Origin of the sequence: Hyphomicrobium sp. (assembly GCF_019753045.1) — a bacterium.
Lineage (GTDB): Bacteria > Pseudomonadota > Alphaproteobacteria > Rhizobiales > Hyphomicrobiaceae > Hyphomicrobium_B.
The window spans coordinates 57,672-246,623 of record NZ_JAIELN010000003.1 but is presented as its reverse complement, the minus strand read 5'-3'; the positions used below and the strand labels follow the sequence as shown (position 1 = coordinate 246,623).

The following is a 188,952-nucleotide window of genomic DNA, read 5'->3' as shown; positions in this document are numbered from 1 at the left end:
GATAGGCCGGATAGCCCGCGCCCATGTTGGTCAGCTGGCCCGCAAGAGACGACATGTTGACGACGCGACCATAGCCCCGGGTGAGCATGCCGGGCATGAGTGCACGCATCGTAACAGCCGCTCCCAACACGTTCGTCTCCCACGTTCGCTCGAAGACGTCGTCCGTCATGTCGAAGAAACTGGAGTCGAAGCCACCCGGCCCATCGATGAGAATAGCGGCGTTGTTCACGAGAACGTCGATGGGCGAAGACGTGAGCTCCAGCTCGCTAAGCGCAGCTGACAAACGTCCCGAGTCCGCCAGGTTGAGAACAACCGGCGTAACGGTAACACCCGCCTTCTCGAAATCTTCTGACGCTTTGACCGCCTTATCGCGCGATCTCACACCCGCGAGGACCTGGAACCCCTGGGCTGCAAGCTGACGAGCGATCGCAAATCCGATGCCCCGGCTGGCGCCCGTGACGAGCGCTGTCTTGGAATTCTCCGTGTGCGCCATGACGCACCTCCGCGCAATGAATACCACATCGCAATGCATCTTGCCGCCATAAGGAAAAACCCCGCCGGGGACGGCGGGGTCTCTCACCTAGTCGATTATGCGGTGACCAGCTTCGTTATTTTTTCTCTTCCGGCTTCATCGTATTCGAATGCATCATCTCCTGCTTGCAGTGCTCGCGGAATTTCTTCCGCTCCTTGCCGTGCAAGCCCTTGGCATCCGCCTGCTTGGAGCATTCCATGGACGCAGCCGACTTTTCTGTGGCGGCGGCGAACGCGGCTCCGGTGCCCATCACGAACGTGGCGGCAACTGCAGCAGCAATCAATCTGGTGGTGATCATTGAAGTCTCCGTATTCGCTGTTTGGGTTATTGTCCGCCAGAACCGGCCGAACGGGGTTCGGCCAGAAGCGGCCCCCAACTCCCAACCGGATAACTCTCAAACTCCGAGTTGGTCCCGCTTCGCTATCACCACGCGCAGAACGACCGAACTTACTCTTCCGTAAGGAGAATTTTGGGGAACCAATTCGCTCCGAATTTTGTGGTATTGCGGAGGCGTGACACTGTAGCTTCAAATCGGCATTTATGACTAAGGCCACCTTTCCTATATTCAGCCCGTGTCAGCACCAACAAAAACACCCGGTCCGAAAGCACCTCGCCCTTCCCGCGGCAAGTCGGGAAAGCCGACTCAGCCTCCTATGGAGACGGAGGCCGGAACGCCGGGCTTTGGAGAAGCGGGTTCCTATTTCGCACCCGCCGACCTTTCGACGAAGCGCGGAGCGACGGGCCTTCCCAGTCTGCCTGCGCTGCGCCAGTCGGGGCCGCGCCCGCCAATGGGCAGTGAAAGCCTGACCGACAGCCTTACCGCGCTCCTAACCAAGCCGCAGGAGCGGTCCGAACGGGCGAACGAGCTGCTGTCTCGCCAGCCGCTGATGGCGACGCACCCGATCGTCTCGGGCGGCATGCCGATATTCGTTCCCCATCGGCCGGAACGGCCCGAGAAAAGCGAAGGCGGAGTTCCGTTCAAAATCGTCTCGGAGTACGAGCCGAAAGGCGATCAACCGCAAGCCATTGCGGAGCTGGTCGAAGGCGTCGGCAAACACGACCACAACCAGGTGCTGCTGGGCGTAACGGGCTCCGGCAAAACGTTCACGATGGCCCACGTCATCGAGCGGACGCAGCGGCCGGCGCTCATCCTCGCGCCGAACAAGACGCTGGCAGCGCAGCTTTACGGTGAGTTCAAGAGCTTCTTCCCGGACAACGCCGTCGAATACTTCGTCTCTTATTACGACTACTACCAGCCCGAAGCCTACGTGCCGCGCACCGACACCTACATCGAGAAGGAGGCGTCGATCAACGAACAGATCGACCGCATGCGCCACGCCGCAACGCGCGCGCTCCTCGAACGCGATGACGTCATCATCGTCGCGTCCGTGTCCTGCATCTACGGTATCGGCTCGGTTGAAACCTACACGGCCATGACGTTTACGGTTCGCGTTGGAGAACAGCTCTCGCGCGACCAATTGCTGGCCGACCTCGTCGCACTTCACTTCCGGCGCAACGATCAGAATTTCGTCCGCGGCACGTTCCGCGCGCGCGGCGATACCGTCGAAGTGTTCCCGGCCCACTTGGAGGACCGCGCCTGGCGATTCTCGATGTTTGGCGACGAGATCGAATCCATCGTCGAGTTCGATCCCCTGACGGGCAACAAGACCGACGAACTGGCGCTTGTGAAGCTCTACGCGAATTCCCACTACGTCACGCCGAAGCCGACGCTGCAGCAGGCGATCAAGTCGATCAAGACGGAGCTGAAGCGGCGCCTCGAAGAACTCTATGCCGCCGGCAAGCTTCTCGAAGCCCAGCGCCTCGAGCAGCGCACGACGTTCGACATGGAGATGATGGAAGCCACCGGCTCATGCGCGGGCATCGAAAACTATTCGCGCTATCTGACGGGCCGCAACCCCGGCGATCCGCCGCCGACATTGTTCGAATACCTGCCCGACAACGCCCTCGTCTTCGCCGACGAGAGCCACGTGACGGTGCCGCAAATAGGAGGCATGTTCCGCGGCGACTTCCGGCGCAAGGCGACTCTCGCCGAATACGGTTTCCGCCTGCCTTCGTGCATGGATAACCGGCCGCTCCGCTTCGAGGAGTGGGACGCGATGCGGCCGCAATCCGTGTTCGTGTCGGCAACGCCCGCAAGTTGGGAACTCGAGCAAACGGGCGGCACCTTCGCGGAACAAGTCATCCGCCCGACCGGCCTCGTCGATCCGGTCGTCGAGGTGCGTCCGGCGAAATCCCAGGTCGATGATCTCCTCGACGAAGTTCGCCAGGTCTCGGCTAAGGGCTACCGCACGCTTGTCACCGTGTTGACGAAGCGCATGGCCGAAGACCTGACCGAATACATGCACGAGAACGGCGTGCGCGTTCGCTACATGCACTCCGATATCGAAACGCTGGAGCGTATCGAGATCATCCGCGATCTTCGCCTCGGCGCTTATGACGTTCTGATCGGCATCAACTTGCTGCGCGAAGGTCTCGACATCCCGGAATGCGCTTTGGTCGCCATTCTCGATGCCGACAAGGAAGGCTTCCTGCGCTCGGAAACGTCCCTCGTGCAAACCATCGGCCGCGCCGCGCGCAACGTCGACGGCAAGGTCATCCTCTACGCTGACCAGGTCACCGGCTCGATGGACCGCGCGATGGCCGAAACGAACCGGCGCCGCGAAAAGCAGGTCGCCTGGAACGAAGCCAACGGTATCACGCCGGAAAGCGTCAGGAAGAACATCGCCGACGTGCTGCAATCCGTCTACGAGCAGGACCATGTCACGGTCGATGCCGGCCTCGCCGACGGCGACAACGTGCAGGTGCTCGGTCACAACTTGCAAGCCGTCATCGCCGACATGGAACGGCGCATGAAAGAGGCTGCAGCGGATCTCGAATTCGAAACGGCAGCGAGACTTCGTGACGAGGTCAAGCGCTTGCGCGAAACCGAACTCGCCATCGCCGACGATCCGTTGGCGCGGCAGTCCGAAGTCGAAGACAAAGCCGGCAGCTTCAAGGGTTCACGAAAGTACGGCCCGAGCGCCAACATCCCGCCACAGCCGGCGGCCGGTTCCCGCGTGCAAACGGAATACGAACCCGTGCAGCCGACGTACGCGCAGTCGACATCTCGCATTAAGAAGCCGTCGCTCGACGACATGGGACCGGGCACCGACCGGCCTGTCCCGGCGCGCACGCAGCACGTCGATAGCCGCGTGAAGGCCGGCGCATTCGGCGAGAAGATTGGAGGCCCTCATAAACCGACACTCGACGAAATGGGCCCGCACGCGTCGCTGCCTTTGAAATCCGGCGAAAAGCCCTCGCGCATTACGATTCCGACGCGAACGCGCGAATACGAGGGCGGCTCGGCGAAGAAGGGCCGCCGCGGCCGCCCCAAGAAAACTGGACGGCCCGGCCAGTAGGACCGGGGAGTCGAGGCCGCAGATTTTCCTACATTTGGTCGGTTGCGCGATCTAACATCCACGACAACGGGGAGCACCACCACAATGGAGGCTCTCATGGCGACGTATATCATTCTTGCCAACTTCACGGACAAAGGCGTTCACGACGCCAAAGACACGATAAGCCGTGGCGACAAATTCAAAGCCATGGCCGCGAACGCTGGCATCACGGTCAAAGACATTTATTGGACGATCGGGACTTTCGACTCCGTCGCGATCTGCGAGGCGCCCGACGATGAGACGGCCACCGCACTATCGTTGAGCGTTGCCTCTCGCGGCAATGTCCGAACGCAAACGCTACGCGCCTTTTCGTTCGAGGAAATGGGCAGAATCCTCAATAAAATGGTGTGAGCGACATCGGCAAAAAGGCCTCAAACCGCCCCTTGCCGCAGGGCGGAACTCCGACGAGCCCGATTGGTTGTTTCTCAGTTGCAAGGCAATCGAGGACCCTCCAATGCCAAAGATCTCGAAAGCAAAAATTCTCATTCTCGCGACTGACGGTTTCGAGCAATCGGAACTCGACGTTCCGCGCGAAAAGTTAAAGGCGGTTGCCCAGCTGGTGCATGTCGCCGCGCCAAAGCAGCGGAAGCAGAAGGACTCGATCATCGGCTGGCAAAATCAGGACTGGGGCAAACCCGTCAAAGTCGACATGGAACTGGGCGAAGCATCGACCTCGCTCTACGACGCCATCGTGCTGCCCGGCGGCCAGATGAACCCAGACACGCTGCGCCAGAACCCCGAAGCGATTAAGCTCATCAAGGCCTTCCTCGCCGACGGCAAGGTCGTCGCCGCGATCTGCCACGCACCATGGCTGTTGATCGAATCCAACGCCGTCCGGGGCCGCAAGGCGACATCGTACACGTCGATCAAAACGGACATGATCAACGCCGGCGCCAATTGGGTCGACGAACCTGTGGTATCTGATGAGGGTATCGTAACGAGCCGCAATCCCGGCGATATCGAAGCATTCGTTGCAAAGATCATCGAAGAAATCGAGGAAGGAAAGCACGACCGCGCCGTGCTCGCCGCATAAGGATATCTGCGGCCGCCATCGAAGCAGTGGCCGCAGTAACCTCATCAGATTTCAATGCGAGAGCTAAGGCCGCCAGGGCGTCTTCGCTACGCCGAGCGCATTGATCATATCGCCGGTGTTGACCGTGACCCCGCCCGGCATTTGCATGTCACCTGCCTTCACTCCGGCGGGACAAGCCTCCGAGAGCCACTTCGCCTTCTGGGTGGTGACAATTTTCTGAGGTGCGTCGAGGCCGCTGATCTCTCCGCTGATGGTCATCTGATAGGCCGATTGGAAATCGCCTGTGATCACCACACGCGACGTCGTCTTCATGGACTCCATCGTGCACGTCGAATCCCAGACGTAGGCATCGCCCTCGCGCTTGATCTGGCGCTCGGAACACATGCTCTGCATCGCGTCGGTTCCTGCATCCATCATGGCTTTATCCGTCGCCGCGTCGATGCAGGCATGAAGCGTCATCGGCGGCGCATTTTCCTTATGCGTCATGACGATTTCCCAATAGCCAGGCTTGCGCGCCGGCAACTCGATCGGGTCGGCGGCGGCGGATACTGCGAAAACAAGAAAGAGAACGGGCGATAACGTCCGAGAAGTCAGTTTCAAGTTCACGGGCAATGCTCCGGGCTAATGGCGTCCATCTCGCGCCAATTTTCCCGAAGTGGAACTCGTTCGCTAGTCGAAATTTTGGTCGCGATCCGGCCTTCGAACGGCCGGTCAGCTTGCGATCGAGCGCGGCGGCTTCGTGCGCGTCGTTTCGATGCTCTTTAAGATCAGGAGCAAAGTATGGCGAACGGCCTCGTCGACCGTCTCGACGATGTGGCCCGGTTCGGTCAGATTTGCCGGAACCCACACGAGTTGTGTGTCCACGGCCCGCCAGCTGCCGAAATAATTCCGGCCCTTCATCACCGTCACGCCCGTTCCGGAAAGGCCCTCCCGTACGGAAAAGCCGCTCAGCGAAACTTCAGGGATGTTCGCGAGTTGCTGCAGCAGTTCGCGATCGGGGGTGGCGGACGTCATGGCGGTATCGCAACTCGAATCAGTTGTGAGGGCCGATTCGCCAAAATTAGGCAACGAAGGTTGCGTAAGGATTGACGATGTGCGCCTGTTTTGAACCTTGGGCGCTACGCTGCGCATCTTCCCTCCGCCCCTGTTGGCCCTTTTTGGGGCCGGCGGCAGGTCACACGACAGATCGCGGCATCGTCCGCATACGGAAAGGTTCGCGGACATGACGGTCGAGACACCCGACAAAAAGCGGCATCGAACGGCCCCGCATCTGCCAATGCCGACCGGCGATCCGGTTATTCGCACCATTGCAATGCCGGCCGACACCAACCCCTCGGGCGACATCTTCGGCGGCTGGATCATGTCCCAGATGGATCTCGCCGCCGGGAACGCCGCGGCACGCGTTAGCCAGGGACGCTGCGCCACCGTCGCCGTCGAGGGCATGAGCTTTCACGAGCCGGTCAAAGTCGGAGACGAATTGACGGTCTGGGCTCGCATGATCAAGCGCGGGCGGTCCTCGATGACGTTCGACGTCCAAGCCTGGAGGCGGCCGCGCGACAGCGAATTCCAAACATGCGTTACCCGCGCCCATTTCACATTCGTCGCCCTGGATGAGAACGGCCGGCCGAGGGCCTTACCCGACTCCACCGATGGCGAGACGTGGGTCTAGCTCAGCCGGAGAAAAAGCATGAAATGCGTCTCTGCACTCTATCGGCGCTTCGCGGCGGCAGCACTTATTGCGGCGGGCGTCGCCTCGGTGACAGTCCTTCTTGAGACCAACGGTGAATGGGCCAGCACCGCCTCGGCGCGCGAGCGCGCGAGCGACTATGCACCGATCCAACACTTCATGGGCGGGCCGAAGCGCATCATCCTGATGCGCCACGCCGACAAGACCGACGATCCGGAAGACGAGGATTTATCCGACGCCGGTCATGCGCGCGCCGAACATCTCGCGACGTACATTCCGCAAACGTTCGGCAAACCGGATTTCATCATCGCCACATCCCATTCGAAGCATTCCGACCGCCCGCGAGAAACCGTCCAACCCCTCGCGGACGCGCTCGGAATGCATGTTCAGCACGAATTCGAAGATCGCGATTTCCCTGATCTCATTCAGGAGATTTTCGACGATCCCGATTACAAGGGAAAAACCATCGTCATTTGCTGGCATCACGGAAACCTACCCGCAATCGCAGCGCTGCTCGGCGCCCCCGCAGGCAGCTATCCCGATCCGTGGCCTGAAGACGCGTTCAACCTCGTCCTCGATTTGCAATACGATCCGAACTCGGGCAGCGCACCGGCCGTCAATCGCGTCATGGAACCGTTTTGAAGATCTGCGAGATCATTGCAAAGTCCTCGCGCTTCGACGAAAACGCGTGCGCGACGACGACGGGGGCCACTTGCGCCAATAGCGCAATGCGCGAATGACGGAAACTCACGAAAGGAACGGCACTTGAAAGAGTCTGCGGAACCGGGCCGCGGTATGAAGGCATGGCTGTGCGCTGGCGCCAAATCGCTCTGGACAGCACTACGCGGCAGCCCCGCAGAAGAGATAACGGCAACGCATCACCCCGCGGGCGGACCTGGCCGCATCCTGCTGATGCGCCACGCCGAGAAGACGGGAGATACTAACGACATCCTGCTGTCGGCCGAAGGCGCCAAGCGCGCCAACCGTCTCGTGACCTACATCCCCGAGACATTCGGCCGTCCCGATTTCATTTACGCGGCAGCCCGCTCGAAGCGCTCGATCCGATCGATAGAAACAATGAGGCCCCTCGCCGCCGCACTCGGTATCGAGGTTCAGCACCATATCGAGGACAAGGCCTTCAAGAGCCTCGTCACCGAAATCTTTTCGAACCCCGGCTACCACGGGAAGATGATCGTCATCTGCTGGCACCACGGCAAGCTGCCGGAGATTTCGGCGCTGCTCGGCGGCCGTGAGGGCAGTTACCCCACTCCTTGGCCCCAAGACGTTTTCAATCTGATCCTGGATTTCCGCTACGATCAGAAATCGGACTCAGTCCCGATCGTCTGTCAGATCGTCGAGCCGTTCTGAAAGCAGGCGTCAGTCCGCTCAGCACTTCTTCAGCGTAGCGGCGAGTTCTTGGAAAACGTCCGGATTTCGCGGAAGAACTTTGACGGACTGATCGCAGCCCTGCCCGGCGACCGCCATATGGGCTTCAAAGAATTGACCCGAGAGCTGCACGTCGAAGCCGTCAGCCGTGACAATACCCGAAACCGTGCCGCCAATGTCGTTGATCTTGTCCTGCCATGCGCCCGTAACCTTCTCGCCTTCCACGGAAAGGTCGGTCGCGGCGTGAAGCTTGAAGTTTGAACCGTCGTCGCACCGCAGCGTCTGCCGCATTCCCTGCACGCCGTCCTTGCGTTCGACGTAGGTCACGACACATTTGAAGCTCGACGCCGGCCCCGTCAGAGACGTCATCGTCGCCATACCAACCCAACGTCCTGCGAGGCTAGCTAGTGGGTCGATTGGCGCGGCCGCCCGGTTCTCCGTAGCAATCAGGCTTGAAATACTTGCAACTGCGACATACGTGCCAATGCGGAACGCCCGACCCATGACTCAACTCCCTCAACATTGTTATTGGCTATGGCGCGCCCCGAGTCCCACCCACGGCAAAAGCCGCTGTCTTCTCAGCGCCACCTAACAATACCGGGAGTTTGAAATCGGATCGCGACGCTTTGTAGGCCGTATTTGGGAAACTCGCGGGCTACACGTCGTTTTGGAAGCTGCACGCTCCCAGGCGGATGCATCCCCACTGTCGCCCGGCGGCAACACGTTTGGACGCGCAGCATCGCCGCTCCCATATGGCTCGCAAATCGGCTTACATCAGACAATAATGCGCCCGCTTCGGGGGCTCACCGTTTGGAAGGAAGAATTCGTCGTGCGCAATTACAGACCAGCAGCGTCAATTTCGGCGCGGGCCTCCGTCGTAGCGATCGGCGTGGCCCTATCGTTCAATCCCGCGGTAGCGGCGTCGGACAATCCATTCGTCGAACTCGCCGGCACATGGTCCGGATCGGGCACCGCTCGCTTCGATAATGGCAAGACGGAAAGCCTCCGCTGCAAAGGCTACTATACGAACAACGGCCCGACCAATCTCGGGCTTTCGATCCGCTGCGCCAACGCTTCCGCAAAGGTCGAGCTCAGGGCCAATCTCACCAATGCGCACGGCACGGTGAGCGGCGACTGGGAGGAACGCACGTACAATCAGTCCGGCACCGTCGCGGGAAAGGCATCATCCAATAAGATGAACCTTGCGATCAGCGGCGGCATTAGCGGTTCGATGTCGGTCGCGATTTCGGGCGGCTCGCACTCGGTGATCGTCGCGACGAGCGGCCCGTCATTCAAGGGCGTCAACATTTCGATGTCGCGTTAGCGGAAAAGCCAAGCCAAAAGGATGAGATTCTCTATGCGCGCAAAAATGCTGGCAGCTGCCGCCGTCGCCGCCGCCTTCACCACCGCGATCCCGCCCGCTGCGGACGCTAACATTGGCCGCCTCCGCTCGAACTACAAGCAGGGCGAGGTGATTACCGCTTACAGCCGCTTCGGCAATGGCCAGATCTCGAGCGTGGTCCGGCGCGCGCCGAAGTGGGGATGGGAAGTCCAGCTTCCGGGCGGCGCTTGGGTGGCCTGCAGAAGAAGCTGCGAAGAGACGCTTCGCGTTCAAACGGTCGACTTCTTCGGCGGCAACGACAATTCGATTTCGAGCGGCGGCTACGGCACGCTGCAACGCGAATGCGGAATATTCGGCTGCCTCGGCGGCTCGTACACGTTTTCGTTCTGACCGCCGAAGCCCCGCGAACCTTTAGACAAGAAACGGATTGGTCAGCCGTTCCGGTCCGAACTGGCTCGGCGGACCATGACCGCAAATGAACGCGATATCGTCGCCGAGCGGCAGAAGCTTGGTCTTGATCGACGATATTAATGCGTCGTGGTCGCCGTAGGCAAAATCGGTCCGCCCGATCGATCCGCGGAATAGCACGTCGCCGACTAGCGCAAATCTCTGCCGACGGTCGAAAAAGACGACGGACCCCGGCGAATGTCCGGGGCAGTGAAAAATCTCGAACTCGTGTCCGGCCACGGTGACCTTGTCGCCCTCGTCCAGCCAACGATCGGGTTTGACATTGCGAACACCGGAGATGCCGTACATCTCGCCCTGCTTCTCGAGCGCGTCGAGCAGCACCGCATCGTTTCGATGCGGACCTTCGATCTTCACGCCAAGCCGGTCGCGGAGATCGGCGGCGCCGCCCGCGTGATCGATGTGACCGTGCGTCAGCAGAATTTTCTCGACTGTGATTCCCGCTTCTTTGATTCCCTGTTCGATGCGATCGAGATTCCCGCCCGGATCGATGACGGCTCCAACCTTCGTCGCGTCGTCCCAAATCAACGTGCAATTCTGCTCGAAGGGCGTCACGCGGACGATCGCTGCCTTGAGCGGGGATGATGTTTTGGCGCGCGCGTCGCTCATAGGTCTGACTCCGTATTGCTCTGTGCGTCTTAGAACACTCCACCGTCCATCGCGAAGCGGCCCGTTGGCGCGAGGTCTTCCTTAGTCCGCGAATCAGATAACGATATCAATGTGTGGGACATATTTGCCCGAAACTTACGCATTGAAGCCACGCAGACAAGACGTCGTCTGAGGGCCCCGGGGGAGAGCCATGATTAGAAACCTTGCCAGCCTCGCATTCGTCGCGGCAGGAGCATCTTTTGTCTCCACCGGACCGGCTGCCGCCAATGACTGGGCAGGACCGTACATCGGTATCGGCGGCGGCTATGGGATGACGAACACCCGGGTTAGTAACTCGTTTCTGACTGAGGTGGAGGAAGCCATCAATGTCAAAACGATGAAGGACGGCCAAGCGGGCACGGGCGGCTTCCTCACTCTCAGCGCCGGCTATGATCACGCCCTGTTCGGACCGCTGGTCGTAGGCGCTTTCGTCGACTACGATTTCTCCGACATCGATACCCACTTTACCAATCTCATTCCCGGCGACGTCGGACACTTCAAAATCGGGGATCAGCTTTCGGTCGGCGGTCGGATAGGATATCTCGTCGCTCCGTCGACGCTCTTTTTCTCCACATTCGGCTACGCCCATTCCGATCCGAGCGACGTATCCATCAATTTCGGCTCCGGCCCAATCCGCGCGAATCTCGGAAGCTTCAACGGCTACTTCCTGGGCAGCGGTGTTGAAACTCTGATTGGTAACGGCTTCAGCCTGAAGGCGGAGTACCGATATACGTCGATGCAGAAGGAAGAGATCAGGGTCGAAGATGTCCTCACCGAAAGCTTCAAGCCACAAATCCAAACAATCCGGATGTCACTGAACTATCGCTTTGGTGACGGCAAAAAGGACGTTGTCGACAATTCGATCCCGCCGATCACCTCGAGCTGGACCGGCCCATACTTGGGCTTCGGTACGGGCTATAGCATCGCCAACAAGCAGGAATCGTTCGGCCCGGATGCAGGTCCTTTCAATAATCCGGTCAGCAATGACGGCGGCTTCATCTCGGCATCTGTCGGCTACGACTATCAGTTCAGAGAACGGTTCGTCGCCGGCACATTCTTCGACGCGGATTTCTCGAACCTGACCTACCGCGACAGCAATTCAGCCAGTGACGGGGTTGATAGCCAAGAACTTTGGAGCAGCCGCGGCGGCTTTAAAAACATCCTGATGGTCGGCGGCAGGCTCGGTTACCTCACCACTCCCGACACCTTGCTGTTCGTCAGCGGCGGCTACGCGAACGCGGAAATGGAAAAGACCACGATCAGCATTCTCGGCGAGGGCTCGGGCGTAATTTACGATTCAAAACGCTTGTCGGGCGCGTTCATCGGCGCCGGTCTCGAAACCAAAATCTGGGATTCGCTCTCGATCAAAGCCGAATACCGCTACATCGACCTGGCGAGCGAAGAGCTGCCGCTATTCGCAATACCAAGTGTCCCGTCCGCGCACATCGACCCCGACATTCAGACGGGTCGTCTTTCTATAAACTGGCGTCCCTGACGCCAGCCGGTAAGGTACTGCAGAAATTGATTCAGGGGCCTCGTGGCCCCTAATCGCATTTAGGCGACAATGACCAGGAAAACGCGGCGACGCTGTCCGTCAGCGACCGCCCCCCGCCCGCTCGCCGAACCGTTGAAGCAAAATCCCTCGAAGGATCTGCCGAAGCCAGCCCAGAAACACGACAAGGGCCATCATGGCCCCTGTGCGCGTGAACAAAACTATTCGAACGCGATGGATTAGGCGGCTTCGGAACCTTCATGTCCCGGATCGCGCAGCACATATCCGCGGCCCCACACCGTTTCGATGTAGTGCTTGCCGCCAGTCGCAGCCTGAAGCTTCTTCCTGAGCTTGCAGATGAAGACGTCGATGATCTTCAGCTCCGGCTCGTCCATCCCGCCGTAGAGATGATTAAGGAACATCTCCTTGGTCAGCGTCGTGCCCTTCCTGAGCGAAAGGAGCTCAAGCATCTGATATTCTTTACCTGTCAGATGTACGCGCTGGTTATTGACGTCGACGGTCTTGGTGTCGAGATTGACGCGAAGGTCGCCGGTTTCGATAACCGATTGGGCGTGTCCTTTCGAACGGCGCACGATTGCTTGAATGCGTGCGACGAGCTCATCCTTATGGAAGGGCTTCGTCATGTAGTCGTCGGCACCGAAGCCGAGACCACGAACCTTGTCGTCGATACCTGCTAGACCCGACAGAATAAGAATCGGCGTTCCGACCTTCGCAACGCGAAGTGTCTTCAGAACTTCGTAACCGCTCATATCCGGGAGGTTTAGATCTAGGAGAATGATATCGTAATCATAAAGCTTACCTAGATCGACGCCCTCTTCCCCGAGGTCGGTGGTGTAAACGTTAAAGCCTTCCGACTGAAGCATAAGCTCGATGCTCTGCGCCGTGGCACTGTCGTCTTCAATGAGTAGAACCCGCATGACCGTCCCTCTGGTGCCCTATACGATCCGTGTCCGCGCTATGTCTGTCCTTCGCTCAAAGAAAACGCACAACAATCGAGCTAAGCGATCGTTAGGAAGTTAGCGACGAGAGGTTAACAAACCCTAATTCGCGTTAGCTAATTCACCATGCAGCGACTTGCCGGTGTTCCGGCAGCAACTACAGGAGACATGACTTCCGCGAAGGTGGTCGCGCTGCTGCCGGTCGCGAGGCACAAAGACACCTCGTTCGCGCCAGAGCATGGCCCGCCATTACATCAAAATATTAGAACTGCGCCCCTCTCGACCGCCGACAGATCTTCCGCAAGGCCCGATTCCGAGGCGCCCACCTCGTTACCTGACCTCTCCGATCGCTTCTGACCTGCATTCGGCTCGAATCAAGAGCTAACAGAATTCGGAAGAATGCCCTAGACCGCCTTGGGCTAAATTTTGCCCCCAAACGGGACGCGCCGTCAGAAATAGTTACCCGTTGCTTTACCGCAACTTAAGTGCAGTATGTCATATATATTTTCGAGGTCTTCGGACGCTGGTGCAACGCGGCGGACCGTCGACGTTAACGCATTTCTTCATGGTTGCTGTAGCAGCAAAGCCTTACTCTTACTTGGCACGCTTCTTGGGTATCTTGAGGACAGAGACAAGTTCGAATTTGTTTGGGGTATCGGACGATGAAGTCACGTGACCTGGCCATGCGCCTGAAGCGTCGTGAAGTAGAAGAGAAGTCTAGAAAGGTTGACGACCTGGAGAGAATTATTCGCGAATTCGATCAAATGGCTTCGGATCTCGAACGCCAGATCCAACTCGAGGAAGATCGGACGGGTATTCGCGACCGGGCACACTTTTCCTATTCCACGTTCGCGAAAGCAGCCGCTCAGCGCCGCGACAACCTCAGGCAGTCGACCGAAGGCCTCCGCGAGAAACTCGCAGCCGCCGTTCGCGAACGCGACGACACCGTCGAGCAATTCTCTCGCGCCGCCCAGCAGGCCGCGAATCTTGACGATCCCCGCGCCGGCCGTCGTGACCGGCCGTTTGGAATTACAGCCCTTCGCTGAATAAGCCCTGGCTTCGCCGGACAAACCTACGATACCGGGCTCTACGCGCAGAGCCCGGATCCCTCCACCTCCTGATAGCGGCCTCCAAGGCCGAGAGGCTTCAATACCCCCCGCGACGCGGCCCGCCTGAAAGACGCCGCCTTTCTCCCCTCCAATTTCTGTTGGCTTCGACGTTTAAGCACTTGTGACCTCTTGCTCAAATCGGGCGAGGCGGGCACGAGTTGCAACTCGCATTTGTGTTCATCAAATGAGTCTATGTGAGCCGCCGCTCGGGGAAAAATGCCTGTTCGCCGTCCATCGATATTGGTGCCGGCGCTGCTCACGACAGCGGCGTTGACGGGTTGCGCCGGCAATGCACCGGAATTGCAGTCCCTGAGCATTCAGTCGACCAGTGAAAATACCCCGACGGTCGCCGCATTGCCCGGCGAAGCCCAGGGCGGCAAGTTGATATCGGGCGCGACCGGATCGGCAACCGAGATTTATTCGAGGTTGGCGCGAGGCGCGATGACCTGCTGGTTCCCTGCCGGCGGCCCGTTGAAAAAGGATTACGTCTTCCACGCAACCGCGGACGCGCCCTCACGCGGCGGCAAAGCCGAGATCGTCATTCATGAACGTGATCCGTCGCAGCCCAACCCGCGCGGACCCAAAGCTTTCATCGTCGCCATCCAGCCGACGGGAGACGCTTCTGCCAATCTGACAACAGAAAACAGGAAAATGCCGAACGCCTTCGCCGCCGCTATGACGGACGACATCTCGCGTTGGGCGAAAGGCACGGATGGATGCGCAACAACCTCTCCAACTCCCGGCTGGATCCCCGCGCCGCCAGAAACGGCGAACGCAGCGCAGCCGGTGAAGAAGAGTAAGGATCAAAAGCCCAAGGTCAAAGCTGCTCAGGCCAAGCCGGCCCAGCAACCCTAGACTTTATCTCTGATGTGTCGATCCGCAGGCTTCAAGTGACTTGAAGTCAGTCACGATAGTCCTGCAGTCGCGTTGCGCGTAGCCCGGGCAAGCCGTGCTTGTCGATAGAACGCTGCCACGACAGAAACTCGTCGACGGTCAACGTATATCGCTCGCAAGCTTCTTCGATACTGAGAAGACCACCGCGCACAGCGGCAACCACCTCAGCCTTGCGGCGGATGACCCATCGTTTCGTATCCCGCGGGGGAAGGTCTGCGACCGTGAGCGGCGACCCATCGGGTCCGATCACGTAGCGCCCGCGCGCTCTCATTTGCTGTTCGGTCATGATACTCAATACACACTCTTTGACCAGGGTTAGTTATAACCGCATGCGATTAAATTAGCACTAACCCATTGAGTGAAAAACATATAAATGGGCGTGCCAATTCCACATTGCAGCCGCTGAAACGGGCCGCTTCAAGGCGCCCCGTACCAAACTGAAGCAGTGCGTCAGCTGGAACGTCCTCCAGCGAAAATTGGGCCAAACTGGCCGCCCGCGCGCCACGCCGCCTTGCAGACGGCCGATTTGATAATTATTGATGGCTGAGACCAATACCCGCGGAGATTACAAACGTCCCCTCTAGGACAATTCTCTGAATCTCTTGGATCTTTTGAAGGATAGCGGCGCCGGGATATTGTTGTAGGAGCTTTTCCGTGCTCCCTTGCCAAGAACCCGAGCCAGTCGATCGCATGAATCAGTTCGAACCAACATCTGCCGCCAGCAGCGTATCGCGCGCCCCAATTCAGGCGGCCGCCCCGAAAAAGCGCGTTGTCGTGGCGATGTCCGGCGGCGTCGACAGCTCGGTCGCCGCCGCGATCATGAAGGCGGCCGGTCACGACGTCATCGGCGTTACGCTGCAGCTTTACGACCACGGCTCCGCGACGGGCCGCAAGGGCAGCTGCTGCGCGGGCCAGGACATCCACGACGCCCGTCGCGTCGCCGAAGCGCTCGACATCCCGCACTACGTCCTCGATTACGAAACCCGCTTCGCAGCCAAGGTGATCGAGACTTTCGCCGAGAGCTATGTCGCCGGCGAAACGCCGATCCCCTGTGTCACGTGCAATAACGAAATCAAGTTTCGCGATCTTCTCGACACGGCCAAGGATCTGGGCGCCGAAGTCCTCGTTACGGGCCACTACGTTCAGCGGCGCGATACCGAAGACGGTCCTATTCTCGCCCGCGCCGTCGATACGGACCGCGACCAGAGCTATTTCCTCTTCGGCATCACGAAGGAGCAGCTTGCTTCGCTCTGGTTCCCGATCGGCGGCATGCAGAAGTCAGCGGTGCGCGACCTTGCCCGCTCGTTCAATCTCCCGGTTGCGGACAAGTCCGACAGCCAGGACATCTGCTTCGTTCCGACGGGCAAGTACACCGACGTGATTGAGCGGCTGAAGCCGAGCGCGCTCGATTCCGGAAATATCGTACACCTCGACGGCCGCATCCTTGGCCGCCATGACGGCATCGTGCATTACACGGTCGGCCAGCGCCGCGGCATCAAGATTCCGGCTGCGGAACCGCTCTACGTCGTCCGTCTCGACGCCTCCAAGAATGAGGTCGTCGTCGGCCCGAGATCCGCTCTGCAGACTGCGGGCCTAATGCTCCGCAACGTCAATTGGCTCGGGGAAAAGCCTCTGAGCGAGGTCGCAGAAGGCGGCCTCTCGCTCTATGTTCGCATGCGATCGTCGCAGACACTCCGGCCCGCCATACTGACCGTCGAAGAGAACGGCGCGGTCCGGGTCGAGCTTGCTGATGGCGAAGAGGGTATTGCGACGGGGCAGGCGTGCGTGTTTTATGCCGATGCCGGGACGGAGGGACGTGTCCTTGGCGGGGGGTACATTGCAAAAACTATCAAGGCCACAAATATCGCCGAAGAGGCGGTAAGGAACACCACGATGGCTGGCGCGAGCCGCTAGGCACATCGCATGAATTCGGTTGCGGACGAATGGAGATCGGGCAGTGAGCGATAACGAGCCTTCGGGCTTCCGCGCCTCGTCGGGAGCGCGTGCAGGAGCACAGAAAAGGCGATCGGAAGCAAAGGTTTTGCAGCTCGATGAAGGCCAGGTCCGCGACGCATACCGTCGCTGGGCGCCGGTTTATGATTATACCTTCGGCGCGATCTCGACGGCCGGCCGACGCCACGCGGTCGAAATCATCAATGGCGGTAACGGACGCGTGCTCGAAGTTGGCGTCGGCACCGGCCTCTCGCTCCCGGAATACAAAAAGCATTTGGACATCGTTGGCATCGATCTCGCGCCAGAGATGCTCGATAAAGCCCGCGAGCGCGTCAAAGCCGAGAAGCTGACGAACGTCTCGGGCCTTCACGAAATGGACGCGAGCAACCTTCGCTTCCCCGACAACACCTTCGACAGGACGGTCGCGATGTACGTGATCACCGTCGTGCCCGATCCGCAGAAGGTCATGCAGGAATTGTCGCGAGTGACGAAGCCGGGCGGCGAGGTCATGCTCGTCAACCACTTCAGCCAGGACGACGGCGTCCGCGGCTGGGTCGAGCGGCAGATGGCGCCCTTCGCCGATCTCGTAGGCTGGCACTCGGTATTTGACGTGTCGCGCGTGATGGTATGCCCCGAACTGAAGCTGATAGACCGTAAGGCGCTGCGGCCCTGGGGCATTTTCACGATGATGCGCTTCCGCAAGGAAGGGGAAGTCAGCCAGCGCCCGGTTGCGGCGGAATAGCCGCGCGGAATACGAGAAATTAGTGTCCTTCCCGGCCCTATCGCATTTTGTTGGCACTGATGTGCCGCCGGGACGGAGCGCCGTGTTGACAGAAAGCTGCGGTGCTCCCTATAGACGGTCGCCTTAGTGCCAGCATGCTGGCCGGTGTGGCGGGATAGCTCAGGTGGTTAGAGCGGCGGTCTCATAATCCGCAGGTCGGCGGTTCAAGTCCGCCTCCCGCTACCATTCGCACCCTTTTGAAATTTCACCATTATCCGTGGCCCTTCGATCCTAACCGGATCGAATGAGGGCGAGAGCGCACTTTGCGCATGAAGCGCTCTCCCAGCAGCACGTCGTGTTGTACGAAAAACGCCGGACCTGAAGTCGGCAGGCATACGCAAAACAGCATTCAGTGAAAATGCGAGAGGCTTTGAAAGTCAAAAAAAAGCGCCGGCACAATGGCCGGCGCTCTGCAATGTCAGACGGCGTATCCACCTCTTCCGCCCGGCCGCAGCAGGGATTTGGTCAAGGCATAGTGGACGAGTCCCGCCGCGATACATGACGGGACCGACGCACTGATCACATTGAACAGGGCGTTGTGTGCGGTGAGCGACAGCGGGTTGAAGAGCGCGTAGTAGACGAACCCGCCGACGACGAGCGCGACGAAAGCGATCCAGTTAACTCCGCCCCAGAATGCGTAGTCTGTTCCGGGCTCGTCGCGATAAAGGTCGCGTGAGTTCACCTGCCCTCGCCGCAGCAGGATGTAGTCGACCGCTGTAACGCCGGAGAGAGGCGCAAATCCGAGCGCAGTCCACGCAAGAAATACGAAGAAATTGTCGTAGATCTGGGCTGGGAAGAACGAGACGATGATCACCGGAATGAAGAGAGCGCCCGTTAAGACACCCCAGGGGATGTTCTCGAAGCGCCGCCCTCCCGCCTGCCGCATCGCCAGGCACATTCCGTAAAAGATGCTGACGATCGCGGTGATGTTCGCCAAGCCGATGAACAGCAGCGCAATGACGCCGATGGTCATTCCGCCGAGCGGGATCATCCAAGCCGTGGGATCGAAATTGCCGAGGCTCAACGCCGCCAGCAGTCCGATCACCTCGCCCACGACCGCAGCCGCAAAGATGCCTGTGATGTTCGGCCACAACGCTGCGCGCGGCGTCTTGGTGAAGCGGGCGATATTGCCGAGGATCGGCCACCATCCGAAACTCGCGGCAAGATTGATCTCCACCGCCACCATGAAATTAGTGCTTGGATCCTCGAACGGCTGCAGTGGGGCCGCAGCAGCAATGGCGCTCCACGATTTCTCCGCGAAGAGAAGTATCAAGATACCCGCGCAGAGCGCGAGTTTTCCGGGCCCCACAATCCGGTTCAACCATTTGACCGCAGTCGGTCCTTTCCAGAGAAGCACCCAGGAAATCGCGATGGCGATGATTGCGAATGCCGTCACTCCGAGGTCGTTCGGGCCGATCGTCGTTCCGGCCGTGCTGTTGGTGACCTCGCTGATCGCGCGGCCGAACATGATCGCCAAGACGGACGACCAGCCGACACCGTAGATCGCGAGAAAGATGCATACGAGCATGAGCACGCCTGCACGCCCGAAAACACTGCGCGCAAACGTGAATTGTTCGACACCGTATTTGCTCGTGCCCAAGCAAACGCTGACCGACACGATCGAAACGCCGATGACGTTACCGATAATGATGGCCGCGATGCCATCGCGCGCGCCGACGAACATCGCAGTCGTTCCACCGAGGAGAAAGGCCCAGGTGGCGACCGCGATGCCGATGTTGACCCAAGAGTGGTCTAATAGTCCGAGCTGACGTTCTTCTTTTAAGACCGGGAGCGTGCCGAAGGCGGAACTGGCACCCGTAAAATTCGTGGTTCCCGCCATGATCAAACCCCTGTCCGGATGACAGCTGTGACCACAGCGATGAGTATCGCGAAACTGAACCAGAGCACCAATTCCCACGAGGAAATGTCAGCTCTAGCGGGATCTTGGTATCCGTCTCGAAGCACGATATCGAGGCGGCGGTTCAACTCTTTCTGGATTTCACTTTCGTGGACTACAGATTCCTTCATTGGCACCCTCCCTAGATTTTTAGTTTTTTTAGGACAGCACTTCGGAGCCCCCTTCAGGCGAGATCGCACCACTGGCGCTCTATTGCGGACGTCGTAATTTTTTCGGTGGCTCGCCTCCCTTTGTCGCGATCGGTGTCAGATATCCAAAACGAGCACGTCGCTTCGTGCGCGCGAACAGCAGATCATCATCGTATTCTTCTTCAGCCGTTCCTCCTCCGTGAGCAGCGTATCCCGGTGATCGACGACGCCCTCGATAACTCTCGTCTCACAGGCACCGCAGAACCCTTGGCAGCAGGAGTGAGGGACGGACGGATCGACATTCAGAAGCTCCGTCAGGATGGTTGATCCGGGAGGAATGACGACGCGGCGGCCGGAGCGCTTCATCACCACCTCGAAAGGCTTATCCGAAGCGTCACCATTGACCGGAGGCGCAGACGTCGAAGCTGCAAAGCGCTCGACGCGCAGCGCGATGTCGTGGCGCTCGCCGCACAAGGATGCGAGTTCGTCGAGCATTCGATTGGGCCCGCAGGCGTATATTTGCGTGCCGGACTTTGCTTGAGTTACAATTTCTCTGATGTTCAGCTTTCCGATCTCAGCTGGGGCAAGCGTAACATTCGCCTGCGGCAGCCGCCGGACTTCGTCGAGCAATCCCATCGATGTGAGAGACTTGCCGGCATAGTAGAGATGCCATGAGCATCGAGCGCTGACCGCTTCGGCCATCGGCAGGATCGGCGTGATGCCGATACCGCCTGCAATGAAAATATAGTCTTGGGCCTGCTCGAGTCGAAAATGATTGACGGGCGGGCTGACGTTCAGAACGTCACCTAACCTGAGCTTGGAGTGAATCTCGCGAGATCCACCGCGTCCACCTTCCGCATCCTTGACCGCTATTCTGTACTGCGAACCATCGCTCCCTCTGGCGTAAAGCGAGTATTGCCGCATCAGGCCAGAGGGTAGGCGAAGCTTGATGTGCGCACCCGGCTCCCAATCCGGGAGACGCCCTCCTTTTGGATCGGTCAAGGTCAACGAGATCACCTGATTTGCCTCGCGCCGCAGGCAATCAACGCGAAGCCGAAGGTCAGTGTCTGGCATCTTTAAATCCACGCGCCGTGCCGATCGCACAGTTGAATTGCGGATAGTTTGGAGACCGCCTATTCGGCGGCCTCACTTTGCACATAGCCAAATCGCTCTTGGATTTTGTCGACGACATCCATCACCGCGCGGCGATAGTTGAGCGTCACGACATCCGCCGAGCAGGAGAACTCTCGCACCTTGCCGTCGAGCGGCACCTCTTTCGGCACGATCTTGCTGACGATCGGCGTGTCCTCGTCGAAGACCTTTGTTTCGAGTGCGAGAATGTCGTCCGCTGTCCCGTGTTTGAAGTCGGAACACGTCGCACTGCCCCAATAGACGATGCACTTTTCAGGCCCGACCGGAGACGGAAAGTCGACCAAGTAGCGATGCCCACCCTCGCCGTAGTCGTAGAGAATGGTCGCGATGCCGGGCGCATAGACGTGATAGTGCATCCACGAGTCGCCCATCGAGGAGAACTCGGACCCTTCCACGCGCGGATAAAAGATGGTCGTCGAAACTTCGCGCCCGCTACGATGGATCTGCATGGAATCGACGATCGGGCTGACGTTGCCCATAGATCCTGCGTGCACGAAGGCAAAGTGCGCCATGTCGTTGAAATTTTCGGTGGCAGACATGAAGCCGATATCCATCGGAATGGGCGCAGCCGCGCGCCAGTCGAGCTCCAGATTTTGGATTTCCGGAGGGTTCGGAAGATCGAACATCGGCTCTTCGAGGCACGTCCATATATGCGCGAAGCGTTCGATCACTGGATATGCCCGAATGGCCGGCGCATTTGGCGGGAACTTCGAAGCGTCCGGAAGCGCCGGAATTCCGGTGCATTTTCCGCTGCTGCCGTCGAACGTCCAACCGTGATAGGGACAACGAACACCGGTATCGCACACCTCGCCGCCCGCCAAATCTCCTCCCCGGTGCACGCAATATCGATCGGTGACGCGAGCCTGCCCGTCCTTGTCGCGAAAAACAACGAGATCGCGCCCTAACAGAACAGCCGCTTTCGGCTTTGAGATATCTTGGCTGCGAGCGACGACAAACCAACAGTGGTGATAGGCCTGTTGCAGTGCGGCTTTGGAATAGCGGCTCACTGTTAAATCTCCCGATCCGTGCTTTTTTAAACCATTGCATCCGCCCGAGTTCGCGCCGGCGGCTCCGAATGACAAGCTCGCCGAAAGCTTCGGAGTGTTCGCGAAACTCCGCTGCTCTGCATGTCAAGATAGGTTGAGGTCCGGGGGCGAGCTTGCCATAATGCGCAGTGGAGATGCGCCATATGACAAGTACGCACGCGCTCATCATTTTAATCTGAGTACGCGGCTAATCCCGCACGTCAGAGGACGCACGAGTCAAACCGCAGCTTCGGAGCCGCTCTATTTCGGCAATGATGGGGGAGGTTTAGTGGAGCACCGAAAGACACCTGGCTGTGCCGTAAACGAGCTGCCTCCGAGCAACGGCCAGAAGATGCATCCGGTGCCAGCCGCTGCCTATCAGGTCAGAATGCTGGTGCTTCCAGGCTCGACGGAACTCGATCTCACACTCCACCAGGAACTGTTCCGTGTTGCCAATGGGCTCCTCAGCAAGAGCCTGTTCCGCGTCGATATTCTGACAATCGACGATCGAAACGTTACACTGGCAAACGGCCGCGAGATCATGCCGACGGCCTCATTCAATCTGCCCGGCGAGTGCGCACTTTCCATCGTCCTCTCACATATCAATCCCGATCCTGCGCTGGCCCCCGCTATCAATAGCGCAATCAGGAAGCTCGCAAAGACATCGACACTCATCGCAGCGGCCGATCAGGCGCCGCTCCTTCTCGCAAGCGCGGGTCTATTGGACGGTCGGATCGCTACATGCCACGTCGATCTGATGCTTGCGGCACAAGAAAGCTATCCCGCGGTCGAATTCGTCGATCAGTTATGGATCCGGGATGGCGACATCCTCACATATCCCGGCCATCTTTCGACTGTCGACACCATGGTCGAGTACATTGGCGAGATACTCGGTGCGGAATTCGCGGAGGCGCTTTCTGCGGAGTTGATTTCCCACTCGCCGCGATCTCCACGCTTGTCTCAGCGCAGCACGCGAAACGCAGTCGAGGGAACCAGCGATCTGCGCGTTCAGAAGGCGGTCGACATAATGCGATCACATATCGAAGCGCCGCTCAGCATTCCGGCCATCGCTGAAAAGGTCGGCGTCTCGACGCGATCTCTCGAAGTGCTTTGGCGGAACGTGCTCGGATCTTCGCCTCAGCTTTTCTACATGCGGGAGCGCATCAACCACAGTTGCTCCCTGCTTTTGTTCAGCGGCCTTTCCATCACAGAGATTTCGTGCGCGTGCGGATTCAGTTCCGGTGCATCGTTCTCGCGCGCCTTCGCAGATCTGACCGGGCTCTCTCCGCGCGAATATCGCAGGAAACACGGCAATAAGATTGCACCGGCGGTGCTTCTGAAAAATCGAATAACGCGTCGCGCACAATCCGTCGAGGCGGTTGCCAACGGCGCCGCAACGCAAGAGCCGCGATCGACCTTGAAGGGCACCCGCGTATCCTGAACGCGCGCCGATACGAACACAGAGGAGAGCCCTGGAATGGCTTGCATGTCACTTGTTGAAGGAACAGAAACCGGCAAGCGGACGGTGCCGGAGCAGCTCATCGGCTGCTGGAAGCGGCACAGCATCGACTTCAAGAACGGAACGGTGGACCGGACGACGCGCGTCCTCTGGCTTCAAACGGCATCCGGCGTCGCCGACATTCGCATTTCGGCAGACCGTCCCGATATGCGCCACCGTACAGGGCTCGCGAGCTGCACCCGGGACGAACTGTTGGCCTTGGCCGAGCAGGACTGTTTTGCCGCGACGACGCTATTCGATCCGGCGGCGACCCCCTACCCAACGGCAATCTGGCCAATATCGCTCGACCTTTTTCGCTTTCAGCCGGTCGTGAGTTTTCCCGAACCGGGTTGGCTCGAGTGGAAAGACAATGGCAGCGTGATGATGGAATACGCACCAAGCGGCGCGTACGAGGAGGACTGGCGCCTTCTCGAGATGAAGCCGGCGTTTGCGATCCACCTCATGAAGGTCAACAACGACGCAATCGAGTGCCTCTATGTGGTCGGCAACCATGTGGTGCGGGCCAGGAGCCGGCATCGTGCAATTACGCAGCAGCGGCCGCTCGTCGACATAGCGCGTCGGCTAGGAAACGACCTCGCGCCGATCCGCGAAATGCTCGATTGCGAGTTCTCATACGGCCAAAGAGAGGGGGCTTCGAAAGACTATGTCATCGAGCTTTCGACGCTTCCGTGGCTCGAAGGACAAAAACTGAATTGCAATTGGGTCTTCGACATCGCCGCGGGCCAAGTCTTCGCCCACGATCCAGATGGACACGCTTGGAAGGTCGAGTCGCTATGGAGGTCGGAGTCTGCGAGATCCAGGGAAAGCAAATTCGGCTCGAACCCGTCTCTCGCGACCACTCATACTGCTTGAATGATCGAAGGTTTTGCGCCGAGTCTAGGTCGCCGATAATCGCGCGATCCACGCCGTACGGCCGCCAGCCAGTGGATCTTCCACCGCGTGAGCGATGACGTCGAATCCGGAGGCCGCCAGCAATGCACGGTACTCGGCGGCGTCGAGACTGGCATGATAAAGCGGGTCTCCGCGATAGGAACCAATCGCTTCTCCATAAGCTGGACCCGTATTGAACATCAGCAGCGCCGACGCCGACGCCGACGCATGCTCCGCGAATATTGGGAACATCTTGCGTTGATCGTCGGGCTTGAGATGAAAGAAGCTGTCCCAAGCAAGGATTCCATCGAAGCGTTTGCCGATCGAGACGGATCGCATGTCGGCGACGATCCATTCCTGGTCGGGCATGCGGCTTCGACAGAGGGAGATGAAGGTCGGCGAAGCATCGACCCCCGTCACGCGGAACCCGCACTCGACGAGATGGCGCGCGATCGGTTCGCCCGCGCCGCATCCGAGATCAAGTATCGCTGCGCCGCGCGGCAGAGCCTCGACAAATTGATCGAGCCACCGCTTGTCGTTCCACCCCGCGTTGCGGCGATCGGCGTCCCAAGCCAGCGCGTGGCGTTCGTAATGACCGATGATTCGCTCGGAAAGGTCTGTCATCGGATTTCCTGGATGGGCCTACTATGAAACCTTCGACGCAGCGCAATTTCGCACAGATCAATCGAAATCGACCTTGCGGCTGCGCATCTTCTTCACATGCCCGCGCACTGTCTTCGCCTTGATGCGTTCCTCGCGCGCGCCGCGAGATGGCTTGGTCTTGATTCTGAGCTTCGGACGCTCCAACGCGGTCTCGACGAGTTCAATGAGCCGAGCACGAGCATCGGCTCTATTCTGCTCTTGGCTGCGAAAACGATCTGCCTGAATGACGATGATGCCCTCTATCGTCAAACGGCGCCCCGCAAGACGTTTCAGCTTATCGCGCGCGTAATCGGGAATGGACGTGTTTGCCCTGAGATCGAAGCGAAGCTCGACCGCCGTCGAAACTTTATTGACGTTTTGACCGCCCGGCCCCGACGCACGCACGAAGCGTTCCTCGAGTTCCGTTTCGGCGATCTCGAGAGCGTCCGTCACACGCATGGTCCGTCAGCCCTATTCCTAAATCGGTCTGTTCCTGACCGCGTTTCCGGCGCCGGTCGGTTATGCTCGATGAGATGTATCACCGGGCTCATCGAGCGCAAACCAAGCCGGAAGTGCCCGTCTTATGCTCATCGGATACCCACAGGCTTTCGGGCAGGTGCGGAATGGCCGGTTGCTAAAAATCGGTTCCCCGCCGAACAGTCGTAAGTCGCATTTGGTGATTCGAAAACGTTGTTAACTTTGCTAAAGGGAACCAATTGTTCGCCAAAAACGTAAACACGGTGCAATATCGATTCGGCACCGTTAGTTCGCATTCGAGCAATCGCGTTTACCTAGTCTTTAGCGTCGCCGCTTAGCGTCATTGAGTTACCGAAGAATCCGGTACGCCCATCGGGGGTCACTGAATTCTATTGAATAACACGACGAAAGGTCGAGCACGCCGCCATGCGATCTGCCACGACAGCTGTGATTTCGTCCGCCGATACCGCCGTTCGTGGGGCGGATTGGGGCCCATCCGCACGGTTCATCGGCCTCGCGATCGCGTCGATCGCCCCTGCCCTCTTCTGGTGCCTTGTCGTCCAGTTGATCGCCTATTGGTCCGGGATTTCGCTATCGCCGATGGCCGTAGGCGCACTGTTCGTCACCATCGCTGCATTCCTGTTTGCCATCTGCGCGCCCCTCATGCTGCGCTCCTCGTCTGCCAAAGATCATGCCCCGCGCACGGCCGCGCCGGACCTGAGCAGTCGCCCCGTCAGCCGATAGAGAACAAGCGACGAGAAGCAGCTAGCTTCCGGCCCAGTCGCAAACCAATTGACCGCAAATGCGCTTTCTTGGACCACCACCCACACAGGGTCCGGGGATAGTTTCGCATCGCCGGCAGGAATAGGAGGACAAACATCCCCTCCAGCCTCGGCCACGTTTAAAATTGCATGTCGTAAGAACTTGGCAGTCGCGCTGAATACCGGGAACGCCGCCTGGGCCCTCCTGAGCCAAGGCGGCGTCCGAACCGCAAAACGCGGTGATCAGTACAGCGAAGACAAGTAATGCTCTCGCCATTTGAAGTACCGGACAAGTTCAAGCCGCAAAGCACAAGCATCACCCTGTGCGCGACTCGGCGCAAGCCGGAAACTCCGTAATAAGCGCCTATTCCGCAGCGGCGCGCTTCTTCGGTTTCACCAGTTCCATATAGTCATTGAGAAGAGTTTCGGTGATGGAACCGGGATTATATTTATGCTCGCCGATCTCAGAAACCGGCGTGACTTCCGCCGCCGTGCCGGTGATGAAGCACTCGGAGAATGAGCCGAGCTCTTCCGGCATGATTACACGTTCGACGACGGTGATGCCGCGCGCCTTCGCAAGATCGATGACGGTTCGGCGCGTAATGCCGTTGAGGAAGCAATCAGCCTCCGGCGTATGCACCACGCCATCCTTCACGAAGAAGATGTTGGCCCCGGTGCATTCGGCGACGCGACCGCGCCAGTCGAGCATCAACGCGTCCGAGTATCCGGCGCGTTCGGCGCGGTGTTTCTCGATGGTGCAGATCATGTAGAGACCCGCTGCCTTGGCCTTCGACGGGGCACAGGCGGGATCGGGCCGGCGATAGACGGCGTTGGTGATGCGAATGCCCTTGAGGCGCTGCTCCATGGGGAAATAGGAGCCCCAGTCCCACGCCGCGACCGCGAGGTGAATTTTCGCCTGTTGCGCTGAGACGCCCATCTGCTCGCTGCCGCGCCAGGCGATCGGCCGGACATAGCAGTCGGAGAGCTTGTTTGCGGCGACGACGTCGCGGCAGGCCTGATCGATCTCGGCGATCGAGTAAGGAATCTTGAAATCGAGGATTCGTGCACTTTCGACCAGGCGCTCGCTGTGCTCGGTGAGCTTGAAGATCTCACCGCCATACGCGCGCTCGCCCTCGAACACCGAGCTTGCATAGTGGAGCGCGTGCGTCAGAAGGTGCACCTTCACGTCGCGCCAGTTGACGAGGGTTCCGTCGATCCAAATGAGCCCGTCGCGATCGTGATAGGGGATGAGGTCGGCCATGCCAGTCCAATTCCTTCCTGGGCTTTTATAGTTACCGGGTGCCGGGTTCTATCGGGCGTCTCGAGAGGCTGGGGCCTGGCAGGCTGAAGACGCCTTGCACGTGCGTTTCAGTGCGCCACGCGCAGAAGCGGAGACCTGCCGGGACGAGCCAGCAATTTAGCTTGCAACAGAATACAATCGAGGCCAATAAGTCAACATGGCTGACATAACGTCAGAAGGCCCGTCCGAACACCTTGGCGCAACTGGGCATTCCCTCCCCGCGGCGTCAGATGACCGGCCTTCTTCACTCGTCGATCTGATCGGGTACATAGAGCTTTTCTATTTCGCCTATCGTGATTTTACGTGCGACCCGGATGCAATCCTGGCTCAGTACGGCTTCGGCCGCGCCCACCACCGCGTCTTGCACTTCGTGCACCGTATTCCGGGCCTGAAGGTCGCGGAATTGCTCGATATTTTGAAAATCACCAAGCAGTCGCTGGCGCGCGTTCTCAAGCAGCTGGTCGATGAGGGCTTCATAATACAGAAGGCCGGAAACGAGGATCGGCGCGAACGGCGGCTATACCTCTCAGCAAAGGGCGCGCGGCTGAACGATAAACTGACACAAATTCAGGCCAAACGCATCGAAGGGGCGCTCGCGAACCTCGGCCCTGGCGCTGATGCTCTTGCGAGAAATTTTCTTTTTGGGATGATCACTGAGAAAAACCGGCCCCAGGTAGAAACCCTCATCAAGGGTCAGCGCGCTGACACGTCGGAAGCTGTACCCGATTGCAACACATGAGAGCCCTGATGGCCCAGGATCGAGCCGAGCCTTTAGCGGACAACGCCCCGCACATACTGGTCGTAGACGACGATCAAAAGATCAGAGGACTACTCGGCCGCTTTCTATCGAGTAACGGTTTCCGCGTGACAGAGGCCGCTGACGCCGCAGCAGCACGCGCGTTCATGCGCGGCCTAGCATTCGATCTCGTGCTTCTCGACGTGATGATGCCCGGCGAAAGCGGCCTTTCCCTCGCACGCGATCTCAAGCTGACGCGCCCGGTCCCAATCTGCATGTTGACGGCCCTCGCCGAAGCCCAGGACCGGATTTCCGGCCTCGAAGCCGGCGTCGACGATTACGTCTCGAAACCGTTCGATCCCCGCGAGTTGCTGCTCCGCCTTCGCAATATCCTTCGCAGAGGCCAGATGCAGTCTGCCCCGCGCGACGAGATCCGCATGGGCGGCTGCGTTTTCAGCATTGCCCGCGGTGAATTGAAACGTGACGACGAAGCGATCAAGCTCACCGAGCGCGAGCGGGATCTGTTGAGGCTCTTCTCTCAGCGCATCGGCGTCGCCGTCCCCCGTCATGAACTCTCGAGCGATGACAGCACGGGAAGCGAACGCGCGATCGACGTGCAAATCAATCGCCTGCGGCGCAAGATCGAGGCCGACCCATCGAACCCCGTCTACCTGCAGACGGTCAGAGGCAAGGGCTATATTCTCTACACCGACTGAGCCTCTACACGAATTGACCGCGATGACGGGGGTCCCTCCGGACACGCGAACGGCGGAAAACTTCACGAATGGCTGTTGTGCCCGAAACGACACCGGATGCCGGAAGCAGTGCCTCGCGGTATCGTCGTTTCCGCGAGCACCCGTATGTCGTGGGACTGCTCAACATCGGCGCCGAGATGCTCCCCAAGGGCCTCTACGCCCGGGCGCTGCTGATCATCATCACACCGATCGTCGTCCTCGAAGGCGTCATTGCGTTCGCATTCATGGAACGCCATTGGCAGGCCGTGACGCGCCGCCTGTCGGAAGCGACCGCTCGTGACATCGCGGCACTGATCGAGGTCTATGAGGATCTGCCGAAGTCTGACGGCCCTCAAAAAATCATCGATCTCGCCCGTGATCGCCTCAACTTGGCGATGGAAGTTCTCCCGAACGGCGATCTTCCCCCGCCTGGGCCGAAGCCGTTCTTCCGGCTGCTCGACCGCGCGCTCTCCAATGAGTTGCGCAAGCATGTCCAACTGCCGTTCTGGATCAATACCGTCGGCGATCAGAACGTCGAAATCCGCGTCAAGCTCGACGATGCCATTCTGCGGTTCGTCGCGACCCGTAGCCAGACCTACGCGTCGAACTCCCATATCTTTCTGCTTTGGATGGTCGGCTCGTCCGTCATTCTGCTGACCGTCGCTATTCTCTTTCTGCGCAATCAGATCCGGCCAATTCTGCGGCTCGCCGATGCTGCCGACGCCTTCGGCAAAGGCCGCGGCATCCCCGAAGACTTCAGACCGCGCGGCGCGCGCGAAGTCCGCCAGGCCGCCCTCGCCTTTCTGCAAATGCGCGACCGCATCAAGCAGCACGTCGAACAGCGCACGACGATGCTCGCCGGCGTCAGCCATGACTTGCGAACGGTGCTGACGCGCTTCAAGCTCGAGCTGGCTCTGCTCGAAGACTCGCCCGAGACGCGCGCCCTCTCGAGCGACGTCGACGAAATGCAGCACATGCTCGAAGACTATCTGGCATTCACCAAGGGCGACGGCGGCGAGGAAGCCAAGCCGACGAACCTCAAGGAGCTGCTGGAGGAAATCGTCGACGACGCATCGATCTATGCCTGCACGATCGACCTCAAGATCCGCAAAAGCAAAGGCGACATCATTCTGCCGCTGAAACGGCAGGCCCTGAAGCGCGCGATCATGAACCTCGTGACGAATGCCGCGCGTTTCGGCGACCGCATCATCATCCGCGTCGCGCCTGAAGGCCGCTGGGTGCGTATCGAGGTGGACGACGACGGCCCCGGCATCCCCGAGGAAGAACGCGAGAACGTCTTCCGCCCGTTCTACCGTCTCGATCACGCCCGCAATCAGGACGAAGGCAACAGCGGACTTGGCCTCGTGATCGCGCGCGATATCGCCAAGAGCCACGGCGGCGAAGTCGCTCTCGGCGAAAGTTCGATGGGCGGCCTGCGCGCGATTATTTCCCTGCCGAAATAAGAAAAGTTCCCGGAAATATCTATTTGTTTTGAATACCTTAGGCGTTAATCACACGCCTTTGTGATTTGACCGTTATGTTATGGTGTTACACTCTCGGCCCATCGGATCCGGGGGCCAAACCCGTCGACTTTGGCAAGGTGTCCTCCAAGCCTGCAGTCACCGGTACCGACAATCCCGAGCGCCGTGGGCTGCCAGCCCATTCGGGATGCGCTTAGTGGCCGCGAACCGAGACCGAGACCGACAATCCCAGCCCCGGTCAACGTCCCAGTTCGCGGCCACGTTTTTTCGCGGCGAGCACCGCTTCCGTCATCAGTTCCTTGAGACCGCTGCCCTCTCGCATCAGCACAGCGAGAGCAGCCGCCGTTGTTCCGCCGGGCGAGGTCACGTTGCGCCTCAGTGTTTCGGCATCGAGCGGCGATTGATTGAGCAGTTCGCCCGATCCTGAGACGGTCGCCCGCGCGAGCTGCACCGCCGTTGCCTGATCGAGCCCGGCAGCCACACCCGCCTCGGCGAGCGCCTCAGCCAGCAGGAAGACGTAAGCCGGTCCCGAGCCCGATACGGCCGTTACCGCATCGATGAGGCTTTCGTCGCCAACCCACACGACCGGACCCACCGCGCCGAGAAGGCTCTCGCATGCCTGCTTCTGTGCCGCTGTCGCATGGGGGTTCGCGACGGCCCCGGTAATGCCGCGACCGATCGCGGCTGGCGTATTGGGCATCGCCCGAACGACGGCGCTGCTGGGCGGAAGATGGCGCTCGAAGCTTGCCAGCGTTTTGCCGGCGGCGATCGAAACAACGACAGTTTCGGGGCCTGCGATTTTCGCGAGTCCGGGAAAAACGTCGTCCATCGCCTGCGGCTTGACCGCGACGACGATGACGGCCGGTGGCGTTTCGAGCGGTGCCAACTGAGCCACCGCCTTGATGCCATGCGTGTTTGCGAGATCTTGCGCAGCGCCTGAGAGATTTGGCTCCTGGATGACAATGCCCGCGGGATCCAGTCCCCGGTCGAGCCAGCCTTGGAGCAAGGCGGCGCCCATCTTGCCGGCGCCTGCAAGCACCACCGAACCATTCAAATTCAACGACATTCTCGGATTTCCTCGGCGAAGAACGCCGAACCCTAGAATGGCGCCCGGCTTAAGCCTGTCCCTGCGTCTCGAACATCGTCGAAACCAGAGCTTCCTTGCTCTCCTTACCCGCCCACACCACGAACTGGAAGGCTTGATAGTAGCGCTCGCAGCCTTCGAGCGCCGCCTTCAGCATCGCTTCGCACTGACGGACCGTCGCAACCGTCCCGTTGAGCAGCAGCGCGTGACGGAACATCACGAGGCCTTCCTGCGTCCAGAGATCGAAGTGACCGAGCCAAAGCTGCTCGTTGATCTGTGCGATCAGACGATACATTTCGGTCAGACGGTTGGAAGGAACGCGGAAATCGAATGCGCAAGCGAGATGCAAAGCTTCCAGATCGTCGCGCCAATTGATCGAGATATGATAATCAGCCCACGTCCCGGCGACGATGAGCGTCAGCTCTTCAGCGCTCGCCCGTTCGCAGGGCCAATCGTGGCTCTGCGCGAGCTGCTCAATGAGATCGATCGGATTGAGAACGCGGTCAGAACCCTGTTCCGCAACTGCCATTGATATCGCTCTCCAAGTCTGCCGCGCGCCGGGATGGCCTAACGAACGACGCAAAACACTCAATTCAATCGCGCCGCTTAGTGCTGCGCCGGACAAAACCAGACGCCCATACGAGTCGCAAGCTGACCCGACCGGCGCGCAAACCTTGTCCACGATCAAAGTGGCAAAGCCCGGGCGCGCCGGGGTCGGGAAGGCGGCTCAGCGTCGTTAGCTGGTGAAAAGCCGCTTAACCTGTGGATGCTTCGAGCATCGCATTTCGAACGTGGAGAGAACGCTCGGTTTCGAATGCCCCGGCATCAAACGAGGCACCTCAAACGGTCGAGGTGCCTTGGAGCGAAAGCTGCGCGACCTGCGCCTCGAGCGCGGCAATGCGTACCGCTAGCGCTTCGTTCTCCTGACGCGCCTTTTGCGCCATCTCGCGAACCGCCTCGAAGTCTTCGCGCGTCACGACACTCATTTCGCGCAGGAACTTTTCGGCCTGAGCGCGAAAAAGCGCTTCCGTCTCCTTTTTCAAGCCATCCGCCGCACCCGCAGCGTCTGTCATGAGCTTGGCAAAGTCGTCGAAGAGTCTGTTAGTTGTCTGGGTCATTGGGGTCTCGGAATTGAGGGTGTTTATAAGTTATGGCGATTGCCGCCCATGGCCGCAAGCTCGAGCAGGGCGAGCCGCCGTCGCGGGCAAACGATGGCCGCTTGACTTTGCCCAGGGGTTCCCAAACAACCCTCGGAACTGGGGCTTTCTTAGCGCCTCGACACGGCCAATCGCGAAATGCCGCCCGGAGCGCCGATGACACCCCTCGCCCTGCTGACCTTCCCTGACATCGATCCGGTCGCCATCGAATTCGGCCCCTTCTCGGTCAAATGGTATGGCCTGGCCTACATGGCGGGCCTTCTGCTCGGCTGGCTCTATATCCGTCGCATGGTCTCGACGCCCAAGCTCTGGCGCGGCGACAAGGCCCCGATAACCCTGGAGCGGGTCGACGACCTTCTGCTCTTTATGACGGCGGCGGTCATCATCGGCGGCCGCCTCGGGCAGGTTCTGCTCTACGACCCCGACTTCTACTTTGCGAACCCGGCCGAGATCTTCAAAGTCTGGAAGGGCGGAATGAGCTTCCACGGCGCGTTCGTCGCATCCGCATTGCTGCTCTGGCTCTTCGGACGCGTCTATAACGTCAGCGCCCGTTCCGTGATGGACCTCTGCTGCGCCGTGTCGCCCATCGGCATCTTTTTCGGCCGCATCGCCAATTTCATCAACTCCGAGCATTGGGGTCGCGTGACTGACGCCTATGTCGGCATGGTCTTTCCGAACGGCGGAGAAAATCCGCGCCATCCGAGCCAACTCTACGAGGCTTTTCTCGAAGGGCTCGTGATGTTTATCATCTTGCGGTTCGCAACCCACCATATGTTCGCGTTGAAGCGCCCCGGCCTCGTGACCGGCCTCTGGCTTATCTGGTACGCGATCGCCCGAACAATCTCCGAGTTCTTCCGCGAGCCCGAAGTCGGTCATATCCTGAACATCGGTCCCTTCACCGCAGGTCAGGTCTATTGCCTGCCCATGCTGGCGCTCGGCATCTATATGATCTGGAGTGCGAACCGGACGAACACTCCCGGAAAGGCAGCCGTGTGACCGGAGATACTGGATTGCGTCGCGATACGCCGCTGTCCCGGCGGATCAAGGAGAGCATCCGCCGCGACGGACCGATGACGGTTCAGACCTATATGTCCCGCTGCCTCTGGGACGTGGACTACGGCTACTACCGCACGCAGCCCGTTTTTGGCGCCGCCGGCGACTTCATCACCGCCGCCGACATCAGTCAGGTCTTCGGCGAGTTGATCGGCGTATGGGCCGGCGTCGTTTGGCAGGGCGTGCTCGGCGCGCCCAATCCCGTCACGCTTGTCGAGTACGGCCCGGGACGCGGCACCATGATGCGCGACGTGCTCCGCGCCGCTCGTATCGTTCCGGGCTTTGCAAACGTCGCCCGTGTGCATCTGGTGGAAGGCAGCAACGCGCTTACCGAGATCCAAGGCGCTACACTCGCCGACTTTAGCAGCGTGTTGAGTTGGGGCCGTGAGCTGGATGAGTTCAATCCGCCAGCCATCATCTTCGCCAACGAGTTCCTCGATGCGTGGCCCGTCGCCCAGTGGGTCAAGACCGAGGCGGGCTGGCACATTCGCGGTGTTACGCTCGATAAGTCGGGCGAACTGCAATTCGCGGGCATCGACAAAAATTGTCCGCACGAAGCGTTCGAAGCCCTTCTGCCGAACGCGCCGCCCGGAACGGTCATCGAGTCCCAGCGCCTTGATCAGCTCGCCGAAGCATTGAAAGCGCTAGCCGAGCGCGGACCCATAGCGTTTCTGATGATCGATTACGGTCACACGACGCCAGCCGCAGGCGACACCCTGCAGGCCGTTCGTAATCACGCTTATGAATCACCTTTGACGTCGCCCGGCGAAGCCGACCTCACTGTGCATGTCAATTTCTACGATCTCGCATCGACCCTGCATCGCGCCGGGCTCGTTCTCGACGGGCCCGTGACGCAGGCCGAATTCCTCGGCTCCCTCGGTATCGTGGAGAGAGCATCGCGGCTGATGTCCGCAAACCCGGCGCGAGCGATCGAGATCGAAACGGGTGTCGCCCGGCTGCTCGCACCGAATGGAATGGGTTCGAGGTTCAAGGTGCTCGCCGCACGCTCGCAGGGGCTGCCGTCGCTCCCCGGATTTGGCGCCGCACGCGCGTCGTCCGAAGCGCCCGGCTCAACGTGATGAAGAGATCAACGTGATGTCAGGACCTCGGTGATGAAGGCCGCACGATCATGACGCTCAAACCCGTCGAAGCGGCGAACCTCGGCACGGTCTCCGGCATTCGCCACGGCTTCTTCACGCGCATTGGCGGCGTATCGAACGGAATCTATGCAGGCCTCAACTGCGGGCTCGGCTCGAACGATGACCAGGCTCTCGTTCTCGAAAACCGGAGGATGATCGGACGGCACCTCGGCGCCAACGAGGACAAATTCGGCGGCGGCGTGATCACGCTCTACCAGGAACACGGCACGACCGCCCTGGAAGTCACTGCGCCGCCGTCACGCGACGCGCTTCCCCGCGCCGACGCCGTCATCTCCAGAACCCCGGGTCTCGTCATCGGCGTGCTGACCGCCGACTGTGCCCCCGTGCTTCTCGCGGACGGTGAGGCGGGCGTCGTCGCTGCCGCCCATGCAGGTTGGCGCGGAGCCGTCGACGGGATCGTCGACAGCGCGGTTCGCGCGATGGAACGTCTGGGTGCTCGCCGTGAGCGTATCTCGGCAGCCGTCGGTCCGTGCATTGGACAGTCGGCCTATGAGGTCGGCCCCGAGTTCGAAACGGCTTTCCTCGCTCGCGATCCCGCGAACGGCACCTTCTTCCAGAGAAATCCGAAAACCGGCCGCCCCCACTTCGACCTTCCGGGCTTCGTCGTGAGCCGCTTGGGTAATGCTGGCATCAGCAATATCGAAAACTTAGGGCTCTGCACCTGCGAGAACGAATCGCTTTTCTACAGCTACCGGCGTAAAACTCTTCGTGGGGAGCCGGACTATGGCCGACAAATCTCCGCCATCGTCGTGGCGTAACTGCACAATCCACAGCCAATGCCTCGGCAAGGGTAACGTTTGACGACCTGACAACAGTTTCACCGGGCTGCCATCTGGACTGGCAGTCAAAGGCTGATCTACAGGGATAGGGTCAGTTCCGGTAGTTTTCAGGGGAGTTCAGGCCGCGCGAGTAGCGTTTTCCGGCCGCCGGGAAGTCGCGGTTGGATAAGGGGGGACGTCCATTGACGACCTTTTGGTTTGCACGTGCGCGTGAGCGCAGAACGCGTCTAGGGGTGATCGGACCAGTGCTCCTGGCCGCCGTCGCCACATTCGGACTGGGCGGCTGCGAGTCGGCATCAAACATGTTGAGCGGTGGCGGTAACACGCCTCAAGCTTCGCTGACCCTTCCGCCCGCAACCCCGGTCGCCACGCAGACAGCTAAAATTCAGATCGCGCCCGTCATCGGCTCGCCCGACAACGTCGCCCGCGATTTGCAATCGCAGCTTGCGTCGTCGATCGGCCACAACGGCATCCAGGTCGCCACCGCCGCCAACGCCCCCAGCGAATACGTCGTGCGTGGCTACATCGTAGCGGCCCGCGAAAAGACGAAGGCCAAGATATCCTACATCTGGGATATCACGGACCAGGCCGGTAAGCGCGTTCACCGCATTACGGGTGAAGAGGTCATCGCCGGAGCCGGTAAGGACCCGTGGGCCGCCGTCACGCCGCCTGTCGTGCAGAGCATCGCCGACAAGACGTCGAAACAGATCGCAAGCTGGCTCTCGACAAGCGGAAGCATCCCCGTCGCGGCGAACAGCAAGCCGCCGGCCGGCGCAGCACCAACCACCGTCGCCTCGAACGATGCAGGCCCAGCGCCAAGCCCGTCATATCCGACGGCATCGAACACGCCGATCGCGCCGACGACGGGTAGCATCACGACGTCCGGACCGATCACCGCGATCGTGCCGATGGTGACCGGCGCACCGGGCGACGGCAGCACCACGCTGACGACGGCCATCCAGCGCGAGCTGACCAAGAGCGGTCTGGCTCTGTCGACGACGCCCAACGCCCAGGCCTACAAAGTCGAAGGCAAGGTCGCGATGGGGCAGAGCAAAGACGGCAAGCAGCCCATCCAGATCGATTGGAACGTGATCGACCCGTCGGGCAAGAAGCTCGGCACTGTGTCGCAGAAGAACGAAGTACCGCAGGGATCGCTCGACGGCTCCTGGGGCAAGACGGCGGATGCCGCCGCAGCCGCGGCAGCACAAGGGATTATCAAGCTCTTGCCGGCGAAAAGCACCGATTAAGCAAACTGTGCGCGACATACCCTCGAAGCTACATATCGATGACATCTTTGGGCCCGGACGGTTGAATCGTCCGGGCCCAATTGCTACAAGCCCGCGCATAAGAGGCTTCTGGAGCGCAAATGCCTTTTGATACCAAGGTCGACGCTCGAAGTTTGGATGGCCGGGGAAAGCTGGGCGTGAAGATCGTCGCGGGAAACAGTAACCGGCCGCTAGCCGACGCCATCTGCTCATACCTGAAGCTTCCAATGGCCAAAGGCCAAGTGAAGCGCTTCGCGGACATGGAGATCTTCGTCGAGATCCAGGAGAATGTGCGCGGCCAGGATGTCTTCGTCATCCAGTCGACGTCGTTTCCGGCTAACGACAACCTGATGGAACTTTTGATCCTGCTCGACGCGCTCAAGCGTTCGTCGGCACGAAGGATCACAGCCGTCATCCCCTATTTCGGCTACGCGCGACAAGATCGCAAGCCCGGCCCCCGAACGCCGATATCCGCAAAACTTGTCGCGAACCTCATCGAACGAGCCGGCGCCGATCGCGTTCTGACGCTTGATCTCCACGCCGGACAGATCCAGGGCTTCTTCGATATCCCAACCGATAACCTCTTCGCCGCGCCCGTCATGACGCGGGATATCGAAGAGCACTTCGGCAAAACGGAGGATGTCGTCGTCGTCTCACCGGACGTCGGCGGCGTGGTTCGCGCCAGAGCACTCGCCAAGCGCATCGAAGCGCCGATCGCCATTTGCGATAAACGGCGCGAGCGTCCGGGCGAAAGCGAAGTGATGAACGTCATCGGCGAAGTCGATGGCAAACGATGCGTCCTCATCGACGACATCATCGATTCCGGTGGAACGCTCGTCAACGCCGCGGAAGCCCTGCTCAAGAACGGCGCGACGGAAGTGTCGGCCTACATCTCGCACGCCGTGCTCTCAGGCGGTGCGGTCAGCCGCATTCAAAACTCGCGCCTGAAATCGCTCGTCATCACCGACTCGATACTTCCAACCGAAGCCGTCCGGGCCGCGAAGAATATCCGGGTGATCTCGATTGCTCCGCTCATCGGCGAAGCCATCCTGAGAACGAGCCGCGAAGAAAGCGTGTCGAGCCTCTTCTACTGACGCCTCGGCTTTGTCAGAAGCGCTTCGCGAGACGGCAGCGTCCGCCGCGCGAGCAGCGCTAGGTTCAGGCCCGTAATCGTCACGCTACCCATTCTTTTCTCAGGATGGCGTACTGCATCGTGTTCACGAAGATCGGGACGCCTTCATTGTCCTTCTCGAAGGATGTGAACTCTTTGAAAAGTCCCTCCCTCCTCATCCCCAACCTTTCGCACAAGCGCTGCGAGGCGATGTTGTCTTCCTCTACGTAGGCGTAGAGCCGACGAGCTTGTTTCACTGAGAACAGGTACTCGAAGAGGGCCCGCGCGGCCTCTGTGGCGAACCCCGCGCCTGCGAAATCCGCGTTGAAATTCCATGCAACGGCAAATGTGTCAGGGGGCTCGGGTATGCAGAACATATCACCGATCAGCCTATCAGTGCTTCGCAAGCACACGGCGATATGCTCATCGCTTGTGCTGCGCTTTGCCACTTCTGCTTCCGCCGCGTGGAGATCGTCCAGCTTGAGCGAGAAGAAACAACTCGCCCGGGGTTGGTGCAGATACGCGAGTAGATCAGCTGCATCTCCCTTCTTGAAATTTCTCAGCGTTAGTCGGCCGGTCTCGATAGCGTCCATGCAATTTCTCTCGCAGTGCGTTCTCAAGGAAAGCGGACTGCCTTGCGCCTTAGATCGGCGCGCCACCAGTCCGCATCGTAGGATGTGAGCTGTAGAGATGAAGCGCCAGCGCCTTTGGGGTCGGGCGAGTTGCATGACCTGAAGGGCCGGCACTGCGTGTCAGAGGGGAACCCGTCCGCCTCTCGCGCCCCGAATGCTACTCGTGGCCCGCCGAGCAGTCCCCGCAGCGGCCGCGAATCTCCATCGTCATCGACCGGACCTTGAAATCATTCTTGCCGGCCCAGGCCTGCAGGCTTTTGACGGCGGCCGGGTTGTCGAATTCCTTCACTGAGCCGCACGCGTCGCAAATGGCGAACACCGCCTTGCCGTGATGGTGCGGATGATCGCACGCAACGAACGCGTTAAGGCTTTCGAGCCGGTGCGCGAGGCCATCCTCGATGAGCCGTTGCAGCGCCCGGTAGACGGTCGGCGGCGCGCTGACGCCCTTACCGCGAACCTCCTCGATCAGCTCATACGCGCTGAGGGGGCGCCCGACGCCCCTGAGCGCCTCGACGATTATCTTGTCCTGATCGGCCGCGCTGCGGCGTTTCGTAGACTTTTTGGTCATCGCTCCGGGCATCTCCGTTCCCCGCCTTCATCGGACAATAAATCGACGGTCAGCCAATTTCGCTGTTAATATGCTGATTTTCACCGCAACTTTCCAGCGCGCCCGAAGCTGGCCGGATCCGGTTGCCAGATGCGTTGTATGGGCTAAATCGCCATCTTTGGCCCGTTGCGCGGGTGCCAAACCACGGGTATACACGCCCCATCTCATGAAGACCTTCCTGAGACGCCGCCCGGCACCCTTGGAGGCCGGTACGCGGCTTTTTGGCTCTTCTGATAGGCAGTAGAGCCCTAACACTCGGAGACGATGCCATGTCTGAGCTCATCACGCTCAAGGCTACGGCGCGCCCGCGTGCCGGCAAGGGGGCCGCACGCCAAGCTCGCCGCGATGGAAATGTGCCTGCCGTCATTTACGGCAATCAGGAAACCCCTGAAACGATCAATCTCGAATACAACGAGCTCTGGAAGCAGGTCCTCCGCGGCCACTTCACCTCGACCGCCATCGAACTCGACGTCCAGGGTACGAAGCACATCGTGCTCGCCCGCGACGTGCAGGTCGATCCGGTGCGCGACACGCCCCTTCACGTCGACTTCCAGCGCGTCGGCAAGGATGGCGTCATCCGCGTTTCGATCCCGGTGCACTTCGTCAATGAAACGTTGTCGCCCGGCCTGAAGCGCGGCGGCGTGCTCAACATCGTCCGCCACGATGTCGAAGTGTACTGCCCGTACGATAAGATCCCGCGCTTCTTCGAGATCAGCCTCGAAGGCATGGAAATCGGCCGTTCGATCCACATCTCGGCTGTCACGATGCCGGAAGGCGTTTCGCCGGTCATCAAGAGCCGCGACTTCACGATCGCAACGATCGCCGGCGCGCTCAAGGGTGAAGAAGAGACCACGACCACGACGGCCGAGGCTGGCGCTCCCGCCGCTGATGCCAAGGGTGCAGCACCCGCAGCTGGCGGCAAGGCCGCTCCTGCTGCCGCCGCAGGCAAGGCCGCTCCGGCCGCGAAGGCAGCACCCGCTGCCAAGCCCGCTGCGAAGAAGTAAGAAGATCAAGAACCGGCGCGATCATCGGATTGCGCCGGTCTCTCTCACGGGTTCCGCGCCCGCAGGTCCGGCGGCCGGCTCCGCGAATTGGAGTAGCCAGACCGTTACAAGTACCCCCGCAATGCCCGCGCCTTCCGGCCGGCTTGCCGGAGGCAAGTCGGAAGGCGCAATCAAAAATGAAGCTTTTCGTCGGACTTGGTAATCCTGGCGAGAAATATCGCGCCAATCGCCACAACATCGGTTTCCTGGCGGTCGATCGCATCGCCGAGCGCAACGGCTTCGGCCCGTGGCGCAAGAAGTTTCAAGGCCTCGTCTCTGAAGGCTCGATCGGCAACGAACGCGTCACGCTTCTGAAGCCCGAAACCTACATGAACGAAAGCGGCCGCTCGGTTGGCGAAGCCCAGCGCTTTCTCAAAATCCCCCTTTCGGACGTCTACGTCTTTCACGACGAGCTCGATCTCGCGCCCGGCAAGGTGAAGGTGAAAAGCGGAGGCGGCAATGCGGGCCACAACGGCCTTCGCTCGATCTCCGCACACATCGAAAACGAGTACAAGCGCGTCCGCCTCGGCATCGGACACCCAGGCTCCAAGGATGTCGTCATCCATCACGTGCTCAACGATTTCGCGAAATCCGATCGCGAGTGGGTCAACGCCCTGCTCGACGCCGTCGCCGATGCAGCGAGCTACCTCGCGAAGGGCGATGACGCGCGCTTCCTGAGCGATGTCGCGCGCTTGTTCCAGGATGAGCCCGAAAAGCCCGCGCGGAAAGCCGAACGTGCTCCCGCGGAAGAAGAACCGCGCGCGCCCAAAAGGCAGGCATCAGGGCCACACCCGGCAGGCGAACGCGCCTCCAAACGCCAGTCGGCATTGGCCGAGAACTTGAAAAAATGGCTGGGCGCGCGAAAATCCGGCGACGGCAGCTCGTGATCGGCCAGAGCCGCGCATCATAGTCGTCGGGGGGAGTTATGTCCGAGTATCAGGCAGAGAGCGACGTAGGCGGCGAACGTTCAGGCGGCCGTGCCCAAACGATTGTCGGCGCCCTCATCCTGTTGTTCACGATCGGCGTTTTCGGCGTCGTCGGCTGGGACGCTTATAATTCCGTCGACAAGGACAAGACAGGCGTCCGTCGCATCCTCGCCAAGCGGTGGAACGACCGCACGCTCGTCTTCCCCGTGGAAGGCGCCGACCGCGCCGGACGCCGCGCGCTGTTTGACGTCGTGGTTCTAACCAAGAACTACGGCTGGGTCCGCGGCTCGACGACCGAACTCCAGAAGGACGATCGGCGCCTGTCACCGCAAGAAGTTCAGGAAGAGGTGCTCGCACCCCAACTTCGCGAAGGTCTCGGCAGCGCACGCGGGCTGATCGCCGTCGGCCTCGCGAGTCAGGAAGGCGAGATCGCCCGGGAAGAGCAGCGCGGAGGCGAACGCGCCATCCGCACCGCGCGATGGGTCCAGGAAGCCCTCGGCGAGCGCATTCCGATGTGGACTTTGAACCTCGGACGCTACGTCGATCCGTGCGCCGATTGCGAGGATTCCGACACCAGCTGGCAGCGCCCGTTCATCGTCATCGCCGTCCGCAATGCCGACGAGGGGACGCACATCTCGGAAGCGCTCGCGGACGCCATGTCCTTCAAGTCGAACCTTCCCGCCCCCTCGCGCTATTCGGCTTTTGCATTTGCGAAATTCACGCGGTGAGCCATAGGGCCGCAGAAGGAGCCTAAAAGGCTTCACATTAGGCCGCCGCTCGCTTAACCCCCAGGGCAGCAACTCAACCGGACATTTCCCTGCCATGGGCTTCAAATGCGGCATCGTCGGCCTGCCGAACGTCGGCAAGTCGACCCTCTTCAACGCGCTGACGCAAACCGCGCAGGCGGAAGCGGCCAACTACCCCTTCTGCACGATTGAACCCAACGTCGGCGAGGTCGCCGTCCCCGACGACCGCCTCGAAACGCTGGCGAAGATCGCGGGCAGCAAAGAGATCCTTCCGACCCGTCTGACCTTCGTCGATATCGCCGGTCTCGTGCGCGGCGCCTCCAAGGGCGAAGGTCTCGGCAACAAATTCCTCTCGCACATCCGCGAAGTCGACGCCGTCGCCTACGTGCTGCGCTGCTTCGTCGACGAGGACGTCACCCACGTCGAGAACCGCATCGATCCGCTCGCCGACGCCGATGTCGTCGAAACAGAACTGATGCTGGCCGATCTCGAAAGCCTTGAGAAGCGCATCTCCCAGATCGAAAAGAAGGCGAAGACGGGCGACAAGGAAGCCAAGGCGCAATACGCAGTGATGGAGAAGCCGCTGCTGCTTCTCCGCGAAGGCAAGCCTGCACGTCTCGCCAAAATGACGCCGGAAGAAATGCCGGCATTCCGCGCGCTGCAGCTGCTGACGTCGAAGCCCATCGTTTACGTCTGCAACGTGGAAGAAAGCGCCGCAGCAAACGGCAATGCGTATTCGAAGCAAGTCGAAGAGCGCGCGAAAGCCGAAGGCGCGGCTGTCGTCGTCATTTCAGCCAAGATCGAAAGCGAGTTTGCGGGCCTCGCGCCCGAGGATCGCGACGCGTTCCTCGGCGAAATGGGCCTCGAGGAACCTGGCCTCAACCGCCTCATCCGCGCGGGCTATAGTCTGCTCGATCTCGTAACGTACTTCACGGTCGGACCGAAGGAAGCGCGCGCCTGGACGATCACGCGTGGCACCCAGGGCCCACAGGCCGCTGGCGTCATTCATACCGACTTCGAGAAGGGCTTCATCCGCGCCGAAACCATAGCCTACGCGGACTACGTCGCCGGCAACGGTGAAACGGGCGCGAAGGAAGCTGGTAAAATGCGTCTCGAAGGCAAAGAGTACGTCGTCCAGGACGGCGACGTCATGCACTTCCGATTTGCGAACTAGGGACCAACAACAATGTCTACCGAGCTTCCCGACCGGCTCAGCAACGACCCGAAAAGTCCCTTCTTCAACGAAGACATCCTGAAACGCGACATCGGTATCCGTTTCAACGACGTCGAGAAAACGAACGTCGAGGAATATTGCGTCAGCGAAGGCTGGATTCGCGTCGCGGCCGGCAACGCCAAGGACCGCGCCGGGCGGCCCATGACGCTGAAGCTCAAAGGCAAAGTCGAACCGTACTTCCGCCAGCCCGAATAAGACGGGACGAAACTCTAAGCTATGCCCGCCGCTTTCTCGTAGCGGCGGCCTTTCTCGCCGAAGCTTTCCGCTGAGCAGTCGAACGCGAATGCGATGCTTTACGGGTAGCGGCCGGACGTGAAGCCGTTGCTTTCCGCGCAGCGGTCCGGCGCGAAGTCATTGATTTCCGATGTGCGGCCGATCGCGAAGCCGTGGTCTTTCGAGCCGCAGCCGAACGTGAAGTCGACATTTTCCGGGCTGCGGCTGTACGCGAAGCCGAAGTTTTCCGGGCGGCCGCTGTACGCGTTGCCGAGCGCTTCCGGGTGGCCGCAGCACGCGCCGCCGAGGCCTTGCGGGCAGCCGCCGGACGCGCAGCTGCGGCTCTGCCGCCGATCCGGCCGCCGCGGCGGGATGAGGCGGTGCTCATCTTCTTGCCGCGACCGGAGCCGCTCCTTTTACCTCCTCCAGTCTCTGCGTTAACCGTAGCCCAGGCGCGCCGTTCGGCTTCACCCTTTCGAACGCCACGCTTCTCGTAGCCTTCTTCGATGTGTTCGGCTTGGCGTTTTTGCTTGCTTGTGTAGCTTGATTTGTCTCCACGCGGCATCTTCCGCTCCTCCTCATTACGTTGAGCGCTGCCAAAGCAACGCTGCAACACTTCAGAAGTTGCAGCAACGCATCATCGCAAACGCGGACAACAAAAAAGGCCCCGCGCAAACGGGGCCTTTTTCAGTATCGAAGATAGGACGTTCGCAGCCTATTCGGCGGCTTCCGCACCTTGCGGCATCTTCTGCTGCCGTGCAGCTTCCGAAGCCTTCGCGCGCGTCATGTGCTCGAGCGCCGTCCGCACGCCTGCCTCGTATTCCGGATGCACCTTCTTGAAGTGCCCGAGCTGACGTTCGGTGATGAAATCCGGAATTCCCCACATCGCTTCCGCGACATTGGTAAAGAGACGTGCCTTCTGATCCTTGTTGAACAGATTGAACAGCGCCGTCACCTGGCGGTAATCGTCGTTGCCATCGCGATGATTGTAGCGATCTGCATCACCCGAAATCGCGAGCGGCGGCTCTGCTGCCGACTTGTCTTCGACGGCGCCCTGGAACGAGTTGGGCTCGTAATAGGCGTCCGCACTGCCGGTCTCCTGCGGGAAGAACCGCATCGGGCCGTCCTTGTGATAGGTGTGCACGGGGCACTTCGCGGCGTTCACCGGCAGATGCTCGTAGTGCGTTCCAAGGCGATAGCGGTGCGCGTCTGCGTACGAGAAGATCCGCGCCTGCAACATCTTGTCGGGTGAGAAGCCGATGCCCGGCACGACGTTCGAAGGCGAGAACGCGGCCTGTTCGATCTCGTTGAAATAGTTCTCGGGATTGCGATTGAGCTCGAGAATACCGACGTCGATCGGCGGGTAGTCAGCGTGCGGCCAAACCTTCGTGAGATCGAAAGGATTGTACCAATGCTTGCCGACGTCGGCTTCAGGCATGATCTGGACCTGCATTTTCCACTTCGGGAAATCGCCGCGTTCAACCGCCGTGAATAGATCCTCTTGCGTCGACTCGCGCGTGCGGCCGACGATTTCGGTCGCTTCGCCGTTCGTCCAGTGCTTGTGGCCCTGCACGGTCTTGAAGTGGAATTTCACCCAGAACCGCTCGTTCTTCGCGTTGATCAGCGAGAACGTATGAGAGCCGTAACCGTTCATGTGACGAACCGAAACGGGCAGACCGCGATCGGACATCAGGATCGTTACCTGATGAAGGCTTTCCGGCGAAAGCGACCAGAAATCCCACATCGCCGTAGGCGAGCGCATGTTGGTCTTCGGATGCCGCTTCTGCGTGTGAATGAAGTCCGGAAACTTGTAAGCATCGCGAACGAAGAACACCGGCGTGTTGTTGCCGACGAGGTCCCAGTTGCCTTCCGGCGTATAGAACTTGAGTGCGAAGCCGCGCACGTCGCGCTCGGCATCGGCCGCGCCGAGTTCGCCGGCGACAGTCGAAAAGCGCGCAAGCATCTCGGTCTTGGCGCCCGGCTGCAATACCTTCGCCTTGGTGTATTTCGAGATATCGCCTGTGATCGTCAGCGTGCCGTAGGCACCCCAGCCTTTCGCATGAACTGTGCGCTCGGGAATGCGCTCACGGTTCTGGTGAGCGAGCTTCTCGAGGAGCTGATAATCTTGAACGAGCAGCGGACCGCGCGGTCCAGCCGACAGCGAATTCTGATTGTCGGCTACCGGAGCACCGCCAGTGGTGGTGAGCTTTTTATCAGTCATATGGACAGTCCTTCTGGAAAAACCGAAACGGACTTAGATCAGAAAATCTTAAGAGACCAATCTTTTTTTCAGGAAAAACTTATAAGGCTATCTTATAGGAGGTCGTACTCAAGCCGGTTTTTAGACTGAACCGTCGGTCTGATCCGAATCGGCGTTTTGGCCGTATCCCTTGAATTTCTCGACTATTTTTCGCATTTCGGCGTCATCGAGCAAATGGCTCTCACCGATGCTTAGGACTTTGTAATAGTGCTCGGCCAAGACTTCCACTTCAATGGCAAGTTCGAGCGCGTAACTCAGCGATTTCCCAATCGCGATCTGGCCGTGATTGGCCATAAGACAGGCATCTCGCTCCTTCAACCCTGCAACGACATGCCGCGCGAGTTCTTCCGTACCGAACGTCGCGTACGGCACGCACGGGATGTCCTTTCCGCCTGCGACGGCCACCATGTAATGGAACGCGGGAATTGGTTTACGCGCGCATGCCAACACGGTCGCATGCGTCGAGTGAGAATGAACAACGGCGTTACGATCCGGACGCGCTCCATAAGCAGCCAGATGAAAATGCCATTCGGTCGAGGGCTTCGATTGCCCTTTGGGCACGCTCCCGTCTGCCGCGACGAAGACCACGTCTTCCGGCTCCGTCTCCTCGTAGCGTTTGCCGGATGGCGTGATCAGCATACCGCCCTTGAAACGGCAAGAAACGTTGCCTGACCGGCCCGGCGTGAGACCCGAGCGGCTCATCGCGCGAGCCGTCTCGATGATCTCTTTTCGCAATGCTGTTTCGCTCTCGCGTTTCTCGCCCATCACGCCGCCGCGCTCGTCTTTTCGGGATAAAGCGATTTGAGCCCCTCGCGCGAGGCCGGACAAATGCCACGCTCCGTTATGAAGCCGGTAACAAGCCTCGCAGGCGTTACGTCGAAAGCCGGATTGCGCGCCCGCGTTCCCTCCGCCGCAATCTGAACCGCCCCGACGTCGCCATTGGCAAGCTTGCCCTGCACGCGCAGCACCTCGTCCTCGCTCCGCTCTTCGATGGGAATGTCCGCGCCCCTGTCCGTGCGCCAATCGATCGTGGAATAGGGAAGCGCCACATAGAACGGGACACCGGTGTCTTTCGCCGCCAGCGCCTTGAGGTACGTGCCGATCTTGTTCGCGACATCGCCGTTCGCCGTCACGCGATCCGTCCCGACGATGACGAGATCGACATCGCCGCGCTGCATGAAGTGGCCGCCCGCATTATCGGCAATGAGGCTGTGCGGAACGCCGTGCTGAAGAAGCTCGAACGCCGTCAAGGCGGCACCCTGATTTCGCGGCCGGGTTTCATCGACCCAGACGTAAACATTTATGCCCGCATCGTGCGACTGATAGATCGGCGATGTCGCTGTTCCCCAGTCGACGCAGGCAAGCCAGCCGGCGTTGCAGTGCGTGAGAATATTGACCGGCCGGCCGCCCTTCTTCTCCGCAATGTCGGCAATGAGACGAAGCCCGTTGACCCCGATCTGGCGGCATGTCTCGACATCGTCTTCCGCCAGTTTCGCCGCGCGCTCGTAGGCGGCAGCCGCTCGGGCATCGGCCGGAAGCGGCGCAAGCGTCGCACGAAGATCCTCAAGCGCCCAGCGCAGATTGACGGCAGTCGGACGTTGTTCGCCGAGAAACCTCACCGCACGATCGAGGCCCGCATCCGAAGCGTCGGCACGCATCGCCAGCGCCACGCCGTAGGCAGCGGTCACGCCGATCAACGGCGCACCACGAACCTGCATCGATTTGATTGCATGCGCCGCGTCCTCGACGGTCTTGAGCGTCAATCGCACGAGCCTATGCGGCAGCACCGTCTGGTCGATGATGCCGACCGACCAGCCGTCGCGTTCGAGCCAGATCGTGCGCGAGGAGACCCCATCAAGCTTCATAATTTTCCTCCGCCGACGATCGTGTGAATTCGATGATTTCGGTCGCGGTTTCCGCCGGCCGCGTCTGAAGTAGCATATGTGCCGCCGGGAAGACGATCATACGCGCCCTCCCCTTTTCGCCGATAGCCTTCTGCATGGGTGCTTTCCGCACCAGCCAGTCGGAGCGTCCGTGCAGGGCGAGAACCGGACACTCGAGCCGCATGAAGTCCTTCTGGACATCGACCTCCGCTGCCGCCCGAAACCGCGCAGCCCGCACGGGACGCGACAAGGAGCGAACGATGTCCTCCACCTTGTTGCGAAGCTCCGGATCGCTGTAGGGCCCCATAAGCAAGGCATCTCTCATGTTCCGGGGCGTCGCACGAGGATCGACGCGTGCGGCCCTCCGCATGAACCACTGCGGCCAGGGGTTCTTGATGAATGTTGCGGCGAGCACGATCCCACGCACCTGGTCCCGAAGCTGCGACGCAACGAGAACCGCAACCGGCCCCGAGAAGGATTCGCCCAGCACATAGACCCGCCTGCTGCCGATCTGATTCCGGACGAGCTCTACATATCCCGCATACCCGAGCGTCGGGTCCTGCGGATAGCGGACGACGTTGACCTTGAACTCCCGGGCAAGATGCGGAGTCACCCGATCGAACAGGTCTCCCGTTCCATCAAGACCCGGCAAGAGAACAATCTCGGGCGCATCGTTCACCATACTCAATATGTAGCAGGACCTGGTAACGGAATGTGAAGCGAAGCGTCGAGGCCGCACGCTGCACACTTTAGAACGTACCACTCCGAATAGGGGCGCGCCGACCGGTCGATGATCTCGACGCCCGGCGTTCCGCACACTGGACAGCCCTGAACCGCGCCGGGATCCGCCCGCCAACGAGCGATGCGATCGAGCGCATCGGCCATATGTTCCTTCGGCAGGTCCAATGTGGCGACCTAGTGCCCGCCGAACGCGATGAGCGCGTGGCGGGGAATGCCAAGGGCTTCGAGACGCTGCATGCCGCCGAGATCGGGAAGGTCGACGATGAATGTCGCGCCGACGATATTTCCTCCCGAACGCCGAATGAGCTTCACGGCCGCTTCCGCCGTTCCCCCCGTCGCGATCAGATCGTCGACGATGAGCACGCGCGAACCCGGCTCGACGGCATCCTCGTGAATCTCGATCACGTCGACGCCGTACTCGAGCGTATACTCCTGCCCGATCGTCTTCCATGGAAGCTTGCCCTTCTTGCGGATCGGAATGAACCCGCATTCGAGACGATCGGCGATGGCGCCGCCCAGAATAAACCCTCGCGCTTCGATACCGGCGACCGCGTCGACTTTGCCATCCTCGAACGGCTTCGCCATTCCCTTGATGGCCTTTTTGAGCCCTATGGGATCGGAGAGCAGCGTGGTGATGTCCCGGAACATGATGCCGGGCTTCGGATAATCGGGGATTGTTCGAATAAGCTCTTCAAGGCCGTCGAAGTTCTTCACGTGGCTCACTCCCGCCAAATTGACGGCGCAAAATAGCAATATCTCTCGCTTCTAGATAGTTTTAGAGCAACGCAGCTGTGCTGAATGATTCGGCACGGGCCTATGACACTTGCTTGAAGGACTTCGTGATGGCAGCCCAAAGCCCCTCCGCAACGGCCGGCCCAGAGTTCGACCCTATCTTGGATGACCAGGAAGACCTGCCCCGAACGTTCCGCCGTGAAAAGGAAGCTCGCGCACGCGAGGCGCGCGAACGCGCCGAGCAGGAGCGCGCCGCCGCACCGAGCTTGTCGATGGGAGCTGCGGACCGCCGCGCGCGGCCTCGGCCGGACACCTATGCCTCGGGCGAACTCGATGCGGCCGACGAACAGCAACTCGTTTCGGCTACGGTCCGCCGCTTCGATGTCCCGTTCGTCGATCTCGTCACCTTCTTTCTGAAGGCGGTTATCGCAGGCATACCGGCCCTGCTCCTGCTAGGCGCGATCCTCTGGGTAATGGGCGCGGCCTTGGAGGCGCTCTTCCCGGCCCTGATCAAGATGAAGATCCTGATCAGCTTTCCGAACTGAGCGAACGTCAGCCTTAGAAGAGAACGCGCCCCGCGATCGCGTCGAGCTTCTTCAACAGCTCCGGATCGCGAGCCTCCGGCGGCGTGATGATCGCGACCTCGAGCGACCGGTCCGATCCGATCGGACAAGCCGGGTGTTCGCGCGGAAAATCACGAGCCAGCCGGGCAACGAGCCTCTGCGCTTTTGCCGTGTTCTCCTTCATCACTTCGAGGATCGCGGCCACATCGACATCGCCGTGATCATCGTGCCAGCAGTCGTAATCGGTGACCATCGCGACGCTCGCGTAGCAAATCTCCGCCTCGCGAGCGAGCTTGGCTTCCGGCATGTTGGTCATGCCGATGACGTCGCAGTCCCAGGAGCGATAGAGGTTGCTCTCGGCGCGCGTCGAAAACTGCGGGCCTTCCATCGCGAGATAGGTGCCGCCGCGATGCACGTCGATCTCTTCTGTCTTCGCAGCCTTTTCGAGCGCCTTGAACAGGAGCGGACTGATCGGATCGCCCATCGCGACGTGTGCGACGCAGCCGTTGCCGAAGAATGATTTTTCGCGCGCGAACGTCCGGTCGATGAACTGATCGGGAAGTACGAAGTCGCCGGGCTTGTATTTTTTCTTGAGCGACCCGCACGCCGAAACGGAAACGAGATCGGTCACGCCCGCCCGCTTCAGGACATCGATGTTCGCCCGATAATTGATACCGCCGGGCGATAATTTATGACCGCGCCCGTGGCGCGGGAGAAAGCGGATGGGAAGCCCGTCGATGTCCGCAAAAAGAACGTCATCCGAAGGCGCCCCCCAGGGGCTTTCGATGGTCTTCCATTCAGGGTTCGCGAGACCCGGCAGATGATAAAAACCGCTACCGCCCACAATGCCCAGAACCGAAGTCGTCATGCCCGTTTGCTCCCATGTCCCCGATCACGCTGACAAATAAACGGAAAAAAGCCCCGCGAGCGAGGCTTTTTATCAGTTTGCAAATCGGCGCGAAGGCCGATGACCGGAACCGGTCACACGAAAGCGGTCAGTGCTTGATGTTCTTCCAGATCCGCTTCTTGCCGAGATAGAGCAGCCCCGTCGTGACGATCAGGTACAGGATGACCTGCCATCCGATGCGCTTGCGCTGATCGAGCGACGGATCCGCCGCCCATGACAGAAATGCGACGACGTCATGGGCGTAATGGTCGACCGTCGACGGAGTGCCGTCCTGGTAGGCGACGACGCCATCCGACAGCGGCGGCGGCATGGCGATCTGATGGCCCGGAAACGCCTTGTTGTAGTACTTTCCGTCCGTCAGCTTGTAGTCGGCCGGCGCATCCGAATACTCGGTCAGCAGCGCGTAGATATAGTTCGCGCCACCTTCCTGATACGCATTGAGGATGTCACCGAGCATCAGGAACGGATGGATGTACCAGCTCGCCTCCCGATGGCTGTCGCGAGCCCTCGCGATGAGCGAGAGATCGGGCGGCAACGCGCCGTTCTGCGACGCCCGCGCTTCGTTGTCGTTGTGATAAGGCCCGCGGATCGGATCGGACAGCAACGGCGGCCGCTCGAACATCTTGCCTTCGTCGTTCGGACCGTCGGTGATCTGGTTCGGCCAAGAAGCGGCAAGTTGCTTCACCGCGTCTTCAGGGAACTCCGGACCGCCCGGCTGTACCAGGTTGCGGAACGCCACCCGCTTCAAGCCGTGGCACGCTGAGCAGACTTCCTTGTAAACCTGAAAGCCGCGCTGAAGCTGCGCCTTGTCGAACTGACCGGTAAACCCGCTGAACGACCATTTCTGCCGCTCGATCTCCTGATGACCGGCTTCTTCGGCCGATAGGCTGCCCACCGCAACAGTTGCGGCGATCATCGACAGCAGGGCGAGAGAAAGATGCTTTTTCATGTTTTCTCTCCCCCTCAGCGCGATTCAGGAGCAGCAGTCGCTCCCGTTGGCAACCCGGCCCCGCTCTTACTCAAGACGGCGTCGGTGATTGAGCGCGGCAACCGCCTTGGCGTTTCGATGAGGCCAACGATCGGCATCACCGCGAGGAAGAACAGGAAGTAGCAGACCGTGAAGATCTGCGACGCGACAACGTAAACCCCTTCGGCCGGCCTGGAGCCGAGATAGCCCAGCGCCACGCAGGTGAAGAGGAAGAACCAGAAGAACCATTTGAAGATCGGTCGGTACTTCGTCGAACGAACCCGCGACGTATCGAGCCAGGGAGCGAACGCGATGAGGATCACGGCCGAGAACATCGCGACGACGCCGCAAAGCTTCGCATATTGCCCAAGCGGAATGCCGAGGAACGAGCTCGTGAAGGCGCGGAGGATCGCGTAGAACGGCAGGAAGTACCATTCGGGCACGATGTGCGGCGGCGTCACCAGCGGATTGGCTTCGATGTAGTTGTCCGCATGCCCGAGGTAGTCCGGCACGAAGAATGCGAACCACGCGAAGAGAATGAGGAACGCGAAGAGCCCGACCGAGTCCTTCGCCGTCGCATAAGGATGCATCGGCACGGTATCGGACGGCTGCTTGATGTCGAGCCCGGTCGGATTGTTTTGACCGACGACATGCAGGGCCCAGATATGGAGACCGACGACGCCGGTCAACACGAACGGCAGAAGGTAATGCAGCGCGAAGAAGCGATTGAGCGTTACGCCCGAAACCGCATATCCGCCCCACAGCCATTCGACGATCGCCGTTCCCAACCCGGCATAGATCGTATCGAGCGCGGAGAAGAGGTTGGTGATAACCGTGACGCCCCAGAAGCTCATCTGGCCCCACGGAAGCGTGTAGCCCATGAACGCCGTGGCCATCATCAACAGCATGATGATGACGCCCAGGATCCAAAGAACCTCGCGCGGCGCCTTGTATGAGCCGTAGTAGAAACCGCGGAAGATATGGATGTAGACGGCGAGGAAGAACATCGACGCGCCGACGGAGTGCAGATTCCGCAGCATCCAGCCGTAGTTCACGTCGCGCCGAATGTGCTCGATGGAATTGAACGCGCCGGCATCGCTCGGCTGGTAATGCATCGCGAGAACGACGCCCGTTACGATCTGCGCCAAAAGGCAAACCGTCAGGATCCCGCCGAACGTCCAGAGATAGTTCAAGTTGCGCGGCGTCGGATAATCGACGAACGAGCTTTGCATCAACCGGGCGATGGGCAACCGCTCATCAAGCCATTTTCCCCAGCGCGACGTAGGCACGTAATTCGAAGTGTGACCTCCCATGTCCGCTTCCCCCCTAACCGATCTTTATTTTTGTATCAGTCGTGAACGCATAGGTCGGCACCTCGAGATTTCGCGGTGCCGGACCTTTTCGAATGCGTCCGGAGGTATCGTATACGGAGCCGTGGCAGGGGCAGAACCATCCGCCGTACTCGCCGCGCTCGTCGCCCATGGCCTGGCCCTTCGGAATGCACCCGAGATGCGTGCAGATTCCGATGAGCACGATCCAGTTCTCGTGGCCCTTGATGGTGCGATTGGCGTCGGTCCCTGGCTCGTCGCCCGGCAAGTTTTCGTTACGCGCGTTGTCGTCCGGCAGCGTCTTGACGTCGACGTTCTCCGCCGCCTCGACTTCGGATTTCGTACGGTTGCGGATGAAGATCGGCTTGCCGCGCCACATCGCGGTGATGGCCTGACCTTCCTTGACCGGCGACAGATCGACCTCGACCGACGAGAGCGCCATGGTGGACGCGTCGGGATTCATCTGTTGAATGAATGGCCAAAGTAGTGACGCCGCGCCGACAGCAACGAAAGCGTTGCCGGCCACCACCAGAAAATCCCGGCGGTTCGGTTCTAGTGCTTCAGTAGTCACGGATGCCTCTCGCATTGGAAACCAGAGACGCTGTGATGGCTTTCGATCGCGCGAGACAGCCCCGCCGTCTTTGCCCTTTTTTAGTGCTCTAGTTTGCTCGTTTCACTTCCCTGGTGATCGTTCTGACAGCGTTTGACCTCGCTATCAATATGAACGCGACAAAATGCGAGAGGCAATTTGGCACATATTTCGGACTGGACATCCGGAAGGCTGCAATCGCAGGTCGCGCTGACCATGAGACTCGCTCTTTACCAGCCTGACATAGCGCAGAACACGGGTACGATTCTGCGCCTTTGCGCCTGTTTCGGCATCCCCGTCGACGTCATCGGACCGGCGGGATTCGACATGAGCGACCGCGCACTCAAACGCGCAGCCCTCGATTATCTGCCCCACGTCGAGCTCGTCCGGCACGCCGGTTACGAAACCTTCATGGAGCAGCGGGCCGCCGCCACAACCTCGCCGGGCCGCCTCATCCTCCTGACGACCAAAGCGGCGACACCCCATTGCGACTTCAGCTTCGCGCCGGACGATACGTTGATGCTCGGCCGAGAGAGCGCCGGCGTGCCCGATGCCGTGCACGACCGCGTCAACGCTCGCATTACGATCCCGATGCGGCCGGGATTGAGATCGCTCAATGTCGCCGTTGCAGCCGCTATCGTTCTCGGCGAAGCGCTCCGCCAGACCGGCGGTTATCCTCACCCCTGACTCGCCGCTGTCGTACGCGTGACACGTGACTCCGGCATGCCGTTCGCATCACCTATGCGATCAGCAAGCGCCCGATGTCGATCGAACAGATTCTGGAAATCGCCGGCGCCGCGTCCGCGCTGTTGTTGATCGCGGGCCTCGTCATCGGCCAATTGAACGGCGAATGGCGGATATGGCCCGCGGCGCCCGTCGGCTCCCTCAAAAGCTTCGGCTTCTGGACTCTTTTCCGTACGTTGAACGTCGTTGTACTGATCCTTGGGATTGAGCGGTTCCTGACGACGCTCGGCGGCAACGCCCTACCGCTTCGGATCGCCTGCGCAGCCATCTCGCTGATCTCAGGGATCGCGTACGCCTATACGCTGTGGTCGCTCGGCCGGAAGGCGACGTACTGCCAGGCAAGCGGACTGGCGACAGGCGGTGTCTACCGGTGGACCCGCAACCCGCAGTATGCCACCGCCATTACCGCCTTCACGACGCTTGGGATCGCAGCCGCGGCTTGGGACGCAACTCTGCTCGCTGGTACCCTCGTCATCGTCTACGCGATGATGGCCAGGGCCGAGGAGCCCTGGCTCGAGACGCGCTACGGCGTGAGCTACCTCGAATACAAAGCCGAGGTGCCGCGCTTCTTCAATCTTCGCCACGCTGCAGCCGAGCTTTCGGCCTTCGTCACGGCCAAATCGCCGTTGTTAGCGAAACATATCCCAACCAAGCGATAGCGCGATCTGCCGCCTATTCGGCCGCCTCTCGCGCCAGGAACCCGCCGGACTGGCGACTCCAGAGTTGCGCATAAAGCCCGCCGCGCTTCAGAAGATCCTCGTGCGAGCCCTCTTCGATGATCCGCCCCTCGTCCATGACGACGAGCCGATCCATAGCGGCGATCGTCGACAGCCGGTGCGCGATGGCGATCACCGTCTTGCCGCGCATCAGCTTTTCGAAGCTCGACTGGATTTCGGACTCGACTTCGGAATCGAGTGCGCTCGTCGCCTCGTCGAGAACGAGAATGGGCGCATTCTTCAACAATACGCGCGCGATTGCGATGCGCTGACGCTGTCCGCCCGAAAGCTTCACGCCCCGCTCGCCGACATGCGCGTCGTATCCGCGACGGCCCTTGAGGTCCTCGAGTCCAAGAATGAACTCGTGCGCCTCGGCCCGTCGCGCCGCCGCGATGACATCCGCTTCGCTCGCATCCAAGCGGCCGTAGAGAATGTTGTCCCGGACGGAGCGATGGAGCAGCGACGTATCCTGTGTCACCATTCCGATCTCGGCGCGCAGGCTGTCCTGCGTCACGTCCGAGATATTCTTCCCGTCGATCAGAATGCGGCCGCCTTCGAGGTCGTAGAAGCGCAGGAGCAGATTGACGAGCGTCGACTTGCCGGCGCCCGAGCGGCCGACAAGACCCACTTTCTCGCCGGGACGTACGGTCAACGAGAGCGATTCAATCACGCGCGGCGGCGCATCGTCCGAAGACGCGCGGCCCGCACCGTAATGGAAATGAATGTGATCGAAGCGGATCTCTCCGCGCGGAACGGTAAGCGCCTTGGCGTCCGGCTTGTCGACCAAAAGGTTCGGCCGCGAGATCGTTTCCATGCCCTCGTGGACGACGCCGATGTTTTCGAACACATCTGCAATTGTCCACATCACCCATCCCGACATCGTCACGATGCGAATGACAAGACCGCTGACGACGGCGATATCGCCGACGGAGACATACTGCAGCGTCCAAAGCCAGATCGCCGTTCCGGTCGTCGCGACGAGCAGGATGCCGTTGAGAATATAGAGCACGATCTCCATGGCCGTGATGAGCCGCAGCGAAGCCTGCCACTTCTGCATCTGCTCTGTCAGCGCCTCGCGCGCGTAGGTATCCTCGCGCTCCGCGTGGGCGAAAAGCTTCACGGTCATGATGTTCGTGTAGCTGTCGACGATGCGGCCGACGAGCATCGAGCGCGCTTCGGATGCTTCCGTCGAGCGCTGCTTGATGCGCGGCACGAAGTAACGCAGCGCAACGATGTAGGCGACGAGCCAAATGACGAGCGGAACCGTCAGCCGCCAATCGGACGCAGCGAAAAGCAAAGCCGATCCGACGAACTGCACGCTCGCGTACCAAAGGGCATCGATGAGCTGCACCACGCTTTCACGCAGCGACGTTCCCGTCTGCATGATCTTGTTGGCGACACGGCCAGCGAAATCGTTCTGAAAGAAGCCAAGGCTCTGGCGCAATACGTAGCGGTGCGTCTGCCAGCGAATGCGCGACGTGCAGCCGGCTGAAAGCATCTGGTTCTTTATGAAATCGTGCGCCGCCGACACGACCGGCCTAAGAATGAGCGCGACGAAGGCCATCAAGGTCAGCATCGTTGCGTGCGTCGAAACGAAGTTCGCTGGATCGGTTTCGGTGCGCATCTTGTCGACGATCGTGCCGACGAAGCCCATCAGCGCCACTTCAATCGTCGAGCCAAGGCAGCCCGCGATCAGCAGAAGCAGGAAATAAGGCCAAAGAGGCTTGATGAAGTGCCAGTAGAATGCCCACAGCGTATCCGGCGGGCGCTCGATTGAGCGCTCGGCGAATGGCTTGATGCGGGTCTCCCCCCAGGTCATGAGGCGGCTGAGCATGGGTCTATCGCAAGCAAAAAAGCGGCGCATGACCGCGGGTCGGATGTTCCGACGGGCGACAGCGACCGGATGTTGATCGTGGATGCCTGTTAGGGCTAAGGATCTTTTCCGTCAAAAACAAGACACGGTACCTAATTCTAGATGAACGCATCCGATACGCCCCTGGGGCAAAAGCAAGCAGCTGCCCGCGCCTGGTTCGAAAAGCTGCGCGACGATATTTGCGGGGCATACGAGAAACTCGAATCCGGCCTCCCCGAGACGGCTCCGCATGGGAGCGAAGCGCCGGGCACATTCACGCGCACGCCTTGGTCGCGCACCGACCATAGAGGCGCGGAAGGCGGCGGCGGCGTCATGAGCATGATGCACGGCCGCGTATTCGAAAAAGTGGGCGTTCACACATCGACGGTGTACGGCGAATTCGCGCCCGAGTTCCGCAAGCAAATTCCGGGAGCCGAAGAGAGCCCCGAATTCTGGGCGTCCGGCATTTCGTTGATTGCGCATCCGCGCAACCCGAACGTGCCGGCGGTTCACATGAACACCCGCATGATCGCAACGTCGAAATGGTGGTTTGGCGGCGGCGCCGATCTGACCCCTGTTCTCGAAAAGCGCCGCACGCAATCCGACGCCGACACGCTCGCGTTCCACGCCGCGATGTACGGTGCCTGCGCAGCCCACCCCGTTGCCGACTATGCAAAATTCAAAAAATGGTGCGATGATTATTTCTTTCTGCCGCATCGAAACGAAATGCGCGGCGTCGGCGGTATTTTCTACGATTACCTGACTCCGCCGGATGCCGAAGGCGGCTGGGACGCAGCCTTTGCCTTCACGCAGGATGTGGGCCGCTCCTTTGCGAGCGTCTACCCGATGCTCGTCAGAGGCAATTATTCGATGGCCTACACCGATGAGCAGCGCGAGGAGCAATTGGTTCGCCGCGGCCGCTATGTCGAATATAACCTTCTCTACGATCGCGGCACGATGTTCGGCCTGAAGACTGGCGGCAATGTCGAAAGCATTCTCTCGTCCATGCCGCCCGTGGTAAAGTGGCCTTAATTGACTGGGAAATTCTAGTTCCGTTGCGTTAGTTCCGCGGTGCGCGGCCTCGGGGGGAAAGGCAAAATGAAACGCCTCGTCTGCTCCATGGATGGCACGTGGAACGATGACGAGGGCGAAGCGTCGCCGCAATCCAACGCTGCAAAGCTCGCCAGCGCTGTTCTCCCGGCGGACCATCGCGGTACATGGCAACTCGTCCGCTTCGTTTTCGGCAAGGCGCCGTCGGAAGAAGAGCGTTTGCCTTCCTTGAGGTCCGCCGCAGGCTTCGAAATCAGCGAGCGGATCAAGGCGGGCTACGAGTTTCTTCGCAACACCTACGAACCGGGCGACGAAATCTACCTGTTCGGCGTTTCGCGCGGAGCTTACGAAGCGCGCAGCCTCGCAAGCTTTATCGCCCTCTTCGGCATTGCGCGAAAAGATGCTGATTTCCCGATCGATGAAGCCTGGCGGCTCTACCGCAAATCGGAGCGTCGCCGCAAATTCGATACCGTCGCCGAACTCAGCGCCGCGTGTCACTATCCGGTCCGCATACGTTGCATCGGTGCGTGGGATACCGTGGGCCATGCCGGAAATCCGAATTGGCCATGGGCTTGGCTCGCACGATGGTTCAACCGCCACGACCTCCGATGGCACAACACGATCGATATCGCGCTCCACGCCGTCTCGATCGATGAAACACGCGGCGCCTTTCGTCCATCGATGTTCACGCTACCCGATGACGTCGTGCTGCCGTCGCACCAGCGCGTCGAGCAGGCGTGGTTCCCCGGCACGCACGCCGATGTTGGCGGCGGCTCGCCCGAAACGGAACTATCGGATCTCGCGCTTCACTGGATGATCGAAAAAATACAATCGATGACGGAACTCGCGATTGATATCGAAAGGCTGGAACGCGAGAGCCGCCCGGATCCCCTTGGCGTTCAGCACGTCAGCGACACCGGGTGGAGCTCCGTCTTCAGCCGTCGCGTTCCCTATCTGCGTCTCGTTCGAGAAGATGTCGCCGGCATCCCGAATGGGCGTCGCCGCGCGTTCGGAAACTGGAGAACGAGTAAGCTCGGCAAGGGCCTCATTTCGTTGAACGAGACGATCCACCAGAGCGCGCTCGAGCGTCTCGGCCAAACCATCCGCGAGGCGAAGGGCAGCCGCGTTCACGAGCGCATTTACGAGCCGTCAACTCTTGTGGCGGCAGTCTCGCCCACCCGTGAGGAGGCACCCAGCGACGAGGAAGTCCACACTGAGAACGCCTGAGTGCTTGATTATGCATCACCGCTGTTATCGCAGCCGCTCCAACAACTATGCAGAGCAGCATTTTGGCGCACGCTGTGCCACTTACCTTGCAACTTTGCTACCCCGGTAGCACTTGCCCCGGTACCAATCTCAGAGCCCAATTCCCAGGAAACATAAATGGCATCATTATTCGATCCGCTCCAAGCTGGCGCGTTCTTGATGAAGAATCGCATCGTGCTGGCTCCGCTGACTCGTTGCCGCGCCAGCACGGGACGCGTGCCGAACGACCTCATGCGCGAATATTACGTGCAGCGCGCATCCGCCGGATTGATGCTCACGGAAGCGACCTCCGTCACCCCGATGGGCGTCGGATATCCTGACACGCCGGGCATCTGGTCGGATGAGCAGGTCGCTGGCTGGAAAAAGATCACCGACGCCGTGCACGCCGCTGGCGGCACCATTCTTCTGCAGCTCTGGCATGTCGGCCGTATCTCCGATCCGGTCTATCTCGACGGCGAACTCCCCGTCGCGCCAAGCGCCATCGCAGCGAAGGGCCACGTGAGCCTGGTGCGCCCCATGCGCGATTACGTTGTGCCGAGAGCCCTCGAGCTGAGCGAAATCCCGGGCGTCATTGCCGCCTACCGTCGCGGCGCCGAGAACGCCAAACGCGCAGGCTTCGATGGTGTCGAAGTTCACGGCGCCAATGGATATCTCCTGGATCAGTTCCTGCAGGACTCGACGAACCATCGCACCGACGCCTACGGCGGCCCGATCGAGAACCGCGCACGCCTGATGCTCGAAGTCGTCGACGCGTGCATCGAAGTCTGGGGTGCGGATCGCGTCGGCCTCCATCTCGCGCCACGCGCCGATTCACACTCGATGGGCGACAGCGATCGTCTCGCAACCTTCAGCTACGTCGCGAGCGAAGCAGGCAAGCGCAAAATTGCCTTCCTCTTCACGCGCGAATACGAAGCACCGGACTCGATCAACCCGGCGATCAAGAAGGCGTTTGGCGGCGTGCTCATTGCCAACGAGAAGTTCACGAAGGAATCGGCTGAGACCGCCCTCAATTCTGGAGCAGCCGATGCGGTGGGCTTCGGCAAACAGTTCATCGCCAATCCGGATTTGCCCGAGCGGTTCAAGCTGAACGCACCGCTGAACCCGCCTGACCCGTCCACGTTCTACGGCGGCGGCGCCAAGGGCTACACCGATTACCCGGCCCTCACGCCCGAAGACGCAGGCGCCTGAAGCCGCGATAAGATGTAGATCACGATAACGGCGTCGGGCTATCGCTCGGCGCCTCGCATTGCAATGGTGTCAAAAGCGTCAGCGAACTCCAACGATCCGGGCTTCGTCATGGCAAACGTCATCCTCCGGTCGAGTTCGGCTTGCAGCTGCGCCCCCGTCAGCCCGATCACCATTTTGTTGACGTAGTAAGCGCTCCTCGCAAAGAAATTCGTCGTCGGCGCCTCCGAACCAGGCGACACCATCATTTCAAGCCCCGTCACCGGGCCGGCCAAGTTCATCAGCTCGAGTTCAGCGCCCGATAGCGAAAACCGGGCCTGCTTTGCCGCCGTATCCTGCAACGTCTTCAGCTTCATCGCCTGCAACATGGGCCCGATGTCTGCGTCGATGTTGAGCGTATGAATGCCCATGCCCTCGCGCGTCTTTGCGTAAGCCTGCTGCACAGTCCATTCGAATGGCTGATGCTTGACGTTGGCGTACATCTTCTTCAGCACCGCAAGCTTGTGCTTCAGAAGCGCGGTTCGCTCCGGCGAGTTGCGCGGATCGCGCAGTTTCTGAGTGATGCGCGAAATGAAAGTCGATCCGCTGCGCGCAAGTTCGTTGACCGAGTTCGCATCGAGCAACTGCGCATAGCCGAGCGCGCTTGAAATCGCTCGGCCGGTTTTATTGGTCGGATGAAGTCCCGATTGCATATCGTAGGTGCCGACGCCACCCGTCTCGAGCGCGTACACACGCACCACCTGCTCTTTCGAAAGACCGAGCGCCACCGCCTCCCGCGCGTAACGAAGCTTGAATTCTTTTTCAGACACCCGTTCGGGAACGAAATTGTAGACACTTTTCGCAGCCACCAGATAATCCGGCACCGTCGCAAGCTCTTTCGGCTGCGTCGGATCGGTCTGCTTCTGCGCGACGAGAAATCGATCGTATTTCGCAGCGAGATCGCCGGACAGGGACGGCCCCTGGTACTTCGGCGGGAAGCTCATCACATAATCGGACGTATCGAACTGAATTTTCCCGGAACGCTTCCGCTTGCGCCCCAGGCGCTTCTGATCCACTGCTGCCCAATACTGGTCGAGTTCCGCTTCGAAAACCCGCCTGGCGCCCTTCCACTGACGAAACTGCTCGATCTCACCATCCGAAAGCGAGGCAAGAAAATCTGCGGTCGACACCGCCTGAGCGTTCGCCAATTGAGTAAAAAACATCGTCCCGAGCGCCATCGTGGCAAGTCCCAGGAAACGAACAAGCGAACGAAACGGCAATGTCGACCTCTGATAAGCCACACCAAGCTCCACTTTGCCGGTCTCGAGACGCAGCATGAATTCACGAATAGAAAGTACCGTGATTCATTGGAGCCCGGCCATCGGATCGTGTCTTCATTCAACTTCGACTAGAGTTGAGCAATGAACCGACTTTCCGCCCCCATTATGACCGATATGAACACTCCCGGCATCGACGCGGCGACATTCGAGGAATTGGCGCGATCTCGCCTGCTCGCGACGCCGCCGCTTCTCGACGAACCGCAATCTCCAAGCGACGATGATCTCAATCCGGGAAGCACCCGCAATGCAGCAGGCCTTCGCCAAGCCGCCGTGTTGGTGCCCATCATCGCGCACCAGCCTCTTTCAGTCCTCCTGACCGCGAGAACGGATCATTTGCCGTCTCACGCCGGTCAAATCGCCTTTCCGGGCGGAAAGGTGGAAACTTTCGACGCTGGCCCGTTGGCTGCTGCACTGCGGGAAACACGGGAAGAGATCGCCTTGGATCATGCCTTCATAGAGCCCGTCGGCTTCCTGCCGCCTTACCGCACGGGCACAGGCTACATCATCACGCCGTCGGTCGCCCTCGTGCGCCCGGGCTTCACGCTAACGCCGGATCCAAAGGAAGTTGCCTCCGTCTTTGAGGTTCCATTCGCTTTTCTGATGAACGAAGCCAATCATCAGATACACAGTCGGGTCTTCGGCGGCGTCGAACGCCGTTTCTATGCAATGCCCTACGAAGAACACTATATTTGGGGTGCAACTGCTGGAATAATTCGCACGCTCTATCGGAGACTTTTCAGCATATGACTCGGATCGTCATCGAAAACATTTTTTTCTTCCTGTTGCCGACGCTCGTTTACATCATGTGGGTCGCGTTCAAGGAAGACGAATGGGCGGGGCTGCCGACGATTGTAAGCCGGGCGCCGCTGCTTCGGCTTTTCGTCGCCGGCGCAGTGCTGATGCTCGGAACGCTCGTCGCGTTCTCGTCGCGGTCTCACAACAGCCCGCGCGACGTTTACGTGCCGGCCTCGATCGAAGGTGGCAAGCTGGAGCCCGGCCATAGCATCCATGTCCCCGAACCGGCCGAGCAGCCGGATGCAAAGCCCTGAGCCATGGCTGGCACTCCGTTGAAATGGCCGCGCTTGAGCGCCCCGTGGTTGAATTCGACTGCGTTAGCGAAGGTCTTCGCCGCACTTGGCGTAGGCGGTGCCGAAGCCCGCGTCGTCGGTGGCGCCGTGCGCAATGCGCTGCTTGGCCGGCCCGTCCACGAAGTCGATATCGCGACGACGGCGCCCCCCGAAGATACCATGCGTCTGGCGCGTGATGCCGGGCTTGGCGCCTACCCAACCGGCATCGACCACGGCACCATAACCGTCGTCAGCGACGGACAGTCGTACGAAGTCACGACCCTTCGCCGGGATGTCGAAACCGATGGCCGTCACGCCGTTGTTGCATTCACGAATGATTGGACGGAAGACGCCTCCCGCCGCGACTTTACAATCAACGCCCTCTACTGCGATCTCGATGGAAACATCTACGATCCGGTCGGCGGCGGCATCGCCGACATCCGCAAACGCCGCGTCCGCTTCATCGGCGATGCGGAAGCGCGCATACGTGAAGACTACCTTCGCATTCTCCGCTTCTTTCGCTTCAGCGCCCAATACGGGAACGGCCAGATCGATCCGACCGGCCTCGCCGCTGCGGAAGCATTGAAGGATGGCCTGATCCTTCTCTCCGCCGAGCGTGTGAGCGCCGAGATGCTGAAACTCCTCGTAGCGCCCGGCGCGCCGAATGTTCTTGGCCTCATGTACGACACCGGCATTCTGCAACTGGCAGTCCGGACTGAGATCGAGCCGGATCGTTTCGCCCGGCTCGCCGCCATCGAAGCGGCCCTCGGCGAACCACCCGATCCGATAACGCGTCTGGCGGCCCTCGCCGTAATTCATCCGGGCGACGACGTCTTTCTCGCCAACCAGCTCAGGCTCTCGAATGCCGACGCCCATCGCATTGCAGCAGCCCTCGAGAACGCCCCGGGGATCGATCCGCAAACGCCGGAAGCCACGGGCCGCGCGGCCCTCTACAGGCTCGGGCCGGAAAATTTCCGCCGTGCAGTACGCCTCGCGTGGGCCCGGTCCAGCGCTTCACCCAACTCCCAAAACTGGCGCGCTCGAGCGTTGCTGCCTGATCGTTGGAACGCTTCCAAAATGCCCTTTTCCGGCAGCGATGTCATGGCGCTCGGCGTTGCCCAAGGGGTTGCCGTCGGCCGCGTTCTCGACGCTTTCGAACGCTGGTGGATCGAGAACGATTTCCCGTCTGATGCCGAACAACAACGCAGAGTGCTTAAAGACTTGGCGGCAAGGGCACTCGCTTAGCAAAGCAAAATATTTCACTTCACCTGGGCTTTTGCTCCGGATAGGTTCTCCGCCATTGCGGGGTCGGCTCTTAGTATTGCGTTGAGGTAATGACCTGATGGACACTATAGGTCGGGAGCGCGAGCGTTCGCGCAAGTTCGTCCAAGTTGTCTTCGCCGTTCTAGCTCTTCTCAGCCTTATCGCGGCACTCGCCGTATCGACACGCGGTGTTGATCTGGGATTGCCTGAAGCATCGACATATCCGATCGCCCTGGCATTTCTTATCGTCGGTGCCGTCGATACCGTTCTGCTGTTCGCCTGGGAGCACATCGCCCAGCGTACGGAGCTTTGAGTTCGAAGCCGTCAGGCGGCCCGCTCCAGGACGGGTGGTAGCCTGACGTCAACAAAAACTTCCGGGCGGCTGAGCGTAAGGCGTCGCCGCTGAGACTCGGCAAAGCCTCAGTCCACGTCTCTTTTCCATCCGAAATTTATTGGTAAATGCCCGCGCGCCGGGCTTTTGCCGCTCGCTGACCTCACAGCCGCAGGCCTTCGTCATACGCCTGTTACATGAATCCCGTCCTACGTTTCGCATGAAAGCTTAGCTGCTTTTGTGGAAAGCGTACTGACTGGGGGGCTGACATTGAGCGCACCGAACCCGGAATTGAATTATCGGGCCGTCTTCATTTCCGACATCCATCTCGGGATGCGTAATTCGCAAGCGACAGCCCTTATCGACTTCCTCAAAAACGTCGAATGCCAGGATCTCTATCTGGTTGGCGACATCGTCGATTTCTGGAAAGTTCGCCGCGGCCCCCATTGGCCGCAAAGCCACAATGACGTCCTGCAAAAATTGCTCCGCAAAGCCCGCAAGGGCACGCGCGTCGTCTTCATCCCAGGTAATCACGACGACGGATTGCGCGATTACGCGGGAATGAATTTCGGCGGCGTCGAGCTGCGCCGCGATGCTGTGCACGAAGGCGCCAACGGCAAACGCTACCTCGTTTTGCACGGCGATGAATTCGACGTCGTCGTGCGCTACGCCCGCTGGCTCGCCTTCCTCGGCGACCGTTCGTACGACGCCGCACTCGCGCTCAACGTCCCGCTGAACTTCATGCGCCGTCAGCTTGGCCTCGGACACTGGTCGCTCTCCGCGTTCCTGAAGCACAAAGTCAAAAGCGCCGTCAATTACATCGGCGAATTCGAAGAAGCGCTCGCAGGAGAAGCCCGCCGCCGCGACACGCATGGCCTCATCTGCGGCCACATCCACCACGCCAACGAACGCATGATCGACGGCATCCACTATCTGAACTGCGGCGATTGGGTTGAAAGCTGCACGGCGATCGCGGAGCGCTTCGACGGACAATTCGAAATCATTCGCTGGAAAGAACATCTGGCCGCGCGCGGCAAGCAAGCGCCCTCGGGCCGTTGGCTCATCGAAGCGGCCTAGTTTCGGACGGCCCGTTTCGGACGGCCGGCGCGCGGAACGCGTGTCGTCCGAAACAAATAATAATTACGGAGATCTCATTTGAACGTCACCGCCAAAGTTTTCGAACCGACGAGCACCGATCTCCTGAGCGAAGCAGTTCATCAGAACAGCGCTCTGAGCCTTGCTGGCATTCTCGAACGCACTTTCACGTTCGCGTTCCGCTCGATGGTCTATCCGCAGATTTGGGAAGACCCGCGCGCCGACATGGAGGCCCTCGAGCTTACGTCGCAAAGCCGTTTAGTCACGATCGCCTCCGGCGGCTGCAACGTCATGAGTTACCTGACGGCCAATCCGGCGCGCATTTACGCGATCGATCTCAATCAAACGCACATCGCGTTGCTGAAGCTGAAAGTGGCGGCCGCGCAGCATCTGCCGAACCACTCGACGTTCTATCGCTTCTTCGGCGCCGCCAACGACCGCCGCAATATCCACCTCTATAACGACCTGATCGCCCAGCACCTCGACGCGGATACGCGAGGCTATTGGGAAGGCCGCGATCTGAGCGGCCGCCGCCGCGTCTCGCGGTTCGCGCGCAACTTCTATCATTATGGCTTGCTCGGACGCTTCATCGCCTCCGGACACCTCGCGGCGCGCGTGTTCGGCGCCAACCCGAAGCGTATGCTCGAAGCGCGCAGCATCGAAGAGCAGCGCGAAATCTTCGCCCGCGAAATCGCGCCGGCCTTCGAACACCCAGTACTGCGCTGGATCACGTCGAACCGCGCCTCGCTCTTCGGCTTGGGCATCCCGCCGGTGCAATACGATGCGTTGTGCAACGGCGGTTCGCGGCGGATGTCCGATGTTCTGAGAGAGCGCTCCGAGCGTCTCGCGACCGGCTTTGATCTGAAAGACAACTATTTCGCCTGGCAGGCGTTTGGCCGCCGCTACCCGGCGCAGGGCGAAGGCCCTTGCCCGCCCTATCTCGATAAATCGAATTTCATGGCCGTCAAAGCGCGCGCCAATCGGGTCAACGTCATCCACGACAACATGATCCGCTTCCTGTCGAACGAACCGGCGGAAAGCCTCGATCGTTATGTGCTGCTCGACGCGCAGGACTGGATGGACGACGGCGCGCTCAACGCCCTTTGGCAAGAGATCACGCGCACGGCCCGCCCCGGCGCACGCGTCATCTTCCGGACCGCGGGTGAGGAAAGCATTCTGCCCGGCCGCGTGTCGGACGCGACCCTCGACCGGTGGACCTACGATGCCGCGAAATCGGCGGAGGTCCACAGCAAGGACCGCTCGGCGATCTACGGCGGCTTCCACCTCTACGTCAAAAACGCCTAACCGGGGCGATGACCGCAACGATGGCTGCCACGGATACGACCGCCGCAAGCGCCATGGATGGCATGTACCGCCACCAGCGCTACATCTACGACCTGACGCGCCGCTATTATCTTCTCGGCCGTGATCAATTGATCAATGAGCTCGATCCGCCGGTACCCGGATCCGTGCTCGAGATCGGCTGCGGAACGGCGCGCAACCTGCTTCGCGCCGCGCACATTTATCCCGCCACCCAATTCTACGGACTCGACGTTTCCGAAGAGATGCTGAAGACCGCGCGCGCCGCCATAGATCGAAGCCACGTTGGCGACGCGATAACGGTCGCGCAAGCCGATGCGACGACATTTTCGCCGGCCGAACTCTTCGGCATTAGAAAGTTCGATCGCATTTTCATTTCTTACGCGTTGTCGATGATCCCGCCTTGGGAGGCGGTAATCGACCGCGCCGTCACGCAGCTCGCGCCGCGTGGAGAGTTGCACATCGTCGACTTCGGTACGATGGCATCAATGCGTCCGCTTCCGCGCCGTGCGATGCGCGCGTGGCTCGCCCGCTTTAGCGTCACGCCGCGGCTCGATCTCGAAAGCACAATCCACGAAACGGCGAAGCGACACGGCAGAACGGCATCATTCAGCCACGGCCGCTTGGACTATTCCGCAATCGCCCGCATCGGCGTCTGCTCTCGCAAACCGCAAACCGCTGAGAGCTAGCTGACGCTCGGTCCGATCAATTCCTTGAGCGCCGCTTGAATGCGACGCCAATCCTCCGCGAGACCCTTATCGCCGCTGAGGGCATAACGGCGCGCCTTTTCCGTGGCGTCCGCAAGCGCCTTGCCGCCCTGCGCTACGTAGAGCTTGCGGGCATGATCATGGACTTCAACCGCATTCATCATGGCTGATCCTCCCAATCTCACCGGCGTCTTTCCCGGTTAGTCTTTGATCGCGACTGCACTCCGTTCTCTGCTCTCAAAATTCGGACTCGCAAAAGCCCGCGTAGTTCCCCAACCCAACCTCGCGTCTAACATCACGCGCCAGACGTCTCGCTTCTGACCTGTCCCCCGCGCAAAAGCCCCGGCTCTCGCGGCCGGGGCTTCCTTCAAGGGAGTGACCCCGAAAGATCCTTTAGCCTGCGCTTGTCTTGGCTCCTTCAGCTGGCGTTGCTGCACCGTTCGCGACGATCGCCGCGACCAGCGCCTTGTCTTCGGCTGGGATTTCAACCGCAGCAGCAGGCGCTTCGGCCGCTTCGGCAGGAGCAGCTTCCGCGACCTCCGCAGCCGCAGCCTCAACCGCAGGCTCCGCGGCTTCCGCTGCCAGAGCTTCCGCAGCCGGCGCTTCTTCCGCAGGAGCCGCCTCTTCCGCGCTCGCAGCTTCGGCAGCCGGAGCTGCTTCAGCGACAGCCTCAGGCTCCGAGGCGGCCTCTGCGGCGACCTCTTCTGCAGCCGCTTCGGCCGGAGCCTCCGCAACTTCCGCGGGAGCCTCCGCCGCGGCCTCAGCAGCCGGAGCTTCTTCAGCAGCAGCCTCGGCCGGTGCTTCAGCCGCCGCTTCCGGCGCAGCCTCGGGAGCCGCCTCGGAAGGAGCCTCAGCAGCAGCCTCTGGTGCCGCTTCCTCCGCCGCCGCGGCTTCCGGTGCCGGAGCGGCCTCGACAGCCTCTGGAGCGGCCTCTACGGCCACTTCAGCGGACGCCTCCGGAGCCACTTCCGCGGCCGGCTCAGCGGCAGCAGCTTCAGTCTCCGAAGTAGTTGATGCGGTAAGAACTTCCGAAAGCTCGCCGATCGCTCGTTCGACGGCTTTCATGGCTCTGAAGTCCGACGACGCCTCAATGCGCGCTCGAACATCGTCGTGTAAGGTCTTGAGCTTGGACAGGATATCGGCCGACATCTATTCTTCCCTTTGTCTTGGAGTTTTGAGAATAAGCATCCCCTTCGCCTGCGCATGACTGTTCATGCGGACGCTCGTCTTCAGCTTGTGCAGTAATGCGCAAGAATAAATGTACAGGAATTCTGTTCAGCGCGAACCGCTGCGACAGTCTGTCAACAGCTATAAATTGCAAAAGTGATCAGGTCTGATTGCGCTCGCTCGCGCACAGCGGAGCCAGCTCCGGCGACGGCACGAAGCCTGAAGCCAACCTCAAACCGAATATCGCCGCTCGGCAGCTGCCTCAGAAACACGCGGCGCCAGCAACTGCGCGACCTGCCCGGCGAGCCATCCTGACTTCGGCACGTCAAGCCCGTTGAAATGGACGAACGTCGATCGCCAAAGGTGGACGGCGACCGTTTCGGGCGCGATGAGCGACTCGATGAAGCCCGGCTCGAAGACGCGGGTAATGGCCGGACCCCTGATCGGGATCGGATAAAAAACCTTCGCCGGAAGCGCGAGGTGGCCGACGCCGCAACGCTCCGCGAAATACGTCAGCGCCGCCGGTCCGTATTTCGGCGCAGGCAGACGAACCCCCATCGCCGAAGCCGCAAGTCCCTTCATGATCCGGCTGCACTTCGTCGTCCACGGCATCCACGGCATCACCAAACGATGCATCGGCCGCTTCCGGCAAAACGCAAGGTAGCGATTGAGAAGCTCGCTGTCCGGCGGCAGCCGAAGAACCGAATTTCCGATCCGTTCATCATTTTGCTCGCCGAAAACATATTCGGATTTTGGAAGCAGCTTGATGAAGATGACGTCGAGATCGGTCCACGTCCCGCATCCTCGCGCGATGGCCTCAAGCCGGAAGAAATCAGAAAAGTGGGCGACGCCGAACTGAAGAACCTCGTCCCTGTCGGCTCGGCTGAGGATCGAGGCGGCATCGCGAACCGGGCACCCGAGTTGGGCGGAGAGCTTCTCACGATCCCCGTAAGTGAAAACCGTTATCTCTTCTCCGATGTTTTTCGCGGAGGCGACGCAGAGGCGTTCCATCCAGCTCACTTCACCCGACCAGAAGGAAAAGAGCATCGAGAAATCTCGCGATTGGTCTGCTCACAGATGATTCAGATTAAGGCCTGCGGCCGGGACGAATAACAAGCCGCGTTTGCATATTTCCGCGGGAATATGTTGGAGCAAAACAGGAAGCTCGCTCGCTTCATACCTGCGTTCGAGGTCTCGAACTCATGTCAGGTTTTCACGAAGCGCGATTTAAGTGTTCACGAATTGCACTGCAGCAATCACATCTTCGCTGATGGGAACGTGAACAGCCGTGAAGCGAACCAACGGTTTAATTTCGCGAACGACGTCCCAAATGGAAAATGCGCAATCAAAAGCGCCTCTTAAGCCAACACTCTAAACTTGGAGACGTCCATGACTTATGCAGCTGATCCCAAATTCATCCTGTCGGCCGCGGCCGCCGCTTTCTTCGCTTTCGCGGCCAACCCAGCGCTTGCGATGACCGATCAGCCGGCGAGCCAGGATGCCACTGCAGAGGTTCCCGCATCCATCATCGCCTTCGATCAAAAACCCAAGGGCGACTCGATCGCCATCAGCTACGTCTATCTGCCTCATAATGGTTATGTCGCGGTCTTTGCCGAGGAAGACGGCAAACGCTCGGACAAAGTCCTTGGCTTCACAGCGCTGGACAAGGGCAGCCATAATAACGTGAGCGTCACGGTCGGCGCTGGCGTCGCGCCGGGCTCGGCGTTGTGGGCGACGCTTTATAAGGATGTCGACGGCGACAAATCGCTAGACACGAAAAAGGATGTCGCGCTCTGGCCGGAAGGCGATCCTCTCCAGAACCGGCTCTTGGTTGAATAACTGACGCACGGCGTCCAACAAAAAAGAAAGCCCCGCAGCGATGCGGGGCTTTCTGATTTCTGACTGCGCTTTGCGGCCGGCTCGACGAAGGAGAGTCGCGAAGCGCGAGGGGCAAAAAACTTCCTTAGAAGTCCATGCCGCCCATGCCGCCCATGCCGCCGCCGGGAGCGCCGTGCGAGTGGCCAGCGTCCTTCTTCGGAACGTCTGCAATCATGGCTTCCGTCGTGATCAACAGACCGGAGACCGAAGCAGCGTCCTGCAGCGCGCAACGCACGACCTTAGTCGGGTCGATGACACCCTGCTTGAAGAGATCGCCGTACTCGTGCGACTGCGCATTGTAGCCGTAAGCGTACGTCGAGTTCTCGAGGATCTTGCCGACGATGACCGAGCCATCTTCACCAGCGTTGGCTGCGATCTGACGAGCCGGAGCCTGCAATGCCTTGCGAACGATGTTGATGCCGACCTTCTGGTCGTCGTTCTCGGGCTTCAGCGAGTCGAGCGCCTTGCCTGCACGGAGCAGAGCGACGCCGCCGCCGGGGACGATGCCTTCTTCAACGGCTGCGCGCGTTGCGTGCAGCGCGTCGTCGACGCGGTCCTTGCGTTCCTTGACTTCGACTTCGGTCGCACCGCCGACCTTGATGACGGCAACGCCGCCAGCAAGCTTGGCGAGACGCTCCTGAAGCTTCTCACGGTCGTAATCCGAGGACGTTTCCTCGATCTGCGCCTTGATCTGCTTCACGCGAGCTTCGATGTCGGCCTTCTTGCCCGAACCATCGACGATCGTGGTGTTTTCCTTGTCGATCGTCACCTTCTTGGCGCGGCCGAGCTGCTGCAGCGTCACGGTCTCAAGCTTGATGCCGAGATCTTCCGAGATAACCGTGCCGCCCGTCAGGACAGCGATGTCCTCGAGCATGGCCTTGCGGCGATCGCCGAAGCCCGGAGCCTTGACGGCAGCAACCTTGAGGCCACCGCGCAGCTTGTTGACGACGAGCGTTGCGAGTGCTTCGCCTTCGACGTCTTCAGCGATGATCAGGAGCGGCTTGCCCGACTGGACGACGGCTTCGAGAACCGGAAGCATCGCCTGCAGACCCGAAAGCTTCTTCTCGTGGATGAGAATGTAGGGATTCTCGAGCTCGGCGATCATCTTGTCGGCGTTGGTGATGAAGTACGGCGAGAGATAGCCGCGATCGAACTGCATGCCTTCGACGACATCGAGTTCGAAATCGAGGGTCTTGGATTCCTCGACCGTGATCACGCCTTCCGAGCCGACCTTGTCCATCGCTTCCGCGATCTTCTTGCCGACGACTTCGTCGCCGTTCGCAGAGATCGTGCCGACCTGAGCGATCTGGTCCTTCGTGACCTTCTTCGAGTTCGTCTTGAGGTCTTCAACGATGGCCTGAACAGCGAGGTCGACGCCGCGCTTCAGATCCATCGGGTTGGCGCCGGCCGCAACCGACTTTGCACCTTCGCGAACGATCGCCTGAGCGAGAACCGTTGCAGTCGTCGTGCCGTCGCCGGCGAGATCCGCCGTCTTGGACGCGACTTCCTTGAGCATCTGGGCGCCCATGTTCTCGAACTTGTCTTCGAGCTCGATCTCCTTCGCGACCGTCACACCGTCCTTGGTGATGCGGGGTGCGCCGAACGACTTCTCGATAACGACGTTACGGCCCTTGGGACCGAGCGTTACCTTGACGGCGTTGGCAAGGATGTCGACGCCGCGAAGCATACGCTCGCGAGCGTCCTGGGAAAACTTGACGTCTTTAGCTGCCATGTCGAGCAACTCCTGAGCTTTGATAGAATCTGGGGGGACAGGTAATTAAGCAGCGGCCTTCGACTTAGCGGGGGCCGAGAGAACGCCGAGAATGTCGCTCTCTTTCATGATCAGCAGGTCTTCGCCGTCGATCTTGACTTCGCTGCCCGACCACTTGCCGAACAGAACACGGTCGCCGACCTTGACGTCGAGGGGGTTGACCTTGCCGGCTTCGTCGCGGGCACCCGGGCCAACGGCGACAACTTCGCCCTGCTGGGGCTTTTCCTTGGCAGTATCGGGGATGATGATCCCGCCGGCAGTCTTCGACTCTTCCTCGATACGTTTCACGACAACACGATCGTGGAGCGGACGGAACGTCATGGGAATAACCTCATGATTTGATGAACAATTCCAAGGCTCAGAACTTGGAGGACCGGATGGTCCGGCGGGAGCGGTTTGTCCGGCCGAAGCGCGACAGATCCTTACAAAGCTCAAGCACGGGAGCTATATGCTGCGCCCTGCTAGCACTGTCAACCGTTGAGTGCTAACAAATTGGCGAATTCGGCGAGACACGCGTTGGTTCTCGCCCAGAGCGTTACTTGAGTTGCACGCACATTAACTGGGTTATCCCGCAGCGATTAATGAAATGGGCGGCAGGCAACATAATCGCGCGGCCCAAGGAATGATAAATTTAAAATGCATACAGATTAGGCGAGGATATCCGCCCCGGATATCCCCGCCTATTGCCAGTATTTCTGCGATTTACCCGACTAATAGTCAGATTGATTAAATCGAAAAATCGGCGAGTTTTGCGCCCTTTCTCAGACGCTCCACTAACCAGTTCGGCTTGCGGCCGCGGCCAGTCCAGGTGTCGAATTTGTTTTCGGGATTTGCATACTTTGCCACCCCGACGGACTTATTCTTTCCGGCTCCGCGGCCCCGGACGCCGCCAAACAATTCCGCAACCGAAAATCCATGCGTTTCGGCCATATCGGCCACTTTTCTTTTCAATTCGGAGCGTTCGCGATCCCGTGCAACGGCGATGGCCTTTTGCACTTTAGATTCAAGATCGACAAGTTCTTTGAGTGAGAGCTTGTCGACATTGAACGCCGCCATCTTCTGTACCTTTCGCATGACAAACGAGACCTCTACTAAATCCTGTGCCGGGTGTAGCCACATTGGGAAGCGATCGCAGCAGAAATCTCTGCGATGTGTCACCTTGTCAACGCACACTCATCAATAGTCGTGAATTTTCGGCAAACACTTATTGACGCGAGGGCTAATAGGTGACGGCTGCCTAAGGGCGCCAAATATATATCTCCGTTGCGCCGCGCTTGATATAAACAAATGAAAGCGGTGACTGTCGTATCGGACAAAAGTATTTGGCCAACCAAATGCCGAGTAAACGTCCGGGTTGAAAAATAGATCCGGAGCTGCGGCCCCGCAATCTCAGATATGCCTTTACCCGCCTTTCCGCGCGCCACAATCGGCATAAGCCGGCCGGCCTACCGGAATTGAGAGCCGCCGCCGTCTTTGCAAATTGGCGTAAAAAACTCAGGGTTTTCCTTTTAGGTGAAATAGTCCGCCCATTTGACCCGTCCTTTCAATGGACAGCGTGCAGACCGGAGCGCGAGGATGGCGCCCGCGCGCTTGTCCGCCATTTTGGAGCGGAGAATGGAGGCGATGCCGCTAAATTCGCCCGGCTTCTTTCTCGTAAGACGCCCCCCAAATCGAATGAATGACCCGCAAATCAAAAAAGCCGCCTCGGCGCATCTCCCTCGCCGGTGACCAGACATCGGTTACCCGGCAGTGCATATTAAAACATTGCTTATTAGGAAATGGCCGTTAGTAGCCGAGCGTCGCCTAGCTGGAACCGCAGCACGACCGGAAGGTTCAGCCCATGTCTTGTGTAAGCGGATTCCAAAAGCTACTTTCCCGCGACTTTCGATCCACCCCCAACTGCAATGAGTGCTCGTCCTATGACGCTGAAACTCCCTGATCTTCCCTACGCCTATGATGCCCTCGCACCGTTCATGTCGGCCGAGACGCTGGAATACCACCACGACAAGCATCACCTGGCGTACGTCGAGAATGGCAACAAGCTCCTCGCTGGCTCCAAGTACGAGGGCCAGTCGCTCGAAGACATCGTAAAGAACGCCTACGCCGATAAGGCCGTCGGGCTCATCAACAACGTCGGCCAGCACTATAACCACCTGCATTTCTGGCAGTGGATGAAGAAGGGCGGCGGCGGCAAGAAATTGCCTGGCAAGATTCAAACGCTCGTCGACGCTTACGGCGGCTTCGACAAGGTTCGCACCGACTTCATCGAAGCCGGCAAGGGCCAGTTCGGCTCCGGCTGGGCTTGGCTCGCGATCAAGGACGGCAAGCTCGAAGTCGTGAAAACCCCGAACGGCGAAAACCCGCTGATGTACGGCTCAAAGCCCATCCTCGGCGTCGACGTCTGGGAACACAGCTATTACATCGACTACCGCAACGCCCGTCCGAAGTACCTCGAAGCCTGGTTCGACAATCTCGTGAACTGGGAGCACGTCGAGGCCCTCGCAGGCTAATTTGGCAGGCTGATCCGACTGGCCAAATAGGCCGGTTAATCTCTTTTGCCGTTTCGCAACGCAGCGTTTCGATAAGCGGGGCGCCGCCATGGTATAAGGCTCGAAAAGCCTGCCATGCGGCGCCCCGATGTCGTCCAAGCGGTTCACGCTCTCCAGCGTCCCGACGTTCAAGGATCTTCCAGCGGAGGCGCTTCGCCGTCTCGAAGATCGCTTGCAGCCGATACACGTCCGCCGCGGCGACGATGTCGTACGGCAAGGCGAGGCGGCTGACGCCCTTTACGTCGTTGTCTCCGGACGCTTCGCCGTCGAAGTCGGCGGCCATTCCGGCACGATCGCCGAGATCTCGCGCGGCTCGACCATCGGCGAGATTGCGTTCTTCGCGGGCGGCACGAGAACCGCCACCGTGAGCGCCATCCGCGATGGCATCGTCGTGCGCCTGACGCGCGCCGACTTCGACGCGATCTCCGAAAATTCGTCCGCCATCTGGGCTGGAATTACAGCGACCCTCGCCGACCGGCTCGCCGCCGAGACGCGTCGCAGCTCAGCGTTGATCAACACGGCCCAAGGAAAACAAGCGCGGCCGAGACCGCGCACGATTGCAATCGTCGGAGCCGCATCGGGGTTCGTCCCGCCAGCCTTCATGTCGGCGTTCGCCAAAGCAGCGACGGCCAGATCAGGCACGCTGATCACTTCGAGCGCGACGATCGCCGATATCGTGAGCAGCGCATCTGCAAGCGACCTCGAATTCACTGAAGCCCTGAACGCGCTCGAGAGCCAGTACGGCACGATTGCATTCATTGCGGACCGAGAACTGACGCCGTGGAGCGAAAAAGCAATTCGCCAGGCCGACGAGGTTCTTCTCGTCGCCTCTCCGCTGGATGAGCCAGTCGGATCGCCGGTGCCCCTTGGTCCGCTCGAAGCCTTTGCGTTGTCGATCCATCCGCCGTCAGCCCGCAGGCTCGTGGTCGTGCATGCCCGCCGCGGCATCGCGCAAGGTACGCGGCACTGGCTCACGCACCGTGAACCGGCGATGCACCACCACGTCGCCCTCGGCGATGCCGACGACATCGCGCGCCTCTGGCGGTTTCTGGCTGGCGAAGCGCTAGGCTTCGTCGCATGCGGAGGCGGCGCTTATTGTTCCGCGCACATCGGCGTATACCGCGCCTTTCGCGAAGCCGGGATCGCATTCGATCTCCTCGGCGGAACATCGGGCGGCGCCGCGATGGCCGCAGCCTTCGCGCAGGACCTTGATCCCGACGCCATCGACGCCCGCGTCCATCGCATGTTCATCGAAGGCCGCGCGATGTCGCGCTATACGCTGCCGAGATACAGCCTGCTCGATCACACCCATTTCGACGCCCACCTCGAGCGGGAATACGGCACCGTTCGCATCGAAGACCTCTGGAAACCGTACTTCGCCGTCTCGGCCGATCTCTCGAACTATGAAACCGAGTTGCACGTAAGCGGGCATTTATGGCGGGCCATCCGCGCCAGCGCCGCGATACCCGGGCTCCTCCCGCCTTTCTATACCGATGATGGACGGATGCTGGTCGACGGCTCGGTCATTTCGAACGTGCCGGTCGAGACAATGCACAGCCTGAAGCGCGGACCGAACGTCGTCGTCAGCTTTCAAGCCGGTGAAGGCGAAAAATTCACTGTCGACTATTCGACTTTGCCGAGGCGGCGTGAACTCATCTGGCGCGCGCTCAATCCTTTTGCGAGCGACGCCCTCCCGGCAGCGCCCTCCGCAGCAACAGTGCTGGTGCGCAGCCTGATGGCCAACCGCGGACATTTCGAGCGCCATCTCGACGCCGGCGACTGGCTTGTCGTGCCGCCAACACCCGCCGAGATGGGCGCCCTCGACTGGCGACGGCACAGTGAGATCATGGATGCGGCGTACCACCACACCCGCGCGGAAATCGATCGGCGCGGACACACCGATTGGGTGCGAAAATTCTGAATTCGCCCGCTGAATGATATTTGAACACTCAAAACATCAGAAAAACACCATTTTATCATCGCCCTGAGCCTTCTCCGACATTGCCGCAGCCTTGAGCGTGCCGTAAACAAAAAGCGGTATGCGGGGTTGGATTAGTTCGGGGGTTTGTGAGCGTGGTGGGGCCTAGGCTTCATGTCGGGCTAATATTGATCGCAGCGCTCGCCGTCTCGGGCTGTGCGGCGACGATCCAGCGTAACGGCATCACCAGCGCCAAATTGGCTGAATCTGCCGAAATTCCCGGCATGCCCGGCGTTCGCTTCTGGGCCGACGAAGTTCCACGCAATCCCCTCGTTGAAATCCGCCGCCGCACCGCGCACATGCCACCGATCGGGCAGACCGCCAAAACGCGCAACGGCCGAAAGATGATCGATACGCTCGCGCTCTCGGGCGGCGGATCGGACGGTGCATTCGGCGCCGGCGTCCTCGCAGGCTGGACGAAACGGGGCGACCGTCCGGAGTTCCAGGTCGTAACCGGCGTCAGCGCCGGCGCCATCATCGCGCCGTTCGCCTTCCTCGGACCATCGGAAGACGAAAAGCTGCGCGTGATCTGGACCCAGTACAAGCAGGACCAGGTCGTCACGCCGGAAATCTTGTCCGGGCTCTTCGGTGGGCCGGCGCTCGCGAGCACCGCGCCGCTTCAGGATCTGATAGCTCAATACATAGACCGGCAATTTCTCGATCGGGTTGCGGCCCAGTACAAGCGCGGCCGCGTTCTCTTGGTGCTGACAACCAATCTCGACGCCCAGCGCCCCGTCGTCTGGAACATGGGAGAGATCGCTCTCAACCGAAGCCCTGAGGCCACGGAGCTTTTCCGCAGGGTCATTCTCGCGTCCTCCGCAATTCCGGCCGCATTCCCGCCTGTCAAAATCGAAGTTGAAGCAGGCGGCAAGAGCTACGACGAACTGCACGTCGACGGCGGAACGACGCGTGAGGTTTTTGTCAGCCCCGTCGAAGCGCCGCTCGCGGCATTCGACTCGCTCTATTCAACGCCGCCGATCCGCCGTTACTTCATCATCAAGAATGGCAAGGCGACACCCGTGCAGGAAGTCGTGAAGCCGACCACGTTGCAAATTGCGGCACGATCGATTTCCACCCTGATCAAAAGCCAGAACCAAGGCGAGCTTTATAAGATCTATCGGGTCGCGCACGATGGCGGGGCCGATTTCAATTTCATGGCGGTGCCGCCGTCGTTCGATTTACAGACGAAAGAAATCTATGATCCGCATTACCAGGCTGCCCTTTATGCGGAAGGTGTCGCCGAAGGGCGCAGGAACATCTGGCTCAAGTCGCCGCCGGGACAAGCTCCGGTCGCGCCTGTCGCGCCGCCCGTGAACGAATTGTCATCCTCCGTCGCCCCAGCTCGCAACGGTTGAAGGACGAGCGCCACAACCGCCCACTATCAAAAATAATGGCGCCGGAAGTGATCCCGGCGCCCGATAATGAAGTTCACGAGCTAAGTGCTCGATCAGAACCAGCGCGGTTGCCACCAGTGCAACAGAGCCGTCACTGTGGTCGGCGAAACTATGTAAGCGACGCCGATGGCGATCGCGACCACGACCAACAAAATGATCAGGGTCGTACTCAGCGGCGTGCGATAGCTGAGCCCCGTACCCGGAATGCCGAGCGTAACCTGCTCACCCTTCTTGCCGACGTTGAGCGTCGCGCCATTGCCTCCAAGGCTGCCGCTGACGCCCGTCTTGCTGAGATTGATCCGAACGCCGGGCAGAATGCTGATTGTCTTACGAAAGCGGAAGTAACCCATCTCGTTCTCCTAGCGGCGGCAATTGCCGCGCGATTCTCTCCGAAAAGCTAATGGTTTTAACCGCTACTTTCAACGGATCGCAGCGGCTGTCCCGTGCTCATCCCTTGCCGCGAAGAATGTTCGAGAATGACGAAAGCCTCTGCTTCAGCTGTCCGACGACGGTATTTCGCGACTGCAGGCGTTCGTGCGCCGATTCGCGGTCGAGTTCCTTGTCGTATTTCCGCAGGCTATTGCTATCCGCCGCAATGATGTCCTTGCGCTCATCCGCCGTCAGCGGCCCCACGCGCGACATAGGCGGCCGGATGAGCGTCCGCTCCACCATCGACGGCTCGCCTTTGCCGTGCAGAAGCGACACCAGCGCCTCGCCAACCTTCAGCTCCTGAATGGCCCGCTCGGTGTCGATCTCAGGATTGGGACGGAACGTCTGCGCCGCCGCACGGATCGCTTTCTGCTCCTTCGGCGTGAAGGCGCGCAGTGCGTGCTGAATACGATTGCCGAGCTGCGCCGAAACGCGATCCGGCACATCGCCCGGACTTTGCGTCACATAATAGACGCCGACGCCTTTCGAACGGATGAGTCGCGTGACGCGCTCGATCTGCTCAAGCACGGCTTTCGGCGCATCGTTGAAAAGAAGATGTGCCTCGTCGAACAGAAACACGAGCTTCGGCTTATCGAGATCGCCGACCTCGGGAAGCTTCTCGAACAGCTCCGTCAAGAGCCACAGCAGGAACGTCGCGTAGAGACGCGGCGTGTTCATCAGCTTCTCGGCGGCAAGTACGTTGACCACACCGCGGCCGTCCGGCTTGACCTCGAGGAAATCCATGATGTCGAGCGCAGGCTCGCCGAAGAATTGAGCGGCGCCCTGCTCCTCGAGAACCAAGAGGCGGCGCTGAATGACGCCGACGGTTGCGGGCGCGACGTGTCCGTACTTGCTTCTGAGTGTCGAAGCCTTCTGGCCCATTTCGTCGATGACCGATCTGAGATCCCTGAGATCAAGGATCGTCATCTTGTCGTCGCCGGCCGCGCGCTGATCTTCCGCCCAGCGAAACGCGATGTTCAGTACGCCCTCTTGCGGTTCGGTCAGCTCCATGAGGCGCGAAAGAAGAAGCGGTCCCATTTCCTGCACGGTCGCGCGCACGGGATGTCCGTCTTTCCCGAAGATGTCCCAGAAGACGGTTGGAAAGAACGTATTGCCGTATCGAGTCAGGCCGATCTCCTGAGCCCGCTCGACGAGCTTCGGCGACGGTTTGCCCGTCGCGGCGATGCCGGAAAGGTCACCCTTGATGTCTGCCGCGAAAACCGGAACACCGGCAGCGGAGAACCCTTCCGCCAACACCTGCAGTGTCACCGTTTTGCCGGTGCCCGTTGCGCCCGTGATGAGACCATGACGATTGGCGAGAGCGAGCTCGATGCACTCGGGCTTCAAATCGGGGCCCGCTTTGCTGACGCCGATGAGGATCAGCCCATCCTGCACATAATCGCGAGGATCGGCGACGGGCTCGCCAGACCCCTCTGCGCCGTGCGTACCAGTCATTTCGCCTCCAGCTATCTACGAACTCGACTCATTGGCCGAAGCTCCTGCCGGTGATGCCATGCGTCGCCGCTCTAAGCAAACCGGCCGCCAGGACGTGCCGAGCGCGGCAATTCGGCCGGTCGCCGAGATTTATTTCACACTCGCACCCGGCTCCTGAGCGGGTATATCGGAAAGCGGGCGTGCCGGTAACGCCCCTCGCCTGTGGGAGCCAAGTTGTATGACAACCCGGACTAACGAATTGCACCTTTCTGGGGATTTCCCCGCCGCCAACACCGAGCAGTGGCGCGCGCTGGTCGATAAGGCCCTGAAGGGAGCCGATTTCGAAAAAAGGCTGGTCACCCGCACCGCCGACGGCATCAAGATTAATCCGCTTTATACCCGCGGCGACGCCCTGCAGGCGACGGTCAACCAACTACCGGGAGCCGCCCCCTTCACGCGCGGGACGCAAGCCGTCCGCGAAGGCCTCGGCTGGGATATCCGCACGTTCCACATCGAGAGCGATCCGAAGGCATTGAACGCCGCAATCCTCGACGATCTCCAGGGCGGCGTGACGTCGATCGGCATCCAGGTCGGCGGAAACGGCTTGGCCCCAACGAAAGAGGCGTTCGCTACGGCCCTGAAGGACGTCCTTCTCGACGTCTGCCCGATCGTCCTCGTCGCCCAGGAAAACTCTTTCGACGCCGCCCTGGCGCTCAATGCCGAATGGGACGCGCGCGGCATCAAGGCTGGCGATCGGCAAGGCTCGTTCGGCGCCGACCCACTCGGCACGCTCGCCATGTCCGGACGCCTGTCCGAGCCGGTTGAAACGGCATTGGCTCGCGCCGTCGCGCTGATGAATGCGACCGAGGCAAACCCGCGCGTGCAAGTCATGACGGCCGACGGCGTCGTCGCGCATGTCGCAGGTGCGAGCGAAGCGCAGGAACTGGCCTTCATGCTGTCCGCCCTCGTTGCCTATCTGCGAGCGGCCGAGCAAGGAGGCATTCCCCCAGAAAAGGCGCTGCCGAAAATCAATGTCTCGCTCGCAGCCGACGTCGACGAATTCGCGACGATTGCGAAGCTGCGCGCGGCACGCCGCCTGATCTGGCGCGTCGCCGATGCGTCGGGCGCTGGCGATGTCGCCTCAGCCGTGAAGCTCAATTGCCCGACGTCCTATCGCATCATGGCGAAGCGTGATCCTTGGACCAACATCCTGCGCACGACCATCGCCTGCGCCGGTGCGGCACTCGGCGGTGCGGACGCAATCGTCGTTCTCCCCTTCACATTCGCCCTCGGCAAGCCCGACGCATTTGCGCAGCGCGTCGCCCGCAACATTCAAATCGTCTGCCAGGAAGAGAGCAATCTCGGCCGCGTCAACGATCCGGCTGGCGGTTCCTGGTACGTCGAAAATCTGACCGACGACATGGCCAGGAAGGCCTGGGAGATCTTCCAGGATATCGAAGCACGCGGCGGTCTCCTCGCCGGGCTCACGTCAGGCTATATCCAGGAAATCATCGCCAAGACCGCCGAAACGCGAGCCAAGTCGATCGCCACGATCCGGCAGGAGCTGACAGGCGTCAACGCCTTCCCATTGCTTGGCGATGACGGCGTCCACGCCGAGCCTTGGACAGCGCCGTCACCGCCCGCCGGCAAAGCGGCGATCGAAGTGACGCCGCTTCGGCCTCACCGTCTCGGCGAAGCGTTCGAAGCTTTACGCGACGCCGCCGATGCGCATGGCGGCTTCAAGGTCTTTCTCGCCAGCATGGGTGAGATCGTCGATCACAACGTCCGCACGACTTGGGTGAAGAATTACCTGGCGGCAGGCGGCATCGCGGCACTCATCAGCGACGGGTACAAGACGCCGGAAGATGCGGCCGCCGCATTCCGTGAATCCGGCGCCGATGCCGCGTGCATCTGCTCGTCCGACAGCGTCAACGCCGCGCTCGCCGGACCGGCAGCGCAAGCGTTGAAAGCCGCGGGCGCCAAGCTCGTCTTGATGGCGGGACGGCCGGGCGAACAGGAAGCCGCACTCAAATCGGCGGGCGTCGACCAGTTCCTGTTCGCAGGAGCCGACGCCGTGGCGACCCTCAAGGGCCTGCAGGAAAAGCTTAGCTAGATCGCGCGACGGGGCCCGTGCAGAAACGATCTGGACCAGCAGATAACGGCACGCGCAGCCGCAGAGCATTGCGACTACGCAGATATCGATATGTCGGATTCACGCGCCGAGTGTGGCACCGGCGCGCCGTGTTTCTTTTGGGCGCGATATTCGTCGGCCTTGCCGCCGTGGGCTTCGCCGAACTCGCCGATAAGGCTCAAGCGCTCTATGGCTACATACTGACTGAATGGCGCTGGCTGCCGTTCGTGATGACGCCGTTTGGCTTCATGGCGCTCGCCTATGTCACGGGGCGCTGGTTTCCGGCAGCGGCCGGTAGCGGCATTCCACAAGTCATCGCCGCCCGCGCAAGTCGAGATCCAGCCCACCGTCAACGCCTTCTCGGTCTGCAGACGACGCTCGCAAAAATCGTCATGACGGCTCTCGCGCTGGTCGTCGGCGCCTCCGTCGGTCGTGAGGGCCCAACGGTCCAAGTCGGCGCTTCCGTGATGTTCGCCGTTGCGAGCTTTGCCGGCATCGGACGCCACAACGGCCTTGTGCTCGCGGGCTCTGCTGCAGGCATCGCGGCGGCATTCAATGCACCAATCGCCGGCGTCCTCTTTGCGATAGAGGAACTAGCCAAATCGTTCGCAGGCCGCATCAACGACATTGTGATCGCATCGGTAGCAATCGCCGGCGGGGTTAGCTGGTTGATCTTGGGAAACTATGCCTATTTCGGCGAAGTCTCGGCACAGATGATCAATGCCGTTGACTGGGCTGCGGTCCCGATCTGCGCGGCCCTCGGCGGAATCATGGGCGGTCTCTTTTCGCTTTCGCTCCTGACCATCACCCGCAGGCCGCCGGAAGTCATAGCAGCACTCCGCCGGAACCGGACAGCATTCGCCGGTTTCTGCGGGCTCATCGTTGCGGTCCTCAGTGTTGCGACAGCCGGTTACGCCTCGGGAAACGGCTACGGCCAAACCCGGGCTGGCCTGCTACTGGGAGAACACCTGCCGTTCTGGTACGGCCCTTCAAAACTCGTGACGACCATGCTGTCGTCGGCAAGCGGCATTCCGGGAGGATTGTTCTCACCCTCGCTCGCGGTTGGCTCGGGGCTTGGGTCTATGCTGACCCCTATCGTCACATTCGTCGATCCCCGCGCTCTCATGCTGCTAATGACTGTTGGCTACTTCGCGGCCGTAGTCCAATCACCGCTGACCGCCGTAGTCATCGTGATGGAGATGACCAGCGATCGCAACATGGTCATCCCGCTGCTGGCGACCGCTGTGCTGGCCGCAGGCGTATCGCGCTTGATCAGCCGCGAACCTCTCTATCACGCTCTGTCACATGCCTTCGCACATCGACCGGACGAAGCGAAAGCATCGCCTCCGCAGCCAGGCTAACTCAGCACCCGCAGAACGGCCCGAAACATTTCCGTTCGCCCTTCGCGCAGGTCGAGATCAACGGCTCCATCGACTGGCCGGGAATTCCGATTTGGAATTGTTCCTTCTCGACCTTGCCGTGATAGGCACCATCCGGCGCGTTCGCCGAATTGACCATCGGAGGCATCGCAGTCGTTGCCAAGCGCCGGTTCGTAACCTTGTCGGCGCGCTTTTTCTTTGATTGCTTCGCTGAGGACGGGAACAGCGCCGCAGCGTCATCCGGTTCGGTCATGCCGAGGCCCATAGCGGGGCGGAAGCGCTTCTCCGGATTCGGGCGGCTGGCAGCCGAAGGCTTGCTCTCGCTCGCAGTCGTCTCGGTCTGCTGATGTTCCGCCTCCGCGGCTGGCACTTCGGCGGCTGGCGCTTCGAAGGCTTCCGGAACGACGGTGACGACCTTCACCGGATCGGCGAGAGGTTCTGCCGGTCTTTCAACCGGATCGGAAACCGGAGCCGCAAGGCTCCGCGCGCTTTCGATGATCGCTGGCGTTTGCCGGACCTGATGCAGGTCGACGTGCTGGACCTCGGAAGCCAATGCAAATTTGGCGCTCAACGCTTCGGCTGCAGCACGATCCGACAGGCGGTTCGCCTCAGCAAACTGCTCGGTGGCGAGCACGAATTGGCTGAAGTTCAAGATCGGCACGAACTCCGGAACCGTCACCGCTTCTTGCGCTGTCTGTTGAATTCCGTCGGCCGCATCTGCGTTGGTCACGGGGCCAAATTTTGTCGGAGCGGAAAACGACGACGCAAAGATCGCGCCTCCGACGACGATGAAAGTCCTGAATTTCACGACGCATACCCCACGCGATACATGGGAGCACTCGTCGACTCCGGCCCGCACCGGTGCCGCGGCACCCTTTTACAAAAAGCGAAACAGGCTGGAAGCTCGCTTCCATAACCCCCCATTCCCCAAAGACAATTGAACTTGCAACCAAGGCAGGACAATGGCCGCGCCACTTGCTCTGTTTGAGAGCAACGCGCTTGCCGTCGAAGCCGCAGCGGACAAAAAAATGCCGGCTCCGATGAAGAGCCGGCAAAGTCGCACCGGAGAAGAAGCAAGAAGAGGAGCAAGAGAAGAAGCAAGCACGCGGAGAAGCTTGGAGCGCGACGAACCCGTTATTCGCGAGCCGATGTCGCGAGAACGGCCATGATGCCGAGCATGGGAATGGAGGCGAGCACCGACATGGTGGCAATCGCATATTCGTTGCCGCCTTCGGTCAACGGCGAGAGAAGCGCCTGCGCGTCAGGAAGGGCGGCGACCACGACAGTCGCGACCGTTGTGACTGCTGCGGCGGCGGATGCAATGACGATACCCGACATGATTCTGATCTCCTCTCATGGACCGGTTGGGGTCTGATGAGAGGAAGAATGCGCGAAGCTCGCGGCCGTCGCTGTTCCGCCCGGAACACCTATCGAGCGACACCTCAGGTGACGCGGAACGCCGGGAATTACTTGTCGATCTTTTCGATCTTCGCCGCCATGTCGGGCACGACCGTCATGCGGTAGGCCCCGTTCTCGCACGTGAGGATCCACACTTCCTCATTGGGCCGCGAAGCCGAGTCGTTCTTTTCGGCGCCCTGCGGCTTGTCGCAAGCAAAACCTTGAGTGCGAACCTGAGCGGCGAGATCGCTGGCGGCCGGGCCCGCCGCTGACGCATTCGTTGCGCCGACGCCGACAACAAATAACAAAGCCGCTGCGAAATTGGGTAATTGAGCCATGGAATCCGCTCCGAGCAAGAGTGCCGTATTCTACGGCGAAGCGCTCCGGCAGAATGGCGCCACGCGAATTCGAGGTAAATAATCTACTTAGCTATTCCGAATTTACCACCGTATTCGGCCGGTTGAGCCAGGCAACAAGCGTGTATGAAATCAACATCAACAGAAACCACGATCCGAGCTTGCCGATCCCGACGAGTTCCCACCCATGCCGCTGGTGGGGGTAGGCCCAGGCTGCCGTGAACGTCCCGATATTCTCCGCGAACCAGATGAAAACCGCGACGAGAAAAAGCCCCACCAGCAGCGGCATGTGCCGATGAACCTTCCAGATCTTGTAGTAGACCGTGCACGGCCCGATGAGCACGATTGCCGCCGCAAAAAGAATGGGCCGCGCATCCCACACGTAATGGTGTCCGAAGAAGTTCGCATAGATCGCCACGCTCAAGATGCCGAGCGCCCAAACCGGCGGATGCCGCGTAAAACGAAAATCGAAAAGACGCCAGCAGCGCGCAATATATGAACCGATCGCGGCATACATGAATCCGGTGAATAGCGGAACGCCCCCAATGCGAAGAATACTGGGCTCCGGATAAAGCCACGACCCGACCGACGTCTTGAAGATCTCCATCACCGTGCCGACGACATGGAAGACGCAAATGACCTTCACCTCGTCGATCGTTTCGAGCTTGAAAACGACCATCAGAATTTGAATCAGCACGGCCGCGATGACGAGGAAATCGTAGCGGGCGAGTTCCGCACCCTTCGGATAGAAAAAATGCGTGGCGATCAGAAGCGTCAGCATCAACGCGCCGAACAGGCAGGCCCACGCCTGCTTGACGCCAAATCGAACGAACTCGTAGGCGAAGTGAGCTGCCGGACCTCTCGCCTCGGCGGCCTCTCCAAGCTCGGCTTCCCAATCGATGAAGCGCGCCAAGGGCGCCCAGAGCCGGGCCGCACTTGTCTTGAGCGTCCTGTCGGAGACCTTGCGTTGCATATCTGACCTTGGAAGAGACGGCAGGGCGGGTTTGGACATCATGCCGACGTTTGTGGCATTCTCGTTTCCGAAAGCGGCCCGCAGAAAGGTCTTCGGATCAACGCCGCGAGTCCTCAATCCGGCCACCGGCATACACCATCGGCTAACGCTGACGGGAACCACCCAGGATGTCGTCATGGCCGCGTTGAATTACACTTGGCGGGAGCCAGGAACCCCCGCCGTGGCCCTCGGAGACTGCCGGCCTACTGATCTTTGGGTTCCATGAAACGGATGCGGTTATTGAATGGATCGGTGACATGGAGCTCCAGCCGTGTCCCCTCGTCCTCAAGACCCGGTTTCATGTAGCGATAGTTTTTGGCTGAGAGTTCCTTGTGCAGGGCACGGATGCCCTTCATGTACACGCACATATTGCTGCCCGGCGTCGCATCTCCCGCGTGCTCGGAGAGATGCAGCCTCAGCCCGCCACGCGAGACCTGCATATAGAGCGGGAAATTGTCGCCGTAGCGGTGCTCCCAATCGACGGTGAAGCCGAGAAAGCCGATATAGAATTCGTGCGCCTTCGCGACATCGAAGATGCGCACGATGGGCACGGCCTGGTCGAAAGATATCGCCCCGTCATCCTGAGCGGCTCGCGCACTTTTGATTTTCGCCGACAGGATGTTCCAGTTTTCCAGCCCGAACTGACGAGCGACCACCTCAAGCGCCTCGCTGTGAGTGATCGTCACGTTGCGGTCGGCAAGCGTCTCCTGCATGGCTTTCGCCATGGCCTTAGCGTCGCGGTAATCTCGCATTTCCGTTTCCTTCGTCGCTGCGAAGTCTTCGTTAGCGCCCGCATTACCAACGCCTTTGTCCGACGGTTGAAACGGTCAGGAAGGATGAAATGGGAGGCGTTCGCCATGCCCCCTTTCGGGGGTGCGAGCTGCTGGCCGCCTCCGGCCATACCCACAAGGTTACGGATTTGAGCCGCCTTTGCCAGCCAAATATCTTTGCGCCCGCCCGTCAGGGTAAAGGATTGACCACGTAGGGTAGCCGGGCCCACCAAAACCCGGTGCTTACACCCGCGAAGCGGCGTCGCACGCCTCAAGGAATGTTGTCCCCGCCCCCGGTTTTCGCGTACCGTCCCGCCAGAATTCAAACTTTGGTCCGGAACACCCCTACCCGATGTCCTCGATCCCGAATTTCGCACAGGTACCCCTCGACCCTCCCGCCACTGGTAAACCGGCCGCGAAAGCCGCCGCCCCGGAGGCGCCCGTCTGGGAAACGCCCGAAGGGATCCCGGTGAAGCCGGTCTTCACCGATGCCGACACCGCCGGTCTGGACTTCATTGATGGCCTGCCGGGCATCGCGCCGTACGTCCGCGGCCCCTATCCGGCGATGTATGCGCTACAGCCCTGGACCATCCGCCAGTACGCCGGCTTCTCGACCGCTGAGGATTCGAACGCCTTCTATCGCCGCAACATCGCGGCGGGCCAGAAGGGCCTCTCCATCGCGTTCGATCTCGCGACCCATCGTGGCTACGATTCCGATCACCCGCGCGTCAAAGGCGACGTCGGCATGGCGGGCGTGGCGATCGACTCGATTTACGACATGCGCGTTCTCTTCGACGGCATTCCGCTGCAGGACATGACCGTCTCGATGACGATGAACGGCGCCGTGCTTCCGGTCCTCGCGCTCTTCATCGTCGCGGGCGAGGAACAGGGTGTCCCGCCGCAAAAGCTCGCCGGAACCATTCAGAATGACATTCTGAAAGAGTTCATGGTGCGCAATACCTACATCTACCCGCCAGCGCCCTCGATGCGCATCGTCTCGGACATCTTCGCCTACACCAGCGCGAACATGCCGAAGTTCAATTCGATCTCGATTTCCGGCTATCACATGCAGGAAGCGGGCGCGACGGCGGACCTCGAACTCGGCTACACGATCGCCGACGGCATCGAATACGCACGCGCAGGCGTCGCCGCCGGTCTCGATATCGACGCCTTCGCGCCGCGCCTCTCGTTCTTCTGGGCGATCGGCATGAACTACTTCATGGAGATCGCCAAGATGCGCGCCGCGCGTCTGCTCTGGGCGAAGCTGATCAAGGACGAATTCAATCCGAAGGACGCGCGCTCCCTGTCGCTGCGCACGCATTCGCAAACGTCCGGATGGTCGCTGACCGCACAGGACATCTTCAACAACGCGACGCGCACGTGCCTCGAGGCGATGGCCGCAACGCAAGGCCACACACAGTCGCTGCATACGAACGGTCTCGATGAAGCAATCGCGTTGCCGACCGACTTCTCCGCCCGCATTGCCCGCAACACACAGCTGCTGTTGCAGCAGGAAAGCGGCACCACCCGCACCATCGACCCATGGGGCGGCAGCCACTACGTCGAACGGTTAACGTACGAGCTTGCCAAGAAAGCCCTCGTCCACATCCAGGAAATCGAAGAGCAGGGCGGCATGGCGAAGGCGATTGCCGCAGGCATCCCGAAGCTCCGCATCGAAGAAGCCGCCGCCCGCACGCAGGCCCGCATCGACAGCGGCCGTCAGACGATCACCGGCATCAACAAGTACAAAATCCAGGGCGACCGCGAGGTCAACTTCCTCAAGGTCGACAACCGCGCCGTGCGCGAAGCCCAGCTTGCGAAACTCGACCGCCTGCGCAGCGAACGTAACGAAGCCGAAGTCGAAACAGCCCTAAACGCGTTGACGGAAGGCGCGAAGGGCAATGCCAATCTGCTCGACCTCGCTGTGCAAGCAGCGCGCAAGAAGGCAACCGTCGGCGAAATCTCCTACGCGCTCGAAAAGGTCTTCACCCGCCACAAGGCCGAAATCCGCGCCATCAGCGGCGTCTATAAGAAGGAAGCGGCGATGAACCCGAGCGTTGATCGCGTCAAGAAGCTGGTCGAAGCCTTCGATAAGAACGACGGCCGCCGGCCCCGCATTCTGATAGCGAAGCTCGGCCAGGACGGTCACGACCGCGGCCAGAAGGTCATCGCATCCGCGTTCGCCGATTTGGGCTTCGACGTCGACATCGGACCGCTGTTCGCAACAGCCGACGAAGCGGCTCGCCAGGCCGTCGAAAACGACGTGCACGTCGTCGGCGTGTCGTCGCTGACCGCTGGACACTTGACGCTCGTGCCTGAGCTGAAGGCGGCGCTCGACAAGGAAGGCCGCGGCGATATCATGATCGTCGTCGGTGGCGTCATCCCGCCGTCCGACTACGACGAGCTGTTCCGCTCCGGCGCAAAGGCCGTGTTCGGCCCCGGCACCAACATTCCGGAAGCCGCCGCCGACCTCGTCGAAAAGCTCAACGCTCAGCTCGGCTACGTCGATAAGCAGGCGGCGGAGTAATCGCCTGCATTTCGGTTTCGTGAAAGGTAGGGTCCATGGCCTTCGACCAAATCAAGCTGGAAATCTTGCAGCTGCTGACCGACATGCAGAACCAGCCCGAGGACAAGCACGAGATTTATTTGTCCGTGAAGGAAAAGCTGAACCAAATGAAGGCAACCGGCATGCCCTTGCCGGATGATCTCGTGAAGCTTGAACACGAGCTCGAGGAAGAATTCGCCAGCGACCAGCGAGGCGGGCAATAAGCAGCCGAGCCGGTAGCGAAGTTCGGTTCAGGCGAGGCTCACGGTGCTCGTCCGTTCGCAAACGACGAGCACCGGCCCAAATCGCCCTTACTCCCCATCCCCTTCTTCGCTCATGAACTTTTCGCTCGCAGTGAAGAGGCCCATCTGGGGATTTTCGGCGCAGTAGGTCGCCATCTTGGTGACGCTCTCCCCGAACTTGTCCATGTCGATGACCGTGCTCTTGGCGACGCTCGCGTGATAACCAGCGAGCCACATCAAAATCTGCCCGAGGCCGTCGGTCTCGTCGTCCTTCGTCGTATTGACGGCTTCGCACTTCAGGATCGCGAGGTCGATGGCTTTGGGCGTCTGGTCCTCGGCGTTCTCACCCATGAATTTCTCGGAAGCCGACATGACGCCGACGGTCGGATTCTTTCCGCAGAACTCCGTCGTAGCGGCGAATTCCTTCGACAGGTTGTCGAAATCGACGACCGTGCCCTGCTCGGCGGTCGCCTGATAGCCAGCCATCCAATAGAGAACGACGGTCGCGCCATACACCGAACTTTTTTCGGACGACGCGGCAGTTTCAATGAGGTCATGACAGGTAAGCGTCGACGCGTCGATCATATCGGCCGAAGCGGAATTGGGGGACGTTGCGAGCAACAGCGCAGCTGTAACCGCGCTCAAAAGAGTGCGCATCATGGAGTAAGCTCCGAATATGACGATGTGAGATGGACGACGAGGCATGGTCGCTGAAGGTTTGCCTCGCGCTACGGAACGGACCCGCGTTTGCGGCATGTCCCCGAGTGCGAATCAGCGATGAGATCAAAATACAACAAAATGCATGCGCAGCGCGTGTGAGAAATGCACCGCTCGAACGCTATCTGGGTCAAAAAGCGAGACAGTCAGTCGACAGACGAACGGCGCGCAAACCTCGCGCGCCGCTATTGCTTGATATCTTTTCGGCTTAGCGCTTGCTGAGGTTGAAAACAGCCGTGCCCGCTTCGCCCGAAAGCCGTACGTACCCGCTGCGGCCGTTGACGGTGATACGGATCTGGCCGCCGGTATTGTACTGCTGATTGTAGAAGCTTCCGACGTAGCTATTTGCGCCAACCCTGTTCAGCTCGGCAGACTGGTCGACCCTGGCTGAGGCGGTGGCGCAGGAAGCCGACATGATGTAGCTCGTCGCGCCGGTCTTTGCGAAGTGCGCCCGGCACCTCGCGCCTTCCTTGTTGCCGGACGAAAAGCTGATCGAGCCGTTCCCGGACCATGTCCCCACGAGCGTCGCAGATTCCGCTGCGTGCGCAGCACCGAAGCCCGCAAAACTCATGCCCAGGGCTGCCGCCAGCGTTACGCCTATCGCCGATGCACGGTGTGTATTCCAAAGTTCGCTCTGGACCATATTTTACTCCATTGAGATCGGCGGCTGATCTTCATAAAGCTCCACGATCCGTTTTGTGGCCTGGGGGACGTAGGTATCGTGTCGAATTTCGTCAATCAGTCGGAAACTGGAAACCACGAGTTTCGTGACGACGGACTGTCCGGCTATATGACGCATAAAAATCGCCTTCGGGACGCCGCAATTCCGGAACCTCGCATGCTCACCGTGACGGTCCTACGACGACCGGCGGAATATCCGGTTGTCATTCCGTTTGCGATGGTTGCGAGCTTCTTACCCGCCAAACTTGCCGTTTATGAAAAAGCATGCTCAGCAAAGTGACGATGAAGACCCTACCCGAATCGTTCCGTCCTTTCGATGCCCGCATGCTCAGCGTCGGCGACGGCCATTGGATTTATGTTGAGGAAGTCGGAACGAAGGGCGGCCGCCCTATTGTTTTCCTTCACGGCGGTCCCGGAAGCGGCTCCCAGGCCCTTCATCGAACGCTGTTCGACCCCGCGCGCGATCACGTCTTCCTCATCGATCAGCGCGGCGCGGGCCGCAGCCACCCGTACCTTTCATGCAAAGCCAATACGACGCCGGATCTGATCGCCGACCTCGAAGTGGTTCGCGAACACTTCGCCATTGCGAAGTGGATGCTCGTCGGCGGCTCCTGGGGTTCGACCTTGGCCATCGCTTACGCCGAGCGCCATCCCGAGCGCGTATCCAGCCTCGTTCTGCGTGCGCTCTTTCTTGGCACGGACGAAGAGGTTCGCTGGGCCTTCGTCGATGGACCCAAAATCTTCCGGCCCGAAATGTTCGAGGCCTTTTGCAATCGCCTTCCGCCGGATGAGCGGCGAGATCCCCTGTCAGCCTATGTCAAACGCCTCACCGATCCGGACCGGGCCATACAGACACCATCCGCACACGTCTGGTTTGCCTACGAACGCGCCCTTTCCGAACTCGCCCCGAAACACGCCGTCCTGCCCGACAACGTTCCGGGCGACGCCCGCTTGCCGCCGACGTCGATCATCGAAGCCCACTACATAAAAAACAGCTTCTTCCTCGAACCGGGAGAGCTTCTATCGAATGCGCACCGCCTTGCAGGCATCCCTGGCACCATCATCCAAGGCCGCTACGACCTTCTGTGCCCACCGAAAAACGCCTACGCGTTGGCCGCTGCCTGGCCGGGGGTACGGCTGGAAATCATCGACCATGCCGGACATTCGATGACCGAGCCGGGCGTCATGGATGCCATGCGCCGGGCGATTAACGATTGAGACGCTTAATGGCGGAGCGACTCGCGCGCCCTCCCCAGAAGTCCGCAAACGGGCGCTAACCTTCCGCGGCAGAGGCGCACGCGCGACCCGAACTGCTTGACTTTTAATACAAACACCGTGATACAGCGCCCATTGCTCTTCGATGGCGCTCGGGTCCTCGTGCCACTACAAGCGGTTCAATCACCGCGCTCGACCCTGCATTGAGATCAATCCTTATAGACAAGGCCGCACCCCGACAGCGCCGGTGTGGGCCATGGGACAAACCCCGGCACAGGATGCTCGGGGCGAGAAGCCCTTGGGACTCTTTCACTTTGACAACACAGACTTTCGAGGAATTCGGTTTTGCCGAGCCTCTTTCGCGTGCCCTGACACAATGCGGGTACACGACACCGACTCCCATTCAGGTGCAGGCGCTGCCGCCGCAGCTGGAAGGCCGCGACCTCCTCGGCATGGCCGAGACGGGCTCCGGTAAGACCGCAACCTTCCTTCTTCCAATCCTCAACAAGATTGCGACGGACGCAATCGAACCGGGCTGGAAGCAAGTCGTTGCCCTAATTCTCGCGCCGACCCGCGAGCTTGCCGTCCAGATCGACCAGGAAGTGGCAAAACTCTCGCGCAACATGAACATCCGCCGTGCCGTCGTTCTCGGCGGCGTCAGCAAAGGCCCGCAGATCAACGCGCTGAAGCGCGGTGTCCACGTCCTCGTGGCGACGCCGGGCCGTCTGCTCGATCACGTCAACATGAGAAGCTGCGATCTGTCCGGCGTGCAGACGCTGGTCATCGACGAAGCCGACCGCATGTTCGACATGGGCTTCATCCGCGACATCAACAAGATCGTTTCGCTGATCCCGCAGAAGCGTCGTACCGCACTGTTCTCGGCAACGATGCCGGTCGAGATCAAGAAGTTCGCCTACGACATTCTGCACGACCCCTACCGCGTCGACCTCTCGTCGAAGACCATCGTCGTCGATCGTATCGACCAGAAGGTCATGATGGTCCGCTCGGCTGAGAAGCAGAGCCGCCTGCACACCATCCTCGCCGACGAAGAAGCCAAGCGCGTCATCGTCTTCACGCGCACGAAGCGTGGCGCGGACCGCGTCGCCGACCGGCTCGGCATGGCGGGCATCAGCTCGTCTGCCTTCCACGGCAACAAGGCGCAGAACGCCCGTCAGCGCGCGCTGAACGACTTCACGCTGGGTCATATCCGCGTTCTCGTGGCGACCGACATCGCCGCCCGCGGTATCGACGTTTCGAACATCACGCATGTCGTCAACTTCGACATGCCGCTCGACCCGGAAACCTACGTGCATCGCGTCGGCCGTACGGCGCGCAAGGGTACGACAGGCATCGCGATCTCGCTGTGCGATCCGTCAGAACGTGGCGAAATCCGCGCCATCGAGAAGATGATGAAGCAGCCGCTCGTCATAATGGACGACATCGGCGGCGAAGTTCTGCCGATGCCGGAACGCCGTCGGGATGACGACGCTCCGCGCCGTGAGGGTGCGCCTCGTGGCGGTCGCGGTGGCGCAGGCCATCGTGGTGGCGGTTCCCGCCCGAACCATCAGGCTGGCTCTGGCCGGCCCCGGTCCGAGCGCCCCTTCGGTGATCGTGATCGCTCAAATGGCGATCGCTCCGGTGACCGTCGCGGCGACCGTCCGAACTTCGCTGCTACACGCAGGCCCTACACGCCTGCTGGCGCAAGCGATGCGCACGTTGGTGAAGGCGCTGCCGTATTCGGCGTTTCTGACCGCACGCACGAGTCGCGTTCGGCGGACCGTCCCCATCAGGACGGCGCCCATCGCGGTCCGCGCCGCGATCACCGCGGAGATCGCCCGGCCGAGCACCGCTCGGGCCCGCATCGCTCCGGCGACCAGCGCCCAGGCGAGCATCGTTTCGGTGAACGCCGCGGCGAGCACCGTCCGGATTCGCGCCCCGCACGCCACGCCGACGGAGCAGGACGCCCCGATCGCGGCCATGCACCGGGCGGACGTCATCGTGATGACGCCGGTCACTCAAAGCGCGAGGGCGGACATGGACCGAGAAAGCCACATCATGGCGGCGGCGAAGGCCGCCCGTCGTGGAAGAGCGGCAGCGGTTCGGACGCGCCTAAGTTCATGAAACGGCGTGACGACAGTCGCGACCGCGATCGGACTGCAAACTAAAAAAACTTCGGCCTTGGCGGCCGGCTCTCCGGAGGAGAGTCGCCAAGGCCAAACCAAAAAGCCCGGCCCATAAAAAAGGCCGGGCTTATTTGTGCCCGGCCAAGTTGGGAAACGGAGTAGGGTCGCTAGTCGAGCTGAGCCTCAGCCCTTCTTGTCGGACGGAGGGGCTCCATGATCCTGGTCATCGTCGTCATGCATCTGCGGACCGCCTTTGCCGCCGTGGTCGGACCAGCCGCCGTGGTGACGGCCGCCAGGCCCCCATCCGTCGGCAAACCTGTGGCCGTGATGACCACCGGGCATGAGTTGTTTCAGCAGCGGACGCAGCGCATCCTTCTGTTCATCTGAAAGCGAAGCGTAGAACGGTGAGAACGCGGTCGTGAACGCCTTCATGCGGTCGGCGCGTTCCGTCATTCTCTGGCTCATCTTCTGGAAGCGGTCGGCAAGATCGGGACGTTTTTGCTCGCCACCCTTCTCTTCCTCGGCCTTGCGCTCTTCGCGCTTCTTCTTCCACTCTTCCATCCGGGCTTCGTGAGCCTTGAACGCGTCGCGAACCTGAGTTTCGACCGGAGCCCAGAGCTTCTCCTGATCGGGCGTGAGCTGAAGCGCGGCTTTCACCATCGCTATTCTGCCCTCCTGGAGCCGGGCACGGGTGTCGGGCGTCATCTGCCGCCAACCGGCGATGTCAGGCTTTGCAATGGCCACCGTTGCGGGAACTGCGACGACAGCCGCAAGCGCGATCCACGTGCCGCGCGATAAATTCTTCATGAGCGTTCTCCTTCGGCCGGGGATAGGCAAAAAATGCTGCCGGCCATCGGGAATAACAACGGAGACGTCTTCGTGATCCGTCGGCGCCCCGCGGATTACATCATCGCAATTGTTCAGCTGACCAAGCTGAACAAAATGAACAAATCGAGGGAAATTCGGCTGGCTTCAGTCAGTCGGGCTTCAGTCCGCGCGGTTGATGACGGCGGCCGCATGCGGATCCTGCGACGGCATCATCCGGCTGTCTGCCGCAGCAGCCTTGCCGGGCTTCGCCGACCGGTCGATCTTCTGACCAGGATTTTGCATCGGCCCGGATACCGATGACTGCGAAGCGACCGGGATGCGAACGGGCTTATCGGCAGGTTGCGCATAGACCACGCGATCGCGGTCGGAGAAGCATCCGGCCACGCAGATCACCAGATCCTCATTCGGGCGCGACGCGATCAGCTGGCGTATGAAAGCATTTTCCGGCCCCGCGCGGTTTGGCGAACCCATCCCATCCTCGGGGACCGTGTTGAGATTGTTCGCGGTATTTTGCGGATCGGCGGCCGGCCCGGCCGGTGCAAGCTGCGAACCTTCAGCCGACGCACTTTCCATTTCGGCGTCTTCGGCGAGAGCCCCGGTTAGCGGCATGGCGAGAAGGATAGCCAGGGCGGCAGGGCCCCACGACCGCGAGCTACGCATCACAGATGACTCCAAATCTGAACAGATTTCGAACAACTGTGCCGTAGCGGAGTAAACAAAGGCTTACTCTCTGACCTGGGCGCGGGATCATGAAGGCGACGACTTAAGGAGAGCCGTAAGCCCCTCTATTCATCGAGAAGACCGTTCGACCTGGGGCGCCGTTGAAAATTCACAACGGTGACCGTCCTCCCCCATCGGTCCTGGACCTCTCTCGCGCGCTGTTGGCGTCGTGCATATCGCTCCGCCAATTCCTTGCTCGAAGCAATTCTCAGTTTCTGGGCGATGCTTTGCGAAAATGGCGACATGGAACCGTCCTCGGAGTTTGCCGGACAACGGCAGGGACCGACCGCAGTTCCTTCTATTTTGAAATAAATAACCGAATGTCGAACAACGGGTGCTGTACGCGGTGAGTGCCGGGTTTCTCTTTTGGTTCGATCTCGATCGTTGCCGTCATGCCGATGACGAGGCGCAGATCTTTCGGGATCTTGTCGAAATGAATTCGCACGGGAACACGTTGCGCCAGTCTCACCCAGGTGAAGATCGGATTGACGTTCGCGAGCCCGCTGTTACCTGGCGTCGCGTTGGACACCACGATACCACGGGCAACGCTATCGACGCGTCCGTATAAGACGTTGTCATAGCCGAGCAGCCAGATCTTCGCTGTATCGCCGTCGCGGATTTGATTGACCGCTGTCTCTTCGAAATAGCCGTCGAGCCAGAACGAATCCGCGTCGACGATGGACATGACCTGCTGCCCCGCCGTCGCATAATCGCCTTGCCGCGTCAGAAGATTCGTAATCCATCCGTTCACGGGCGATCTGAGCTCGGTGCGCTCGAGGTTGATGTTCGCCTGTGTAAGTTGTGCATTGTGCTGCGCCAGCGCGGCTTCGGCCATCTGCGCTGACGACGTATACGTTTGCTTCTCTTCTACCGAAGTCGCCAGATCGGTCAGAGCATTCCGTCGCGCTTGCTGCGCGTTCTTGTTTGCTAGATCCGCCTCGGCCTGCTTGATGGCCGCCTTGGCCAGGTCCACCGCAACATGGTAGTCGCGTGGATCGATCTTCATCAGCAAATCGCCCTTATGGACGAGTTGATTGTCCTTGATGGGGAGTTCGATCACCTTGCCCGAAACCTCCGGTGCCAGCATCACGACGTAGGCACGCACCGTCCCGTCGCGCGTCCACGGCTTCCCCATATAATTCTGCCACAAGATCCACACGGCCCCCGCGGCGACCGCAGCGATGGAGAGCGTCGCAAGTATCGGCAGCACCCGAAGCCGCCTCTTGATCGACGGCGGATCATAGACAGCTGTCGTCTCACGGCCGGCTGGCTTGGTCGGTGGCAACTTCCGAGTGGTTGATGCGATCTCCGGCATGATGCCGAACCTAGTTATAGATTCTAAGGTTTCCAAAGATCAGGACGGTGGCCGTCAGAACGATGAGAAATACCGAAAACTCCAAGAGAGCCGGATGCCAAACGTGTCGCATCCATCCGAACTCCACCGCGATGACGCGCAATCCCATCGTAATCGCGAAGGCCAGCACCATCAGTGGCACAAACGGCGAGATAAGAACGCCCTCGATGTTGATCTCGACAAATCTCATGACGGCTGGCTTCCGAAATAATCGCCCTGGCGCTCTACGGCCTCCGATATGGCGAGCAGCATCGCCCGCGCACGCATTCTCCCGCGCATGCCGGATTGTTCATCCGGGATCGACGCGATCTCCTTGTCAAGCTCTGCCAATCCATACTGAAGCCTCGGTAAATTTCCGGCGGCTAATGCGGCGAGAATGTCCGATACTTCCGCGGCGGTCCGGCGATCCATTGCCAAGTGCCGCAATCGAATGACCTGCACGCCGACCGTCAGTGTGGCCGCCAACCGCGATCGCTGAACCGGCTCGCAGTCTGGAGGTAGCGCCGCCAACCGCGAGTACATGCGTCCCTGCCACTGCATGAGCGTCCAAGGTCGTCGTCCCGCAGCGAGACGCCGAAGGTCGCGAATGGATAGGTCGACCAGACGCTGCGCCCGGGTATTTGGAGACGGCTGAGGTATGAGCATCAGGGTAACGGCTCCCGCCGCGCAGCCGGCTAGCAGGCTGAAAGCCGTATTCAGATAAACCTGCGGATCGAAAACCATCACGTTCGTTGGCGCAACGAGCGGCACGAAATTGATCGTTGCAGCGATGAAGTAAGGCGCGAAGGACGGCAAGGCAGATAACGCCCCAAACGGTATGAGCGCGATTGATAAGATGAGACTGAATGCCAGAAACGTCTCGTGATTGATCAGAGCCGTGAACTTGAGTACGCCGGCGAACACCGCCGTGAACAGCGTGCCGATGACCAGTCCCAACGCGGCTTTGGCGGACCCATCCAATACTGGCGCGAACAGCATGATCGTCACCGCTGCGAACGTCACGGCGAAAAGCCCGTCCGGCCATTGGGAGATGATCCAAAAGATCACCACCGCTCCGACGCCGATGAAGACGCGCACGGCATTGACGAGAGCGGGAAGATAGTCGGCTACGACGATGCTCGGAATGCGGAAAATATCCCGCGCATGCGCCGGATCGCATAATAGTGCGAGCCCGTTAGCTGCAGATTCGAGACCCGACGCAACTTCCGCACTCGCGTCTGCGGCAAGCCGCAATGAGGCATCGTTAGTCTTGACAGCCATGAACTTGCGGACCAGAGCCGCCTCGGCATTACGATCGCGCGCCAGCCCGCGGCTCCAATCGGGAGGAAGCATGTCCGAAATCGCCGCCACGACGCGATGCGCCTCGGCCTGAGAAAGCGCACGCAGATGCGTCTCCACGACGCGCGCGCCGGAAATTGCTGTATAGAGACCATCCAGCGCGACACGGAGTATAGCTCTCCTCTGCATGATTTCCGCCGACTCGCCTGCCGCCTGATCAACGACCGGGACGAGAGCCGATATGCGCTTTACCAGAATGCGCCTCGTCTCAGGAGCCGTGGCGTTCCACGGATCGGCGAGTATGCCCTCGAAATGCTGAGCAATCTCTTCGATGAGCTGCGACAACAGCATCTGCAATCGCTGAGGCGAGTCGCCGATATCTGTCAGCGCTATCACCAGAGTTCCGCTGACGATCCCTATGCTGATTTCTGACGTGCGATTGATGGCAATGAAGAAGATATGGTCGGGATCCGGAATGGAATTGTTGGCGATAATGATGAGCGTATAACCCGCCAGCAACGCCCCATATGATGCAAAGTTCTTCAACAACGTCGAAACGAAAGAGCATGCCGCGGCCCAGACGAGCATTCCGAACAGAAATCCGAAGCGGTCCTGCGGAAAGACAGCTGTAAGTACGACTGCAGCAACCGCACCGACGAGCGTTCCTACTAGCCGGAACACGCCCTTGAACAGCGACGCCCCGACGACCGGCTGGCAAACGATCGCCGCCGACGTTCCGGCCCAGTAAGGCGTATCGAGCTGGAGATAGAATGCTGCAAAGAGCGCTAGGCACACCGCCGTCGCCAATCGCAAACCGAAAAACAACGGCGGCCGTGCGGTGGCAACGACGTGCGTAAAGCCGCTTCCAGATCTTTCCTCGCCGACAGAGGCTGTCATGGCGTCCTTCGACATCCAGCCGCATGGACCGCACGAGCGGCAACCGGGGGTAATTTCAGCCCTCAGTTGTTAAGAGACGGTGCTTTGCGCGACGGCCTCGCAGGTTTGCATCAAATCGCTCATATCGGTAACATTCGCATTGCCGCTCCACTTTCCTAATTTGAGAGCAAGGAGCGGAGTGCGGCCACCGAATGCCGCGTCTATCTTGCGAAACCATGAACACAGGAAAAGCGAAAACCATGGTTCGCGTGCTCGCAAAGCCGGCTGCAACGCACTCGGCCGCCGACGACATTTTCTGGAACGCCGTCAAAGCCCGGAATCGCGCGTTCGACGGCAAGATCTACTATTCCGTTGCAAGCACCGGCGTGTATTGCCGGCCGTCGTGCCCGGCACGCTTGGCGCGACGTGAAAACGTGGCATTTCACAAAACATGCCGCGAAGCGGAGGCCGCCGGATTTCGTGCGTGCAAGCGCTGCAAGCCCAACGAAACGTCGCCGTACGATCGCATCGCGGCCAAGGTCGCCGAAGCCTGCCGGATGATCGAGGCAGCCGAAGAGCCGCCGAACCTCGGCCAACTAGCGGCCGCAGTCGAACTGAGCACATACCATTTTCATCGCGTATTCAAAGCGATCACGGGGATTACACCCAAGGCCTACGCCGTCGCCTGTCGTCAGCAGCGGCTGCGCACCACGCTTTCGAAAACAAATTCAGTAACCGAAGCGATTCACGAGGCCGGCTTCAACTCCAGCAGCCGATTCTACGCCAACTCCAACGATGTTCTGGGCATGACACCGACTGACTTCCGCTCCGGCGGCACAAATGCTGAAATGCGCTTTGCCGTCGGCGAGTGCTCGTTAGGCACAATTCTCGTCGCCAGCAGCGACAAAGGCATTGCAGCAATTCTCCTCGGAGACGATCCCGAGACGCTGATTCACAATCTCCAAGACCGTTTTTCCAAAGCCACGCTGATTGGCGGCGATCGCGCATACGAGGACGTCATGGCTAAAGTCATTGGCCTCGTCGAAGCCCCCGGCACAGGCCTCGGCCTTCCGCTCGACGTGCGCGGAACGGCCTTTCAACATCGAGTCTGGCAAGCGCTCCGCGAAATACCCGCTGGAACAACGGCGACTTACTCCGAAATCGCCGATCGCATTGGCATGCCGAAAGCGGTACGCGCCGTTGCGGCAGCGTGCGCAGCCAACAAACTCGCGGTAGCCATTCCCTGCCACCGCGTCGTTCGAAATGACGGCTCGCTGTCCGGGTACCGTTGGGGGGGCGAACGGAAGCGCTGGCTGATCGAGAAGGAAGCAAAGCGCTGAGCCGGCCGGCGCATCCGCACCATATTATTAATTCTTGCCGAAAATCGAAAGTATGTTGCCGCCATCTCCTAACGCGATCGGATCGCATACCGACGATCCGGTTGCCTCGGCGTTTCCCATCACAAATAAGTTGTCGGATTCGAGCGTCGCAAACTCTTGACCTTCACCCGCGATGAGGTCCCACTAGTGCTTTCAGGTCTCTGCGGTGTCGATATTGACACCAGTGCAAACCCGGAGGCGCGCCATGCTTATCGCAGACATTTTGGAGGTGAAGGGGACCGAAGTGTTGACGGTGCGCCCCACCGATACCGTCCGCAACGTCGCACGCCGGCTCGTCCAGGAAAACGTGGGCGCTCTGGTCGTGAGTTCGGGCGGCAGCACCCTCGACGGCATCATTTCCGAACGAGATATTTCCCGTGGCGTTGCTATCCACGGTGAAAACGTCTGCACATTGCGCGTATCCGATATCATGACCCAAGGCGTCGTGACCTGCGCGCCGGACGATGCCATATCGGACACGGCCCGAATGATGACGGAGCGCCGGATCAGGCACATCCCCGTGAAAGACGGTGCGCGCATCGTCGGCATCATAAGCATCGGCGACATCTTGAAATACCGCCTCGACGAAGTGATGCTCGAGACGCGCGTGCTTCGGGATATCGCAATGGTGATAAGCCGCTGAGCGACTCGTTAAGTCGTATCCCGTTGAACGTCTGCCCGCTCTCTGTCTTGTACCTTTGATAGAGAGTTGTTTGTGCCAGCCTGAGTGACGAACTCGGATCTTCCCTTTGCGGGCATGCGCCTTGGGTCAGGCGCCGTGACGAGCCCGCATCCCACAACGATGTCCCCTCACCTCGACATCAAGAGGCACCGACCTTGGGCGGAACGCACTCCCCCCGGGATAACCCGCCGCAAGGAAAAAGAAATGAGGTTCCCCTAAAAGGGCTGAGCGATTCTCAGATACCTCATCCGGCACCCCGAGTGGCGGCGAAACAAGGCAAGACGGCAGTAATGTCCGCATCCGCACCCGGCAGAAAAGAACAATTTTCGACACGAGCTGCATTCTTCGTCTCCGGATTCACCCTCGCCGCCTGGGCGCCGCTCGTGCCTTATGTGAAGGATCGGAGCGAACTGAGCGATGCAGCCTTAGGCCTTCTTCTATTGTGCCTCGGCGCCGGTTCCGTCATCGCAATGCCGCTAGCCGGTATCTTGTCGAAGCGATACGGCTGCCGGCCGGTGATCCTGTTGGGCGCGCTTTGCATCGTAGTCTCGCTGCCGGTTCTCGCACTAACGTCATCCGTTCCCTTGCTCGTCGTCATGCTTTTTATTTTCGGCTCGGGCGAAGGAACGCTCGATTGCGTGATGAACATCCAAGCGATCATCGTCGAGCGGGAAAGTGGCCGTGCGATGATGTCCGGCTTCCACGGCCTGTTTAGCGTGGGGGGCCTGGCGGGCGTCGGCGTGATGACTCTGGTTCTTTCTTCGGGGGCCACACCGTTCATGGCCGCAATCATCGTTGTAGTCGTCGCAGTCGCAGCGATGGCTGCAGCAGCGCCATACCTTCTGCCCTACGGCGCCGAAGGTGACGGCTCTGCCTTCGCGATACCACATGGCGTCGTGCTCCTCATCGCGCTTCTTTGCTTTGTCATGTTTCTGGCCGAGGGCGCTGTCCTGGACTGGAGCGCGGTCTTCATGACCGACAACCGGAACGTCGATCCATCGATGGGCGGCGCAGCTTATGCCGCTTTTGCCCTTGCGATGACCATTGGCCGATTGACGGGTGACGCCGTCGTCGAACGGATCGGACGTAGAGTTGTACTGCTTGCAGGTCCGCTTTGCGCCGCTATCGGCCTGCTAATCGTAACACTCGTGCCCTACGCGTGGGGAACGATCCTCGGCTTTGGTCTTGTCGGCATCGGCAGCGCGAATGTCGTTCCGATCTTTTTCACGGCGATCGGACAGCAGACGACGATGCCCGAGCACATCGCCGTGCCGGCCGTGACCATGATCGGTTACTTCGGCATCCTTACGGGCCCTGCGGCCATCGGCTTCGTCGCACAAGTCATCGGCCTGCCCATGGCATTTGCCGCAGTCGCGATCCTCGTTATCGGCGTCGCCGTCGGCGGCCGTTGGCTACGGGTCTGATCGACTGGCGCCGCACTTCAAAGAGCCGCGCGCCTGTGCGTCGACACTGGCATGGCACTTGCCGATCGTCACGCGCGGCGTGGCCGTGCCTCTCCGGCGCGCGAGCTCTCGAGCATCCGCCGGACGAATTTGCTATCGGCCACGCGGCATTGCACGAACGCGGAATACGTCTCGAATGCCGTTCGAAAGTGGAAATCCTTAAGCGACGTCCAAGCGGCCTTCCTCAATAGTGCGTACCGGTTGCGCCGGCTTTGGCCGAGATACCGCTCTTTCGCAAGCGCGGAAATGGCACGCGCCGCAGCGACTGTCATCGATGCGCGGCGCTTCTCGAATATCGCATCTATAGCGTGGTACGCGGTCCCGAGGTCCTGCACGATCCTGCCGTGTTCGCTTGAACGCGCCATGAGTTCTTCAAAATTGGGAATTCCTGAAAGTCCGTCACATGGGTCTGTGCCCGAGCGCGCTCTCTCCCGAGCAGCGTAAAGAGCAAGATCGCGAGAGAACGATTGGCGGGATCGAAACTGCTCCGACACTGCCTTCGGATGCACGCGGTGGTGCACGAACACGTCCCCAAGATTCTCGATGGGATGCTGTTCCGACAATCTCAGCCAGAGATCGAAATCCTCGGCATGCTCGAATGGCGCGCGGTAGGCGCCGCAAGCGAGCACGGCTTCCTTCCTCATGACGACCGAGGGATGAGAGACCACACAACGGCCGTGCTCATAGAGCTGTCTCCGCACCTCTCGACTGGCCAGAGGAAAGGCGGACGTATCCCCGGTCGGAAAACCGTCTGCGTCGATCAACAGCACTTGCGAGCCGACCGCTGCCACCTTTGGCGAGCGCTCGAGATAAGCGATTTGCGCCTTCAATCGGCCGGGAAGCGAAACATCGTCGGCATCCATCCGCGCGACAAGCGCCGTCTCAGCGGCATTCAATCCGCCATTGAGCGCTCTTACGATCCCGAGCGGCGGCTGGTGAATGATCTGGAGCCGTCCGTTCCAACGCAAATCGGAGAGTATGGACGCGGTTCGATCGTTCGATCCGTCGTTGATGACGATGAGCTTGTTGATGAACTCCGCATCTGGAACCAAGCTGGAAATGGCGCGAGCAATATATTTTTCGCCGTTTCTTACCGGCATAATCACATCGATTTTTGGCATTGTCCCATCCCCAAATCGTCATGGCTTTTGAAGACATGCGATGTCGCATGGTCGAAAAATCCGCCAAACGGCGTGACGCACTTGGACTAAGGAGAACTTCAGTTACGCAACTGAGATCGACAGCCGGCAATCGGCTGCGGAGGGATCATCGAGTTTTCAAGGGATCGCCCATGTTGCGCGCGCAACAGCGCGCTCAACGATACTTTGTGATGAGGCACGCGCCTCCGGTCTTACGAATAAATTTCGCACCGATGCGTCTCCGCACGAGCCAATATCAAGACAGTATATTTTTCAGGTGCACAGAACGCGCAAATCGCCCGCTCTGATGTCTATGAAAAAATCGATGATGAAATATTCAAAATCGCGAAGCATGTACGCGCACTATCAATGCAACCGTCCTATCGTAAAGATCCGCACGCGTCTATGTTCTCGCGGCTCACCACCAAGCCAATCGTCGTTTCGTCAACAGCACTTTCGCGGCCACGCTCATTAAGCTGCAGATCGACTCCGCTTGATGGCAACCGGGCGTGGATGTTCCCATTGAATTGGCAACCAGTATTGAGACCCGATTGGTGCACCCGGCGAGCACAACACCGCTGATCATTGCGCCACTCTGGCCCATAATCTCAAATGACGTCACAACGCTGCACAAATCGAACGGTTCGATCACGGATCAATCAACCAATCGAAAGTCTTTCAATAGGAATTGCGGCCATTCATTTGTAAAAGGGTTGGAGTCATTTACGAGTACGAGCGGTTAGCCCATGATTTCAGACAGCATCGGTCTGCCGCAGATAGTTGCAATACTCATACTCTGTCAAAGAGGAGCCGAGGAGCTGTACTCGGCGCGCAATACCCAGGAATTGATCGCGGCGGGTGCCGAAGAAGCCGGCCGTTCGTATTACCCTGTCGTCGCCACGACGCATCTGGCATGGATCGCTAGTCTCTTTTTCCTGATACCTGCTAACGCACCGGTATCCTCCATTTTGGCGGCCGCCTATATCCTGCTGCAAGGCGTGCGCTATTGGGTCATTGCCTCGCTCGGGCGTTTCTGGACGCACCGCATTCTTACGCTCAAGGGCGCGCCTATCGCCCAGAGTGGGCCCTATCGATATTTCCGCCATCCCAATTATGCGGTCACGATTGCCGAGACGTTTCTATTGCCGGCCGTCTTCGGCGCATTGGCGCTCGGGATTATCATGTGCGCGGTGTGGACTGCCGTTCTCGCCTACAAGATCGAACTCGAAGACGAAGCACTTTCGGCCAGACGCGCGCTTTCCGAGCAAAACCTTGACAAACAGCGACCCCTCACCTGACGAAGCGCCGCTCGGCAACGCGACGGCCGACGCCATAGCCGTCGGCGGCGGCCTTGCAGGCTCCGCTTTCGCGCTCGAACTCGCGCGTCACGGCGCGAGTGTGATGATCTTCGAACGCATGGGCGGTCCACATCACAAGGTCTGCGGCGAATTCTTGAGCGATGGGGCGCAGGCTCTGCTGAGCTATGTGGGCATCGACGTTCATGCCCTCGGCGGCAGCTCGATCGATACCCTATGTCTTGCGAACGGCTCGAAGCAGGCGCACGCCCGCCTTCCCTTCAAGGCGGTCGCCGTTTCGCGTTTCCTTCTCGATGAAGCGGTCGCGAAGGCGGCAGAACACGCCGGCGCAAAAATTTTTCGCGCGACATCAGTCGAGGGCATCGAGCATAGCGGCGACTGCGTGCGCGTTCGGACGGCACGTGCGACTTTCGAATGCCGCGCGGCGGCGTTAGCGAGCGGCAAGCACAACATTCGCGGTCTTCCACGGCCCGATGGACCGATGGTCGGCTTCAAAATTCACGTGCGCCCCACACAAGCGGCGCGCGCCGCGTTGATCGGGATAGTTCATTTGATCGCGTTCGCGGGCGGCTATCTCGGCTTATGCATGGTCGATGATCAAACGCTTTCGATTGCGTGGAATATCAATTCGGATGTTCTGCGTTTCATTGGAACAAGTTGGGCAGCTCAATCAGCCTATGTCGCGATGCAGTCGCGCATGTTCGCCGACTTCATAAGCGGTGCGACGCCTGTATGGGAAAAGCCGCTTGCCGTCGCCGGACTCCCCTATGGTTTCATGCGATCGGCAACGATTTCGCCGGCGATCTATCCGGTCGGCGACCAGTTGGCGGTCATCCCGTCATTCGCAGGGGATGGCACAGCGCTCGCTTTGGCATCGGGGATTGCAGCCGCTCAGGCTGTACTGAAATGCGAGAGCGCGCCTGACTTCCAGGCCCGCATGCTCGCGAACTTCAAACCGCAGTTTACCCGCGCGGCAGCCCTCGATCGGGTTATTGCCGGAGCACTGCTTCGCCGCGTCGGAATTGCCGGCGCGCGCCTCTTCCCCGGCATGGTGACGATGCTCGTCTCCGGAACACGGCTGCGCGGCCTCGACGGCTTGACCGCATCGCCTGATGCGCGGAACTAGAGATCGAGCACGACGAAATAGGCTGAAAAACCGGGCCCAAACGCCGCTAACAGATGCCGTCCTTTGTCTCCGGAGGCCATAGCTCTCTCGAGGATGAACAGCGCGGTCGCCGACGACATGTTCCCGAAGTCGCGCAGCACATCCCACGAATGCGCCAGCAGCGCCCTGTCGATACCGAGAACATCTTCCGCGGTCTCGAGTACCTTGCGTCCGCCCGGATGAAAAAGAAATCCCTTGAAATCGCGCACCGACATGCCGCGCCTGCCGACGAATTCCTTCACCACCTGACCGAGATTGTTACGCATCAATGTCGGAAGTTCCGGGCTGAGCACCACGCCGAAGCCGTCGCCTTTGACATCCCAACCCATGATATGTCGCGTGTTTCGCCAGGTGTGCTCCCCAAAGGTAAGCACCACAGGCTTTTCGCCATCGCCGCCTTCACTCGTACTATTTGCAGATGTCCTCAGCACGACGCCCGCAGCGCCGTCGCCGAATAAGGCGGCCGCAACGAACATCGCCATGCTCGGGTCGTTAGGACGCGCGCAAAGGCTGCAGAGATCAACGGTGATGAAGAGGACATTCCGGCCCGGCCGCCCTTGAGCGAAGCGCGCCGCGCGTGCGAGCCCCGCAACGCCACCGCCGCAGCCAAGACCGAAAATCGGCAACCGCTCGACATTCGGCGAAAAAGGCAGGCGGTCCATAAGGAGCGCGTCGAGGCTCGGAATAGCGAGCCCGGTGATCGTATTGGTGACAAAGGCGTCAATATCCCCGAGCGACAACCCCGCACGAGCAGTAGCGTCCAGCGCGACCTGCTCGAGCAATTTCAACGCATGCTCTTGGAAGACCTCGGTACGCTCTTCCCAGGTATGCGGTCGCTGATACCAATCGGTCGGCTGACACGTGTATCGATAATCGATGCCTGTATTGGCGAAAAGTCCGTGCAGGCTTGCAAACTGCGGATAGATCATTGCCGCGTTTGCGAGTGCATCCCTCTGACTGATTTTGTAGGGAGGATTGGCGGAAGCAATCGAGAGAATTTCAACGGGCAGCCCAAGGTCGGGCCTGTGCGCGTGCTTCGCGAGATCAACCGGCAGCACTGTCATGGATCGTTCCCATGGGTCGAGAAGGGCGATGTGCCGCCTACGCCGCTTTTCGCCTACAGCAATCTTAAGGCACTATGCAGTACACTGCCAATTCTGCTTTACCAGCATGCTTACCTGTGGACTAAGACGTCCGAATACGGCCGAATTCGCTCAAGTCTTCGGCGCAGTCTCCGTCAAAAGTCATAGAACCGGAATTGAGCAAATCTGCAATTTTCATTCGATTGCCCGCTGTGAGTGCAACGCTCGTTAAAGCACCGGCGGGTCAACCACGTCGTTGATATCGCCAATTATGGGCCGACGCGGAAACTGAAGCTGCCCTGGGATTTGTGAGTATCAGCCGAAAGCACGTGCCACTTGACTGTGTAAGATCCGGGCGAAAGATTTTTGACGCTGGCATGCAACGTATTCCCGGAAGCGCTGCTACCTCCGTCGACTTTATCTCCGTTTGAATTTCGCACTTCGGCCCCGCTGGATTTCGGATCGAGCGCATCAGTGAAATACAAGGTTACGGAATCTGGAGAAGTGCTGACCGTGCTTCCGACATCAGGGCTCGCGTGATCCAGCAGCGCATGCGCCTCAGCAGTGGACCCTCCTGCAGTCAGCACCAGCAGAACTATGGCGATCGCATTATTGGAATTTGCCATCGACTTCTCGCTCCATTGATTGGACGCTCTCTTGGACAAACGCCTGTTTGCGCGTGCACGCGTCCTTTGCCTTTTATACACGCTGGGAACTGCGCTTATGGAGTATCGTTATTGGACGATAACAGGTGCGGAACAAGTCACTAGCATCGATGGCTTTTATAAAAATGCCAGAATTATTGGCTGCTGATGTACATCAGCGGCGCGGAAAATATTCGAACAATGTATTGCGCAGTATCGCCGCCCATAACCTGTCTGCCTGTTATGCCGACGATGCAGCATTGCATAGCGTAGAGTTCCAAGCGTTTATGGAGGTGCATATGAACCGGGTACAAGTCGAGCAGCAAAGCTATCAGATGCCGCCGGAGGATGGGTTTACCGTTGCGCGCTTTCTCACGGTCGCGGACATCGAGCGATCGGCTCGATTTTACGAAACGGTCTTCGGAGGTCGTATTCTGAGCAGAGGCGATAGCAGCGGCGCGCCGGGATACATCCAGATCGCGAACACGTGGCTCCTTGTCAACGTCGGTGGCGGTCCGACACCCGACAAACCATCGGTGACGCTCAGCGTCCCAGCCGACCCCGATTCAGTCAGCAGCTTTATGAATATCCGCGTTGCGGATATTCAGGCATGCTTTGAACTTTGGAAAAGCCGAGGAGCCGAGTTTATTGCGGAGCCAAAGGAAAAGTACGGCGAGACGCGCTGCTACATTCGCGATCCTGATGGCTATATTATAGAAGTTGGACAAAGAAAGCCGGATTTCATTTACGGCTAAACAACAAGACACATGAAAACATCGGAGTTGACCGCGCACACCATCGGCGACGTGAGGGGCCGAAGGAAGGATGTTTGTTGACCGCAGCGTTCGGCGCGCAGCATGTGTGCTTGGGTGGCGCAAAACGCGAGCCGAGATCGGAATAATGTTTGGGAACGGTCTGCAGATTTGCTAGTGGCGGGCCGAGGACGACCAAACTGAGAACTACGTCAGGGGGCACGACATGCAGATCCGCAATGAAACCATCGGTGACATCCCGGCAATTAGCCGACTTGTCACTGAAGCCCTCCTGATGCTTGCGCAATCCACCGGAACCGAGGCGAGAATCGTCGAGGAGCTGCGGAGAGATGGCGCACTTGCCCTCTCGCTTGTGGCCGAGGAGGAGGGCGAGATAATCGGTTATCTGGCCGCCTCGGCAGCACGGATCGACCGCCAGGACGGCTGGAGTCTGATCGGCCCGCTTGTCGTTTTGCCGTCAAGGCATCGCCAGGGTATCGGCACGGCCCTGATGGCCGAAGCTCTCCGCCGACTGCGGACGACCAGCCGGGGCGCGGCGCTGGTGGGCGACCCCGCCTACTATGGCCGGTTCGGCTTCCGAACTTTCCCCGGCCTAGGCGTAGCTGGCTGTCCTCCCGAGGTGGTTCAGGCGTTACCGTTCGACGGCGCCGAGCCGCGCGGCGAACTGATTCATCATCCGGCGTTCGGTCTGCACCAACAGGAGTGACAGCAGATCCGGCTGTATATTAGCGATAAGGCGCAGCACCGCTGGGCCGTGATCGACCGGGCTACAGTGAGGAATCGGCGGTTTGCTATGCCGCTTGGTGATGATGTGGTGATCGGCGGCCAATGGCGGAGGGGGTGGGATTGGAGCCTCTATTCCTAGGACGCTGATAATACTGATGGCCGTGAAGCCATCCGGTTATCCATTTAATCACGCATTTCGTGCTGCCTTCCTCCAAGCGTCATTCATAAGGAGCCGCTTTCGTCGGAACTGCTTGAGACATCGAAGTAAGCCTATCCGTCGACTCTGCCCAGGCGGTTCAAACGATGACTTGGAGAGTGATCATGACAGCCTGGTCACGCGTTGTCGCGCTTGCTGATCAGACACCCGTGTCTCGAAACCGCTATGTCGACTTCCTGAGAGCGGTATCGATGCTGGTGGTCGTTGTTGGTCATTGGTTGGCCGCCGCGCCCTACTTCGACGCAAGTAACACGCTGGTCAACGTTCACATCTTGACTGTCGCTCCCTGGACGGCCTGGCTCACGTGGGTCCTACAGGTGATGCCTGTCTTCTTCATGGTCGGCGGATATGCAAATGCCATCAGCTGGCGCGCAGCACGGCGCGACGGCAAATCGTACAGCGTCTGGCTTGAAGGCCGCCTGCGTCGTCTTCTTTGGCCGCTCATCCCCCTGCTCGTTGCCTGGGTGATGATCGTCGCGATCGAGTACGCCCGCGGTGTGCGGCCGGAGCTCATCAGTTATGGCTCGCAAGTGGCATTCATTCCGATCTGGTTTCTCGCGGTATATATTGGAATGGTTCTCCTCGTGCCGGTCATCGATGCGGTGTGGGCGCGATTTGGTATGGGATCTTTCTGGGCACTGACCGTTGCCGCAGTCGCTATCGATCTCGCGTACTTCGGCTCCGGCTTGAGGTGGATCGGCTTCGCCAACTACGTGTTCGTCTGGGCCGCAATTTTTATGCTCGGATACGCATGGCTCGACGAGCGGCTCTCCGGCACAGCAACGATGCTGGTCTGTGCCGGAATCGGCCTTGCTGCGCTGATCTTTCTCGTTCGCGTCGGGCCGTACCCGGTATCCATGATCGGCGTCCCCGGCGATCCGGTTAGCAACACGACACCGCCCAAGGCTACGCTTATAGCGCTCGCAATATTGCAAGGCGGACTGATACTCGCCGCGCAGCGGCCAGCACGGCGCTGGCTGGACGGCCGCGTTCCATGGACGGCGACCGTGGCAATCAATAGCTGCATCATGACGCTTTTCATCTGGCATCTGACAGCCACTACGCTTGTCGTTCTTGCGGCTTATCTCGCTGGAGGTATCGGCCTGCATGCGGAGCCGGGAAGCGCTGAGTGGTGGTGGATGCGAATCCCTTGGGTCCTGGCCAATGCCATCGCGCTCATTCCTCTTATCCTGCTGTTCAGCAGGTTTGAGCGTGCGAGCACGCGTGACGGCGCGCCACTGCCCGCTTGGAATTACGTGCTCGGCGCAATCTCGACAGCCGGTGGCCTCGTGCTGCTCGCGGCACACGGAGTTGGGGGATATGGATGGTTTGGGCTCAACGTATGGGGCCTCTTGTTGGCTTTCACGGGCATCGGCCTCGTTGCACGCAGAGCCGACGTTCCTCGTACAGACTGACGGTCCTCGCCGAAGACGTGTATCCATTCGTCAGTCACGAATGCCGCCGCAACGCCCCCTTCACCAGCGCTCGCAATGCGCGTTCCTCGAGACCTGCCGGCGCCGCCAGGCCAAGGCGCTCAAGCGCCGCGGCTTCCGACGAAGTCACTGTCGCTCCGGTCAATCCCGCCAGAAAAATGCGAAGCAACTCGAGATGAGACTCGCGTTTGAGCGCAAGGAGGGGCGTAACGAGAGACTGCTCCACCGTACTCATATCGCTGCCCAGCGGAAACATCGGCAAAAGCCCTTCGCGCCGCGCTGGCCCCAATGCCGCCTCCAGCCGTTCGGGACTATTCGCGATTGCATCGCTGGGCAGGGAAAATGAGGGCTCGAGTTTGCCGGCGCGTTGCGCTTCGTTCCGGAGCGAGTGCTGAAATCTGCTGTCAGCAATACTGATCATTGCGGCAATCGTGTCCCGGTCCGACTTACCTTTGATGTCGGCAATACCGTACTCTGTGACGATGATGTCTCGGAGGGCGCGCGGGATGGTCGTGTTGGCGTAGGTCCAGGTAATGTTGGATCCGACTTTGCGTCCTTGATAGCGTGTGCTCCGGACGCCGATAATGGCACGAGCATCTGCGAGTTCGTGCGCCATGGTGACAAGATCGTGCTGGCCTCCAACACCGCTTACGACCCGCCCGTCCTCGAGAGCATCTGATGAGACCGCACCCAAGAGCGTCGCAGTCAATGCTGTATTGATAAATCGCGCATGCCGGCGTTCGGCGCGCTTGCGCTCTGCATCGCCCGTGAGGGTGTTAGTGTAAGATACGGCTGTCATGGAAATCTCAGCCAGCTCTTCAGCGGGCATTTCTCGCAAATGGCGATAAAATGCTTGATTGCCGATAAAAAATGCCGCGTGCAGCAATGCGGTTTTGCCATCGAGTGTGGAGACCCGGCGCTTCAAGACCCGGGCGTTCTTCAGGGCGAGAAAGCCATCGACCAACATCTCCGTGCAGCCATAGAGTCCAACCGCGAAAGGGTTAAGCTCGGCACTTTCTGGAGGCGGGGAGCCGAGACGCTTGAGAAGGTCACGGAACACACCATTGTTAGTGTGACGTAATACGAGCGCATGCGTGAGCGCATCCGAGAACGAGCCGATCCCGATTTGAAGTGTACCTCCGTCCTTGACCAGACACGCCGCATGCAGAGCCATGGCGAAGTCGGCAAGGGACACCGGTTCTTTAGGCGGGGCGAACAGACCGTAGTGGTGGCTTTCAGGATCTAGAACCGCGTCGAATTCCGCCAGCTCGATCTCCGCCTCGCCAGGCATGTAAGGGAGATTTGTATTGAGTTCAGCGGCGAAAATCGTTGGCTTCTCTGTCCGCCGACGAGCAATGTACGGCAGGATATCCAACGTAACGTCAGTGTTGGAACTCAGGCTCACACGCGGCGCGCTCCGATGGGGGGCGACGAGTTGGGCGAACACATTCGTTTCTGCGCTCTCCAGGTATCGAGCTACGTGAGAATAGTTGAGACAGATGTAGCTGCGTTGCGTCCGCTTGTTCGCCAGCGACGCGCCTGCAAGCAAGAAGAATTCATTTATCCGGATGTTGGGAGGTAACCGGTCCTGCTGCTGGGCTGCCGCGTAGAGCGGCTCCGGGCAATCGTCAAAAAGTCGGTCGAGAAGCGGCTGGGCGAAACGGCGCTCTAATGAGGAGCGAAGATGTGGACGCGTCAGAGTAAGACCGGTGAAGATCGTAAGCTGCACACGCCGGTCTGCCTCAGCCAGGCGATAGAGTGCATCAAGGAGCAGGAGTGGCTTACCGATACTGATTGGAACCGCTAGCCTGATTTCATGACCTATGCGGTCTACGATGGCTTCCGCGCAGCGATCTGCATCATGGAAGACGTCAGGCACAATGTTCTCTCCCTGCGGCTATACCAAGCGGGGTTTGTAGAAGGTTTCCAACGCTACAATCGTCACGACGGTCAGTGGAGCCGCCAAGATAATTCCGAGCGTGCCGAACAGAATGGTGAAAGCAAATATCGCGAAGATCAGAACTACGGGAGGAAGAGAAAGCGTCTTGCTTTGAATGTAGGGTGTAATGAAATATCCCTCGATAATGCTTGTGAAACCGAGAACCACGAGCGCATAAAGCGCGAAGGTGGTCCCTTGCGGAAGCGTTGCCAGGCCCCCAATCATCATGGCGATGATCGTCCCCACATAGGGAATGAAGGACAGAAGGCCGGCGAGCATTGCAAGCGCCGCAGCATCGTGGATGCCGAAGGCCCACAGCCCTATTCCCACAAAAGCTCCATTGATCAGAACGACGAGAAGCTGCGTAGTCAGCCATACCCGAAGCGAGGCGCCGCATCGCTCGATAAATATCTGCACGCGGTCTCTGTAATTTAGGGGAGTAAATCGCAGGAGACCCTGAACGTAAAGATCAGGGCTGAGGGCGAGATACACTCCACCGAACGCCAGAAGAATCAAATAAGCGATTACAGTGCTGACCGACGATATGATCGACGTCAGGTGCGTCGCAGCTGGTGCAGCTATTTTCGAGAGATCGATATCTCCCATGATCTGTTCAAGAAATTGAATCGATGGGTGCGCTTCGAGGGATGTCTTTATTGAGTTTACGGCTTTCGGTATGTCCATCGCAATTTCGTCGAACTGCGCCCAGAGCCGCGATCCATACGTCATGAACGGCCAGGCGACTGCGATGCCGACAACCAGTGTCGCGATTAAAACGGCCACTGCATGAGGAATTTTGGCGAATGCGGTGATCGGCTTGGCTAGGCTGCAAATCGCAATTGCAAAAAGGATCGACGCAAATATTACGAGTAGGACTTTCGACAGTAGAAAGATGATGGCCGCCGCCCCGCCTATGAATCCCGCCAGGTACAAGCGCGAGGTGAATGGACCTGGGTCATTAGTCTTCGGCTGCAGGCTTCGCGACATCGCTAGTCCAGTGCACGGCGGATTGTCGACGTCGTTTCCGACGCCGGCGGTCGGGCGAACCCCGGCACATGATAAAAATAATAATACATGCCAATCCCAAGGCTGATACCCGCGGCCAGCGCCGCGAGCACAATCGCGACCATTACCGCGAAGCGAACGACATGCATCCGCGACCTCTGCTCCGGTACCGAGCCCTGTCGAACTTTAGCGTTCTTGAATGGGATGTGTTCCAACCCACTTGTCGATGTTTCTAAATTGCCAGCCTATTCCGACCGCGGTTAGTGCCAAGGTCATCAGTGTTGGAAGAATGCCGCCGGCAGTCCGATCGAAAAGCCCCGCCCCTGGCAGAAGCAGATGAGCACCCGCCATGATCAGGACCGCGCCGCCGAATGCGGATACGCAAATAACGAACAGGTCAAAATATTTCGGCACGATATTTGCGCCGAGAATACCGCCGACGACGGCCAAACAGGTGCCTAAGAACCCGCCGCCCGCACTATCCAAATTGAACAACGAAGCAAGCGAAAGGCCGAACAGGGCACCGCCTGAGATGCCAAGCAGAATGCGCCGATACGGCTCGAGGGAATACGCCATCCCGCCTAGAAAAAGCGCACCGAAAACGCCGATGATAATCGCCATCGATCCGATGTCGCCAGTCAGCGACCGGCCAAGAAGGAGACCGATATCGAAGCCAACCAGCCCGTAGAACAGGGGCAACCAAGCGTAAAACAAGAATAGGCCGAATGCCATGATCGCAAGGCCACCGATTACTAGGAGTATTGCAAATGACATGCTTCCATCTCCGTAGTGCTCTCGCGGCCGGGTATCGCGGCGTAACTAGCGCCGCCAGAACGCCACCCCAATTCCAACGATGGCTGCTATTATCAAGAAGGCTAAGAGGGCAGTTTGTTTGAGCCAGAGCATCGCCGGTACGGCAATGACCATGGCGACGCCCAGAACACAGAGTTGAAATGAAATATTCAGCCCAGCGAGAAATGTGCCAAGAGCCAGCAGCAACAGAAGCGTGTAACCCGTAGCCGGCCCCGTATACATCGTTTGAATATCGGGCAGCAGCACGATTCTCATCGCTATGATAATTGCCACCCAGTGGGATGCTTGCTTCCAAAGCAGTTCGAAACGACCTTTCTGGTCGTGATCAGGCCAGCCTGTCGTGACGCAAAGGATAGCGGTCGCTATCGCCAATAATTCCCAATAGCGAACGAGAGGCGTGTGCGTAACGCTGGTAAAGGCGACACCGGCAATCGTCAGCGCCAGCACCACGAGATAGGGCAGCGTTCGCAGAAGCAGATCTTCTTTGCGCGTATGCCCCGGGGGTTCGACGGAAACGTCCGTCGAATTTCGTGAGCTTATCGGCGACCCAGTGTCAGTCACAGATTTTCCTCCCTGCATCAGGCAGGCTTCTTGCGAAGCCCCGAACGGGGACCCACTCAGGCAGCGTGCGGCGTACCGGACACAGATGCAGGAGGCGCGGCAGCAATGGCATCGCGCAACGCCTTCTCTTTGCTGTCATCGAGCGATGTCTTGAGGACGACACCGCCAGTTCCTCTGATGGCGTCCAGGACCTTGTCGCCTGTCATCTTTTTGACCTGCAGAAATAGTGCCGCGTCACCGGGGTGCAGGTTGGCCGCCAGCTCCTTCATGAAAGCATCGTTGATGCCATAGTCGCTCAGTGCGCCACCGACTGCGCCCGAAGCCGCGCCAATTGCGGCTCCTAAGAGGGGCATCAAAAAAATCATGCCGATCAGAGTGCCCCAGAACCCGCCCCTTAGAGCGCCGGTTGCCGTCGTGTTGACAAGTTGGTTGAGCTTGACTTTGCCGTCCTCTCGCTTGACGGCAATGACCGCATCGCCAAGCTCGAGCAGGTATTCCTTCTGAAGCGAAGCGAGCTTCGTTCGCATTTTCTCGGCTTTCGCCTCGGACGGATAAACAATCACTACGAGATCAGACATTGCGGACCTCCGGGGTAGCGCGGTTGTTGAACGTCACTTCAAGCTATGGCCCCGTCGCTCGAGCGGAGCGGCAAGATGCAATGGGCGAATCTGAAAACACGTACGTTGCCGCGCAATGATGCGGCGTCGGGAAGCCTCCCAAGTTTGGGACCGGCTTCTCATTTTCTCTGCGCTTGATATCTGACAGCGAGCCGGTGAACGTCCGGTCAAGAAACATATTAAATAGATTGCCATTCGCGCCGCGAACGCGTTTCAAGGCAAGCGTCACAATATAAGATGCTGAAATATAATATATTTTTTTTGATTGGCGGAGGGGGTGGGATTCGAACCCACGAGACCCTTACGAGCCTACACGCGTTCCAGGCGAGCGCCTTCAACCACTCGGCCACCCCTCCATCGCAATCGCGAAGCAGCGCACTTAACCCATCCGCGCGCCAAGCGCAACGCCGCTCGATGAAGTCTTGATGCTTGACCGCCGCCCGTCGCGGTCACACAAAGGCACCCGGTCAACGAGCAAGCGCGAATATGACCAGCTCAGTGCTACTCAAAATCTTTGCCGGACTGGCCGCATTAGGCGTAATTGCCTATTGTTGCCTATGGTACGCGACCGGCGAGCCAAGCAATCCCTGGCTGCTACGCCTCGCGCTGGCCGCCTTCCTGATCACGCTCGTGATGAGCGTCGTGAACCCGGAAACCCGCCCCAGATTGATGCTGCGGTTTCTCGCCGCGCTCTTTGCGTTATTTACGCTCATCGCCTTCGCGGCCGATGTTTCGCGACCGCCCGTCGACGGCAGCTCCGGCGCCATCTCATTGATGCAGCATCTGCAAACGTGGTCGCCCGCGTTCGTAGCGTCGCTTCAGCGGTCGGCCACGGCCACGGTCGACCCATTCTTCTGGGACCCGGTCCTGACGTCGATATTGAACCTGCCGGGAACCGTGATCTTCCTCCTGCTCACGATTGCCTGCGGTTACCTCGGACGACCGCGCCGCCGGATCCGCATTTTCGCGAACGACTACTGACCGGCCAAATGAACGACACCGTGCCGGCCCTGAAACGAAATGGGATGAGCCTTCGTATACTGGGCATCATCCAAACAATAATAAGAAGGAGCCAATCCATGTTCGCCAGGCAGCATGTCGTTATGCCGTCCGCGGAGTCGGCGCCCAAGGGCCGCCCGACCCCAATTCTCAGCCCCGACGCCGAGCACTATCTCTTTTCGCAGCCGTTGAACCCGCCCTATCCCGCCGGGCACGAGGTCGCAATATTCGGCCTCGGTTGCTTCTGGGGCGCCGAGCGGCTGTTTTGGGAGCTGGGTGACGGCATCTGGATCACCGCGGCAGGCTACGCAGGCGGTTATACGCCCAACCCGACGTATGAGGAGGTCTGCTCCGGCCGCACTGGCCACACGGAAATCGTGGTCGTCGTCTTCGATCCGAAGGCCATCTCCTACGACACGCTCCTGAAGACGTTCTGGGAAGCCCACGATCCGACCCAGGGCTTCCGTCAGGGAAACGACATCGGCACACAGTACCGGTCAGCGATCTATACGACGACGCCAGAGCAGCAAGCTGCCGCCGGGGCATCGCGTAAAGCCTACGAAGAAGCGATCGCGGGCAAGGGCTATGGCCCGATCACGACAGAGATCAGGCCGACCGGTCCGGTCTACTTGGCCGAAGGCTACCATCAGCAGTACCTCGCCAAGGTACCGCATGGATACTGCGGCCTCGCCGGAACGGGCGTCGCATGCCCGAAGCCCGCGTCCGCCGCCTAGGCGGCGAAAGCGTTGGGCGGCCGACACCCCGCAGGGGAGTCGGCCGACGCAATCAAAGACTCGCGCCAAGGCCGTCAGCCATGCCCAAAGGGGCTGGCTGGCGGCCTTTCTATTTCGGATCGACCGTCGCGGCCTTCTTGAGATGCGGACGAAGTGCCGGGCTATTGGCCAAATGCGCCGGAAGCCCCTTCTCGCCCGGCACAGCCGCAGCATTGGCAATTGTCGCGTGAACAGCGGCGGCTTTCGCCAATGTCTTCTTGACTTGCAAAGGCGTCATCAGCGCCTCGAGAGGTACAGCGACGGGCTCAGGTCCGGAAGCAAGCACGGCTTGGCATTCTTTCGGCAGCTCGGCCAGCATGAGCGGCGCCTTCGGCGGCTTCACACCCGGAACTGGCGGAACGGGCTCGAGCGGCGTCTTGGACGGAATGACTTTCGCCAGCCATTGATCGACTTCCTTCCCGCAACCATCGTCCCCCGTCGGCGGCGGCTGCGGCGCACATCCCGCGAAACCCTCCGGGCACTTGATGCGCATGTGGAAGTGATAGTAGTGCCCGAACCACGGCCTCACCTTCCCGAGCCACTTGCGGTCCGTATCTTTGGTCTGGCAAAGCGCCTTCTTGATCGCAGGATGCACGAAGATGCGCTCGACCTCCGGATAGGACGCCGCCCGCTTGATGAGCGCGGTCTGCTTTTCGGTGAAAATCTGCGGATCGACGGCAACGCTCGTGGAATCGAGCATCGACGTCGCCTGCATCTCCTCGCGCTCTTTCGGAGTGAGACGGCGATCAGGCATCGGCGTCAACCAGATATCGGCATCGAGCCCGATCTGGTGGCTGGCGTGCCCGGTGATCATCGGCCCGCCGCGCGGCTGGGCGATGTCGCCAACGAGCAGTCCCGGCCAGCCGTCAAGCTTTTGCGCATCCTTGGCAAAACGTTCGACGAGCGCGATCAGCTTCGGATGGCCCCAGTTGCGATTGCGCGATAATCGCATCTCCTGCCAGGCAGGACCGTCGATCGGCAACGGTACGGCGCCCGCCAGGCAACCACGCGAATACGTTCCGATGGCACGTGCTTCGAGCTTCGCCGGAACCTTGGCCGCGCCGAAAAGATTTTTTGCCCCGATGAATTTCGGCCAGACAGGCGTTTTGGACGGCTCCGCCTGTTCGGTTCCCGGAATAGGCTCGACCTTGATCGAGACCGGACGCGCCTTCGACGAACTCGGCGCAGCTCCCGACGGATGTTTCGTCGTCACGGATCCCGTGGTCGTGTCCGTCGAAGAAGAGGCGGTCGGTGTCGCACTTGTCGCTTGCGACTCCTCGCCTTCCGGCCCGCTTTCGTTCGAATTCGTCAGCACACCGCTTCTCGGCACGAAAGCCGGTAGCGGCACGTGATGACCGGAATCGGCGTGATTGCCGTTATCGGGACCAACAGGATCAGGATGCGCGGGATCGGCCGCAACCGGAACGCCGCTCGAGGCATCGACCTGCTGAGGGTCGGCGCGGAGCGGTCCGATGAAATTCAAGACTGACAGCGGCACGCCCGGCCATTGGAGCAGCGGAGCCCAAACCATGGCCATCGCACAGAAGACCGCGAGCACCAGTAACCTTGCGGCCCTCATGCTTTGTCCCCGTTTTTTGACATCGCTCATCCTAGACCATACTCGGGCGAAATTCTGACCCAAAAGCGATTTCAGTTGCAGTGTTGCCTGACGCCACATTAACGAACCATGGATAGCGGCATTAGCTCCATTGCGAACACATTGTGAAACGTCTTCAGAAGGTTACCGAACCCGTCAGCGCCGAGGCGACAACGAAGGCCGCGCCGGCATTTCGAATTGATAGCGGCCCATCCGCTGCCGAAGCTCGCCTGATTTTAGCGCACGGAGCCGGGGCGGGGATTACATCTTCGTTCATGGAATCGTTTGCCGCGCTTCTCGGTGAACGAGGCGTCACCCTCACCCTCTTCGAATTTGCTTACATGGCGAGCCGCCGCGAAGGCGGCCCCAAGCGGCCGCCGCCCAAAGCCGAGAAGCTCATTGGCGAGTACAGGGACGTGGTCAGCGCAATCGCCGCCGAAAACCCGCGCCAAAAGCTCTTCATCGGCGGCAAGTCCATGGGCGGGCGCGTCGCGAGCATGCTGGCCGACGAGCTTTACGAAGAGAAGAAGATCAGCGGCCTCGTATGCCTCGGCTACCCGTTTCACGCCCCGTCCACGCCGGACAAGCTGCGCACCGAGCATTTGAAAAAACTTCGCTGCCCGGCGCTGATCGTCCAAGGCGAGCGCGATCCGTTTGGAACCAAAAGCGAAATCAAAGCGATGCGGCTTCCCAGGAAAATCACTTTCGCCTGGATGAGCGACGGCGATCATGATTTCGGTCCGCGTGGAAATTCGGGGTTCACCCGAAAGGGCAACCTTGCGGCCGCCGCAGACGCCGTTGCGGCATTTATCGCGGAGCATTCGGCCGCGCGTTGACGCTGACCTCCGAGACACCTACGGTGCGCGCCTTCGCCGCAAAGCAAGCCTTTGTAATATCAACCACACCCGACCGCAGCAGCATCAGATGACCGCACTCGTCTTCACCACCGAGCAGGCCGCAGCCAGCAAAGACTCCAAGGCTTGGCCGTTCGAAGAAGCACGCCGGCTCATCAAACGCCTCGAGCGCCTGCCCGACGGCGACACAAAAACCGTCCTCTTCGAAACGGGATACGGGCCGTCCGGACTTCCTCACATCGGCACCTTCGGCGAGGTCGCGCGCACGACGATGGTGCGCCATGCATTCGAGACGCTGACCGAAGGCAAGCGCAAGACGCGCCTCCTCTGCTTTTCCGACGATATGGACGGCATGCGGAAAATTCCGGAGAACGTTCCGGACCGCAAGGCGCTAGAGCCCTACCTGCAGATGCCGTTGACGTCGGTGCCCAATCCGTGGGGCGGCGATTACGCAAGCTTCGGCGATCACAACAACGCCATGCTGCGCCGGTTTCTCGACACCTTCGGCTTCGATTACGAATTTGCGAGCGCCACGGAGTATTACAAGTCCGGCCGCTTCGATGAAGTTCTCCTGCGCGCCGTCGAACGCTACGACGACATCATGAAGGTCATGCTGCCGACGCTCGGCGCAGAGCGGCAGGCGACATACAGCCCCTTCCTCCCCATCTCGCCAAAGAGCGGCCGCGTCCTCTACGTCCCGATGAAGAAGGTGGACCCGAAAACCGGAACCATCACGTTCGAGGACGAAGACGGCAAAGACATCACGCTGCCGGTCACCGGCGGCCAGGTGAAGCTCCAGTGGAAGCCGGATTTCGGCATGCGTTGGGTCGCGCTCGGCGTCGACTTCGAGATGTTCGGCAAGGACCACCAGACGAACGCGCCGATCTACGACAAGATCTGCGAAATCCTCGGCGGCGTTCCGCCTGAACACTATGTCTACGAGCTGTTCCTGGACGACAAAGGCGAGAAGATTTCAAAGTCGCGCGGCAATGGCCTGACGATCGACGAATGGCTGACATACGCGTCGCCCGAAAGCTTGGCGCTTTTCATGTATCAGAAGCCGCGAAGCGCCAAGCGGCTGTATTTTGACGTGATCCCGCGCGCCGTCGACGAATACCTGCAATTCCTGTCAGGCTATCAGAAGCAGGAAGCGAAACAGCAGATCGACAACGCGGTCTGGCACATCCATAACGGCGCGCCGCCGAAGCCCGAAATCCCAGTCACGTTCGGCTTGCTGCTGAACCTCGTTTCGGTTTCGCACGCGCACAGCAAGGATGTGCTGTGGGGCTTCCTCGGCCGCTACGCGTCCGGAGCGAAGCCGGAAGACAATCCGATCATCGACCAGCTCGCCGGCTACGCGATCCGCTACTACGAAGACTTCGTGAAGCCGACGAAGAAGTTCCGCACGCCCGACGACGTCGAGATCTCGGCCCTCAAAAGTCTCGACAAGGCCCTCGCGTCGCTTCCGGCCGATAGCGACGGCGACACGATTCAGAACGCCTTGCTCGACGTCGGCCGGGCCATTCCGCGCTATCAGGACCCGACCAAGACCAGCCCAACGGGCGGACCCGGCGTCAAGCTTGATTGGTTCCAGGCGATCTACGAGATCCTGCTCGGGCAGGAGCGAGGGCCCCGCCTCGGCACGTTCGTCGCGCTCTACGGAATTCCGGAAACCCGCGCACTGATCGCCAAGGCACTCAGCGGCGCGCTCGCCAGCGCCTGAGCCCGAGCCGACGGCGAGGCGCGCTGAGATCGCAAAATGATCGGCGCCCGGGAGGGATCTCCGTTTCGGGGCTTAGACGAGAGGCGTCGCAGCCTCTGGTTCTTCCGCCGCTTTTGCCGCCCGCGGTCCGGACCTCTGCCCAAGAATGTCGACGCGCCAGATCCGGTCGATCAATCCGACGAGCCGCTGCTCCCGCGTTTCGATCTGCCCGCGTCGCCATTCGCGCTCGCCGATGACGTCGCGCGTAATGGCGAGCATCGGAGCTTGGCTCGACCCTTTCGAATAAATCTCTTTCTTGTCGTCCCACGACGCGTTGCGCGCGCGGTCGTTGTCCTGCTGCGTGATCAGCACGAGATTGCCGAGGCTTTCGACGAGCTGCGCGCGTTCCTCGGCACTGGGAAACAATTGCCGCCACGGGCTCGAGGCGGCGGGCCGCTGCGGCAGCACATGCTCGATCGTATATTGATCGGGATCGACGGCATCCATCCCGCCCGACAATTCGTCTCCAAGCCGCAGCAGAAGCAGCTTGCAAACCTTCGGATTGCGCTTGTGAAAATCCTTGAGATGAAACGCGATGCCGCGCACTTCGTCCCGCGTCAATTGCAGAACAGGATGCGATTTGTCGATCGGCTCGCCGGAGCGAATGACCTTGACGAACTCCGAGAACCGGCGAACGCGCTTTCCGGACCCCGCGCACAAAAGCCGGGTGAGCATGGCGAGCCGCTCGATCTCGCCAAGCAGAAACGCGGCCCGGGCAGGATCGCGTTTCCAATCCTTGAGCGCGAAAATAGCGGCCGGGGCCCAATCGGCCTCCGGCAAGCGGTTGAGGTATGCAAGCGTCGACTGCATCTCTCGCGGCAACACGCCGTTGCCACCGTTGCGAACGATCGCATACGATTTGGCGAGCGGCAGAAAAACCTCCTTGAAGAACGCCTCCGAACCGCCGGCATCGCGAATGACTTGGCGCACGCCTGAAACGATCTGCAGCCGCCCGTGCCCGTAGATGGTTCTGAGATGTGCGAAAAACGCCTCGAACCCTTCCCCGAGCTCCACGCTCATTTCATCCCACATCGCGACGGCCCATTTGGCGTCGTTGGCCGACATGCGCGCGAGGATGTCCGACTTCAGGATGTCGTTGCGCTGCAGCTTTCTGCCTCGCTCGTTCAGAACGACAAACATCTGATGGGAACGATCGATATCATTGCCGACGATGACGACCACGAAGCACCGGTCCGCGATGAAATCGGCAAGCGCCGTGCGGTCCGAGTTGGTGAGTTCCGCAAGCACGGTCCTGAAGCGGTCACGCACCTCCAGAAGCGTCGCTTCGGGAAGCGAAGGCGAATGAATATTGGCTGGCAGCACCGAGCTGCCGGGCAACAAGACGTTGTCTTCAAAAACGGCGCGCTCGCGGGTCGAAAGGTGCAGCCGGAAACGCTCCGTCCGGAAAAACCGGGTGCCCAGCTGTGCGACGAGCATTCCCTGAACGCGTTTCGAGACGACCTTTCGCGGATCTGTTTCGAGGTCACGCAACACGGCAAGCAGCGTCATCAATGTGACAAGGCGCTGCTGACCGTCGATCACTCCGAATTCGCGGGAAGTCATCTTGGGCGACAGCTTCGCCGTTTCAGCCCCCGGCGCATCCATCAGCACCACGGCGCCGAGGAAGTAAGCAGGTTCCGGCTCGTCGTCGGACAAGATACCGGCGGCTTCCAGAAGATCGTCGAGGAGCTGTTCGGCCTGCTCTCGACCCCAGGAATAGGGCCTCTGAAAAAGCGGGATATTCAGTAGGTAAGGACCGGACAACAATTCTGCAATGCTAAGCGATGCCGTAGGATACACGAATGCCACAACCCTCTTGACTGCCGTTCGCGGGCCCAAGTATTTCGCCTGCAGCTATTAACACGCACCCCGCCAAACTGTTGCGTGCCTAGCCATTCGTGATAGCAACGATCATGCACCAGCGCCACACCCCGGCCGATGCTTCCGATAATCGGATGATATCTTTTCGCACGCATCCGCAAAGTCCAAAATGGAATGAAAAAGATCGTCTACAAAATTGCCACGGCTGATGAATGGTCAAGTGCAATTGAAAAAGGGAATTATGAAGGATCGCTCGACGACAAGCGAGACGGATTCATTCATCTGTCACAACAGCACCAGCTGTCCGGCACATTAGAAAAACATTTCAAAGGCAAACGCGATCTCGTTCTCATCGCCTTCGAGGCGGCCGCACTAGGCGCTGATCTAAAATGGGAACAATCTCGCGGAGGCGAGCTTTTTCCTCACCTCTGCTCCGCTCTTCCCGCTTCTGTGGCTTTATGGGTGCGCCCATTGCAAAAAAATAGTGATGGCGTTCACTGCCTTGACGAGGAGTGGTTCGCGTGCTGACAGGCATCTACCGGCTGACGCGCCCTGCGCTATTCGCGCTTGCTCCCGAGGAAGCACACGAACTCACCGTGCGCGCGCTCGAATGTGGACTCTATCCGCGATCCTTCGGCTCCGACGATCGCGTGCTCTCGCAAACGGTGTTTGGATTGGAATTCAAAAATCCGGTCGGCATCGCAGCTGGTTACGATAAGGACGCCCGCGTACCCGATGCCGTGCTCGGCATGGGTTGCGGCTTCGCCGAGATCGGCACCGTTACCCCGCATCCGCAAAGCGGGAATCCGAAGCCGCGTGTCTTCAGGCTCATCCAGGACAATGCCCTCATCAACCGGCTCGGCTTCAACAATGGCGGCCACGCCGCGGCTCTCGCGCGTCTCGAAGCCCGGATGAACCGCGGCGGTATCGTCGGCGTCAATATCGGAGCCAACAAGGACAGCGTCGACCGCGGCGAAGACTACGTGTTGGGCCTTCTGCGGTTCAGCTCGGTCGCCAGCTACTTTACCGTCAACATTTCCTCTCCGAACACGCCCGGGCTTCGCGATCTCCAAGCGCCCGCCGCGCTCGAAGCGCTTCTCGCACGCATCATGGCCGCGCGGACAAGGCTGACGAATGACGGCGCGCAGCGACGTCCGATCGTCGTCAAAATTTCCCCCGACATCGCCGCCGATGACATAGCGCCGATCGTTGAAAAGCTCGTCGCCTACGACGTCGACGCCATTGCCGTATCGAACACGACCCTCTCGCGTGACGGATTGAAGTCGCCCGAGGCGCGCGAAGCCGGTGGCCTTTCCGGCCGCCCCGCCTTTCAACGCTCGACGGCCATGCTCGCCCGTATTTTCAAGCAGACCGAAGGCCGGATCCCGCTCATCGGCATCGGCGGCATCGACAGCGGCGAGCGTGCGCTCGAGAAAATCGAAGCTGGCGCCACATTATTGCAGCTTTACACCGGCCTTGTGTACGAAGGCCCGAGCCTGATTGGAGAGATCAAATCTTTCCTGACAAAGACGCTGCAAACAGGCGGCCACACCAACCTCGCCGCAATCCGTGGCCGCCGTGCCGACGACTGGGCGGAACGGCCGCTTTAATTGCCGCGTTTTTTTCGACGTCTTCGGAAGCTTCAGCAGGTATAACGGCAAAGTTGCCCATAAAAGCGATTTAGAGTGACCTGAGCGAATTTGCCGAAGCCAAAATTGAGCGTGCCGCGCAAATCCATCAAGAATCCGGAAACGGCCGAGCCGCTTTCCGCAAAAGACGTCGCGCGCAAACCACGCAGCGCCGCGCTGATGGCATCGACGCCGGAGAAAAAGACGCGCCGGACGCGCTCACCTCGCGCGACCGAACCTCTGCCTGCCGAGATCGCCGCGTGGTTCGCAAAGCGCGGTTGGAAGCCACGTCCTCACCAGCTCGCACTTCTCGATGCCGCACGCGAGCGCCGCTCGACGCTACTGATCGCGCCGACCGGCGCCGGCAAAACGCTCGCAGGCTTTCTTCCGAGCCTGATATCGATCCACAACGGCGAGAGGAAGAAAATCGGCGCGGGATTATTCACGCTCTACATTTCGCCGCTCAAAGCGCTTGCGGCCGACGTCGAACGGAACCTGACGCACCCGATCGAGGAAATGGGCCTCAAGGTCCGCACCGAAACACGTACGGGAGACACCTCCCTCGCACGCCGGCAGCGACAGCGCGTGAAGCCGCCGCAGATCATGCTGACGACGCCGGAGCAGGTGGCCCTCCTCCTCAGTCACCCCGATGCGCCTTATCTGTTCGCCGATCTCGATACGATCATCCTCGATGAGCTGCACGCGCTTGCAGCCTCGAAACGCGGCGATCTGCTCGCACTCGATCTCGCGCGCCTGCGCAAGATCGCGCCGAACGTGATGACGATCGGATTGTCGGCGACGGTCGCGCGCCCGAGCGAACTTCGCGGCTATCTCGTACCGCAAACGGAGCCTGAGGAGGTGACGCGCCTATCCGATATCGTCACCGTCAAAGGCGGCGCGAAGCCCGTTATCGAAATTCTCGAAGCCGAAAACGAAATTCCCTGGACCGGCCACACCGCTCGCTACGCGATGCGCGAAGTCTATGAAGCCATCGGCGCGCATAAGCTGTCGCTCGTTTTCGTCAATACGCGCATGCAGGCCGAATTCGCATTCCAGGAACTCTGGCGCATCAACGACGACAACCTGCCGATCGGCCTGCACCACGGATCGCTCGAAGCCGCCCTGCGCAAGAAGGTCGAAGCTGCAATGGCGGAAGGGCGTTTGCGCGCCGTCGTCGCCACATCGACGCTCGATCTCGGCATCGACTGGGGCGACGTCGATCTCGTCATCCATCTCGGCGCGCCGAAGGGAGCAAGCCGCCTGTTGCAGCGGATTGGCCGCGCGAACCACCGACTCGACGAGCCGTCCCAAGCGATCTTGGTTCCGGGTAATCGTTTCGAGGTTCTCGAATGCCGGGCAGCCCAACAGGCGGCGGAAGCCGGAGACCAGGACGCCACGCTATCGCGCATCGGCGCGCTCGACGTCTTAGCGCAGCACGTTCTCGGCATGGCGTGCCAGGCGCCGTTCAATCCCGATGCGCTATTCAACGAAGTGCGCTCGGCGCTTCCCTACGCGGGCCTGACGCGAAGCCAGTTCGATCGCACAGTCGACTTCGTCTCGACAGGCGGCTACGCGCTGAAGTCATATGAACGCTTTGCCAAACTGAGACCGACGGACGACGGCAAGCTCCGCGTCGCCAATCCGCGCATCGTACAGCAATACCGCTTGAATATCGGCACCATCGTCGACGCGCCTCATCTCAAGGTGCGCCTCGTCTCGGGCCGCGGTGGGAAGAAAAATATCGCCCGCATCGGCGGCCGCGTCCTGGGCGAAATCGAGGAACATTTCGCCGAGCAACTGACGCCGGGCGACACGTTCGTCTTTGCGGGTCAAGTGCTTCGCTTCGAAGGCATCAGGGACACCGAAGTTTTCGTCTCGCGCGCCGCCGCCGAAGATCCGATGGTGCCGAGCTACGACGGCGGCAAATTTCCCCTGTCGACGCATCTGGCTAAACGCGTGCGCGACATGCTCTCTGATCCGAGCGTGTGGTCGGGTCTACCAAACCCCGTTGCCAACTGGCTGGAGTTGCAGACCGAACGCTCCGTCGTCCCGGCGCCTGACGAAGTGCTCATCGAAACATTTCCGCGCGGCAATCGGCACTTCCTCGTCGCCTATCCGTTCGAGGGCCGTCTCGCACACCAGACGCTCGGTATGCTGCTGACGCGCCGCCTCGACCGTATCGGCGCAAGGCCCGTCGGCTTCGTCGCCAACGATTACGCGTTGGCCGTTTGGGCGCACGACGACATTTCGAGCCTCATCTCCAATGGCCGGCTGTCGCTCGAAGAACTTTTCGACGAAGACATGCTGGGCGACGATCTAGATGCGTGGCTCGCCGAAAGCGCGCTCATGAAGCGCACGTTCCGCTTATCCGCCGTCATCGCCGGATTGATCGAGCGCAGGCATCCCGGCAAAGTCAAATCCGGCCGTCAGGTGACGATCTCGACCGATCTCATCTATGACGTGCTTCGACGGCACGATCCCGGGCACTTGCTGCTGGAGGCCGCCTGGGCCGACGCTGCCACGGGGCTCCTCGATATCAAGCGACTCGGCGCTTTTCTGGCTCGCATCAAGCACCGAATCAGACATCAAACTCTTGATCATGTATCTCCGCTTGCCGTGCCGGTGCTGCTGGAGATTGGAGTTGAGCTGGTTTATGGCCAAGACCGTGACGCAATTTTACGCGATGCCGCTGACGAGTTGATCCGCGAAGCAACGGGGGATGTGCGGACATGAACATGCTGAAGCCGGAGCGCATCGGGCTCGACGATTTCGCCGACCAGCCTGTGCTCGTTTGCGGAAAAACTTTCGTCGCGCATAAGTCGGGCGCACTTTACTGGCCGGCCGAGAAGGCGTTGATCGTTTCCGATCTCCATCTCGAAAAGGGCTCGTCATATGCCGTGCGCGGCCAAATGCTGCCGCCCTACGACACACGCGAAACGCTCCACAAGCTCGCGATCCTGATCGACAGGTACGACCCTGAAACGGTCATCTGCCTCGGCGACAGCCTCCACGATCCGGCCGGTGCCGCGCGCATGGACCCGGGCGACGTCGAAAGCCTTCGCATACTTCAGGAAAATCGCGACTGGATCTGGATCACCGGCAATCACGATCCGAGCATCGACCGCATGCTCGCAGGTTATGTGATGCCCGAGATCGTTGTCGGCGGCATCGCGTTGCGCCACGAGCCGCATGCCGGAGCCGGCACGCACGAGATCGCGGGACACTTCCATCCCGCAGCCCGCCTCCTATTCCACGGAACCTCGTTGCGGCGTCCCTGCTTCGTCGGCAATCGCCTCCGCCTCGTCATGCCCGCATTCGGCGCATTCACCGGAGGCCTGAACATTCTCGATGCCGCGTTCGAACCGCTGTTCGGTGCGGATGGCCTCGACGTCTGGATGCTCGGCCACGAGGGCCTCTATCCCGTCGCGCCACGCCTTCTGCGCGAAGATTGAACCTACGCAGGCTTGCGGAATGCAAAGGCGGCCGTCAGTCCAGCTGCCGCCGCAAGCAGAACCGTCACAATGCCATAGGCAAGCGGCTGCGATATCGCGAAATTATGGATGAACCGCTCGATGCCTTCACGCTGCAGCATCACGCGGCTCTGGTACTGGCCGAGCAGCTTTCCCTCCTTGAAGAGGTAGACGCGCGCGGTCAGCGGACCGACCGGCACGTTCGGCGGCAGAGAAATCGTTGCACGAAACAGGCTGCGGCCAATGAAAGTCACACCGAAGTCCCGTCTGACATAGACGCCTTGCGCCTCCTTCAGGCGGATCAGCGCGTCCTTGAACGACTGTACGGTGGCGGCATCCACGTCGACATCCCGCGCGTGAGCCATGTGCACGTGGTCGAAGCCGATCTGATTTGCATCCAAAAGGGCCCTATCGGCGATCTCGTCGATCGGCCGCGTCGAAGCGATCGCATAGTAGCTCGGGACCGATGCGAACGGCAGAGACGAGGTGTTGATCCAGATACCGGCAACACGCGATTTTTCTCGCACCACCACCGGCGAAGGCATTCCCTCGACGACGACGATGATGTCGTAGGTTCCAGCCTCCGGACTTGGCTGCACGCTGTTCTCGACCGTGCCGAAAACCAGAATTTCCGTGCCCGTGAAACTCGACGTGATCGCAACCTGCCGCGTTGATGCGTCGGCCTCCACGCCCTCCTTCGGCCTGTCGGCAGCAGCAGCTCCGCCGGTAATCGCGAACATCAAGAATATCGCTACGCAAAGCCGCTGAAGCATCCGGATGCACATCATGGTGCCCCCGGCAGTAGCGCGAGCGAATATAGGTCGCCGGGCCGCACAGCCAGATCGAAAGCCATCCGGGCCGCAACAAGCAGGATCAGCATACCAAGCAAAACGCGTAGATGCTCGCCACGAAGTTTCTCGCCCGCCATCGTGCCGAATTGCGCGCCCAAAACGCCGCCAGCGATGAGGATCACGGCAAGGACGATATCGACCGACTTGTTTTCGACCGCGTGCAGCACCGTCGCCGTTGCGGAAACAAAGACGATTTGAAAAAGCGATGTGCCGATGACGAGACCGGTTGGCACGCGCAAGAGATAAATCAGCGCCGGGATCATGACGAAGCCGCCGCCGATGCCCATGATCGCCGACATGAAGCCGACGAACATGCCGATCACGACAGGAGGCACCGCGCTAGTATAGAGCTTCGACCGTGGAAACCGCATCTTGAACGGCAAACGTTCGATCCAGCTGTGCTGGCCCGGTTTACGCAGAGAAGAGCCACCCGGCGCCCGAGGCTTTCGCGACGCGTTTATTCCCTCGAACAAAATAAGTGTCCCGACCGTGCCGAGGAAAATCACGTAGGTCAGCGAAACCGTAAGCTCGAAAAGACCTCTCGCCGTCAGTATCCTCACGAAATTGACGCCTAGGTATGTGCCAACGAGGCCGCCCGCCAGCATGACGAGACCGAGCTTCACATCGACATTGCCGCGCCGATGATGCGTCATGGCGCCGGAAACGGATGACGCGACGACGTGAGACGTGCTGGTCGCGACAGCAACGCCCGGCGGTATGCCGAGAAACGTCAGCAGCGGCGCCAGTAGAAATCCACCGCCGACACCGAACAGCCCGGAGAGAAAACCCACAGTTCCGCCGAGTGCCAGAAAGGTGATGACGGAAACCGACATCTCGGCAATCGGCAGATAAAGGGTCATCCGGCGGTCCTGGGCGGCGAGCGGCGCAGAAAGGGAAGTCGTCTCGGAAAGATTGCGCTAAGGGACACCAATCGGCGAGGCGCGGCAAGCACCGGTGCCATTATGGCGTGTCACAACCCGTCACAAAAATGATCGTTGCAGCTTTCCCGGCGCCCTCGCCCCTCAGAACGAAGGCCGCTAGCCGTTCATGCCGTTTTTCGGGTTGCTCTTCCAGATTTCGCCGGCCGTACGGGCATCGTTGATGTCGCGGCTCGACGGAGAAGGCTTCCAAGCCGCGATCATCTTGTCGGCGGCCTTCACCTCTTCCGCAGTCAATTTGCCGCGAAGGATATCGCGCCGCCGCACCGCATCGGCGTCGCCGCCGCGAGCAGCGATCGAAAGCCACATGAACGCCCGCTTCATGTCCCGCGTCACGCCGAGACCGTTTTCGTACAGCACCGCAAGATTGAACTGGCTGTCCGCGAGACCGCGCTGCGCGGCTGCCTCGAACCACTGCGCTGCCGTCGTATAGTCGGGAGACTGGTCGTTCTGATTGGCGCTGAGCACCGCAAGATTGTGCATCGCCTTGATGTTGCCCTGCGCCGCCGCACGCTGATACCAGACTGCCGCCTGCGCCGCGTCGGGCTTCAGCCCGAGACCGCGCTCATAGAGCGTACCGAGCCGGTACTGCGATTGCGCGAAGCCCTGATCCGCCGACCGCTGATACCATTTCGCGGCATCCTGGAAGCTTTGCGTCGTGCCCTTGCCTTCCGCGAGACGAGCGCCGACTTCGAATTGCGCCGAAGGATCGCCGTTTGCAGCCGCGAGACGCAGTGACAGCGGGCCGACCGTTGCGGGCGGCATGTCGAGTGGCGACGACTTCGACGCACTCGTATTCGACGGGGCTGGCGAAACCGATCCGGTGGTGAGATCGGCTTTCGCGCCTTCGGTCTCAGCTGCGCTCGGCACCATTGAAGCCGGAACGGACGACCCGTCGCCCATCCGGGCAGCCGCGTTGCCGAGCTCGCCCGACATCTCAGCCATCGCTTGATGACGCTTCGCCTGTTCGAGCCCCGCCGCCGTTACAGGCTGATCGAGATCGACGGCCACGCCAAGCATCGGCAAAGCCGTGACGCGCCGGGGCGCAGCATCGGAGGCAGTATTTTCGCGCCTGCCGTCGCCCGGCGCGAGATCGCCGCGCGGCCCGTTCCCGCCGAGCGAAGGGTCGGCCGCCTTGTCCTCATGCCCTGTAGGAGACGAAGATCCGGGGACCGATTTGGCTGCGTCCGTCGACCCGCCCGTCTCGCCACCATTAGCCTGCGGAGACATTCCAGGCTCGACCTGTTGCACGCTGGAAGGCTCGCTCACGTGGGCTTTGCCGAAACCGAACGTGTACCAGAGGCCACCCAGCGCAATGAGCGCAACGGCCGCAATCACCATCAGACGTGGCGATGGCGCGGACGGACCCGATGTTTTTTTCGACGGCACGGCAGCCGGGCGAATGGGCCGGCTTCCGGCAGGCGGCGCGGCCATCGGACCCTCGGAGGCCGAAGACGAGATCGAGACCGACGACGCTGGCCCACCGGCAATTTCGTCTTGCTCGGCGGCAAGGCGCATCTTGGCGCGCCGCGCATCGGCAACGAAATCCTGGCGGCTCTTCTCACCCTTGCGGATGGCCTCTTCGGACGATGCAGAAACCTCGCGCGGCCGCGCCAGAGCGGAAGCGACCGAAGGTCTCGCCGAAATTTCCGCAAAGACAGCGCCCAGCGCTTCGTCGATGTCTTCATCGTCGACCTCGACCAGCTCCGGACGGCGCTGTGTTTCGCCGCCGAACGATCCGCTGCGATACTGTCGGCTGTCAGGCTCCGGCGAAGTTGCGGCCTGCTGAACGAATTCAATTGCATCCACACGATCCAAAAGACGGATCATGGCTTGCTGCATCGTATCGAGAAGAGCTGCGGTATGCTCTTCTCCCTGGCGATTTTGCGACATCATCCGCTCGATCAGCGGACGCAGCTCATCGGCCGCCGAATGACGGTCGTCGGCGCGAAGATCGGCGAAACGCTGAGCCGTCTGCTCGGCCGCCGCCCGTGCGATCGCATCGAGATCGGGAGCACGCTGCACCGGCACCGCGCCGGTGATCGCATCGACCGGCACACCCTGCACATCGGCGAGCGTGTGCGAAATGCTCGCAAGCTGCGCCTCGATGATGTTGAGCCGTTCCAGCTGATCCTGTGTCTGCACGAGATGATTGACCACCTCGGCGACATGCGACTCAATCAGGTGCACGGCCGCCAGATCGTCGTGCGTCGCGACGCCGGCGAACAGTTTCGCGAACTGCCGCTCGAACTGGTCGAAGCGTTGACTGATCTCCGCAATGCCGTTGTCGGGCCGCATCGCTGCGAGCGATTGCTCGATCCCCTGGGCAATCTCGGCGAACTTGCCCTCAAGCCACGCCTCGTCGACGCCCTGCCCGCTTCCCGCGCGCGCAACGGAACCGCTGGAATAATGCACCTTCGGCGCGAAATTCACGTCACCCGTCTCGTAAAGACCGGCCAAGGCATCGGCTGCCGCGCGATCCCAGGGATCGGTCGCATCGCCAGGCACGGAGTCGATCACGTCGAACGTATCGACGGCCGGCGCACGCTTCGAAAGGTCGTCATCGCGATCTCGCGCATCGTTATGCGCTGAGCGCAACGCCATCGGCATCATCGATCCGTAGGGGTCATTGAACCGCGACGAACCGGAGGCCGACCGCTTGTCATTTGCCGTCGACTTGAGTTCGGCCGGATCCGATAACCGCTGTGCGAGCTCCGCCATCGCCGATTCGATGCGTACGAACGCAGGCGCAAATTCTTGCGGAACGCGAGGACGGAGCGCATCCGCTTCACGACCCATTCCGTTAATGCGCTCTTGCATTTCGGCGAGTGCCGCCGTGTGGCGCTTGTCCGCGTCCACGAGCTGAGCGGCAATCACATCGAGCATTGCCTTGAGCTCGGCGCGGTTGCTGTCCGCACTACTCGCGTCCTGGTCTTGCGAGTAGCCAGCACTCAATTCCGGATTGGACATTTTCCCCTCGAGGCAACGCGATGCTGACGGTCCGGGAGAACGCAATGTCAGCGAGATAGGGACATCGCAGGCGTCCTTACCGCGCGGGGCAAATTGCGAACGTGAGGACGCGGCACAAATCAGGCTCGGAGTAACAATCGAAGCAGGCCAGTAAACGCGGGGTTAAGGGCCGTGCTAAAATGATAAAAATATTCAATTACAATGTCTTATTTTGCCCGCCTGCGAGGATCCGAACGACTCCAATCGAACGAATTTCGACACGGCCGGGCAATGATTCGGCAACTGCGAGCACAATGACCTCATGTGATGCAGCTACATCGCCGCGTAGCCCGTAAAAATCTACGCTGGACTTGCCGACCCGAACTTCCGCGTTGCGCGAACGAGTTCATGGACGATGCCGGGCTCCGTCATCGCGTGCCCGGCATCGGCAACGACGCGCAAATCGGAACCGGGCCAGGCCTTGTTGAGAAGCACGGCATTCTTCACTGGCGTCACGACATCGTAGCGCCCGTGCACGATGACACCCGGAATGTGCTTCAGGCGCCCAGCTTCGAGCAGCAATTCGCCGTCACGCGGGAAGAACCCGGCATTGACGAAGTAATGGCTCTCGATCCGAGCGAACGCGAGGGCATAATGATCCGCCCCGAAACGCGCGACACGCTCCGGTTCCGGAATGAGCGAGAGCGTCGTGCCTTCCCAGATGCTCCAGGCGCGGGCCGCCGCGTATCGCAAGCTGAGATCGTCTGACGTCAAACGGCGATGATAGGCGGCGATCATATCGCTGCGCTCGTCGGGCGGTATGGGCCGCTGAAATTCCGCAAATGCCTCGGGATAGATCCAGCTGCATCCGTCCTGGTAGAACCAGCGGAGTTCCGCCTGCGTGAGCAGGAAGATGCCGCGCAGGATCATCGAGGTCACGCGTTCCGGATGAGCCTCCGCGTAAGCGAGCGCCAGCGTCGAGCCCCACGACCCGCCGAAAAGCTGCCAGCGCCCGATACCGAGCTCCGTTCGAATTCGTTCGATATCCGCGACGAGATCCGGCGTCGTATTGTTTTCGAGCGAAGCGTTCGGCGTGGAACGCCCGCAGCCGCGCTGATCGAAGAGCACGATCCGGTATCGCTCGGGGTCGTGAAAGCGGCGCATCGTCGGGTTGCTGCCGCCGCCGGGGCCGCCATGCAGGATCACGACGGGCTGCCCGTCGGGATTGCCGCATTCTTCGACGTAAAGCGTGTGCCCCGCGCCGACGGGAAGCCGATACTCGCGGTAGGGCGCGATAGGCGGATAGAGATCCAATCGATCACGAACAGTCATGAAGGCCCTTCAGCTTGGAAAAAGCTCGAGCCATCCTACCCGATGGCGCCCGGCGATGTGCATGGGGAATTATGTGCGAGCATGTTTCCTGAGCTGCAAACGCTGCATCTCGCGATCGTAGATGATCTCACCGCCCGGAACGCGCATATCCCGGACAATCGACAGAGCGTGACGGCTGGCCTCGGGGCGCATCAAGCTCGTCATCAGCGCAAGACCGAGCGAAACGGGAAGGCCGAGGATTCCCGCGATCGGGCTCGGCGTCGACAGCGTGCCCATTTCGCTCATCAGGATGGCCAATGACGCCGCGACGAAGCCCGAAATAACGCCGGCGATCGCTCCGCCGATCGTCAGCCGCTTCCACCAAATCGACAAGAGCATCACCGGAAAGAGGCTCGCCCCCGTGATGGAGAGCGCCCACAGCACGAGCCGCAACGGATCGGTCGGTGCGACAATCGAGAGCGCAGCGCCACAAACGGCAACGATGCCGATGAAGCCGCGCGCGACCCATACCCGGTTTTGCGCCGACGGCGGCTCCCACGACATGCCCTGCACGACATCTTCGCCAAGCACCGCCGCGAGAGAAACCGTCGTCGCGCTGGCTGTCACAAGGGCGGCCGCGAGCGCACCGGCGAGCAGAAAGTAGACGAAAGTTGAAGGTAGTCCGACCGCAACCGGAAGCGCGAAAAGCACGCTGTCGCGATCGAACTTCAAGCCCTCGAAACCGAGATGTGTCGCCGCCTGATCGAAGGCGACGAAATGGTTGGCAGCTGCTTGAAACAGCCACTGCGGCAAGGGCCCGAGCCGTTCGGCCCGCACAGCGTCGAGCGTGAAATCGCGCATGAAGACGGCGACCGACGAAATCGTCAGAAGCGCCAGTCCGGAAAAGACCGTCGCCCAGCCGAGAGACTTCCGCGCTTCATAAACTCCCGGAGTCGCGGCCACACGCGGCAACAGCCAAGGCGCTGTGCTGATGCCGGTCGCAATTGCGAACGTCCCGATGATGAAAGCCAAGGGACCAATCGCGCCGAATGGCTGCGTGTAAGGTTTCGTCAGCGATGAGAAGCCGTCGGGCGGCAATTGAAAAGCCAACGGCCAGACGTTCACCAGCTGCAAGCCCTCGTTCACCTCGTTTCGCACCAGACCACGCACCATCGGCCCGTTCGCAAGCTGCGGGATCGGCAAGCTCGTCACGATGACGCTGACCGTGGTCGCCACGGCGAAGAGCGCCAGAAAAAGCGCAATCGATTGCGCAACGCCGGACCAGGTGGACGAGCGTGTGCCGCCGGCCATGGTCGAGATTGCAATGGTCAGCGCGAGAAGGCAGATGAGCCCGTTCTCGCTTCCGCCGATCAGCCTCTGGGCGACGCTGCCGCCCATTTGAAGTTCGGCGGAAAGAACCAGAAGCATGGGGACCGCTGCGACGGCAGCCGTCACGACCCTGAGCGCCCGGCTTTCGAACCGCCGCCCGAGGTAGCTCGGGACGGTGAACGCGCCGAACTTCCGGTAGAAGGGCGCGAGCGCGATCGCCATGATGACGAAACCGGTGAGCGTGCCCATCAGCAGCACGAGAGCATCGAACCCGGTGAAGAAGAACATTCCGGTACCGGCGACGATCAAAGTCCCGCCCAGCGCCGAAGCACCAAGCAGCAGCCCTGTATAGGCTGCCGGCACCCGTCGCCCCGCCGCGAAAAAGCAGAGAGTCTCGTTCGTCGCGACCGAGAGACCCATCGCACCGTAGATGAGAATGGGTCCGGCGAAGATCACCAATCTCAGAAGGTGATCATCGAGACGAAGCTGCTCGAAAATCAAAACGAGCAGGAACAGCGCCGTATAGAGCGCCGCGAAAATGCTGAAATACGTGCCGAGCCGAGGATTGACCATCCTCGCACGGGGAGCGCCGAACGCCATATTCCGCCTCACATGTCTTCATGGGCGCCATGCCAGTGATCGATGGCATTTTGGCGATTGACGTAACTGGCGACCGTAACGAGGGCGACCACGAAGAACCCGTGAGCCGCAAGGAAGTACCCCAACGGAAAACCGAGAAACCTGCTCGCGTTCAACTGCTCGGCATAAAGTGGCAAAATGATAACAAGGGCGATGAACGGGATGATGCTCGCCAGAACCTGCCATTTGGTATGCCGCCAATAGGGCTTGCGTTCCTTGCGTTCGATCATCCGGCTTGATCCCCCTCGACGCCCGTCGGCCCCCCGAAACCAGTCCTGAGCTTATCGCACTATGCCCGACCGCGGCGGCCTTTGTCCTACGATCCAATAGCCAAAACGGCGTGGCGCCACGTTGTCCTACCGGATGCCATCCTTTAAGTTCTGTGCGAGTCGTTGCAACACTGCACCACTTCCGGCGACGACCACTTCAATTTTTCGCCTCTTCATGAAGACAACTCAAACCCTGAATTAGCGTCGGGGAAGATCGGTCCGAAATATCATCTGAGAAGGACATCGCAATGGGCATAGTCAACGAGTTCAAAGAATTTGCGATGCGGGGCAACGTTATTGACCTCGCCGTCGGCGTCATCATCGGCGCCGCGTTCGCACCGATCGTTGCCACACTCGTCGACAACATCATCATGCCGCCGATCGGCTATGTATTGGCGGGCGTCGACTTTTCGAAACTTTCCGTCGAAATCCCAACGCCGACCGAGCCCGTTCTAATCAGGTACGGCATATTCCTGAACGCCGTTATCAAATTCCTCATCACGGCATTCGCAATCTTCATTCTCATCAAGCTCATCAACATGGTCCAGAAGCCGAAGGCTGCTGCACCTCCGGCCCCCACGCCGACCGAGATCTATCTCAAGGAAATTCGCGATCTTCTCGAAAAGAGAGCGGCTTAGCCCGCGGACGCATCCGGGTTCAGCGAGCGCAGCACAGATAGGCGCTCGCTGATCTCTCGCCCGCGGCGTCGACCCACTATTGCTTGATGTTGTATTGGACTTGTTGGCTGACCCAACCGCTCACACTCAGGCTGATCGCCGGAGTTTTGCCCTGATCTCCGGCCGCGCGTGTCGCTTCCAAGTCTTTGATCCGCGAATCGAGATCACCGGAAGCCTGATCGCCTGCGGCCGCAGCTCGTTTGATATCGTGATCGATATTCGCCGCTAGGCCCGGGTTTGCCCCGCCTACCGAGCCGAGATCCTCGGCAGATGCGGCGGCGCTGAGCGAGCAGGCAGCGGCGACAGCAGCGGCGATGCAGAGAGTTGCGGTGACCGGCTTCATCATGTCCCCCGATGAAAGTCCTGAATGATTATCACGCTTCTCAAACGCAAGCGCTAATAAATTCCGCCGGGCCGATCGGCACGAGAACCCGGCCCCCCGCTTAGGCTCAAACGCGGTTTAATCCCTCCTCGCCCGCACGACATCTCACGTGTTGAGCATGTCGAGCCGCGCCACCATCCCGTCCGACAATTTGAGTTCGGCGGCCGCCAAATTCTCGCGCAGATGCGCCACCGATCCGGTGCCCGGGATCAACAGAATATGTGGCCCGCGACGCAGCAGCCACGCGAGCGCAACCTGCATCGGCGTCGCTCCTAGCTCGGTCGCGATTTCCGACAGCCTCGACGACTGGATCGGCGTGAAGCCGCCGAGCGGGAAGAACGGCACATAGGCGATACCCAGGTTCTCCAATTCGTCCAACAGAGCGTCATCTTCACGATGGACAAGGTTGTAGAGATTCTGCACGCAGACGATATCCGCGAAAGTACGCGCCTGCTTGAGCTGTCCGGAGGTCACATTGCTGAGCCCGATCTGGCGGACGAGCCCTTGCCGCTGGAGTTCGGCCAACGCTTCCATCTGCGCATCGAGCGGACCCTCGATTGGCCGATCAAAGCCGCCGAGCCGAAGGTTCACGACCTCGATCCTGTCGAGCTTGAGGTTCCGAAGGTTGTCATAAACCGCCTGTCTGATGTCGGTCGGCCTGAGCGCCGGAATCCACGAGCCGTCATCTCCTCGCACGGCACCGACTTTGGTCACGATCACGAGGTCGTCCGGATAAGGATGAAGCGCCTCGCAGATGATCTGGTTCGTCACATGCGGCCCATAATAATCGCTGGTGTCGATGTGATTGACACCCGACGCGACAGCCGCTCGCAAAACGGCAATCGCCGCATCGCGATCCTTCGGCGGACCGAACACGCCCGGCCCTGCGAGTCGCATGGCGCCGTAGCCCATGCGGTTCACGGTGCGGTCTCCCAAGGTGAAAGAGCCGGCGGCAGTGATGTCGGTCATGGCAAGGGCTCCGAGGTTTCGGTCAAACGCGGCGAGGCGGTGACAACTATCGCTGGCCCTGCACCGCAAATTCGCGGGCGCAGATGAATCCGCCAATTCTCACGGAACGAAATCCGGCTGCGCAGGCGTGGCCGGTGTAGCAGGAGCCGCTCGAGATGCACCCGACAGGAGTATACGCCCAACGCCCGTAGAGTTAGCCGGCGACCGTATCATTGCGTAATTATGGTTGCGCAATAAGCGATGAAGGATTTGAGGAAGCCTCCCCGAAAAGTGTCCAGCTATTAAATCCCCTTCCGGCATGTCAGCGACGCCTTGAAGTTCCACTCCGTACTTGTCCTGGATTGCGCGCAATATCTCCATCAAACTAACTTTGTCGGCGCGAAGGGTGATAAGTCCTGTCGAGTTATCTTCTTCGAAGGTCACCCCATCTGCCCGTGCTGAAGCAAATCCAGCTACGACGTAGAGAAGCAAGGCAATCGCAAGATGCTTTTTCATATTTTTTGAGATCGCTCGTGATGAAGATTATGTCTCAATAGCATCCGGCGTCGAGCATGCATTTGTCATAGCACCACTTCTGACAGCATTCCTCCGCCCATTTCTTCGCAACCGTCGTATCCCTTCGCGATTTCACCTGCGTGGTCCCAAAGCGATAGCACAATCTCACGTGAAGAACGTCCGGAGCGCATCTGCCGGTAAGCTTTTTCTATAAATGCAGCTTTCCAACATCACGACCTCGCCAGCGAAAACATTGACCGCGCTAATGACTTTGATCTGGCGTGCGGCTCGTAGCGCTGAGTGACGCAAATCATGCGAACCGATCCGGATAAGGGCTAATGACTGTCCCGCTTCGTTGCACCCGTAGCTGTCGATGAGAACAAACACCCGCGTTGCAGCGAAGAATATTTTAAGACGACGAGACACACGTGTCCGCGATGTCCACACGTCAGATCGTGGGGCTTTGCAGCCATTAGCTTTCCGCAGCCGGTGGCACGCTGTATTCCGAATTCGGGATGAGTAACCTCGAGCGACACCGAGGCGAACTGGCGACGTTGCAACGATAAATTCCGGTCTATAGGGTAAACATCGCAGCGCAGACTTTGCGCATAATCCCGCCGGAAATCTCAAGACCGATGCATGAGAACGCGCGCTTTGCGCGCGGCCGCCGAGTTCTCTTCGAACACATTTTTCACAAAAATCGAACGCAAGATTTTACAAGAGAATTTTCTGGATCATTCATACCCATACAGTGGGAAATCTGGAGGAAGACGCTAGCACACGCAGAAGACATCGACGTAAGCGACCCGCGCAACCAGTAATGACAACAGAAAAAGACTGGTAGGACCGCCATGACGGAAACGCTTTCAACCGCCCCCGTGGAAATCTGGGACACACGGGCAGTCTCACAAAACGACTCGTTCGAATATTATCGAGAGTCAGTATGCAAAAGCTTGTTCCCGGCGCTCCCCATTTACGAATCGAAGCAACCGTTCAACGCGCGTCACGAGGCGGTGCTATTAGAGAACGGATTATACGGCAGGCTATACTGCACCCCCTATACAAATGAAAGAAATCCAAAGCATTGCGCAAATACCCCGATCGATGGCTATTTTGTTGTTCAGCAACTTGTCGGGGGCAGCATCCTAACTTGCGGCGAACGGGTAGTTCGCGTCGCCCAAGGTCAGACAGTGGTTGTTGATAGTCGCAAACCCCTCACTGCCGTTATGCAAGGATCTAAGTTCGCAGTCATGAGTGCCATCGGGGTGCCAAGGGAAATATTGAAGCCATGGCAAAGAGAGACTTTGTCCGACGGCGTGGCGACCATTGGCAATCGAACCCCCCTCGCTAACTGCCTCTCGCTCCTCGCTGACTCTATATCATATGCCACACTCGAAGAACTCCAGTGCATTTACGACGCGAGCGTAAAGTTACTCCCCCTCGAGTTTAATTCGAATGGGAAATCCGCTCCAAGCGAGCCGGAGCACTTGCGATCCGAAGCTAACCGGCTGCTTCGCAGAATAATGATCGAAATTGGAAACAATATCCATTCAGATATTTCTCCGAGTGTGATTGCTGCGCACTTCAATATATCGGTGCGCTATCTTCACAAGCTATTCGCTTCAACGGGAACCACCTTCGGCGCTTATGTTTTGGCCAAGCGGTTAGATGGCGTTTATAACGATCTTCGTTGCAGGTCCGAGAAGCATAGTTACATTTCGACAATCGCCAACAAGTGGGGATTCCGGGAAATCACGTCATTCAATCGGGCCTTCAAAAAGCGTTTTGGTCATCCCCCAAAACTGTCGGGACCGCTCTGAAAAAAGGAGCGAACCTCCCACCGCTCCATAGAGCCACTGTCTCGTCAAACGGAACTTCGACGCAATCCCCTCACCTGCGTATCGAATGAGCTTGCAAGAAGTTTTGCATGTTCTTGCTTCGCTTTTGCTGTATATTCCCCTTTTGCGCGTGGAGAATTAAATCGAAGCGAATGGGCGGCAATGTCTAAGTTGCCAGAAACCGAGAGCGGCGCCGGTTCAAGCGACGGCCGACGCACAGCCAGAGATCCCGATACGTCAATTAAAGCCTCCGTTGGAACATCGCGATGGCATCGTCGATGGAGATGTGAGGCATGATTCATCTCATGAAGACGGAAATTGACGGCGGGTGTCAATCAGGGAGCAGCTATCCTGAATCTCTCGACATACCCTTGGTCGCTTATCCTCAAAAACATTATTCCGTCGGCCTAGCCGCGACCAAAAAAGGCCAACTCTCAGGCGCAGCTCGCAACCTCTTGGTTGAATACATAATTTCGCATCTCGACGGCGACCTCAGTCTGACGAAGCTTGGCCAGCTGATAAATCGCAGCCCGTACGATCTTTGTCGCTTATTCAAAAACACCATGGGCACGAGCCCTCATCAATTCATAATCAATAGTCGAATAGCAAAATGCAAAATACTGCTCGCAGCAGGTCGCTTATCTTTGGCTGAAATTAGTTTCCGAACAGGTTTTACGGATCAAAGCCACCTGTCGAGAGTTTTTCGCGCTTCGACAGGCATGACGCCGGGCCGCTATCGTCAATCATACTGCAAGAAGAAAACGAGCTAGTTGGCCGTTGATGGCGACGAAATTAAAAATCCCGAAGACACCGGTCAATGACACTATTTGAGCGTGTCGTAATCAGTTTGCCTCTCCAAACCGCGCAAGGGCAGAGCAGATTCATTTTCGTCTTCCGCCAAACCTTTTTTAAATGACTTTATCCCCTTGGCAACATCGCCCATAAGTTCAGATATCTTGCCGCGTCCGAATAGCAAGAGCGCCACGATCATGAGCAAGAGTATGTGCTGTGCTCCCAAACCCATGTTCCACCTCTCTGCTTTGGAATACGAGAAACCGGACAAGCATGCCTCAAATCAAAGCCGAATAAATCAGACGGGTGGTGCTTTTTATTGGCAACGAGTGAACACTAGGATTCACCCAAACCTACAAGCACGCCCAACAAAAACTGCTCGTCGATTTCATTCAAACCAAGCTCGCGATTCAAAAGACTATCGAAGACTCCTCCGAAGGGACGAGCCGCAAGCCCTAAACTCGTTGCTGCGAGCACCAGATTTTGCGAGATGTGGCCAGCCTCTGCGACCATCATGCGATAGCCACCCTGCCCATACTTGCGTTCGTGTCTTTTGAATCTTCCCGTTAGGCAAATGAATGTGGCAGCACCCGAAACCATTTGCCTCTCCGATGGCAGGACGGATGCTAAAAGCGTATCCCTATCCATCTGGCGATTAACGACATTGAGCGCATGGTCGGGTGCAGAGTAATGATACACCCCTGGCTCATGATCGCTGACGTTGAAGATTATCGGATAAATTTCGACCGCATATAGCGCACCGCTTGACGGATACGCACGCAGTTTGATCTCCCGATCGCGCCAAGGCATCACGCCTGTGATCCCGCAAGCAACGTCAAGCAGCGCATCGAATTTGTTACGGTCTACTGGCTTCCCACTGTAGTCGCGTCGTGATCTGCGCCCTCGTGTGAGTGTGCGAAGCGTTTCGAACGCTTCCATACTTGGCAGATGAGCCTTGCTGAGATCGATCCGGGTCGCATCGTGGTGATCCCGGTATTCGCCGTCACTCGCAAGATTTAAAATCTCTTCTCCAACAATGCCAGGGGCGAAGTATGTGCCTTTCTTTGTGGCAAGGTGTAAGTAGGATCCGATCGGTCGCCCCGATACGTCAATTGCACCGCTGTCCGTCAGCGCCGATAGTATCGAAGCGGCAGCATCACGATATTCTCCCGGCAAAACGTTGAGCACCTGCTGAGCGGTCTTTGTGCCATCAATCTCTCGCACCAAGCTCCAAACGACACTCGAACTATCTGAAATTTCGAGTTGACGTTCTATTCGCCGTAGGATCACACAATCGCGCTGAATATCGCAAAGTGGCTCGGCAGCCGGAACGTGTACGATGCAGTTCCCATCGGAATCTCTCCAAGTTCGGACTCCGACAGAAAATTGAATAACTGCTTCCTGCGCCGCAAGAACTGCCCTCGAAGGAACTTCCGTAACCTTAGTCTGGCGAGGCAAATCTACAACCAGATCCGATCCAAATACGATTTCCGTCCGGATGTATTCACGAACGGAGACGCGCACCACTTCGAGTTTTGGTTTTGACCCGGTGCTCGAGCTTGCCTCAGTCGGTTGACTGTCAAGCTCAGCTTGCATCGGATTTGAAGACGCGCCGCCGACGTCACCTAGCACTTTCTCAATGCTCGCAAGGCGTTCGATATTTTCCGCCCCGCCCCACTGTTTTTGCCCGCCTGCGGGATGTCGGAGCAAATTTTCGCGTGCGGCCGCTTCGCCCCTTAGATCGCCAAGCGTCTGAGACAATGAAAGAGCGGTTTCGAATGCCTGGACTGCTTCTTCGTCTTTGCCGCTGAAATGGAGCGCGTGCCCTAACGCGTTGTTTATGGCGTGCTGCAGGAGAACTTTACTATCCGAGGTCTCCTCGTCCGCGACCGGATCCTGAAGTGTTTGCAGGGCATCACGAAAGAGAAGGACGGCGGTCCTAGGTCTTTGGCCAGCGATGCAACAGTGGGCCAATCGATCAAACATTACAGCACGGGCAAAACTCGAACGAGGACCTAAACCTTCTAGTGTGGCGAGTAGACTCGGCCCCAGGTCGGAGATGTGTAGGCAATTTTCAATCACTGTAAGAACAGCGCCCGACGGCGGTTCATTACTATTTGCAAACGTGTCCCTCAGGCAATGTCCCAGCAAGCCGTACATTTGCCACACGTGTCGATCCAAGGAATGGCCCGCGCGAGCCAACGCATTTTCGAGAAGGGAGCGACAATAGGATAGACAATCTGCTCGACCTCTCAACGCTTGCGTCAGCTCGACGATGCATCGTCGGATTTCTACGTCATTTCCGGCCTTGAAAGCAGCGTCGAGTGCCTTGCGGTGCCAAACCTCCGCTTCCGCCTCGCGCGATGTGGAGCCTAGGACGTCGGCCAAAGCTGAGCTACAGGCAGCGATCGCTCGGATCTCTCCAGTTGCCTCCATAAGCTCCAAAGCAACGCGGTATTCATTTTCCGCCTCTGAATAGCGGCCCGCACTTTGGTACGCTACGCCAAGATGATGATGCACGATGGCCAGCGGAGTTCGGTCCCCAACTTGGCTGAAAAGCGATATCGCCGTCTTAAAGCTCGATGTCGCCTCCTCGAGCATTCCCTCGCGAAGGAACATCGAGCCGAGCCGATCGGTATCAACGGCTTCGGCCCGCTTATCTCCAATGCTTCGCCCGATTTTAATGGCCGCGAGAAAGCAACTTCGGGCCTGAACAAATTCACCGATACAGCGCAACGCTTCGCCCAGGTCGGACTGAAGGGTCGCTTGTAAAGAGTGAACTCCAGGCGTCGCTGGCAGCTTTCTGGAAATTGCGATCGCCTGCTCAAACTGTTCGATCGCCAAGGCGAATGAGCCCTCCGCGAGGAAGCACCGACCGATTTGATCCATGGTCGTTGCTCGCGCGAAACTCGGGCTCGCGTCCAATGCCCCCAATATCTCCGCAAAGACCCTTCGCGCCGCCACCGGGTCACCAGCATTGAAAAGCTGCTGCGCTCTTTCCGCCCGCTGAAGATATTCTGACTTGCTGTTCCGGGAAGCATAGGCAGCGCCATGATCGCTGCCACCTCCCTGCTTCTTTGCTTTTTTATGCGTCATACCTGTCGCGCCACGGATCTTATCGAGAGAACTCGCATATATACGTCGTCAACCTCGATGTGGACAGAAATGACTTGAATTGCGAACGGGGGCCGCAACAGCCGGCCCCCGAAGCCCACAATACTTATTGAAACTGCACCGCTATGGCCGCAGGACGTATTGTGGAGCGGTCGACATTCCGTTGTGACAGCACGATGTCAGGAATGCCGGACGGTACGGATTGCCTTGGCTGTTCATGCCACGATTGATGATGTCTGTGTCGTTGCCCCAGGCCTTGCCCTGAATTCTTGCAAGCAGGTTGTCTCGAGACTTCACTGCTTTGGCAATGATCCGATCGACATTGACGCCCACAAGCTTTCTGTTCCAGTAAACCATTTTGCCCGCGATCATGACGTGCTTGACAGCGCTGGTGTCCATCAAGGTAACCACTGTGCCATAGGCATTATTCATGGGCTGATAGTTTATGTTGTCGTATTCCAGCATGACGATATCGGCTTCCTTGCCGGGCGTGAGCGTCCCAACTTTTTGGCCCAAACCGCTTCCGACAGCGCCTGCGATCGTCATCATCTCTGCCGCTTGCCGAGTTGTTATAAGCTGCGGTATCGGGAGATTTCCTGGGTCGCTTGCCGCCGAATATGCCAGATCGTTTGCGAGGCCACGCTGAAGGCAGAAAGCGCCTCTCATGAGAGAAAATGGATCTGCCGTCATGTTCGTATCGACGTCTGGACTGAGACTTGGCAGAATCCCGTGATTGAGACACAGCTGGAATGGTGGCATGCCGTGCCGCATTTGCTGCTCGATGAGAACTGCAATGGAAATATGTCCGCCATTGTCGGCCCAGATCTTCATCGCTTCCGATGTTGCTGGCGCGGGATAACCCAAACCACCATAGCTTAACTGTGCAATGGAATTGTCCTGCCACCGAACACAGTGCACAAGGGTTATGTCGTCAAACGGCGCGAGCTTTGCCAGTAGTGCCTTCTTGGGAATAGTTGCGTCACCGACGTTGTGCGCATTGATGTAAGCGCCGAACTGACGAGCCAGCTCGATGCCCGTCATGTTCTTATATGAACCCGGAAGATTGGCTAGCGGAACGACGCCTCCCGCGAATCCAAGGGTTACAAGTTGGTCCTTTGAAGAGAAGTACTTTTTCGCAATGCGTTCGAGGCCGGTGACCTGGCCTGTCGTGAACGGAACGGTTGCATCAGGAAATTCGTACGCTCCCGTAGGAATATTGTATGGGACGGCTTTTACCGCCGGTGGAACCGCTTGATTCGCATTCCTATTGATCCCGTTGCTGTAATCGAACAACGTGCGCCGCCCGGAGTCGAAGCACGCCTGAATCATTGCGTCGGTATGCTGAGGCGTGTGGCTGCACTGAGACGTGTCTGTGCCGCAGGTGATGCCCTGCGTAATCTGACTGAGACAAGCAATAAGCTCAGCGTTGTAACAATCCTCGGGATCGTAAGGTGACCGACCTAAATCCCATTGCGGATTAGCTGCCGGCCCAATGCGGCCTGCCGTCCATATGCTCTGCACGACGGTGGTGTAGGATTCATAGATGTTCTGCGCCGTCGACGTCGGCTGGGTATCCGGATCTCCGCCGATAATGATGAGACCATCCGAGATCAAGCTGCGCTGTACGGCTTCGTATTGGTGGTTGTGAGTACTAACGAAGCCAGGCATGACGATCATGCCCGTGCAATCTACAACGTGACTAGCACCCCCGAGATTAGGGCCCACAGCAAGGATCTTTTTGCCTTGGATTAGGACATCTGCCTTTTGGAAATCGCCAACAGCGGGATCCAAGGAGAGAACGACCCCGCCTTTGAGAAGGGTTTTATCTTTAGAATTTTTAGGCGGCGCGCCGCGCCCTTGAGCTTCAGCCTCAGATATACCGGCCTTCAGGCCGAGCCCGGCGAGTGAGAGCCCACCTACTGCCGTTGTTCCCAGAAATCCGCGACGAGAGAGATTTAAGATCGACTCTTCCTGCGATTTGGTTTTCGCCATGGTCTCCTCCTAGTGCTTTTTATTGTTTTCGTTATTGTTTTTCGTAGGCATTCGAGCAAACAGCGCAGCCCCGCACCCGCGGTTCTCCGTCAATCGATCCGCGTGCAATTGATTGGCCAGCAGTCCGCGATCACGCACTGCGGGAGTGCGTGTGCATAGGCCAACCGGGTTAGACCGATCAGCCTGTATTAATCGCCGAAGGTGGCGGTTGCTCAATAGGCGTACTGCGCAACTCTTTGATCACCAGTGAACCAGGATTGCGAGAGCGACCAAATTCGGCTTCCGGCAATTCATTCGAACTGGCCTCACCACATTGAAGGAAAACGCAAATAGCGCATCTGCTAGCAGCGAGTGACAAAGACGAACAAACGCCCTCCGGACAGCTACGCAGCAAAACAATTCTTTCTGTCACTGGGACTTAGACGGCGCACAATCGTTTCATTGCGGAAATGCCCCGAATTCACTCCCAATATCGGAAACTCTTTTTTCCCGTCTCATCTGATTGGAATTATTCCGGGTCGCGCAGGATCTTAAGCCGTCATGCAAATGAATTCACAGCGCAGTTCGATTCCGCATTGCGCGAGGTCGAACTCGACTCGCTGCCAACAGAAGTGGAGCGGATTCACGCTTCCATCTAATCCGAGACGACGACACCCACTCATCTGCTCACGTAGCCCCTCTCCTTACCCGTTCGCCTCAATCGAGCAGATCAAGGCCGTCCAGGGGATGGTCGCTGCCGAGCAGCCGAACCAGCGCAAGCCCCACACAACGAAGGGCTAAAACTCCAAGGACCGTGATGTCTCCAAGTTCGACATCCGAACGACTTCGGGAGCGTCTGCCCCGTTTAATCGGTTTGTTCTCGTTTTGAACGGGTTGAAGCGGGGTCAGGACCATGCGAAAAGCCCAATGATTCCAGGCTTCGCGGGCGTAGTTCAATGGTAGAACGGCAGCTTCCCAAGCTGCATACGAGGGTTCGATTCCCTTCGCCCGCTCCAAGGATTCAAATGGCCTAGCTCAAATCGTTGCTGCCAGTCCGACTTTTGAGCTGCTTTCGTTCGCTCCGACCCATCCGCGACATTTGCGTACTGCGCTCAAACTCTATCGTTCCGTGCGCACGGGCGCCCGTTTTACGTTCTCCGGAACGTGACTATGCAGCCCGCTGCCAATCTTCGATGATCAGCTTGTACATCGCGCACGCAGCTTCGATCCTGTCTACGCTGCACCATTCGTCCGTCTGGTGTGCGAGAAAAGGTTCGCCCGGACCGAGCAGGACCGTCGGCGCGAGGTCGAAGGCTTCGCGCAGTATCGCGCCATCGGTAAAGAAAGTCGCCGCTCTCGGCTTTTGACTTTCGCCCGTCAGCGATTGAACGAGTCGCTCGACGCGCTTGACCCGGGGATCGTCGATATCGGTCGCCAAGCTCGGGACGGAGAGCTGCTGCGAAATATCGATGTCGGGGCCGATTGCGCTCGCGATCTGTTTCAGAATGCGATTCGTGCTTCTAGGCCATACGGTTCTGAGATCGAAGAGGGCTGCAGGCGTCCGCGGCCCGGTCGCCGCCGGCGTCATGACAGCCACGCCCTCAGCCCTAAACTCATGAAGCGCTCGATGTGCGCCATCACCATCCCCCGCCAGGTGGCGATAGACATTGACGATGAGGTGCCGGACACCGACGCCGCATTGGTCCCGGCCGGTGGCAACGGCATCGCTTTCGGGACCATCGCCTGCGTATTCGATGAATCAGCACCGAAAAGCGGTGTGCTCTTCTGTGTTGGCAATTGCCGGATTAACGCTATTAGCCATTTAAAAAAATACTTTTTGGGACGGATAACGCATCGTCTCTATACTGCCCGAATAGACGGGGGACACTTGGAGAAATAACCAAGGAGTCCAAAGATGAAATATATTCTTGCCACTGCGGCCGCCACACTTCTCTTGGGCGCGGCGACTCTTCCCGCGACAGCTGAAGATATGCCAGCCGCAAACGGTTCATCTCATTCCATGGGCGACAGCGGCAAGCTTCCGGCGAGCGGCGCCGTCAGCGGCCGCGTTCCGGATATGGGCGCCGGCACAGGCTCGAGCACCGGCACGGATGGCACCGCCCACAGAATGGGGGACGACGGGAAACTCCCTGCAACGAACTCCATGAGCAACGAGGTACCTAAAATGACCTCGCCAGACGCTACAGATAAGTAACGAATTCCAAGCTCATCCTCGCCATCGCAATTGTAATCGGCGCCTCGTCCCGAAGCGAGGAGGCCGATTGCAGGCATCGCTTCAACAGACTTTTTTTCGAAGTTCGAGAGGTTCGTCATGACAGCCAGACCAATGCCAGAGACGCGTTCGGAAGCGGCAGATCCCAGTTGGTGGGGCGCTATTCTCGTCGGCGCCATCTTCATCTTTGCCGGTATCTTCGTTCTCGGCGATGTCGTTGCAGCGACCGTTATCAGCGCCTTTCTCATCGGCATTCTGCTCGCCGTCGCGGGAGTGGCCGAGGTATTTCAGGCCTTCTCCGCGCAGCATTGGCGCGGCTTCGCTTTCAGAATTCTCGTCGGACTGCTGTACGTAGTCTGCGGGCTGATGCTCATAGCGGATCCTGCGCGAGCCTCCATCATTATCACTTTTGTATTTGCGGTATCGCTGATTGCCTCCGGATTCGTACGCATCTTCCAGGCGTTTCAGTACTGGGAATGGTTCGGCTCGCTTCTGCTTATCTCAGGCATCGTCGGCATCGTTGCGGGTCTTGTCATACTCGCGCAATGGCCAGTTAGCGGCTTGTGGGTCCTGGGTCTTCTGGTCGGCATCGATCTCTTGCTCCATGGAGTGTGGTGGATCTCGCTCGGCGGCCGCTTGCGGCGCGAAAGAAATTCTGTGCCGGCGTAACGCCGTCGACAGCTAAGTGTTGCGGTCCGGCAGGCGGGCGAAGAGTTTTTGGGTCCAGCGTGAGCGACGATGGCTGCTAAAAATTCTAAGGCCCGCCGGAAAGCCGGCCGAGAGTCCTGTTCGATCGACCTCGCCTTGCAGGGCGGCGGATCTCACGGCGCCTTTACGTGGGGGGTCTTGGATCGCCTGCTTGAGGAAGGCTGGCTCAATATCGACGGCATTTCCGGCACGTCTGCCGGCGCCATGAATGCTGCCGTTCTCGTTGATGGTCACGCCGAAGGCGGCGCTGCAGGAGCGCGCGCCGCCTTGGAAAAATACTGGCGCAATGTATCACACGCCGCTTTGCTCAGTCCGTTCCAGCGAACGCCGCTCGACGTGATACTCGGACGCTGGACGCTCGACACGTCCCCGGCGTTCGTCGCGATGGATCTGATGTCTCGCGTGTTCTCGCCTTACGACTTGAACCCGGCAGGATCGAATCCGCTTCACGATATCCTGCTCGAAAACATCGATTTCAACCGGCTGGCGCGCGCGCCGATCAAGCTGTTCGTCACGGCGACCAATGTGCGAACGGGCAAGGGCCGCGTGTTTCGAAACGCCGATATCTCTCCTGAGGTCCTCCTCGCGTCCGCGTGCCTGCCGACGCTCTTTCAGGCCGTCGATATCAATGGCGAAAGCTATTGGGACGGCGGCTATTCCGGCAACCCGACGATCACACCGCTCGTCCGCGAATGCACATCCAAAGATACGATCCTTATTCAGATCAATCCGATTGAACGGCCCGAAATACCTCAATCCGCGCGCGATATTCTCAATCGGCTTAACGAGGTTTCGTTCAATTCCGTTCTGATGAAGGAATTGCGCATGATTGCGATTTTGCGGCAGGTGGCCAACACGGGCGGCTGCGAGGGCGCCCTTTGGGCCGGTATGCGTATTCATCGCATTTCGAGTGAAGCGATGGTCGCGCTCGGCTATTCCTCCAAGCTCAATGCCGAGTGGGCGTTTCTGTGCATGCTGCGCGATGAAGGGCGCCGCGCGGCAGAAGCATTTCTTGAGAAGGACGGAAGAAACCTAGGCAAACGGTCATCATTCGACCTCGATACCCTTCTCGAAGGAGTATGACGCAGTGGGTCTTATCGGCATTCTGATCGGCCTGGGCCTGCTCGTATATTTTGCTTTCCGGGGCTGGAGCGTCCTCTTGCTCGCGCCCGCTGCTGCCCTCATTGCCGCTGCGTTCGCAGGCGAGCCGCTGCTCGCCAATTGGACGCAAACCTTCATGGGGAGCGCAGCGCAATTCCTGGCGCAGTTCTTCCCGATCTTTCTGCTGGGCGCGCTTTTCGGCAAGCTGATGGAAGACAGCGGCTCGGTCGCCGCCATTTCCGGTTTCATGACGAAGAAGCTCGGAGCGAAGCGCGCCATACTCGCTGTTGTCCTGGCCGGCGCGATCGTTACCTACGGCGGCGTCAGCCTTTTCGTGGCGTTCTTTGTATTGGCGCCGATGGCGCGAGCGTTGTTTCATGACGCCGGGATTCCACTTCGGCTGATGCCGGCGGCGATCGTGCTCGGTACATCGACTTTCACCATGTCCGCGTTGCCGGGAACACCCGCGATCCAGAACGCAATCCCGATGCCGTTCTTCGGCACCACTCCGTTCGCCGCGCCCGGCCTCGGCATTATCGCGTCAGCTATCATGCTCGGCTTCGGCCTGTGGTGGCTCAAGCGCGCCGAAAACTCAGCACGTCGCTCCGATGAAAGCGGCGGTGCTCCGAGTGAAGACGTCGATGCAGCAGTAAGCAATGAACGTGTGCGCGAACTTGCAACGACCGCACGCGAATTCGATCCCGCCGAAATCCATCGAGGCCATCGCAGTGAAGCCTTGCCGCCGATCGCCTTGGCGGCGCTGCCTCTGATCGTGGTCGTCAGCGTCAACTTTATGATGTCGATGTTCGTCCTGCCGCGCTTGAACGCCGCTTTCTTGGCCGATCCCCGCTGGGGTTCGACATCTCTTTCGGCCGTCGGCGGCGTATGGGCGGTGGTCGTCGCGCTCTTCAGCGCGATTTTGACGCTCGTCTTCATCAACCGGGCACGCCTGCCAGCACTCCGCGAGAGCATGGATGCGGGAGCCAATGCCTCAGTCTTGCCCGCCTTCAGCGTGGCAAGCCTCGTGGGCTTTGGTGCAGTCGTGGCGGCGCTACCGGCCTTTGCGATCGTACGAGATTGGGTTCTATCGATCGGTGGCAGTCCGCTCGTCTCCCTCGCCGTCGCCACCAACATTCTTTCCGCATTGACAGGATCGGCGTCGGGCGGATTGACGATTGCGCTCGATGCGCTTGGCCCGACCTATATGACTCTCGCCGCACAACACGGGATCGATCCGGCGCTTCTGCACCGCGTCGCCGTGATAGGCTCAGGAACTCTCGACAGCCTGCCGCACAACGGCGCCGTCGTATCGCTTCTCGCGGTCTGCGGAACGACGCATCGCGAAAGCTATTTTGACATCGTCATGGTCGCAATCGTTGGCGCAATCATTGCCTTGGCGGCAGTGATTGTTCTGGGTTCGGCGTTTGGAACATTCTGATGAGTTCCTCGCCACCTGCCGACGCGCGGATCCAGTTGCATAGGAGGCACAAGGCAATGCGCCCGATCGTCGACCCGCGCCAAGGTGATGTCGAGGACGACGCATCAAGTACCAAACGGCGCACGCTCATTTCGTTGGCCGGAAGTCTATTGGCAGAAATCAGCTTGCCTAAACTCATAGCCGCGTGGGCAATTTTGATTGTCTTGCCTGCTTTGCTGCTCGGAGCCGGGCCACTGCTCGCATCGATCTGGTTCAGTTCCGTCTCGTCGAAAGCGGCTGAAATTTTTACGGGCCTGTTGGCTCCCGTCCTTTTGGCAATCCTTATTGCCATTGGATGGTTTGGCGGCAAGCCGCTGTGGCGCCTCATCGAGGCGAACTTCTGGTCATTGAACGCGCTCGCGGTCCAACCAGCTTATGCACTGTCGCGCGAAGCGCTGCGTCAACTCGCGGAGCGCTTTCTGCCGGCTGATGTCGATCAACGCACGCGCGACATCGCACGCGCCGTCAGCGCCGCCGTATCGGGCCTGTTGATTTGCGGCGTGTCGGTATGGATGATCGCGCTCGCTTGGCCGAACACGCGCTGGACTGGGTCTCTAGCCGATCTCTCGTCCCCATCAAGTCTTGCGCACATCGCACTTCACAATAGCATCGTCATAGTCGCCGCCTATCTGGCCATCGCTGGATTGGTTTGGGGTCTGGCCGACACCCTCATGCCGCAACCTCGCGATCTTCCGCGCTATGCGCAAGCTCCGGCGACGGGACCAATTTGGCGGGTGGCGCATCTTTCCGACATTCACGTCGTCGGAGAGAGATACGGCTTTCGCATCGAGGGCGGACGATCCGGTCCGAAAGGCAACGAACGCTTGAAGCAAACGCTGGCGAAGCTCGACGCAGAACATCGAGAGCGTCCCCTCGATATCATCCTGATCACCGGAGACATAACGGATGCAGGACGCTCACCGGAATGGGCGGAATTCATCGAAGCGCTGTCGCCGTACCCGCATTTGGCGGCATTGACGGTCATTCTCCCCGGAAATCACGACCTCAACGTCGTAGACCGCGCCAATCCCGCCCGCCTGGATTTGCCGACGAGCCCCAAGCGGCGTCTGCGTGAGATCCGGGCACTCTCGACGATGGCGAGTCTACAAGGCAAGCGCGTGCACGTTGTCGATGACACGACGGGAAAACTGGGCGCTACGCTGGAAGAATTCCTCGCGCCCCACGCTGAAAAGATCATCGAATTCTCAGACCGGGGAACAGTGCGCCTGGCGTGGGATCTGGCGGGACTGTGGCCTGAAGCGTTTCCCATGGTGCTGCCTCCGGAAAAGGAGGACGGGATCGGCGTCATACTTCTCGATTCAACCGCTGAGACGCATTTCTCATTCACAAACGCGCTCGGCTTGGTAACGCAGGAACAGACACGCGCAATTGAGAAAGTCACCGCGCAATTTCCGAACGCCAGGTGGATACTCGCGCTCCACCATCACATGATCGAATATCCGAAGGCCGCGAAGGCAATCTCCGAACGTGTCGGCACCGCGCTCGTCAATGGGACCTGGTTCGTGCGTCGCATGCAGCAACTATCAGACAAAGCGGTTGTCATGCACGGCCATCGACATATCGACTGGATCGGCATGTGCGGCGGCCTCGTCATCGTCTCCGCGCCATCGCCCGTGATGGACGTGACGAACGACCGGGACACCTATTTCTACATCCACAATCTCGGCATCGACGCGAAAGGGAAACTCGCATTATTCGAACCCGAACGCATAGATCTGCAGGCGGAAAATGATTTGTCCGCCGCGACTGCTACGCCCAATTAGCTCGGGGCGCTCCGAAAAGGTCGGCAATCCATCGCGTCGACGGATGCTCCTCGCAAAGCGTCAGCAGCGCGATCACAATCGGAACGCCGATGAAGGCTCCGGAAAGGCCCCAAAGATAGGTCCAGAAGAAGACCGCGAACAAAACGACAAAGGGCGAAATCGACAACGCGTTGCCGACAAACCGCGGCTCGAGATAGCTGCCGACCACGAATTGAATGACGTTGAGACACGCGAAGACAAGAACCGCCATCTGCCAAGATTCAAACTGCGCCATGGCGAACACCGTCGGAAAAACAGTCGCGATCAGCGGGCCTATGAACGGGATGAAGTTCAGCGCAAATGCGATGACGCCCCATTCCGGTGCAAGCGGCAGCCCCGCCAGAAACGCAAACGCCCACACAAGCAATCCGGTAACGACGCTCATCAGCGTCCGTACCAGCATGTACCGCCGCAGCTTGATGGCTGTCTTCGCGCCGCCAGCAAGCAGCACTTCGCCGATTTTTCCGTGCTTCCAGCCTTGGAGTTTAACGCGCGCGTCGTCCACCTCCAGCAACCCCAGCAAAACGTAGATGAAGACGATAACTGAGAAGCTGACGGCAGTATTGAGGCCCGCAGTGACCTGCTGGGCGAAGCGGATCAATTGGTCGACGCTGAAATAACTCGCCCACAGCCCGGAAAGCTCAATGCCATGACTTTCGAGCCATGCGGCAATCGAGCGATAAAGCGAATGAAGCCGTTCGGCATCGCTGGCGACGAATCGGGCGACGCGAGCCGTCGCCCAACCGACCAGCGACGCAAAAACGAACACCACGAAAATGGTCGCCGCCATGGTCAATGCGAGGGCGACAAGCTGCGGAACGCGCGTCTGCAAGCCCTTCTGTAGCGGCCACGCGATCGCCATGATGAAGAGAGCGAAAGCCAGCGGTGCGAATACCGCCTGCGCCAGCGAAAGCGCGCCAGCGACCAGCACAACGGTGCACACGCCGAGCATCGCAAGAAGCGTTCGGCTAGCCGGAGACTGAGATGAGGGTTCAGGCGCGGTCACGGAGAAAGTCTGAGCTTGCAACTTCCAGCGGTCAAGTCATCCGTGTTCGCAGTCTGAATACTTTACTATATCGCGACCAAGCTGCATCGGAAGTTGCAGCCTCAACCGCACGCAGAAACGAGTTCATGCACCTAACGGCCGGGGCACACCGTATGCCGCTGCCCGAGATCACGCCCCAGCCCGATGAGCATCCAGATCGATGATATTGTCACCCGGCGGATTGATGGGGCAGAAGTCCGTCACCTTGTTGCTGTCGCAAACGTATATCCACTTCGCGTCGAAGAGTTCGCCGTCCCGGATATAGCCGAGGATGGCTCCGTGCTTGGGACGCCAAAAAAGCGTCGGCGGCAACGCCGTTCCCAGTTTGACCCAATTGGGCTCGACGTATTCTCCGACAGGCTTCCAGTGAATCATTGTCTGTCCTCAACTTCCTCGGCGGACACCATAAAGCAAACTATGCGCTAACGGCCAACCAATTGAAACCGGGCGGATTGGACCATCTCGCCGGAGCCGTCGCCGTCCGACAGCTTGGGATTGCACAATGCACCTCGAAACCCCACATATAAGGCCATGTGGAACCATTCGAAGCCCGTCCAGCATCAAACGGCAATTGATGCAACGAAGCCCGAACGTGATCGCGAAGCTGCAAAATCGAGAGTTGCTGAAGCGAAGCTCCGTCGCCAACGCGAGGCCGAACAGGCCATCCAAGACCGCGAAGCCGAACGGCTCGCAATTCAGATCAAGACGCAACGTCTGCGTGCCGAACGTCTCGCGCGCGAAGCTCTCGAACCGCCGCCCGTCAAGAAAACGCGGATCGCCGCTAAGAGCATCGCCAAAAGCCCCGTGCAGCAGGCCAAGAGACCGACTTCGAAAGTCGTGAAGCCGAATTAGACCGCCGGAGTGCCCGTGCCGAAGTTTCTCGAATGCACTGACTTGGCCACCGGCGAAGCTGTCAACGTCAATTTCGACAACGTTGAAGTGTTCGAGAAGGCCAATCAATCGGGACGGTCCGGAACGAAAATCAGCTTCGTGGGCGGCCGCTATATCTTCGTCCAACAGACGACCGAGCAACTCACTGACAGCGTTAACGGCGCCAAATCCTGACGTTCTTGGCTGCCCCTCAACGGCTCGCATCGAGATGCGGGCCGTTTTGCTGTGCCCTCTGGCCCGCGCATAGCGGCCGGCTCGCCGCAGGCGAGTCCCTATGCGCCAACTAAAGCCTCCGACAGTTTCAAAAAACCCAATTGTACATGTTGAATTATTCGTTTTACGGGCCTCAAGTTTCAAGCTTAGCCTTTCCTTCATCCTCGTCTTCGGGGCAACGAAGGGGCTTTGAAACTTCGAACATGGGGACGTGGTCCGTCGATTTTTTCGATCGAAATCGGCTGGGCTGCGCGAGATGGGAAACGCCCGAGAAGGTAACGCAATGAAGCACGGCACGTGGACCAACTGGTACGGCAATCAAAGCTGCAACGCTTTCGTCGTCGACGCCCAGTCGGAGGATGACATCGTCGAAGCGGTAACGTTCGCAAAAAACAAAGGCTTGAAAGTCCGAGCGGCGGGGACCGGCCATTCCAACGTGCCTCTCATACCAAACTCAGGTGTTGTCATCTGCACCGATAAGTTGAAGGGAATTGCCGCGCACGACTTCGAGAATAATACCGCGACCATCTGGGGCGGCACGAAAATTCACGACATGGGCGACGCTCTCTGGGAGCTCGGTCTTGGCCTCAGCAATCAAGGCGATATCGATACGCAAAGCATCGTTGGAGCGATATCGACAGGCACTCACGGCACAGGCCTGAGTTTGAAAAACCTGTCGTCGATGGTGGACGCACTGCGCATCGTTGATGCCACGGGAGGCGTTCGCACCCTTGACGACAGCAATGAAAATCAGATGCGCGCGGCGCGCGTTTCCCTGGGTCTTCTAGGCATCGTCACGCAAGTCAAGATGAAGGTGACAAAAGCCTATCATCTCCACGAATGGGTCGGCCTAATGCCCTATGAGGCCGCCGCAGAAATCGAAGCCGAGATGATCAATAAATACCGTCATTTCGGCTACTTCTGGTGTACGTCCGCACCCTCGGTCAAGTGGCTGGGCGTGTCGGCAGAGGGCAATCCGGAACGCTTCGACGACTGCGCTTACGTCCGCATCTTCGATCCAAATCCGATCGATGTCGGCGAGCTTTCACGATACGAGATACGCCGGCGATACGACCGCAGCTACAGAATATATCCGGAGGTCTACACGCCCGACTTCCACGAGATGGAATACATGGTTCCTCTCGACGTCGGCGTGGAATGCTTCAGAGAAATAAAGACCACGCTTCGAGATCTGTTTGAGGTGGTGACGGTCCCCGGCGAGATGCGTTTCACGGCCGGCGACGACAATTATCTCTCGGAATATTACGGCGGGCCGCGCATCGCGATTTCCGCGTCGGGCAGAATGGGCAAGGAAGATCTCGACTTCTTCCGCGGCCTCGACAAGATCTTCGCGAAGTACGACGGGCGCTCACACTGGGGAAAGATCCACTTTCTGAACCGCGAGCGGCTGGAGCACATCTATCCGCGCCACGGAGACTTCGTATCCGTAAGGCGCGAGATGGATCCCGAGGGCATGTTCCTCAACAACTATCTTGAGCCGCTTTTCGGCTAGCGCTCCTGCCGTCGCATCACTCTCAAACGGCCGCCGAAACGGCCGGCCGCCTCGACATGTTTTCGCCTGCCAACTGGAACCGAGCCGACTGGAACCAAAATGAAAACAAAATCGGAATGGATCGACGCAGCTGCTCGCTTTCAAGCCGAAGCAAGATCGTTCGTCGACGGCCGCTTCGTGTCATCCCCGAATGCAGCAACGCTCGAGCACGTGAACCCAGCAACAGGTCTGCCGCAGTACGCACTCGCCCTCGCCGATGATGATCTTCTGAACCGTGCCGTCGACGTGGCGCGCCGGCGCTTCGACGATGGAGCCTGGTCGCGCTGCCATCCCAGCAAGCGACGGGAAGCCTTCTTGAAGCTCGCCGCGCTGATAGAAGAAAACAGCGAACCTCTGGCGCTTTGCGAAACACTGGATACCGGCAAGGCAATCCGGGATTCATTTCTGCGCGATGTTCCAGGTTCGGCCACGACATTGCGGTGGTACGCAGAAGCCGTTGACAAAATCTACGGCGAGACGGCTCCAGTCGGTCCCGGCGTTCTCGCCACGATCAATCTCCAGCCCGTTGGCGTTGTGGGCGCGGTCATCCCTTGGAATTTCCCGATTGAAACGGCCTTCTGGAAAGTCGCGCCGGCGCTCATCCTCGGTAACTCGGTCGTTCTGAAGCCCGACGAAAAATCATCCCGAAGCGCATTGCTTGCCGCGGCGTTGGCCGTTGAAGCAGGGATTCCTGAGGGCGTCTTCAACGTCGTCACGGGTGGCGCCGACTTGGGACGCGCCATGGGCCTGCACCCTGGCATCGATGCGCTTTCGTTTACGGGCTCGACGGAGGTCGGCAAGAAGTTTCTCGAATATTCCGCCCATTCCAATCTGAAAATGATCAGCCTCGAGTGCGGAGGCAAGAGCGCGAACGTCGTATTTGCCGATACCGCCGACCTGGATCGCGCCGCAAGTTCGGCGGCCGCCGGTATCTTCTTCCATCAAGGTCAGGTTTGCTCGGCGAATAGCCGGCTCTTGGTAGAGGACAAGATCGCGGACGAGTTTGTCGAAAAGCTTCGGAAAGAGGCGCTTGGCTATTCACCCGGCGCTCCACTCGACCCCGAGACGCCGGCAGGTACGATGATCGGAACGTCTCACCGCGACGCCGTTCTTGCCAAGATCGCGGGCGGCAAACGCGAAGGCGGCCGCGTATTCGGAGGCGTAACGAAAACCGTCGAAGGCTGCGATAACTTCATCGAGCCGACGATCGTCACCGGTCTCGCCGAGACTTCCGAACTCGCGCGCGAAGAAGTATTCGGCCCTGTCCTCTGCGTTCTTCCCTTCAACAGCGAAGAAGCAGCCATACGCATGGCGAACGATTCACCCTACGCCTTGGCAGCTTCCCTTTGGACCGGATCATTCAGCCGCGCTCACCGCGTTGCAGCTCGGCTTCAGGCCGGCACCGTCAGCGTCAACGCCGTCGATGCCCTCGATCCGGCATTGCCGTTCGGTGGCTTCAAGGGATCGGGCTTTGGCCGCGATCTCTCGCTCTATGCGCTGCGCAACTACGCCCAACCGAAGGCCGTTTGGTTCGACTTTCGAGACTGAGCAGAGGCCCGCAGGTGGACCGGCGGCGACGTCGCCTCAGGCCATCGTAACAAATCGACTGCTGAGATAGGGTTCCATCGCTTCCGGGCCGCCTTCGCTGCCGTAACCGGAATCCTTGACGCCCCCGAAGGACACTTCCGGAAAACTCAGCCCATTGTGATTGATCGTTAGCATTCCGGCCTCGATCCGGCTTGCGAGTTCGTGCGCCGTCGCAAGGGACTTGGTGTGAGCGTAGGAAGCAAGTCCATAAGGCAGCCGGTTGGCCTCTGTGATCGCGTCATCCAAATCCGAATAGGGATTGATGATCGCCAGCGGTCCAAACGGTTCCTCGTTCATGACGCGCGCGCTGATCGGCACGTGCGCCAGAACGGTCGGCTCGAAGAAATATCCCTTGTTGCCGATCCGGCGGCCTCCGGTCTGCAAGTCTGCGCCTTTTGAAACGGCATCGGCGACGAACTCTGCGAGCGCTGGAATGCGCCGCTCGTTCGCCAGCGGACCCATTTGGGTGCTGGCGTCGAAACCGTTACCGACTTTGATGGCTTGCGCCGCTTGGACGAAGCCTTTCAGAAAGCGTTCGAAGACGGTCTCATGAATGAGAAACCGCGTCGGCGCGATGCAGATCTGTCCGGCATTCCGGAACTTGATTTGCGCGAGCGTGGTGACCGCGTTCTTGATATCCGCGTCTTCCGTGACGATGACCGGAGCATGTCCGCCAAGCTCCATCGTCACCCGCTTCATATGCAGGCCTGCGAGGCTCGCGAGCTGCTTTCCAACGGACGTCGATCCCGTAAAAGAGATCTTCCGAATGACGGGATGGCTGATCAGGTAACGCGAAATCTCGGCCGGTTCGCCATAGACGAGATTGACGGCGCCGCGCGGCACGCCCGCGTCCACGAATGCGCGAACGACCTCGGCGACCGATGCCGGCGTTTCTTCCGGCCCCTTGACGATGACGGGGCAGCCCGCGGCGAGAGCAGCCGCTAGTTTCCGCACGATTGCGACGATCGGGAAGTTCCACGGCGAGAACGTCGCTACGGGACCGACCGGCTCCTTGATCAGCATTTGGCGCACATGTGGCCAACGCGAAGGAATGACCTTGCCATACGTACGCCGGGCTTCTTCGGCAAACCACTCGATGAAATCGGCCGAAGAGTTGACTTCGAGAAGCGCCTCGGCGAGCGGCTTTCCCTGCTCGCGCGTCAACAGCGGTGCGATCGTGGCCGCGCGCGCCCGCAGCGTTTCGCCGGCCTTGCGAATGATCTTCGACCGCTCCGGGAGCGGAATCGCAATCCACGCGAAGCCGCCGGTCTCCGTCGAGGCCAATGCCTCATCGAGATCCGCCAGCGTCGCGTGCGCGACGGAGCCGAATATCTCTTCCGTTGCAGGATCGATAACGCGGATCTTCCGGCCGTCGCTACTATCGCGCCACTCGCCATCGATCAGAAGCTTGGTATGGACAAATGCGTCCGGCAAATTGGCGGCCATGATGATCCCTTAACGTACGGCGGCAGGCGTTTTCGCTTCGCCGCCTGCAGAGTGCTTGGTTAGAAAACGTAGCATGTGCGTAGCGACACGATCGGGGGCTTCGAGCGTGATCGCATGCTTCAAGCCGTCGAGAATGACGAGTTCCGAATTCGGAAGTGCGTCAGCGATGAGGCGGTTCAGTCGTGGATTGCAACCACCGTCGAGCTCCCCGGTAATCACGAGAGCGGGCGCTGTGATCTCGTGGAGCCAAGGCCCCATCTCCGTCCCCGCATAAATGTCAAAGACGTTCATGAAGATTTCGGGAGGCGTATCGAGCACCTGCTGGGCGCGCCGGGCGATGACATCCGGGCGCGCGGCGCCGAATTCATCCGTGAACCAGCGCGCCGTCATGGTGTTGAGCACTGCGCTAATTCCCTGCTCACGCAGCATTACGCCGAGACCCTTCACCTTTGCGCTGTCGTCTTCCGTACGGAAGGCGGCGGTCGACAGAAGCCCAAGCGACTGAACCCGATCCGGAAAGCGGCGCGCGTAGGCTGGCCCGATCATTCCGCCGAGCGAATGCCCTGCGAAATGCGCACACTCGATACCGAGCTTGCTGCGAAGCGCCTCGAGATCATCGACAAGATCGTTCAATCCGAAGCGGCCCTCGGGTATCGGAGACTCGCCATGGCCGCGCAGGTCATATGAAATGCATAGAAAATGCTCTTTCAGATGATCGGCGATTTTCGCAAATCCGGTTCTGCGCGCGCCGATGCCATGGATGAGAAACAGGGCCTGACCTTCGCCCTCAATCGTGTAATCGCAGTCGATTGCCATCTTGCGCGCCTCAGCCGGATTTCGTTGGCTCGGACGCGCGATCGGAACAGAGCTCCCCCGCGACGGCCCAGTCGGTGGTATCCACCTCGGTGAAGAGCACATGCACGGCCTGGGGCTTAGCTCCGCAGATTTCGACCATGCTGTCCGTCAGGCGTTTTGCGATCCGGCGCTTCTGATCAATGGTGCGGCCGGGAAAGATTTCGACCGTAATAATCGGCATGGGAAGTCTCCTGGAATTTGTCGATGTTCTGCGTTGCGGCTCTCAACCGGACTTTGCGGGCGTCGCCGCAGGCGCGGGAGCACGCAGCGAGAAGAGCTCGCCGGAGACGCCATAATCGCCGGGGTCCATGTCTTGGAAAATCACCTGCACCGCTTGCGGCTTCAATCCGCAGACGTCGGTGACGGTGTCAGTGAACGCCTTTACCAGGCGCTGCTTCTGTTCGGGTGTCCGCCCTTTGAACATTTCAACTCGGATAATGGGCATGCGTAGTCTCCTGTCGTTATGACGTTCGAATTGCGTGCTACTTTTGCGCAGCGGAGGACGATTGCGAGGTCACTTGACCGGGCTCCCACTCGCTCCAATGCTGGGCGCTGTTGCCGATGGGAGCGATGCGGCCGCCATCCGCAGTATCGCAATAAAGACCGAAGTTACCGGCGGCCTGCTCGCGAAAGAACCGCCTCAGCATGCCTTCAATCATGCCGCCCTTGACGAGCTTCCACGGTTCGTCGGCCTCTCCGAATGCGGCGATCACCGTACCGTCGGCGAGCGTTCCGCACTGAACAGGCGACGTCGCTTCGACCGTAAAGATCATCGTCGTTTGAGGTTGCCCCTGCTCCTGAAAGACGGAATAGGGAAAGAGTGGAGTAGCCTCTATGCCAAGGCGCAGGAAGAGATCGCGAATGACGCTGCTATGGCGCTCGCCGGGACGCAGCGGCGCCAGCGGGATCTCCAATTCCGAAGACCCCGGACGCCTGCAGAGAACGATACGGCCGTCATTCGCCAGAAGACCGCCGACGAGCAGCGGCACTCCCAATTTTTCAAGCGATTGCTCTGCAAGCCCAAAGGCCACGTACCCGCCCCTGAAATAACCGAGCGGCTGCCCGGCACCGGCTTTGAAGCTGCGGACCCGGCTGATGAGAACGATGTGATCACCCGCTTCGACGCGCTGCTCCGAGGTGCAGCACAACGTAGCCAGACTTTGTTCAAGCACGGGAGGATCGCCCGCGCTGAGATTACCCAGAGCTTCGATTTTGGCAGGCCCGCGCGACGCGAAAGCGCTCGCGAGATCGCGCTGCCAATCACCGAGGATGTTGATGCTGTAGGTATCCGCGCGCGTGAACGTATCCAAGCTCGAAGCCGTTTTCGCGATGCAGACGAGCACGAGCGGCGGATCGAGCGAAACGGAAGTAAATGAATTTGCGGTAAAGGCGCGGAGTTCGCCCTGCGCGTCGCGCGTCGCGACGACGGTGATCCCGGTCATGAAGCAGCCAAGCAGATCGCGAAACTGCCGGCGATCGCAAATCTCGGCATCTACCCAATCCGCGCGATGAACCACGCCATCCTGTAGAGGCTGCTGCATGCTTCCCGTCATTGCACCGCCATCCGCCGCATGAAGCGATCCGATATCATCGCAAGCATCGCGATGCTTAAACCCGCGAGCAGCCCCATCCCCGAATCTGCCTTGCTGAGCGCGATGTAGACGTCCTGGCCAAGACCGCGTGAGCCGACGAGCGCGGCGACCGCCAGCATCGCGAGAGCCGCCATGATCGTCTGGTTGAGCCCGAGGATGATATCGCTCCTCGCGGCCGGAAATTTCACGAGGAAGAGCATTTGCAGCGGGGTGCAGCCGGCAAGGCGGCCCGCATCGATCTGCGTCGCCGGCACGTGCCGCAATCCCTGTTCCGTGTATCGCGCCATCGGCACGATCGCGTAGGCGACGATCGCGAGATAACTCGAGAAATCGCCGACCTGGAAAAAAAAGATCAGCGGAATGAGGATGACGAACGGCGGTATGGTTTGCAGGAAATCGTTCACCGGCCGCATCGTGCGAGACACCGGCTCGTATTCGGCTGCGAGCACGCCAAGCAGACCGCCGAGGACGATCGCTGTGATGATCGACGCTGCCATCAGATAAGCTGAGAACATCGTCGACGGCCAAAACCCGCTGACCGCTATCGCCAACAATCCGCCGGCGGTTATCGCAGCGAGACGAATGCCGCCGAGCCACCAGCCGACCAGCGTCAGCCCCGCTATCAGCGGTAGCCACGGCATTCCGGAGAAGCCCGTATAAAGCAGAAGCCCCGTGAACAGCACACCGAGAGCGACGCCGACCTGCTGACGGAAAACCAAAACCAACGCCGAACCGCAGAAGACCGCGACGTAGATGGCCATCAGCGCAGGGCTCATTTCGAAACCCCAAATCGCAGGCGTCAGCGTCCGCATCAATCCGATGCGCAGCGGCAGGAGAAAGTAGGTTGTGATGACGCTTTTCAGAGTTGCCGTGACTGTCGAAAGATAGACGCTCACGGACATCAGGGTGTCATTGAGAAGGGGAGCCATATAGGGGCGCATCGAGAGCTGTGCGAGCGACGGCAACAGCGGCGCGATGGCGACCCAGACGACGGCACCGGCGAGTAACGTCAATCCCCAGAAGCTCGTCGCAGATAGTTTGCCACGCGGCTGCCGCTCGCGCACGAATGCCGCCTCGCTGACCCGATCGAGCAGAATTGCGAGCAGCGTAACGACCAGTCCCGCGATAATGCCGTTGCCGAATTCAGCGCGGCGAGCCGCCCGCAGAACCTCCCAGCCGATGTCCTCGAAACCGCCGATGACGGCGGCAAAGATCACCATGCTGAGCGTCGCCATGATGGTTTGATTGAGGCCCATAAGAATCTGGCGCGTCGCCGCCCCAAGGCGCACCAGCGCAAACATCTGAAGCCTGCTGCAGCCCGCAATCTCGGCGGCTTCGATCGTCTCGCGCGGCGTCTGATCCAGCCCCACCTTCACGTTGCGGGTCATCGGAGGAAGCGCGAAGAGAACGCTCGCGACAAGCCCGGCCACCGGCCCGAAGCCGAAGAGCACGATCAATGGCGTGAGATAGGCGAACGCCGGAACGGTCTGCATGACATCGAGCACGGCGTCGACCGCTGCCGCCACGTATCTGTTCGAATGCGCGAGAATGCCGAGAGCCGCTCCGAAAATGCAGGCAAGCGGCAATCCCAGAGACACCAGCGTGAGCGTGGCGATGCTTTCCTTCCAGTACCCGGCAAATACGATGTAGAGGCAGGTCGCAGCCGTGAGCGCAGCGAGCCCCGGTCCGGCAATCCGGAGTGCGCCGAGCGTCAGAACGACGACCATCACGCTCCACGGTATATCGAGGAGCACCGACTGCAACGTCTTCAGCTGCCAATTGAGCGCGTCACCGACGATGCGAAACAGTTCGCGAAACTCGGTGCTGAATCCGGTAATGGCGGCGTTGGTCCAATTCGAGACCGGCAAGCTGAACGATGCAGGAACCTGTCCGAGCCAGGAGAGCTCGCGTCCGAACATCACCGCAAGAACTGCGAGCGCGAGCGCCGCGAAGCACCCGAGCGCCGTCGCAGACTGGCGATTTGGAAACGCCTCAAGCATGACCGCTGTTCGTTCGCCCCAGGAAGGACTTTATGAGGTTGTGATCGATTATGCCGGTGATGGTCCCGTCGGCCTTGCGCACGGCGACCCGCTGCGCACCGCCCAAGAAGCATTTGAGGGTCGACTCGATCGACTCTTCTGCATTGACCACCGGATCGCCTTGCGAGGTGAACGCCTCTTTCACCGGCACCGCAATTTGACCCGCCTTGACGACGCGGAGCGCCGGCACGTCGGCGACAAAACTGCGGACATAGTCGTCCGCAGGGTTCAGAAGAAAATCGAGTACCGAGCCGATCTGAACGATTTTGCCATCCTTCATGATGGCAATGCGGTCGCCAAGCCTCGCAGCCTCGAGGAAGTCGTGCGTAACGAAGATGATCGTCTTGTGAAGCTTAGCCTGCAGCCGAAGGAACTCGTCCTGCATCTGCTTGCGAATGAGCGGATCGAGTGCGCTGAAGGGCTCGTCCAGAAACCACAGATCGGGATCGGTGATCAGCGACCGCGCGATACCGACGCGCTGCTGTTGACCGCCTGATAGTAGATGCGGAAAGCAGTCCTCACGTCCCGCCAGCCCGACGAGTTCGAGCATGCTGCGCGCCTTCGCCAGCCGGTCGGCAAGGGCCAAGCCTTGAACGCGCAATGGAAACGCTACGTTATTGATAGCCGTCAGATGGCCCATCAAGCCGAAGTTCTGAAAGACCATGCCGATTTTTCGGCGACGGATTTCAGTCAGGTCGGCCGGCTTCGCCTGCAGAAGATCAAGTCCTTCGAAGCGGACTTCTCCCGCCTCGGGCTCGATCAGACGCGACAGACAGCGCACCATCGTCGACTTTCCGGAACCGGAGAGCCCCATGACCATGAGGATCTCGCCGTTCCGAACATCGAGGCTGACGCCGGCGACCGAGGGATTGGCCCCCTCGGCGATGAGGCGCGCAATCTTCTCGTCGCGCGAAGACCCTTCCGCGAGGATCGCGCGAACCCGCCGCGCGTCGCCGCCATAGACTTTCCAAAGATCGCGGCAGGAAAGAATTGGCCCCGTTTTCGCCGGCCGGTTTTCTTGCGGCGCAGGAACACTGCTCTGCGCCGCTTTCAAGTCAGTGAATCGTCCGCGGGCAGAATCCACGCCTGCGGAACCTTCGGCCAAGGCGAACATCGGTCCTCCGGCAACGGGAATGGTGGCCGATAAGGCTGCTTTCCATGTTGCAATTAACTTCATTGCTAACCCTCGAAGCCGGATGACGCCGTTGCCGCCCGACACTACTTCTCCGCGTCGGCGACCCAACCCTTCCAGGTTTTTTCGTTTGCCGCTAGCCAATCGGTCGTGACGGCGTCGAGGGAGGCGCCGCCTTCATCGATCTTGGTTATCATCTCGATCTGCTCGTCGTTCGTGATATGCAGAGACGAAATGAGCTTCACCGCGGCAGGCCACTTCTCGGCCATTCCGACCCAGGCGACCTTTCTCACGTCCCCACGAACGAAGTCGCAGTCGTAGGTCGCATTCGGATTGAGGCCGATCTCAGGTTTGTCGAAGCATCCATCCTGATAGGGCGGCAACTCGACTTGGCGAAGATCGTATTTGCCGTAGACCCAGTGGGGCTTGTACCACATCACGAGCAGCGGCGTTTTCTTGGCGAATGCCGATTTGATCTCGGCGACGATCGCGCCTTCGCTACCGGCCGGAATTGCAACGAAGGGCAGGTCGAGTGCTTTTATTCTGTCCTTGTTCGTCGTACCCCAATCGGCGGGATAATCGAGAAACCGGCCGTCCGGCGCTGTATCAGGGGTCGCAAAGACCGCCGAGCAATTCTTGAGTGCCTTCCAATCAGGCAAGCCCGGGCACGTCTCTTCCATATAAGCGGGATAGAACCAGGTCTCGACGGGCTTGATGCCAAGGCCGCCCACATCGACGACATTCTTCGTTGCGATCGCCTTGTCGTAGGCATCGCCGATATTCGTCGTCCAGATCTCGAGCGCCGCGGTGACGCTGCCATCTTGCAACGCCGTCATTTGCGGGAAATAGCCGGCCACGACATACTCGACGTTGTAGCCCATGTTTTTCAGGATCTTCCCCGCGATGTGCGTGGTGATCGTCTGGCCGGTCCATTCGTTGATTGTAAGTTTAATGGGATCGGCCGACTCTGGCTTCCAATCGCCGGCAGAGGCGGCCGCCGCGAACCCGGACGCCGCAGTCACTATCGCAAGGGCACGCGTGAACTTCCTGATCATGTCCGCTCCATTTGGGCTTGACGTTGAAGGGTCGTACAGTTCCGGGCAAGAACCGCTTTTGCACTGTCCGCAAGAACGCGGCTAGAATCTAGAAGGAGTTCGCGCTCGGCTGAAAAATCCCAATCGTTTTGCAGGGATTGGAATGGCTCGGCGAGAGTGGCGGGCATGAGCAGCACAGCGCCGCCATCCACCGAATGAAACTCGATCACCCGAATTCTTTCGTCCGCAGCCGACGGCATTGCCGGTACCGCGCGGCGACGAGAGCACGCACGGATGACGACGAGTTTGCGTTGAGGCGCTGCGGTTGCCAATGCGTTACCTTATGGAGCTAGACCTACGGGTAGAGTTTTATTCGTTGCGACATGAGTGATTTATCCGATGTGTGCCGATGAGACGGTCGCATCCAGTCGTGCTGGTTTCGCCGACTTGAAGTGAGGCATGATTTCCGTCGCGAAGCGTTCCATCATGTCGAGCATCTCCGCTTGCGGCAGACCAAAGCCTGAGCTCATGATGACTTCGTCGATGCCTGCTTCGGCGTACTTCGACAAATTTTCAAGCATGCGCGATTTCGTACAGATCAGGAGATTGTCCATCATCTCCTCGAACTGCTGCTTGCGAGGCAACGGTTCGACCATGCCGTCGCGGAGGACACCCGGCCCGGTGAAGAGGTTGTCGAAACGCTTATAATAATCGTAGACGGAGTGCCCGATACGTTGGGCTTCAGCGTCATCGCGAGCCAGATAAATGACTCGCTGCAGCGACAGCTTCGGCGCACGCACACTCGCCGGCGCTTCGCTCCTGCCCTTCCTGAAGGCATTGACCTGATCGAGAAGCACGTCGAACGACGAGTTGAGCGGCGTCGTCTGGATATCGTACCCGCGCTTGGCGTAGTTATAAATCGCATCGGGCGTTATCGTAGCGATCATGATCGGGACCGGCCGCTCCGGGCGCGGCATCACGGTTATCCCGTCGAACTTGTAGTAATCCCCGTCCCAAGAGACGTTTTCGCGCGTCAGCAACGCCTCGAGAACCGATAGCGACTCAGTGAACCTTTGCGGTGTCTCCGCGAGAGGCACACCAAGGCCGGCGAGCTCCGCCGCGAACGCGCCACGTCCAACGCCCAGTACCAAGCGGTTATCGCAAAGAATGTCCGCCTGAACGACCTCACCGGCAAACACGCGCATGTCGCGGATCGGCAGAACCGAGATCGAAATGACGACGTCGACGTTTCGCGTCAACGTCGCGATTTTGGTCGCCATCTGGAGTGGCGACGGGATGATCAGAAGGTTGATGAGGTGGTGCTCGGGGATCGAAACCGCATCGAAGCCAAGGGCATCGGCATGGACGGCTTGCTCAATCACTTCCCGATACAGGCGATCGCCGCCGTAGTCTTTTCGGGGAAGGAAAGTCGTGAGGAAGTAGTTGAAGCGCATCCACTTATCCAACCCTGCAAGCGATCATGCAACGAACGTTATGAAGGCTTGAAAGATCGATAAAGCGATTTTATTGATATAAATCATTCGGCTTTGTCGAACTGTCGATATCGCAGTGCAACACCCAATCGTGGGCAACGGCTGCTGCCTCAAGGATCGCGGGAATGCAGATCGAAGCCCTCGAGACGTTCGTAAAGATCGCCGAAGCTGGGAATTTCTTTCGCGCATCGGAAGTGCTTTGCGTCACGCCATCGACCGTCAGCGCCCGCATCCAAATGCTCGAAGACAGTCTCGGCCAACGCCTATTTCGCCGTTCGCGCACGAGCGTGACCCTGACCCAGGCAGGAAGCGTGTTCCTGCCCTATGCCCAGTCCGTCGTGCGCAACTGGCACAAGGCGCGTCGCGAAATAGCTCTGCCAAAAGGCTTCAACGGCATTCTGACGATCGCCGCATCGCCCGTTATTTGGGGGGATTTGATGGCCTCCTACCTCGCGTCCTTTCAACGTCAGGAGCCGACCGTCGCGATCAACGCAATCGTCGCCGATCCGGCGACAACAGCCGCCAAGCTGAATGCCGGCGAAGTCGACGTCGCAATTTTCCATGAACCGGCGCTGAAAGCCGGCTGGTCGGCCACTAGGCTGCTGACGGATGAACTCGTGCTCGCTGCCACGATCCGGCGAGAACTCGTGCGATGGGACCCGAAATACGTATACATCGATTGGGGGCGCAAATTCAGCGATGAGGTTTTTCGTGCCTACCCCGTCGACGACACGCCGATCGTAACTTTCAGCGATGGCGGTGCGGCACTAGAATATATTTTGCGTGTTGGCGGTTCAGCCTATTTGCCTCGCCGTTGGATCAACGCTTTGCCGGGGCGGCTCCATCCTGTTCCTCGCGCGCCCGTGTTCGACGTCGGCATCTACGCCGTCTTCGACGCTGCCCTGCTCGAAGCCGGAGACCGGCGGACTTTCGTCGACAATTTCATCTCAGCCATCAACCGTCCGGAACCAATCGAGTTGGGAACAATTTCGTCTTCGGCAGCGCGGGCGCGTGCGGGCTTCGACCAGAAGGCCGGCACGCTCACTTGACAGCGGCGTCCGCCTGCCGAAATTGCAACGGCCCGGCGGAGAGTTATCCCCCGACGTGATAATATTTTTCGGACGCGGCATGAGCGTACATATTCTCGACATATGAAAATGCCCAAAGCACTCGCTTCAGCGCATCACCGTCTGGCGCTGTTAAACGACATAGAGGATCGCCTTCCATGAAAATTCTTACCAAGCAAATTCTGATCGCCGTTGCCGCTGCGGCAATTCCGTTCTCGGCGCACGCAGCCGACGCGGATAGCGGCATCGAATTGGCGTTTCTGCCGAGCGCAATGGATGTCACCTTGCTCAACGAAGGCGGCAAGTTCGTCACCGTCGACATGAAGAAACTTGCGAAAGGCGACAAGTGCCGTCTGGAAAAGGATGCGGTCATCATGAAGGTCGGTCCGGGTACCGCTCCGGAGACGACTCGCGTCCGGTTCGCTGCGCCGAACCTCAGTCACGGTGGTTGCCCGTTCATGACTGAGTTCGAACTTCCGAACGCGGACTACACCGCCGCTCGCGCCGCCTTCACAGCCAAGAAAGACGAAGCCTCCAAAAAGGTCGACGATCTGAAGAAACAGCTCGGAGACAAGTGGAACGAGCTGACCACCCAGAAAAAAGAGTAGGGCACACGGAGCGAAAGGCCTGTCGGCTATTTGGCCTTTCGCTTCCTTCTCACCGAGCCGTGCCGTGCCGTAGAAGAGAAATCAAATAGATCCCTAAAACAAGCGGCACGCCCAGTGCCAAAACCATCTTGATATCCTCAAGCATGGCAGCTACCCCTCCAACGTAACCCCGATCGCTTCTATCACATGCTCGCGCGAAACATCGAAGCGTCTCGCGGGACAAGATAATTTATCCGCTCCCTCGCGTTTTCTCGGCACCTGACGTCGCGCATATCATCAGCTAACGGATCGCACGTCACAAGTTTCCCCGAACGAAACGGCCGGGAAGACGTCGGCCGGCCGCGAAACACGCCTTCAGCTGGCCCCGATCAGCAGCCCCGTAGCCACATACATTGATTGAACCAGAATTCGCCCAAGAGTCGTCTGCAGCAATCAACCGAAAGGGCCGGAAAGGCGAACCCTCCCGGCCCCGAAATTCAGTTGTCGATACGCCGACTACAGGCAGCCATGCGACGCTACGCAGGCGGTGTACGACTGGCCGCCAGCGGTCGATTGCGCGGCACACATTTGTTGTATGCTGTCGCAAACGCTGCCCGCGGCCCATCCCGGTCCAGGCTCAGGTCCCGGACCACCCGGACGGTCGGGCCAACCGAATTTTTGAGCCTGCTGAACCATCGTTTGAGCAGCCGGCGCGGTTGGAATTTTTGGCGCGGCGATTACAGCCGTCGCGATCACGCTGCTGCTGAATGCAAGAAACCCGAACACGATTTTTTTCATTGCGCCTCTCCTTTGCTTGGAAGCAAAGAGACTCTAACGGCACTTCAAAACGAGGATCAAAAACTGATCCTCGAGCTGAACATTAGGTTCACCGGCGCTCACCTTTGGGCCGCTGTCCATGACGCACGCAATAAATCAACGAAAAACCAATTGTATTTCGATTGCCGAAGAGGTGCTCGATCGTTCGCATCAAAAAGCAACTGGAGCAGGTCTTTGTCTTGCACGCGATATCGCAAAAACATCAGCTGGCGGCATCAAAAAAGGCCGGGAGGAAAAGCTCCCGGCCTCGAAATTGAATTTTCCGGACTGCCGTTAGCAGCCGTGACGCCACATGCAACGCCGGAATCCGGGGCCGCCCCAACCCCAACGATCGGCACACAGATGGCGAACGCCGTAGCAGCCGCCGTATCCATAGCCATAGCCCCATCCTGGAGCACCATAGAAACGCGGGCCACGGTGCCAACGGTGCCAGCGGTAGTAGTCGGCTTTTTGGACCATGGATTGAGCGCCCGGCGCCCTCGTCGTGAAAGCTGGCTCCGCCAACGCCGACGTCGCGATCAAGGTGCTGCTTACTGCAATAAATCCGAACACGACTTTTCTCATTGGGTGTCTCCATTGCTTAGAAACAAGGAAACCTCTAATGGGAAAATTCGCAGAATATGTGCGCTTACGAGAATGTATTTAAGCTGAACATCCGTTCACGGACCCGCCGCATTCCCCAACACTGGAGGCGTCGTGAAGCGCCGATAGGAAGCTGATTTTTTGGCGTGCATATCGCGTCAAGGATGCGGTTGCGTCGCTGTAGAGGGATGACCCGCATCTGAGTGAGCCGCGGGCGCGACCCTGGGATTCATCTGACCATAATAGTAACTTGCCGCCGCCAACGCGAACGCCACCAAGAGCAGCACGACAAGAACGTTCAACGTGTTGTCGGTTTTGCGAACAACTTCATCCAACCCTCGGCCTTCGCTCCACAAAGCCATGACCCGATCTCCTCGGTTAATGCTGGCTACGCGCCGGTCTGCCAAGCGCGACCGACGCAGCTGGGATTGCCGAAACAATGCCCGCGTCATCGGTAAGGATGCGGCCATACATCAGCACCGAGAAAAGCACGACACCCAGAACCAACAAGGCAAGGACGCCGACGAGGATCACGCGTCGCGCTTCGCGCCGCGCGATGGCTTCGTCTGCGACATCTATAAAATCGCGGTTTTGGTCTAACGCCATGGCGTTATCCTCCAAGGTTCCTCGGGAGAATAACGGCGCCGATTGAACGAGGTTCCTCGGCGGCACCCATATGATCCGCATAAAGAAAAAGAGAGCGGACATTTAAGCCGCTCTCTTCTTTGAGCTTATCGCTCATGGACAAAACCATTTGGGGACGGCGCGGTTCTGTCAGCTGCCGATCAAACCTCGGGGTAGAGATTGCCATGTAGATTCATGGGCAACAACTACTCAGCACATACGCTGCTGTCGGCATCCAACAAGCAATCTGATTTGGGTACGGATGGTCAAGCCCAACCTGCGCGATACCTTGGTGCTGCGCTGCTGTGGCCACAGCCGATGCAGTCGGACAGCCACTCAGCGCGCGAAAACGCGCATGCGGGAACCACCGGTCATCAAACGCGTTTTTGGCTCTGGAGCGAGGCGCCAGCCCCGCTCGTTAGGGTGCCGGCTCGGTGCGGCCGAGCCGGCATTCCGTTGGCTAAGGAACGACATGCAGAATACCTGTTACAGCTCCGACGAGTTGAAAAAGCTCGCGCACATCATCAATGAAATTCTCACCGAGGCGCGAAACCACCGCCCTGAACTTTCGACGGATGACGTCGTTCAGCGTCTCTGCGCCATTGCCGATCGAGGCGAGCGCGACATATCGAAATTTCGCGCCGCTATGATGAACCAAGCAGCTTGATAAGGTCCGCCACGAATACCTCGCAGGCGTGGCGGTTCGTTGGGACCGCCCACCAAGGATCTGATCCGCTGTATTCCGCGGCTACGGACTTATCCAGCGCGCGAGGAACCCTTGTATCCCTGACGCGTTGCCCAACGAACGTGCGCCAGAATGTGCGACCGGGAGCAGGCGATGACCTACGAAAGCATGGCGGTAAGCAATAACCAGCCAGCCGAACTTTTCGAGGCGCGGTCCCGCATTGCGCGTCTCGAAGCCAAACTCGAGCAGGCCGACTATCTTATCGCCGAAGCGCTCGAGTCTGCGGTTGATTACGAAGATATGATCCGCAAATTGCAGATGGCCCAGCAAACGCTCAAAGAGGCGTTGAGCCAGCAAAGTAATCTGATGCGGGCGTAGAAACCTGCAACGATCCGGTGTGTACGATGCGATATTGGTACGGCAGCTTGGCGCAGTAGCGAACACCGGCCTTGTCCGCATCCTCCCACGACTCGAAGGCGCCATCGAGCAATCCAGTCCCTCCGCCGAAGCATCCCTCCTCGTCGCCGTTGCATGACTGACACCACACGACCACGCGAAATCTTTCCATTATGTCACCCCGTAAAATGCTGCGCGCGAGCATGTTGAACTCCATGCCGCGCCTGCTTTTCTTCTGATTTTGCTTCTGAATTTGGGATGAACGTCATCGTGAGATTGGTTACGCGCCGATCACGAAACAGGCTCGCAAGCGGGCCGTTACGAACATGCTCAGTGCGTGGATAAGTGCCGCACCTTCTCGGGCAATTCGGTCGCACCAACTTGAATCTAGGCAACGGGAGCTTTATGTCGCCGAGCTCGTTACGAGGTCGCAACTTCTTTGAGTTTCAGTATGTCGAAGCATGCAGGAAAAATCCGGTTCGACGAGGTCAACGATCAAGGCTCCGACGGATACCATGTATTCATAACTCTGCTCTGCGTCGTAGCAGCAACGACGCTCGCAGGAATCATCAGCCTCGCCCTCGAAATGCTCGGTTGAAGCGTTGTCGAACTGAGCATTGTTGCGCGAAAGTTTTATCCCGCCACTTGCGACTGTTGCCAGATGAGGGACAATTGCGTCCCAGCATGATTTCGCTACCTTTGGCTGGCCGCTAGGCTAGTCTATGAGCAGTCAAATCTCTTAACGCAGCTCGCTGGTTAAAACGAAATGGCCCGCCTATCGAAAAAAAATAAGATTCTGGCGGGGATCGCGGGCCGCATCGTAGCCGGATTGATCAACGCAGTTAAAAAGACTTCGCGACCCGTCTACCAGCCCTCCACTTTTTTCGACGATCTGCGCGCTGAAGTGCCCTTCATCATGGCGATGTGGCACGGGCAATTCATGATGCTTGCCGACCTCAACACGCGCGAATACGCCGTAGCAGCTATGGTCTCGCGTCACGGCGACGGTGAGATCGTGGCGCATTTCTTGAGCAAGTTCGGGATCTCGGCAATTCGCGGCGCCGGTGCTGGTGACCGAAAGAGGGATCGCGGCGGCGCGTACGCGCTGCGAGCGGCAGTGCGGGCACTCGAAGAGGGGACGATCGTCGCGATGACGGCTGACGTTCCCCCATCCCGGCCGCGCCATGCTGGTAATGGCATCGTTACTTTGGCCCGCCTCTCAGGACGGCCGATCATTCCCGTCGCCGCCGCCACCTCGAGATTTATCGTGCTGAATTCCTGGAGCCGGATGACAATCAATCTCCCGTTCTCCAAACTCGCCCTCGTCGCCGGCGATCCGATTTTCGTCGCACCTGATGCCGATGAAAACGAAATCGAACGCAAGCGGCGCGAAGTTGAGAAGTCTCTCAACGCGGTGACGAGCAGGGCGTATGAAATCGCTCAGGCGGCCGAGCCGACGATGGATGTGGAGCCATCAGGTAGGACTTCGAGTCGTAACGGCTGAACCGGCACCGCGAAGTCACTCCGCTGCCACGCTTCGGCCCATGTCCTCTTCGCGTCGGCGCAACCTTTCCTCTTCGGCCGCCATGTAATTGCGGATACGCGGAACGGCATCAATCGTCTTCGCAAGCTGTATCTGAAAGACCACAAGGCCGCCGTACCGGAAGCCGGCTTCCGCCGCCGCCAGATAGTATTCCCACATCCTGCAGAAACGTTCGTCGAGCACGGCGGCGGCTTCTGCGCGTCTCGCCATGAACCGGCTTCGCCAGGCGGCCAGCGTATCGGCGTAGTGAAGCCGGAGGATCTCGATATCGGTGACGATGAGACCCGATCTTTCGATGGACGGAAGAACCTCGGCAAGCGACGGGAGGTAGCTGCCGGGGAAGATATACTTCGCGAACCACGGGTTGATCGCGCCGCGGCCGTCGATCCGTCCTATCGAATGCAGTAGAGCCACGCCATTATCATTGAGGCTCCGCCTGACGGTATCGAAGTAAATGTCGTAGTCCTTGGGACCGACATGCTCGAACATGCCGACGGAGACGATCCGGTCGAATGACTCGTGAAGCTCCCGGTAATCTTCCAATCGGAAGTGAACCCTGGAGCTGAGGCCTCGCTCCCTGCCCCGCCGTTCCGCAACTTTCAGCTGCTCGGGCGATAGCGTCAAACCGGTGACGTCCGCGCCGTCGATGTCGGCAAGATAAAGCGCCAACCCACCCCACCCGCTGCCGATATCGAGTATCTTGGCTCCTCCAGGCGGAATGAGAAGCTTTGCTGCTATGTGCCGCTTCTTGGCGAGTTGGGCGGCATCCAAGCTCTGCCCCGGAGCCTCGAAATAAGCACACGAATATTGCCGGTCGGAGTCGAGAAACAATTCATAGATTCGATCGTCGATGTCGTAATGGTAATGGACGTTGGCGCGCGCCAATTTTTCGGAGTTTCGCCGAGTCCACCGCCCGAACGTCGTGCGCAAGACATTGCGGACGTGTCCGAACTGCGGCGGCGTCAGGCTGTGAAGGTTGCGCCCCAAGAGGTCGAGCAAATCGTAAACGGAGCCGCCCGAGACTTCCAATCGGCCATCGGTGAAAAGCTCGCCGAGCGCCATCTCTGGATGAAGGAAAAGTTTCAAAGCCGCTTTTGAATCCGTCAAGCGCACATTGAGAGGCAGGCCCGTACCGTCACCGGCCGAGACGCGGTCGCCTCCGGGAAATTCCAACGTCAACGAGCCCTGACGGACGCATTGGCGCACAAGCGATTGCAACGCACGTTTCATCGGCCGGGCCGCTAGTTTGCGCACAAACGACAAAAACAACGACCGGAAAGACCCTTTGGTTCCTCGCGAAAGGCTCTCCGGCATTAGGAACTTAGGCGACTAACTTCGGTTTTTCACGTGCATTGGATCAACGCAGTAAAATCCGTCTAAAGGATTATAGTTTGCCCCAGCGCGAAAAAAAACCCAAGCAGCCGCAAACCAATCGCCGGAAAGCGGAGCACAAGAGCGACAGACAGAGCCGGCCGAAACACCTCTGGTCCGCGGAGGTCACCGAGCACAGCGATGCACTCGATCTCGAAAACCACGTGTTTGCGCGCAAACCGGCGGAAATCGCCCAATCGCTGAAGCGTTCGGCCGAACACAGCCACCGGCGGAAAACGACGCCGTTTCAATCGGCGATGTCGATGCTCAACTTTTATATTAATCGTGCCGGCAAAAACCTGACCGCCAAACGCCGGCAGACGTTGGATCGCGCCAAAGACGAATTGCGCAAGGCATTTGGCCGGACGAAATAACAAGACGAAATAATCAATAATGACTTTGCTTGTGCACTAAACGCGCTTGCCGGGGGGCCGAACCCGGCTGACGCCGTGCGTGGTCTTCTCCCAATAGAAAGGTCGAAGCATCAAATCGAGAACCGCGCGATAAGCGGCAAATGAAATCGCGAGCCAATAGACCGGCAGAAAGAAGACGGAGAAGAGACGTCGCAACTTACCCGACCCGGCGGATGTAATCGCGATGAGCGATGCGGCGGAAAGATAACCCGTCGCAAGGTTCGCTCCGCACAGCCAAAGCAGAAAATCGCTCTCGGGCAGAACCCCGATTCCCAACACGGTGTAGATCGCGGCCAGAACATAGAACCACGGATGGCAGAGCATCGAGACGAGCATGGCGCAAATCGTCACCTGAAAGCCCGCAAACTTCCACGGACCGAGATCGCGCCAAAGCCGGGAGGGGCGGCGCATGTGAACGAGATACGTCTGCATCCAGCCCTTGATCCAGCGCGTACGCTGACCGAGCCACGCACGCCACGTCGTCGGCGCCTCTTCCATCGTCTCCGAGTCGACGAGAGACACTTCGTACCCGAGGCGAGCCAGTCGAATTCCGAGATCCGCATCCTCGGTGACGTTGAATGGATCCCATCCGCCGCATTTGAGAAGAACGTCGCGCCGGAAATGATTTGAAGTTCCGCCGAGCGGAATGGGCCACCTGAGATAATCCAACGCCGGAAGCAGCCCTCTGAAGAGCGCCGCGTACTCGAGCGCGAACTGCCGGCTGAAAAAGGACTCGTCGATATTCGAAACTGACAGCCGCGCTTGCACGCACGCAAGACGCGGTCCGCCTTCGATGAAGGCATGAGCCGCGCGGCGAAGCTGATCAGCGTCCGGAACGTCCTCGGCATCGAAGACCACCACGAGCGCGCCCCGCGCATCCTGCAACGCGTAGTTCAGCGCCCTGGGCTTCGTTTTAGGCTGGCCCTGCGGAACCGTTACCGTTCTCATGTTCGGATAAAGCCCGGCGCTCGCGATCGCCCGCCGCGTCGCGTGATCGTCCGCCTCGGTGATGAAAAGTATTTCGAGGAGTTCGCTCGGATAATCGAGACGCGCGAGCGCATCGAGCAAGCCCGGCACCACGGCAACCTCCCGGTAGAGCGGGATGAGCACGGAGAACGTCGGCAACCGGCTGTCGAACCGCCGGTCGAAAGACCGCCGTTCCGGTCGTCCCTTCGGGTTCCTCCACGCCTGCCAAAACGCGACCAGCCGAACCGCGGAGATCATGAAGAACGGCAACGTGATGGTCAGCGACCAGAGAACGAGGCCGAAATCGCTGAGCAGGATCAGCCCGGCCGTCAGCGCCGACAGCGCCAAGAAGAGGAAGGCACGCTGCCAAGCAAGGAGTGGAGAAGCGGCGGAAAAGTCCGGCGCCCGCCGCCGCAAGTCGTTGACCGCGCGGTCAAGTTGCCCAATATCGCGTTGAAACTGCAAGTGCGACGAACCGAGTCCGCGGACAACAGCGCGCGACGTACGTACGGCACGCGCAGTCGGCGTTTTTGACCGAGCCCCAAACATTCAGCCCCTGGTTGGCCCCCCACGGCGACCGCCCTCGCCCAGCCAGTGACAAAGTATATGCTCAAGGTGTGCAGATTTGAAAGCTGGAAGACGCGCGGATTTGCGATCTGTCCGCGAGGGGAGCAATAAGAGCGGATGAAGATGCATCGACGAGTCCAGAACGCCCTCCTTGCCTTCACCGTTTTCGTGACATTGGCGCTCGGCTGTGCCGTGTCGGCCTTCTCGGAAAATGCGGGACCGATACGAGTTGCAGCAGCGGCCACGGAAACCGCGACGGACGCCGCACCCACGCGCCGGGTCGTCATTCGGTTTCTGACCGACAGCGATTTCCCGCCCTTCAACTTCTATGATGAGGACGGAGTGCTGGTCGGGTTCAACGTCGATCTCGCACGCGCCATTTGCCTGGAACTCGGCACGTCCTGCGATATCAAGGCCCGTCCTTGGGAAGATCTTTTCGCGGGCCTGAAGAACGGCGAAGCCGACGCCGTCATCGCCGCTCACAAGGTGACGGGCGCAGCGCTCAAAGACGTCGACTTCACGGATCGCTACTTCCACACCCCCGGGCGGTTCGCCGGACGCAGGGAGCAGCCCCAAGTCGAAATGACACCGAGCGGCCTCGATGGAAAGCGCATCGCCGTTGCGCGCGGCACCGCACACGAGGCCTTCCTTAAGGCCTTCTTCCGCGATAGCCCCCTCGCGATATACGAAAACGCCGACCTGGCCCGCGAGGCATTAGCCGCCGGCAAAGCCGACTTCATTTTCGACGATGGCATATCCCTCGCCTTTTGGCTGAACGGAACGTTATCGCGCCAGTGTTGCGAAATGCGGGGCGGCCCCTTCTTGGAACCGAAGTTCTTCGGCGACGGCATCGCAATTGCCGTTCCGAAAACCGATCCTGGCATTAGGCTCCTGCTGAACAAAGCTCTGGAGCGAGTGAGGGCATCGGGGCGGTTTGAAGAACTCGTTCAACGCTACTTTCCCGTCAGAATTTATTGAGATTAATAGTCGTCGAAGCTGGGCGTCGCGCAAAAGCAAGCCTAATACTTTTGCATTCTCCCAGCGGACGGGTCTCAAAACCGCGAACCTTTGTCGAGCATGTTTAAAACCATCGCCCGGGCCGTTGTTCTTGCGTTCCTGTCGGTCGCGCTTCTCGCGCCGATTGAAGGCGGCGGCGAGGCCCATGCCGGGTATTCAAAATCGGGCGCGCGTAAATATTCTGCGAGATCGGCGCGCGCAAAATATAAGGCCGCCCGCCTCTATCGAAACCGCTTGGCGAGGCGTGCTGCTATTGCCGCCAAAGCGCGGGCCGCGGCAGCACGGGCAGCCCAGGCAACAGCCGATGCCGCGACCAGGCGGCCGCAGAAGCTCCTGACGAGAGCTGAGATCTTGGCATCCGATCCTGCGCGCCTCGAACGGCTCGGCAGCCGCCTCGTCGTGGGTTTCGCGAGCTTCTCTGAGGTCAAACCTCTCGTCGAGAAAAAAGCCATCTCCGGCATCTTCATCACCGATCACAACGTACGCGGCCGCAAGGCCGCCGATGTGGCCAAAGATATCCAGGATCTGCAGGACATCCGCAGAGCCCAGGGTATGCCGCGTCTCATCGTGGCAGCCGACCAGGAAGGCGGTTACGTTTCGCGGTTGTCGCCGCCGCTCAAATGGCAGCCCACACTCGGAATGATCATCGCCAAACTCAAGACCGATAGCGAACGCGAAAAGGCCGTTCGCGAATATGCGGAAACGCAAGCTCGCGAACTCGACCGCCTCGGCATAACGATGAATTTCGGCCCCGTTGTCGATCTGCGGCTCGGCCAGGCCTCCCGTGACTATGGTGAAACACGCATCTTCTGGCGCGCCATCGACGGCGACCCCTATCTCGTCGCCAAGGTCGCCGGCTGGTACTGCGATACCCTGACGAAATTCAACATCATCTGCACGCTCAAGCATTTCCCCGGCCTCGGCCGGGTGGCGCGCGACACGCACGTCGCGTCCGGCGAACTCACCGCAAAGGAAAGTCAGCTCGAGCTGAGTGACTGGCTGCCGTTCCGCCGCGTCATGACCCAGCCTGGCATCGCGACCATGGTCGGCCACGTGCGCGTCGACGCCATCGACAAGGAGACGCCCGCGTCCTTCTCCGATGCCGTGATCAACACGGTGATGAGACCGCGCTTCGAAAACGATGGACTGCTGATCACCGACGATTTCAGCATGGGCGCGGTGACGGGTTCGAAAGACGGACTTGGCGGCGCCGCGGTGAAAGCCGTCAACGCCGGGGTCGACTTGATCCTCCTCTGCGCGCTCGATGCGCACTTCGACATCCTCATGTCGGCATTGATCGAGGCCGACACCAAGGGCGAGATGGCCCACGCACGCGAAGCGGAATTTCAAGAACGGCTGAAGCGATACGTCTTCATCGATGACCGCGAAATTCCACCCTCGACGCCGGTTCAGGCCGAACAGCTCGGCCCCTCAATCTCGCCGTGAGGCCGAACCTGCCGCGTCCAATCCGCTTATGAGCTGAGCTAAAGCGGCGGCGACGTATTGCTCGCCCCACTGCCTGCCGGATTGGCCGCGCTTCTCGGATCTGCAGCGAGGAAATGGCGCACGATCGACCAACGGTCGCCGCGAAGCGCGTACTCCATCGAATAATTTCCGCCAAGCAATGTGCGGGTTCCCTTCCGCTCGCCGCCTAGCCTGTAGACGACCGGACCGCTGACCGTCGCGACACCGCAGTCCGACGTCAGAAAAGAAGGCTTGATTGAAATCATCGGATGCTTGGCGAGCAGATCCTTGTAGTACGAGCGGATCGCCTCAGCGCCGTTCTGAAGATTGCCCTTGCTCGTGGTCAGCACCGCATCTTCCGCATAAAGCGCCGAAAGCCGCGCCGGATCGCCGCTCGCAAATTCCGCCCTCCACCGATTGAGGAGTTGGACGATCTCGACGTCCGACAGCTTTCTGCACGCCGCATCCGCCTGCACAGGCGCCGCATGGATGCACGTGGCGGCCGCCGCGATGCTTGCGATCGAAACAAAAGCCAGCGATTTGAGCACGCACCTGACGATTAAGGATCCGTTCATGCCTTCGATTCCTCCGAGCCTCCCGGATTTTTGACGATTCCCGCCCAAAGATGAACCTGGCCTCCGTCGCGTGCGGCCGGCTCCCCGCAGGGGAGTCGCACGCGACAATCAAAAAATCCGCACGCGACAAACAAACACCTGTCGAAGGCCCGCGCAGAGCCGATTGCCAAGCATCGTTGCGTTTGCTACAAGGCGCCAGAAATGAAGCGCGGGCCCCGGCGGCAAAACCACCGGCGTCGGTGTTTTTGTGCATCCCGACAATCAGGATTCATTAGAGGATACAACCGCTTGCAGGTTCTCGTTCGCGACAATAACGTTGACCAGGCTCTCAAGGCGCTAAAGAAAAAATTGCAGCGCGAGGGCGTCTTCCGCGAGATGAAACTTCGCGGCCATTTTGAAAAGCCCTCTGAAAAAAGAGCACGTGAGAAGGCCGAGGCGATCCGCCGGGCCCGTAAACTCGCTCGTAAGAAGCTCCAGCGCGAAGGCCTCCTTCCGAGCAAGCCGGCTGTGGCCCGTGGCGGTCCCGGTGGCAAAGGCGGCCCGGCAGGCGGTCGTGGCGGCGCAGGCGGTGGTGCCGGCGGCGGCTTCGGCGGCAACAGCGGTGGCGGCTTTGGTGGCGGCGGTTTCCGCAGCGGCGGCGGCGCAGGTGGCGCTGGCGGAAGCGGCTTCTAAGCTTCGGCAAAGCTATTCAGATATTCAAAGGCTCGCGATTTTCGCGGGCCTTTTCGTTTTTCCGGTGCGTCCGTTCTATTGCGACCGCCCGGCACGCAGCCTGCTGATCCAGTGATCGACGATGCCGAACGACGGCCCGTCATGAATGACGTGTCCGCCTCCCGGTATGGTCCTGATCTCTTTGGGTTCATTGGCAGCCTGGAATAGCCGCTTCCCCATCTCTACCGGCACGACGTCATCGGCTTCGCCATGCAGGATGAACAGCGGCGCGCGAACGTCGCGGATGTGGCCAATCGAGTCGTAGCGATCCTTCAGCAGCCAGCGGACCGGCAGCCACGGATAATACATCGCAGCAAGTTCCACGATTGACGTATAGGGGCTGTCCAAAATCACCCCCGCCACTTTGTGCTCGCGTGCGACCTGGATAGCGACGCCGCTGCCGAGCGACTCTCCGTAAAGAATGATGTCGTCGGGACTGATGCCCTCTTTGACCAGGGTGTCATAGGCAAGCTTCGCATCGGCGACGTTGGCAGCCTCCGAGGGCGAGCCCGTTGACCCGCTGTAGCCGCGGTACGCCATCATGAACATCCCGCGTCCGCGCTCGAGATACCGGCGAATGGTTTCGCGCCTCAGTTCCAGCGCGCCGCCGTTGCCGTGGAAATAGAGAATGGTCGGTTGACCGGGCTTCGCCTTGCCATACCAGGCGACGATCTTTTCGCCGTCCGGCGTCGAAAGTATCCGCTCCGATACATGCGGCAGGCTCGCAGCCGCCGGCGTCGTCCGCGCCGGATCGGGGAAATAGATGAACTGGCGCTGAGCGATGTACATGACTCCCACAGCTGCCGCGTAAATAGCCGCGGCAGTCGCGACGACGACTTTAAGTATCAGAAGCATAACGAGCTTGTTCTAGCGACCGCGCCGGACAAGGTAGCCAATCCTGTTGCCCTCCCGCTCTCGAATTCTTTCGAGCGCCGCCATAACGTCAAGCCCGTGCAGCGGCACGCCGGTATCGGCGACCGCATCCTGATTGAGTTTCAGCAGTTCGTGATAGATGGGCTCTGCCGTCTTGTGCAGCATCGCGACGACGGCCACGGTCTTCCTCGGCATATTGATGGGAACGCGCGGAAATACCGAGGAAAGAACGTCCTTTGCGCCCTCCGAAAAATGCGAGGCGAACCGCCCGAGCACCGAGACGAGCTTGATCGCAGCCGTCTCTTCGAACCGGTAGTTGAAGCGCTCCATCCATTCGAACAGCTTGTCCATCGTGAAATCTTGGAGGCGGATGCCCGCGGTCTCGCGGTAGTCCTGCCATTCCGCGACGAGGTCGAAACCCGATTCCATATCGATGTCGGCGGGTGCGAACGTCAAATCCGTGGCAACGCCGACGCGGTCGAGAAAATCTCTGTTTTTCCGCGCGATCTTCGTCGGATAAGTCGGCAGTTTGAACATCCCGAAGCTGCCTTGCTCATAGGCAAGCCTGACGAGCTTCGAGCAGAACAGGTTGCGCGTGTCGTCGGTCCGCATCGAAAAATCGTAGAGAATGCGTTTGCCGCCCTTCGCACGCGACGCGGCGACATAATCGAAGATGCATTTGGCGGCTCGCGCCGCAAGGTCCGCATCGCGATTGCGATAGAGCACCGCCCGGACGATGTTGTGATCGAGCGCTTTCGCCAGCGGATTGATGACCGCACCGTCTTCTATCAGGCTCTCGACCATCCAGTGATCGCCGGCCGGATCGATGTACACGATGCCGATGTGGCTGAACTGGCTGTCGACATCGCCGATCCGCGCGATAGCAGCACTGTTGTGAGCCGTGCCGCGAACCAGAATGACGTCACCCGACCGGAAGTGCTGTGCGGTGCCGCTCCGGTAGAACGGATAGTTCACGAGCGTGTTGTTGTCCGAGCCGGTGAACCCGCGCAGCAGATAACCGCCCTCGCCCGCGCGCGGATGCCCGGTGGTGATCTCGCCGAGCATGTCCGAGACATAGCGGAGCACGCGAAACACGTCGCGAAAGCCCTGCGTCACGTCAGGAGTCATCAGCCCAAGCATTTCGTAGTGCTCGAGATGATTGCGCAGGCCGACCCGAAGATCGAACAGCCGGTACATCAGGCCCTGCGCGTGCTTCGCGATCTCCGCAACCTCGTAATCGTCAAAACGCGCTTTGGCCGCGCGCTCGTAGATATACTGGAGATTGCGCGCCAAGAGGTCCGCACTCGTGACCGGCGTCGCCGCAAGGATTTCGATGTGCTCGATATCTTTTTCGAAAGACGCCGACGCCACGGGAGCCAACACGGAAATACCCTCAAACCTGCATTCAACTGATGCAGAAGCTATAGCAGACCAAATCCGGCGCTGCCGGGCAACCGCTCGATCGGCAAACGCATGTTGCCGATCTGCCCCTGAGCCCGCCGGGATCTTTACTCCGCCAGAGCCTTAACGATCTCTTCCGTCATTTTCTTGGCGTCGCCCAAAACCATGACGGTGTTGTCGCGGTAAAATACCGGGTTGTCGATGCCCGCATAGCCGGAAGCCAGCGAGCGCTTATTGAAGAATACCGTCCCCGCCTTCCAGACCTGGAGCACGGGCATACCGTAAATGGGCGACGACTTGTCGTCTTCGGCCGCCGGGTTGACGACGTCGTTGGCGCCGATGACGTACACGGCATCGGCCTGTGCGAACTCGCTGTTGATGTCCTCGAGCTCGAAAACCTCGTCATAGGGGACGTTGGCTTCCGCCAGCAGCACGTTCATGTGCCCCGGCATACGACCCGCAACCGGGTGAATAGCGTATTTCACCTCGACGCCGGCCTTCTTGAGCGCGTCGCCCATCTCGCGAAGCGCGTGCTGCGCCTGCGCCACGGCCATGCCGTACCCGGGCACGATGATGACCTTGGACGCGTTCTTCATGACGTAAGCCGCGTCTTCCGCCGACCCGAGCTTCACGGGCTTTTGTTCGCCCCCGCCCCCAGCGGCTGCAACCGTCTCACCGCCGAACCCGCCCGCGATGACGGACAGGAATTGCCGGTTCATGGCCTTGCACATGATGTAGGAAAGAATGGCGCCCGACGATCCCACGAGCGCGCCGGTGATGATCAACGCGACATTGCCGAGCGTGAAGCCGATGCCGGCGGCCGCCCAGCCCGAATACGAGTTCAGCATCGACACGACGACCGGCATGTCCGCGCCGCCGATCGGAATGATGATCAACACGCCGAGCAGGAGGGCCAGGACAACGACCAGCCAGAACAGCCACGCCGAACCGGCGGACACGATGAAGCTGTAGATCACGAAAATCAGAAGCAGGCCGAGACCAGCGTTGATGACATGCCGCATCGGCAGCAGGATCGGCTTGCCGGACATCCGCCCCGAGAGTTTCGAAAAGGCAATCACCGAGCCCGTGAACGTGATGGCGCCGATGGCGACGCCAAGCGACATCTCGAGCAGGCTGCCTCCCTTGATGCCGGCGGCCGGGTCTGAGGGATCGACGAGAATGTTGAACGCCGACGGCGCATAGAGCGCGCTTGCCGCCACGAACACCGCCGCCAAGCCGACGAGCGAGTGAAATGCAGCCACGAGTTCGGGCATCATCGTCATCGGGATTTCGCGCGCCGTCTTGGCGCCGATGAAGCCGCCGATGCCGATCCCGAGAACGATCAGGATCCACGACGTCGCGGTCGGCTCAGCTAGACCGAGCGTCGTCAGGATGGCGATCGTCATGCCGATCATGCCGTAGAGATTGCCCTTCCGCGACGTTGCCGGGCTCGACAACCCTCTGAGTGCCAGAATGAACAGAACCCCGGCGGCGAGGTAGAGCAGTGCGGCGACATTTGCGGACATTGGATCGTTTCCCCGGTCCCGTTATCTGATGTCTTCGGCGGTTCTCATTGGCCAGTCGAGCGTGAGCGTCAGCCGTCCTTCTTCGCCGGCGCGTCCTTTTTCTTGTACATCGCAAGCATGCGGTTGGTGACGAGGAAGCCGCCGAAGATGTTGACCGACGCCATCATCAACGCGAGGAAGCCGAACACCTTGGCGATGCTGCTGTCTGACGACGTCAACGAAACGCCGACCGCGAGAAGCGCGCCAACCACGATGACCGATGAAATCGCGTTGGTGACGCTCATCAGCGGCGTGTGCAGGGCGGGCGTAACCGACCAGACGACGTAGTAGCCAACGAACACCGCGATCACGAAGACCATGAATTCGTAGACGGAAGGGCTGATCGGCGCGCCTTCGGCCGCGAAAGCCGACGAGGCGGAGAAGAAGAACACTGCAAGCGCAGCAAAAAGCGGTGTCGTCACGCGCATGGCGAGGCTCCTCATGCCGTCTTCGTCGCGAAATTCGGATGCACGAGCTGACCGTCCTTGGCGACCAAAGTCCCCTTGATCAGCTCGTCGTCCCAATTGACCGCAAGCGTCTTTTCCTTCTTGTCGATCATCGTTTCGATGAACGCCAAAAGGTTGCGAGCGTACAAGCTCGAAGCATTGACCGCGATCGTGCCGGCAAGATTGAGCGGCCCGAAAATCTTCACACCGTTCGGCGTCTCGACGGTCTTGCCGGCTTCGGTCAGCTCCGTATTGCCGCCGCGTTCGGCCGCGAGATCCACGATGACGGACCCGGGCTTCATGCTCTCGATCATCGCACGCGTGATGAGCTTCGGCGCCGGACGCCCGGGAATGAGCGCCGTCGTAATCACGAGGTCCTGGTTCTTGATATGGTTCGCGATAAGCTCGGCCTGCTTCGCTTGATATTCGGCGCTCATCGGCTTCGCGTATCCGGCAGCCGTCTGCGCCTGCTTGAATTCATCGTCCTCGACCGCGATGAACTTCGCGCCGAGCGACTGAACCTGCTCTTTCGTCGCCGGACGAACGTCCGTTGCGGTCACCTGCGCGCCAAGCCGCCGCGCTGTGGCGATGGCCTGCAGCCCGGCAACGCCGACGCCCATGATGAAAGCCTTGGCGGCCGGAACGGTGCCGGCAGGCGTCATCATCAACGGCAGCGCTTGTCCGAACATCGAAGCGCCGTCGACGACCGCTTTGTAGCCCGCGAGATTGGCCTGGCTCGACAGCACGTCCATGGATTGGGCGCGCGTCGTCCGCGGCATCAGTTCCATGGAAAACACCGTACCGCCGCTGCCCGCGAGTGCTTCAAGACCCGCGCGATCGCCGAACGGATCGATCATCCCGGCGACGATGGCGCCTGGTTTCAATGCCCGGATGTCTTCAGCGGATGGCCGGCGCACGGCGAGCAGAATATCGGCACCGGAAAGCGCGTCGGCGCGGCTGACGATCTCGGCCCCCTGAGCCCGGTAGGCATCGTCGGAGAAACGCGATCTGAGACCCGCCCCCTGCTCTATGCGCACGCGCGCGCCGAGGGCTGAGA

At 59.7% G+C, this 188,952-nt stretch carries 192 protein-coding genes, 3 tRNA genes and 1 pseudogene (1 of these 196 cut by a window edge); 94 read left to right on the top strand and 102 right to left on the bottom strand.

What is annotated here, in order from left to right; all coding sequences use genetic code 11:
• Positions 1-493, bottom strand: a 493-nt coding sequence (locus tag K2Q04_RS04365) for an SDR family NAD(P)-dependent oxidoreductase (RefSeq protein WP_291159743.1), incomplete at its 3' end; no start/stop codon positions are given.
• 115 nt (positions 494-608) lie between these two features.
• Positions 609-830, bottom strand: coding sequence for a PsiF family protein (locus tag K2Q04_RS04360; RefSeq protein WP_291159740.1), 222 nt, complete (start codon positions 828-830; stop codon positions 609-611).
• A gap of 274 nt (positions 831-1,104) precedes the next feature.
• Between K2Q04_RS04360 and uvrB the strand changes: the two genes are divergently transcribed.
• From uvrB to K2Q04_RS04345, 3 genes are all read left to right on the top strand, one after another.
• Positions 1,105-3,951: an excinuclease ABC subunit UvrB gene (gene uvrB, locus K2Q04_RS04355; protein WP_291159737.1), complete on the top strand. Its 2,847-nt coding sequence runs from the start codon at positions 1,105-1,107 to the stop codon at positions 3,949-3,951.
• 96 nt (positions 3,952-4,047) lie between these two features.
• On the top strand, positions 4,048-4,341 hold the full coding sequence (locus K2Q04_RS04350) for a GYD domain-containing protein (RefSeq protein ID WP_291159734.1): 294 nt from the start codon (positions 4,048-4,050) through the stop codon (positions 4,339-4,341).
• Between the two features lie 103 nt (positions 4,342-4,444).
• Positions 4,445-5,023: a type 1 glutamine amidotransferase domain-containing protein gene (locus K2Q04_RS04345; RefSeq protein WP_291159730.1), complete on the top strand. Its 579-nt coding sequence runs from the start codon at positions 4,445-4,447 to the stop codon at positions 5,021-5,023.
• A gap of 63 nt (positions 5,024-5,086) precedes the next feature.
• On the opposite strand, the gene K2Q04_RS04340 is transcribed toward K2Q04_RS04345, so the two are convergent.
• Both K2Q04_RS04340 and K2Q04_RS04335 read right to left on the bottom strand, forming a co-directional pair.
• Positions 5,087-5,629, bottom strand: coding sequence for a DUF3617 family protein (locus K2Q04_RS04340; protein WP_291159714.1), 543 nt, complete (start codon positions 5,627-5,629; stop codon positions 5,087-5,089).
• Between the two features lie 105 nt (positions 5,630-5,734).
• Positions 5,735-6,037 (bottom strand): hypothetical protein, encoded by a 303-nt coding sequence (locus K2Q04_RS04335; RefSeq protein ID WP_291159711.1) that lies wholly within the window; start codon positions 6,035-6,037, stop codon positions 5,735-5,737.
• Between the two features lie 262 nt (positions 6,038-6,299).
• On the opposite strand from K2Q04_RS04335, the gene K2Q04_RS04330 reads away from it, so the two are divergent.
• The 3 genes from K2Q04_RS04330 (at position 6,300) to K2Q04_RS04320 (ending at position 8,078) form a co-directional block, all read left to right on the top strand.
• Positions 6,300-6,692, top strand: a complete 393-nt coding sequence (locus K2Q04_RS04330; RefSeq protein WP_291159770.1) for an acyl-CoA thioesterase — start codon at positions 6,300-6,302, stop codon at positions 6,690-6,692.
• 18 nt (positions 6,693-6,710) lie between these two features.
• On the top strand, positions 6,711-7,352 hold the full coding sequence (locus tag K2Q04_RS04325; protein ID WP_291159710.1) for a histidine phosphatase family protein: 642 nt from the start codon (positions 6,711-6,713) through the stop codon (positions 7,350-7,352).
• 123 nt (positions 7,353-7,475) lie between these two features.
• Positions 7,476-8,078 (top strand): histidine phosphatase family protein, encoded by a 603-nt coding sequence (locus tag K2Q04_RS04320; RefSeq protein ID WP_291159706.1) that lies wholly within the window; start codon positions 7,476-7,478, stop codon positions 8,076-8,078.
• A gap of 18 nt (positions 8,079-8,096) precedes the next feature.
• Here K2Q04_RS04320 and K2Q04_RS04315 read toward each other — a convergent pair whose 3' ends face one another.
• On the bottom strand, positions 8,097-8,600 hold the full coding sequence (locus K2Q04_RS04315; protein ID WP_291159703.1) for a hypothetical protein: 504 nt from the start codon (positions 8,598-8,600) through the stop codon (positions 8,097-8,099).
• 280 nt (positions 8,601-8,880) lie between these two features.
• Here K2Q04_RS04315 and K2Q04_RS04310 point away from each other — a divergent pair, with 280 nt between their 5' ends.
• Both K2Q04_RS04310 and K2Q04_RS04305 read left to right on the top strand, forming a co-directional pair.
• The gene (locus tag K2Q04_RS04310; protein WP_291159700.1) at positions 8,881-9,420 is read left to right on the top strand and encodes a hypothetical protein; all 540 of its coding nucleotides are present in this window, start codon (positions 8,881-8,883) and stop codon (positions 9,418-9,420) included.
• A 33-nt stretch (positions 9,421-9,453) separates the two neighbouring features.
• The gene (locus K2Q04_RS04305) at positions 9,454-9,828 is read left to right on the top strand and encodes a hypothetical protein (protein ID WP_291159697.1); all 375 of its coding nucleotides are present in this window, start codon (positions 9,454-9,456) and stop codon (positions 9,826-9,828) included.
• Between the two features lie 21 nt (positions 9,829-9,849).
• On the opposite strand, the gene K2Q04_RS04300 is transcribed toward K2Q04_RS04305, so the two are convergent.
• Positions 9,850-10,512 (bottom strand): MBL fold metallo-hydrolase, encoded by a 663-nt coding sequence (locus K2Q04_RS04300; protein WP_291159694.1) that lies wholly within the window; start codon positions 10,510-10,512, stop codon positions 9,850-9,852.
• Positions 10,513-10,702: 190 nt separating this feature from the next.
• On the opposite strand from K2Q04_RS04300, the gene K2Q04_RS04295 reads away from it, so the two are divergent.
• Positions 10,703-12,046: an outer membrane beta-barrel protein gene (locus K2Q04_RS04295; RefSeq protein WP_291159691.1), complete on the top strand. Its 1,344-nt coding sequence runs from the start codon at positions 10,703-10,705 to the stop codon at positions 12,044-12,046.
• Between the two features lie 236 nt (positions 12,047-12,282).
• Here K2Q04_RS04295 and ctrA read toward each other — a convergent pair whose 3' ends face one another.
• The gene (gene ctrA / locus K2Q04_RS04290) at positions 12,283-12,981 is read right to left on the bottom strand and encodes a response regulator transcription factor CtrA (protein ID WP_045836896.1); all 699 of its coding nucleotides are present in this window, start codon (positions 12,979-12,981) and stop codon (positions 12,283-12,285) included.
• A gap of 683 nt (positions 12,982-13,664) precedes the next feature.
• Between ctrA and K2Q04_RS04285 the strand changes: the two genes are divergently transcribed.
• Both K2Q04_RS04285 and K2Q04_RS04280 read left to right on the top strand, forming a co-directional pair.
• Positions 13,665-14,048 carry a flagellar export protein FliJ gene (locus tag K2Q04_RS04285; protein WP_092864495.1) on the top strand — a complete coding sequence of 128 codons (384 nt, stop codon included), beginning with the start codon at positions 13,665-13,667 and terminating at the stop codon, positions 14,046-14,048.
• Between the two features lie 279 nt (positions 14,049-14,327).
• The gene (locus tag K2Q04_RS04280; protein ID WP_291159686.1) at positions 14,328-14,966 is read left to right on the top strand and encodes a hypothetical protein; all 639 of its coding nucleotides are present in this window, start codon (positions 14,328-14,330) and stop codon (positions 14,964-14,966) included.
• 46 nt (positions 14,967-15,012) lie between these two features.
• Here the strand turns inward: K2Q04_RS04280 and K2Q04_RS04275 are convergent, their stop codons facing one another.
• Positions 15,013-15,291 (bottom strand): DUF1153 domain-containing protein, encoded by a 279-nt coding sequence (locus K2Q04_RS04275; RefSeq protein WP_045836900.1) that lies wholly within the window; start codon positions 15,289-15,291, stop codon positions 15,013-15,015.
• Between the two features lie 404 nt (positions 15,292-15,695).
• Here K2Q04_RS04275 and mnmA point away from each other — a divergent pair, with 404 nt between their 5' ends.
• The 3 genes from mnmA (at position 15,696) to K2Q04_RS04260 (ending at position 17,925) form a co-directional block, all read left to right on the top strand.
• On the top strand, positions 15,696-16,919 hold the full coding sequence (gene mnmA, locus K2Q04_RS04270; protein ID WP_291159683.1) for a tRNA 2-thiouridine(34) synthase MnmA: 1,224 nt from the start codon (positions 15,696-15,698) through the stop codon (positions 16,917-16,919).
• A 43-nt stretch (positions 16,920-16,962) separates the two neighbouring features.
• Positions 16,963-17,700, top strand: a complete 738-nt coding sequence (locus tag K2Q04_RS04265; protein ID WP_291159681.1) for a methyltransferase domain-containing protein — start codon at positions 16,963-16,965, stop codon at positions 17,698-17,700.
• A 148-nt stretch (positions 17,701-17,848) separates the two neighbouring features.
• Positions 17,849-17,925 (top strand) — tRNA-Met (locus K2Q04_RS04260).
• A gap of 232 nt (positions 17,926-18,157) precedes the next feature.
• On the opposite strand, the gene K2Q04_RS04255 is transcribed toward K2Q04_RS04260, so the two are convergent.
• The 4 genes from K2Q04_RS04255 to K2Q04_RS04240 all read right to left on the bottom strand — a co-directional run bounded on the left by K2Q04_RS04255 (position 18,158) and on the right by K2Q04_RS04240 (position 21,944).
• Positions 18,158-19,579, bottom strand: coding sequence for a cytosine permease (locus K2Q04_RS04255; RefSeq protein WP_291159678.1), 1,422 nt, complete (start codon positions 19,577-19,579; stop codon positions 18,158-18,160).
• 2 nt (positions 19,580-19,581) lie between these two features.
• Positions 19,582-19,767, bottom strand: a complete 186-nt coding sequence (locus K2Q04_RS04250) for a hypothetical protein (protein WP_291159675.1) — start codon at positions 19,765-19,767, stop codon at positions 19,582-19,584.
• 135 nt (positions 19,768-19,902) lie between these two features.
• A complete protein-coding gene (locus K2Q04_RS04245) occupies positions 19,903-20,859 on the bottom strand; it encodes a PDR/VanB family oxidoreductase (protein WP_291159672.1) in 957 nt (318 codons plus the stop codon).
• A gap of 59 nt (positions 20,860-20,918) precedes the next feature.
• Complete coding sequence (locus tag K2Q04_RS04240; protein WP_291159669.1) at positions 20,919-21,944, bottom strand: aromatic ring-hydroxylating dioxygenase subunit alpha; 1,026 nt, start codon at positions 21,942-21,944, stop codon at positions 20,919-20,921.
• 307 nt (positions 21,945-22,251) lie between these two features.
• On the opposite strand from K2Q04_RS04240, the gene K2Q04_RS04235 reads away from it, so the two are divergent.
• The gene (locus K2Q04_RS04235) at positions 22,252-23,403 is read left to right on the top strand and encodes a helix-turn-helix domain-containing protein (RefSeq protein WP_291159666.1); all 1,152 of its coding nucleotides are present in this window, start codon (positions 22,252-22,254) and stop codon (positions 23,401-23,403) included.
• Between the two features lie 45 nt (positions 23,404-23,448).
• Positions 23,449-24,333 carry a hypothetical protein gene (locus tag K2Q04_RS04230; protein ID WP_291159664.1) on the top strand — a complete coding sequence of 295 codons (885 nt, stop codon included), beginning with the start codon at positions 23,449-23,451 and terminating at the stop codon, positions 24,331-24,333.
• A 24-nt stretch (positions 24,334-24,357) separates the two neighbouring features.
• Here K2Q04_RS04230 and K2Q04_RS04225 read toward each other — a convergent pair whose 3' ends face one another.
• Together K2Q04_RS04225 and arfB are read right to left on the bottom strand one after the other, a co-directional pair.
• Positions 24,358-24,975 carry a class I SAM-dependent methyltransferase gene (locus K2Q04_RS04225; RefSeq protein WP_291159661.1) on the bottom strand — a complete coding sequence of 206 codons (618 nt, stop codon included), beginning with the start codon at positions 24,973-24,975 and terminating at the stop codon, positions 24,358-24,360.
• 57 nt (positions 24,976-25,032) lie between these two features.
• Positions 25,033-25,452, bottom strand: a complete 420-nt coding sequence (arfB, locus tag K2Q04_RS04220) for an alternative ribosome rescue aminoacyl-tRNA hydrolase ArfB (protein ID WP_291159659.1) — start codon at positions 25,450-25,452, stop codon at positions 25,033-25,035.
• 444 nt (positions 25,453-25,896) lie between these two features.
• On the opposite strand from arfB, the gene K2Q04_RS04215 reads away from it, so the two are divergent.
• Positions 25,897-26,214 (top strand): hypothetical protein, encoded by a 318-nt coding sequence (locus K2Q04_RS04215; RefSeq protein ID WP_291159657.1) that lies wholly within the window; start codon positions 25,897-25,899, stop codon positions 26,212-26,214.
• Positions 26,215-26,595: 381 nt separating this feature from the next.
• On the opposite strand, the gene K2Q04_RS04210 is transcribed toward K2Q04_RS04215, so the two are convergent.
• A complete protein-coding gene (locus K2Q04_RS04210; protein WP_291159655.1) occupies positions 26,596-27,492 on the bottom strand; it encodes a branched-chain amino acid aminotransferase in 897 nt (298 codons plus the stop codon).
• A gap of 196 nt (positions 27,493-27,688) precedes the next feature.
• On the opposite strand from K2Q04_RS04210, the gene K2Q04_RS04205 reads away from it, so the two are divergent.
• The 3 genes from K2Q04_RS04205 (at position 27,689) to K2Q04_RS04195 (ending at position 30,464) form a co-directional block, all read left to right on the top strand.
• A complete protein-coding gene (locus K2Q04_RS04205; protein WP_291159652.1) occupies positions 27,689-28,270 on the top strand; it encodes a MarR family transcriptional regulator in 582 nt (193 codons plus the stop codon).
• Positions 28,271-28,278: 8 nt separating this feature from the next.
• On the top strand, positions 28,279-28,983 hold the full coding sequence (locus tag K2Q04_RS04200; RefSeq protein WP_244531053.1) for a response regulator transcription factor: 705 nt from the start codon (positions 28,279-28,281) through the stop codon (positions 28,981-28,983).
• A gap of 68 nt (positions 28,984-29,051) precedes the next feature.
• A complete protein-coding gene (locus K2Q04_RS04195; protein WP_291159645.1) occupies positions 29,052-30,464 on the top strand; it encodes an ATP-binding protein in 1,413 nt (470 codons plus the stop codon).
• A gap of 256 nt (positions 30,465-30,720) precedes the next feature.
• Here the strand turns inward: K2Q04_RS04195 and proC are convergent, their stop codons facing one another.
• From proC to K2Q04_RS04180, 3 genes are all read right to left on the bottom strand, one after another.
• Positions 30,721-31,548, bottom strand: coding sequence for a pyrroline-5-carboxylate reductase (gene proC / locus K2Q04_RS04190; RefSeq protein ID WP_291159642.1), 828 nt, complete (start codon positions 31,546-31,548; stop codon positions 30,721-30,723).
• 49 nt (positions 31,549-31,597) lie between these two features.
• Positions 31,598-32,095 carry a YbjN domain-containing protein gene (locus tag K2Q04_RS04185; RefSeq protein ID WP_291159640.1) on the bottom strand — a complete coding sequence of 166 codons (498 nt, stop codon included), beginning with the start codon at positions 32,093-32,095 and terminating at the stop codon, positions 31,598-31,600.
• A 310-nt stretch (positions 32,096-32,405) separates the two neighbouring features.
• Positions 32,406-32,684 (bottom strand): accessory factor UbiK family protein, encoded by a 279-nt coding sequence (locus K2Q04_RS04180; protein WP_291159638.1) that lies wholly within the window; start codon positions 32,682-32,684, stop codon positions 32,406-32,408.
• Positions 32,685-32,879: 195 nt separating this feature from the next.
• Here K2Q04_RS04180 and lgt point away from each other — a divergent pair, with 195 nt between their 5' ends.
• The 5 genes from lgt (at position 32,880) to K2Q04_RS04155 (ending at position 38,074) form a co-directional block, all read left to right on the top strand.
• Positions 32,880-33,719: a prolipoprotein diacylglyceryl transferase gene (gene lgt, locus K2Q04_RS04175; protein WP_291159635.1), complete on the top strand. Its 840-nt coding sequence runs from the start codon at positions 32,880-32,882 to the stop codon at positions 33,717-33,719.
• The gene (locus K2Q04_RS04170; protein WP_291159632.1) at positions 33,716-34,855 is read left to right on the top strand and encodes an SAM-dependent methyltransferase; all 1,140 of its coding nucleotides are present in this window, start codon (positions 33,716-33,718) and stop codon (positions 34,853-34,855) included. Before lgt ends, K2Q04_RS04170 begins: the two co-directional genes overlap by 4 nt.
• A 50-nt stretch (positions 34,856-34,905) precedes the next feature.
• On the top strand, positions 34,906-35,694 hold the full coding sequence (gene pgeF / locus K2Q04_RS04165) for a peptidoglycan editing factor PgeF (RefSeq protein WP_291159628.1): 789 nt from the start codon (positions 34,906-34,908) through the stop codon (positions 35,692-35,694).
• A 254-nt stretch (positions 35,695-35,948) separates the two neighbouring features.
• The gene (locus tag K2Q04_RS04160; RefSeq protein WP_291159625.1) at positions 35,949-36,962 is read left to right on the top strand and encodes a hypothetical protein; all 1,014 of its coding nucleotides are present in this window, start codon (positions 35,949-35,951) and stop codon (positions 36,960-36,962) included.
• A gap of 119 nt (positions 36,963-37,081) precedes the next feature.
• The gene (locus tag K2Q04_RS04155; RefSeq protein ID WP_291159622.1) at positions 37,082-38,074 is read left to right on the top strand and encodes a ribose-phosphate pyrophosphokinase; all 993 of its coding nucleotides are present in this window, start codon (positions 37,082-37,084) and stop codon (positions 38,072-38,074) included.
• Between the two features lie 79 nt (positions 38,075-38,153).
• Here the strand turns inward: K2Q04_RS04155 and K2Q04_RS04150 are convergent, their stop codons facing one another.
• Together K2Q04_RS04150 and K2Q04_RS04145 are read right to left on the bottom strand one after the other, a co-directional pair.
• Entirely contained in the window at positions 38,154-38,684 is a 531-nt protein-coding gene (locus K2Q04_RS04150) for a GNAT family protein (RefSeq protein WP_291159619.1), read from the bottom strand.
• Positions 38,685-38,880: 196 nt separating this feature from the next.
• Complete coding sequence (locus K2Q04_RS04145; protein ID WP_291159616.1) at positions 38,881-39,291, bottom strand: Fur family transcriptional regulator; 411 nt, start codon at positions 39,289-39,291, stop codon at positions 38,881-38,883.
• Positions 39,292-39,599: 308 nt separating this feature from the next.
• Here K2Q04_RS04145 and K2Q04_RS04140 point away from each other — a divergent pair, with 308 nt between their 5' ends.
• The 5 genes from K2Q04_RS04140 (at position 39,600) to K2Q04_RS04120 (ending at position 43,474) form a co-directional block, all read left to right on the top strand.
• A complete protein-coding gene (locus K2Q04_RS04140) occupies positions 39,600-40,334 on the top strand; it encodes a 50S ribosomal protein L25/general stress protein Ctc (protein WP_291159613.1) in 735 nt (244 codons plus the stop codon).
• A gap of 176 nt (positions 40,335-40,510) precedes the next feature.
• On the top strand, positions 40,511-41,260 hold the full coding sequence (gene pth, locus K2Q04_RS04135; RefSeq protein WP_291159610.1) for an aminoacyl-tRNA hydrolase: 750 nt from the start codon (positions 40,511-40,513) through the stop codon (positions 41,258-41,260).
• A gap of 38 nt (positions 41,261-41,298) precedes the next feature.
• Positions 41,299-42,027 (top strand): hypothetical protein, encoded by a 729-nt coding sequence (locus tag K2Q04_RS04130; RefSeq protein WP_291159608.1) that lies wholly within the window; start codon positions 41,299-41,301, stop codon positions 42,025-42,027.
• A 94-nt stretch (positions 42,028-42,121) separates the two neighbouring features.
• Entirely contained in the window at positions 42,122-43,219 is a 1,098-nt protein-coding gene (ychF, locus tag K2Q04_RS04125) for a redox-regulated ATPase YchF (RefSeq protein WP_291159605.1), read from the top strand.
• Between the two features lie 12 nt (positions 43,220-43,231).
• Positions 43,232-43,474, top strand: coding sequence for a DUF3297 family protein (locus K2Q04_RS04120; protein ID WP_291159602.1), 243 nt, complete (start codon positions 43,232-43,234; stop codon positions 43,472-43,474).
• Between the two features lie 289 nt (positions 43,475-43,763).
• Here the strand turns inward: K2Q04_RS04120 and K2Q04_RS04115 are convergent.
• From K2Q04_RS04115 to K2Q04_RS04085, 7 genes and pseudogenes are all read right to left on the bottom strand, one after another.
• Positions 43,764-44,057 (bottom strand): annotated as a pseudogene (locus tag K2Q04_RS04115) (hypothetical protein); the annotation flags it as partial.
• A gap of 150 nt (positions 44,058-44,207) precedes the next feature.
• The gene (locus tag K2Q04_RS04110; protein WP_291159600.1) at positions 44,208-45,713 is read right to left on the bottom strand and encodes a catalase; all 1,506 of its coding nucleotides are present in this window, start codon (positions 45,711-45,713) and stop codon (positions 44,208-44,210) included.
• Between the two features lie 120 nt (positions 45,714-45,833).
• On the bottom strand, positions 45,834-46,517 hold the full coding sequence (locus K2Q04_RS04105) for a class II aldolase/adducin family protein (RefSeq protein ID WP_291159597.1): 684 nt from the start codon (positions 46,515-46,517) through the stop codon (positions 45,834-45,836).
• Complete coding sequence (gene mtnA / locus K2Q04_RS04100) at positions 46,517-47,617, bottom strand: S-methyl-5-thioribose-1-phosphate isomerase (protein WP_291159594.1); 1,101 nt, start codon at positions 47,615-47,617, stop codon at positions 46,517-46,519. The genes K2Q04_RS04105 and mtnA overlap by 1 nt, the downstream gene beginning before the upstream one ends.
• Entirely contained in the window at positions 47,607-48,287 is a 681-nt protein-coding gene (locus K2Q04_RS04095; protein WP_291159591.1) for an alpha/beta hydrolase, read from the bottom strand. The genes mtnA and K2Q04_RS04095 overlap by 11 nt, the downstream gene beginning before the upstream one ends.
• 32 nt (positions 48,288-48,319) lie before the next feature.
• Entirely contained in the window at positions 48,320-48,520 is a 201-nt protein-coding gene (locus K2Q04_RS04090; RefSeq protein ID WP_291159588.1) for a hypothetical protein, read from the bottom strand.
• Between the two features lie 30 nt (positions 48,521-48,550).
• Entirely contained in the window at positions 48,551-49,090 is a 540-nt protein-coding gene (locus K2Q04_RS04085) for an adenine phosphoribosyltransferase (RefSeq protein ID WP_291159586.1), read from the bottom strand.
• Between the two features lie 128 nt (positions 49,091-49,218).
• On the opposite strand from K2Q04_RS04085, the gene K2Q04_RS04080 reads away from it, so the two are divergent.
• Entirely contained in the window at positions 49,219-49,653 is a 435-nt protein-coding gene (locus K2Q04_RS04080; RefSeq protein ID WP_291159582.1) for a hypothetical protein, read from the top strand.
• A 13-nt stretch (positions 49,654-49,666) separates the two neighbouring features.
• Here K2Q04_RS04080 and K2Q04_RS04075 read toward each other — a convergent pair whose 3' ends face one another.
• The 4 genes from K2Q04_RS04075 to petA all read right to left on the bottom strand — a co-directional run bounded on the left by K2Q04_RS04075 (position 49,667) and on the right by petA (position 53,444).
• Positions 49,667-50,539, bottom strand: a complete 873-nt coding sequence (locus K2Q04_RS04075) for an S-methyl-5'-thioadenosine phosphorylase (RefSeq protein WP_291159580.1) — start codon at positions 50,537-50,539, stop codon at positions 49,667-49,669.
• A 127-nt stretch (positions 50,540-50,666) separates the two neighbouring features.
• Complete coding sequence (locus K2Q04_RS04070) at positions 50,667-51,527, bottom strand: cytochrome c1 (protein WP_291159578.1); 861 nt, start codon at positions 51,525-51,527, stop codon at positions 50,667-50,669.
• 14 nt (positions 51,528-51,541) lie between these two features.
• Complete coding sequence (locus K2Q04_RS04065; RefSeq protein WP_291159576.1) at positions 51,542-52,858, bottom strand: cytochrome b N-terminal domain-containing protein; 1,317 nt, start codon at positions 52,856-52,858, stop codon at positions 51,542-51,544.
• Positions 52,859-52,871: 13 nt separating this feature from the next.
• Positions 52,872-53,444 carry a ubiquinol-cytochrome c reductase iron-sulfur subunit gene (gene petA, locus K2Q04_RS04060; RefSeq protein ID WP_291159574.1) on the bottom strand — a complete coding sequence of 191 codons (573 nt, stop codon included), beginning with the start codon at positions 53,442-53,444 and terminating at the stop codon, positions 52,872-52,874.
• 234 nt (positions 53,445-53,678) lie between these two features.
• Here petA and K2Q04_RS04055 point away from each other — a divergent pair, with 234 nt between their 5' ends.
• Both K2Q04_RS04055 and K2Q04_RS04050 read left to right on the top strand, forming a co-directional pair.
• On the top strand, positions 53,679-54,149 hold the full coding sequence (locus tag K2Q04_RS04055) for a tRNA (cytidine(34)-2'-O)-methyltransferase (RefSeq protein ID WP_291159571.1): 471 nt from the start codon (positions 53,679-53,681) through the stop codon (positions 54,147-54,149).
• Positions 54,150-54,223: 74 nt separating this feature from the next.
• Positions 54,224-54,865: a methyltransferase gene (locus K2Q04_RS04050; protein ID WP_291159570.1), complete on the top strand. Its 642-nt coding sequence runs from the start codon at positions 54,224-54,226 to the stop codon at positions 54,863-54,865.
• Between the two features lie 13 nt (positions 54,866-54,878).
• On the opposite strand, the gene K2Q04_RS04045 is transcribed toward K2Q04_RS04050, so the two are convergent.
• Positions 54,879-56,756: an ABC transporter ATP-binding protein gene (locus K2Q04_RS04045; RefSeq protein WP_291159568.1), complete on the bottom strand. Its 1,878-nt coding sequence runs from the start codon at positions 56,754-56,756 to the stop codon at positions 54,879-54,881.
• A gap of 141 nt (positions 56,757-56,897) precedes the next feature.
• Here K2Q04_RS04045 and hemF point away from each other — a divergent pair, with 141 nt between their 5' ends.
• The 3 genes from hemF (at position 56,898) to K2Q04_RS04030 (ending at position 60,278) form a co-directional block, all read left to right on the top strand.
• Positions 56,898-57,806 carry an oxygen-dependent coproporphyrinogen oxidase gene (gene hemF, locus K2Q04_RS04040; protein WP_291159566.1) on the top strand — a complete coding sequence of 303 codons (909 nt, stop codon included), beginning with the start codon at positions 56,898-56,900 and terminating at the stop codon, positions 57,804-57,806.
• 66 nt (positions 57,807-57,872) lie between these two features.
• Complete coding sequence (locus K2Q04_RS04035; RefSeq protein WP_291159564.1) at positions 57,873-59,051, top strand: DUF2235 domain-containing protein; 1,179 nt, start codon at positions 57,873-57,875, stop codon at positions 59,049-59,051.
• Positions 59,052-59,207: 156 nt separating this feature from the next.
• Positions 59,208-60,278 carry an alkene reductase gene (locus K2Q04_RS04030; RefSeq protein ID WP_291159562.1) on the top strand — a complete coding sequence of 357 codons (1,071 nt, stop codon included), beginning with the start codon at positions 59,208-59,210 and terminating at the stop codon, positions 60,276-60,278.
• 38 nt (positions 60,279-60,316) lie between these two features.
• Here the strand turns inward: K2Q04_RS04030 and K2Q04_RS04025 are convergent, their stop codons facing one another.
• A complete protein-coding gene (locus K2Q04_RS04025; protein ID WP_291159560.1) occupies positions 60,317-61,591 on the bottom strand; it encodes a hypothetical protein in 1,275 nt (424 codons plus the stop codon).
• An 84-nt stretch (positions 61,592-61,675) separates the two neighbouring features.
• Here K2Q04_RS04025 and K2Q04_RS04020 point away from each other — a divergent pair, with 84 nt between their 5' ends.
• The 7 genes from K2Q04_RS04020 to K2Q04_RS03990 all read left to right on the top strand — a co-directional run bounded on the left by K2Q04_RS04020 (position 61,676) and on the right by K2Q04_RS03990 (position 67,359).
• Entirely contained in the window at positions 61,676-62,341 is a 666-nt protein-coding gene (locus K2Q04_RS04020; RefSeq protein ID WP_291159557.1) for a CoA pyrophosphatase, read from the top strand.
• Positions 62,338-62,643, top strand: a complete 306-nt coding sequence (locus K2Q04_RS04015) for a DUF6111 family protein (protein ID WP_291159554.1) — start codon at positions 62,338-62,340, stop codon at positions 62,641-62,643. The genes K2Q04_RS04020 and K2Q04_RS04015 overlap by 4 nt, the downstream gene beginning before the upstream one ends.
• Before the next feature lie 3 nt (positions 62,644-62,646).
• The gene (locus K2Q04_RS04010; protein WP_291159551.1) at positions 62,647-63,906 is read left to right on the top strand and encodes a CCA tRNA nucleotidyltransferase; all 1,260 of its coding nucleotides are present in this window, start codon (positions 62,647-62,649) and stop codon (positions 63,904-63,906) included.
• 97 nt (positions 63,907-64,003) lie between these two features.
• Positions 64,004-64,237: a hypothetical protein gene (locus tag K2Q04_RS04005; protein ID WP_291159548.1), complete on the top strand. Its 234-nt coding sequence runs from the start codon at positions 64,004-64,006 to the stop codon at positions 64,235-64,237.
• Positions 64,238-64,519: 282 nt separating this feature from the next.
• Positions 64,520-65,332 (top strand): UDP-2,3-diacylglucosamine diphosphatase, encoded by an 813-nt coding sequence (locus K2Q04_RS04000; RefSeq protein WP_291159767.1) that lies wholly within the window; start codon positions 64,520-64,522, stop codon positions 65,330-65,332.
• 78 nt (positions 65,333-65,410) lie between these two features.
• On the top strand, positions 65,411-66,655 hold the full coding sequence (locus tag K2Q04_RS03995) for a DUF3419 family protein (protein WP_291159545.1): 1,245 nt from the start codon (positions 65,411-65,413) through the stop codon (positions 66,653-66,655).
• Between the two features lie 20 nt (positions 66,656-66,675).
• On the top strand, positions 66,676-67,359 hold the full coding sequence (locus tag K2Q04_RS03990; protein WP_291159542.1) for a class I SAM-dependent methyltransferase: 684 nt from the start codon (positions 66,676-66,678) through the stop codon (positions 67,357-67,359).
• Here K2Q04_RS03990 and K2Q04_RS03985 read toward each other — a convergent pair.
• The 3 genes from K2Q04_RS03985 to K2Q04_RS03975 form a co-directional block, all read right to left on the bottom strand.
• The gene (locus K2Q04_RS03985) at positions 67,356-67,541 is read right to left on the bottom strand and encodes a hypothetical protein (RefSeq protein ID WP_291159539.1); all 186 of its coding nucleotides are present in this window, start codon (positions 67,539-67,541) and stop codon (positions 67,356-67,358) included. The genes K2Q04_RS03990 and K2Q04_RS03985 overlap by 4 nt on opposite strands.
• Positions 67,542-67,770: 229 nt before the next feature.
• Positions 67,771-68,526 (bottom strand): hypothetical protein, encoded by a 756-nt coding sequence (locus K2Q04_RS03980; RefSeq protein WP_291159538.1) that lies wholly within the window; start codon positions 68,524-68,526, stop codon positions 67,771-67,773.
• Between the two features lie 249 nt (positions 68,527-68,775).
• On the bottom strand, positions 68,776-69,591 hold the full coding sequence (locus K2Q04_RS03975) for a hypothetical protein (protein ID WP_291159536.1): 816 nt from the start codon (positions 69,589-69,591) through the stop codon (positions 68,776-68,778).
• 342 nt (positions 69,592-69,933) lie between these two features.
• Between K2Q04_RS03975 and K2Q04_RS03970 the strand changes: the two genes are divergently transcribed.
• Positions 69,934-70,383, top strand: a complete 450-nt coding sequence (locus K2Q04_RS03970) for a hypothetical protein (RefSeq protein WP_291159534.1) — start codon at positions 69,934-69,936, stop codon at positions 70,381-70,383.
• Positions 70,384-70,507: 124 nt separating this feature from the next.
• Here K2Q04_RS03970 and groL read toward each other — a convergent pair whose 3' ends face one another.
• The 3 genes from groL to K2Q04_RS03955 all read right to left on the bottom strand — a co-directional run bounded on the left by groL (position 70,508) and on the right by K2Q04_RS03955 (position 73,312).
• Positions 70,508-72,154, bottom strand: coding sequence for a chaperonin GroEL (groL, locus tag K2Q04_RS03965; protein WP_291159532.1), 1,647 nt, complete (start codon positions 72,152-72,154; stop codon positions 70,508-70,510).
• A 45-nt stretch (positions 72,155-72,199) separates the two neighbouring features.
• Positions 72,200-72,514: a co-chaperone GroES gene (groES, locus tag K2Q04_RS03960; protein WP_045836945.1), complete on the bottom strand. Its 315-nt coding sequence runs from the start codon at positions 72,512-72,514 to the stop codon at positions 72,200-72,202.
• A 405-nt stretch (positions 72,515-72,919) separates the two neighbouring features.
• A complete protein-coding gene (locus tag K2Q04_RS03955; protein WP_291159529.1) occupies positions 72,920-73,312 on the bottom strand; it encodes an H-NS histone family protein in 393 nt (130 codons plus the stop codon).
• An 800-nt stretch (positions 73,313-74,112) separates the two neighbouring features.
• Between K2Q04_RS03955 and K2Q04_RS03950 the strand changes: the two genes are divergently transcribed.
• The 3 genes from K2Q04_RS03950 to K2Q04_RS03940 all read left to right on the top strand — a co-directional run bounded on the left by K2Q04_RS03950 (position 74,113) and on the right by K2Q04_RS03940 (position 78,075).
• The gene (locus K2Q04_RS03950) at positions 74,113-74,703 is read left to right on the top strand and encodes a superoxide dismutase (protein ID WP_092864317.1); all 591 of its coding nucleotides are present in this window, start codon (positions 74,113-74,115) and stop codon (positions 74,701-74,703) included.
• Positions 74,704-74,830: 127 nt separating this feature from the next.
• On the top strand, positions 74,831-76,663 hold the full coding sequence (locus K2Q04_RS03945) for a cyclic nucleotide-binding and patatin-like phospholipase domain-containing protein (protein ID WP_291159524.1): 1,833 nt from the start codon (positions 74,831-74,833) through the stop codon (positions 76,661-76,663).
• A 185-nt stretch (positions 76,664-76,848) separates the two neighbouring features.
• Complete coding sequence (locus tag K2Q04_RS03940; RefSeq protein WP_291159521.1) at positions 76,849-78,075, top strand: patatin-like phospholipase family protein; 1,227 nt, start codon at positions 76,849-76,851, stop codon at positions 78,073-78,075.
• A gap of 92 nt (positions 78,076-78,167) precedes the next feature.
• On the opposite strand, the gene K2Q04_RS03935 is transcribed toward K2Q04_RS03940, so the two are convergent.
• Entirely contained in the window at positions 78,168-78,464 is a 297-nt protein-coding gene (locus tag K2Q04_RS03935; RefSeq protein ID WP_291159518.1) for a DUF4236 domain-containing protein, read from the bottom strand.
• A 97-nt stretch (positions 78,465-78,561) separates the two neighbouring features.
• Positions 78,562-79,998 carry a helicase HerA-like domain-containing protein gene (locus tag K2Q04_RS03930; protein ID WP_291159515.1) on the bottom strand — a complete coding sequence of 479 codons (1,437 nt, stop codon included), beginning with the start codon at positions 79,996-79,998 and terminating at the stop codon, positions 78,562-78,564.
• A 217-nt stretch (positions 79,999-80,215) separates the two neighbouring features.
• Here K2Q04_RS03930 and K2Q04_RS03925 point away from each other — a divergent pair, with 217 nt between their 5' ends.
• Together K2Q04_RS03925 and K2Q04_RS03920 are read left to right on the top strand one after the other, a co-directional pair.
• Positions 80,216-82,090: a methylmalonyl-CoA mutase family protein gene (locus K2Q04_RS03925; protein ID WP_291159512.1), complete on the top strand. Its 1,875-nt coding sequence runs from the start codon at positions 80,216-80,218 to the stop codon at positions 82,088-82,090.
• Positions 82,091-82,200: 110 nt separating this feature from the next.
• Positions 82,201-83,469, top strand: coding sequence for a chloride channel protein (locus K2Q04_RS03920; RefSeq protein ID WP_291159509.1), 1,269 nt, complete (start codon positions 82,201-82,203; stop codon positions 83,467-83,469).
• A 1-nt stretch (position 83,470) separates the two neighbouring features.
• On the opposite strand, the gene K2Q04_RS03915 is transcribed toward K2Q04_RS03920, so the two are convergent.
• The 5 genes from K2Q04_RS03915 to K2Q04_RS03895 form a co-directional block, all read right to left on the bottom strand.
• Positions 83,471-84,295 (bottom strand): hypothetical protein, encoded by an 825-nt coding sequence (locus K2Q04_RS03915; protein ID WP_291159505.1) that lies wholly within the window; start codon positions 84,293-84,295, stop codon positions 83,471-83,473.
• 326 nt (positions 84,296-84,621) lie between these two features.
• Positions 84,622-84,825 carry a hypothetical protein gene (locus tag K2Q04_RS03910; protein WP_291159502.1) on the bottom strand — a complete coding sequence of 68 codons (204 nt, stop codon included), beginning with the start codon at positions 84,823-84,825 and terminating at the stop codon, positions 84,622-84,624.
• A gap of 128 nt (positions 84,826-84,953) precedes the next feature.
• A complete protein-coding gene (locus tag K2Q04_RS03905; RefSeq protein WP_291159499.1) occupies positions 84,954-85,223 on the bottom strand; it encodes a hypothetical protein in 270 nt (89 codons plus the stop codon).
• A gap of 91 nt (positions 85,224-85,314) precedes the next feature.
• Complete coding sequence (locus K2Q04_RS03900; protein ID WP_291159495.1) at positions 85,315-86,214, bottom strand: DUF817 domain-containing protein; 900 nt, start codon at positions 86,212-86,214, stop codon at positions 85,315-85,317.
• Positions 86,215-86,456: 242 nt separating this feature from the next.
• Positions 86,457-87,005, bottom strand: coding sequence for a glyoxalase superfamily protein (locus K2Q04_RS03895; RefSeq protein WP_291159493.1), 549 nt, complete (start codon positions 87,003-87,005; stop codon positions 86,457-86,459).
• 370 nt (positions 87,006-87,375) lie between these two features.
• Here K2Q04_RS03895 and scpA point away from each other — a divergent pair, with 370 nt between their 5' ends.
• Positions 87,376-89,550, top strand: coding sequence for a methylmalonyl-CoA mutase (gene scpA, locus K2Q04_RS03890; protein ID WP_291159491.1), 2,175 nt, complete (start codon positions 87,376-87,378; stop codon positions 89,548-89,550).
• Between the two features lie 35 nt (positions 89,551-89,585).
• Positions 89,586-89,792, top strand: coding sequence for a hypothetical protein (locus tag K2Q04_RS03885; RefSeq protein ID WP_291159488.1), 207 nt, complete (start codon positions 89,586-89,588; stop codon positions 89,790-89,792).
• An 87-nt stretch (positions 89,793-89,879) separates the two neighbouring features.
• On the opposite strand, the gene K2Q04_RS03880 is transcribed toward K2Q04_RS03885, so the two are convergent.
• Both K2Q04_RS03880 and K2Q04_RS03875 read right to left on the bottom strand, forming a co-directional pair.
• Entirely contained in the window at positions 89,880-90,470 is a 591-nt protein-coding gene (locus K2Q04_RS03880) for an HdeA/HdeB family chaperone (RefSeq protein ID WP_291159486.1), read from the bottom strand.
• 265 nt (positions 90,471-90,735) lie between these two features.
• Positions 90,736-91,170, bottom strand: coding sequence for a hypothetical protein (locus tag K2Q04_RS03875; RefSeq protein WP_291159484.1), 435 nt, complete (start codon positions 91,168-91,170; stop codon positions 90,736-90,738).
• A 78-nt stretch (positions 91,171-91,248) separates the two neighbouring features.
• Between K2Q04_RS03875 and K2Q04_RS03870 the strand changes: the two genes are divergently transcribed.
• From K2Q04_RS03870 to K2Q04_RS03860, 3 genes are all read left to right on the top strand, one after another.
• Positions 91,249-91,488 (top strand): hypothetical protein, encoded by a 240-nt coding sequence (locus K2Q04_RS03870; protein ID WP_291159481.1) that lies wholly within the window; start codon positions 91,249-91,251, stop codon positions 91,486-91,488.
• Positions 91,473-92,426 carry a prolyl aminopeptidase gene (pip, locus tag K2Q04_RS03865; protein WP_291159478.1) on the top strand — a complete coding sequence of 318 codons (954 nt, stop codon included), beginning with the start codon at positions 91,473-91,475 and terminating at the stop codon, positions 92,424-92,426. Before K2Q04_RS03870 ends, pip (K2Q04_RS03865) begins: the two co-directional genes overlap by 16 nt.
• A gap of 311 nt (positions 92,427-92,737) precedes the next feature.
• Positions 92,738-94,588: a DEAD/DEAH box helicase gene (locus tag K2Q04_RS03860; RefSeq protein WP_291159475.1), complete on the top strand. Its 1,851-nt coding sequence runs from the start codon at positions 92,738-92,740 to the stop codon at positions 94,586-94,588.
• Positions 94,589-94,729: 141 nt separating this feature from the next.
• Here the strand turns inward: K2Q04_RS03860 and K2Q04_RS03855 are convergent, their stop codons facing one another.
• From K2Q04_RS03855 to K2Q04_RS03835, 5 genes are all read right to left on the bottom strand, one after another.
• Positions 94,730-95,353, bottom strand: a complete 624-nt coding sequence (locus K2Q04_RS03855; RefSeq protein WP_291159473.1) for a Spy/CpxP family protein refolding chaperone — start codon at positions 95,351-95,353, stop codon at positions 94,730-94,732.
• 180 nt (positions 95,354-95,533) lie between these two features.
• On the bottom strand, positions 95,534-96,034 hold the full coding sequence (locus tag K2Q04_RS03850; RefSeq protein WP_291159471.1) for a hypothetical protein: 501 nt from the start codon (positions 96,032-96,034) through the stop codon (positions 95,534-95,536).
• A gap of 358 nt (positions 96,035-96,392) precedes the next feature.
• Complete coding sequence (locus K2Q04_RS03845; protein ID WP_291159468.1) at positions 96,393-97,409, bottom strand: HlyD family secretion protein; 1,017 nt, start codon at positions 97,407-97,409, stop codon at positions 96,393-96,395.
• Between the two features lie 10 nt (positions 97,410-97,419).
• On the bottom strand, positions 97,420-97,638 hold the full coding sequence (locus K2Q04_RS03840) for a DUF1656 domain-containing protein (RefSeq protein ID WP_291159465.1): 219 nt from the start codon (positions 97,636-97,638) through the stop codon (positions 97,420-97,422).
• Positions 97,635-99,623, bottom strand: a complete 1,989-nt coding sequence (locus K2Q04_RS03835) for an FUSC family protein (protein ID WP_291159462.1) — start codon at positions 99,621-99,623, stop codon at positions 97,635-97,637. The genes K2Q04_RS03840 and K2Q04_RS03835 overlap by 4 nt, the downstream gene beginning before the upstream one ends.
• Before the next feature lie 239 nt (positions 99,624-99,862).
• Between K2Q04_RS03835 and ada the strand changes: the two genes are divergently transcribed.
• From ada to K2Q04_RS03820, 3 genes are all read left to right on the top strand, one after another.
• On the top strand, positions 99,863-100,942 hold the full coding sequence (gene ada / locus K2Q04_RS03830) for a bifunctional DNA-binding transcriptional regulator/O6-methylguanine-DNA methyltransferase Ada (RefSeq protein WP_291159764.1): 1,080 nt from the start codon (positions 99,863-99,865) through the stop codon (positions 100,940-100,942).
• 244 nt (positions 100,943-101,186) lie between these two features.
• Positions 101,187-101,624, top strand: coding sequence for a CBS domain-containing protein (locus tag K2Q04_RS03825; protein WP_291159459.1), 438 nt, complete (start codon positions 101,187-101,189; stop codon positions 101,622-101,624).
• Between the two features lie 329 nt (positions 101,625-101,953).
• Positions 101,954-103,087, top strand: coding sequence for an MFS transporter (locus K2Q04_RS03820; RefSeq protein WP_291159457.1), 1,134 nt, complete (start codon positions 101,954-101,956; stop codon positions 103,085-103,087).
• A gap of 68 nt (positions 103,088-103,155) precedes the next feature.
• Here K2Q04_RS03820 and K2Q04_RS03815 read toward each other — a convergent pair whose 3' ends face one another.
• The gene (locus tag K2Q04_RS03815; protein WP_291159454.1) at positions 103,156-104,247 is read right to left on the bottom strand and encodes a glycosyltransferase; all 1,092 of its coding nucleotides are present in this window, start codon (positions 104,245-104,247) and stop codon (positions 103,156-103,158) included.
• Between the two features lie 764 nt (positions 104,248-105,011).
• On the opposite strand from K2Q04_RS03815, the gene K2Q04_RS03810 reads away from it, so the two are divergent.
• Both K2Q04_RS03810 and K2Q04_RS03805 read left to right on the top strand, forming a co-directional pair.
• A complete protein-coding gene (locus tag K2Q04_RS03810; RefSeq protein ID WP_291159452.1) occupies positions 105,012-105,563 on the top strand; it encodes an isoprenylcysteine carboxylmethyltransferase family protein in 552 nt (183 codons plus the stop codon).
• The gene (locus tag K2Q04_RS03805; protein ID WP_291159449.1) at positions 105,538-106,707 is read left to right on the top strand and encodes an FAD-dependent monooxygenase; all 1,170 of its coding nucleotides are present in this window, start codon (positions 105,538-105,540) and stop codon (positions 106,705-106,707) included. Before K2Q04_RS03810 ends, K2Q04_RS03805 begins: the two co-directional genes overlap by 26 nt.
• Here the strand turns inward: K2Q04_RS03805 and K2Q04_RS03800 are convergent.
• Both K2Q04_RS03800 and K2Q04_RS03795 read right to left on the bottom strand, forming a co-directional pair.
• Positions 106,704-107,810, bottom strand: a complete 1,107-nt coding sequence (locus K2Q04_RS03800) for a 3-oxoacyl-[acyl-carrier-protein] synthase III C-terminal domain-containing protein (protein ID WP_291159446.1) — start codon at positions 107,808-107,810, stop codon at positions 106,704-106,706. The two genes, K2Q04_RS03805 and K2Q04_RS03800, sit on opposite strands and share 4 nt — an antisense overlap.
• A gap of 287 nt (positions 107,811-108,097) precedes the next feature.
• Complete coding sequence (locus K2Q04_RS03795) at positions 108,098-108,454, bottom strand: copper resistance CopC family protein (RefSeq protein WP_291159443.1); 357 nt, start codon at positions 108,452-108,454, stop codon at positions 108,098-108,100.
• Positions 108,455-108,618: 164 nt separating this feature from the next.
• On the opposite strand from K2Q04_RS03795, the gene K2Q04_RS03790 reads away from it, so the two are divergent.
• The 3 genes from K2Q04_RS03790 (at position 108,619) to K2Q04_RS03780 (ending at position 111,603) form a co-directional block, all read left to right on the top strand.
• Positions 108,619-109,227, top strand: a complete 609-nt coding sequence (locus K2Q04_RS03790; RefSeq protein ID WP_291159440.1) for a VOC family protein — start codon at positions 108,619-108,621, stop codon at positions 109,225-109,227.
• Positions 109,228-109,450: 223 nt separating this feature from the next.
• Complete coding sequence (locus K2Q04_RS03785) at positions 109,451-109,951, top strand: GNAT family N-acetyltransferase (RefSeq protein ID WP_291159437.1); 501 nt, start codon at positions 109,451-109,453, stop codon at positions 109,949-109,951.
• Positions 109,952-110,292: 341 nt separating this feature from the next.
• Positions 110,293-111,603: an acyltransferase gene (locus K2Q04_RS03780; protein WP_291159434.1), complete on the top strand. Its 1,311-nt coding sequence runs from the start codon at positions 110,293-110,295 to the stop codon at positions 111,601-111,603.
• A gap of 34 nt (positions 111,604-111,637) precedes the next feature.
• On the opposite strand, the gene K2Q04_RS03775 is transcribed toward K2Q04_RS03780, so the two are convergent.
• The 7 genes from K2Q04_RS03775 to K2Q04_RS03745 form a co-directional block, all read right to left on the bottom strand.
• Entirely contained in the window at positions 111,638-113,500 is a 1,863-nt protein-coding gene (locus tag K2Q04_RS03775; RefSeq protein WP_291159431.1) for an acetyl-CoA hydrolase/transferase C-terminal domain-containing protein, read from the bottom strand.
• Between the two features lie 18 nt (positions 113,501-113,518).
• Positions 113,519-114,547 (bottom strand): AI-2E family transporter, encoded by a 1,029-nt coding sequence (locus tag K2Q04_RS03770; RefSeq protein ID WP_291159428.1) that lies wholly within the window; start codon positions 114,545-114,547, stop codon positions 113,519-113,521.
• Positions 114,548-114,549: 2 nt separating this feature from the next.
• The gene (locus K2Q04_RS03765) at positions 114,550-114,714 is read right to left on the bottom strand and encodes a hypothetical protein (RefSeq protein WP_291159425.1); all 165 of its coding nucleotides are present in this window, start codon (positions 114,712-114,714) and stop codon (positions 114,550-114,552) included.
• A 37-nt stretch (positions 114,715-114,751) separates the two neighbouring features.
• The gene (locus K2Q04_RS03760; RefSeq protein ID WP_291159423.1) at positions 114,752-115,339 is read right to left on the bottom strand and encodes a hypothetical protein; all 588 of its coding nucleotides are present in this window, start codon (positions 115,337-115,339) and stop codon (positions 114,752-114,754) included.
• Between the two features lie 45 nt (positions 115,340-115,384).
• Complete coding sequence (locus tag K2Q04_RS03755) at positions 115,385-115,939, bottom strand: hypothetical protein (RefSeq protein WP_291159422.1); 555 nt, start codon at positions 115,937-115,939, stop codon at positions 115,385-115,387.
• A gap of 56 nt (positions 115,940-115,995) precedes the next feature.
• Positions 115,996-116,517, bottom strand: coding sequence for a DUF1269 domain-containing protein (locus K2Q04_RS03750; RefSeq protein ID WP_291159419.1), 522 nt, complete (start codon positions 116,515-116,517; stop codon positions 115,996-115,998).
• 305 nt (positions 116,518-116,822) lie between these two features.
• Positions 116,823-116,912 (bottom strand) — tRNA-Ser (locus K2Q04_RS03745).
• Positions 116,913-117,042: 130 nt separating this feature from the next.
• On the opposite strand from K2Q04_RS03745, the gene K2Q04_RS03740 reads away from it, so the two are divergent.
• Together K2Q04_RS03740 and msrA are read left to right on the top strand one after the other, a co-directional pair.
• Positions 117,043-117,537: a hypothetical protein gene (locus K2Q04_RS03740; RefSeq protein ID WP_291159416.1), complete on the top strand. Its 495-nt coding sequence runs from the start codon at positions 117,043-117,045 to the stop codon at positions 117,535-117,537.
• Between the two features lie 98 nt (positions 117,538-117,635).
• Positions 117,636-118,289: a peptide-methionine (S)-S-oxide reductase MsrA gene (msrA, locus tag K2Q04_RS03735; protein WP_291159413.1), complete on the top strand. Its 654-nt coding sequence runs from the start codon at positions 117,636-117,638 to the stop codon at positions 118,287-118,289.
• Positions 118,290-118,398: 109 nt separating this feature from the next.
• Here the strand turns inward: msrA and mepA are convergent, their stop codons facing one another.
• Entirely contained in the window at positions 118,399-119,907 is a 1,509-nt protein-coding gene (gene mepA / locus K2Q04_RS03730; RefSeq protein ID WP_291159411.1) for a penicillin-insensitive murein endopeptidase, read from the bottom strand.
• Between the two features lie 143 nt (positions 119,908-120,050).
• Here mepA and K2Q04_RS03725 point away from each other — a divergent pair, with 143 nt between their 5' ends.
• Together K2Q04_RS03725 and K2Q04_RS03720 are read left to right on the top strand one after the other, a co-directional pair.
• A complete protein-coding gene (locus K2Q04_RS03725) occupies positions 120,051-120,761 on the top strand; it encodes an alpha/beta family hydrolase (RefSeq protein WP_291159408.1) in 711 nt (236 codons plus the stop codon).
• 88 nt (positions 120,762-120,849) lie between these two features.
• Positions 120,850-122,502: a lysine--tRNA ligase gene (locus K2Q04_RS03720; RefSeq protein WP_291159406.1), complete on the top strand. Its 1,653-nt coding sequence runs from the start codon at positions 120,850-120,852 to the stop codon at positions 122,500-122,502.
• Between the two features lie 72 nt (positions 122,503-122,574).
• On the opposite strand, the gene K2Q04_RS03715 is transcribed toward K2Q04_RS03720, so the two are convergent.
• Positions 122,575-124,305, bottom strand: coding sequence for a DUF262 domain-containing HNH endonuclease family protein (locus K2Q04_RS03715; RefSeq protein ID WP_291159405.1), 1,731 nt, complete (start codon positions 124,303-124,305; stop codon positions 122,575-122,577).
• 231 nt (positions 124,306-124,536) lie between these two features.
• Between K2Q04_RS03715 and K2Q04_RS03710 the strand changes: the two genes are divergently transcribed.
• The 4 genes from K2Q04_RS03710 to pdeM all read left to right on the top strand — a co-directional run bounded on the left by K2Q04_RS03710 (position 124,537) and on the right by pdeM (position 129,442).
• Positions 124,537-124,890 (top strand): DUF952 domain-containing protein, encoded by a 354-nt coding sequence (locus K2Q04_RS03710; protein ID WP_291159403.1) that lies wholly within the window; start codon positions 124,537-124,539, stop codon positions 124,888-124,890.
• Entirely contained in the window at positions 124,875-125,972 is a 1,098-nt protein-coding gene (locus K2Q04_RS03705) for a quinone-dependent dihydroorotate dehydrogenase (RefSeq protein WP_291159401.1), read from the top strand. Before K2Q04_RS03710 ends, K2Q04_RS03705 begins: the two co-directional genes overlap by 16 nt.
• 111 nt (positions 125,973-126,083) lie before the next feature.
• Complete coding sequence (locus tag K2Q04_RS03700; protein ID WP_291159762.1) at positions 126,084-128,723, top strand: ligase-associated DNA damage response DEXH box helicase; 2,640 nt, start codon at positions 126,084-126,086, stop codon at positions 128,721-128,723.
• On the top strand, positions 128,720-129,442 hold the full coding sequence (pdeM, locus tag K2Q04_RS03695) for a ligase-associated DNA damage response endonuclease PdeM (RefSeq protein WP_291159398.1): 723 nt from the start codon (positions 128,720-128,722) through the stop codon (positions 129,440-129,442). Before K2Q04_RS03700 ends, pdeM begins: the two co-directional genes overlap by 4 nt.
• A gap of 2 nt (positions 129,443-129,444) precedes the next feature.
• On the opposite strand, the gene K2Q04_RS03690 is transcribed toward pdeM, so the two are convergent.
• The 6 genes from K2Q04_RS03690 to K2Q04_RS03665 all read right to left on the bottom strand — a co-directional run bounded on the left by K2Q04_RS03690 (position 129,445) and on the right by K2Q04_RS03665 (position 137,707).
• A complete protein-coding gene (locus K2Q04_RS03690; protein WP_291159395.1) occupies positions 129,445-130,200 on the bottom strand; it encodes a TIGR02186 family protein in 756 nt (251 codons plus the stop codon).
• Positions 130,201-130,244: 44 nt separating this feature from the next.
• On the bottom strand, positions 130,245-131,171 hold the full coding sequence (locus tag K2Q04_RS03685) for a sulfite exporter TauE/SafE family protein (protein ID WP_291159392.1): 927 nt from the start codon (positions 131,169-131,171) through the stop codon (positions 130,245-130,247).
• Positions 131,172-131,348: 177 nt separating this feature from the next.
• The gene (locus K2Q04_RS03680) at positions 131,349-134,219 is read right to left on the bottom strand and encodes a tetratricopeptide repeat protein (protein ID WP_291159389.1); all 2,871 of its coding nucleotides are present in this window, start codon (positions 134,217-134,219) and stop codon (positions 131,349-131,351) included.
• A gap of 339 nt (positions 134,220-134,558) precedes the next feature.
• A complete protein-coding gene (gene pip, locus K2Q04_RS03675; RefSeq protein WP_291159387.1) occupies positions 134,559-135,530 on the bottom strand; it encodes a prolyl aminopeptidase in 972 nt (323 codons plus the stop codon).
• A gap of 69 nt (positions 135,531-135,599) precedes the next feature.
• On the bottom strand, positions 135,600-137,438 hold the full coding sequence (locus K2Q04_RS03670; protein ID WP_291159384.1) for a sodium:solute symporter: 1,839 nt from the start codon (positions 137,436-137,438) through the stop codon (positions 135,600-135,602).
• 8 nt (positions 137,439-137,446) lie between these two features.
• Positions 137,447-137,707 carry a DUF4212 domain-containing protein gene (locus K2Q04_RS03665; protein WP_092864202.1) on the bottom strand — a complete coding sequence of 87 codons (261 nt, stop codon included), beginning with the start codon at positions 137,705-137,707 and terminating at the stop codon, positions 137,447-137,449.
• Positions 137,708-138,000: 293 nt separating this feature from the next.
• Between K2Q04_RS03665 and mscL the strand changes: the two genes are divergently transcribed.
• Complete coding sequence (mscL, locus tag K2Q04_RS03660; RefSeq protein ID WP_366935738.1) at positions 138,001-138,384, top strand: large-conductance mechanosensitive channel protein MscL; 384 nt, start codon at positions 138,001-138,003, stop codon at positions 138,382-138,384.
• 76 nt (positions 138,385-138,460) lie between these two features.
• Here mscL and K2Q04_RS03655 read toward each other — a convergent pair whose 3' ends face one another.
• The 3 genes from K2Q04_RS03655 to K2Q04_RS03645 all read right to left on the bottom strand — a co-directional run bounded on the left by K2Q04_RS03655 (position 138,461) and on the right by K2Q04_RS03645 (position 140,269).
• Positions 138,461-138,766 (bottom strand): hypothetical protein, encoded by a 306-nt coding sequence (locus K2Q04_RS03655; RefSeq protein WP_291159378.1) that lies wholly within the window; start codon positions 138,764-138,766, stop codon positions 138,461-138,463.
• Between the two features lie 144 nt (positions 138,767-138,910).
• Positions 138,911-139,774, bottom strand: coding sequence for an aldo/keto reductase family oxidoreductase (locus K2Q04_RS03650; RefSeq protein WP_291159375.1), 864 nt, complete (start codon positions 139,772-139,774; stop codon positions 138,911-138,913).
• Positions 139,775-139,873: 99 nt separating this feature from the next.
• Complete coding sequence (locus K2Q04_RS03645; protein WP_291159373.1) at positions 139,874-140,269, bottom strand: hypothetical protein; 396 nt, start codon at positions 140,267-140,269, stop codon at positions 139,874-139,876.
• 851 nt (positions 140,270-141,120) lie between these two features.
• Here K2Q04_RS03645 and K2Q04_RS03640 point away from each other — a divergent pair.
• Positions 141,121-142,089 carry a helix-turn-helix domain-containing protein gene (locus tag K2Q04_RS03640; RefSeq protein ID WP_291159370.1) on the top strand — a complete coding sequence of 323 codons (969 nt, stop codon included), beginning with the start codon at positions 141,121-141,123 and terminating at the stop codon, positions 142,087-142,089.
• Between the two features lie 311 nt (positions 142,090-142,400).
• Complete coding sequence (locus K2Q04_RS03635) at positions 142,401-142,877, top strand: AraC family transcriptional regulator (protein ID WP_291159367.1); 477 nt, start codon at positions 142,401-142,403, stop codon at positions 142,875-142,877.
• 53 nt (positions 142,878-142,930) lie between these two features.
• Here the strand turns inward: K2Q04_RS03635 and tatA are convergent, their stop codons facing one another.
• The 3 genes from tatA to K2Q04_RS03620 form a co-directional block, all read right to left on the bottom strand.
• Entirely contained in the window at positions 142,931-143,131 is a 201-nt protein-coding gene (gene tatA, locus K2Q04_RS03630; RefSeq protein ID WP_291159364.1) for a twin-arginine translocase TatA/TatE family subunit, read from the bottom strand.
• A 104-nt stretch (positions 143,132-143,235) separates the two neighbouring features.
• Positions 143,236-145,995 carry a SagB family peptide dehydrogenase gene (locus K2Q04_RS03625; RefSeq protein WP_291159361.1) on the bottom strand — a complete coding sequence of 920 codons (2,760 nt, stop codon included), beginning with the start codon at positions 145,993-145,995 and terminating at the stop codon, positions 143,236-143,238.
• 141 nt (positions 145,996-146,136) lie between these two features.
• On the bottom strand, positions 146,137-148,005 hold the full coding sequence (locus K2Q04_RS03620; protein WP_291159358.1) for an amidohydrolase family protein: 1,869 nt from the start codon (positions 148,003-148,005) through the stop codon (positions 146,137-146,139).
• A 921-nt stretch (positions 148,006-148,926) separates the two neighbouring features.
• Here K2Q04_RS03620 and K2Q04_RS03615 point away from each other — a divergent pair.
• Positions 148,927-149,000: transfer RNA gene (locus tag K2Q04_RS03615), tRNA-Gly, on the top strand.
• A 152-nt stretch (positions 149,001-149,152) separates the two neighbouring features.
• Here the strand turns inward: K2Q04_RS03615 and K2Q04_RS03610 are convergent.
• Positions 149,153-149,572: a M20/M25/M40 family metallo-hydrolase gene (locus K2Q04_RS03610; RefSeq protein WP_291159759.1), complete on the bottom strand. Its 420-nt coding sequence runs from the start codon at positions 149,570-149,572 to the stop codon at positions 149,153-149,155.
• 39 nt (positions 149,573-149,611) lie between these two features.
• Between K2Q04_RS03610 and K2Q04_RS03605 the strand changes: the two genes are divergently transcribed.
• Entirely contained in the window at positions 149,612-149,884 is a 273-nt protein-coding gene (locus K2Q04_RS03605) for a hypothetical protein (RefSeq protein WP_291159355.1), read from the top strand.
• 113 nt (positions 149,885-149,997) lie between these two features.
• Here K2Q04_RS03605 and K2Q04_RS03600 read toward each other — a convergent pair whose 3' ends face one another.
• Positions 149,998-150,318 (bottom strand): hypothetical protein, encoded by a 321-nt coding sequence (locus tag K2Q04_RS03600; protein ID WP_291159353.1) that lies wholly within the window; start codon positions 150,316-150,318, stop codon positions 149,998-150,000.
• On the opposite strand from K2Q04_RS03600, the gene K2Q04_RS03595 reads away from it, so the two are divergent.
• From K2Q04_RS03595 to K2Q04_RS03580, 4 genes are all read left to right on the top strand, one after another.
• A complete protein-coding gene (locus K2Q04_RS03595; RefSeq protein ID WP_291159350.1) occupies positions 150,317-150,886 on the top strand; it encodes an HdeD family acid-resistance protein in 570 nt (189 codons plus the stop codon). The two genes, K2Q04_RS03600 and K2Q04_RS03595, sit on opposite strands and share 2 nt — an antisense overlap.
• A gap of 69 nt (positions 150,887-150,955) precedes the next feature.
• On the top strand, positions 150,956-152,008 hold the full coding sequence (locus K2Q04_RS03590) for a patatin-like phospholipase family protein (protein WP_291159346.1): 1,053 nt from the start codon (positions 150,956-150,958) through the stop codon (positions 152,006-152,008).
• Between the two features lie 4 nt (positions 152,009-152,012).
• The gene (locus K2Q04_RS03585) at positions 152,013-153,464 is read left to right on the top strand and encodes a GntP family permease (protein ID WP_291159343.1); all 1,452 of its coding nucleotides are present in this window, start codon (positions 152,013-152,015) and stop codon (positions 153,462-153,464) included.
• A gap of 56 nt (positions 153,465-153,520) precedes the next feature.
• Positions 153,521-155,287 (top strand): metallophosphoesterase, encoded by a 1,767-nt coding sequence (locus K2Q04_RS03580; RefSeq protein WP_291159341.1) that lies wholly within the window; start codon positions 153,521-153,523, stop codon positions 155,285-155,287.
• Here K2Q04_RS03580 and K2Q04_RS03575 read toward each other — a convergent pair.
• Together K2Q04_RS03575 and K2Q04_RS03570 are read right to left on the bottom strand one after the other, a co-directional pair.
• Positions 155,274-156,332, bottom strand: coding sequence for an AI-2E family transporter (locus K2Q04_RS03575; protein ID WP_366935737.1), 1,059 nt, complete (start codon positions 156,330-156,332; stop codon positions 155,274-155,276). The genes K2Q04_RS03580 and K2Q04_RS03575 overlap by 14 nt on opposite strands.
• Positions 156,333-156,500: 168 nt before the next feature.
• Positions 156,501-156,746 (bottom strand): hypothetical protein, encoded by a 246-nt coding sequence (locus tag K2Q04_RS03570; protein WP_291159338.1) that lies wholly within the window; start codon positions 156,744-156,746, stop codon positions 156,501-156,503.
• Between the two features lie 156 nt (positions 156,747-156,902).
• Here K2Q04_RS03570 and K2Q04_RS03565 point away from each other — a divergent pair, with 156 nt between their 5' ends.
• The 4 genes from K2Q04_RS03565 (at position 156,903) to K2Q04_RS03550 (ending at position 160,575) form a co-directional block, all read left to right on the top strand.
• Positions 156,903-157,223: a hypothetical protein gene (locus K2Q04_RS03565; protein WP_291159336.1), complete on the top strand. Its 321-nt coding sequence runs from the start codon at positions 156,903-156,905 to the stop codon at positions 157,221-157,223.
• A gap of 15 nt (positions 157,224-157,238) precedes the next feature.
• Positions 157,239-157,436, top strand: coding sequence for a hypothetical protein (locus K2Q04_RS03560; RefSeq protein ID WP_291159334.1), 198 nt, complete (start codon positions 157,239-157,241; stop codon positions 157,434-157,436).
• Between the two features lie 322 nt (positions 157,437-157,758).
• The gene (locus tag K2Q04_RS03555) at positions 157,759-158,988 is read left to right on the top strand and encodes a D-arabinono-1,4-lactone oxidase (protein ID WP_291159332.1); all 1,230 of its coding nucleotides are present in this window, start codon (positions 157,759-157,761) and stop codon (positions 158,986-158,988) included.
• Between the two features lie 99 nt (positions 158,989-159,087).
• Complete coding sequence (locus tag K2Q04_RS03550) at positions 159,088-160,575, top strand: aldehyde dehydrogenase family protein (RefSeq protein ID WP_291159329.1); 1,488 nt, start codon at positions 159,088-159,090, stop codon at positions 160,573-160,575.
• 36 nt (positions 160,576-160,611) lie between these two features.
• Here the strand turns inward: K2Q04_RS03550 and K2Q04_RS03545 are convergent, their stop codons facing one another.
• From K2Q04_RS03545 to K2Q04_RS03505, 9 genes are all read right to left on the bottom strand, one after another.
• Positions 160,612-162,060, bottom strand: coding sequence for an NAD-dependent succinate-semialdehyde dehydrogenase (locus tag K2Q04_RS03545; protein ID WP_291159326.1), 1,449 nt, complete (start codon positions 162,058-162,060; stop codon positions 160,612-160,614).
• A 9-nt stretch (positions 162,061-162,069) separates the two neighbouring features.
• Positions 162,070-162,876: an alpha/beta hydrolase gene (locus K2Q04_RS03540; RefSeq protein ID WP_291159323.1), complete on the bottom strand. Its 807-nt coding sequence runs from the start codon at positions 162,874-162,876 to the stop codon at positions 162,070-162,072.
• Between the two features lie 10 nt (positions 162,877-162,886).
• On the bottom strand, positions 162,887-163,096 hold the full coding sequence (locus K2Q04_RS03535) for a 4-oxalocrotonate tautomerase family protein (RefSeq protein WP_291159320.1): 210 nt from the start codon (positions 163,094-163,096) through the stop codon (positions 162,887-162,889).
• Between the two features lie 42 nt (positions 163,097-163,138).
• Complete coding sequence (locus tag K2Q04_RS03530; protein WP_291159751.1) at positions 163,139-163,411, bottom strand: 4-oxalocrotonate tautomerase family protein; 273 nt, start codon at positions 163,409-163,411, stop codon at positions 163,139-163,141.
• Positions 163,398-164,468, bottom strand: coding sequence for a flavin reductase family protein (locus K2Q04_RS03525; protein ID WP_291159317.1), 1,071 nt, complete (start codon positions 164,466-164,468; stop codon positions 163,398-163,400). Before K2Q04_RS03525 ends, K2Q04_RS03530 begins: the two co-directional genes overlap by 14 nt.
• A complete protein-coding gene (locus K2Q04_RS03520) occupies positions 164,465-166,507 on the bottom strand; it encodes a proline/glycine betaine ABC transporter permease (protein WP_291159311.1) in 2,043 nt (680 codons plus the stop codon). The genes K2Q04_RS03525 and K2Q04_RS03520 overlap by 4 nt, the downstream gene beginning before the upstream one ends.
• A complete protein-coding gene (locus K2Q04_RS03515; protein ID WP_291159308.1) occupies positions 166,500-167,723 on the bottom strand; it encodes an ATP-binding cassette domain-containing protein in 1,224 nt (407 codons plus the stop codon). The genes K2Q04_RS03520 and K2Q04_RS03515 overlap by 8 nt, the downstream gene beginning before the upstream one ends.
• Positions 167,724-167,764: 41 nt before the next feature.
• Positions 167,765-168,733 carry an ABC transporter substrate-binding protein gene (locus K2Q04_RS03510; RefSeq protein WP_291159305.1) on the bottom strand — a complete coding sequence of 323 codons (969 nt, stop codon included), beginning with the start codon at positions 168,731-168,733 and terminating at the stop codon, positions 167,765-167,767.
• Between the two features lie 371 nt (positions 168,734-169,104).
• The gene (locus K2Q04_RS03505; RefSeq protein WP_291159303.1) at positions 169,105-170,166 is read right to left on the bottom strand and encodes an LLM class flavin-dependent oxidoreductase; all 1,062 of its coding nucleotides are present in this window, start codon (positions 170,164-170,166) and stop codon (positions 169,105-169,107) included.
• Between the two features lie 164 nt (positions 170,167-170,330).
• Between K2Q04_RS03505 and K2Q04_RS03500 the strand changes: the two genes are divergently transcribed.
• Positions 170,331-171,254: a LysR family transcriptional regulator gene (locus K2Q04_RS03500; RefSeq protein ID WP_291159299.1), complete on the top strand. Its 924-nt coding sequence runs from the start codon at positions 170,331-170,333 to the stop codon at positions 171,252-171,254.
• 176 nt (positions 171,255-171,430) lie between these two features.
• Positions 171,431-171,880, top strand: coding sequence for a hypothetical protein (locus K2Q04_RS03495; RefSeq protein WP_291159295.1), 450 nt, complete (start codon positions 171,431-171,433; stop codon positions 171,878-171,880).
• 495 nt (positions 171,881-172,375) lie between these two features.
• On the opposite strand, the gene K2Q04_RS03490 is transcribed toward K2Q04_RS03495, so the two are convergent.
• A complete protein-coding gene (locus K2Q04_RS03490) occupies positions 172,376-172,657 on the bottom strand; it encodes a hypothetical protein (protein WP_291159290.1) in 282 nt (93 codons plus the stop codon).
• Between the two features lie 118 nt (positions 172,658-172,775).
• Here K2Q04_RS03490 and K2Q04_RS03485 point away from each other — a divergent pair, with 118 nt between their 5' ends.
• Entirely contained in the window at positions 172,776-172,973 is a 198-nt protein-coding gene (locus K2Q04_RS03485) for a hypothetical protein (RefSeq protein ID WP_291159287.1), read from the top strand.
• Here K2Q04_RS03485 and K2Q04_RS03480 read toward each other — a convergent pair.
• The 3 genes from K2Q04_RS03480 to K2Q04_RS03470 form a co-directional block, all read right to left on the bottom strand.
• Positions 172,970-173,260, bottom strand: coding sequence for a hypothetical protein (locus tag K2Q04_RS03480; RefSeq protein ID WP_291159284.1), 291 nt, complete (start codon positions 173,258-173,260; stop codon positions 172,970-172,972). The genes K2Q04_RS03485 and K2Q04_RS03480 overlap by 4 nt on opposite strands.
• A gap of 176 nt (positions 173,261-173,436) precedes the next feature.
• Positions 173,437-173,640 carry a histone deacetylase gene (locus K2Q04_RS03475; protein ID WP_291159282.1) on the bottom strand — a complete coding sequence of 68 codons (204 nt, stop codon included), beginning with the start codon at positions 173,638-173,640 and terminating at the stop codon, positions 173,437-173,439.
• 16 nt (positions 173,641-173,656) lie between these two features.
• A complete protein-coding gene (locus tag K2Q04_RS03470; protein WP_291159279.1) occupies positions 173,657-173,884 on the bottom strand; it encodes a hypothetical protein in 228 nt (75 codons plus the stop codon).
• Positions 173,885-174,374: 490 nt separating this feature from the next.
• Between K2Q04_RS03470 and K2Q04_RS03465 the strand changes: the two genes are divergently transcribed.
• From K2Q04_RS03465 to K2Q04_RS03450, 4 genes are all read left to right on the top strand, one after another.
• Positions 174,375-174,569 carry a hypothetical protein gene (locus tag K2Q04_RS03465; protein WP_291159276.1) on the top strand — a complete coding sequence of 65 codons (195 nt, stop codon included), beginning with the start codon at positions 174,375-174,377 and terminating at the stop codon, positions 174,567-174,569.
• A 171-nt stretch (positions 174,570-174,740) separates the two neighbouring features.
• Positions 174,741-174,965: a hypothetical protein gene (locus K2Q04_RS03460; RefSeq protein ID WP_291159274.1), complete on the top strand. Its 225-nt coding sequence runs from the start codon at positions 174,741-174,743 to the stop codon at positions 174,963-174,965.
• Between the two features lie 469 nt (positions 174,966-175,434).
• Entirely contained in the window at positions 175,435-175,581 is a 147-nt protein-coding gene (locus tag K2Q04_RS03455) for a hypothetical protein (RefSeq protein ID WP_291159267.1), read from the top strand.
• A gap of 168 nt (positions 175,582-175,749) precedes the next feature.
• A complete protein-coding gene (locus K2Q04_RS03450; protein ID WP_291159264.1) occupies positions 175,750-176,487 on the top strand; it encodes a lysophospholipid acyltransferase family protein in 738 nt (245 codons plus the stop codon).
• A 15-nt stretch (positions 176,488-176,502) separates the two neighbouring features.
• Here the strand turns inward: K2Q04_RS03450 and K2Q04_RS03445 are convergent, their stop codons facing one another.
• A complete protein-coding gene (locus K2Q04_RS03445) occupies positions 176,503-177,756 on the bottom strand; it encodes a cyclopropane-fatty-acyl-phospholipid synthase family protein (protein ID WP_291159261.1) in 1,254 nt (417 codons plus the stop codon).
• A gap of 161 nt (positions 177,757-177,917) precedes the next feature.
• On the opposite strand from K2Q04_RS03445, the gene K2Q04_RS03440 reads away from it, so the two are divergent.
• Positions 177,918-178,271 carry a DUF3175 domain-containing protein gene (locus K2Q04_RS03440; protein ID WP_291159258.1) on the top strand — a complete coding sequence of 118 codons (354 nt, stop codon included), beginning with the start codon at positions 177,918-177,920 and terminating at the stop codon, positions 178,269-178,271.
• Positions 178,272-178,307: 36 nt separating this feature from the next.
• Here the strand turns inward: K2Q04_RS03440 and K2Q04_RS03435 are convergent, their stop codons facing one another.
• On the bottom strand, positions 178,308-179,825 hold the full coding sequence (locus K2Q04_RS03435; protein WP_291159255.1) for a glycosyltransferase: 1,518 nt from the start codon (positions 179,823-179,825) through the stop codon (positions 178,308-178,310).
• Positions 179,826-179,960: 135 nt separating this feature from the next.
• Between K2Q04_RS03435 and K2Q04_RS03430 the strand changes: the two genes are divergently transcribed.
• Together K2Q04_RS03430 and K2Q04_RS03425 are read left to right on the top strand one after the other, a co-directional pair.
• A complete protein-coding gene (locus K2Q04_RS03430) occupies positions 179,961-180,821 on the top strand; it encodes a transporter substrate-binding domain-containing protein (RefSeq protein WP_291159252.1) in 861 nt (286 codons plus the stop codon).
• Between the two features lie 99 nt (positions 180,822-180,920).
• Positions 180,921-182,306 (top strand): glycoside hydrolase family 3 N-terminal domain-containing protein, encoded by a 1,386-nt coding sequence (locus tag K2Q04_RS03425; RefSeq protein WP_291159248.1) that lies wholly within the window; start codon positions 180,921-180,923, stop codon positions 182,304-182,306.
• A gap of 38 nt (positions 182,307-182,344) precedes the next feature.
• Here the strand turns inward: K2Q04_RS03425 and K2Q04_RS03420 are convergent, their stop codons facing one another.
• Positions 182,345-182,899 (bottom strand): SgcJ/EcaC family oxidoreductase, encoded by a 555-nt coding sequence (locus K2Q04_RS03420; RefSeq protein WP_291159246.1) that lies wholly within the window; start codon positions 182,897-182,899, stop codon positions 182,345-182,347.
• Positions 182,900-183,187: 288 nt separating this feature from the next.
• Here K2Q04_RS03420 and rpsU point away from each other — a divergent pair, with 288 nt between their 5' ends.
• Positions 183,188-183,571, top strand: a complete 384-nt coding sequence (rpsU, locus tag K2Q04_RS03415) for a 30S ribosomal protein S21 (protein WP_291159243.1) — start codon at positions 183,188-183,190, stop codon at positions 183,569-183,571.
• 75 nt (positions 183,572-183,646) lie between these two features.
• Here the strand turns inward: rpsU and K2Q04_RS03410 are convergent, their stop codons facing one another.
• The 5 genes from K2Q04_RS03410 to K2Q04_RS03390 form a co-directional block, all read right to left on the bottom strand.
• Entirely contained in the window at positions 183,647-184,465 is an 819-nt protein-coding gene (locus tag K2Q04_RS03410) for an alpha/beta hydrolase (protein WP_291159241.1), read from the bottom strand.
• A 12-nt stretch (positions 184,466-184,477) separates the two neighbouring features.
• Positions 184,478-185,866, bottom strand: a complete 1,389-nt coding sequence (locus K2Q04_RS03405) for a YiiX/YebB-like N1pC/P60 family cysteine hydrolase (RefSeq protein ID WP_291159232.1) — start codon at positions 185,864-185,866, stop codon at positions 184,478-184,480.
• Between the two features lie 125 nt (positions 185,867-185,991).
• The gene (locus K2Q04_RS03400; protein ID WP_291159229.1) at positions 185,992-187,410 is read right to left on the bottom strand and encodes an NAD(P)(+) transhydrogenase (Re/Si-specific) subunit beta; all 1,419 of its coding nucleotides are present in this window, start codon (positions 187,408-187,410) and stop codon (positions 185,992-185,994) included.
• A gap of 68 nt (positions 187,411-187,478) precedes the next feature.
• Positions 187,479-187,877, bottom strand: coding sequence for a proton-translocating transhydrogenase family protein (locus tag K2Q04_RS03395; protein WP_291159227.1), 399 nt, complete (start codon positions 187,875-187,877; stop codon positions 187,479-187,481).
• An 11-nt stretch (positions 187,878-187,888) separates the two neighbouring features.
• A protein-coding gene (locus K2Q04_RS03390; protein WP_291159224.1) for a Re/Si-specific NAD(P)(+) transhydrogenase subunit alpha crosses the window boundary here: on the bottom strand, positions 187,889-188,952 show its 3' portion. The gene runs 76 nt beyond the window's last position; 1,064 of the gene's 1,140 nt are visible here — the last part of the coding sequence; its start codon lies off the right edge, out of view; it ends in the stop codon at positions 187,889-187,891.

Excerpts from the sequence above, each read along its gene's own strand:
- K2Q04_RS03685 (WP_291159392.1), bottom strand. The coding sequence starts at position 131,171 with ATGACCCTTTATCTGCCGATTGCCGAGATGTCGGTTTCCGTCATCACC.
- K2Q04_RS03475 (WP_291159282.1), bottom strand. The coding sequence starts at position 173,640 with ATGGCTTTGTGGAGCGAAGGCCGAGGGTTGGATGAAGTTGTTCGCAAA.
- K2Q04_RS04075 (WP_291159580.1), bottom strand. The coding sequence starts at position 50,539 with ATGACGACTTCGGTTCTGGGCATTGTGGGCGGTAGCGGTTTTTATCAT.
- K2Q04_RS03815 (WP_291159454.1), bottom strand. The coding sequence starts at position 104,247 with ATGCCAAAAATCGATGTGATTATGCCGGTAAGAAACGGCGAAAAATAT.
- K2Q04_RS03720 (WP_291159406.1), top strand. The coding sequence starts at position 120,850 with ATGACCGCACTCGTCTTCACCACCGAGCAGGCCGCAGCCAGCAAAGAC.
- K2Q04_RS03750 (WP_291159419.1), bottom strand. The coding sequence starts at position 116,517 with ATGTCTGATCTCGTAGTGATTGTTTATCCGTCCGAGGCGAAAGCCGAG.
- K2Q04_RS03600 (WP_291159353.1), bottom strand. The coding sequence starts at position 150,318 with ATGACGAACCTCTCGAACTTCGAAAAAAAGTCTGTTGAAGCGATGCCT.
- K2Q04_RS03540 (WP_291159323.1), bottom strand. The coding sequence starts at position 162,876 with ATGGCAATCGACTGCGATTACACGATTGAGGGCGAAGGTCAGGCCCTG.
- K2Q04_RS03605 (WP_291159355.1), top strand. The coding sequence starts at position 149,612 with ATGTGCGCCATCACCATCCCCCGCCAGGTGGCGATAGACATTGACGAT.
- pth (WP_291159610.1), top strand. The coding sequence starts at position 40,511 with ATGAAGCTTTTCGTCGGACTTGGTAATCCTGGCGAGAAATATCGCGCC.
- K2Q04_RS04065 (WP_291159576.1), bottom strand. The coding sequence starts at position 52,858 with ATGGGAGGTCACACTTCGAATTACGTGCCTACGTCGCGCTGGGGAAAA.
- K2Q04_RS04030 (WP_291159562.1), top strand. The coding sequence starts at position 59,208 with ATGGCATCATTATTCGATCCGCTCCAAGCTGGCGCGTTCTTGATGAAG.
- K2Q04_RS03460 (WP_291159274.1), top strand. The coding sequence starts at position 174,741 with ATGACCTACGAAAGCATGGCGGTAAGCAATAACCAGCCAGCCGAACTT.
- K2Q04_RS03845 (WP_291159468.1), bottom strand. The coding sequence starts at position 97,409 with ATGCCGGAGATCGCATCAACCACTCGGAAGTTGCCACCGACCAAGCCA.
- K2Q04_RS03550 (WP_291159329.1), top strand. The coding sequence starts at position 159,088 with ATGAAAACAAAATCGGAATGGATCGACGCAGCTGCTCGCTTTCAAGCC.
- K2Q04_RS03885 (WP_291159488.1), top strand. The coding sequence starts at position 89,586 with ATGGCCTTCGACCAAATCAAGCTGGAAATCTTGCAGCTGCTGACCGAC.
- K2Q04_RS04045 (WP_291159568.1), bottom strand. The coding sequence starts at position 56,756 with ATGCTCAGCCGCCTCATGACCTGGGGGGAGACCCGCATCAAGCCATTC.
- K2Q04_RS03430 (WP_291159252.1), top strand. The coding sequence starts at position 179,961 with ATGAAGATGCATCGACGAGTCCAGAACGCCCTCCTTGCCTTCACCGTT.
- K2Q04_RS03450 (WP_291159264.1), top strand. The coding sequence starts at position 175,750 with ATGGCCCGCCTATCGAAAAAAAATAAGATTCTGGCGGGGATCGCGGGC.
- K2Q04_RS03835 (WP_291159462.1), bottom strand. The coding sequence starts at position 99,623 with ATGACAGCCTCTGTCGGCGAGGAAAGATCTGGAAGCGGCTTTACGCAC.
- K2Q04_RS04195 (WP_291159645.1), top strand. The coding sequence starts at position 29,052 with ATGGCTGTTGTGCCCGAAACGACACCGGATGCCGGAAGCAGTGCCTCG.
- K2Q04_RS04120 (WP_291159602.1), top strand. The coding sequence starts at position 43,232 with ATGTCTACCGAGCTTCCCGACCGGCTCAGCAACGACCCGAAAAGTCCC.
- K2Q04_RS03525 (WP_291159317.1), bottom strand. The coding sequence starts at position 164,468 with ATGACGGGAAGCATGCAGCAGCCTCTACAGGATGGCGTGGTTCATCGC.
- K2Q04_RS03975 (WP_291159536.1), bottom strand. The coding sequence starts at position 69,591 with ATGCTCTTTTCCTTCTGGTCGGGTGAAGTGAGCTGGATGGAACGCCTC.
- mnmA (WP_291159683.1), top strand. The coding sequence starts at position 15,696 with ATGAATCAGTTCGAACCAACATCTGCCGCCAGCAGCGTATCGCGCGCC.
- K2Q04_RS03480 (WP_291159284.1), bottom strand. The coding sequence starts at position 173,260 with ATGAGAAAAGTCGTGTTCGGATTTATTGCAGTAAGCAGCACCTTGATC.
- K2Q04_RS03710 (WP_291159403.1), top strand. The coding sequence starts at position 124,537 with ATGAAAAAGATCGTCTACAAAATTGCCACGGCTGATGAATGGTCAAGT.
- K2Q04_RS04050 (WP_291159570.1), top strand. The coding sequence starts at position 54,224 with ATGTCGATCGAACAGATTCTGGAAATCGCCGGCGCCGCGTCCGCGCTG.
- K2Q04_RS03640 (WP_291159370.1), top strand. The coding sequence starts at position 141,121 with ATGACGGAAACGCTTTCAACCGCCCCCGTGGAAATCTGGGACACACGG.
- K2Q04_RS03740 (WP_291159416.1), top strand. The coding sequence starts at position 117,043 with ATGACCAGCTCAGTGCTACTCAAAATCTTTGCCGGACTGGCCGCATTA.
- K2Q04_RS03665 (WP_092864202.1), bottom strand. The coding sequence starts at position 137,707 with ATGATCGAACGCAAGGAACGCAAGCCCTATTGGCGGCATACCAAATGG.
- K2Q04_RS04055 (WP_291159571.1), top strand. The coding sequence starts at position 53,679 with ATGAGACTCGCTCTTTACCAGCCTGACATAGCGCAGAACACGGGTACG.
- lgt (WP_291159635.1), top strand. The coding sequence starts at position 32,880 with ATGACACCCCTCGCCCTGCTGACCTTCCCTGACATCGATCCGGTCGCC.
- K2Q04_RS03990 (WP_291159542.1), top strand. The coding sequence starts at position 66,676 with ATGGCTGCCACGGATACGACCGCCGCAAGCGCCATGGATGGCATGTAC.
- K2Q04_RS03410 (WP_291159241.1), bottom strand. The coding sequence starts at position 184,465 with ATGCTTCTGATACTTAAAGTCGTCGTCGCGACTGCCGCGGCTATTTAC.
- pip (WP_291159478.1), top strand. The coding sequence starts at position 91,473 with ATGCTCAGCAAAGTGACGATGAAGACCCTACCCGAATCGTTCCGTCCT.
- K2Q04_RS03955 (WP_291159529.1), bottom strand. The coding sequence starts at position 73,312 with ATGTGGCTACACCCGGCACAGGATTTAGTAGAGGTCTCGTTTGTCATG.
- K2Q04_RS04005 (WP_291159548.1), top strand. The coding sequence starts at position 64,004 with ATGGACACTATAGGTCGGGAGCGCGAGCGTTCGCGCAAGTTCGTCCAA.
- K2Q04_RS03790 (WP_291159440.1), top strand. The coding sequence starts at position 108,619 with ATGCCAGAATTATTGGCTGCTGATGTACATCAGCGGCGCGGAAAATAT.
- K2Q04_RS04305 (WP_291159697.1), top strand. The coding sequence starts at position 9,454 with ATGCGCGCAAAAATGCTGGCAGCTGCCGCCGTCGCCGCCGCCTTCACC.
- K2Q04_RS03635 (WP_291159367.1), top strand. The coding sequence starts at position 142,401 with ATGATTCATCTCATGAAGACGGAAATTGACGGCGGGTGTCAATCAGGG.
- K2Q04_RS04140 (WP_291159613.1), top strand. The coding sequence starts at position 39,600 with ATGTCTGAGCTCATCACGCTCAAGGCTACGGCGCGCCCGCGTGCCGGC.
- K2Q04_RS03465 (WP_291159276.1), top strand. The coding sequence starts at position 174,375 with ATGCAGAATACCTGTTACAGCTCCGACGAGTTGAAAAAGCTCGCGCAC.
- K2Q04_RS03980 (WP_291159538.1), bottom strand. The coding sequence starts at position 68,526 with ATGTCGGCCGATATCCTGTCCAAGCTCAAGACCTTACACGACGATGTT.
- groES (WP_045836945.1), bottom strand. The coding sequence starts at position 72,514 with ATGACGTTCCGTCCGCTCCACGATCGTGTTGTCGTGAAACGTATCGAG.
- K2Q04_RS03580 (WP_291159341.1), top strand. The coding sequence starts at position 153,521 with ATGCGCCCGATCGTCGACCCGCGCCAAGGTGATGTCGAGGACGACGCA.
- K2Q04_RS03485 (WP_291159287.1), top strand. The coding sequence starts at position 172,776 with ATGACGCACGCAATAAATCAACGAAAAACCAATTGTATTTCGATTGCC.
- K2Q04_RS04010 (WP_291159551.1), top strand. The coding sequence starts at position 62,647 with ATGGCTGGCACTCCGTTGAAATGGCCGCGCTTGAGCGCCCCGTGGTTG.
- pgeF (WP_291159628.1), top strand. The coding sequence starts at position 34,906 with ATGACGCTCAAACCCGTCGAAGCGGCGAACCTCGGCACGGTCTCCGGC.
- K2Q04_RS03535 (WP_291159320.1), bottom strand. The coding sequence starts at position 163,096 with ATGCCGATTATTACGGTCGAAATCTTTCCCGGCCGCACCATTGATCAG.
- mtnA (WP_291159594.1), bottom strand. The coding sequence starts at position 47,617 with ATGAAGCTTGATGGGGTCTCCTCGCGCACGATCTGGCTCGAACGCGAC.
- K2Q04_RS04180 (WP_291159638.1), bottom strand. The coding sequence starts at position 32,684 with ATGACCCAGACAACTAACAGACTCTTCGACGACTTTGCCAAGCTCATG.
- groL (WP_291159532.1), bottom strand. The coding sequence starts at position 72,154 with ATGGCAGCTAAAGACGTCAAGTTTTCCCAGGACGCTCGCGAGCGTATG.
- K2Q04_RS03395 (WP_291159227.1), bottom strand. The coding sequence starts at position 187,877 with ATGCGCGTGACGACACCGCTTTTTGCTGCGCTTGCAGTGTTCTTCTTC.
- K2Q04_RS03610 (WP_291159759.1), bottom strand. The coding sequence starts at position 149,572 with ATGACGCCGGCGGCGACCGGGCCGCGGACGCCTGCAGCCCTCTTCGAT.
- K2Q04_RS04130 (WP_291159608.1), top strand. The coding sequence starts at position 41,299 with ATGTCCGAGTATCAGGCAGAGAGCGACGTAGGCGGCGAACGTTCAGGC.
- mepA (WP_291159411.1), bottom strand. The coding sequence starts at position 119,907 with ATGAGGGCCGCAAGGTTACTGGTGCTCGCGGTCTTCTGTGCGATGGCC.
- K2Q04_RS03455 (WP_291159267.1), top strand. The coding sequence starts at position 175,435 with ATGTCGAAGCATGCAGGAAAAATCCGGTTCGACGAGGTCAACGATCAA.
- K2Q04_RS04330 (WP_291159770.1), top strand. The coding sequence starts at position 6,300 with ATGCCGACCGGCGATCCGGTTATTCGCACCATTGCAATGCCGGCCGAC.
- K2Q04_RS03985 (WP_291159539.1), bottom strand. The coding sequence starts at position 67,541 with ATGATGAATGCGGTTGAAGTCCATGATCATGCCCGCAAGCTCTACGTA.
- K2Q04_RS03785 (WP_291159437.1), top strand. The coding sequence starts at position 109,451 with ATGCAGATCCGCAATGAAACCATCGGTGACATCCCGGCAATTAGCCGA.
- K2Q04_RS03595 (WP_291159350.1), top strand. The coding sequence starts at position 150,317 with ATGACAGCCAGACCAATGCCAGAGACGCGTTCGGAAGCGGCAGATCCC.
- K2Q04_RS03780 (WP_291159434.1), top strand. The coding sequence starts at position 110,293 with ATGACAGCCTGGTCACGCGTTGTCGCGCTTGCTGATCAGACACCCGTG.
- K2Q04_RS03545 (WP_291159326.1), bottom strand. The coding sequence starts at position 162,060 with ATGGCCGCCAATTTGCCGGACGCATTTGTCCATACCAAGCTTCTGATC.
- K2Q04_RS04245 (WP_291159672.1), bottom strand. The coding sequence starts at position 20,859 with ATGCCAGACACTGACCTTCGGCTTCGCGTTGATTGCCTGCGGCGCGAG.
- tatA (WP_291159364.1), bottom strand. The coding sequence starts at position 143,131 with ATGGGTTTGGGAGCACAGCACATACTCTTGCTCATGATCGTGGCGCTC.
- K2Q04_RS03950 (WP_092864317.1), top strand. The coding sequence starts at position 74,113 with ATGACGCTGAAACTCCCTGATCTTCCCTACGCCTATGATGCCCTCGCA.
- K2Q04_RS03840 (WP_291159465.1), bottom strand. The coding sequence starts at position 97,638 with ATGAGATTTGTCGAGATCAACATCGAGGGCGTTCTTATCTCGCCGTTT.
- K2Q04_RS03645 (WP_291159373.1), bottom strand. The coding sequence starts at position 140,269 with ATGAAAAAGCATCTTGCGATTGCCTTGCTTCTCTACGTCGTAGCTGGA.
- K2Q04_RS03895 (WP_291159493.1), bottom strand. The coding sequence starts at position 87,005 with ATGCGAGATTACCGCGACGCTAAGGCCATGGCGAAAGCCATGCAGGAG.
- K2Q04_RS03670 (WP_291159384.1), bottom strand. The coding sequence starts at position 137,438 with ATGGCGTTCGGCGCTCCCCGTGCGAGGATGGTCAATCCTCGGCTCGGC.
- K2Q04_RS03625 (WP_291159361.1), bottom strand. The coding sequence starts at position 145,995 with ATGACGCATAAAAAAGCAAAGAAGCAGGGAGGTGGCAGCGATCATGGC.
- K2Q04_RS03875 (WP_291159484.1), bottom strand. The coding sequence starts at position 91,170 with ATGGTCCAGAGCGAACTTTGGAATACACACCGTGCATCGGCGATAGGC.
- K2Q04_RS03970 (WP_291159534.1), top strand. The coding sequence starts at position 69,934 with ATGACTTATGCAGCTGATCCCAAATTCATCCTGTCGGCCGCGGCCGCC.
- K2Q04_RS04315 (WP_291159703.1), bottom strand. The coding sequence starts at position 8,600 with ATGGGTCGGGCGTTCCGCATTGGCACGTATGTCGCAGTTGCAAGTATT.
- msrA (WP_291159413.1), top strand. The coding sequence starts at position 117,636 with ATGTTCGCCAGGCAGCATGTCGTTATGCCGTCCGCGGAGTCGGCGCCC.
- K2Q04_RS03935 (WP_291159518.1), bottom strand. The coding sequence starts at position 78,464 with ATGGGTTACTTCCGCTTTCGTAAGACAATCAGCATTCTGCCCGGCGTT.
- K2Q04_RS03565 (WP_291159336.1), top strand. The coding sequence starts at position 156,903 with ATGTGGAACCATTCGAAGCCCGTCCAGCATCAAACGGCAATTGATGCA.
- K2Q04_RS03655 (WP_291159378.1), bottom strand. The coding sequence starts at position 138,766 with ATGAAGCCGGTCACCGCAACTCTCTGCATCGCCGCTGCTGTCGCCGCT.
- K2Q04_RS03770 (WP_291159428.1), bottom strand. The coding sequence starts at position 114,547 with ATGTCGCGAAGCCTGCAGCCGAAGACTAATGACCCAGGTCCATTCACC.
- K2Q04_RS04215 (WP_291159657.1), top strand. The coding sequence starts at position 25,897 with ATGCGATCTGCCACGACAGCTGTGATTTCGTCCGCCGATACCGCCGTT.
- K2Q04_RS03505 (WP_291159303.1), bottom strand. The coding sequence starts at position 170,166 with ATGCGCTTCAACTACTTCCTCACGACTTTCCTTCCCCGAAAAGACTAC.
- K2Q04_RS03800 (WP_291159446.1), bottom strand. The coding sequence starts at position 107,810 with ATGACAGTGCTGCCGGTTGATCTCGCGAAGCACGCGCACAGGCCCGAC.
- K2Q04_RS03820 (WP_291159457.1), top strand. The coding sequence starts at position 101,954 with ATGTCCGCATCCGCACCCGGCAGAAAAGAACAATTTTCGACACGAGCT.
- pdeM (WP_291159398.1), top strand. The coding sequence starts at position 128,720 with ATGAACATGCTGAAGCCGGAGCGCATCGGGCTCGACGATTTCGCCGAC.
- hemF (WP_291159566.1), top strand. The coding sequence starts at position 56,898 with ATGAACGCATCCGATACGCCCCTGGGGCAAAAGCAAGCAGCTGCCCGC.
- K2Q04_RS04285 (WP_092864495.1), top strand. The coding sequence starts at position 13,665 with ATGAAGTCACGTGACCTGGCCATGCGCCTGAAGCGTCGTGAAGTAGAA.
- K2Q04_RS04105 (WP_291159597.1), bottom strand. The coding sequence starts at position 46,517 with ATGGGCGAGAAACGCGAGAGCGAAACAGCATTGCGAAAAGAGATCATC.
- K2Q04_RS03510 (WP_291159305.1), bottom strand. The coding sequence starts at position 168,733 with ATGATCAGGAAGTTCACGCGTGCCCTTGCGATAGTGACTGCGGCGTCC.
- K2Q04_RS03855 (WP_291159473.1), bottom strand. The coding sequence starts at position 95,353 with ATGAAGAATTTATCGCGCGGCACGTGGATCGCGCTTGCGGCTGTCGTC.
- K2Q04_RS04070 (WP_291159578.1), bottom strand. The coding sequence starts at position 51,527 with ATGAAAAAGCATCTTTCTCTCGCCCTGCTGTCGATGATCGCCGCAACT.
- ctrA (WP_045836896.1), bottom strand. The coding sequence starts at position 12,981 with ATGCGGGTTCTACTCATTGAAGACGACAGTGCCACGGCGCAGAGCATC.
- K2Q04_RS04250 (WP_291159675.1), bottom strand. The coding sequence starts at position 19,767 with ATGAAGGAATCTGTAGTCCACGAAAGTGAAATCCAGAAAGAGTTGAAC.
- K2Q04_RS04295 (WP_291159691.1), top strand. The coding sequence starts at position 10,703 with ATGATTAGAAACCTTGCCAGCCTCGCATTCGTCGCGGCAGGAGCATCT.
- K2Q04_RS04345 (WP_291159730.1), top strand. The coding sequence starts at position 4,445 with ATGCCAAAGATCTCGAAAGCAAAAATTCTCATTCTCGCGACTGACGGT.
- K2Q04_RS03555 (WP_291159332.1), top strand. The coding sequence starts at position 157,759 with ATGAAGCACGGCACGTGGACCAACTGGTACGGCAATCAAAGCTGCAAC.
- K2Q04_RS03400 (WP_291159229.1), bottom strand. The coding sequence starts at position 187,410 with ATGTCCGCAAATGTCGCCGCACTGCTCTACCTCGCCGCCGGGGTTCTG.
- K2Q04_RS03590 (WP_291159346.1), top strand. The coding sequence starts at position 150,956 with ATGGCTGCTAAAAATTCTAAGGCCCGCCGGAAAGCCGGCCGAGAGTCC.
- K2Q04_RS04300 (WP_291159694.1), bottom strand. The coding sequence starts at position 10,512 with ATGAGCGACGCGCGCGCCAAAACATCATCCCCGCTCAAGGCAGCGATC.
- K2Q04_RS03420 (WP_291159246.1), bottom strand. The coding sequence starts at position 182,899 with ATGAACGGATCCTTAATCGTCAGGTGCGTGCTCAAATCGCTGGCTTTT.
- K2Q04_RS03905 (WP_291159499.1), bottom strand. The coding sequence starts at position 85,223 with ATGGCTCAATTACCCAATTTCGCAGCGGCTTTGTTATTTGTTGTCGGC.
- K2Q04_RS03825 (WP_291159459.1), top strand. The coding sequence starts at position 101,187 with ATGCTTATCGCAGACATTTTGGAGGTGAAGGGGACCGAAGTGTTGACG.
- K2Q04_RS04275 (WP_045836900.1), bottom strand. The coding sequence starts at position 15,291 with ATGACCGAACAGCAAATGAGAGCGCGCGGGCGCTACGTGATCGGACCC.
- K2Q04_RS04335 (WP_291159711.1), bottom strand. The coding sequence starts at position 6,037 with ATGACGTCCGCCACCCCCGATCGCGAACTGCTGCAGCAACTCGCGAAC.
- proC (WP_291159642.1), bottom strand. The coding sequence starts at position 31,548 with ATGTCGTTGAATTTGAATGGTTCGGTGGTGCTTGCAGGCGCCGGCAAG.
- scpA (WP_291159491.1), top strand. The coding sequence starts at position 87,376 with ATGTCCTCGATCCCGAATTTCGCACAGGTACCCCTCGACCCTCCCGCC.
- ychF (WP_291159605.1), top strand. The coding sequence starts at position 42,122 with ATGGGCTTCAAATGCGGCATCGTCGGCCTGCCGAACGTCGGCAAGTCG.
- K2Q04_RS03795 (WP_291159443.1), bottom strand. The coding sequence starts at position 108,454 with ATGGCAAATTCCAATAATGCGATCGCCATAGTTCTGCTGGTGCTGACT.
- K2Q04_RS03570 (WP_291159338.1), bottom strand. The coding sequence starts at position 156,746 with ATGATTCACTGGAAGCCTGTCGGAGAATACGTCGAGCCCAATTGGGTC.
- K2Q04_RS04230 (WP_291159664.1), top strand. The coding sequence starts at position 23,449 with ATGTCACTTGTTGAAGGAACAGAAACCGGCAAGCGGACGGTGCCGGAG.
- K2Q04_RS03650 (WP_291159375.1), bottom strand. The coding sequence starts at position 139,774 with ATGACCGACATCACTGCCGCCGGCTCTTTCACCTTGGGAGACCGCACC.
- K2Q04_RS04110 (WP_291159600.1), bottom strand. The coding sequence starts at position 45,713 with ATGACTGATAAAAAGCTCACCACCACTGGCGGTGCTCCGGTAGCCGAC.
- K2Q04_RS04255 (WP_291159678.1), bottom strand. The coding sequence starts at position 19,579 with ATGGCGGGAACCACGAATTTTACGGGTGCCAGTTCCGCCTTCGGCACG.
- K2Q04_RS04020 (WP_291159557.1), top strand. The coding sequence starts at position 61,676 with ATGAACCGACTTTCCGCCCCCATTATGACCGATATGAACACTCCCGGC.
- K2Q04_RS04145 (WP_291159616.1), bottom strand. The coding sequence starts at position 39,291 with ATGACCAAAAAGTCTACGAAACGCCGCAGCGCGGCCGATCAGGACAAG.
- K2Q04_RS04015 (WP_291159554.1), top strand. The coding sequence starts at position 62,338 with ATGACTCGGATCGTCATCGAAAACATTTTTTTCTTCCTGTTGCCGACG.
- K2Q04_RS03810 (WP_291159452.1), top strand. The coding sequence starts at position 105,012 with ATGATTTCAGACAGCATCGGTCTGCCGCAGATAGTTGCAATACTCATA.
- K2Q04_RS03760 (WP_291159423.1), bottom strand. The coding sequence starts at position 115,339 with ATGTCATTTGCAATACTCCTAGTAATCGGTGGCCTTGCGATCATGGCA.
- K2Q04_RS03930 (WP_291159515.1), bottom strand. The coding sequence starts at position 79,998 with ATGACTGGTACGCACGGCGCAGAGGGGTCTGGCGAGCCCGTCGCCGAT.
- K2Q04_RS03620 (WP_291159358.1), bottom strand. The coding sequence starts at position 148,005 with ATGGCGAAAACCAAATCGCAGGAAGAGTCGATCTTAAATCTCTCTCGT.
- pip (WP_291159387.1), bottom strand. The coding sequence starts at position 135,530 with ATGACTGTTCGTGATCGATTGGATCTCTATCCGCCTATCGCGCCCTAC.
- K2Q04_RS03925 (WP_291159512.1), top strand. The coding sequence starts at position 80,216 with ATGACAACCCGGACTAACGAATTGCACCTTTCTGGGGATTTCCCCGCC.
- K2Q04_RS03910 (WP_291159502.1), bottom strand. The coding sequence starts at position 84,825 with ATGTCGGGTATCGTCATTGCATCCGCCGCCGCAGCAGTCACAACGGTC.
- K2Q04_RS04025 (WP_291159560.1), bottom strand. The coding sequence starts at position 61,591 with ATGCTGCGTCTCGAGACCGGCAAAGTGGAGCTTGGTGTGGCTTATCAG.
- K2Q04_RS03515 (WP_291159308.1), bottom strand. The coding sequence starts at position 167,723 with ATGAAGTTAATTGCAACATGGAAAGCAGCCTTATCGGCCACCATTCCC.
- K2Q04_RS03690 (WP_291159395.1), bottom strand. The coding sequence starts at position 130,200 with ATGTTCGCGATTACCGGCGGAGCTGCTGCTGCCGACAGGCCGAAGGAG.
- K2Q04_RS03945 (WP_291159524.1), top strand. The coding sequence starts at position 74,831 with ATGTCGTCCAAGCGGTTCACGCTCTCCAGCGTCCCGACGTTCAAGGAT.
- K2Q04_RS04325 (WP_291159710.1), top strand. The coding sequence starts at position 6,711 with ATGAAATGCGTCTCTGCACTCTATCGGCGCTTCGCGGCGGCAGCACTT.
- K2Q04_RS04210 (WP_291159655.1), bottom strand. The coding sequence starts at position 27,492 with ATGGCCGACCTCATCCCCTATCACGATCGCGACGGGCTCATTTGGATC.
- K2Q04_RS03445 (WP_291159261.1), bottom strand. The coding sequence starts at position 177,756 with ATGAAACGTGCGTTGCAATCGCTTGTGCGCCAATGCGTCCGTCAGGGC.
- K2Q04_RS04150 (WP_291159619.1), bottom strand. The coding sequence starts at position 38,684 with ATGGACGCTATCGAGACCGGCCGACTAACGCTGAGAAATTTCAAGAAG.
- K2Q04_RS03680 (WP_291159389.1), bottom strand. The coding sequence starts at position 134,219 with ATGTCCAATCCGGAATTGAGTGCTGGCTACTCGCAAGACCAGGACGCG.
- K2Q04_RS03490 (WP_291159290.1), bottom strand. The coding sequence starts at position 172,657 with ATGAAAAAAATCGTGTTCGGGTTTCTTGCATTCAGCAGCAGCGTGATC.
- K2Q04_RS03765 (WP_291159425.1), bottom strand. The coding sequence starts at position 114,714 with ATGCATGTCGTTCGCTTCGCGGTAATGGTCGCGATTGTGCTCGCGGCG.
- K2Q04_RS04155 (WP_291159622.1), top strand. The coding sequence starts at position 37,082 with ATGCCTTTTGATACCAAGGTCGACGCTCGAAGTTTGGATGGCCGGGGA.
- K2Q04_RS03435 (WP_291159255.1), bottom strand. The coding sequence starts at position 179,825 with ATGTTTGGGGCTCGGTCAAAAACGCCGACTGCGCGTGCCGTACGTACG.
- arfB (WP_291159659.1), bottom strand. The coding sequence starts at position 25,452 with ATGCGTGTGACGGACGCTCTCGAGATCGCCGAAACGGAACTCGAGGAA.
- K2Q04_RS03520 (WP_291159311.1), bottom strand. The coding sequence starts at position 166,507 with ATGCTTGAGGCGTTTCCAAATCGCCAGTCTGCGACGGCGCTCGGGTGC.
- K2Q04_RS03880 (WP_291159486.1), bottom strand. The coding sequence starts at position 90,470 with ATGATGCGCACTCTTTTGAGCGCGGTTACAGCTGCGCTGTTGCTCGCA.
- K2Q04_RS04310 (WP_291159700.1), top strand. The coding sequence starts at position 8,881 with ATGCGCCCGCTTCGGGGGCTCACCGTTTGGAAGGAAGAATTCGTCGTG.
- K2Q04_RS03900 (WP_291159495.1), bottom strand. The coding sequence starts at position 86,214 with ATGCAACGCAAGGTCTCCGACAGGACGCTCAAGACAAGTGCGGCCCGG.
- K2Q04_RS04200 (WP_244531053.1), top strand. The coding sequence starts at position 28,279 with ATGGCCCAGGATCGAGCCGAGCCTTTAGCGGACAACGCCCCGCACATA.
- K2Q04_RS04185 (WP_291159640.1), bottom strand. The coding sequence starts at position 32,095 with ATGGCAGTTGCGGAACAGGGTTCTGACCGCGTTCTCAATCCGATCGAT.
- K2Q04_RS03500 (WP_291159299.1), top strand. The coding sequence starts at position 170,331 with ATGCAGATCGAAGCCCTCGAGACGTTCGTAAAGATCGCCGAAGCTGGG.
- K2Q04_RS04225 (WP_291159661.1), bottom strand. The coding sequence starts at position 24,975 with ATGACAGACCTTTCCGAGCGAATCATCGGTCATTACGAACGCCACGCG.
- K2Q04_RS04080 (WP_291159582.1), top strand. The coding sequence starts at position 49,219 with ATGGCAGCCCAAAGCCCCTCCGCAACGGCCGGCCCAGAGTTCGACCCT.
- K2Q04_RS03470 (WP_291159279.1), bottom strand. The coding sequence starts at position 173,884 with ATGGCGTTAGACCAAAACCGCGATTTTATAGATGTCGCAGACGAAGCC.
- K2Q04_RS04205 (WP_291159652.1), top strand. The coding sequence starts at position 27,689 with ATGGCTGACATAACGTCAGAAGGCCCGTCCGAACACCTTGGCGCAACT.
- K2Q04_RS04035 (WP_291159564.1), top strand. The coding sequence starts at position 57,873 with ATGAAACGCCTCGTCTGCTCCATGGATGGCACGTGGAACGATGACGAG.
- K2Q04_RS04280 (WP_291159686.1), top strand. The coding sequence starts at position 14,328 with ATGCCTGTTCGCCGTCCATCGATATTGGTGCCGGCGCTGCTCACGACA.
- K2Q04_RS04090 (WP_291159588.1), bottom strand. The coding sequence starts at position 48,520 with ATGGCCGATGCGCTCGATCGCATCGCTCGTTGGCGGGCGGATCCCGGC.
- ada (WP_291159764.1), top strand. The coding sequence starts at position 99,863 with ATGGTTCGCGTGCTCGCAAAGCCGGCTGCAACGCACTCGGCCGCCGAC.
- K2Q04_RS03850 (WP_291159471.1), bottom strand. The coding sequence starts at position 96,034 with ATGCGTAGCTCGCGGTCGTGGGGCCCTGCCGCCCTGGCTATCCTTCTC.
- K2Q04_RS03495 (WP_291159295.1), top strand. The coding sequence starts at position 171,431 with ATGAAAATTCTTACCAAGCAAATTCTGATCGCCGTTGCCGCTGCGGCA.
- K2Q04_RS04360 (WP_291159740.1), bottom strand. The coding sequence starts at position 830 with ATGATCACCACCAGATTGATTGCTGCTGCAGTTGCCGCCACGTTCGTG.
- K2Q04_RS03425 (WP_291159248.1), top strand. The coding sequence starts at position 180,921 with ATGTTTAAAACCATCGCCCGGGCCGTTGTTCTTGCGTTCCTGTCGGTC.
- K2Q04_RS04350 (WP_291159734.1), top strand. The coding sequence starts at position 4,048 with ATGGCGACGTATATCATTCTTGCCAACTTCACGGACAAAGGCGTTCAC.